The organism is Nocardia sp. NPDC004718 (assembly GCF_053601535.1).
The window spans coordinates 189,479-414,584 of sequence record NZ_JBSGCA010000001.1 but is presented as its reverse complement, the minus strand read 5'-3'; the positions used below and the strand labels follow the sequence as shown (position 1 = coordinate 414,584).

Genomic DNA, 225,106 nt, shown 5'->3' with positions numbered 1-225,106 from the left:
GGTCCGCGGGACGCACTTCGGTGGTCCACATGCGATCCCAATCAGGGGAGCGGCGGCAACGTTCGGCGATCTCCTCGACGCGCTCGCGCGGCGCGAGCGGAGACAGGATACGGAAGGCGTCGACGAGCAGGTGCGCTTCCACGGCCCAGTCCACCATCACCCGGCGGGCCGCCGCGTCGAGGAACATCCACTCCAGCACGTTTCCTCGGGCGAAGGCACCTGGAAAGGCGCGTTCGTAGGCGGAATTGACTGCCACCAGATCCTGCGTCGGCATCCGCTGGTAGCAGGCCGGGTCGGGGAGACTGTGCAGGTCGGCCTGGTCGTCCGGAGTGGGCACGTCGGGGCCGGGTCCGTAGGCGGCCGTGAAGAAATTCGGCAGGGACAGCACGACGATGTGTTTGCGGTACCAGATCGGCACCTCCAGTGCGTCGAACAACTGTTGCAGCAGTGGCTGATTCGGCGCCACCGCGCCTGTCTCGATCTGGTCGAGCACCGCTTCGGTGAGCTCGGCCCGCTCGGCGAGATGGGCGGGCGTCAGCCCCGCGGCGAGGCGTCGTTCGCGCAGATAAGCGCCGATGCCAGTTGCCTTGCGCGTCACCTCGGGCACCTCTGCCGACAATTCTCCTGCCGAACTGTGGGAAGCGGGAGGCTCTTGTCGCTCCCCGGGAGCACGCAATCTACCGGAGAGAATCGGCGTCGAGCGGTGATCGAACGTCACGAATCGACAAATGTAGACGACAACGGCCCGGAGAGGATCTCCGGGCCGTTGTGCCGTTGCGGTGGAACGAAGGTCAGAACGCGGCTTCGTCCAGCTCCATGATGTCGTTGTCCAGGTTGGACAGCACCGCGCGGGTGGCGGTCAGCTCCGGCAGGACGTTGCGGGCGAAGAACTGCGCGACCGCGATCTTGCCGTTGTAGAACGCCTCGTCGGCGCCGGTCGCGCCGTTGTCGAGGGCCTTGATGGCGACCTCGGCGTGACGCAGCAGCTGCCAGCCGATGAGCAGGTCACCGACCGAGAGCAGGAAGCGCACCGAACCGAGGCCGACCTTGTACAGCTCGCTCGGCTGCTCCTGGGCGCCCATCAGGTGGCCGGTGAGCGTGGCGGCCATGGCCTGCACGTCCTCCAGCGCGGTGGCCAGCAGCTTGCGCTCGCCCTTCAGGCGGCCGTTGCCCGCCTCGGCGTCGATGAACTTCTGCACCTGACCGGCCACGTGGGCCAGCGCGACGCCGCGGTCACGAGCGATCTTGCGGAAGAAGAAGTCCTGCGCCTGGATCGCGGTGGTGCCCTCGTAGAGCGAGTCGATCTTCGCGTCGCGGATGTACTGCTCGATCGGGTAGTCCTGCAGGAAGCCCGAACCGCCCAGAGTCTGCAGCGACTCGGTCAGGTACTGGTAGGCCCGCTCCGAGCCGACGCCCTTGACGATCGGCAGCAGCAGGTCGTTGACCCGCGCGGCCAGGTCGGCGTCCGCGCCGGAGACATGCTGGGCGACATCGGCGTTCTGGTGAGCGGCGGTGTACAGGTACACCGCGCGCAGGCCCTCGGCGTACGCCTTCTGGGTGGCCAGCGAGCGACGGACGTCCGGGTGGTGGGTGATGGTCACGCGCGGCGCGGCCTTGTCGGTCATCTTGGTCAGGTCGGCGCCCTGGACCCGCTCCTTGGCGTAGTCCCGCGCGTTCAGGTAACCGGTCGACAGGGTCGCGATGGCCTTGGTGCCCACCATCATGCGAGCGTGCTCGATGACGTCGAACATCTGCGCGATGCCGTTGTGCACCTCGCCGACCAGCCAGCCCTTGGCCGGGATGCCGTGGCCGCCGAAGGTGACCTCACAGGTGGCCGAGACCTTCAGGCCCATCTTGTGCTCGACGTTGGTGACGAACACGCCGTTGCGCTCGCCCAGCTCGCCGGTCTCGTGGTCGAAGTGGAACTTCGGTACGAAGAACAGCGACAGGCCCTTGGTGCCCGGTCCCGCGCCCTCGGGGCGGGCCAGCACCAGGTGCATGATGTTCGGGAACAGGTCGTCGGAGTCGGCGGAGGTGATGAACCGCTTCACGCCCTCGATGTGCCAGGTGCCGTCTTCCTGCTTGATCGCCTTGGTGCGACCGGCGCCGACGTCGGAACCGGCATCGGGCTCGGTCAGCACCATCGTGGCGCCCCAGCCCTGCTCGGCGGCGATCTCCGCCCACTTCTTCTGTTCGTCGGTGGCGTTGTTGTAGAAGATGTTCGCGAAGCCGGGGCCCGCGGCGTACATGAAGGCGGCGGGCTGCGCGCCCAGAATCAGTTCGGCGATGGCCCAGTACGCGGCGCGCGGGATCGGCAGGCCGCCGAGCTCCTCGGCGATGCCGAGCTTGTCCCAGCCGCCGTCTTGCAGGGTGCGGTAGCTCTTCTTGAACGACTCCGGCAGCGTGACCGTGTGGTTCTGGGGGTCGAAGACCGGGGGGTTGCGGTCGGCGTCGGCGAACGACTCACCGAGCGGACCCTCGGCCAGGCGGCGTACCTCGTTGAGCATCTCCTTCACCGTGTCGGTGTCGAGATCGCCGTAGGCGCCGCTGTCCAGGATCGACCCGAGGCCGAGAACCTCGAAGAGGTTGAACTCCAGGTCGCGGACGTTGCTCTTGTAGTGACCCATTGTCAGTACTCACTCTCCGTTGAGTTGGTGCGGTCGGTATGGTTGCCGTTCCCGCCCGTTGTTCGCTCCACCGGGTAGTCGTGCCGGTTTTCCGCATGCTACTCGCGGGTAACTTAGGAAACATATTACCGGCCGGTAATGATTGCGCAAAGAGCTGAGCAGGCAATGTGACGCGTTTTACAGTGTCGATCACGCGGGGAGCGACGGTGCGGCTTCGGGGGCCGGCGCGGCAGAATGAGCACAATGCTGATCGAGACGAGTGCGGGGCCGGCTGAGGTCGAGCTCGAGCAGCCGCGCAGGCCCGCGTTTCTGCTGCTGCTCACGCATGGTGCGGGGGGTGGGGTGGAGGCGAAGGACCTGCTCGCGGTGCGTGACGTCGCGCTGCGGCTGGGGGGTGGGGTAGCGCGGGTGGTGCAGCCGTATCGGGTGGCTGGGCGGCGGGCGCCGGGTTCGGCGGTCGGGCAGGACGAGGCCTGGCTGGAGATCGTCGCGCGGCTGCGCGGGCGCAAGCGCATCCCGGTGATCCAGGGTGGGCGCAGCAACGGGGCGCGGGTGGCTTGTCGTACCGCCGTCGCGGCACGGGTCCGTGGCGTTCTCGCGCTCTCGTTCCCGCTGCATCCGCCGGGCAAGCCGGAGAACTCGCGCCGGGATGAACTGCTCGCGCCGGGAGACATCGAGGTGGTCGTCGTCAACGGGGCGAACGACCCGTTCGGCATTCCCGATCCCGCCGACGCCGCCGAAGTGCGCGTCATCCCGGGACAGCCGCACGCCTTCCGTGCGGGCTTCGACCTGATCGCCGAGACCGTGACTCCGTGGCTGGAGCGCTGGTCCTGAGTCCTATTCGGCCGGTCGGGTGGCGATGACCAGCGCGTCGATGGCATCGCCCGTTTCGGTGGGCCGGTAGACGCGGTCGGCGATGCGGACGCGCACCTCGCCAGCCGCCGCGAGCGGGCCGAGGTCGGCGACGATGTCGTCAGGGGTGAACAGGATGGCCGGGTCCTGCGGCCCGCCGCAGCCGTCGGTGATGTTGGTGGTGTCGTGGCCGAGTACGAGCAGGGTGCCTTCCGGAGCCAGCAGCCCGGCCGCCGTGCGCACCAACGCGCGGCGCTGCTCGGCGGGCAGGTGCAGGAAGACCATCAAGACCAGCTCGAACGGTCCGGTGATCCCGGCTTCGTCCAGATCGGTGACGTCGGCGCACTGCCAGGTGATGCGATTGCGGACCGAGCGGGACAGCCGCGACGCCACGGTGCGGCCTTTGTCGATGCCGACCTGTGAGTAGTCGACGGCGTGCACCTGCCAGCCGTGCGTGGCGAGCCACAGGGCGTTGCGGCCCTCGCCGCACGCCAGATCGAGAGCGCGCGGGAACTCCGGCGCATCGCCCTCGGGTGTGGCGGCTTGGAGTGGCGCACGGCGTTCCAACCCGTAGACGTGCTCCACCACGGTGTTGTTCGGCGGTGCGCCCCAGACCAATTCCGTTTGCGCGTAGCGCTCGTCCCAGTCGGCCGCATCCATATTTCGAGTCTATTGATCGGGCGACCCGCGCCCCGTGGGGTTGCCCGAGTCAGTCCGATACCTGCGAGAGCCAGTGCACCGGCGTGGTCTCGCGTACGTGGATCAGCACGTCGAACGCATCGGCGAGCGACGAAAGCCGGATATTGGCCGTGGCGTCGGCGGCCGGGTCGTAAACGCCGCTGATGGTGCGCAGCTTCGCCGGGCCGGTCAGCCAATCATGGACCGGTTCCGGCGCGGCGGCGTGCAGGTCGACGTAGTAGGCGGGCAGCTCGACCTCGCCCAGCGCGGCGTCCACCAAGTCGGATTGCGGGTCGGGCGCCACTGCCGCGCCGAGGTCGCCGTGATGGAAGCCGATGCCGACGGACACGTATCGTTCACCCAGCTCAGCGCGCAAATGACTTCCGGCGCCGCGGAATTCGGCCGCACCGAAGACGATCGGAAGGCTGGTGGTGTGCGCGAGGCCGTCCCAGTAGACGATCTTCGCGCCGGTCGAGCGCTGCCATTCCAGCACCGTCTCGGCCGACGGCCGTTCGTCCCTGGCGAACCCTTGGCTCGCGACGCTCTGCCGGTGGAAGTCGAGGATCAGGCGGGCGTGGATGAGCGCCGTGGCGCGCTCGCCGGTATCCGGCAATGTCGTGAGCAGCTCGAGAGCGTCTTCGGCGTGCTCGGCGAACGGGCGGCCGGGGTGGGTGCCCTGATGGCGCTGGACATGTTCGTCGACTTGATGCGCGGTGCGGATCGGCGCGAGATGCGCCTCGATCGCGGCGAGCCGGTCGGGAGCCGCGTGGCGCACGTAGTCGAGTACCGCGTCGTAGTCGCTCGGTTCGGCACGGGGCGGTTCGACGCCGAAGATTCGCACCGGGTCGTCCGGATGCGCCAGATTGTACGCGCGGATCCAGCGCAGCGTGGCCACCGATTCCTCGGTACGCCACGGGCGCCAGGCGCCGGCGAGCACCGATTCGGGGTCGCTCGCGCCCGCGGTGACGAACCGGTCCCAGCGTTCGCCGGAACGCGCGCTGTCCTGGATGGCCAGTGCGCGGAAGCCGTGCCGTTCGATCAGCCCGCGCAACAGCCGCTCGCGCACACCGAAGGTCTGGCGGGAGAACCGCGTCGACTCGCCGAGCCCGACCACCGTGGCGGCGGCGAGCCGCGCGATCAGGCCGTCGAGTTCCGTACCGGGCGAGTCCGGATCGGTGCTGCCGATCGCGATGGCGTTGTCGCGCAACCAGGCGCGGACGTCGACGGTGGTGCTGAGCATGGTGCCTCCCGGAAACGTGAACGATCCAACGCGGTGCAGCCTCGTGCATGAACCTTTGTTGAGGTCAAGCGCCGCGTCGGATCGCCGGGTTCCCGGTCACAGCGTCGTGCGCATCAGCAGGACGTTGTACTGGCTGTGCACGGTCGTGAGGAAGTACAGATCGCGCCCGGTCTGGTACGGAAAGATGGAAGGCGCGTAGGCGGTGGGCAATTCGCGGGTGTCGATCAGCACTTCGGGATCGCTCCACGGTCCGACCGGGTCGGGCGCGCGCCGCATCACCACCGAATTGAATCGATCGGTGGTCAGCGAAACGTATTGCCCCAGATAGGCGTTGTACATCACCGACAGTTCGCCTACCCCGAACATGATGGGCGCGGCGGCGTTCACATCGTTCTTCCGCCAAGCGTGGCCGTCCCAGTATTCGTATTCGGCGAGATTCCCGATGTCGTGCGCGCGCACGCGGGCGACGTGCGCGGTGTGATTGCGTCCGGACCGCGTGCCGTATTCGTAGATGTACCCGCCGTCGGCGAGGAAGGCGTTCATCTGGAAGTTGGCGTCCCCGCCTTCGTTGTTCCGTCGTGTTTCCGGCAGTTCGGCCCAGGTCTCGCCGTTGTCCCCGGAGACGGCGAGACCGGAGAAGTTGGTGCTCCACTGGCCGACGTCGTCCCAGGTCCGCACGGACATCAGGCTCATGTACTGCACGCCGTCGACGGCGATGCCCGCGGTCGGGATGCGGCTGATCTCCAGGAACGGGATCTTCGGGCTGGCGATCAGATCGCGCGCCTGCCCGAACACGTCGCGCACCACGCTGTCGAAATAGACGCCCTCGGCCGGATCGGTGGTGTGGCTGCGCAGCAGGATATTGCTGCGCCAGGCCCACATGCTGCCCGCCAGCAAATTCGGGAAACCGACGCCGGCGGTGTCGCCGAACGCCGTGAGCATTTCGCCGTGCCCGTTGTCCCACATGATGCCGAGATCGGTGCCGAGAACGTTGTAGGTCTGGGTGTTGTTCGGGCTGGCCATACCGGTCACCTGGAAGACCGCCTTGGTGCGGCCGAGCAGATTCGGTAATCCGGTCGTGCCGTTGAGCACCGGGATCGGATTGATGGCGTTCGGGTTGGCGATGGCGGGGGTGGTCGCCGTGAAGAGCAGGGCCGAGGCGCCCGCCAGCGCCGAGAGCAGGAAGGATGCGGTCTTGATCACGGTCTGTGAGCCCTCCGGTTTCTTCCCGAGAGCGGTGCGAAACACGGACGTCCCGCGATACACAGACCCTTCGCAGTGTGCCGCGCACCACTAGTCGACTGGCTGGCAAATCGTGCAAATGGTAGCAGCGGAACCAGCCGCGGGGAGGGTTCTCCAGCAGACTAGCGAATTTGTAGCTAATCTCCGGTAGGACGGCTGCGCGTCTTGCGGAGAAGCAAAGGAAGTTGCGTCGCGCGCTCGACGGCAAAGGTTCGCCGAGTGGATGCTCGCCATGACTTCTCGAAGAGTCGTTTGGCGGAGGAGACCGCGTGCGGCGACCGCGTGGCGAGGCGGTCGGCGAGTTTCTCGGCCTCCGCCATGGGGTCCGGCGACAACTCGGTGATCAGGCCGATGCGCGCGGCGTAGTCCGCGTCCACTACGTCCGCGGTCATCGCGAGCAAGAGAGCTTTGTCGATGCCGATCAGCCTGGATAGTGTTGCAGCGCCGGTCATGTCCGGGATCAGCCCGTGTTTGGCTTCCATGACGGAGAACTCCGCGTCGGGAGTCGCGAAACGGACATCGGCGGCGAGCGCGAGCTGGAGCCCGCCGCCGTAGCAGCGCCCGTGCACCGCGGCGATCACCGGCACCGGCAGGCGGCGCCAAGCCCAGCACGCCTCCTGGAAGGCGTTGGTGCCGCGCCAGGGTAGCGGCACGAAGTTCCGAACGATTGCCAACGGATCGCTGATTGCCGCGGAGATATCCAGTCCGCTGCTGAAGCTGGGTCCGTTGCCGGACAGAATGACCGCACGCACATCGCTGCGGCGGGCCACCAGCTTCGCGCTGGCAACCAGCTCGTGGAGCATATCGATGGTCAGGCCGTTGTGCTTGTCCGGCCGGTCCAGCGTGACGTACGCCCGGTGGTCGTCGAACCGCACTGCGATGTTGGTGCCCATGCTCGGATATTACTCGTGAGTCAGTTATATGGCGCGCACTGTTGCCGCGGCGCCGGGGCTCTGTTCTAATCGGACTCGAGTTACCGTCAATGTTGACGGTTATGGAGCGGAGGTCGCATGCTGCCAGCCGGAATGGACCCGAGGACGCCGGTGCTCGTCGGCGCCGGGCAGGTCGTACACCGGCCGGGTGAGCCGGGTCTGCCCGGCCCGGTCGAACTCGCCGCCGAATCCTTGCGCCGCGCCGGCGCCGACAGTGGCGTCGGCGACCGATTGCTGCGCTCGGCCGATGTGATCGCCGCCGTCGCCCCGGTCAGCCGCCCCTACGGTGACCTGGGCGCGCTCGTCGCGGCCGAACTGGGCGTCAGCCCGAGAAGAACCGTGCAGTCGGTGCGTTTCGGCGGTGACGCGCCGCAGCGGTTGCTCAACGTCGTCGCGCAGGCCATCGCCGACGGCCGCTCGGCGGTCGCCCTGCTCACCGGAGCCGAAGCGGTGTACTCCGGGAACACGGCCGCCCGCTCCGGCGCGGCGGTGGACTGGCCGGAGCAGCCGGACGATGTAACCCCGGACGAGATCGTCGGCTCCGATCGTGGTCCGAACTCGGACATGGAAACCGCCGCGGGCCTGTGGGGCCCGGTGTACTTCTACGCGCTCATGGAGACGGCCCTGCGCCGCAGGCTGGGGTCGAGCGAAGCCGCGCACCGCGAGCGGATCGGCGGACTGTGGTCGCGGCTGTCGGAGATCGCGGCACGCAATCCGTACGCGTGGCAGCCCACCGCGCAGGCTGCCGCCGAACTGGCGACGCCGGCGCCCGCCAACCGGATGGTGTCGACGCCGTATCCGAAGCTGCTGGTCGCGAACCTGACCGTGGACCTGGGCGCCGGGCTCATCCTGTGCAGCGCGGCGGCGGCCGACGCCGCCGGAGTGCCGCGGGACCGATGGGTGTTCCCGCATGCCGGCGCCACCGCGACCGACGAATGGTTCGTCTCCGAACGAGCGGACATGTCTCGATCGCCCGCGATCGCCGCGGCGGGGAAGGCGGCGCTCGGCGCCGCGGGAATCGCGATAGACGACGTGGCCCGCGTCGACCTGTACTCCTGCTTCCCGGTGGCGGTGCAGATCGCCGCCGAGGAACTCGGCCTGCCGATCGACGATCCGGCCCGGCCGCTGTCGGTCACCGGCGGTCTCACCTTCGCGGGCGGCCCCGGCAACAACTACACGACGCATTCGATCGCGACGCTGTCCGGCATCCTCCGCGCGGACCCCGGCGCATTCGGCCTGGTGACGGCGCTCGGTTGGTACAGCACCAAGCACGGCGTCGGGGTGTACTCGGCGAAGCCGCCCGAGCGGCTGTTCCGTGCCCTCGAGGCGGATGTGCCGGCGGCGCGGCGGGAACCCGCGCCCGGGTACACCGGCCCCGCCACGGTCGAGGCGTACACCGTCGCTTACCGCAAGGGTCCCGCGCCCGACCGTGCCGACGAGCCGGAAGCCGTTGTGATGAGCGCACTGACACCCGCGGGGACCCGCATACTGGTCCGGGCGTCGGATGCCGACACCCTCGCGGCGTTCACCGCCGGCGACCCGCTCGGCGCGGACGCCGAGATCGCCGCGGACACGTTCACCCTGCTCACCGAGAGGAGCGCCCGATGAACGACTCGGTCCTGATCGAGCGGCGCGACGCGATCACCGTGCTCACGGTCAACCGTCCCGAGGCGCGCAACGCGATCAACCTGGCCACCGCGCAGGCCATCGAGGCCGCTGTCGACGAGTTCGAAGCCGATTCCGCCGCGCGCGTGCTCGTGCTCACCGGTGCGGGCGGAACCTTCAGTGCCGGAATGGATCTCGTGGCCGCGTCGAAAGGCGAGATGCCGATGACGCAGCGCCGCGGCCCGCTCGGCATCACGGCGAAACCCCCGGCGAAACCGATGATCTCCGCCGTCGAGGGCTTCGCGCTGGCCGGTGGTTTCGAGCTGGCGCTCGCGGGCGACCTCATCGTCGCCGCGCGCGACGCGCAGTTCGGCATTCCCGAGGTCAAGCGCGGTCTGGTGGCGGCGGGCGGTGGCGTGCTGCGCCTGACCCAGCGGCTGCCGCGCAGCACCGCCGCCGAACTCGCGCTCACCGGAGGCCGGATCGGCGCCGAGCGGCTCTACCAGCTCGGCCTGGTCAACCGGGTCACCGAGCCGGGGGCGGCGCTGTCGGTGGCGCTCGAACTCGCGGCCGAGATCGTCGCCGCCGCACCACTCGCGGTGGCCGCGAGCAAGCGCATCATCGACGAGTCGCCGGATTGGCCGGTCGCGGAGGGATTCGCGAAGCAGGGCGAAATCGCGCTGCCCGCATTGTTTTCCAAGGACGCCGCCGAAGGCGCGCTGGCGTTCGCGCAGAAGCGCGAGCCTCAGTGGCAGGGTCGCTGACGGGCGGGCCGGGACACGTTCGGCAGCCGCAGGCGCAGCGCAGGGAGCGCATGCGCACGCGGCTGCTGGACGCGGCGGTGGAGAGCCTGGTCGAGGTCGGTTACGCGGGCACGACCACGCTCGAGGTGCAGAAGCGGGCGGGTGTGCCGCGGGGAACGTTGCAGCATTATTTCCCCACCAGGGCCGATCTGCTCGCCGGCGCCGTCGAGCATGTGGCGCGACGCCGTTTCGACCAGCTGACAAGCGAGTTCGAAGGGATCCCGGACGACGCGGACCGGCTGGAGACGGCCGTCGAGCTGACCACGCGGATGCTCAGCGGCCCGTCGTTCTGGGCAGCGCTGGAGATGTGGGTGGGCGCGCGGACCGACCCGGAACTGCGGGCGGCCTTCCTGCCGCTCGAGGTCCGCCTGTTCGAACTGATGCACACCAGCATTCGTGACAGCTTCCGGCGCGAGTTCCCCGACGATCCCCGGGTGCCGACGATCACCGAGTTCACCATCGAGATCATGACCGGCTCGGCCCTGCGGGTGCTGCTCACCGGGGACGTGTCGCGCAACCGGGTCCTCCAGCACCGGTGGGGTAATGCCGTGCGCGTCTTGCTCGGCACGGCATCCGCTGACACGTTGCTCGATCCGCCCGCCGGTTGAACGGACGGGCGTCTAGCGCTGGCGGGTGACCGTCTCGAGCAACACCTGGGCGCATCCGGCCGGGTCGTCGAAGAACGGCGTGTGCCCGCTGCCGTGCAGCGTGACGTGCTCGGCGTCCGGTAGCACGCTGCGTGCCTTGCGGCTCTGGGTCGCGTAGGTGAGCAGGATGTCGCGGCTGCCCCATGCGATGGTCACCGGAATGTCGGCGAGGGAGTCGATTTCGGGCAGCCGGACATCGGTGAACGAGGCGATCGCCTCGTCGAATCCGGCCGCGTCCGCAGCGCCGATGGCCGTGTCCAGCGCCACCTTCCCATCCAGCGCCCAGGGCTTGCCGAACACCAGGGAGAGGAAGACGGTCCGGCCCGCGGCGGTGCCGAGGACGGACGGGAGGGCGGGCCGCAGCTTGCGCGCCAACGCCCGTGACTTGCCCAGCGACTGCTGGCACCACACACGACCGGCGGTATTCCAGAAGCCGATCGGGGAGTAGGCGGTCACCGAGCGAGCCAGCCCGCGAGCGCCCAATTCCAGCGCGATCAGCCCGCCCATCGAGTTGCCCGCGAGATGCGGTTGCTCGATCCCCTGCGCGGCGAGGAATTCGTCGAGCGCGTCGGTGAGGTTGGGCACGGTGTTGTGCGCGAGCGGGTGCGTCGAACCGCCGAAGCCGGGCAGGTCGACGGCGATCACTTCGTACGACGCGGCCAGTGTGTCGATGATCGGCTCCCACACCTGCCACCGGCTTCCGACCCCGTGTACCAGCACGAGCGGCTCGCCCGCGCCGACGCGGTGATGGTGCAACGTCGTCATCCGCCAACCCTAACAGCAGTCACCTGTCATCAGTTGGTATCGCGCAGCAGCCACCGGCTGGAGTGGGGAGGCGCGGCTATTTCTGACAGTGCGGGTTCGACGCGGCACGTCCCCATCCGGCGAGTGATCTAGCTCACTGGCTTGTCACAGTGCTCGCTCGCGCGGTGTCTGGATGCCGACACGCTGGATACGAAGGAGTTCCCGATGAACATCGCACTGTGGATCGCTACGGCACTGTTGGCCGCGCTCGCCCTCTTCGGCGGCATCACCAAGGCGTTCGTTCCGCGGGAGAAGCTCGCCGCGTCACCTGGCGGGGAATGGACCGCGACTGCCGGCGACGGATTCGTCAAAGGTTTGGGCCTCCTGCAGATCCTGGCGGCGGCCGGTCTGATCCTGCCCGCCGTGCTCGACATCGCGCCGGTGCTGGTGCCGGTCACGGCGGTTTGCTGGGTCGGGCTCATGGTCGGCGCGATGATCACCCACGGCCGGCTCGGGCAGTACAAGTTCGTCGTGCTGAACTCGGTGTATCTCGCGGTCGCGGTGTTCATCGCGTGGGGCCGGTTCGCCCTCGAACCTTTCTCGAGCTGACGGCCCCGATCGAACGCAGCCAACCACCGGGAGGAGGGTCGAGAAGATGAGCGACCACGCGACCGAGGCTTTCGTCGCCCACCGCGACCTGTTGTTCACCGTCGCCTACGAGATGCTCGGCTCGTCCGCCGACGCCGAGGACGTTCTGCAGGAGACCTGGCTGCGCTGGGTGAAAGCCGACACCGAGCAGGTGGACGACGAACGCGCCTATTTGGTCCGGATCACTACCCGGCAGTCGCTCAACCGGCTACGCACGATGAAGCGCCGCAGAGAAGCATACGTCGGCCCCTGGCTGCCCGAACCGATGCTCACCGCACCCGACGTCGCCGAGCATGTCGAACTCGCCGAGCACATCTCGATGGCGATGATGCTCGTCCTCGAGACGCTCTCGCCCACCGAACGTGCTGTTTTCGTGTTGCGCGAGGTCTTCGACCTCGGCTATGAGGAGATCGCGGCCGCGGTCGGCAAGAACCCGCCGACCGTCCGCCAGATCGCGCACCGCGCCCGCCGCCACGTCGAGGCCCGCCGCCCGCGTTCGGTGGTATCGCCCAGCCAGATCCGCGCGTCGGTGGAGGCGTTCGGGCGCGCGCTCGAATCGGGGGATCCACAAGGCCTGCTCGACGTGCTCGCCCCGCATGTCGTCCTCATGAGCGACGGCGGCGGTATCAAGCGAGCCGCGCTGCACCCCGTCATCGGCGCGGAGAAGGTCGCCCGCTACATCACCGGCGGCACCGGCAAGGTCGAGGCCGTTCTCAGCCGCGAAACCATCCTGATCAACGGACAACCCGCATTGGCGCTGCGCCTGGACGGCGTGCTCGACGGCATCATGGCCTTCCACGTCGAGGACGACCACATCACCGGCCTCTACTTCGTCCGCAACCCGGAAAAACTGACCCGCCTCGCGTCCGAGACGCCGCTCGCGCTGCGCTGAATATCGGCAGCGCCGCGACGGCCGCCATGCGCTCACCGGCAGCGAGCAGTGCGAGTTGCATCCGGTGGCGCGCTGGGAATCGCCCAGATCGCGCTGACGCGGTCGTCGCCGAGGGCTGGTGCCGTACCCGGCAATATCGGTAGGATAATTGGTATGGCAACGCGTAAGGTCACCCTTTCGCTGGACGAAGCCGCTTGGTGGTATGCCGAGCAGGCGGCCGCCCGCGCGGGAATGTCGCCGTCGGCTTGGATTTCGAAGGCCGCGCGACGGGAAGCCGTGCGCACCGGGGTCGGTCCGGTGTCGGATGTGACCGCCGAGGCCGCCGCGGACGCGGCCGAACTGGCGGCCGCGGAGGAGGCGATGCGTGCGTCGGGGTGAACTGTGGATCTACAACCCGCATGGTTCGCCGCGCCGCCGAACGGTCGTGCTCATCAGCAGTGACGGCATCAACGAGTCGCCGCGCCCGTGGTTGATCGCGGCCGAGGTGGTCGAGGACGATCCGCAGGACATCCTCGCGGTTCCGGTGGAGGAACACGGCTGGGTGCATGCCGGGAACATCGGGCGCATCTTCCGCGGTTGGCTGGCCGAGCGGGTGGATGTGGTGGACACCGACACGCTGGAACGGCTCGACACCGCGTTGCGCGCGGCCATGGACCTCTGAGGCCTCCTGGGCAAAGACCGCGCGCGACTACCGCTGAAGGCCGGACGGCATTATGGTGGCCACGCCACCGACAGTGGTCAGTCGAGGAAGAGGAGTCAGGTGCGGATCTGCATGATCGCCGCGGCGCTGATCGCGCTGCCGGTGCTCGCGGCATGCGGCAGCGACAAGGACACGGCGGCGCCCACGGTGACGCAGGCCGATCTCGCCAAGTCGTTGCAGGACAAGGGCCTCAAGAACAAGCAACTGGCCGAATGCGCGGCGAAAGTGTTCGTCGATCAGGGCATTTCGCAGGCCGGACTGCGGATCATGACCAGCGACGAGTACGACACCAAGTCTCCCAACCAGGAAACGCTGGGGATGAGCAAAGAGGACGCGGACAAGGCGCGCGCTGCCAGCGGTCGCATCGCGAGCGAGTGCATGTCGGCGGCTCAGACGCGCTGAGTTCCGGCCCGCCGGGGCGGTCGACGATTCGCGTAGCGAGGCGGTTGATCAGACCGTACGCTGTCGCTACGTCGACGCGGGTGTCGACTAGAAGCCGAGGATTCGACCGTGTCACAGCCGCCTTTTCCGACATCGCCGAGTCCGGTGGGATCGCCGACCGCGCAACCGATCAGCCCATCCGGTCGCTGGTTCGCGCTGGGTGGCGCGCTGATCGGCCTCGGCGTCATCGGCGGGATCGTCCTCGGCGCTTTCGGCTTCCTGCAGACCTCGGGCCGGATCGACGACTTCCAGCGGGTCAAGGTGCCCGGCTCCGGCATGGTGAACTTGGCGGAGTCCGGCGGCTACACCGTGTATTTCGAGTACGCCGGGGCATCGTCCCGGGGCCCCTCCGGCACGGTCAACCTGCGGGTGCTCGATCCGGACGGCAAGCACCTGGAGTTGCAGAAGTACGACGCGCCCATCACGTATTCCTTCGGCAGCCACGAGGGACGGGCCGGGCTCTCGTTCGAGGCCGCGAAGCCGGGCGCCTATCGCGTGACCACGGCGGGTAGTTCCGAGGTGACGGTCGCCATCGGACAGGGTCTCGGCTCGTCGTTCGTCGGCACACTGTTCGGTGCGCTCGCCCTCGGTTTCGGTGGCGTGGTGCTCGGTGTGCTCGTGATCGTGGTGGTGGCGGTCAAGCGAAGTGCGAGCACGCGCAAGGTCGCCGAACCAGCCACGTCGCGACTGTAGCGGCGGGTACCGGCAGCGGTACCGCTTCGATGTCGTCACCGCGCTGTCCAACGCACGCGGACAAGTCGACCCGGCCGGGACCTCGCGCACTCGAGCGGGTCGATCTCCGCGCTCCGGCGAGCATTTCGATCGCGCTGCGCGCAACCCGTGAGCGCCCGCGCGCGGTGCGCGATGGTGGGCTGATGACGACCACCGAGGCGAAATCCACTACCGATTCCGAACTGGATGCGATCTTCGGCCCGATCTTCGACCAGATCGCCCAGGGCGCCGTGACGCGAGAGATCGATCGCACGCTTCCTTATGACGAGGTCGGACTGCTGCGCTCGGCGAAATTCGGCGCGCTGCGCGTTCCGGTCGAGTTCGGCGGCTACGGCGTCACCGTCCGGCAGCTGTTCCGGTTGCTCATCGAACTCGCCGCCGCGGAATCGAATCTGCCGCAAGCGCTGCGGGTGCACTTCTCGTTCGTCGAGGATCAACTCCTGGCGGAGCAAGGGCCCGAGCGGGAGCGGTGGCTGCGCGCGGTGGCCGAAGGCACGCTGGTGGGCAACGCGATCACCGAACCCGGTGCCGGCGCGGTGGACCGCTACCGCACCACGCTGACCGAGGACGGCGGGCGCTGGTTGCTCAATGGTGTCAAGTACTACAGCACGGGATCGCTGTACGCGGACTACATTCTGGCCGCCGCCGACCGCAACGGTGAGCGCGTCGGGGTGCTGGTGGACGCGAACGCCGAGGGAGTGCGTCAGCACGACGACTGGGACGGCTTCGGCCAGCGGCTGACCGCCAGTGGGACAACGGAATTCACCAATGTAGCGGTAAGCGAAGACCGAATCCTCGGTCCCGGCTACGGCGCGCCCGGGCCGACGTACGCGACCTCCTACCTGCAACTGGTCCAGCTCGCTGTGCTGGCGGGCATCGCCAAGCGCGCCGAGCGTGACATCCGGGAGTGGGTCGCGGCGCGTACCCGCGGCTACACACACTCCGCCGCCGACCTGCCGCGGCACGATCCGCTGGTGCAACAGGTGATCGGGCGGCTGTCGGCGGCCGCGTTCGCCGCCGAGGCCAGTGTGCTCGCCGTCGCCGACGTGCTCGACGGAGTGCTGGCGGGCGGTGTGAAGGACGAGAGCGCGGTGGTGGCCGCCGAACTCGCGGCGGCGCGGGCCCAGCTCGCCGTCATCGATCTGGTGCTGCCCGCCACGTCGCTGCTGTTCGAAGTGGGTGGCGCTTCGGTCGTTTCCGAACAGCTGCGGCTGGATCGGCACTGGCGTAACGCCCGCACCATCTCGGTGCACAACCCGGCGATCCAGAAGGCGCGGGCGATCGGCGATCACCTGCTCAACGGCGCCGATCTGCCGTTCGCCTGGAGCGCGGGCGAGCGTACACCGGCCGGCGGAGCCGCGCAGTGACCCGCCGGATCCGGTTCAACGCATTCGACATGAACTGCGTCGCCCACCAGTCCCCGGGGCTGTGGCGGCATCCCGACGACCAATCGCACCGATACAAGGAGCTGGGCTACTGGACGGAGCTGGCGAAGCTGCTCGAACGCGGCCGCTTCGACGGCATCTTCATCGCCGACGTCCTGGGCACATACGACGTCTACGGCGGCAACGACATCGCCGCGCTGCGCCAAGGCGCGCAGATCCCGGTTGCCGACCCGCTGCTGCTGGTCTCCGCCATGGCGGCGGTGACCGAGCATCTCGGGTTCGGCATCACCACCGGCACCGGATTCGAGCACCCGTACCCATTCGCGCGGCGGCTGTCCACGCTCGACCATCTCACCAACGGCAGGCTGGGCTGGAATGTGGTGACCGGCTATCTGCCCTCGGCCGCACGCAATTTCGGCGCGGCCGACCAGCTCGACCACGACGAGCGCTACAACCAGGCCGATGAATACCTCGAGGTGCTGTACAAGCTGTGGGAAGGCTCGTGGGAGGACGACGCTGTGGTCCGCGACGCGACCGCGGGCGTCTACGTGGACCCGGCCAAGGTGCACCACATCGGTCATCGCGGCACGCATTACACCGTGCCGGGCATCCACCTGTCGGAGCCGTCGCCGCAACGCACGCCGGTGATCTACCAGGCGGGTGCGTCTGCGCGCGGGGTGCGCTTCGCGGCCGAGAACGCCGAGGCCATCTTCATCGCCGGTCCGTCGAAACGAGTGCTCGCGCAGACGGTTTCCCGGATCAGGGACGCGCTGGCGGCGGCAGGCCGCCCCCGTGACGCCGCGCGCGTCTACGCGCTCGCGACGATCATCACCGACGCGACCGACGAGGCAGCGCGGCACAAGCACGAGGAGTACCTGTCCTACGCGAGCGTCGAGGGCGGCTTGGTGTTCATGTCCGGCTGGATGGGCATCGATCTGTCCCGCTACGACCTCGACGACCCGATCGGCCAAGTCGAAAGCAACGCGATCCAGTCGGCGGTGGCGGCGTTCCAGGAATTCGATGACGACGGGCGGGAATGGACTGTCCGCGACATCGGCAAGTGGGCGGGCATCGGCGGCATGGGTCCGGTCTTCGTCGGTTCCGGGGAGACGGTCGCCGACCTGCTCCAGGAGTGGGCCGCCGAAACCGACCTGGACGGCTTCAACCTGGCCTACGCGATCACACCGGGAACGTTCGAAGACATCGTCCGGCACGTGGTCCCGGTGCTGACCGCCCGAGGCGCGTACGCCCCGGAGTACACGCCGGGCACGCTACGCAACGCGCTGTTCGGCGCGGGCGATCGATTGCCCGCCGACCATCGCGGCGCGAGCTACCGGTTGAGCGGCCTGGGATCGACGGCCCTGCCGGATACGGTCTCTCGGCCGGGAACGACGGTCGAGGCGACCTCGTAATGTGCTCGCACGGCGCCGGAGCCTTCGGGGCCCGGCGCCGTCCGGCTTTCCGGCCGACGAATCAGATCGCCGCGAGTAATATCTCGGCTACCGCTTCCAGTCCCGCCCGATCGATGTCGTCGAAGCGCTCGGGGCGCGGACTGTCGAGGTCGAATACTCCGATCAGCGCATCGTCGCGGACCAACGGCACGACTATTTCCGAACGTGTATCGGCATCGCAAGCGATATGTCCCTCGAAGGCATGCACATCGGGTACGAGTTGGGCGCTTCTGGTCTGTGCCGCCGTGCCGCACACGCCTTTTCCCAGCGCGATGCGCACACAGGCGGGTTTGCCCTGGAACGGGCCGACGACGAGTTCTCGCCCATCGTAGAAATAGAAACCCACCCAATTCACATCCGATAATGCATGGAATACCAGCGCGGCGATATTGGCGGCGTTGGCGATGCGGTCGGTCTCACCCGCGACCAGCGCTTCGGCCTGGGCGGCGAGCTGGCGATACTGCTCGGTGCGGTCTCCGGTGAGGTCGGCGACGACAAACGACATGGGCCGAATGGTACGCGCTGCGAATTCGCTGTCTGCTTATTGATTCTCGGTGATCGCAACACTCTGCCAGCACCGCGCGTCCATCGCATCATCCCTGCATGACTTCGCAGCAACCCGTATCCCGTTCCACTCGTTCGGCCGCGGTTATCGGCGCCGGACAGACCGGCGTCACTGCGGCGCTAGGACTTCTCGACGCCGGTTTCGACGTCACCCTTTACAGTGAGCGCGATCAGCGCGCCTTACGCGACGACGTGCCCGCCACCGGCACGGCGCTCGAATTCGGTGAGACCCAGCAGGCGGAGGCCGCGCTCGGCTTGGACAGCTACACCGCGCGGGCGCCCCGGCACACCGGCTTGAGCGTGCGCATCGCCGGACCTGGCCCCGATCGTCCCGAATTGATCCAATTCGACGGGCATTTCGACGGATACGTCGGCGTCGCGGTGGACACCCGGCTCAAGGCCGACGAGCGGCTCACCGCGTTCCTGGAGCGCGGCGGCCGGTTCGTGCTGGATCAGGTGACGCCGGAGACGCTCGACGGCATCGCCGCCGCCAACGACCTCACCCTGGTCGCGACCGGCCGCGGCGGTCTGTCGGACCTGTTCCCCATCGACGCGCAGCGCACCCCCTACGACGCGCCGCAGCGGTCCTTGCTCACCGTCGTCGTCACCGGCCTCGGCCACGACGAGAACGTCTTCGCGCATCGCAGCGTGGCGGGCGGCGCGCACAGCGGCTTCTCCATCCTCGCCGACCAGGGCGAGGGCTGGTGGGGCCCGTACCTGCACAAGGACGCGGGGCCGAGCTGGGCCTTCCTCGGCTGGGCGCGTCCCGGCAGTGACTGGGAGAAGCGATTCGCCGGCGCCGACTCCGCCGAGTCGGCGCACCGGATCGTGCAGGACCTCTACCGCGACTACATCGAGTGGGACCTGCCGGAGGTGCTGGCGACCAAGACCATCCCCGAGGATCCGCACTCGTGGCTGAAGGGGGCGGTGCGCCCGGTCGTGCGGTCGGGGGTCGGGCGCACCGCGGGGGGCCACGTGGTCGCCGCGCTGGGTGACACCGCCATCGCTTACGATCCGATTGCCGGGCAGGGCGCGCAGAGCGGGCTTATCCAGGCGCAGCGGCTGGTCGCGGCGGCCGCCGTGCACGAAGGACCCTTCGACGAGGCGTGGATCGCGCGGCAGTACGCCGCGTTCCTCGCCGCGCGCGCCGACGCGGCGAACAAGGTGACCAGGCTGTTCCTCAGCGATCCCGAACTGGCCGAGGTCGGCAACGCGTTCTTCGCCGCGGCGGCCGTCGACCCGGCGTTCGCTTCGGCGCTGGTCGGCCTGCTGCATCGGCCGCAGCCGTTCCTGCCGGTCGACTCGCCGGAAGCGGTCAACGAGTTCATCACACGGGTCACCGGCGAGGACGCCGCCGCGCTACTGGGCCGGTTCGCGCCCGCGGGCAAGTTCGCCAGGTCGAGCTACTCGCCCGCGCTCGCCGACGCCTGATCCGAATCGCGCAGATTCAAAACCTCGTCCCGACCGGGGGCCGGTGCTGGAGTGGAAGGAGCGCCGGACGCATGCGTGGCGTCCGGCCTCCGATCCGACGGCTACCCCCGATAACCATGGAGCAGCTATGACCACGGAGCAGATCGCCGAGCAGATCCGATTCGCCTACTGGGTGCCCAACGTCAGCGGGGGACTGGTCACCAGCGATATCGAACAGCGCACCAGCTGGGATTTCGAATACAACAAGAAGCTCGCGCAGACAGCGGAGAACAACGGCTTCGACTACGCGCTGTCCCAGGTCCGCTACACCGCCTCCTACGGCGCGGAGTACCAGCACGAATCGACCTCTTTCAGTCTCGCGCTGCTCGGCGCGACCGAGCGGCTGAAGGTCATCGCGGCCGTGCATCCCGGGCTGTGGCATCCCGCGGTGCTGGCCAAGTTCGGCGCCACCGCCGACCACCTGTCGAATGGCCGGTTCGCCATCAACGTCGTGTCCGGCTGGTTCGCCGGTGAGTTCACCGCGCTCGGCGAACCGTGGCTCGAGCACGACGAGCGCTACCGGCGCAGCGCCGAATTCCTCGAAGTGATCCGCAAGATCTGGACCGAGGACAACGTGAACTACGGCGGCGACTTCTACCGCATCCGGGACTTCACCCTGAAGCCGAAGCCGCTGAACACCCCCGAGCGGCCGAATCCCGAACTCTTCCAGGGCGGCAACTCGACCGCCGCCCGGCGCAACGGCGGCCGCTACGCCGACTGGTACTTCTCCAACGGCAAGGACTTCGACGGCGTCACCGAGCAACTCGACGACCTGCGCGCCGTCGCCCGCGCCCACGACCGCGAGGTGAGATTCGGGCTCAACGGCTTCATCATCGCCCGCGATACCGAGCGGGAAGCTCGCGACACGCTGCGCGAGATCGTCGAGAAGGCGAACAAGCCCGCGGTGGAAGGCTTCCGCGACGCGGTGCAACAGGCGGGCGCGTCCACCAAGGACCGCAAGGGCATGTGGGCCGATTCCACGTTCGAGGACCTGGTGCAGTACAACGACGGTTTCCGCACCCAGCTGATCGGCACGCCGGAGCAGGTGGCCGAGCGGATCGTCGCCTACAAGCAGCTCGGCGTCGACCTGATTCTCGGCGGCTTCCTGCACTTCCAGGAGGAGATCGAATACTTCGGCGCGAAGGTGCTCCCACTGGTGCGTGAGCTGGAAGCCGCGCAGCGGCCCGTCGCGGCGGTGAACTGATGACCGCGGTCGCCGCCGATCGCATCCTGTCGGCGGCACAAGCGTTCGCGGTCGCACAGCGGCTCGCGGCGGACTTCGCGCCGGGAGCCGCCGAACGCGACCGGGAGCGCGGGCTGCCGTACGCGGAGGTCGATCGGCTGGCGGCCAGCGGCCTGCTCGCGATCACCGTCCCCGCCGCGCACGGCGGCGCGGACCTGCCGCCCAGCGCGGTCGCGGAAGTGACGCGCATTCTCGCCACGGCAGATCCCAATATCGCGCAGATCCCGCACAGCCACTTCGTGTATGTGAACCTGCTCCGGCTCGCGGGTACGGCCCAGCAGCAGGAGCGGTACTTCGGGCGGGTGCTCGACGGCGGGCGCATCGCCAACGCGCAGTCCGAGCGCGGCGGCGCGACCGTCGCCGACATCGCCACCACCTTGCGGCCGGTCGATGATCGATTCCGGGTGGACGGCGTGAAGTACTACTGCACCGGCTCGCTGTTCGCCGATCTATTCGCGGTGCTGACCCGGCTGGACGACCCGGAGGGGCGCAGCGGTCTCGAACCCGGGGAGTACATCGCCTACCTGCCCGCGAACACTCCCGGTGTACGGGTCGTGGACGACTGGAACGGGATCGGGCAGCGCACCACCGGTAGCGGAACGGTGTCCTTCGATGAAGTGCTCGTCGATCGTGACCAGGTGATTCCCCGCTCCGGCGCGGTGCGCGCACCCACCGGCTACGGCGCGTTCGCGCAGCTGCTGCACGCCGCCATCGACACCGGCATCGCCCGAGGCGCTCTCACCGCGGCAACGGAATTCGTGCGCACGAAGAGTCGCCCGTGGTTCGAGGCGGGGGTGGCGAACGCGGTGGACGACCCGCTGTTGATCCAGCGCTTCGGTGAATTGTCCGTCGCGGTGACCGCCGCGGAGGCGACCCTCTCATCGGCTGGCTGGGCGTTGGACGCGGCCATCAGGATCGATCCGAGCGCCGCGAACATCGCCCAGTCGTCGCTGGCCGTAGCGACCGCCAAGATACTCGCCGACCGCGCCGCCAACGACGTGTCCGCGGCACTGTTCGAGGTCGGCGGAACGCGCAGCGCGGCGGCGGATCTCAATCTGCACCACTTCTGGCGCAACGCGCGCACGCACACCCTGCACGATCCGGTGCGCTGGAAGTACCAGCACATCGGCCGGGCCCTGCTGCACGACGCCGCGCCACCGCTCCACGGTGTGATCTGAAAGGAGACGAAATGACAGTCACTGTCGTCGTCGGAAACCCGAAACCCGCCTCACGCACGCTCACCGCGGCCACCCTGGTCGCGAGGGGGCTGCGGCCGGAGGTGGAGCCCACCGTGATCGATCTGGTCGAGTTCGGCCCCGCCCTGCTCAGCTGGGGTGACGCGGCCGTGGCCGAGGCGGTACGCACCGTGGCGGGCTCGGAGCTCGTCGTCTTCGCCAGCCCCACCTTCAAGGCGACCTACACCGGTCTGCTCAAGCTGTTCCTCGAACAGTTCGAGGGCGGGACCGGCCTGGAAGGCGTGCTCGCGGTCCCGGTCATGCTCGGCGCGGGACCGGCCCACGCCCTCGCTCCCGACCTGCTGCTCAAGCCCGTGCTCGTCGAAATCGGGGCCACCGCCGCGTTGCCCGGGCTCTACTTGTCCGATCGCACATTCGCCGAGGACGGCGTCATCGACCGGTACAGTGGTCGGTGGCGTTCGGTCGCCCAGGCACTGGCCCACAGCTCGAAGGCTGCGAATCATGCATGACCTGTTCGAATTCCCCGCCGACGGAGCCGGTCTGCGTCGCGCGTTCGCCAACTTCCCCAGCGGCGTCGTCGCCGTGTGCGCCGAAATCGACGGAACCCCGCACGGTCTGGCGGTGAGCACGTTCGTGCCCGTCTCGCTCGATCCGCCGCTGGTCTCGTTCTGCGTGCAGAACTCCTCGGCCACCTGGCCCAAGCTCGCCGCCGCGAGCCACCTCGGCCTCAGCCTGCTCGGCACCGACCAGCAGGCCGCCGCCCGCACGCTGGGCACCCGCGACGGCGACCGCTTCCGCGACATCCAGCTGCACCGCGGTTCCGGCGACGCCGTGTTCATCGACGGCGCGTCCGCCTGGATCGAGGGTGTCCAGGAAGCTCACGTCCCGGCAGGCGACCACGCGGTGGTCATCCTCCGCATCCACCGCATCGCCACCCGCACCGACGTGGACCCGCTGGTATTCCACGGCAGCAAGTTCCGCCGGTTGCACGCCGAACCGGCGAACGGCGCAGCCTGACGGCCCTCCGGTGTGCGCGAAATCGGGGTGATGCGGTGGTCCGGAAGCCGCGACGGGCATGCGATGCTCGTCGCATCAGGGTCCGGACATCGGCCTGGATCAGGGCTGTGGGAGACTCTGGTGTCTCTTTACGGAAAGGTCCGGTCATGACGCTCGGCATGGTTCTCGGCGACTTCCCGCGCACTTCGGCGCGGGTCTAGACGAACCTCGAGTGATCCCTGTGCGATAGCGCACAGGTCTTTTCGCGACTCCGCGGCGAAGTGCTCGTCGTGCCCATGCACGTTCGATCACGAGGAGTACGCGGTGTCCACCGTTTGCTGGACCGAAGACGATAACACCTGCCCGACCGCCGGCTGGCATTCCGAGAACGGCGCGCCGCCGCCCGAATCCCTTGTGGTGGTGAACGACTGGATCACCGCCGACGCGGCTTGCCGAATGGCGCGAGCCGGGACCGGTCTGCTGTGGCGCGGTGATTTCCACAATGCGCGGCAACTGCTGCGTGCGATGGGGCGGCGAATCGATCGGAGGGTTTCGGTCGGCGACGGTCCGGCCGAAGCGTTCCAGCGGTATCGCGCGTCGCGTCGTCGGCGCGCGCAGGTGCTCGGCAAGGTGCTCGTGCTCCTTGAAGACGACTATTCGCTGGCGTTGCGTCGCGCTCCCGATGTGCGGGGCCCGTGCACCGAGGCGTACGGAGCGCCGCACGGGCGCATGGTGGTGGCGCTCACCGAACTGCTCGGCGTGCTCGGTGCGGCGCAGTGGCGGGAGAAGGGCGTTTACGTGCCCGCGCTCGGCGAACGCATCCATCCGCACTATGGCGTGTTCTCCCCGGTCCGCGGCGAGTACGTCGATCTCGTCGCGTCCGCGCCGCTACCCGCACGAGCCGAGACGGCCTTCGATCTCGGCACGGGCACCGGCGTGCTCGCCGCGATCCTGGACCGTCGTGGAATCCGGCGAATCACCGCCACCGACAACAGTCTTCGTGCGCTGACCTGTGCCCGCGCCAACCTCGGTCGGCTGGGCATGTCATCCGTCGACGTGCGAGGCCCGGCTCTCTTCCCGGATGGCAAGGCCGACCTCGTGGTATGCAACCCCCCTTGGCTTCCCGGCACGCCGACCTCAGCGCTGGAAAGCGGCGTCTACGACGAGAACTCGTCCATGCTGCGCGCCTTCCTCTCCGGCCTCCCAGCCCACCTGAATCCAGGCGGAGAAGGCTGGCTGATCCTCTCCGACCTGCCCGAACACCTCGGCTTACGCTCCCACGACGAACTCCTCACCCGCATCACTACCGCAGGCCTCCACATCGCCGCCCAACTCACCACCCACCCCACCCACCACCGAGCCCACAACCCCACCTCCCCGCTCCACACCGCCCGCGCAGCGGAAACAACCTCCCTCTACCGACTGGCTCCTCGTTGAGTGGCACATGACGGAGGATCTACTCGCGATTCGCCTCAACCATGTGCCACTCGCGGTCGATCCTGTGCCTACTTCTGGCGCGATGTGTCCGGGCGGATCCGTTTCGCGTCGACGAGCGTCTGCCAGGCCGCTCGCTTGCGGCGGCACAACGCGATATCGCAATTCCGGTGCCGCTGCATCGTCATGTGGGCTTCGCGGATGCCGAGGTCGTGGTCCGGTGCATCATGCGGGAAACCTGTTGCCCACAACGTGTTAGCCATTCGCTGCTCCGCGACGTGCGCTTCGACGGCCTCACGATCGGTGGGAAACTGCCACCACATCGAGGCCGCGACTACCGGCGCCATGACCACGAGCGCGGCGCCGAGACCGATCGCGAACGTGACCCACCCGTTCACTCGGCATCACCCCCGTACAGCTCCGGCGCGCCGAATATCGGGCCGGCGATCGTGAACTCATCGCCTGGGGTCCCATCCTCGGCGACCAATACCCAGGTCTGTGGTTTGTCCACAGCCATCCACAACGGGCCATCCTTGCGGGCGATGGCAAGCTTCGCCGCGTCGTCGGCTTCGAATACGGCGCGTACGGCTTCGAGTGCGGCCGAGGGGCGGTGCTCCACTGGTCACGCCGCCGAAAGCCGGACGTTCCGGACAGACGTGCCCACGCCGGACATTGCGGTCATCGCGTCCCTTATCGGCTCGGGCATGTGGAGCTGATCGGCGCTCGCCGCAGTGTGGCACCCGTGAACACGTGCGAGGACCCGTATTCCGTGGCCACGCTCGGTCCCGTCGCCGGGTGTTGGCATCTCGATGTGCGTGTATCCGACCCGGTCGGCCAGTTCGCGGATCGCCGTAGTGCCTCGCTGAGGGTCTGCTGCCTTTGCGGTCATACCGTCCTCACTGCTGGTGTGTGTTGGTGTGCACCCGGCGCCGGGGCTCTTGCCACCGGCGTGGAGACTCGGTGCTGCCGATGGACTGGCATCACCCGGCGTCGGGTGCCTTTCAACACTCTCCAGCGGAAATACCGGCGATCGAAGCCACGCGACTACTACGGAAGGCCTACGCTGACGCTCACGGACGGACGCACAGATGGGCAGATCAGATGATCGTGACCAAGTGGACGGGGGTCGAGGTTCGTGCACTACGCACTGCGGCATTGCGGGTCAGCCAGCCGGAGTTCGCCGAGATCCTAGGGTTCACTGTTGCAGCGGTACGTAAGTGGGAGACGCGGCGCGAAACAATCCAGCTGTCAGGCAAGTACGCCGCGGCCATGGACACCATGCTCGATCGGCTCACCGATGTCGAGCGGGCGCGATTCGAAGCTGAGCTCATGCCGGAGCCGCGCCCGACGCGCATTCGGACGGTCGCCGACACCTTTGAGAGTCCAGCAGATATTGCGCGGCGGGTGCAGGGGTTGTCCGAATTCGACGCGGACGGGAGTGTTCTCGACATTCTCACGTTGGCAGTCGATGACGTCGTAGATCGCTATGAACTGGAGGGGCCGCGCCGACTGGCGCCGGAGGTGATCACGGCGCGCCATCAGGTCGATGCGATGCTCGGGCAGCGTCGACACCCCGTCCAGTTGCACGCGCTCTACTCGATCGCGGGCCGTCTGTCGGGCGTGCTCGCTTATATGGCGGTCAACCGCGGCCGATTCGGGCACGCCCGGATGTATTGCCGCGAGGCGTTCGCCATTGGCGAGTTGCTGGGCGATACCGATCTGCAGGCGTGGGTGAAGGGCACCGAAAGCTTCTGCGCCTATTACCAAGGTGACTACGCGGCAGCGGTGCGGGCGGCCTACCAGGGATTGGATTTGGCGAACGGTGGCCCGCAGGCCGTCCGTCTGTACTCGAATGGGCTCGCTCGTGCTCTCGGAAAAGTCGGAGACTCGGCCGGTGTCGCCGCCGCGATCGATGCGGCGACCACCATTGCGGTAGCGCTCGCCACCGGCCCGGAGCTCACTCCCGCCCTGACGTTCGCTCCTTACGGCGAGGCGCGGCTGATGGCGAACGCGGCCACCGCATTCCTCTCGGCCGGTGACTATCAGCGCTGCCTCGAGTATGGCCAGCAGGTCGAGGATCGAGTCGCGGAGTCGGAGTCGGCGTGGAGCCGGTCTCTGGTGCGGCTCGACATGGCGGCCGCGCTGCTCGGTGCCGGTCGGCATCGCGATGTCGAGCGGGCCGCACGTCTTGGTGTCGAGGCGCTCGAAGCGTCCAGCGATCGCCCGATCCGCTCGGTTTGGCAGCGGGCTCACGAACTCGGCGCCATCATCGGGACGATCCCCGCACACGGTGCGGGCGAATATCTCGACTCGCTGCGAAAGTGGTCATCGTCCGCGCGAGGGTTCTCGGCGCCAGAGGGCTAGGGGCTGCCGAGCGGGAGCACGGCGCGGTCGGTCCAGCGATACTGACGACCGTCGCGGCGTAGCTCGACGAGGTCCACCTGGCTCGTGCGCACGGTGACCGGTGGCAACTCTCGCAGCACGGTGACGTCGGCGATCAGCGCCGCAGAGTCCCTAGGTCGGTTGAGGTAGCCGATCCCGAGGTGCGGCCGGAACTCGGTCGTTTCGGCGAGGCGGCTCGTCGGCCGGTGCGCGGCGGTCGCCTCACGAAGGGAACGGTGCAACCTGAGCAGGTTGTCCCATGGAGTGACCGAGAACCGCAGCGCACTGCGGGACCCGGCCAGTGGCCCGACAACGATGTCGAACGGCGCAATGTCGGCTAGCCGTGAACGTGCGGCATCCGTGATATCCGCGAGCTCTCTGTCGGACACTTCGCCGACCTTGCCCACGCTGAGCAGCGTCATGTGCAGAGCGTCGAGGGGCACCGGGTCGATCCCGTCGTCGGCGAGAGTCTTCTGACACCGCTCGGCGAGATCGGTCAGCGCGGGATCGTCGAAAGTGAGATACCAGTAGTAGCAGGACTGGCCGGGGACCCAAGATTTCAGAGTCCAGTGGTCGTGCAGGTTCCCGAGCTGCCGGAACGCCGTCCAATCGTTGGAGCGAATAGCGGATGGGTCGGACGTCGATGCGGGCTGCCGCAGTGGGAACGGCCGATTGGTGGGAACCACGCCGGTGAGTGTACGGATCGGCGAGCGGCCGTGTCCGGCAACAGACCCGGCTGACCTCGGGTGACTCACCCGGTTCGGCAGTACACCACCGCAATGTGCATTGGGTACAGCTCACGGTGCAGTGCTCTGCCAGAGGGGCATAACCTCAAAACAAAACCCGCCCTGATCAGGACGGGTTTTGGGGTGGAGCCGATGACGGGAATCGAACCCGCGCTGTCTGCTTGGGAAGCAGAAGTTCTACCATTGAACTACATCGGCACTGCTCTACGCGCGTCCGCGACTCTATCAGACCAGGCGCTATGTAGGTCAACTCCCTTGCTCTGGTGTCCGGACTGAGCCCGTTCGAGGCTCAGGTCCGGGAGCTACTCCGGATTTTCAGGTGAGCGTGTGTGGTTCTCGGGCGCATCCTGGCGGGCCGCTGAGCGGGCTGTAGTGGGTCCACCTTCAACAACCGGATTGGCTCCACCGCAAGGATCCCGCCCTTCTCCTCGTCGTACCGCCGCCCCTGGTAGTCGCTCTTCCGGACGATCGGCTATTTGTTCTCGAATCGGCTCCAGCGAGCAAGGTCTTCAACGATCGGACCGGAGTCGGGTATGCGGAACCACCACCATCCACGTCCGGTTGTGTCGATGTTCGCGACTGCTGCCATGCGCTTCCCTGAATCTTCGACAGTGATAGACGTAAATCTATTGTCTGCATCGGAGATATAATTATTCACCTTGGCGGCGAGTATTGTCGGCAATTGATTCACGGCACTTTCCAGGTAATCCCGGACAGTGTAAGCGGCGTGGAGATCGTATTCGTTCCAGACGGTGCGGTCCGACCAGGGCAGGCTTCTGTCGCGATCGATCTTCTCGACGTGCGCTTCCCATGAATCCGCCAAGCGGATCGCATCGCGTTCCTCTCCCGATTTCAGTGTGACCGGGTGACTCCTGATATCGACTATCTCATCCTCGGTGAAATGACGATGCGCGCGATCCTCGGGGTTCGACATTCTTTTCCTCACAGTTTCCAGGCGGTGGATTTCCATGGCATTTCGTAGTTCACGACCACCTTGACTCCCCTGTACACAAATTGCTCGGCCTGCTCCGCTGTGCGTCCGTCGCCCATCGGTTCCGGTGTGCCTTTTGTCAGGGCGTCATGAACTTGCTGGGGAGTCGGTCGGTCCATCGTCGGATTCCCGTCGCCGGTATGTCCGTTGATGAATTCTTCTATCTCGGCTCGAGTGTATTCACTGTGGCGGAAGTCCAGTTCATCGGAATCACCGGCGTGATCGTCATCGATGGTCGACGTCATGCCGATGATGGCGGCGAGGTTGGTGATGGCTTTGTCGAGGTCGACGGCGGGTAGAGCGTGGAAGGCGTCGATCGTGCCGACAGCCCCTGCGGCGAGACTGGTCAGACCGATGACTCGGACCATTTGGCTGGCGCGGTAGGAGGTTTGGATCGCGTTGATCGTGGCGACCACGTCGGCGTCTATCGCGGCGGCTGCGGCGACGGCGGAGGAGCCGAGGCTGAACAGGAAAGCGACACCGGCGGTTATCGCGATCAAGCTGATGGACAGCTCCAGCGCGTTGATCGCTTTGGCGTTGTCGTTACCGAGGGCGATGGTCGCGTTCTTGTAGTCGCCAACGGGTGCGGCCATTTTCTGCGCGGCGGTGCTGACGGTGTCGGCACTGGTTTTCAGAGTCGTGAAATGGTCTTGGAGCAGTTGCCGGTTGGTGGCGTCGTCCATGCCGTCGAACAGTGCCGAAATGGCGGATATACGGGCGGACGCGCCGGTGATGGTGTCGTGGTTGGCGAAGGTGTTCCAGGTGGTGTGGGCTTTGTCGAGTTTGGTGTGGTCGCCATTGGGGAGTTTGCCGAAGGCGGAGAGGACTTTGGCGACGAGTTTGTCCAGGAATTCCTTCAGGCCGCCGTGGTCGGTGAAGCCGACTCCATTGTCGGCCACCGAGGATGGGATGCTGACCTTGTACTCGCCGACTTCCTGGGCGTGGATGCGGGGCGGGGCGGGGTTGCTCTTGTTGGCGATGGCGTAGTTGTAGCCGTTGGCATACAGCACCGCGCCGTAGTTGGTGAGGGCGTTGGCCAGGCTCGAGCAGGCCTGCATGGTCTGCTGGGCGGCTTTGTCGTACGCCTCACCCCACTGTTTGCAGCCGGGGGCGTCGCCAGCCATCCCCGCGCATTCACCTTTGATCGCATCGTGGACCGGCTTGTCGGCTTTGCGGAGGTCGTCGGCGAGGTCATGGCATTTCTTGGCGGCGTCGTAGTAGGTCTGCCAGTCGACGATCATGCCTGCCCCGACCGCAGCATGCGGCGGTTGGCCTCGATGGCGCGGGTATAGCGTCCGTGCGCTTTCTGCGCGGCATCGCTCACGGCGGCGACGCCGTCGGCGAATTCGCGGGCGGCCGCAAGCCATTGCGTGTGCGCGTCGGCGTAGGCGCCGGCCGCGGCAGATTCCCAACTGCCGCTCTGCAAGGCAGTGACCTTGTGGTCGAGTTCGTCTAGGTGATCGCGTAAGAACCCGGCCAGGCCGTTGAGGCGCGACACGATCTGATCGAGTCGTTCGAGGTCGACGCTGAATTGAGAGCTCATGGCAGATCCAGGCTGGAGAGACCGGATGCGCCGCCGGTGTCGGTGCTCTTGTAGTTGGCCGCAGTGACACCCAGCTTTTCGGCGAGAGAAGTCAACGCTCGCATGAGTTTTGTTCCGCCATCGCGGGTTTCGGTCCACCCGGTGGAGAACTCGTCGGCCGCGTCGCCGGTCCAATCGGAAGTGAGCAGGTTGTCGACCTCGCTGGCAGCGGAATCGAGAGCCTGCTTCATGGCGTCGGCGATGTTGTAGACGTACTGGCCGATCGCCTGCACGTCATCAGGCACGACTGACAGATTTCGGCCAGATTCGTTAGGCCCCCCGCTAACTCCCATGCACACGACCATAACGGCACTCCGTCTCGGACGTCCACACGCTGACCAAGCCCGTCGGGCCAGTTAAGGAAGAGTCCCACTCGCTGGGTCCGGGCGACGTCCGACTGCCTGCTCGGTAGGTGGTTTCCGGCCCTCGTCCCGGTCGGCGGGTACCGAGCACCGGTACACGGTCAAGCAGAAGATGAGCCAAAGCGCCCCGAAGCACCAGCCCCCGAGGACATCGGTGGCCCAATGAACGCCGAGGTAGATCCGGGACAGGCCGACCGCGATGACGAAGAGCGCGGCGGCGATCGCGGTCCAGGCGCGGAGGGTGGAACCGTGTATGGCGGGGAGCGCGACCGCAAGGACGATGCCGACCACGACGAACGAGCCCATGCTGTGCCCGGAGGGGTACGCCTGGTTGGCCACGCTGATCAGGTGTTCCTCGACGGGCGGGCGGTCCCGGTCGGTCAGTCGCTTGCCGCCGCGCACGAGCAGCCCGCCGCCGAGCCCGGTGATCGCGACGAGCGCCGCCGCCGTCCAGCGCCGCCGCCAGGACAGGACCAGGCAGGTGGCCGTGGCGAGGGCGGTCATGGCGAGCGTGCCGCCCAGCACGCTGACCGTCACCGCGACCGGTGTCAGCGTGCCGTTGCGGTGCGTGACGGCCCAATCGGTGATGTCGCGATCGAACCCGCCGGGGCCGTGATTCCCGACCACGCCCGCCGTGAGAGCCGCGGCGCACACCACCAGCAACGCGGTGAGCACCCCGATGATGCCGCGAATGCGAGGGGAGGTCACTCCTCCACGTTGCCACCTCCGACGCTCGAAGGTAACCAACCGGCTTGGAATGGCACCGCCGTGGCCGAAGCGCGTCAGAACTTGCTGTAGCCGCCGTCGATCAGCAGAGTGTCGCCGGTGTGGTAGCCGCTGCTGGGGCTGGCGAGGTAGACGGCGACGGATTCGAAATCGCTCGGCAGGCCCCAGCGGCGGACCGGGATTCTCGGGTGGACGCGCTCGCGGAAACGATCCCACGCGAAGGCCCCTTCGGTCATCGGCGTCTCGACCCAGCCGGGTAACACCGAGTTCGCGCGGATGCCGTGCTTGGCCAGCTCCACCGCGATCGAGTTCACCATGGCGATCAACCCGGCCTTGCTGGCCGCATACGACTGCCCGCGCGGAACGCCCTGGTGGGCGGCGAGGCTGGCGGTGGCGACCAGGCTGCCGCCCTCGCCTTGCGCGAGCATCACTTTCGCCACTTCACGCAGCGTCACGAACGCGGCGTCGAGATTGAGAGAGGTGACCCGGCGGAATTCCGCGAGATCGGTCTCCACGAACGGAATGAATCCCTGGCTCACACCGGCGTTCACGAAGCAGGAGTCGATGCGGCCGCGCGGCCGATGGTGTCGATCACCTGCTGCTCCTCGCCGACGTCGCAGCTCAGCGCGAGCACGCCCCCGCCGAACGCGCGCAATTCGGCGGCGGCCGCCTCGTTGCGTTCGGCGTTGCGGCCGACGACGCAGACATCGGCCCCGGCCCGCGCGAGACCCCGGGCGAATCCGAGACCGATGCCGGAGTTGCCTCCGGTGACGACGGCGACGTGGCCGGTCAGGTCGAACAGCGAGCCCTCGGACATGGTTCATCCCTTCGATCGCGGGCGACGCCGCCCGAATGAATGCGAGGATATCGTTCTCTCCATATCACTGTGCGGCTGAGGAGCCCCGGCGAGCAGGCGCTACGCTCGTCGCGTGCTGCTTTCCGATCGTGACATCCGCGCGGAGATCGCCGCTGGGCGTCTCGGCGTCGAGCCGCTGCTGGAGAACCTGATCCAGCCGTCGAGCATCGACGTGCGCCTGGACCGGATGTTCCGGGTGTTCAACAACACTCGCTACACCCACATCGATCCGGCGCAGCGGCAGGACGAACTCACCAGCCTGGTCGAGCCGGGCGAGGGCGAGCCGTTCGTGCTGCATCCCGGCGAATTCGTGCTCGGCTCCACCCTCGAGGTCTGCACGCTGCCGGACGACCTGGCCGGACGGTTGGAGGGCAAGTCCAGCCTGGGCCGGCTGGGTCTGCTGACCCACTCGACCGCCGGCTTCATCGATCCCGGGTTCAGCGGGCACATCACGCTGGAGCTGTCCAACGTGGCGAATCTGCCGATCACGCTGTGGCCCGGCATGAAGATCGGTCAGCTGTGCCTGCTCAGGCTGACCAGCCCGGCCGAGCACCCATACGGCAGCGCCGTGGCGGGCTCGAAGTACCAGGGCCAGCGCGGACCGACTCCGTCGCGGTCCTACCTGAACTTCCCGATTCCGGCCGCCGCGATCGACGCCGCCGAAGCACGCTGACCGGGGCCGAGTCCGCTTCGTCGACTGTGGGGGAGAAGCGGACCCGGCGGACGGCGGCGGGGAACCGACCGCGGAGGTGATCAGTCCCCGCCGCCCGCTCCCACCGCGAGCGCCGTTGTGAGGATGACGGACAGCGGTGGGAGCGTGTCACCGCGGCTCGGCGGGCTGACCCAGAAGCACCCTTCCCGGGTCCAGCGGCCGAGGCCGGTCGGCAACATCACGGCGCTGCCGACGGCGGGCAGGCCGATATCCAGCCGATTGAGCACCTCGAGCACCTGTGGTCCCGGTCGGCTGTCGGGCTCGGCGAGGAAACTCCATCGGATCTGCCTGGCCAACATGGGACCCCTCGTTCCCTGCTGTTCCAGTGCGGCGCGCACCTTCTCGGCACGCGCGGTCGGCAGGTGGACGACGCACACGCGTCCGGTGATCGGCAGCATGGCGAAACCGCCCCGCTCGGTGACCGGCAGTCCGAACTCGTGCCGATAGAACGCCACCCAATCGTCCACGGTCCTGAGTTTCTCGACATTCACGGCGAACTCCTTGCCTTCCGACTCAATGGTCCCGGGCCGCCGCGCGATTCGGCATCGCCCGCTCACCCGCCTTGCGCTGCCCTTCCGCTGCCTTTGATACGGGCCGCATTTCACCTGTGGCCGCGCTCACAAACCGCTCGTACTCTGGAAGGAGTTCGTTCGGAAGGGATGACACCGTGGTCACGCATTGGTCAGGCAAAGAGGCCCGTGCCCTTCGCGATGCCAAGCGGATGAGCATCAGGGAATTCGCGGCCCATTTGGGTGTGCACGAACGCTTGGTGTCGAAGTGGGAGGCCGGGGGCGTCCGGGTTCATCCACGACCGATCAACCAAGCCGCTCTGGATACCTCACTGGCCAGGTCCGACGATGTGGTGCGGGCGCGGTTCGCGGCATTGATCGATCAGCCCGCGATCGATCGAACCGTCCCGCCGGGATTCGATGCGCGTGCCGACGCCTCGGCGCGCGTTCATTATTCGAGCGACGCGGACCTTTTGGCTCTCATAGACGCCGGTGCGATGAGAGGTGCTGCGTTGGCAGCGATTTCGGAGAGGGATCTGATCATGGCGGCTGCCCACGAGGCCAGCGAGCACGCCGGCAAGGCCGAGAGCACCAATGTCGGTGCGAGCACTTTGGACCAGCTCGACGCGGATGTCGTGCGCATCGCGAACGACTACGTGCGCATTCCGCCGGTGCCGATGATGGTGGAAATGGTGCGGGTGCGGCGCCGGGTGTATCGGTTGCTGGAAGGCCATCAGCGGCCCGCCGATACCGGCCATCTGTATCTTTTGGCGGGCACCCTCTCGGGCCTGCTCGCCAACGCCAGCACCGATCTCGGCTACTACGACGCGGCGGGCGAGCAGGTCCGGGCCGCATGGGCCTACGCGGAGTTGTGCGGGCACAACGGGCTTCGGGCCTGGACCCGCGGCATGCACGCGCTGATCGAGTACTGGTCGCAGCGGCCGCGCCGGGCGGTCCAGCTCGCCCAGAGCGGGCAGGAGTTCGCGGAGTCCGCGACCGCGCAGGTGCGACTGCTCAATATCGAGGCGCGCATCTGGTCGGCGCTGGGCAGCGCCGCCGACACCGATCGCTGCGTGCGGGCGGCCGACGACGCGCGCGAGATCGCCGCGACCGACACGCTGCACGACGAGGTGGGCGGCGTCTTCGGGTTCAACGAGGCCAAGGCCAACTACTACGCGGGCGCCACCTACATCCACCTCGGTCAGGCGGAGCCCGCGCTCGGCGCCACCCAGCGGGCCATCGAACTCTATTCGAACGGCCCGTCCGAACAGCGCTCCTACGGCGCGGAGGCGCTTGCCAGGGTCGACTGCGCGGCTGCCCACCTGATCAACGGCAGCCTGGACGGCGCGGCCGAGGCGCTACAGCCGGTGCTCGGGCTCGACGAGGCCAAGCGCATCGCGCAGCTCGAGGAGCGGTTGACCGGTGTGCGCAGGCGGATCGCGGCTCCGGCTTTCCGCGACTCGGTCGAGGCGCGCAGGCTGGACGAGCGGATCGAGGAATTCTGCGGCTCGACGGCGGCCAAAGGGATCCCGCCCGGCGCGGCCCATTGAGTGACGCGTCACACCCGGCGGGGCCGCGGCCGCCGTCGCGGGCGTGGCGGCCCGTGGAGAGCTCGGACAGGCGGTTTATCCAGTTGCGACGGATGGCACCATGGGACGGGTGAGTCCTCAGCATCCGCACCATCCCCCGCGTGTTCTGGAGCAGTCCACGAAGCTGCAGAACGTCGTCTACGAGATCCGTGGACCGGTACACGCGCACGCGGCACGGCTGGAGGCCGAGGGCCACCGCATCCTCAAGCTCAATATCGGCAACCCCGCCCCGTTCGGGTTCGAGGCGCCCGACGTGATCATGCGCGACATCATCGCGGCGCTGCCGTACGCCCAGGGCTACTCCGAATCCAAAGGCATCCTCTCCGCGCGGCGCGCGATCGTGACCCGCTACGAACTCGTGCCCGGCTTCCCCGAGCTGGACGTGGACGGCGTCTACCTCGGCAACGGCGTCTCCGAGCTGATCACCATCACCATGCAGGCCCTGCTGGACAACGGCGACGAGGTGCTGATCCCGGCGCCGGACTACCCGCTGTGGACCGCCATGACCAGCCTGGCGGGCGGCACGCCGGTGCACTACCTGTGTGACGAGGCCAATGGCTGGCAGCCCGATATCGCCGACATCGAATCGAAGATCACCGACAAGACCAAAGCGCTGCTGGTGATCAACCCGAACAATCCCACCGGCGCGGTGTACTCCGCCGAAGTGCTCCAGCAGATCGCCGACCTGGCTCGCAAACATCAGCTGTTGCTGCTCGCCGACGAGATCTACGACAAGATCCTCTACGACGACGCCAAGCACATCTCGCTGGCCACCGTGGCGCCCGACCTGCTGTGCCTGACCTTCAACGGGCTGTCCAAGGCATACCGGGTCGCGGGTTACCGGTCGGGTTGGTTGGCGATCACGGGCCCGAAGGAGCACGCGGCCGGGTTCCTGGAGGGCATCGACCTGCTCGCCTCCTCGCGGTTGTGTCCGAACGTGCCCGCGCAGCATGCGATTCAGGTCGCGCTCGGCGGTCATCAGAGCATCGAGGACCTGATCCTGCCCGGCGGGCGGCTGCTCGAACAGCGCGACGTCGCCTGGGAGCGGTTGAACATGATCCCCGGCGTGTCGTGTGTGAAGCCGAAGGGCGCGCTCTACGCGTTCCCGAAGCTGGATCCGAATGTGTACGAGATCCACGACGACTCCAAGCTGATCCTGGATCTGCTGTTGCAGGAGAAGATCCTGATGGTGCAGGGCACCGGCTTCAACTGGCCGTACCACGACCACCTGCGGATCGTCACACTGCCCTGGGCTCGGGATCTCGCGGTCGCGATCGAACGCTTCGGCAACTTCCTGTCCAGCTATCGCCAGTAGCGGGAAGGTCGGCGCTGGACAATATAAGCGCCCCGCTTCCGGCCTGGAAACAAACCCGATGTGCGGATACCCGCCGGATTTGGCGACTAGCTAGCGCAAAAGAAGTACTTTTGTGTACAGTGGTCCTCGGCACTCATAGTGCCCGGTCGGATTGCCTACCCCCCCTGGGCATATCCGGCCTCGGGTTAGGCCGCCTACCCCCCTGGGCCGCCTGCCCTGCGGGCGGCGGAGACATCCCCCTGCTCTCCGCCGCCCCCTCTAACTCCTTTTCTCTCGTGATCGGTTCGCATCGACCGTGTCTCCGCTGTATTCGGCAACCGCCGCGACGGTCTTGAAAATGAAATCCTTTAGGCTCGCTCCGGGCGCAAACACATCGGACAGAGGAGCGCGGTGAGCGACCATCACCATCACCACGATCATTCGGGACCGATCGCGATCGGCGCGACCGCGGCGCGCGTGGTCGTCGGGCTGCTCACCGCGATCGGGATCGTCGTCGTCATCGGCGCGATCGCGCTGTGGCCGAGCAAGCAGCACATCGATATCCCGCTGCCGATGCAGAACGCGGGCGGCGGCGCGGTGCAGACCGAGGCGGGCACCGTGGTGCTGCAGGACATCGGGCCGTGCGGCAGCTCGTCACTGGGCAAGGTCTTCGTCGACAAGCCCGAACCGCCGCGCAACAACGCCTACACCTGCCAGCGCAGCCTGATCTCGATCGAGTCCGGACCGCACAAGGGCAACCGCACGCTGCTGGAAATCGCGCCTGGCCCAGGCCAACCCGACCTGCATGCCGGTGACGAACTGCGGCTGGTCCGCCAGACCGATCCGAGCGGGACGCCGCTGTATTCGTTCGAGGACTACTCGCGCGGGCTGCCGCTCACGCTGATCGTGGTGGCTTTCGTCGTGGTCATCATCGCGGTGGCGCGCTGGCGTGGCGTCCGCGCGCTGCTGGGCCTGGTGTTCGCCTTCGCCGTCCTGGTGCTGTTCCTGCTGCCCGCCCTGCTGGACGGCAAACCGGCGATCCCGGTCGCCTTGGTCGCGGGCGCCCTGATCCTGTACGCGGTGCTGTATCTGGCGCACGGGGTGAACCTGCGCACCAGTTCGGCGCTGCTCGGCACGCTGACCTCGATGCTGCTCGCCGCCGCGTTGTCCTGGCTCACCATCGAGATGACCCATCTCACCGGGCTTTCCGAAGAACAGAACACGAACGTCGCGACCTACATCGAGCACGTCAGTATCACCGGATTGCTGCTGGCCGGATTCATCATCGGTTCGCTCGGTGTGCTCAACGACGTCACCATCACCCAGGCGTCGGCCGCGTTCGAGCTGGCCGCCATCGACCAGTCGGCCTCCCGGCGCGAGGTTTTCGCCGCCGCCATGCGCGTGGGGCGCGACCACATCGCCAGTACCGTCTACACGCTGGTGCTCGCCTACGCCGGTGGGGCGCTGCCGCTGTTGCTGCTGTTCAGCGTGGCGGGGCGGTCCATCCGCGACGTGCTGACCGGTGACGCCGTTGCCATCGAGATCGCGCGCTCGGCGGTCGGCGGTATCGCGCTGGCGCTCTCGGTGCCGTTGACAACCGGCATCGCGGTGCTGCTGGCCCGCCCGTTCACGACCAAGGAACCAACCCCCGCGCCGCGCCCGCGTCGCGCACGGCACGCGAGAGTCTGAACTTCCCCGTTTCCCGTCTCGTCAGGAGTTGTGCGACGCGGCCGCCCAGCTCAGCGTTGCGGCGGCGGCGGAGGGAAAGGGAAGACCTCCGGCGGGATCGTGGGAACCACGATCGGCGGAAGGCCCGGCACCACGATGGTGTTCGGGCCGGGTGTCGGCGGCGCCTCGCTGGTGGTCTGCCGCCGGTTCGGCGGTGGCGCGGCGAGCGATTCGTGCGCGGCCGATTCCGTGGTGCCCGGCGCGACCGCGATCTGCGGGTCCAAGCTGGTCGTGCGCGGTGTGGTGGTGGGCGACAGCGACGGTGATCCCTCGCTGGTGTGCGAATCCCGTTCCAGCACCTGCGGTCCGTAACCGAGGCCGAGCCCGATTGCGGCGACCACGGCCAGCGCGCTGACGGTCAGCACCGCACCGCTGATCTCACGTTTGCCGCGCTGGGTGGGAGCCGACAACCATGCGGGTGACAGCTCGTCGTCCAGCGTGCCGCCCGCCGTCGGCGTTTCCTTACGAACCGGTCTGGCCAGCAGCGCGGCGCCGCGAGCCATGACGGTCTCCGGGCTGTCCGGCACGATGACGGGCACGCCCATCCAGCGTTCGAGCACCTTGGCCACCAACGGGATCCGGGCGCAACCGCCGATGGCGAGCACGCCGTGCACCGGGCGGTCCGAGCGCACGATCACGTCGCGCGCCATGCGCGCCGACGACTCGATGGCCAGCATGATCAGCGATTCGAAGTTCTCCTGCGCGAGCAGCACCAAACCCTGCTCGCTCGGCAACGCCACCGCGGTGTTGGTGGTGAGCTGCTCTTTCGCCTCGCGGCACAACGCGTCCAGGGCGGCCAGGCCCGCCGCGTTCGGCGGGTGCGCGATCCGCCCCGAGGCGATCTGCTGCTCCCGGATCAACGAGTCGAGATAGTCGCCGCTGATGTCGCTGGTGCGCTCGCTGTGCCGGACCTCACGGGTCTGCGTGTCGACCACACTCACCGTCAGGCCCGAGCTGCCCAGGTCGTAGACGACCAGCGAGGAGATGCCCCGGATATCGCCGGTGGCCTGCGCGAACTCGAGTGCGGCCGCGATCTCGGGCACGAGTTCGTAATTGGTCAACTGCTGACGCGCCATGGCGGCGCGAATGGCGCGGGCGTGCTGCTCACTGCGGTAGGCGATGGCGGTGGCGCCGATACCCGGCGTGGCCTCCAGGGTGACTCCGATGGCCTCTGCCGCCAGCTGTTCCACGCTTTGGTCTACGACCGGAATGGTCTGCAGATCGAAGGAATGCGGGGAGACATGCCCGTGGGGGTTTCCGGCGTGTGGTCGCGCCATACGGACAGCGCCGGCCCCCACGGAAACTCCCAGTACCGAACTCATCAGCTGCCCATCTCGTTTCACACTTCACGACATGCGAGCCTGCGCCGTCCATCGGCGGAGACCCGCTGGACGGACCCTACCGTCGGCGATCAGCTGTGCTTAAGGCAGGACTGGTCATCTGTCTGGCAGTAGCCCGCCTCGCTCCGCAACTCTACGGTGTACCGAGTCCCGCGTACACCCATCCGGCTGCTCTCCAGGTGGCACGATTGAGACAGTTCCGGCCGTCGATGATCGAGCGGGCACGCACCACCCGGTCCAGGTCTTGCGGGCGCAGCGCGGTGAATTCGTCCCACTCGGTGAGCACGAGCACCACGTCGGCGCGTTCGCACGCCTCGGTGACCGAGGTCGCGTAGTTCAGGGTGGGGAACACCCGGCGCGAATTCTCCAGCGCCTTGGGATCGTAGACGGTCACCACGGCGCCGTGCAGCTGGATCATGCCCGCCACGTTCAACGCGGGCGAGTCACGGACGTCGTCGGATTCCGGTTTGAACGCCGCGCCGAGTACCGCCACGTTGGCTCCGAGCAGTGAGCCGCCACAGGCGCGGGCGGCCATGTCGACCACCTTGGTCCGGCGGCGCATATTGATGTTGTCCACCTCGCGCAGGAACGCGACGGCGTGGTCGGCGCCGAGTTCGCCGGAGCGGGCCATGAACGCGCGGATGTCCTTCGGCAGACATCCGCCGCCGAAACCCAGGCCGGCGTTGAGGAATCGACGGCCGATGCGCGCGTCGTAGCCGAGAGCGTCGGCCAGCATGGTCACGTCGGCGCCGGTCGCTTCGCATACCTCCGACACCGCGTTGATGAACGAGATCTTGGTCGCCAGAAAGGCGTTCGCCGAGACCTTCACCAATTCCGCTGTGGCCAGGTCGGTGAGCAGGAACGGGATCTCGGCGGCGATGAGGTCGGCGTAGATCTCGCGCACCAGGTCCTCGACCCACCCGGCGGCGGCGCGCTCCCGGTCGACTCCGAGGACCAGTCGGTCCGGCCGCAGGGTGTCTTTGACCGCGAAGCCTTCTCGGAGGAATTCCGGATTCCACGCCACCTCGACGTCGGTGGAGCTCAGCGCCCGAGCGCGGGCTCCCAGCGCGTCCGCCGTGCCGACCGGGACCGTCGACTTGCCGATGATCACCGAGGGACGTTCCAGCAGCGGGGCGAGCGTATCCACCACCGCGTGCACGTATTTCAAGTCGGCGGCGTACTCACCCTTCTTCTGCGGCGTGCCCACACCCAGGAAATGCACATCGGCGTGTGCGGCCGCCTCGGCGTAGGAGGTGGTGAACCGCAGTCGGCCCGCATCGAGGTTGCGACGTAGCACATCCTCCAGGCCCGGTTCGTAGAACGGCACCACTCCGTCGGACAGCTTCGCGACCTTGCCCGGGTCCACGTCCACTCCGATGACATCGTGCCCGAGTTCGGCCATGCACGCAGCGTGCGTGGCCCCGAGATACCCGGTTCCGAAGACTGTGCATCGCATGATCGATTGGTAAGCCCCGCCGATGGCCACGCCACGTCAGCGAGGCAAGGGTACGGGCAACAGCAGGTGTACATGCGGCGACAGCGCTGATCCGGACGCCGTGACCTGGCGTAATGCTCACGCGGCGCCCGGCTAGCATCGGCCTGTGCGACGTCGTCGGTTGGCCTGGACCGGGCTCTGTGCCGGTCTGGTGGTGGTGGTCGCCGCGGTGGCGCTGTGGCCGGTCTACGTGCGTCCGCGGATCGATCCGCCCGCGCGGGCGGACGCCGTTCTCGTGCTCGGCGGTGCGCACGACGGACGCGAACAGCTGGGCCTGCGCTTGGCGCGTGAGGGATTCGCGCCACGGGTGGTGTTCTCCAACCCCTATGAGAACAGCGCCATGCTGAACCGCATCTGTCACGGCGGCTACAGCTTCGAGGTGCTTTGCTTCGACCCGTCTCCCCGCACCACCCGCGGCGAGGGTCGCGAACTCGCCCGCCTCGCCCGGGCCCACAATTGGCACCGGGTCATCGTCGTCACCTTCACCCCCCACATCTCGCGAGCCCGCTATGTCTTGCAAAGGTGCTGGGACGGAGAACTCCTCTTCACCGACCCCGAACCAGCCCTCTCCATCCCCCGCTGGACCTACGACTACGTCTACCAATCGATGGGCTACCTGAAGGCCTTCGTCGAGGACTGCTGAAGCACTCGGAGTGCCGATCTCACCTGGTGAAAGATGTGCGGGCATATGACTTCAGTTTGACTCGGTGAAAGAGAAAGCCGTACATTCTGTCGCATGGTGGCGGGATGGTCGCCATGGAAGCAACGGCGCACACCCTCTGGGAGGGCAGATGGATTACGACTGGTCAGCGGAGGATCTGGCGTTTCGGGACGAGGTGCGCGGATTCCTCGACGCGAAGTTGACGCCGGAGTTGCGGCGAGCCGGGCGCCTGGCGACGAGCGTGTATCCCGACCACGAGGCGAGCATGGAATGGCAGCGCATCCTGCACGAGCGCGGCTGGGCTGCGCCCGCCTGGCCGGTGGAACACGGCGGATGCGACTGGAGCCTGACCCAGCACTACATCTTCCAGCGGGAATCGGCGCTGGCCGGCGCACCCGCGCTGTCGCCGATGGGCATCAGGATGGTGGCCCCGGCCATCATCGCGTTCGGCACCCCGGAACAGAAGGCGTTCTATCTGCCGCGCATCCTCACCGGCGAGGTGTTCTTCTGCCAGGGCTACTCCGAGCCGGAGGCCGGGTCGGACCTGGCCGCGCTGACCATGGCCGCCGTCGAGGACGGCGAGGACTTCGTATGCACCGGCAGCAAGATCTGGACCACCCACGCCACCGAGGCGAACTGGATCTTCTGCCTCGTGCGCACCTCGCGCACGGGTAAGAAACAACAGGGCATCACGTTCCTGCTGATCGACATGACCGCGCCGGGCATCGAGATCCGGCCGCTGGTGATGACCTCGGGCGAGCAGGTGCAGAACCAGGTCTTCTTCGACAACGTGCGAGTGCCGAAGACCAATGTGCTCGGCCGGATCGATGACGGCTGGACCGTCGCGAAGTACCTGCTGGTGCACGAGCGAGGCGGAGCGGCCGCGCCGTGGCTGCAGGTCATGGCCCAGGACATCGCCGCCGAAGCGGCGCGGCAACCCGGCCCGGACGGCAACCCGCTGATCGACGACCGCGCGTTCGCGGCGAAGCTGGCGGACTTGCGGATCCGCACCGAGGTGCTCGAAATCCTGGAATACCGCACGATTTCCGCGATGGCGCAGGGGAAGAACCCGGGCCCGGCGTCCTCCATCCTGAAGATCCTCGGCACCGAACTCAGCCAGAAGCTCACCGAGCTGGCGCTGGAGGCCGCGGGCCCGCGCGGTCGCGTCTACCAGCCGCACGCCACCAAGCCGGGTGGCCCGATCGCCCAGTTCACGCCGCCCGCCGACGGCTACCACAGCGGCGCGGACTGGCAGGCCGTCGCGCCGCTGAAGTACTTCAACGACCGAGCGGGCTCGATCTACGCGGGCAGCAACGAGATTCAGCGAAACATCCTCGCCAAAGCAGCATTGGGACTCTGATGGACTTCACGCTTACCGACGAGCAGGAAATGCTCCGCTCCGCGATCGCCGGATATCTCGGCGCCCGCTACGACCTGGAGAAGAGCCGCGCGGCGGCGAAATCGGAGACGGGCTGGCAGCCCGCGATCTGGCGCGGTTTCGCCGACGAACTGGGCATTCTCGGCGCGACCTTGCCCGAGCGGGTCGACGGCACCGGCGGCGGCCCCGTCGAACTCATGGTGATCGCCGAGGAACTCGGCCGTGCACTGGTGGTCGAGCCGTTTGTGGACACGGTCGTGCTCGGCGCCGGTCTGCTCGGGCGTTCCGGTGGCGAGCAGGCCGACGCCGTGCTGCGCCGGATCGTGTCCGGTGACGCGCGCATCGCGTTCGCCGCGCTGGAACCGTCATCGGGACACGCTTTGCACGACGTGTCGACCACCGCCCGCCGCGACGGCGACGCCTGGGTGCTCGACGGCGCGAAGACCGTGGTGACCAGCGCACCGCTGGCCACCGACCTGGTGATCACCGCGCGCACTTCCGGCGAGCGGCGCGACAAGGCCGGCATCTCGCTGTTCCGGCTCGAATTCGACGCGAGCGCTCCGCCCGCCGGAGTCGAGGTGCACGCCTACCGCACCATCGACGACCGGACCGCCGCCGATCTCGTGTTCACCGGCTTGCGTCTGCCCTCCGACGCGCTGCTCGGCACGGAGTCCGACGGCTGGACCGTCATCGAGCCGACCATCGCGGAAGCGACCGCGGCGATCTGTGCCGAGGCGGTCGGCTGCATGCGCAAAGTGCTCGCCGACACCATCGACTACGCCAAGCAGCGCGAGCAGTTCGGCCAGCCGATCGGCAGCTTCCAGGTGCTGCAACATCGCATGGTCGACATGTACATCGAACTCGAGCAGGCCATCGCGGCGGTCCACCTGGCCGTCCATTCCCTGCGCGCCTCCGCCGACGACCGGGCCCGCGCCGTCTCGGCGGCGAAGGTCACCGTCGCCAGGGCGGCGCGGTTCATCGGGCAGAACGCCGTGCAACTGCACGGCGCGATGGGCATGACCGAAGAGCTGGCCATCGGCCACTACTTCAAGCGGCTCACCGTGATCGAGCACGAATTCGGCTCCACCGACGAACATCTCGCTCGTTACGCGGCACTGACCAGGCCGTAGTTCGAGTCTCCGGCCGGGGCCCGCAACGCCCCGGACCGGTCGGGCGGGTTCTGGGCCGTTTGCACCGCTGTGGCTTGCTCCTAGCGTCTACCTGCCCCTGATATGAATCGGCCGGGTCCGTTCGCGGACCCGGCCGATGTCGCTATGGAGTTGTCGTGGGCTCAGCTCTTGCGGCCCGGCGCTTTCGCACCGGCCTTGAAGCCGAGACCGCCGGGCTTGGCGCTGGGCGGCGCGACTTCGGGTGCGCCGTTGCCGCTCGCGCCGTTGGTCTGCTCCGGTTCGGCAGCGGGTTCGGGCCTTGCCGCAGGGGCTTCCGCGGCGGGGGCCTGCTCCACCGGAGCGGGCTCGGTGGGAGCCGCATCCTTCGCGGCCGGTGCCGGGGTTGCCTTGCCGGGGGCCTTGGGGCCGGGCCGCTTGAAGCCCGACTTCATGGCCAGACCCTTGGCGGGCACCGTGGGCTTGGTCTCGGTCGGCGCGGCTGCGGTCGTGGCTTCGGCCGGTTCCGTAGCCGTCTCGGCGGGCGCTGCCCCGGCTGCCGGGGCCTTTGCGCCGGGAGCCTTGGCCGCGCCCTTCATGGCCAGACCACCACCGGGCGCCTTCGCGCCGCCCTTCATGCCCAATCCCTTGACCGGCTCGGCCGCGGGGGCTTCGGTCGCGGGAGCCTCGGCCGGGGCTTCGGCGGCGGGCGCCGCGGCGGCCTTGGCACCGGGTGCCTTGGCTCCGCCCTTCATCCCCAGACCACCGGGCGCCTTCGCGGGGCCCTTCATGGCCAGACCTTTGACCGGAGCGGCAGGCGCCGACGTGGCCTCGGTCTCCGCCGTTTCCGCGGCGGGGGCCTTGGCGCCGGGCGCCTTGGCCGCGCCCTTCATGCCGAGTCCGCCACCGGGCGCCTTGGCCGGGCCTTTCATGGCCAGACCGCCGCCACCGGGCGCCTTGGCCGGGCCCTTCATGGCCAGACCGCCACCGGTCGGCGCGGCCTTGGCGGGAGCTTCGGCGGCCGGGGCGGGTTCGGGCTCCGGCTCCGGTTCGGGCTCCACCTCGGGCGCCTTAGGCTCCTGGATGACGGTCAGGTTCTCGGTCAGCGTCGCGGGCTCGACGCGCTCGATGGCGTCCAGCATCAGCTGGGCGACGTCCACCACCTCGACGCCTTCGCCCTCACCCTTCTCCTGGCGCGCGGTGACGCCGTCGGTGAGCATCACGCGGCAGAACGGGCAGCCGGTCGCGATCTTCGCGGGCGAGGTGGTCAGCGCCTCGTCCACGCGGTCGATGTTGACGCGCTTGCCGAGCTGCTCCTCCATCCACATCCGTGCGCCACCGGCGCCACAGCACATGGATCTCTCGCCGTGCCGGGGCATCTCGACCAGGTTGGAGCCGGACGCGGCCATCAGCTCACGCGGCGCGTTGTAGATCTTGTTGTGCCGACCCAGGTAGCAAGGGTCGTGGTAGGTGACGTTCTGCGACACCGAGGCCACCGGGACCAGCTGCTTCTGCCGCACCAGGCGGTTGAGCAGCTGAGTGTGGTGCACGACCTCGTAGTTGCCGCCGACCTGCGGGTATTCGTTGTTCAGCGCGTTGAAGCAGTGCGCACAGGTGACGACGATCTTCTTCTTGCGATCCTCGACGCCATCGAACACCGAGTTCAGCAACTCGATGTTCTGCTGGGCCAGCTGCTGGAACAGGAACTCGTTACCCGCGCGGCGCGCGGAGTCGCCGGTGCAGGTCTCCTCCGCGCCGAGCACCATGAATTTCACGCCCGCGGTGGCCAGCAGTTCGGCGACCGCCTTGGTGGTCTTCTTGGCGCGGTCCTCGTAGGCGCCCGCGCAGCCGACCCAGAACAGGTACTCGTAGCCGTCGAAGCTGTCGGCGTCCCGGCCGAAGACCGGGATCTGGAAATCGAGCTCGTTGATCCAGTTGAGCCGGTCCTTGGCGTTCTGGCCCCAGGGGTTGCCCTTGTTCTCCAGGTTCTTGAACAGGCCCGCGAGCTCGGACGGGAACTCCGACTCGATCAGCACCTGGTAGCGGCGCATGTCGATGATGTGGTCGACGTGCTCGATATCCACCGGGCACTGCTCCACGCACGCGCCGCAGGTGGTGCAGCTCCACAGCACCTCGGGATCGATGATGCCGCCCACGTCCGCGCCGCCGACCAGCGGCAGCTCGGCCTCGGCCTTGGCGGCCTCGGAGATCTTGGCGAGCTTCGCTTCGTCCGGGTTGCCCTCGGCGTCGACCAGGCCGACCTCGTCGCCACCCATGTCCTTGCGGCCACCGGCCAGCAGGTAGGGGGCCTTGGCGTACCCGTGGTCGCGCAGCGACATGATCAGCAGCTTCGGCGACAGCGGCTTACCGGTGTTCCAGGCGGGGCACTGCGACTGGCAGCGACCGCATTCGGTGCAGGTGGTGAAGTCCAGCCAGCCCTTCCAGGAGAAGTCCTCGATCCGGCCCGCACCGAAGGTGTCGGTGTCGGGGTCGGCGGTCTCCATGTCGACCGGCTTGCCCTTCGACATCATCGGCTTGGCCGCGCCCAGCGCGACGCCGCCGTCGTCCTCACGCTTGAAGTAGATGTTGAAGAACGCCGAGAACCGGTGCCAGGCCACGCCCCAGGTGACGTTGCGGCCGACGTAGTAGAGGAACGCCATACCGGACATCAGCTTCACGAAAGCGAACAGCGCCACCATCGTGGTGTTCGCGGGCAGCAGCTTCGCCACCTGCATGGTGAAGAAGTCGGTGGCCGGATCGGAGTGGCCGTAGGCGGCGATCTTGCCCGCCTTCACGAAGATCATGCCGAGGCCCTCGAGCAGCACGATCGCCTCGATGACGTAGGCCGGGCCGAACTTGGAACCGCTGAACCGGGAAAGGCGCTCCGGCAGACGCGGGTGGTTGAGCTGCCGCAGAATGATCAGCGTGAGGATGCCGACCACGGTGCCGATGCCCAGGATCTCGTCCCACAGGTGGTAGATCGCCAGGTTGCCGATGATCGGCCAGTGGAACGCCGGGTCGAACGTCTGCCCGTACGCCTCGAACCACAGCATGGCTCCGCCGATGAAGCCGATCATCACCAGCCAGTGCGCCCAGCCGACGGTGCGGAATTTGTTCATCCGCGTATGCGCGATGAACTCCACGAGCATCTGCTTGAAGCGCGGAAAGAAGGGCCGCCAACGGTCCGGCGCGGGCTGTCCGATCATGATGGCGCGCGCGATATTGCGGACGCCGCCGATGAACGACGCCCAACACAGGAGGCTGAGCGCCGCCCCAATCGTGCCCAGCGTCACTGTCAGGGCATTCATGTGCGACCTTTCTTTAGAGGCACCACGAGCGCGGCTGGTTCTGCTACCGCCTCGGTTGGCTCGTATCCTAACCGGCAGCAAGTTACCCGCCAGTAACAACCATGTCCATCGTACGATCGGGCTTTTGGGCTATAGCCCCATATGCTGGGGCTTGACCCTCTATTTACCTGTGATGAATGTCACAGTAAATTGCCCGGATCGCGCTGGCGAGTGGTCGACCACCACCGTAAACGGCGAACCATTCCGTCCAGTCGGTAAGGATTGGCTTAGTCCCCATGCCTGATAAGGGATCTCGCTTAAAACGCGGCGTTCTATTAGGCTCACGACGTTCTGATTGCCACGACCGTCTTCACACCGCTCGGGGAGGATCCGGAGCCGACCACCCGGATTTGCTGTACAGAGCTCTCGCGTGCTGAAGACCAGCGGTAACGCACGACCTGATGATGGATTGGAAACTGAATTGAAACTCCGCAGAACCACCGCGGCGGCCGCGATGGTCATCGGTGCGATGACCATCGGACTGGGGACCGCCCATGCCGAGCCGGCCGCTGCTACGCCCGACCCGATCCGGTACTCGGTCAAGCTGGTGGAGAAGACCGTCGTGACGACGCTCAAGGGGGGAACATTCGAGCTGGCCAAGTCGTCCGAGGACGTCAAGGAAGACGACGTCTACCGGATCAAGGATTCGCAGGGCAACGCGGTCCTCACACTGCCGATCGCCTTCAAGGTCGCCGACACCGTCGTCCCGGTGAAGCCGATCGTGAAGGAAGACAACACGGTGCTCGAGCTGACGCCTGAGCAGGGTGTCACCGTGCCCAAGGACAAGCCGGCCAACGCGGTCAACGTCGTGGCGCAGCCGATCGCCTCGCCGATCGAGAACCAGCGCGCGCAGAACGAGTTCGCCAGCCAGTTCGGCATCGCGACCGCCGTCGGCGGCTTCCTCGGCACCGCCGTCGGCGTCATCGGCGGTGCGGTGATCGGCTGCATCCTCGGCCTGCCGTTCCTCGGCGTCGGCTGCATCCCGGCCGCGATCGCGGGCGCGGGCATCGGCGGCATCCTCGGCACCGTGGCGGTCGGCGGTCCGATGCTCGCTGTCGCGGGTATCGACCTGATCAACACGCTCCAGGCGCCGGAAGGCACCACCAAGTGGGCGGACAAGCCGAGCGAACCGAAGTAATTCCTCGGTCTCACCCGCTCGTCGGATTCTCGGCGGCCCGCTCTCCTTCGGAGGGCGGGCCGCCGGTCGTTTACCCGGTCAGATCCAGCAGGCCGCGGACGACGTTCTCGCCGAGTTCCTCGCCCAGCGTGCCGAACGAGCGCTCCACCATTTCGAACATCCCGTCCTCGCGGACGACCAGCACCGTGCTCGCTCTGGTGCCGTGCACGGTGTGCGCGACGAACCTGGCCGACAATGCCCGCTCCATTTCGTACGGGACGCCGGTGCGCGGCAACTCGTCGTCAGCGGCTTCGGTGCGGTCGGCAAGCACTTCGAAGTAACGGTCCACCGCACCGGGCTCGGTGCGCACGACCTCGCGCAGTCCGGTCACACCCGCCCGGATCTTGGGCCAGATGGGCTGTGGAGCGATCAGATCGGTTTCCTCCAGGCTCGGACCAGCCGACGTGACGAACGTGCCGTTGGAGAGCCCGTGGAAGCCCGCGGCGAGTTCGCGCGGTTCCGCGGCGCTGCGATTGGAGTGCCACCAGAGCGTGCGCAGGTCGGAGACCACCAGGTTGTAGCCGTTGTAGTCGTCGGGTCCGGCGGCGACGTCGAGCACGTACTTCTCCGGCCCGGGGAACTCGCCCGCCGGACCACGGTCGGACGCGCCGCGCAGGAAGTCCATCAGCAGCGCGCCACGGGAACGGGCATCGAGACGTTGATCGGCGGGATTTCGCACGTTCGTGACGGCCGCGAAGCGATTGTCGGCGTGCGGATGGGTGCTCAGGCCGAGCCAGGTGCCGGGCGGTTCGCCCTCGCCCCGGCCGATCGCCCCGGTGTCGCGTCCGGCGAGCAGACCGGGCGCTTCCGGCCACCAACGCATGGACTCGGTCGGCCTGGTATAGAACTCGTCCCGGTTGGCGGCCACGATCAACCGGTATTCCGGGTGCGCGCGCCAGCCGATCAACACCAAACACATGCGGTCCAGGATGCCGGACCGCTACCGCATGCCATGCGGCGTTTCCCCCTGCGGGCCGCGTAAGGGCAGTGGAAAGCCCTTAGACGGCGAAAGGCCGACAGCTCGACGCTGCCGGCCTTTCGCGGGTTCCCGCGGTCAGTTGGTGCGGACGCGCAGTCCCGGGTTGTCGGAGAGCACCACGTGCACCGGCTGCGCGAACAGCTGCGGCACATTACCGGTGAGCGCGCCGATCAGGTTCGGGATCTCGCAGATCGGGTAGTCGGCCACCGACGACGCGCTGGAGATGCCGAGCGCCAACCGGCCGGTCACGATCGGGCCGCCGCTGTCGCCGGGCAGCGCGCAGATGTTGGCCGAGAAGCTCTGGGTGAGCTCCCGGGCGCCGACCTGCACGGTCTGGTCGACGGCGTTGACCACGCCGCAGCTGAAGCCGGTGCGCGCACCGGACTTGCACACCGGAGCGCCGACCACCGGGGTCGCCACGCCTTCGACCGGAATCGGAGCCGCGCCGGGCGCACGAACGCCGTTGTTGGCGAAGCGGTCCTTGGCCTGGTCGTTGATCCGGATGATCGAGTAGTCCTGCTCGCCGAGCACCGACTTCTGGAAGACGCCGAGCTGCGCGCCGAGGCGGTCGCCGTTGATGTCGTAGACGCCCGCGGCATTGCCGCTGCCCGCGGACGGGATGTCCGGGTTGCAGTGGCCCGCGGTGATGTTCACCGTGTTGCCGTTGCGGTCGGTGCCGTTGAAGCCGAGCGAGCAGCGCAGCGAGCTGCGTCCGGCGACCGAGGCGTAGCCGTCGCCGCCCGCGAGCGCGCCGCGCGCGTCGCCCGCGATGTCACCGGCCTGCAAAGTGCCCTGCTCGCCCGCCACCGGCGGGGCCATCACGATGACGCGCGCCGGGTCGATGAAGTTCGGCATCGGCAGACCAACCTGGTCCACGCGGACCGCGATCGCGTTGTTCACGGTGTCCACCACCGCGCCGCGCACCAGCGACCGCACCGACTCCGGCTGACCCTCGAGCCAGCGCTCGAACGCGCTCTTCTCGCCACGCAGGGCCGCTTCGCTCTTGGCGACGTTGCGGACCTCGAAACCGGCCGACTCCGCGGCCTTCTTCGCCTCGTCGGCGCCGGGGCCCTGCGCCAGCGCCACGACCGCCTTGCCCGCGTCATCCAGCCAGGAGCCGCCGAACACGGCCGGGTACTGCCGCTGGGCGGTGGTGGCGAACGCGGCCACCTGCTGCGCCAGCTCCGCGCGGTGCAGGTACTCGTCGGGCGAGATCTTCAGATCGCGGGTCACCGCGGCGACCAGCTCGGCGGGCAGACCGGGAGCATGATCGGGTTGAGCCGTCGCTACTGCCGCCGTGGGCCCGAACAGCAGTATCGCCGCCGAGGCGGCGATCACTGTCTTTCGGATTACGGTCTGTCGCGCAGTCGATCGGGGAGGTCCTATACGTGGCAGGAGCATGAGCAGACTATATGGGGTTTGACGCGGGATGCCTACTCATCTTGTGGTTCCCGACTCCCTCATAGCCCTCCGACCGGGAATATGCCGATCGCCACACCACGCGGGTGCGCGCTCAGCTCGCGTTCGGCCGGGTGCGCACGCTGATTCCGCTGCCGACTCCGCCGCCGGAGGAGGCGTCGATGTCGGCCAGGATCGCCCGGATCGGGATGCCCAGGGATGCGGTGCCGCCGTACTGCGCGAGCGCGATGTTGGCCTCGTTGCAGTTCGGCGCGTCCGCGGCGTTGGAGCCACTGGTGATGCCCAGCGCCAGCGTGCCGGACACGATCGCGCCGCCGCTGTCGCCGCCGAGCGTGCAGGCCGAGCTGGCGAAGCCGCGCACGGTCTTGCTCTCTCCCTCGGCGGTGTAGAGCTGGGTCTCCACCCGGTCGGCGACGACGAAGCCGCAGGTGAACGTGGACGACTGACCGGACTTGCAGACCGGGGCGCCGGTGATCGGGTCGGCGGTGCCGGTGATCGCCAGCGTGGTGCCGTTGGCGCCGCGCACCGAGGGCTGGTCCATGCCCGCCCGCACCGCGCGCTCGTTCAGCTTGATCACCGAGTAGTCCAGCGCGGACTGTCCGCCCAGCGACGCGCGCACGAAGGTGCCCAGTTCGGGGCTGGCCGGGATGTCCCGGACGTTCGGCAGGTAGACGCCCGCCTCCTGATTGCCCTTGCCCAGGTTCGGATCACAGTGGCCCGCACTGATGTTCAGCGCGTTGCCGGAGGCGTCGACGCTGTTGAACCCGAACGAGCACACGTCAACGGCGCGCAGCGACGAGTCCTGGAGCGAACCGGGTGCACTGATGTAGGTGTCGCCGCCCATCGGCCTGCGCTCGACCGGGCCGCCGCTGTTCGGCGACAGGATGACCTTGATGTTGGCCAGGAGCGTCGGCAGGTTGAGCATGTGACCCGCGGGCGTGTTGGCGACGCTGAGAATCAGCTGACTGTTCAGGAAGTCGATGGCCACGGAGTTGATCGCCTGCGAGATCTCGCGCGGCAGGCCGGTGATCCACTGGTTGAGCTGCACCAGCGAGCCTTCCAGGCTGTCCGCCGACACGGGGGCCAGCCGGGTCTGGTATCCGTCGGCCGCGGCGATCTTGGCGGCGTCCAGCGAGGTGACCGCCATGACGGGCTTGCCGTCGGCGCCGATCCAAGCGCCCGCGTAGGAATCCGGCCGCTCCGAACGGAATCCGCGCGCGTAGTCGCGCAGTCGCTGGGCGCGCGCGGCGCGGTCCAGGTATTCCGTCGGGGTCATCTTCAGATCCCGCGCGATGGCCTGCACGAGTTCCGGAGGGAGATTGTCCGCGGCCAGCTGCGCCGGTGCTTCGGGTACCGCCGAGGCGGTGGTCGTGCCGAACAAGGGAGCCAGGAGAACGGTCGATGCGATGGCGACAGCTTTGACCGCGGCGCGACGCGCCACCAACTTGCGCATGAAGTCCCTTCGTCGGCACGCACGTGCCAGCTAAATCCGTGGCCACGGGCAGAAACCGTTGGCACACAGTCTTCGTCCAGCAACCGACCGGTGTGTGGAAAATCATCCGACAACCCGGTCAGCGCAACACTCTAAGCCACAAACCCGGGAAGGACGCTACTAATCACCGACTACCCGGTATTCCCATTCCGGGGATGGTCGGAATCTGCGGCAGCTGCTGACCGAACGGATTGGTCGTGGGCGTGGTGGTCCGCGTCGTCGAAGTCCGAGTGGGGGTGGTGGTCGGCGTGGTGGTGGGTGGCGTCGTTGTCGTCGGTTCCGGCGTCGTTGTGGTCGGTTCCGGCGTCGTGGTCTCGGTCACCACCGGTGGCTCGGGCGCCTCGGTGGTCGTGGTCGCCGTGGTGGTCACAACCGGCGGCGCGGCCGGGAGCACCGATGTCGGCTCGGACTTGGCGTCGGGCAGCGGCGGCACCGGCGTCTCGCTGCCGTCGCGCAGCAGCATGGCCACCACGATGCCGCCGAGCACCAGGCCGATCGCCGCGCCGCCCGCGATCAGCAGCGGCGTGCGTTTCGGTCGCCGCGCTGGAACCGCGGGCTGCGGCTGCTGCTCGACCTGCTTCGTTTCGGTGGCCACGACCGGCTCGGCGATCGGGATGGCCGCCGAGTACGCCTGCGGCTGCGCGTCGGCGGCGGGCACGGCGGGGATGACGATGGTGTCCACCGTCGAGTTCTCCGCGGTGGACGGGTCCGGCGGGGTGGCCCCTGCCGGAGTGGCGAGCACCGCCGCCAGCGCCCCTCTGGCCGCGTCGTGAGCGAACGATCTTCCGTCGGCTCCGGTTTGGGCGCTGGGCAATTCACCCTCGCTGACCAGCAGCACCGAGCGGAGACCGAGATAGTCCAGCGCGTCACGCAGCGAACGCACCTGCTCGGCGGGCCAGTCCGCCGGATGCGTCGCGTAGAACTCGGCCGCTCCGCTGAGATGTTCGGCGGCCAGGTTGATCAGGCAGAACAGGGCGGTCGCGACGAGGTCTTCGGCGCGGTACGCCTCACCGTCGTCGACGGGGATACCCGCCGGGTTGCCGACGGCGGCCACGAAGCCGCTGATCGAGTGGGACTCCTCCGTGGGCGGGGGACCGCCCAGTTCGGCGTCACCGTCCTCGGACATGTGCAGTACCGACTCGCGGACGATGTACTCCGGCTGCTCGTCACCGTCGGTGACGATGACCGCCGTGCACTCGTCGTCGGCGACGCGCAGGCCAACCCCAGTGGCCATCCTCACCTACCTCGCTTCGGCGTTCCCGCTGACGGAACCGCACCCGGTCACACCAGAAGCGAACCGTGTCCCATGGCGCGGAGCATCGACAATAACTCCGAACGGGAACGGGCACCGACCCGGCGTCGGATGCGCGCGACGTGGTGCTCGACCGTCTTCGCCGAAATGTACAGGCGCGCACCGATCTCGCGATAGGTGAGCCCGAGCAGAACCAGCTCGGCCACTTCGCGTTCCCGTTCGCTGAGAATCGCGGCCTGCGGTGGCACGGGCGGCGGGGTGTCGCCGTTGTGCGCGGCGGGGGCTGCCTGCCGAGCCTGCGGCTCCTGCGGACGGGCGTCGGCGCGAACCGTGCGGGCCAGTTTGAGCAGCGCGGTGGCCGTCGCCGAGTCGGGCGCCGCGAGCGCCGCCTCGCTGGCCAGCCGGGCGCCGTCCCAGGTCATGCCGATTTCGGTGAGGGCGGCGACCGCCGCGTGGACCGGCGCGCTCACCACCTGGCCGCGCAGCACCAGCACCCAGGTACGGCCCGCGTCGGCGAGTACGGCGGCGTGCCGGTCACCAGCCTCGGCCGCGGCCTTCAACGCGCGCGCGTGGGGCAGCAGCTCCTCGGGGCTCTCGTGGGCGATCGCGGCCTGCACGCCGTACCAGTGGAAGGCGTTGGACCACGCGGGCGGCTCGTCCAAGCGGCGCAGCAGCGCCAGCGCGGCGTCCACCAGGGGCGCGATCCGGCGTTCGTCGCGCATCCGGATGGCGGCCAGCCATAGTTCGCCGATCGGCAGCAGCGCGAGCAGGTCGGTCTGCACGTCGTCGAAGAGCGGATACGCCGCCTGCCACGCACGGGCCAGCGCGGTGTGGTCGCCGCTGCGCCGGGCGAGACCGACCGCGACGCCGTGCGCGAGCAGGCGGTCGCGGACGTCGAGCCGATCGTGGTCGAGCGCGGCCACGGTGGCCGCGGCGGCGCGCTCGTCGCCGCCGAGCATCGCCGTCCAAGCCGCGAGCACGTCGAGTTGATGGCAGCGCAGGCCGCTCGCCGTGGCTCGCCGCAACGCGTCCTGGGCGCGGCGGGGCTCGCCGGTGCCGAGCGAGAGCAGCGTGGCGATGGAGGCCGCCGTGCAAGGCAGGAAGCGGTCCATGCCCGCGTCCGCGTGGGCGGCCTGGACCAGCGCCGATACCGCCGCGGCGGTGTTGTTGCCCGGTTCGATGGTGTCCGCGAGCGCGGTCGCGATCAGCCGCGCGTGCGCGCCCGCTTCGGTAGGCGGCCACTTCGTCGCCGAGGAGGACATCTCCCGCGCGCCGGCCACGTCGCCCGCCAGGCACAGCACCGTGGCGCCGACGGCCCAGTCCGGGCCGACCCGGTGCCCCCCGAGCCAGGTGTACAACTGCGCCGCGCGACCGACCAGGCCACGGCGGGTGAGCACCGCCGCGCAGATCCGCACCGCCGTAGCGAGTTCCGCGCCCGTGCTGCCCGACCGCGCCAGCATCGGCTCGGCCAGGCGCATGGCGGTCTCGCCGTCGCCGGTCCTGGCGGCCGCCTCGGCCCAGCGCAGCGCGATCAGATCCAGTTCCGCACCAGCGGCCGCCGCCGCGGCGTAATAGCGAACCGCGTCGCGGCCGGCTTGCTCGGCGGCGTCGACGAGGAAGGAGGCCAGCCGCGGATCGCGGACGCCGGACTCGGCCAATTGCAGCGCGGTGCGGTCGCGCAGCAGGCCCGCCTCCAGCCGGGCGCCGAGCAACCGGCGCTCGACCGCGACGAACCTGCGGTCGCCGAGCAGCGTGCGCAGTGGGGCAACGGCGGGTTCCAGCAGCAGGTCGGCGTCGGTCACCAGGGCGCTGGCCCTGGCTCGGTCGATGAGATCCTGCGCGACGGCCTGCTCCACGCCGAGCACCTCGGTGAGCTCGCTGGAATCCAGGCCGGTGCCCGTCGTGGCCACCACCAGGGTCTCCAGCAGGTCGGGCGCGAGGTTGTCCAGCAACCCGCGCGCCCACGCGGCGACGGCCGTGTCGACGGCGGTGATGCCCGCGTCCAGACGCGCCGAGCAGGCGGCTGTGAGCGCGGCCACCACGCCGCCGCGAATACCCGCGGTCTGCACATGAATGTGCTGCGCGACCTGACGCGGCACCATCATGCCCAGTTCCCGGGCGAACGGCGCCATGTCCGCGACGCCGAGCGGGCGCAGGTCGACCACGCGGCCACGCCGGGCGACGGCGTCGGCGAGCATCCGCAGCCGCGGGTCGTGCGGGCGCGGCTGCGCGGCGATCACCATCGTTCGATGTCCGGATTCCACTGCGGCGCAGAGATATTCGAGATCGAGTCGGCCCAGCGTGTGGGCATTGTCGATGATCAGCGCGGGGCGGGCTATGTCGGTCGTCACGCCCGCGGTGCTCGTCGTGTGGTGCGCGCCGTTGCGCGCATGCGCGTGCTGGAGCGCGGCGATGTCGTCCTGCAACGGGACGCCGCGGGCGCGCAGACGAGCCCGGATCTCCGCGAGCAGCGTCGACTTGCCGGTCTGGGACCGGCCGCGGATCAGGTAGACCACAGGTTGGTCGTCCGCGGAATCCAGATCGCGGAAGATGTCGCGGGCGCAGGGGAGGGTGTCGAAGGCGGTATCAGCCACCGGAGCCTCCCAGGATCTCTCCGGGAGCGCGCAGCACCGTGCCGAGGGGGTCGCCCAGCCCGCCGGTCGGCAGGCTCGGGGCGGTCGGCGGTGTGGGCCGGGGCTGTTGCTGGGTCGGCGCGGGTGGGTTGGTCGGCGCCGGTGCGGGCGCGGGGGCGGGGGCGGGAGACGGCTGTTGGGATTGCGGCTGCGGCGCGGGTTGCTGCGCTGGGGAGTCCACGGCGGGCGCGGGGGCAGGTTGATCGGGATTCTGTTCGCTCTTCGCCACGGCCGCGGTGGTGCCCTGAGCCGCGGACGAAGGCGAACCGGCCTGCGGCGCCTCGTTCCTTGCCCGCGGTCGGCCGGTGGCGCTCGCCGAGTCCGTGGCGGCGACACCGGAAGGTGCGGATTCCGTGCCCATCTGCGCGCCCGTCGTCGCGGCGACCTGGACGGCGCCGGTGCCGGACTGCTCGGTCGAGGCGGGGCTGTCCTGGCCGGACTGGATGCTGGTGCCGATGGCGAGCGTGCCGGTCGCCAGCAGGCCGATGGCGGCCGCGATACCGGCTACCACCGCGATGCGCTGCCTGCTGATCAGTGCGCGCCTGCGCGCGGGCGGCTCCTCGGGCAGCGCCGCCAGTCCCGCCGAGGGCAGCGCTCGGGGCTGCGGCACGGTCTCGTCCTCGACCACCGGAGCGACCATGGGGAGTTGGTCGGTCTCGGCGGCGAGCAGATCGGCGGCCAGCAGCGCCGCGCCGCGTGCCGTGGTGTGCTCGGGATCCGGGGCCGCCACGACGGGTAATCCGAACTCGGAGGAGACGAGTTCGGCGACCAGCGGTATGGCGCCTCCACCTCCGGTGAGCAGGACGCGGCCGACGTCGCCGATATCGAGCCCGGCCCGGTGCACCGCGTCGCGGATCAGGTCCATCGCACTCAGCAGCGGTCCGCGCAGCAGGTCTTCCAGTTCACCGCGCACCAGTCGCACGGTGCTGCCGTGCGGATCCGCGGGGTCCACGCGCACCGGAACAACGGTCGCGGTATTTATGGAAAGCTCTTCTTTCGCTTTCCTGCAGTGCTCGCGCAATGCCGATAATCCGCGTTCCACCATTGGATCGAACGGATCGAAATCCGCGGCGAGCACCGCATTAGCCAGGACATAGCGCATGGTCAGCAGATCGAATTCCGCGCCGGCGACGTCGGTGCTGCGCAACGGCGTGCCGAGCAGGCTGGCGTGCTCGCCGGTACGGACCACCGAGACGGTCGAGCCGGTCGCGCCGAGATCGAAGACGATCACCGCGCCGTCGTCGGCCCTGCCGTGCGCGGCGTCGAGCCAGCGGATCGCGGCGGTGGGCTCCGGCACCAGCGTCACTTCGCCGAGCCCGGCCCGCTCGAGGGCGTCGCGCTGGATGTCGACGGTGTGCCGCGACCACCAAGCCGGGTGGCAGGCGACCGTCGCCTGAACGGCGCTCGGGCCGCTCTCGGCGGCGATCTCGTCGACCAGGCAGCCGATCGAGGTCGCCACCAGGTCGGGGGCGGAGTAGGACGAGCCGTCCTCGGCGAGGATGCCGACCGGGTCGCCGACCCTGGCGAGGAAGCCCTCCAGCAGAACGTCGCTGAAATGGCGGCCGGTGGAGCCGGCGCCCGCGCCGAGCGTGGGCGCCATGTCCGGCGACAGCCGCAGCACGCTCGGATGCGAGCGTAGGTAGCCGCCGCCGGACCGGCCGAGGCCGTCGTCGCCATCCTCCGTTGCCGCCACGGCGACCGAATTCGACGCTCCGACAGTGATGCCGAGCGCCAGGCGCTGTGTCATTCGAGAACCCCGTTCGAGAAGCTGTCTGTTCCGGTGTCGCTGCTGCATGTCCGAGATCGTGCGCTGGGCGTTGTAGTTGCCGACGCAACCGTTCTGTCGGTTGCTGGCCATCCGCCGTTACTTCGTTAGGGGGACGTTTAGGGAAATTCCCCTAATTTCGCTCGCACCCCTATCCGGCGGCCCCGGCCGGTCGTAGGGGTTCGCCCCGTTTCGGCGTAACGCGATGCGCTCCTAGCGTGATTTGCATTCCAACGACTGCGGATCAGCGAGGTCCGCCGGGACTCAGGAGAAGATTCTCATGACACCCAACGCGATTCTGGAGTTCATCCTCGGTCTGCTGCGGAACCAAGAGGCCGCGGTCGCCTACTGCGCCAACCCGACCCAGGCGCTGGCCGCCGCCGGCCTGAGCGCGGTGACGCCGGAGGACATCGCCCTCTGCGCCCCGATGGTCGCCGAGTCGGCTCTGGTCACCGGCGGTTCCCAGTTGCAGTCCATCGTGGCCGCGGGCGCGCAGACCGGCACGGCCGCCGCGATCGGTGCGGCGAGCACCGTGGGCGCGGCGGCGGTGGCGGATGCCGGAGTCGATCTCGGCACCGATCTCGGCGTGGATCTGGGTGCCGGTGCGGGTGGCGGTCTCGACGTCGACCTCGGTGTCGGTACGGGCGTGGACGTGGGCGCCGGACTGAACACCGCGATCGAAACCGGCCTGGAGATCGGCGCAGGTCTGGGCGCGGGGCTGGCGGCGGGCCTCGACACCGTGGTGAACGCGGGCGCCGACCTGTCCGCCGCCGTGGGCGGCCTGCTCGGCGCGGGCGCTCAGGTGATCAGCGGTATCGGCGCGGGCCTCGACCTGAAGGCCGACGCCCAAGGGCTGGGCGACATCGCCGCCGGACTGGAGACCGGCCTCTCCACCGGCATCGACGCGGGCGCCGGTCTCGGCGCGGGCCTGGAAGGCGCGGCGGACGCGGCGGTGGGCTTGGGGGCCGGGCTGGAAGGCGCGGTGAACGGGGCAGCGGGCCTGGGTGCCGGGCTCGGCGCGGGGCTGCAAGGCGCGGTGGACGCCGCAGCCGGTCTGACCACGGGCCTGGACGCCGCTTTGGGCGCGGGTGCGCAGGCAGGCGCTGGCCTCGGCGGTGTGATCGACGCGACGACCGGTTTGACGACCGGGCTCGGCGCGGGCCTGGAAACCGCCATCGGTGGCGCGGCGGACATCACGACGGGTGTCGGCGCCGGTTTGGAAGGCGCGGTGCAGGGTGCCACGGACATCTCCGCGGGGTTGAACGCGGGCCTGGAAGGTGGTCTGGGCGCGGCGACGGATGTGACCTCGGGCCTGGGTGCCGGTCTCGGGGGTGCTGTCGACGCGACGACCGGCCTCGGCGCGGGTCTGGACAGCGCGGTCGGTGGTGCGGTGGACCTCACCACCGGTGTGGGCGCGGGCCTGGAGGGCGCCGTTGATGCGACGACCGGTCTCGGTGCGGGCGTGGGGGGAGCTGTCGACGCGGCGGGTGGCTTGGCCACGGGTGTGGATGCGGCGCTGGGTGCTGGCGCACAGGCGGGTGCAGGTCTGGGCGCCGGGCTGAACGGTGCTGTCGATGCGACGACCGGTCTCGGCGCGGGCTTGGGTGGTGTGGCTGATGCCGGCACGGGTGCGGCGACCGATCTGACCGCAGGCCTCGAGAGCGCGATCGGCGGGGTGGCGGATCTCGGTACCGGCGTGGGTACAGGCCTCGAAGGGGCCGTCGATACGACGACTGGTCTTGGTGCGGGCATTGGGGGTGCGGTCGATGCCACGACGGGGCTCGGTACGGGTCTGGAGGGCGCTGCGGGTGCCGCAACGGATCTCAATGCGAGTCTCGGGGGCGCTCTCGACGCGACGACCGGCTTCGGCGCGAACCTCGGAGGCGCTGTGGATGGTTCCGCTGGCGCTGCTACGGACTTGACCGCGGGCGTCGGTGCGGGTCTCGGCGGCGCTGTTGATGCGACGACCGGCTTGGGTGCGAGCCTGGGAGGTGCTGTGGATGGTTCCGTTGGTGCCGCTACGGATTCGGCCGCTGGTGTCGGTGCGGGTCTGGAGGGTGCTGCGGGTGCCGTCACGGGGCTTGGTGCGGGTCTGAACGGTGCTGTCGATGCGACGACCGGTCTGGGCGCGAATCTTGGAGGCGCTGTGGATGGTTCCGCTGACGCCGCGACGGGTCTTGGTGCGGGTCTGAACGGTGCAGTTGATGCGACGACCGGTCTGGGTGCGAGCCTGGGAGGTGCTGTGGATGGTTCCGTTGGTGCGGCTACGGATTCGGCCGCTGGTGTCGGTGCGGGTCTGGAGGCTGCTGCGGGTGCCGTCACGGGGCTTGGTGCGGGTCTGAACGGTGCTGTCGATGCGACGACCGGTCTGGGTGCGAATCTCGGGGGCGCCGCGGGTGCGGGTCTGGAGGGTGCGTTGAACGGGGCCGGTGGGGTCACCACCGGTTTGGACGCGGCTCTCGGCAGCGGTGCGCAGGCGGGTGCCGGTCTCGGCGCCGGGGCGTCCGCCGGACTGCACGGGGCGGCCGACGCGGGTGCGCAGCTCGGGTCGGGTCTGGAGACCGGGCTCGGTGGAGCGCTCGATGCCACCGGGCAGGCGACGACCGGCCTCACCGGCGGAATCGACACCGCCGTACAGGGTTCCGGCAACCTGGCCGCCGGACTCGGAAGCAACTTCTCCTCTGCCATCGGTGGTGCCGGAAACCTCGGAACGCAGGCGACGGCGGGCCTGGAGACCGGACTCGCTACGGGTCTCGGCGCGGCCGTGAACACCGGAGCGGAGCTCGGCGGCGGACTCGACAGCTCGCTGCACACCGGCGGGCAGGCCGGTACGGGCCTCGGGACCGGTCTGGGCGGGGCGCTCGACGCCGGAGTCCACGGGGCGAGCGGCCTGGAGACAGGCTTGTCCACCGGCCTCGGTGGGGCCTTGTCCACCGGCGTGGGCGGTGGGGCACACGCCGGTACCGGCCTTGGAGCCGGGCTGACCGGTGCCATCGACGGCGGTGCGCAGGCAGGTGCGGGGCTGGGTTCGGGGCTTTCGGCTGGGCTCGATGCGGGAACTCACGCGGGTGCCGGACTCGCTTCGGGTTTGTCGGCCGGACTGGGTACGGCCGCTGAAGCCGGTGCGGGACTCGGCTCCGGACTTTCCACCGGAATCGAGGGTGCGGCTGGTTCGGGCTTGGAGACCGGCTTGTCGACCGGTCTCGGCGCTGCGGGCAGCGCGGGCGCGGGTCTGTCGAGTGGTCTGGAAGGCGCGTCCAGCGCGGGAGCGCATCTCGGTTCGAGTCTGGACAGCGGTATCGGCGTCGGTTCGCACGCGGCCTCCGGTCTCTCCACGGGGATCGAGGGTGCGGCTGGTTCGGGCTTGGAGACCGGCTTGTCGACCGGTCTCGGCGCTGCGGGCAGCGCGGGCGCGGGTCTGTCGAGTGGTCTGAAAGGCGCGTCCAGCGCGGGAGCGCATCTCGGTTCGAGTCTGGACAGCGGTATCGGCGTCGGTTCGCACGCGGCCTCCGGCCTGTCCTCGGGTCTCGACGCAACGGGCGGCCTCAGCGGTGCGGCGCACTCGACCGTGGGCGGCGCGGCGGACGCGGGCGCCGGACTGGCGGGCTCGGCAGGCGGCGCGGCGCACGGTGCCGTCGACACGGGCGCCGGTCTCGGCGGCAGCGTCGGCTCGACCGCGCACACCTGGTCCTCGCTGGACGTGTCGAGCGCCTTCGGTTCGGGCTTGGACAGCACCGCGGGCGGCCATACCGACGCGGGCCTGTTCGGCGACACCCACGCGGGCACCGAGTTGAGCGGTTCGGCGGGCGCCGAGCTGGGTGGCGATACATTCCTGCACTGACAGTTGCCCGGTAATACGGAAAGAGGTCCATACCGCGATGGGGACACCCGTGCCGAACGCCACTCCACCGGCGGTACCGCTGCTGTCGGTACTCGGTGAAACCATCGCGGCGGCCCGTGCCGCGGGCCGCAACGATCTGGTCGGCCGTCTCGAAGTGGCGGCCGACCGGGTCCGCGACCCGCGGCGGCGCATCATCGTCGCCGGGCAGCTGGACCAGGGCAAGAGCCGTTTCGTCAACGCGCTGCTGAACCTGGACATCTGCCCGGTGGGCGACGACGCCACCACCGCGGTGCCGATGCTGCTCGCCCACGGTCCCGAGCCGCGCGCGGAGCTGGTCCTCGCGGCGCACGGCGACTCCAGCGGCGCGGAGACCAGGGTGGCGGTGCCGATCTCCGAGATCGGTGCGATCGATCAGCGCGCCCCGCTCGCGCAGGGACGTCGGATCGTGCGGCTCGAGGTCCAGATCCCCAACGCGTTGCTGGCCGACGGCATCGTGCTGATCGATACTCCCGGCGTCGGCGGGCACGGCAACGCCCACGCGGCGGGTGTGCTCGGAATGGTGCCCGCCGCGGACGCGGTCCTGGTGCTGTCGGACGCGTCGACCGAACTCACCGAGCCCGAGCTGGCGTTCCTGCGGCAGGTGCGGGAACTGTGCCCGACGGTGGCGCTGCTGCTCACCAAGACCGACCTGTACCCGCACTGGCGCCAGGTGCACGAGGCCGATCTGGGCCATCTCGCGCGGGCCCGCCTCGACGTGCCGATGATCCCGGTGTCGTCGCTGCTGCGCAGCCACGCGATGCGGTTGCAGGACGCGCAGCTGGGCGTCGAATCCGGCTTCGGCGTGCTGTACACCTTCCTGCGCGACCAGGTGGTGGCGCGCGATCAGCTCGCCACCCGCACCGCCGTGGCCCGCGACATCCGCTCCGCGGCAGAGCATCTCGCGCTGGCTCTGGGCAGTGAGCTGGTCGCGGTCCGCGATCCCGCCCAGGGCGCGGCGGCGGTGCGCGAGCTGCAATCCGCCCGTTCCGCGGCGGAGGAACTGCACCGCAGGACCGCCGCCTGGCAGCAGACGCTCGCCGACGGCATCACCGACCTGGCCGGTGACGTCGACCACGACCTGCGCGACCGTCTGCGCAATCTCGCGCGCACCACCGAGGAATGGATCGACGAGCACGATCCGGGCAGGCACTGGGACCGTATCGCCGAACACCTCACGGGCACCGTCGATACCGCGCTCGGCGACAATCTGCTGTGGACCCACGCGCGAGCGATTCAACTCGCCGAGCGCGTCGCCGAACACTTCTCCGAACTCGGCGCCGTCGATCTGCCGGACGTGCGCCCCGGCGCAGGCGCCGACACCGGCCGCGCCATCACCGGCACGCTCGCCGATCTGGAACCCGACATCGGTCTCGGCAGCAAACTGCTCGTCGGCATGCGCGGCTCCTACGGCGGCGTGCTCATGGTCGGGCTGGCCACCACCTTCGCCGGGCTCGCCATGCTCAACCCGATCTCGATCGGCGCCGGGTTGATCGTGGGCGGCAAGGCTTTCCGGGACGACAAGCAGGCCAGGCTGGCCAAGCGGCGCAACGAGGCGAAGGCGGCGGTGCGCCGGTTCGTCGACGATGTGGCGTTCCAGGCGGGCAAGGAGTCGAAGGATCGACTGCACCGCATCCACCGCGCGTTGCGCGACCACTACGCGGGCGTCGCCGAACGCAGCCTGCGCTCGATCGACGAGTCGCTGCGGGCCGCGCAGGAAGCGGCGTCCATGGTCGCCACCCGCCGCGCCGAACGCGGGGCGCAACTGGAACAGCAGCTGCGCGTGGTCGCCGAACTGCGCCGATACGCCGATGCCATGCAGAACGCACTACCGATGGGACCCGCCGGTACGGTAACCCCGTGAGACGTGATGGTGGCCCGGTGCCGGGAATCGTCGCCGAGGCGCATCGGCTGGTCGGGGCGGCGCAAGCGGCGCTCGCGGGCGAGCCGCGGCCTCGTGCCCTGCTGGCCGACTGCGCCCGCCGATTGGATCAGCCGCTGCGGGTGGCGCTCGCCGGTTCGATCAAGGCGGGCAAGTCCACGCTGCTGAATTCGCTTGTCGGACAGGACATCGCCCCGACCGACGCGACCGAGTGCACCAGGGTCGTCACCTGGTATCGGTACGGCTCCACACCAAGCGTGACGGCGTACGCCCCCGACGGGGCCCGCGCGCATGTCGTGGTTCGCCGTGGCAGCGGGACGCACGGGCTGACCTTCGACCTGGAGCGGCTCAACTGGAACGCCCCGGCTCCGCGCGAGGTCGATCATCTCGAAGTCGAGTGGCCCGCCGCGACGCTCGCGCACACCACCATCATCGACACCCCCGGCACGTCGTCGCTGTCGCGCGAGGTGTCGCGGCGCACCGCGCGTCTGTTGACGCCCGGCGCGGACGACGAGCGGTCCGAGCAGAGCGTCGCCATCCCGGGCGCCGACGCGGTGGTCTACCTGCTGCGCCGGCTGGACGCGACGGACGTGCAGTTTCTCGAACGCGTGGGCGCCGGAACCGCCGTGGCCAACGGTGGACCGGGGGCGCCCGGCCCGCTCGGCATCGTCGGCGTGGTCTCGCGGGCTGATGAGATCGGGGCGGGCCGGATCGATGCGCTGCACTCGGCGCGCGACGTCGCCACGCGTTTCGCCGGGGAATTGGAACGCACGGGTCTGTGCCAGGCGGTGATCCCGGTCGCCGGCCTGCTCGCGTTCGCCGCGGCGACGCTGCGTCAGCAGGAGTTCGCGGCTTTCGAGGCGCTGGCGCGGGTCCCGGTCGACGAACTGAGCGCCGCGTTGCTCTCGGCGGACCGTTTCGCGCGCGCCGACGTGCCGCTGCCGGTGCCGCCGGAACTGCGCGCGCAGCTGGCCGAGCGGTTCGGGTTGTTCGGCATCCGGATGGCGGTCACGCTGATCCGGCTCGGCGTGCGCGATTCGGCCACGCTGGCCGCCGAATTGACCAGCCGCAGCGGCGTGGACGAACTGCGCTCGGTGCTCGACGTGCAGTTCGGTCAGCGCGCCGATCAGCTCAAAGCGCATTCCGCGCTGACCGCGCTGGCCAGGGTGCTGACCGCCTATCGAGGCACCCCGGCCGATCGCCTGCTGCCCAGGGTGCGCACCCTGCTGGCGGATGTGCACGGTTTCGCCGAGCTGCGCCTGCTCGGCCGTCTGCGCACCGACGAACTGGCGCTGCCTGCGGACGATCTCGCCGAACTGCACCGCCTCATCGGCGGCTCCGGGATCGCGCCCCATCTGCGCCTGGGCCTCCCGTTCGACGCACCGCTCCCCGCGCAGCGGGCCCAAGCGATGGCCGCGGTCCGGAAATGGCGCGCGCGGGCACGTCACCCGCTCGCCGACCAGTTCACCGCCACGGCCTGCCTGACCGCCGCTCGCAGCGCGGAGGGCACCCTGAGCGTGCTGCCGGAATGATCGCCCCCGCAGCGCGGTGACCTGCGAGGACGTCGTACCCACGCCCTGAAGGGCGGTGTAGTCGACGTGGGCCCGGGTATGCGCCTGGTAGCGAGAGGAGGTAGCGATGAGCCAAGAGGACGTCGTACACGAACTGCTCGTCCGTGCGGGCACGGGATATGCCGAGGAAGCGGGTATCACGCTCGACGACAAACCGGCCGCACTGTTCCAGCTGCTCATGCTTTCCCAGCTGCTCAGTGCCCGCATCTCCGCCGAGATCGCGATCGGGGCCACCCGGGAGCTGCTCGGCAGCGGCTATCGGACGCCGCACCGGGTGGCGGACGCCGACTGGCAGGACCTGGTCGACGCGTTGGGGCGGGGAAACTATCGCCGCTACGACGAGAGCACCGCGACGAGGCTGGGCCACAACGCCACGCGGGTGCTCGACCGGTACCACGGTGATCTGCGCGAGCTGGCGAAAAAGGCGGACAATGACCCGCGGCGCGCGGCCGAACTGCTCCAGGAGTTCGACGGCATCGGCCCCACCGGCGCCGACATCTTCCTGCGCGAGGTCCAGGACACCTGGCCCTGGGTCCAACCTCATTTCGACGAGCGAGCCCTGCGCGGCGCCAAGCGCGTGCGGTTGCCGGAGGATCCCGACCGGCTGGCCCGCCTTGCGCCGAACCACCACACCGCGGATCTCGCCGCGGCCTTGGTGCGGGTGACGCTGGACGAGAAGATCGCCGACGAGGTTCTCGCCGCCGCGCCCTGACCGAGTGCGCTCAGAGCAGCGCGGTGCCCGCACCGCGCGGGTCGATCAGGATCTTCGCGTGCCGCTCCGGGTTGCCGAGGGCGGTGAAGGCGTCCGCGACGCCGTCCAGTCCGACGGTCCCGGTGATCAAGGGGCTCGGGTCGACCCTTCCCTCGGCGAGCATGTGCAAGGTGTCGCGGAACTCGCCGGGGTCGTAGCCGAGGACGAACCGCAGTTCGATCTCCTTGTTGATCGCCATGGCGGGATGGAAGCGGTCGGTCTCCATACAGACCCCGACCACCACCACACGTGAGAGGGGCGGCGCGGCCGTGAGGATCTGGTCGATGATTCCCGGTACGCCGACACATTCGAAGATGACCGGACCGGCCGGTCCCGCGTTCAAGGTGTGAGCCAGCCGGAAGACATACCACCACGGCAGGTTCGGTATCCGCCGCAGGCGATCCATGGCGTCGAATCCGAGTCCGAGGATGTCGGTGACGCCGTTGATCCGTCCCTTCTTCGGGGCGGCCGTCCAAGGCGATGCGGTCGCCGGATCGACCACGACGTCGGCGCCGCACGCCGTCGCCAGTTCCCGTCGGCGCGGCGAGAAGTCGCTGGCCACCACGGTGCGCACGCCCGCGGCTTTCAGCATGCTGATCACCGCGAGCCCGATCGGCCCGCAGCCGATGACGAACGCCGTCTGTCCCTTGCCCACCCGGCCCCGGCGCACGGCGTGCCAGGCCACGGCCATGGGCTCGGTCAACGCGGCGTGTTCGGCGGACAAGCCGTTGGGCACCGGCATGGTCATCGATTCCTGGACCACCACCTGTTCGGCGTAGCCGCCGGGTGCCGCGGTCGACAGTCCCACCAGGTGGGGTTGCCTGCCGTGCCGGACGATCGGCAGGGACACCACCGGCGTTCCCGTCTTCCACCTCTTCCGGCAGTCCGGCCCGTAATCGACCACCGTGCCGCTGAATTCGTGGCCGAGCACCACGCTCTGATCCGAACGCATGAAGTGCTCGTAGCCCGTGGCCACGGCCAGGTCGGCCAGTTCGTCGGCGTGGGTGCGGGCATGCAGATCCGAGCCGCAGATTCCGCAGCGTGACACGTCGATCAGCAGTTGACCCGCACCGGGCCGGGGCGTGGGCAGTTCCGTGACCTCGAATTCGGCGGCGGTGACGACGGCGGCCCTCATGGCGACTCCTCGGATCGACGGCGCACGGTGGGCGCCTCGGCCGGGGCGCCCCGCCGCCACCCTACTGCGGCAGGGCGCCCCCTGTGGCTGCCTCGGCCGTAGGCTAAACGGGCCGAGGCGCTTTCGGTTGCGGCTTTCGTCAAGCGCCGCGCAGCCGCGGGTACACCTCCTGCTCGAGGTAGTCGGCGACGTCGCGGCCATGGCGCCGGGCTTCGTGCACGGCGACACCGTGCCGTCCGGCAACCTCCTTCAGCGCGGGCCGCGATCTCTTCTCCACCCCGCCGCCGATCAGCAGATGGGCGAACTCTCCGGTGTCGAGTGCCGCGAGCGCCTCGTCGTCGGCGGTGACACCGCGCGCGGAGAACCCGGCGGCGCGAACCCGCTGGACGGCGGCGTCCACGGTGTTCCTGCTGCGGCCGATGATCAGAAGGTCCATCTCGCTCACACACCTACCGGTTCCGGGTCCGTCACATCGATATCGATCTCGTGGTGTTCGAGCTTGGCACTGCGCGGCAGCGCGAGGAAGCCCAGGCAGACCAGCGCCAGGACGCCGATGCCGTACCAGAGGGTGCGCTCCAAAGTGTTCGCGAAGTTCACCGCGTTCGCCCGTATGCCCGCCGTCGTGAGCACCTGACCGACGCCGCTGGAGCCCGGCTCCGCGCTGGTCCGGCAGCTGTCCGGCACCACGGTCGGATCGACCTGCGCGGATCGATCCAGCACGCAGGCGCGGAAGTTCGCGAGGATCTCCTCCCGCGCCTGCTCGGGCACGCCTACCGCGGCGAGTTCGGCGCGAACCTCGGGCGCGACCGTGTCGACCCCGCGTGCCGAATCGTGGTCGAGCTGGGTGAAGAACACCACGCCCACGAGCGCGACGCCCAGAGCCGTGCCGAGTTGCTGCCCGGTATTGAGCAGACCGGACGCCGAGCCCGCTTCCCGCGCGGGCACCTGGCCGAGCAGCAAGTCGATGGTCGGCGCGACCACCATGCCGAATCCGGCACCGGTGACGATCAGCGGGAAGACCATCTGCCACGAGGCGATCTCCGCGCCGTAGTGCGTGGCCAGCCAGCCGTAGAGGCCGAAGCCCGCGGCGTTGACCAGGCCGCCGACGATCAGCACCCGCCTGCCGAACCGCGGCGCGAGCACGCTCACCGAGACTCCGGCGCCGATCCCCGCGCCGACTGCGAAGAACACGGCGGTCAGCCCGGCTCGCATCGGCGTCCAGCCCAGTCCTGCCTGCATGAACAGCGTCCACACCAGGAAGAACCCGCCGAGTCCGATCCAGAACAGCAGCCAGCTGACCAGCCCGATCGCGAACGGCCGCGACCGGAACAGCGTCAAGTCGACCAGGGGTGAGCCGACCGTCCGCGCCCGGTACCGCTCATAGGCGACGAACACCGCGAAGGTCGCGGCGGAGGCGGCCATCATGACGAATGTCCAAGCGGGCCAGTCGAGTCTGCGCCCCTCGGCCAGCGGGTAGACGAGCAGGAGCACCGCGCCGATGGCCAGGATCATGCCGACCACGTCCAGGCGCGGCGCGGCGGGCGAGCGGGACTCCTTCATGACCGCCGCGGCCGCGCCGAACGCGAGAATGCCCACCGGGACGTTGACCAGGAAGATCGGCCGCCACACCAGGTCGAACAGGTCCCACTGCACCAGCAGGCCGCCGAGCGAGAGACCGACCGCGGAGGCGGACCCGCCGACGCCGCTGTAGAGCGCGATGGCCCGCCCGCGCTCGTGCTCGGCGAAGGTGACGCGGATGATCGCCAGGATCTGCGGCACCATGAGCCCGGCCATCGCGCCCTGCACGAAGCGTGCGGCGATCAGCATGGCCGGATCGGTGCTCAGGCCGCAGGCCGCCGAGGCGAGCGTGAAGCCGGCCATGCCGATCAGGAAGATCCGTTTGCGGCCGAAGATGTCGCCGAGCCTGCCGCCGGTGATCAGCACGGCGGCGAAGGCGAGCACGTAGGCCGCGACGATCCATTCGATCTGTGAGTACGCGGCGTGCAGATCGGCCTGGATGCTCGGCACGGCGACATTGACGATCGTGACGTCGAGCAAGTCCATGAATCCCGCGGCGAGTACGACCGCGAACGCGATCCAGCGGCGGGAATCGGTAGGGGGGCGAGTAGTGCGGTCGGGTTCCATGAGGGCCTCTTTCGGATGGAAGGGAAGTACCGACTTCCAAACTATGCACCTCAAGTGATTATCAATCAATATGGCAATCATAAAAGGTGCGTTAATGCTACGATCGGGGCGTGACCGAAGCCGATCCGACGCCGCTTTCCGACCATGTCGCCTTTCTCCTCGGCCAGCTCGGGTTCCACACCGCGTACCGCTTCAGCGACGGGTTGGCCCCACTCGGTATCGGTCCCAGGCATTTCGGCACGCTGCGCGTGCTGCGCGAGCACGATGGCCAGTCGCAGCAGCAGCTGTGCGAGACCCTGGGCATCCACCGCAACGTGATGGTCGGGTTGGTCGACGAGCTGGAGAAGCGCGGCCTGGTCGAGCGCCGCAAGCATCCGGCCGACCGCCGGGCGCACGCCGTCTACCTGCTGCCCGCCGCGCATGATCTGCTGGCCCGGGCTCAACGTGTCGTCGACGGACTCGAGTCCGACCTGCTGCGCGAATTCGACGCGGCCGACCGCACCACCTTGTTGCGGCTGTTGCAGCGGCTCGCGGCGACGAACGGGCTGGAACCGGGCATTCATCCCGGACTCTCCCGCTGAACTCCTGCCCTTCGGGGCTTCCCTCGCCGCGCCGGAAGTGTGTGGCAGGCACGCATGTGCGTCGCCGTCCGGGAATTAAACGCGCGAGTCGCCCGTTGAGCCTTTCGACAATATTGAGTGTCTACGACTCAAGTTTCGGTTGACTCCGAGACTTCTGCGAGGCAGGATTGAGCCGACCACGCTCAGTGTTGCTGGGGCCGTGCTCCGTGAGGTGCTAGGGGCGAGGTCTCGCGGCGTCCCGTAGCGGGCGCCAAGGGCGGTTTCGCTCGGCACCTACACACATCGGTACGTCAATTAGGAGGAACCACTATGGCTCGTGCGGTCGGAATCGACCTCGGGACCACGAACTCGGTCGTCGCCGTTCTCGAAGGCGGTGAACCGGTTGTCGTCGCCAACTCGGAAGGATCGCGCACCACCCCGTCGATCGTCGCGTTCGCGAAGAACGGCGAGGTACTGGTCGGCCAGCCGGCGAAGAACCAGGCCGTCACCAACGTCGACCGCACCATTCGCTCGGTCAAGCGGCACATCGGCACCGACTGGTCGGTGGACATCGACGACAAGAAGTACACGCCGCAGGAGATCAGCGCGCGCGTGCTGATGAAGCTCAAGCGCGACGCGGAGTCCTACCTCGGTGAGGAGATCACCGACGCGGTCATCACCGTGCCCGCCTACTTCGAGGACGCCCAGCGGCAGGCCACGAAGGAAGCAGGCCAGATCGCGGGCCTGAACGTCCTGCGCATCGTCAACGAGCCCACCGCCGCGGCGCTCGCCTACGGCTTGGACAAGGGCGACAAGGAACAGACCATCCTGGTCTTCGACCTCGGTGGCGGCACCTTCGACGTCTCGCTGCTGGAAATCGGCGAGGGCGTCGTCGAGGTCCGCGCCACCTCCGGCGACAACCACCTCGGTGGTGACGACTGGGACGAGCGGGTCGTGCAGTGGCTGGTCGACAAGTTCAAGGCCAGCTCGGGCATCGACCTGACCAAGGACAAGATGGCCATGCAGCGGCTGCGTGAGGCCGCCGAGAAGGCCAAGATCGAGCTGAGCTCCTCGCAGAGCACCTCGATCAACCTGCCCTACATCACCGTCGACGCGGAGAAGAACCCGCTGTTCCTCGACGAGCAGCTGACTCGCGCCGAGTTCCAGAAGATCACCTCGGACCTGCTCGACCGCACCCGCGCGCCGTTCCAGTCCGTGATCAAGGACGCGGGCATCAAGGTGTCCGACATCGACCACGTGGTGCTCGTCGGCGGTTCCACCCGTATGCCCGCCGTCACCGACCTGGTGCGCGAGCTGACCGGTGGCAAGGAGCCCAACAAGGGCGTGAACCCGGACGAGGTCGTCGCCGTCGGCGCCGCCCTGCAGGCCGGTGTGCTCAAGGGTGAGGTCAAGGACGTCCTGCTGCTCGACGTGACCCCGCTGTCGCTGGGCATCGAGACCAAGGGCGGCGTGATGACCAAGCTCATCGAGCGCAACACCACCATCCCGACCAAGCGCTCGGAGACCTTCACCACGGCCGACGACAACCAGCCGTCGGTGCAGATCCAGGTGTTCCAGGGTGAGCGCGAGATCGCCTCGCACAACAAGCTGCTCGGCTCCTTCGAGCTGACCGGCATCCCGCCCGCCCCGCGCGGCGTGCCGCAGATCGAGGTCACCTTCGACATCGACGCCAACGGCATCGTGCACGTCACCGCGAAGGACAAGGGCACCGGCAAGGAGAACACGATCAAGATCCAGGACGGCTCCGGCCTGTCCAAGGAGGAGATCGATCGGATGGTCAAGGACGCCGAGGCGCACGCGGCCGAGGACAAGGCGCGTCGCGAGGAGGCGGAGACCCGTAACCAGGCCGAGTCGCTGGTCCACCAGACCGAGAAGTTCATCAAGGAGAACGAGGACAAGGTCCCCGCGGACGTCAAGACCAAGGTCGAGGCGGCCATCGCCGAGGCGAACGAGGCTCTGAAGGGCACCGACATCGCCGCGGTCAAGGCGGCCGTCGAGAAGCTGGCGACCGAGTCGCAGGCGCTCGGCCAGGCCATCTACGAGGCCTCCGCCGCGGACGCCGCCGCACAGGGCGACGGCGCGACCAGCGCCGCGTCGGATGACCAGGTCGTGGACGCCGAGGTCGTGGACGAGCCGGTCGACACGGAGAAGAAGTGACCGAGGGCAACTCCGAGAAGGAGCCGATCACCTTCGTCGACAACCGGAAGATCGATCCGGAGACCGGTGAAGTCAGGCAGCAGGCCGCGGACAACGGCGCCGCGGCCCCGCAGGTGAGCGAGGGCGTGGACATCGACAACGACGACGTCCTCGCCGACACCATCAGCGGCGAGCTCGCCGAGCGCACCGCCGACCTGCAGCGGCTGACCGCCGAGTACGCCAACTACCGGCGCCGGGTCGAGCGCGACCGCAAGGCCGTCATCGACAACGCCAAGGCGTCGGTGGTCACCGAGTTGCTCGGCGTGCTCGACGATCTCGACCGCGCGCGGGCGCACGGTGACCTGGAATCGGGTCCGCTGCGGTCGGTGGCCGACAAGCTGTCGGCCGCGCTGCTCAAGCAGGGGCTCGAGGAGTTCGGTTCGGAGGGCGAGCCTTTCGACCCGACCCTGCACGAGGCCGTGCAGCACGAGGGCTCCGGCCACGACCCGGTGATCGGCATTGTGATGCGCAAAGGCTATCGCTTCGGCGATAGGGTGCTTCGGCACGCGCTCGTCGGGGTAACCGACGGCGTAGCCGATCTGACGGAAAACGCTGTTCAACCTACTGAAGAGGCATCGGATGTTGATGCCGGCGCGAACGATCAATAAGGACGCGAGAGGAGGAGATGCTCGGTGAGCCAACGGGAGTGGATCGAAAAGGACTTCTACAAGGAGCTGGGTATTTCCTCCGGCGCCTCGCAGGACGAGATCAAGAAGGCCTATCGCAAGCTCGCCAGGGACTTGCATCCGGACGCCAACCACGGTGACACCAAAGCCGAGGAGCGGTTCAAGGCCGTCAGCGAGGCGCACGCCGTGCTGTCGGATCCGGCCAAGCGCAAGGAGTACGACGACACCCGCAAGCTCTTCGCGGGTGGCGGCTACGGTCGCGGTGGCTTCGGCGGCGGCACCGGTGGCGGCTTCTCGCAGGAGTTCAACCTCGGGGACATCTTCGGCGGCGCCGCCGGTGCCGCCGACGGTGGCCTCGGCGACCTGCTCGGCGGTCTGTTCAACCGGGGCGGCACGCGGTCGGCGAGCCGCCCCAGGCGCGGGGCCGACGTGGAGACCGAGACGACGCTCGGTTTCCGGGAAGCGGCCCAGGGCGTCACGGTCCCGCTGCGGATGACCAGCCCCTCGCCGTGCACGACGTGTCACGGCAGCGGCGCCAAACCGGGCACGAGTCCGCGAGTCTGCCCGATCTGCAACGGGACCGGCATCGTCAGCCGCAACCAGGGCGCGTTCGGCTTCAGCGAGCCGTGCGACGAGTGCCGGGGCAGCGGGTCGATCATCGACGACCCGTGCCTCGACTGCCAGGGCAGCGGCATCCAGAACCGCACGCGCACCATCACGGTGCGGATTCCTCCCGGAGTCGGTGACGGTCAACGGATCCGGCTGGCCGGTCAGGGCGAGGCGGGACTGCGCGGGGCGCCCTCGGGCGACCTGTATGTCACCGTCCACGTCAGCCAGGACAAGGTCTTCGGCCGCAACGGCGACGACCTGACCCTGGTACTGCCGGTCAGTTACAGCGAATTGGTCCTCGGTACAACGGTTTCGGTACCCACTCTGGACGGCCGGGTCGGCGTCAAGGTGCCTCCGGGTACCGCCGACGGCCGTACCTTGCGGGTGCGCGGCCGTGGCGTGCCCAAGCGCGGCGGCGGCGCGGGCGACCTACTGGTGACGGTGAAGGTCGCGATTCCGCAGAAGCTGGACAACGACGCCGTCGAGGCGCTGAAGCGCTACCAGGAGGCGGAACGGGCCGGCGGCTTCGACCCACGTGCGGGATGGGCAGGTGCGTGATGTCCTCCGAACCGAAGAACGCGTCCGGCGGGTCGCGGGCCGAGTTCTTCATGATCTCGGTCGCGGCCCAGCTGGCCGGCATGCACGCGCAGACGCTGCGCACGTATGACCGTCTGGGACTGGTCACGCCGCAACGTACTTCGGGCGGTGGTCGGCGCTACTCGGCCCGGGACGTGGAGCTGCTGCGCGAGGTGCAGCGGCTGTCCCAGGACGAGGGCGTCAACCTGGCGGGCATCAAGCGCATCATCGAACTGACCAATCAGGTGGAGGAACTGCGCCAGCAGGTCGCGGAACTGTCGGCCGAGCTGGAGCGGACGCGGGCGGCGTACCGCCCGGATCTCGCTCCGCAGCAGCGCAGTACCGCGCTGGTCGTCTGGCAGCCGCGGCACCGTCGTGAGGACGGTCAGCGCAGACGATAACCGGCACCACGACGGCCCCGGCCTCGGTCGCACATCGCGATCCGGCGCCGGGGCCGTCGTCGTGCACGGGCATTGTCACAAAGATTTGCTGAAGATAAACCAGAACATGTTCAACGGAAGCGGTGCGGCACCATATATTTCGTTGCCGCATCAACTGGACATTTTCACCATAGATCAGTTTACGTAACTGGTTCGGCCTACCCGATTCGATCCACCTCGAGTGGAGGTCATGTTGCCCCGAAGTCGCTAGAACAGACCAATCGGGACGTAATTCCGCAAGAGAGCCTTACCAATTCGGTGTGCACACGACTGATTTTCTGCTGAATCCCCGGTCTTACAGTCGGTTTCTCTGGCGTGTCGCCCTGGGGATCCTCGTTTAGACGAAATTGAGTGCGGTATGTTCCTTCGAAAGATTCCGTTGCTGGCAAACCTCGCCTACACTCCTTGCCATCGGCTGCTGTCGAGTGGCCCGCAGCACCTCACTCGCCGGCATGGTTCGTGAACGAGTGCGAAATGGGGTTGTGAGACCAATGGATTCACGCACTGTCGCTTTGATCAGAACTACGTTCAAGGCGGTTGCTGCGGAGGATGGGGGGCCGGAGAAACTGGCGAGATCGTTCTACGCGATCTTGTTCACCGACTACCCGCACGTCCGCGATTTCTTTCCGGCCGCGATGGACTCCCAGCGCGACCGCCTGGTCAAGGCGATCTCCTATGCGCTGGACCGGTTGGAGGAGCCCGACAAGCTGCTGCCCTTCCTGGCCCAGCTCGGCAGGGATCACCGCAAGTACGGCGTGCAGCCCGCGCACTACGCCGCCGTCGCCACCGCGCTGAAGAACGCCGTGAAGGTGTTCGCCGGCACCGAGATGTGGACCGACGAGGTGGACCGCGCCTGGGACGAGGGCCTGCAGATCATCTCCGACACCATGATCGGCGCGGCGGAGAAGGAGACCACGCCGTCGGTGTGGACCGGCACGGTGATCGAGCGCCGCGAGGTGCTGCGCAACCTGGTCGTCGTCCGGCTGCAACTGGATCAGCCGATGCGCTACGCCGCGGGCCAGTACTTGAGCGTGCAGGTTCCGTCGCGGCCGCGCATGTGGCGCTATCTCTCGCCTGCCGTGCCGGCGAATGCCAACGGTGAGATCGAGTTCCACGTCCGCAGCGTGCTCGGCGGCTGGGTCAGCTCGGCCATCGTCGGCCAGACCGTCGTCGGCGACCAATGGCTGCTCGGCTCGCCACTCGGCGGCCTGGGCGTTCCGCGCAACGCCAAACGCAAGATGCTGATGGTCGGCTGCGGCACCGGGATCGCGCCGCTGCGCGCGCAGCTGATGTCGATGGCGATGCGGCGGTCCAATCCGAAGGTGCATCTGTTCGTCGGCGGCCACCACCCCTGCGACCTCTACGACCTGGAGACCCTGGGCAAGCTGGCGATGGCCAACCGCTGGCTCACGGTCACGCCGGTGAGCGAGCACGACGAAAACCCCTGGTGGTACGCGGAACCGGAGGAGCCGCGCACCACCTGGCCCGGCCTGGAACCCCGCGTCACCGGCCAGATCGGCAAGGTCGTCGCCAGTTTCGGCGCATGGTCCGACCGCGACGTGCAGATCGTCGGTTCACCCTCGATGGTGCAGACCACCAAGTTCCGCCTCATGGCAGCCGGAACCCTGGCGAAGAACATCCGCCACGACCCGTTGTATTAGTCCGGCCCCTGCGGCGCCGGGTGTTCGCGGCCCGGCTCCAAGGGTGTGCCATTGACCTGGCCGAGTAGTTCACTCGGCTCAGGTTCACGGTTCGGTCAGAGCCCCTCGAATTGGATTCGCTCCGGCGGAGTTCCGGTTTCGAGGAGGCGGTCGACCGTGGTTTGGACCATGGCCGGGGAGCCGCACACGAGTACTTGGTGTTCGAGGAAAGCGCCGTGGGAGCCGAGGACTTCGGCGAGGGTGCCGTAGAGCAGGTCGTCGGGTGCGAAGCCGATGTCGACGCGGGACCGCTCGTACCAGTCGTCGACCCAGCTCGGATCCTCCGGGTTCTCCACCACCGGAATCACCGTGAGCCATGGCAATTCGGCGGCCAGCAGGTAGAGCATGTCCGAGGCGTACAGGTCGCGGGGGGAACGCCCCCCTACGAAGAGGTAGGTGGGCGGCGGCGACGGCTTGCGCGCCAGCTCGAGGATCTGAGCGCGCATGGGCGCCAATCCCGTACCGCCCGCGATCATCACCACCTCGTCGCCGTCGGGGTCGACCCAGAACCCGCCTGCAGGAGCGCCGATCCGCCACTCGTCGCCCGGCTGGGTGTCGGCGACGATCGCGGCGCTGCACCAGCCGCCAGGCACCGTGCGCACGTGGAACTCCAGTTTGCCGTCCAGGGACGGCGGCAGCGCGGGGGACAGCCTGCGGCGCACGCCGGGATGCTGCGGCACCCGCACTTCGACCGACTGTCCGGCGGCGAACGGCACGAACTCCCCGATCAGGCGGATCACCGCGAGATCGTGTCGCAGGCGATGATGGCCGACCACGGTCGAAGTCCACTCCGGCGCCTGATGACCATTGCCGAGCATGCTCGGATCCCCCAACGGGGCCTCCTTCTTACACAGGGTCGCAGCTGATGTTCTGCTCCGGCGTGCCGACCGCGATGAGCGCGCGCCGGGTGTCCGCGATCATCCGGGCCGAGCCGGCGATCTGGATCTGCCGGTCTTCCCACGCGCCGAAGCTCGCGACCACGGCGCCAAGGTTACCGATCAGGCGCCGGTGCATGCCGTACGGTGCGTCCTGCGGCGGATGCGGGTACCACCACGGGTTGGTCTTCTGCTCACACACCGGAACGATGGTCAGCCACGGGTTGCTCTGCGAGAGCTGCCACATGTTCTCCACGTCGTACAGGTCGCAGGGATAGCGGCCGCCGATGAAGAAGTGCACTCGCGGGTTGATGCCGCGCTGACCCATTTCGATCAGCTGGGCGCGCAGCGGGGCGATGCCGGTGCCCGCGCCGATCATGAGCACGTCGCGGCCGCTGTCCCGGTCGACGTGCAGTCCGCCGAGCGGGCCCGCGATCCGCCATCGGTCGCCCACCCTGGTCTCGTTGACGATCGCGGGGCTCACCCAGCCGCCGCGGATCTTGCGCACGTGGAACTCGATCTCGCCGTACGGGTTGGACGGGATGGCAGGGGAGAAATAACGCCACATCTTCGGCCGCTGCGGAATGGTGACCGGCACGTACTGCCCGGCCTGGTAGGGCACCGGCCCATCGGACTGCAGCCGCACGATGGCCAGGTCCTCCAGCACGCGGCGATGGCCGACCACGGTGGCCTCCCACACCGGCTGCGACTTGTCGGAGTTGGCGCCGATGGCCATGGACGCGGAGATCAGGATGGTGATGTCGCGCCAGCCCTCCTCCAGGCTCCGATTCCATGCCGCGCCGTTGTAGACGCGGAACGCCGCCAGCAGCGCACGGCCCGCTATGTCGTAGTGCGCGGCCTCCACGCCGTACTTGCGATGGTCGCGAGCGAGTTGCTCCAGGAACTTCTGCGCGCGATCCCAGTCCTCCAGGTGATCGAGGACGTACTGGATGGCCGTGGCGATCCGTTTGGCCTGCATTTCCATGGCGGGTGGGAACAATTCGCGCAACCGTGGGTTCTCGGCGAACAAATGTCCGTAGAACGCACTGACCAACCGCTCGGGTCCATTCGGCGACTCGATCACCGAACGAAAATTGGCGCGGACCAGCGCAGCCGAACGCGCATCCACGACGTGGAGCTTCCTTTCCCTCAGTTCTGCCCGGGGACATACCCGTTACCGGCGGTCTCCCGCCGACAAGTATCCCCGAAAATGCCGTGGTCGTGTGGGTATAAAGCGAACCTTCGCCTTCGCTGCGGCCATGCCCGGGCTGGAGACGGACTACGTCCGGCCGCGCCCGTGAGTGCCGTGCGACCCGGGCAAACGGTAATCGGTGGGCAAACGGCGGATGCCGCTGACCCGTCGGGTACCGCCGCCGTGGGCGGGCCGGGCCGGATTTCCGCGTCGATGCGGGACCGGAGGATGCCGTTTCCGGCCGGTCAGGTTCCGGCGCCGGTGCGCACCGCAGGCACGACCTGCTCGGTATAACGACGGATCTGCTCGACCGGTTCCCCCTCGGTCGGCCAGAAGACGAAACCGTCGATCCGCTGGTCACGGTGCAGGGCGAGCAGGTCGTCGACCCAGCGCTGGGGCGGGCCCTCCAGGAAGCCGCGATCGGACCCGTCCGCGGTGATGGTCCCCGATACGTTCAGCACCCGCCGCACCGTCAGCGGGTCCCGGCCCGCCGCCGCGGCGGCGGCATCGATCCGCTCGCCCGCTTCGGCGAGGAACTCCGGCGGCGCCCACGCGGCGGACGGCACCCAGCCGTCGGCGGCGCGTCCGGTGAGCTCGAGCATGCGCGGCCCGCGCGCACCGAGCCAGATGCCGGGCTCGTGTCGCGGGCGGGGCCGGGATGCGCGCCCGCCAGGGAGTAGAAGGCGCCGGGCACCCGGACCGATCGCTCGTCGCTCCACAAGGCGCGGATCACCGCGATCGCCTCGGCCAGGGCGCGTACCGCCTCGCCGCCGGTTCGGCGCGGTCCGCCCATCCCGGCGACGGCGTCCCAGAACGCGCCCGCGCCGAGACCGAGCTGGATCCGGCCGTCGCGCATGATGTCGAGCGAGGCCACCGACTTCGCGAGCAGCGCGGGGTGGCGCAGCGGCAGGTTCGCCACGTCGGGGAAGAAGGTGATCCGCTCGGTGCGCGCGACGAGAGCGGTGATCAGCGTCCAGGTGTCCAGGAAACGGCGCTGGTAGGGATGGTCCTGAATCCCGATCAGGTCGAGCCCGGACACGTCGGCGTACACGCTCAGCTCGGCGAGCCTGCGGAAGTCGTCGGCCTCGGGGATCAGGAACAGACCGAATTGGGGTGGTCGAGTCCTCGTCACACACCTCCTGGTGGTCTTGCGGGACGCCGACCCGGCGTGGCGGGTCGCTATCGCTCAGATGGCGAGCACGGTCTTGCCGCGTGCGCCGGGCGCTCCGATGACCGCGGGTCCCTCCGCGAGCGGGACGGTAGCGTCGATCGGCACGACCACGTCACCGGCGGCGACGCGCTGGATCAGCCGGGCCAGCTCCGGCGCTTTCCCCTTGGATTCGATGTTGCCCCCTTTCAGCGACCGTGCGCGCAACGCGTCCTCGTCGGCGGCGAAGGTGGTGGAGTAGACCGTGCCGCCGTCGCGGACCAGCGTGGTCAGCTCCGCCAGCGCCTCGGGCGGGCTCACCAGATCGAACAGGACGTCGATGCCGTCCGGATGCGCGGCGGCGACCTGGTCGCGCACCGGTCCCGCGGTGTAGTCCACCGTCTCGGCCGCGCCCAAGCGGGTCATCTGATCGGCGGAGTCGCCGCGTGCCGTGGCGATGACGTGCGCGCCGGCGATATTGGCCAGCTGCACCAAGAAGGAGCCGACGCCGCCGGTCGCGCCCACGATCAGCACGGTCTGGCCCGGCTGGATGTGGGTGGCGTCCACGAGATCCTGCGCGGTCACCCCGGCCGTCGGCAGCGCGGCGGCGGCGACGGTGGTCACGCCCGGCGGGATCGGCACCAGCGTGCCGCCCTCCGGGAGCACCGCGTACTCGGCGAAACTGCCGTGGCCCACCGGCGGTGTGAGGAACTTGCCGACCACCCGGTCGCCGATGGCGAACCGGCTGACGCCCGCGCCGATCGTGGCGACCGTGCCCGCCCCGTCGACTCCGAGGATCATCGGAAAGTCGTGCGGCAGTTTGCCTTCCAGGAGGCCGGAGGCCACCTTCCGGTCGAAGGGATTCACCCCGGCTGCCTGGAGTTGGACCCGCACGGATCCGGGGCCCGGCTCGGGCATCGGCATCTCGGCCAGTTCCGGCGTCGCTCCGAACTTCCGTACCACGATCGCGCGCATCCATTCGCTCCTCGAGTCGGGGTGAAGAGTGCTGCAACAACTGACGGCCGAGGTCATCGTAGGCATCCGAAGGTCGCCGACGTGCGGAATCATCGCATCGGCGGTGTCGCGGGGCGTCGCTTTCGCCGGTGCCGGGGCGTAGCGTTCCACACGATCCGGCGGCATCGGAGCGGCGCGGCGAAGAATTCGAAACTTGAGCGGAACAGACTCAATCTTTCAGACGTTGGTCGAGTAGGAACGGCGCCGAGCCGAAGGCGGAGCGGGACGAAGCGACGGCTTCGGCCGGGCGAACACGCTCGGCGCCGTACGAATCGACTCGACTAGTAGGAAGGTGACTCGTGGATTCGTTCAATCCCACCACCAAGACCCAGGCCGCACTGACCGCCGCCCTGCAGGCGGCCTCCGCCGCGGGCAACCCGGAGATTCGTCCGGCGCACTTGCTGGTGGCGTTGCTGGACCAGACCGACGGCATCGCCGCGCCTTTGCTGAAGGCCGTCGGAACGGATCCGGCGGTCGTGCGCAACGAGGCACAGGCCATCGTGGGCCGGCTGCCGCAGGCGACCGGCGCCACCACCACACCGCAGCTGGGCCGCGAGGCGCTCGCCGCGATCACCGCGGCGCAGCGCCTGGCCACCGAACTCGGTGACGAATACGTCTCCACCGAGCACGTGATGGTCGGTCTCGCCCAAGGCGACTCCGATGTGACGATGCTGCTCACCAAGTACGGCGCCACCGCCGACGCACTGCGCGCGGCGTTCACCGCGGTGCGTGGCAGCGCCCGGGTGACCAGCCCCGATCCGGAGGGCAGCTACCAGGCGCTGGAGAAGTACTCCACCGACCTCACCGACGCCGCCCGCCACGGCAAGCTCGACCCGGTCATCGGCCGGGACACCGAGATCCGCCGGGTGGTACAGGTTTTGAGCCGTCGCACCAAGAACAACCCGGTGCTGATCGGCGAGCCGGGTGTCGGCAAGACGGCCATCGTCGAGGGGCTCGCCCAGCGCATCGTGGCGGGCGACGTCCCGGAGTCGCTGCGCGGCAAGTCCGTTGTGGCGCTCGACCTCGGCGCGATGGTCGCGGGCGCGAAGTACCGCGGCGAGTTCGAGGAGCGGCTCAAGGCCGTGCTGGAGGACATCAAGAACAGCGCGGGCCAGATCATCACGTTCATCGACGAGCTGCACACCATCGTCGGCGCGGGCGCCACCGGTGAATCGGCGATGGACGCGGGCAACATGATCAAGCCGATGCTGGCCCGCGGCGAGCTGCGCCTGGTCGGCGCGACCACGCTGGAGGAATACCGCCAGCACATCGAGAAGGACGCCGCCCTGGAGCGGCGCTTCCAGCAGGTGCTGGTCGGCGAGCCGTCGGTGGAGGACACCATCGGCATCCTGCGCGGCATCAAGGATCGCTACGAGGTGCACCACGGCGTGCGCATCACCGACTCCGCGCTGGTCGCCGCGGCCACGCTGTCGGACCGCTACATCACCTCCCGGTTCCTGCCGGACAAGGCGATCGACCTGGTCGACGAGTCGGCCTCGCGGTTGCGCATGGAGATCGACTCCCGCCCGGTGGAGATCGACGAGGTGGAACGCGCGGTGCGCCGACTGGAGATCGAGGAGGTCGCGCTCGCCAAGGAGACCGACGAGGCCTCCAAGCAGCGGCTGGAGAAGCTGCGCGCCGAACTCGCCGACGACCGGGAGAAGCTCAATCAGCTGACCACCCGGTGGCAGAACGAGAAGAACGCGATCGACCAGGTGCGCACGCTCAAGGAGGAACTGGAAGCGCTGCGCGGCGAATCCGAACGCGCCGAGCGCGACGGTGATCTGGGCAAGGCGGCCGAACTGCGCTACGGCCGGATCCCCGCGCTGGAGAAGCAGCTCGCCCAGGCCGAGCAGTCCTCTGCCACCGCGGGCGACGGCGAGGTGATGCTCAAGGAGGAGGTCGGCCCGGACGACATCGCCGAGGTGGTGTCCTCGTGGACCGGCATTCCGGTGGGCCGGATGCTGGAAGGCGAGACCCAGAAGCTGCTGCGCATGGAGGAGGAGCTGGGTCGCCGCGTGGTCGGTCAGGCCGAGGCGGTGCAGGCGGTGTCCGACGCGGTGCGCCGGGCGCGCGCGGGTGTCGCCGATCCGAATCGCCCCACCGGCTCGTTCATGTTCGTCGGCCCGACCGGCGTCGGCAAGACGGAGCTGGCGAAAGCGTTGGCGGACTTCTTGTTCGACGACGAGCGCGCCATGGTCCGCATCGACATGAGCGAGTACAGCGAGAAGCACTCGGTGGCCCGGCTGGTCGGCGCCCCGCCCGGCTACGTCGGTTACGACCAGGGCGGCCAGCTCACCGAGGCGGTGCGGCGCAGGCCCTACACGGTGGTGCTGTTCGACGAGATCGAGAAGGCGCACCCGGACGTGTTCGACATCCTGCTCCAGGTGCTCGACGAGGGCAGGCTCACCGACGGCCAAGGCCGCACGGTGGACTTCCGCAACACCATCCTCATCCTCACCTCGAACCTGGGTGCGGGTGGTGACCAGGAGTTCGTCATGAACGCGGTGCGTTCGGCCTTCAAGCCGGAGTTCCTCAACCGCCTCGACGACGTGGTCATGTTCCACGCGCTCGACGAGGAGCAGTTGGAGCAGATCGTCGACATCCAGCTCGATCAGCTGCAGAAGCGCCTGGCGCAGCGCCGGCTGAAGCTGGAGGTCAGCGATTCGGCGCGGTTCTGGCTCGCAGTGCGTGGTTACGACCCCTCCTATGGCGCTCGTCCGTTGCGCAGGCTGATCCAGCAGGCCATCGGCGACTCCCTCGCCAAGGAGTTGCTCGCGGGCGAGGTCACCGACGGCGACAGCGTCAAGGTGACTGTCAGCCCCGACGGGGACGGCCTGATCGTCGGAAGGTGATGAGCGAGCAAGCGGCCTCGCGCGTGCGGGGCCGCTTACCCTGGAAGCCATGACCAACCCGAACGATCCCTGGGGACAGCGGCCGGAGGATGCGCCGACCGAACACCTGGGTCCGCCGGGCAAGTCCGGCTACGGGGGCCCGGCGCACACCACGGCGTACCCCGACGCGTACGGCGCCGGCGCTCCGTCGGAATATCCCCCGACGGAGCAATACGGATCCTGGGGCCCACCCGCGACGAACGCGACGCGCGAGTTCCCGGCCTACGACGCCCAGTGGGCCGCCTATCCGGATACCGCCCCGGGTGCGGCGGGGCCGCCCGGCGGCGCGATGCCGCCCGCCGGGGGAGTGCCGCAGGGGCCACCACCGCAGCCGCCGCGGCGCAACACCGGTCTGTGGATCGCCCTCGGCATCGGCGTCGTGTTGCTGATCGGTGCGATCGGGGTGGTCTCGGGCGTGCTGCTGGGCGCGAGCGATTCCGGCTCGGCCGAAACCGCGGCGGCACCGACGACGCGCGTCACCACGAGACCGGCGCCGGGAACCAGGAACGCCCAGCCGACCCCACCGAGCGGGTTGCCCAGCGTGCCCGGCCTCGGCGATGCCGACGGGCTCGGCGCGACCATGGGCACCATCACCGCCAACGACGGGGGCACCCTGACGGTGAGTTCGGTGATGGGCAACACCATCACGGTGCGCACGGACGCCAAGACGCAGGTGATCGCCTTGTCGGGCACGAAAGTATCCGATCTCGCCACCGGTGAGCTGGTGCTGATCCAGGGCGACAAGGCCGCGGACGGATCGATCCAGGCGAAGGTCATCATCGGTACCTCGCTGCCCGGCGGCGGACGATGAGCCGCGCCGGGTACGGACCGCGCGAAGCGCCGGGGGTAATGACGGACCATGTCCGGCCGGGACCATTAGGCTAGGCGTCGATGACGGCAATGTGGTTCGGGTTGGCGGCGATCGCGCTCGTGGGTGCGATCGTGCTGCTGTATTTCGATCGGCTCCAGCGTCAGCGGACCGGTCACGCGCGACAGGTGTGGGCGAAGTCGCAGGGCTATACCTATGTGTCCGTGGAACCCGCGCTGCCGTCCACGTGGCGGCGAGGCGCGCTGACCAAACTGGGCTATCTCTCCGCGGTCGACGTGGTCTCCGGCATCCGCAAGGGCGAGAAGTTCGTGCTGTTCGACTTGGAGGACTCCGCGACGCTGGTCGCGGTCCGCCGCCAGATCGGTTCGGACATCGACGTGGACATGCGGCTGAAGACTGCCGCGCCGCCCAAGGACCACGATCTGGAACTGCTCGGCGCCATCGGTGATCGCGTGGTGTTCGCGACCAACCCCGAAATCGCCAGGCACGCGGTCGATCAGCGCATGGTCGCGTTCATCGAGAATCTTCCGGACTCCGTACAGATGCTCTGGAGCGAGGGCAACTGGACGCTGGGCATGCTGCTGGTCGGCACCACCCCGAAGGACTGGGAAGGCGCGATCGACGCGGTGCTGCGCCTGTCCGGCCTGCTGCACGTGCTGCCGCCGGTCAGCGAGCCGCACTTCGACGACGGACCCGAGCCGGTCCGATCCCGGCCTCGCGAGCGTCAGCGGGGCGAGAACGTCCGGGGCCCCGAGGACGACGCGGGCGACCGTCCACGCCCCGACGCCGAGGGTGACGAGCGGTCCGATGACGACTCCCACGCCGGCGAGCGAGCCGAGGAGCGGGGATCGGAACCGGCGCGCCGCCCGTCGCTGGCCGTCGTGCCGAACACCCGCGCCCGCGTGCGCGAGGACGAAAAACCCCGGCCACATGAGGAACGCGACGAGCGCGCCGAGGGCCGGGCCGACTCCGAGTCGCGGCAGCGGCCCGCCGACCCGCCCGGTGGACCGTTCCATCCCGGCTTCCGCCCCTACCAGGGACCCGTGCCGAAGTGACCGGCCGCGCGCCCACCGCGGTCGGACCCGAGCGACTGCGATCGATCGCGCTGTCATGACCGAGCATCCCCGGCTGCCCGGCGCCACCCGCCCGGTGGCTTTGCTCACCGGACCGACCTCGGGTATCGGCCGCGGTTACGCGACCCGGCTGGCCTCCCTCGGCTACGACTTGGTGCTGGCCGCCAGGGACGAGCAGCGGCTCACCGCCCTCGCGACCGAGATGGAACACCGCTTCGGTACCCGCTCGGAGCTGCTCGTCGCGGACCTGGCCGGGGCCGAGGACCGCGAGCGGGTCGCGGCGCGGCTGGCCGACGGCGTCGAATTCCTGGTGAACAACGCCGGTTTCGCGCGGTCAGGGGAGTTCTGGACATTGCCGCCCGAGCAGTTGCAGGCGCAATTGGACGTCAACGTCACCTCTGTGGTGCGGCTCACCAGGGCCGCGCTGCCGCCGATGATCGCGGCGGCCAACGGCTGTGTCGTCAACGTGGCCAGCGTGGCGGGCCTGATTCCCGGACGAGGGTCGACGTACTCGGCGTCCAAGGCATACGTCGTATCCTTCACGGAAGGGTTGGCAGGCGGATTGGCCGGGACCGGAGTCCGGGTCCAAGCCCTGTGCCCGGGATTCGTCCGTACGGAATTCCACCAGCGAGCAGGCATCGAGATGCCCTCGCTGCCGAAAGCGTTGTGGCTGAGCGTCGACCAGGTAGTCGCCGGCTCACTGCGTGATCTGGAGAAGGGCCGGGTGCTCAGCGTGCCCGGTGTGCAGTACAAAGCGCTCACCACCGTCGCCGGAGTGATCCCGCGAACCCTGGGGGCCCGGCTCGATCGCGGGCTGTTCAACGCACGCGGAAGGACTTGACATGATCGACGTGATTACCAACGACAGGGACCGGCTGGCCGCGCTGGTACGCGAGCTCGCCGTCGTGCACGGCCGGGTGACCCTGTCCTCGGGCAAAGAGGCCGACTACTACGTCGACCTGCGCCGCGCGACCCTGCACCACGGCGCGGGCCCGCTGATCGGCAAGCTGCTGCGCGAACTCGTCGCGGACTGGGACTTCGACGCCGTCGGCGGCCTGACCATGGGCGCCGACCCGGTGGCGCTGGCCGTGCTGCACGCGCCCGGCCGCCCGATCGACGCCTTCGTGGTGCGCAAGGCCGCGAAGTCGCACGGCATGCAGCGCCAGATCGAAGGCCCCGATGTCGTGGGCAAGCGGGTGCTGGTCGTCGAGGACACCACCACGACCGGCAATTCGCCCCTGACCGCGGTGCGCGCGTTGCGCGCTGCGGGCGCTACCGTGGTCGGCGTCGCCACCGTCGTCGACCGGGAAACCGGCGCCGACCAGGTGATCGCCGCGGAAGGTCTGGAGTACCGGTCGATCCTCGGCTTGAAGGATCTCGCCCTGGGATAGCCTGGACGAGGTGTAAGTCTTCGAAGGTGAAGGGTCGTGTGAGTCTCCAGTGGTGAGCATTGCAGTCAACAGGAGCCGCGAGAACGTCGCCATGCTCGGAATCGGCGCTTACCGACCCAAACGCCTGGTCAGCAACGCGGAGGTCTGCGAGGTCCTGGATTCCACCGACGAGTGGATCTTCGAGCGCACCGGCGTCCGCAACCGGCGCTGGATCAGCGGTGACGAGACGCTCCGGTCGATCGCGGCGGCGGCGGGCGAGCGCGCGATCGTCAACAGCGGCGTCGACCGGTCGAAGATCGGCGCCGTGATCCTGGCCACCTCCAGCTGGCTGACCCTCACCCCGCACGGCGCCCCGCAGGTGGCCTATGACATCGGCATGAACGGCGTCCCCGCTTTCGACCTGACCTCCGGCTGCGGCGGCTTCGGATACGGCCTCGGCGTGGCCGCCGACATGATCCGATCCGGTTCCGCCGAGTACGTCCTGCTCATCGGCGCCGAGACGATGACCGTCGGACTCGACCCCACCGACCGCGGCACCGCGATGATCTTCGGTGACGGCGCGGGCGCGGTCGTGGTCGGCCCCAGCGACGAGAACGGCATCTCGCCGACCGTGTGGGGCAGCGACGGCGAGAACGCCGCCGCGATCATGCAGGACATAGATTTCCTCGAGTACATGCGGCGCGCTCAGGCCATGCAGGGGCTCGACCCGGCGGTGGATCCGGTCGGCCGGATGTCACTGCGGATGGAGGGCCCCCGCGTCTTCCGCTGGGCCGCGGTCACCCTGCCGCGTGCGCTGTCCACCGCGCTCGAGGTCTCCGGCGTGGCCAAGGAGGACATCGAGGTCTTCGTCCCGCATCAGGCCAACGCCCGGATCAACGAGCTGATGAAGAAGAATCTCGGGCTGGCCGACGAGGTCCCGATGGCCAACGACATCGAGAACACCGGAAACACCTCCGCCGCGTCCATTCCGCTCGCGATCGAGGAAATGCTGGTCACCGGCAAGGCCAAGGGCGGGCAGACGGCGTTGCTGCTCGGCTTCGGCGCGGGGCTGAGTTATGCGGGACAAGTCGTCACGCTGCCGCCCGCGCCCACCGAGCCGAGCTTCTGACCGTGCGGCCGTTTCGAGCCGGATATCTCGCGGCGGCGGCGCTCACGGTCTACGGCGCCGTCACCGGGCGGGAGAAGGCGCAGTGGATCGCGAAGCCGCTGCTGATGCCGCTGCTCGCGGCGGACGTGGCCACCGAAGGCAGAGAGCTGCCGTCCACCGAGCGCACGGTGCTGATCGGGTCGCTGGGCGCGGCCACGGTCGGCGACATCCTGCTGATCGATCCGGACGACGACCGCAGGCTCATCGCGGGCGCCTCGTCGTTCGCGGTGATGCAGGCCGGATACTCCACGCTGTGGTGGCGGATGGGTGGCAGGCCCACCGCCGGGGTAGCCGTACCACGGGTGGCCGCCTGGCTGGGTGCGGCCGGGTTGCTGCGGAAGAAGGCCCCTTCGGTGGCCGCGCCGCTGACCGCGTACGGCGTCACGTTGGGTACCGCGGCCGTGCTGGCGTCGGACCCGGCGCTGGCGCCCGCCACGAAAAACGTTGCGGGAGTGAATATTCCCGGCACCGATCCGCGTAGCCGCCTCGGCCTAGGAGCGTTGCTGTTCACCGTCTCGGACGGGCTGATCGTGCTGCGGCGGTTGTTCGCGCGCGGCGAGCGGACTCGGCGGGTGGCCGAAGGCGCGATCCTGGCGACCTACGCGGCCGCGCAGTACCTGCTCGCCGATCCGAAAGCGCACGTGAAGCCGGTGCTCACAGCACCAGAATGATGCGATCCCGGTTCGCCGGGTCGACGCGGATCGAGAGGATCTCGCCGACCGCGAGCCGGGGCTTATCGGCCGGGGTGGCGTCGAAAACCACAGTGCCACGGTAACTCTCGGAGCCCGGTACGGTCAGTTCCAGATCCAGCTCGGTGAGCTCCGTGTAATGGTCGGTGCGCTCTAGCGGGTGCACGCCCTCGACGGTCGCCCAGCCTTCCAGCCCGTGCCGCCACAAGCGGCGATCCGCCTTGGACGGCCGTCCGGCGAGCATCATCCCGATGCCGACGCACGAACCGAACAACCCGACCAACGCCACGATCTGATACGGCACCGTCCCCGGCGGCGTCCGATGCACCACCCACCCCAACCACAGCGCCAGCAGGATCAGATACCCGGCGGTCACCCCGAGCACCGTGCGCAGTATCCGCTCGTGATCCATTCCAGCCTCCACCCCGAGTGCCAGACCTCCAGGATAGGCCCGGAACGGGCGGTGGAAAGCGCTATCGGCCCGCTCGGCTGCTGGTCAGCGCGGGGAGGTCGATTGTGATCGGGGTTCCGGCAATGTCGACTGTCACGGTGCCGGATTGTTCGGCGACGAGTTCGTAGTCGCGGCCGATGAGGTGGTAGGCGGAAAGGCTTGTGGGTTTGTCGAGGTCGATCAGCCAGTAGTACTCGATACCCGCCTCGGCATACTCGAAGAATTTCGTCACTCGATCGGTACGTCGTGAACCGGGCGACAGAATCTCCACGGCGAGCAGCACGTCGGCCGCGTCGTAGCGCGGCAGGTTGGCCTCGATACCAGCTTCGGGTACCACGAGAATGTCCGGAACTCGGATGGTCGGCACCGAGCCTGCGTCGATTACCACTGCGGTATCGCCCAGCACGCCGTGGGTGTCGGGTAGTTGCGGTTCCAACTGCGGGCCCAGCCGCAAGACAGCGCGCTGATGTTGCGACACCGGCTTCGGTGACACGACCAGAACCCCCTCGACAAGCTCGTAATTTCGGCTGCTGTCCTCCGGCAGCGCAATCCAGTCCTCCAGGGTCAGCAGATGATCAGGCCAGTTCACGTTGACGGTCATCGCTTCCTCCCCTCCCCGCACGGATACCGCGTTGGGGCCAGTCTGGCATAATGTGCCGACAAACCACAGCGCCGTCAGCCCTTGAGTCGCAATACCGCCAGGACGCGGCGGTGGTGGGTGTCGGAGGGCGGTAGGTCGAGCTTGAGGAAGATGTTGCCGATGTGCTTTTCCACCGCGCGTTCGGTGACGGTCAGCGCGGCGGCGATGGCGCTGTTGGACAGGCCTTGGGCCATCAGCTCGAGCACCTCGCGTTCGCGCGGGGTGAGGCGGGCCAGCGCATCCTGCTGACGTGAGGCGCCCATCAATTGACTCACCACCTCCGGATCGAGCGCGGTTCCTCCGGTGGCCACGCGGTGCAGCGCGTCCACGAAGTCACGGACGTCGGCGACCCGGTCCTTGAGCAGATAGCCGACGCCGCTCGCGCCACCGGCCAGCAATTCCGTGGCATAGCGGGTCTCGACCCACTGGGAGAACACCAGTACGCCGGTCATCGGGTATTTGCGGCGCAATTCGATGGCGGCCAGAAGCCCCTCGTCGGTGTAGCTGGGCGGCATCCGCACGTCCACCACGACGACATCGGGATTGTGTGTGCCGACCACGTCGGCGAGCGTGGTCGCGTCGCCGACCATGGCGACCACCTCGTGGCCGCGTTCGGTCAGCAGCCCGGCGAGCCCGTCGCGCAGGATGGCGCTGTCCTCGGCGATCACGAGGCGTAGTCCGTCACTCATCGTGACCCAGCCAGCGGCAGCAGAATCGTCACCACCGTCGGCCCACCGGCCGGGCTGTGCACGGTCAGCGTCCCGTCCACGGTGCGGGCCCGCACCGCGAGGCCGGACAACCCGCTGCCCGCGCCGAGCGCGTCGTCGACGGGCGTCATCACGCCGCCGATGCCGTTGTCCCGCACCGTTACCGCGATCGTCCCCCCGGCACCCGGCAGCGCCGAGACCCACGCGCTGGTGGCCCGCGCGTGCCGCACCACGTTCGTCAGCAATTCGGCCACCGAGAAATACGCGATCGCTTCGATGGCCGGAGTGGGCCGTTCGGGCAGATGCACCCGCAGCTCCACCGGCACCGAGCAGCGCGCCGCCAGCGTCTCCAGCGCCGGTCCGAGCCCCAATTCCAGTGCGGGTGGGTGGATTCCGCGCACCAGTTCGCGCAGTTCGGTCAGCGCCTCCTTGGAACCCGCGCGCGCCTCGGCGATGAGGTCGCTGGGATCGCCGCCCGCGGCCAGCCGATCCTCCGCACGGCCCAGCGCCATCGCGATGGTGACCAGTCTGGCCTGGGTGCCGTCGTGCAGGTCGCGTTCCAGTCTGCGCAGCGTGGCCGCCGAGTCCTCGACGGCGGTCCGCCTGCTCTCCTGCAACTCGGTCACTCGGCGATCGCGAGTCGTCGCGCCGAGCAGCGCGATGGTCAACAGCCCGTGCAACCAGCAGACGCCGCGCAGCAGCCACGGCAGCGCCAGGCAGCCGAGCACGCCCACCAGCGCGAACGCCAGCACTTTCGGCCAGCTGTCGAGGTAGAGATCGCCGAACTGGACCATCGATTGGTGCTCGACACCGTTCTCGTCGACATTCGTCGGGTGGATCAGCGCCCATGGGATCGGGGAGAGCGCGGTGAACATGGTCATCGCCACCGCGACGAGCACCAGGTAACCCACCGCGACGCCGAGCACCGCCTGCGCGAGCAGGAACAATGCCGCTCGCCATGCCGCCCGATCGGTGAAGGCGCTGCGGAAGAATCCGATCAGGCCGGACGCGGGTGCGAACGGCAGGGGCGGCGCGACGACGATGCCGAGCAGATCTTTGGCCAGGGCGCGGTAGATCCGGCCCCACAGCCGTCCGCCGAGCAGCACGCCTGCCAGCACCGGCAGGCCGATGACGGTGATCGCGAGATACAGCCCGCCGCCGAAGCCGAGGAACAGGTAGGCGACGGCCAGGCAGCCCAGCACGAAAACGGTGAGAACGTAGACGAGTTCCTTCCAGAACCGGGCGCGCACGGGTGCGAGCAGGACCGCTCGAAGGACATGCTCTTCCGGTTCCGGCGCACTGGCCGGCGCGTCGAGCACGAGGGTCGGTTCGGTGTGTGTCTCGGTCATGGAATCCATGGTCGTCGCGGCGATTCCGGGGGTCGATGGAGCCGACCGCCGAAAAAGTGGTGTAGGCAGCCACACCTACTACGATCCTGCTGATGAGCTACCCGCCGCAGCCGCCGCCGTACGGCTATCCAGCCTATGGGGCCTACGGAGCACCGGACCACCCGCAATCCACCACGATCTTGATCCTGGGCATCCTGAGCCTCGTGCTGTGTCAGTTCATCGGACCTTTCGCGTGGGTGATGGGCAAGCGGGCGCTCAACGAGATCGACGCGTCCGGTGGAACCATCGGTGGCCGGGGGAATGTCAACGCGGGATACATCTGCGGCATCATCGCGACCGGGCTGCTGTGCGTGAGCCTGCTGTTCCTGCTGTTGATGTTGGTGCTCGCCCTGGTCGGCGTGTTCGCGGGAAGCTCGTCCGGCTACTGAGCCACGCGTCACGGGCGCGGTGCCCGGAATTAGCATCGTGGGGGTGAGTCACCCAGCGCCGGACGCGGCGGAGCAGGACCTACCCGGCCCGACGGAGTGGGGCGAGCACCCCAACGGCGTCGGTCCGTGGGCGAGCGAGCACGCCGAGCCGCCGCCGGATGATCCGCGCCTCGATCCCGAGCTGCTGGCCGGTGGCGACCGTCGTAACGTGGTCGACGCCTACCGCTACTGGAGCCGCGAGGCCATCGTGGCCGACATCGACCGGCGCAGGCACCCGTTCCACGTCGCGATCGAGAACTTCGGGCACGACGCGAACATCGGCACGGTGGTCCGCACGGCGAACGCCTTCGCCGCCGCGGCCGTGCACATCGTCGGGCGTCGGCGCTGGAATCGCCGGGGCGCCATGGTCACCGATCGCTACCAGCACATCCGCCACCACGCCGACATCGGCGAACTGCTGGCGTTCAGCGAGCGCGCGGGCCTGACCGTGGTCGCCGTCGACAACGTGCCGGGTTCGGTGCCGCTGGAGACGGTCACGCTGCCGCGCGCGTGCCTGCTGCTGTTCGGTCAGGAAGGCCCCGGTGTCACCGACCACGCCAAGCAGGCCGCCGTGATGACGGTGTCGATCGCGCAGTTCGGCTCGACCCGCAGCATCAACGCGGGCGTGGCCGCCGGGATCGCCATGCACGCCTGGATCCGGCAACACGCCGATCCGGCGAACGCATGGTGAGTTCCGGACCCGCGCTCGATCGTCTGAGCTGGCGATCTTCGCTCCCGGAAGCCCACCGGCACGATTGCACATCGCTTTCGTAACAAATCGGGCGCATAAATGCGTTCTGGCCTGGCACCATTGACCCATGACCTCGCGGAGCGACGATATCGAGGTGCCGAGCGTGGAGCACGCCGAGACGGGCTCCGCGGCACCGCGTCCGCCGACCGGCCGGGCACCGGCGGGCCGGGAGGCCGTCGCGCCGGCGACGCTGTGGTCCGAACGGGCCGATATGGCCGAATCATCGATCATCTCCCGGCATCTGCGCGCGCTGTGGGCGCTCCCGGGCACCGAACTCGGTGTGGTCGGCTGGCCGGCGACCAAGCGCGAGCGAATCTTCGGCGCGTGGCACTACTGGTGGCAGGCGCATCTGATCGAGTGCGCCACCGACGCCGCGAACCGGGCGCCGACTCCGCTGCGCCGCAGGCGAATCGCCGCGCTGGCGCGCTCACACCGCATCCGCAACATCACCGGCTGGACCAACCGCTACTACGACGACATGGCCTGGCTCGCCATCGCGCTGGAACGCGCCGAGCGCACCCAGGGCACCGACGTGCGCAGTGCACTGGTCGCGCTGGAGAAGCAGCTGCACGACGGCTGGCAGCCGGAGGTCGGCGGCGGCCTGCCCTGGCGCATCGGCTCGGACTACTTCAACGCTCCCGCGAACGGTCCCGCCGCGATCGCGCTGTTGCGCCTCGGGCGCGTCCAACGCGCTCAGGAGATGTCCGACTGGCTGGACGCGACCCTGCGCGATCCGGAGACCGGGTTGATCCTGGACGGCATTCACCTACCCTCCGGCGTGATCGAGCGTCCCGTGTTCAGCTACTGCCAGGGTGTGGCGCTCGGCCTGGAGACCGAGCTCGCCGTGCAGACCGGCGAGCCCAGGCACACCGAACGCGTGCACCGGCTGCTGGCGGCCGTCGAGGAACACATGACCACCGACGGTGTGGTCGACGGTGGTGGCGGCGGCGACGGCGGCCTGTTCAACGGCATCCTGGCCCGATACCTGGCGCTGGTCGCGGTGATGCTGCCCGGCGAGGACGCCCAGCAGGTCGCCGACCGCCGCGCGGCCGCCGCTATCGTCACCGCGTCCGCCGAGGCGGCGTGGGCGAACCGGCTCCAAGTCGAGGGCGAGCCACTGTTCGGGCACGACTGGAGCAAGCCCGCGCGACTGCCCGGCGGCAGCGCGGGAGCTGGTTACCTCACCTCCGGCGGCTCGGTCACCTCGTCGAAAGTGCCGGGACGCGACATGTCGGTGCAGTTGTCCGGCTGGCTGCTCATGGAGGCGGCCTACCAGGTCAGCGCCGCTGGGCTGTGACCGAGGATCAGCCCTCGGGCTCCAGCACGGCGCTCGGAGCCGTTTCCAGCGCGAAGTCCTCGGCGGGCTGCGACATCTCCTGCCGGTAGTGCCGCACGCCGAGCGCCGTCCCGACGATCAGGCCCACCACCAGCGTGCCGATCACGATCGGCATCAGCCATTCCACGCGCTGCAGGAAGCTGCCCGCGTAGTACCCGATGAGCAGCAGCACCGGCGCCCAGACGATCGCGCCGATCGTGCTGGCGACTGTGAACTTGCGGTGGTCCATCCGCGCGGCGCCCGCCACCGAGGGGCACAGGGTGCGCACCCACGGGATCCACCGGGCGACCAGCACCGCGACGAAGCCGTGCCGATGCAGCAGCTCCGCGACGCGTTGCAGGTTGCGGACGTTGATGTATCTGCCGTTCTTCCTGGCCACCAGGTGTCGTCCGGTGCGGTGCCCGATGACGTAGCCGACCTGATTACCCGCGATGGCCGCGACCATCGCGCCCACCGACAGCGCCCAGACGTGCGTCTCACCCGAGGCGTGCGACGCCATCACGATGCCCGCGGTGATGAGCATCGAGTCACCGGGCAAGAACAGCCCGAGGATCACCGCGCACTCTAGGAAAACGAAGGTCAGCACCACCGTCCAGACGAGCGCGGGGCCCGCCGACAGCAGCGGATCGAAACTGCCCACGGCTAGGGGCGACGATTCCGTCGTCACCGGCTTCAGCGGGTGGACTCGCTGGTCGAGGCGGGCTGCTTCGCCTCGACCAGCTCTTGCGCCTGCGCATTGCGGCCGAGCAGCTTCTTCGCCACCGCGCTGATGCCGGGCAGGATCGATACGAAGACGATGAGCAAGAAGATCGCCTCGACGTGGTCCCGGATGAACGCGACGTTGCCCAGGAAGTAGCCGAGCACCGTGATACCGCCGCCCCACAGCAGCGCGCCGACGATGTCGAACGCGACGAACTTGCGGTAGTCCATCTTGGAGACACCGGCCAGCACGGGCATGAAGGTGCGCACGATCGGCACGAAGCGGGCCAGGATGATCGTCTTCGGCCCGTGCTTTTCGAAGAACTCGTGCGTTTGCGTCACGTAGTGCTTCTTGAAGAAACGGGTGTCCTCTTTGTGGAACAGCGCGGGCCCGATCGCCCGGCCGATCCAATACGCGCACTGGTCTCCCGCGAACGCGACCAGGACGACGGCGGGCACCAGCACCCAGATCGACACCGGCGGGTTCGGCTGCGCGGCGAGCAGACCGCCGGTGAACAGCAGCGAGTCGCCGGGCAAAATCGGGAACAGCAAGCCGGTCTCGATGAAGACGATGACCAGGATGGCCGGCAGCACCGCGTCCTTCAGCCACGTCTCCGTGAGCAGGTGCATCGGGTCGAGCAACTCGGTCAACGCGAGGTTACTCGTCACCGATTCTGTCGCTGCCTGCAGAATCACGTGGCCTCCTGTCCCGATACGGCTGGCCTGCATCGCTTGCCACCGCGTCGGAAGCTGCCAGCGCAAATTACCGGCCCCACAGTACCGGTTCCACCTGAAAAAGCTCGTGCTGTGCGCAAAATTACCGGTGCGTCAACTGCCCACTCCCTCCCTGCATACCAGGCGAAACACCGCTGCCTTAGGGTGAAGGCTGACAAAATAGGTCTTTGCCGCACAACACGGAGGTCTTACAGTGCCCATCGCGACTCCGGAGGTCTACGCCGAGATGCTCGGTCGGGCCAAAGCCAATTCCTTCGCATTCCCGGCCATCAACTGCACGTCGTCGGAGACGATCAACGCGGCCATCAAGGGTTTCGCGGACGCGGGCAGCGACGGCATCATCCAGTTCTCCACCGGCGGCGCGGAATTCGCCTCCGGCCAGGGTGTGAAGGACATGGTCACGGGCGCGGTGGCGCTGGCCGAGTTCGCGCACGTGGTCGCGGCCAAATACGACGTGACCATCGCGCTGCACACCGACCACTGCCCGAAGGACAAACTGGACACTTTCGTCCGTCCACTGCTGGCGATCTCCCAGGAGCGGGTCAACGCCGGCCAGAACCCGCTGTTCCAGTCGCACATGTGGGATGGTTCCGCGATTCCGATCGATGAGAACCTCGAGATCGCCAAGGAGCTGTTGAAGGCCACTCACGCGGCGAACATCATTCTCGAAGTCGAGATCGGTGTCGTCGGCGGTGAGGAGGACGGCGTCGAGGCCGAGATCAACGAGAAGCTCTACACCTCGCCGGAGGACTTCCAGAAGACCATCAACGCCCTCGGCGCGGGCGAGAACGGCAAGTACCTGCTCGCCGCCACCTTCGGCAACGTGCACGGCGTGTACAAGCCGGGCAACGTGGTGCTCAAGCCTGAGGTGCTCGCCGAGGGCCAGCGCGTCGCGGCGGCCAAGCTCGGCCTCGGCGCCGACGCGCATCCGTTCGACTTCGTCTTCCACGGCGGTTCCGGCTCGCTGAAGTCCGAGATCGAGGACGCGCTGCGCTTCGGCGTGGTGAAGATGAACGTCGACACCGACACCCAGTACGCGTTCACCCGGCCGGTCGCCGGGCACATGTTCGCCAACTACGACGGCGTGCTGAAGATCGACGGCGAAGTGGGCAACAAGAAGGCCTACGACCCGCGCAGCTACCTGAAGAAGGCCGAGGCGTCGATGTCGGCGCGTGTGGTGGAGGCGTGCAACGACCTGCACTCGGCCGGACGCTCGATCAGCGCCTGACCCTGATACACCCGTCAGGGGCTTGGTGCACATGAGTTTGGATGTGCGCGTGCTCGGGCCCGTGCGGCTGCTCGTCGGTGGTGAACCGGTGGCCGTCGGCGGGCCCAAACCGCGAGCTCTGCTCGCCGCGCTCACGGTGAACCGGCGACGCGCGGTGTCGTCGGCCGCGCTCGCCGATCTGGTGTGGAACGAGGAACCGCCCGACGCCTATGCCGCCAGCCTGCAGGTCTTCGTCTCCAACATCCGCAAGGCGCTGCGTAATTCCGGGGTGGACCCGGCGACGGTGCTGCGCACCGAGTCGTCGGGCTATCGGTTGGAGATCGACGAGACCGCGTGCGACCTGGGACGTTTCGAAGCGGCGCGGGAGGCGGGCACCCGTGCCGCCGAGGCGGGTGATCACGCCGGGGCGGCGCAGCTGTTCGGCTCCGCGCTGCGCGAGTGGAGCGGCCGGGCGCTGGCCGATCTGGCCGGATTGCAGTTCGCCGACGGGTTCGCCACCGCCATGGACGAGGAGCGGTTACTGGCCGCGGCGGCCCGGATCGACGCCGAGATCGCCTGCGGGCGAGCCTCCTCGGTGATCGGCGAGCTGGTGGCGATGACCAACGAGCACCCGTTGCGCGAACCGCTGTGGGGCCAGTTGATCACCGCGCTGTATCTGTCCGGCCGGCAGGCGGACGCGCTGGAGGCGTGCCGGAAGGTGCGCGGCGTGCTCGCCGACGAGCTCGGCATCGACCCGGGGCCGGTGCTGATCGACCTGGAGCAGCGCGTGCTGCGGCAGGAGCCGCTGAGCACGGTCGAACTCCGGCAGGTCGAGCGCCTGGCCGCGGCGATGACCGAGACGGTCACCGAGGTGCCGCGTGCGGTGCGCAGCGGTCAGCTGCGGATGCCGGACGGTCGCGTGGTTGCGATCGCGCAGGGCGGCCTGCGTATCGGGCGGATGACCGACAACGACTTGGTGCTGGAGGACCCGCGGGCCAGCCGCTACCACGCGCACATCCTGCCTAGTCGCTCCGGTCTGCTCATCAAGGATCTGCATTCGGCCAACGGCGTCTACGTCAACGACGACGCGATCGACAGCGGCGTGCTGCTCGCCGACGGCGACCTGATCCGGATCGGCGCGACGATCCTGACCTTCCAGGCGCTGCACTAGTCGCAGGCGATCCCGTCGCCGTCCCGGTCCAGCTGGGCGTTGAAGCCGGGCTGCCCGCGGTACAGCGGCCCGACACCCTCGGCGCGCACCTGGTCGCAGTCGGTGTAGATCTTCGGCGACCGCTCGGCGGGTTCCTCGGGTCGCTCGCTGTCCCCCTTCGGCCCGGTCCGGTTGTGCGGGATCGGATGGTCGTCGTGCGGTCCGGCGATCGCGACGGCCGGGGGCGGGACGGCGGACGCCGCCGACGGCACGAGCGCGCACGCTCCGGCCGCCAGCAGCGCCGCCCCGATCGCGGGTGCGACGCGGAGAACTGACTTGGTCACGTCTCCATCCTGCTCCAGGATCGTCCGGTGCGCCTCACTCGCAAGCGATTCCGTCGTTGTCCCGGTCCAGGTGGGGGGCGTAACCCGGCTGTCCACGCCGCAGTGGGGCCTTACTTGCGTTGCGGACCTCCGGGCAGTTCTTGTAGTAGGGACTCGGGGGCGCTTGCGGTGGCAGGTTGTTCGGCGGCGGCGGATTGTCCGGGGCCGGTGGATTGCTCGGCTGCGGCGGAGTTTGCGGCGGCGCCGGGGCGTGTCGTTCTGACGGCCTTCGAAAGGCGAACGGGGTAGGGTCGTTCCGCTGGTTCGTCTTCGCAAGATTCGTGTCCGCAGTGGATTTCGAGGGGTTTGCTATGGCGATGCGAATGCTCGCCGCGGTCGGTGCGATCGTGGTCGGCGCGGGAATGCTCGTCTACGCCGACGGGCCTGCCGCCGCCGCGCCCGAAGCGGCGGGCCCACTCGCGGGAGTGGGTCCGTGCGCGACCGACCCGGTGGCGACCCATGAGCCTTTGGTGCCGAAAACGCTGGAGGTGCCGATTCCCTATCCGGTGATCACCGTGCTCCCGCCACAGCTGCCGGAATCCGCGCCGAAGCGAACGCGGATGGAGCTCCCGCCGGATCCCTGCGCGAATCCCTGCCCGGATCTCACCGATCTGCCCGGCGCACCACCGAGTCTCGCCGGACAGCTCGGGATCCCCGAAGTCCTGCTCAGTCCCAAACCGTTCCACTTCGCGATCCCCGGCCCCGGTCCGGACCCCGGCCAGGTGCCCCCGCCACCCGCGCCGGTGCGGCCGCCGGTCGAGCCTGCGGCGCAGTCACCGGCTCGCCCCGCGCCTCGGGTCGGTCCAGCTCGCGAGGTGGCGAAGCTGACCGGCGCGAACTCGGTGAACCGCACCGACAAACGCTGGCAGGTGGACGGCACCGACCTCGGCATCATGTGGGAGAGCGCACCGGGCGAGATCGCGACCGCGTTCGGCGACACCGTCGGGCGCGGCTTCCATCCGCCGGGCGGCATGGGGCTGGATTGGCGCAGCAACGTACTCGCCTTCAGCACCGACCGCGATCTCGCCGACGGGGTGACCTTCGACCGGATGGTGACCGACGACCGCTGCCACGCGGCCGAGGTGCTCTCCAGCCGCAAACTCGACAACGTCGAGGTCACCACCATTCCCACCTCGGGTTTCGCGCTGGGCGAGCGACAGTATCTGAGCTACATGTCCATTCGGACCTGGAACAGCCTGCCCGGCACGTTCTTCACCAACTACGGCGGCATCGCCTACTCCGACGATCACGGCCAGACCTGGACGAAGGACCCGCACGCGCGCTGGGACAACATCTTCGGGCTGGCCAATTTCCAGGTGAGCGCGATGGTGCCGCACGGGGGTTACGTCTACATGTTCGGCACGCCCAACACCCGCCTCGGCGCGGTGGGCCTGGCCAGGGTGCCCGAGGACCAGCTGCTCAACACCACCGCCTACCAGTATTGGCGGGATGGCGCCTGGACCCCCGTCGGTGGCTTCGGCTCGGCCACGCCGATCGTGGACGGCCCCGTCGGTGAACTGTCGGTCCGCTACGACGCCGCCCGCGAGGTCTGGCAGATGAGCTATCTGGACACGACGAAGGCGGCGCTGGTCGTCCGCGAGGCGGACGCACCGCAGGGCGTGTGGTCGGAGAGCACGCCGACGGTGTCGGCGCTGAGCTATCCGGAGCTGTACGGGGGGTTCATCCACCCGTGGTCTTCGGGTCCGGATCTCTACTTCACCATGTCGACCTGGAGTGACTACAACGTGTATCTGATGCACTCGGTTGTCGGCGAGTGAGCCGCTCGGGTCAGCGGAGCCGGACCTCGGCGAGCGCGCGACCGAACAGTTTGCGTCCGTCGGAGGAGCCGCCGAGCAGGATGGTCGCGGTGCGCGCGGCGGCGTCCAGCGACTTGATCCGGCCGGTGAACTCCACCGTGCCCGCCGTGTCGGCGGGGACCGGAACGAAGCCGGAGAAGCGCACGCTGAACTTCTGGATCGCGGTGGGATCGCCCAGCCACGAGGTGAGGTAGTCACCCGCCAAGCCCATGGTCAGCATGCCGTGCGCGACCACGGTCGGCAGCCCGGCCAGCTGTGCGGCGTGGTCGCTGAAGTGGATCGGATTGGCGTCGCCGGACACGCCCGCGTAGTTCGCCAGGTCGCCGCGGGTCAGCTGGAACGCGCGGTCGGGCAGTTGAGCGCCAGGAGCGAGCTCGTCGAAGGCGGGCAGCGTGTGTACGGGCGTTGACTCGTGCTCGACCGGCTCCACCAACGGGCTGACGCCGAGCGACACCAGCACGTCGTCGTGCGCGCGGTCGGCACTCGGGAGGTCGACCGGGCGCCCGTGCATCATGACGTTCTCGACGATGTCGTCGAGCGTGGCGTCGACCTCGGCTCCGCGGCGGGCGACGATCGTGGTCGACCCGACGATGGCGACCTCGCCGTGCTGGTTGCTCAGCGTGAAGCGCACCAAGATGAAGTCGTTGTCGCCGAACTGGCGGATCGATTCGATGACGATCTCGCTGCGCACCCGGTCGCCGGCCAGGAGCGGCCGGTAGATCTCGAAGACCTGATCGGTCTGCAGGAACTGGGAGAGGTCGTACTCGGTGAGCACCGTGTCGAGCAGCGCCCTGGTCCCGGTCATCCCGATCACCGAGGCGAAGGTCGGCGGCGCGATGAGCGCGGGATACCCGAGCGCGCGTGCGTCGGCTTCGTGCTGATGCGCCGCGTGGTGGTTCTGTACCGCGCGGGCGAATTCCCGGACCTTCTCCCGGCCGACCTCGTAGTGGTCACGCACCCGGAATCGCTGTCCGATCGGCGTCACCGGGACGACATCGATATCCGGCCGCGCCATTGTCTGCTCCCTGCTCATGATCCGGGCCATGCTACTGCCGGACCGGACCATTGACCAGGTGAGTGTGACGTGCGTGACCGGCATCGATGCGTGTCGGCTATCACGCTGCCAGGTGGTTACTGGCTGCTGGAGGGCGGATCGCAGACCTTCCATCCGTCGTCGGTGCGCTGCAGGTCGAAGGTGCGTGCGGACCGCTTCGCCGGGTCGGCCTCGGTGTACACCGTGGCCTGCGCGATGGCGGTGGCGTCGGTGATGCGGATGGCGTCGATGCTGTCCACCACCGGGATGTTCTTGCGCTCCATCGACAACTTGTGCACGCCGGCGAACTGGTCGCTCGGAATGCCCTGATAGAAGTCGTGCAACGGACCGCAGGTGGTGGAGCGGAGCGCGTCCAGATCGCCGCTCTTCAGCGCGTCGGTGTAGCTGGTGATGGCGCTGCGCACCTGAGCCTCGGGGGAGTCGTCGCCGGACATGGTGACAAGCGACACGATCACCGCGATGAGCGCGATCACCGCCACGGCCGCCGCGCCGAGCAGGATCAGCCGTCGATCGGGCCGGGTGGGACCGGTGGCGGTCGCACCGGCGGCCCGCGAAGCAGGGGGGATCCGTTGCGGCGGCGCGACGGGCCGGGTCTGCGGCGCACGCGGCCCCCCCATCGACTGCGCGGGCACGGTCTGCTGGACGTCCGCGGGGGACGGCGCGGTCGCCACCTGTCGCGGTCTGCCGCCGGGACGCTGCGGCGACGGGCGGGTGTCCTCGACGCCAGGTCCGTGCTGCGGCGGCGCGGCGGGGCCGTGCGGGCCGGGCTGTTTGGGACCGGGAGCCGGACGCGGCGTGCTCGGCGGCTTGGTGACCGGTACCGGACCCGCCGGTGGAGTGACCACGCGGTCGGTGCCCGGCCTGCCGCCGTCGCCGGGGCGCTGGATGGGCAACGCGACGGTCTTCGCGTCGTCCAGGCCGACCACCGGCATCGCCATCGTCACGTCATCCGAACCGGGCGGGTTCTGCGCCTCGGCCGGGGCGGATTCACCGGTCCGCTCCGGCGCGGGAGCCGGTCCGGCCGACGGCTGCGGCTTGCGTATCACGACGGTCGCGGATTCGCCGCCCCCGGGGATCGCCGCGGTCTCGGCCTCGGCGGCCGGCTTGCCACCGGGCGGAGTGGAGGCACCGGCGGTCTCGGGTGGCGTGCCCGGGGTCGTCTCGGCCGTCGCCGCGTTCTTCGAGGCGGCCGCGTCGGCCGCCGGTCGTGCCTTCGCTCCGGAGGCGGGTGCCTTGTCCGTCGCTGGTCGATCCGGCTGCGCCGCTGTGTCTTTCGATGCGGACCCACTCGCGGCGGCCGCACCGGACGGAAGCTGATCCCGTTTGATCACCACGGTGCGCGACTGATCCGGAGCGGAACCAGGCTTCGAGGCGCTACCGCCGGTCTCCGGCGCGGACCCGCGCTCGGGCGCGGCCGTTTCCGCATCGGTGCCCGATGCTGGGCGGGGGCTGGACGTGCCTGGCCCGGAGGGTGCCGGTGCGCCGCCCACCTTCCCTGCCGGGCTGTTCGCCGGTCCGGGACGAGCTGTGCCTTTGGTGCCGGGCGCGTTCGATGCGGTCGGGGCGGAGGGCGTTGGTGTGCTGCCGGTTTTCCCTCGGGTGTTCGCCGGTCCGGAAGGGGCAGTGCCTTTGGTGCCGGGCGCATTCGATGCGGCGGCCGGGGCGGAGGGCGTTGGTGTGCTGCCGGTTTTCCCCGGGGTGTTCACCGGTCCGGAAGGGGCAGTGCCCTTGGTGCCGGGCGCATTCGATGCGGCGGCCGGGCCGGAGGGCGTTTGTGTGCTGCCGGTTTTCCCCGGGATGTTCGCCTGTCCGGAAGGGGCTGTGCCTCTGGTGCCGGGCGGGTTCGATGCGGCGGGGCCATTGGGTGCTGGTGTGCCGCCGATTTTCCCTGCCGGGGTGTTCGCTGGTCCGGAAGGGGCTGTGCCTTTGGTGCCGGGCGCATTCGATGCGGCGGCCGGGCCGGAGGGCGTTGGTGTGCTGCCGGTTTTCCCCGGGATGTTCGCCTGTCCGGAAGGGGCTGTGCCTCTGGTGCCGGGCAGGTTCGATGCCGCCGGGCCATTGGGTGCTGGTGTGCCGCCGATTTTCCCTGCCGGGGTGTTCGCTGGTCCGGAAGGGGCTGTGCCTTTGGTGCCGGGCGGGTTCGAAGCGGCCGGGCCGGAGGGTTGCGGTGTGTTCCGGCTGGCTGCGACTTGCCCCGCAGGTGGTTTCGCGACTGGTTGCCCCGCCGGGGACGGCGCGGAAGAAGCAGGAGGGTTCGGCTTACCGGTGCCGCCTGCTGACGCCGCCCCAGCAGCCTTCGCCGCGCCCGAGGGACCGGCGGCAGGTGTGCTTTTGGCGCTGGTCCCACTGGCCGCGTTGGATCCAGCCGAGGTCCCGGCCGCCTGGGGGTTCGTGGGCGCGGGCCGGTTGGCGGCATTCGCCTGGTTGCCGGGGGCCGCCGTCTTCGGGCCGCCAGACGCTCCGGACTGCGTCGAAACCTGTGGCGCGGGACCCGCCTGTGCGGAGCCGCCCGATTTGGAAGCCGCTGGATTCGTAGCCGGTGAGTTCGTACCGCTCGCTGGACCGTTGGCCGGTTTCGTGCCCGCGGTGTTCGCGTCCTTCCCAGGGACCGGAGTGCCACCGGGCGCCTGTTTCGGTTGGCCGCCAGGAGCTGGACTACCGGTGCCCGCGTCCGCCTTCGATCTCGCCGCGGAAGCATCCGAGGCGGCGGCTGCGGCGCCGCCGGACGGCGTCGCACCCGGTCGCTGCGCCTTGGCGATGCGCTCGGTGGGGGCAGCCGAGGAAGCGGAACCGCCCTTGCCCGAGGCGGGGATACGTTCGGTGGCGGCCTCGGGGCGTGCGTCGGCCCCGGCAGCGTCGGCCGGTCCGGCGCTGTCTCGCGCCGTGCTCTTCTCGTCGTTCGGGTCGGACACGCACACCCCTCGCTAAGCGGAACTGTTTGAACTCGACGGCCAGCCTAATGGGCGCGGCCCGGCGAGGTCCGGCATCAGCCCACGTCGAGCCGAACGAATGCCGACCCGCCACCTGACCTCCGTGTTCGGCCTACGCCGTGACGCGTGGAGGCGAGGCGGTCGCCTGTCGAGCAAACCGTCGTGCGGTGCACAATGAACCGCATGACCTCGTTCGGTGACCTGCTCGGACCGCAACCGGTATTGCTACCAGAAATCTCCGACGCCGAGGACGCGCTCCTCGACGGCGCCGATCCGGTGCGGGTGGCGGCCGAGCACCCGGCCGCATCGATCGCCTGGGCGCACCTCGCCGAGGCGGCGCTGTCTCGTGGCGAAGCCCAGGACGAGGCGGTCAACCACGACATCGTGGCCGCGTACGCGTTCGCCCGCACCGGCTACCACCGCGGCCTCGATCTACTGCGCCGCAACGGCTGGAAGGGCTTCGGTCCCGTGCCGTGGAGCCACGAACCCAATCGCGGCTTCCTGCGCAGCGTCGGCGCGCTGGCCCGCGCCGCCAAGGTGATCGGCGAGACCGACGAGTACGCTCGCTGCCTCGACCTGCTGGAAGACTGCGACCCGCAGGCGGCCGCGGAGCTGGGCCTCGACTGAGTCGTAGTGATCGGAGCAACGCGTAGCGATTCGATGGTAGGTAGCGGCCGGGTGACGGGCGCGTTCGACCCGATGTCCCGGTTCGGCGTGGCCCGCGCGAGCGGCAGGAGGAGACTGCGCACCTCGTGGGCGCGGCTGCGCCGGTCGGCGCTGCCGATCATCCAATGTTCGGTCGGCGCCGCGCTGGCCTGGTTCCTCGCGCATCACGTCATCGGCCACGCGCTGCCGTTCTTCGCGCCGACGGCCGCCGTGGTGTCGATGGGCATCTCCTTCGGCGCGCGACTGCGTCGCTCGGTGGAACTGGTGGTCGGGGTCGCGGTCGGCATCGGCATCGGCGATCTGTTCATCTCCCACGCGGGCACCGGCATATGGCAGATCGCGCTGGTGGTCGCGGTCGCCATGGCCGCGGCGGTGTTCCTGGACGGCGGTCCGGTCATCACCGTGCAGGCGGCGAGCTCCGCCGTGCTGGTCGCCACGTTGCTGCCGCCCTCGGCGGGCGGTGGCCTCTCCCGCATGATCGACGCCTTGGTCGGCGGTCTGGTCGGCGTGGTGGTGGTCGCCGCGATCCCCCTGCATCCCGTGCGCAGGGCGCGGACGCTCGCCGGGGACATCCTCGCCGTGATGGGCAGATCGATCACCGAATGCGCCGACGGACTGCTCGAACAGGATCCGGAGAAGGTGCACCGCGCGCTCACCGCGATGCGCGCCACTCAGCCGCAGATCGACTCCTTGCGCGCCACCCTGGAAGGCGGCCGCGAGATCAGCCGGATCTCCCCGTTGTACTGGAACTCCCGTCCCCGGCTCGAACGCATCAGGGCCTCGGCGGATCCGCTGGACAACGCCATCCGCAACACCCGGGTCCTGTTGCGGCGCTCGCTGACTCTGGTGCGCGACGACGAAATCCTCGACCCCGGTTTGATCGACGAGGTGGAGCGACTGGGCCAGGCCGTCGACGTGGTGCGCCGGATGATGCTGGCCGACCCCGGCGACCAACCCGACCGCGCCGAGGCGGCCCGCGTACTGCGCTCGGTCGCGAAGGGCGCGCGCCCGGAACTGGTAGCCGGTGCGGGCCTTTCGGCGCACGTCGTCTTCGCGCAGGTGCGTTCGACGCTGGTAGACCTGATGCAGGTGTGCGGCGTGCAACGTATCTCGGCGATTGCCCTGCTGCCGCCGACGGTCAAGAACCCCTACGTGCGGCCCGAGGCCTGAAGCCCCACTACTCAGCGGTATTCGGACATTGTTGCCGGCCACCGTGGTCCGATCCCGGTGCGGCGCGCCGGAAGTCGGATCTTCGGGTAGTCCGCTACTCGGGTTCCGCGCGTCGTCCCGCCGTAGTTTTGCGATGTGACCGCGAGTCGCGGGGTATCGCGGTCGACCACTTCGCACGTGGACGAAAGGACCTTCCGGCCAAGGGGTGTGGCAGCCGGAAGGGGGGCGGATCGGAAGCGGCGAAGAAGCGGGGCCGCCCGGCAACCGACCGGGCGGCCCCGCGCCCACGTGTACGGCGAGTCGCCGGAGATCAGGTCCAGAACCGAGTCAGGTAGCCGCCGTAGCGCGACCAATTCGACGGAACCCCGGACAGTTCGAACAGCGCGTACACCGCGTCGAAGAACACCTGATTGATCGCGGGCGTGAACAGCAGCGCGAACAGGATGAGCATGCCGAACGGCTTGAACTGGTCGAGCGAGCGGCGGGTCTGGTAGCTCAGCGACGGCTCGACGATGCCGTAGCCGTCCAGTCCCGGCAGCGGGATCAGATTCAGCAGAGTCGCCGTGATCTGCAGGAAGGCAAGGAAACTGACGCCGAACCAGAACGCGGGATGAGTGGCCGAGCTGCCCCAGATCCGGACGGTCGCCAGCAGCAACACCGCGCACAACGCGTTCACGGCGGGCCCCGCGCCGCTGATGATCCGCTGCGTGCGCGGCGCGACATTGTGCGTGTGCACGTAGACCGCGCCGCCGGGCAAGCCGATCCCGCCGAGCGCGATGAACACCATCGGCAACACGATCGACAGCAGCGGATGGCTGTACTTCAGCGGGTTGAGCGTCAGATAGCCGCGCAACTCCACTTCGCGGTCACCCGCGCGCCACGCCGAGTACGCGTGCGCGAACTCGTGCAGGCACAGCGAGACCACCCAACCGAAGACCACGAGGACGAACACACCGGCCTTGGCTCTGGTGGAGTCCAGCGGGGCGTCCCAGGCCAGCGCGCCGCCGATCGCGGTCACGACCACCACGAGCAGGAATACCGGGCTCGGCCGGACCGCACGCGCTCGGCGGTTGGTCGGGAAACTCATCGCACCAGCAGCCAGGGTTCGTGATGGCGGTAGAAACTCGAGCGCGGCACCGGGCGATCGGTGCGGACGCCGTCCCTGGTGACGATGGCGCCTGGCGTGCCGAGTTGCACCGCTCGCCCCTCGACCCAGCGCCGTTTGCGGAACCTTCGCCGCACGGCCGCGCGCACGCCGGGCGGTTCCAGGCACGGCGAGACGAGCATGGCCGTCACGTCACCGGAGAACAGCAGGGTGTCGTCGACATAAGCCTCACCCTCGAGCCGCTCGCCGCCGATGCCGGTGATCACCGCCCGGCCCGCGAGCACCTTGCCGGTGTCGTCGCGAACCAGTGGCGTCTCGACGGCGCGGCCTTCGATGGCGCGCTTGGCGGCGGCGTTGCCGGTGCCGGTCTGGTAGGCGCGTGCGGCGTAGGTCTTCTCGACCGGCACGTACCCGATCTCCACGTGCAGGCGCTCGGTGCGCATCAGATGGGTGAGCACCGCGGCCAGCGCGGCGTCCTCACCCAGCACGATCAGGCGCGGCAGGCTGTCGGCGGCCAGCACGGGAAGCAACTCGTCGATCACGGCGGGATCGGGGATGGCGGCCGTCTGGGTGGTCGGCAGCGCCGCGAGCGCGATGGGTACGGGGGCGCCGTCGCAGCGGAGAACATGGGTACTCAAGCTGCCGTACACCCTCCTCGGTTCGAGCCGACACCGTCGGGCCCCTCGCCATTGGCGGGCGAACCCGAGCCGCGGCTCGCCCGTGCCCGCCGCGCTGCCGCTCGGCGTGCCGTGCAACCTTAGCCCTGCCCGGCCGGGACCACACGGTTGTCGAGCCTACGACGAGATGCGCTGCGATGCCGCCGGGGACGGGTCGGCTAGACTGTGCTTCCGGCCACCGCCTCAGTACGGCAGGTAGCTGCAACACACCAGTGTTGCCTGTCGAACCGTAGGAGACACGACCATGCCGGCAATCGTCCTGATCGGCGCCCAGTGGGGCGACGAGGGGAAGGGCAAAGCAACCGATCTGCTCGGTGGTCGGGTGAACTGGGTGGTCCGGTACCAGGGCGGCAACAACGCGGGTCACACCGTGGTGCTGCCCAACGGCGACAACTTCGCCCTGCACCTGATCCCCTCCGGCATCCTGACCCCGGGCGTGACGAATGTCATCGGCAACGGTGTAGTCGTGGATCCCGGCGTGCTGCTGGACGAGCTGGCGGGGCTGGAGCAGCGGGGCGTCGACACCTCCGGGCTGCTGCTCTCGGCCGACGCGCACTTGATCATGCCGTACCACGTGGCCATCGATAAGGTCACCGAACGCTTCCTCGGCAACAAGAAGATCGGCACCACCGGCCGTGGGATCGGGCCGTGCTACCAGGACAAGGTGGCGCGCGTCGGCGTGCGCGTCGCGGACGTGCTGGACGAGAAGATCCTCACCCAGAAGGTCGAGGCGGCGCTCGAGTTCAAGAATCAGGTGCTGGTCAAGATCTACAACCGCCGCGCGCTGGATCCACAGCAGGTGGTGGACGAGGTGCTGACCCAGGCGGACAGCTTCAAGCACCGGATCGCCGACACCAGGCTGAAGCTGAACCTCGCGCTCGAGCGTGGTGAGACGGTGCTGCTGGAGGGTTCGCAGGGCACCTTGCTCGACGTCGACCACGGCACCTACCCGTACGTCACGTCGTCGAACCCGACCTCGGGCGGCGCGGCGGTCGGCGCGGGCATCGGACCCAACAAGATCAACACGGTGCTCGGCATCCTGAAGTCCTACACCACCCGGGTCGGTTCCGGACCGTTCCCGACCGAGCTGTTCGACGAGTTCGGCGCCTACCTGGCCAAGACCGGCGGCGAGGTCGGCGTCACCACCGGGCGCGCCCGCCGCTGCGGCTGGTTCGACGCGGTGATCGCGCGCTACGCCACCCGGGTCAACGGCATCACCGACTACTTCCTCACCAAACTGGACGTTCTTTCCAGTCTCGAGACGGTGCCGATCTGCGTCGCCTATGAGATCGACGGCGAGCGGGTCGAGCAAATGCCGACCACGCAGACCGAATTCCATCACGCGAAGCCGATTTTCGAGCAAATGCCCGGTTGGTGGGAGGACATTTCCGGCGCGCGTACCTTCGAGGAGCTGCCCGCCAACGCCCAGGCGTACGTGTTGCGTTTGGAGGAGCTGTCCGGCGCCAGGATTTCTTGCATCGGCGTGGGTCCCGGGCGGGATCAGACCATCGTCCGGCACGACGTACTCGGCTAGAACCTGTTCGAATTCCGCGTGGGCCAGCGGAAATTCGGCAAGATCACCAGAAATTCGCCATATCTATCGTGCTCGCTCGGCTTCGATCATGATCGGTGAAGAACTACAGTTAGAGCATGGCTCGGAACTGGCCGATGATCGAGCGCGAGAGCGAATTCGAGGCGATCCGTGCGGCGCTGACCGGTCCGGAGCACGTCGGCGTGGTACTGACCGGTGACGCGGGGGTGGGCAAGACCACCCTTGCCCGGCATGCCACCTCCGCGATCGGCGGCAATGTCCGCTGGGTGGCGGGCACCGAGTCGGCGCGCAGCATTCCGCTGGGGGTGTTCGCGCATATGGTCGGCGTCTATACGGCGCACGATCCGGTCACGTTCATGTCGGCGGCGCGCGAGGCGTTGCTCGCCGACGGGAACACGGTGATCGGGGTCGACGACGCGCATCTGCTGGATCAGCTCTCCGCCACGCTGCTGCTGCAACTGGCCATCGACAAAGCCGCCCACATCGTCGTCACCGTGCGTAGCGGAGTCCCGGTGCCGGACGCGGTCACCTCCTTGTGGAAAGACGGCCATCTGACGCGCATCGACCTGCGCCCCTTCACCCAGCGCCAGAGCGTCGAACTGGTGGAATCGATGCTCGGTGGGCAACTGGAGGGGTTCACCGCCAATCTGATGTGGGAATCCTCCGCCGGAAACGCGTTGTTCCTGCGGCATTTGGTCGAGGGTGCGCTGGAGGCGGGCACGCTGCGTCAGGTCAACGGCGTGTGGCAACTGCGTGGGCGCGCGGCGGTGACCTCGGAGCTGGCCGCGCTGCTGGAAGACCGCGTCGAGCAGTTGCCCGAGCCGGTGCTGCGGGTGCTGGAACTGCTGACTTTCTGCGAACCGATCGATCTCGACGTCCTCGCCGAATTGGCGGGCGAGGACGCGGTGGAAGCCGCCGAAACGCGCGGGGTGATCCGGGTGGTGGAGAATTCCCAAGATCTGATCGTGCGCTACAACCACCCGCTGTTCGGTGAGGTGATCCGCCGCAGGCTCGGCATCGCCTCGGCGCGGCGTTTGCGCGGCAGGTTGTATTCGTCGCTCAAGGACCGCCGGATAAACTCCGCCGCCGACCGCATCCGCCTGGCCGAATTGGCGCTGGACAGTGATAAATCCGCGGATCTGGAATTGTTCGAGGCGGCGGCGGCCGACGCGATCGGATTGGCGAATCTGCCGCTGGGCGAGCGCTTCGCCCGCGCCGCGGTGGAGCGGCGCGGCGGCGTGGAGGCCGCCGACCTGCTGGCGCGCGCCCTGCTGTGGCAGGGTCACCGGATCGAGGCCGAGCGCACCCTCGCCAGCTTCGATCCCGACCAACTCGACGAGGTGCAGCTGGCGCGCTGGGGCAGCACCAGGGTGGCGAACCTGTTGTGGGCCATGGGCGATGCCGATCGCGCCGACGAGGTGCTGAAGCTGGTGCGCGCGAAGGTGCGGCATCCGAAGATCGCGGCCATCTTCACCGGCCTGGCGTCGGCGAGTCTGGTCAACGAGAACCGGGTCGACGACGCGATCGCCGAGGCGGAGACGGTGATGTCCGCCGACGGCGCACCGCCGTGGGCGGTGTGGTGGGCGTCGTTCGGCGGCGGCCTGGCGTCGGCGTTGATGGGCAAGGGTGAGGCGGCCAGGCAGTACGCGGCCCGCGGGCACGAGGTGGAAGCGCACATCGACGGGCTCAACCGCTTCATGTCCACGCACGCCGAGGTGCTCGCCCTGACCTTCGCCGGCGATCTCGAGGCCGCGCGGCGCTGCGCCGGGGCATTCGTCGGCTTCTCCTCGCCGGGCCAGTATCTGGCCTGGGGCATGTCGAAGATCCTGCAAGGAACCGTCGATGTGGCGCAGGGCCGGTTCCTGGACGGCATCGAGAATCTGGAACAGGCACTGGCCGCATTGGCCGCGGAGGGCGCGGCCGCGTGGATGTTCCCCGCGCGAATCCGTCTGGCGGAGGCGTATTCGGCACTCGGGCGGGCCGGCGATGCCTCCGAGTCGATCGCGCACGCCACCGCGCGGGGCGGCAGGCACAGTGCCGTGTACGAACCGCAGCTGGAAGTGGCGCGCGCTTGGCTGGCCGCCGCCGAAGGAACTGTCTCGCCTGCCATCCGCATCGCGGTGGGCGCCGCCGACGCGGCCGCGCGTTCGCATCAGCACGCCATCGAGGCCATGGCGCTGCACACCGCGGCCCGCTTCGGCGACCATTCCGTCTCCGGACGACTGGCGGAACTGGCCGAGCGAGTGGAAGGACGGCTGGTACAGGCGCAGGCTCGGCACGCGGTGGCGCTCGCCGACCACGACGGACCCGGGCTGGACTCGGTCGCCGCCGAATTCGAGCGCATCGGCGCGCTGTTGTCGGCCGCCGACGCCGCGGCGCAGGCCGCATCGGCCCACGAGCGAGCCGGGGATCGGCGCAAGTTGCTGGAGTCCGCCGCCACCGCCAACCGGCTCGCCGCCGCCTGCGGCGGAGCGAGCACCCCCGCGCTGCGGCAGGCCGCGCAACCCTTGCCCTTGACCGCGCGGGAACGGGAGATCGCCAACCTCGTCGCCGCGGGCCTGTCCAACCGGCAGATCGCCGACCGGCTCACCGTCTCGGTGCGCACCGTCGAAGGCCATCTCTACCGGGCCTGCATCAAGATGGACGTCACCGATCGCGAGTCCCTGGGCGCGCTGATGCGCGGCGAGTCCGGGAGCGGAAAATGAGGTTGCGTGCGGCCGCGGTGATCGCTGCCACGGCGGCGGGTCTGCTCTTGGCCGCCGGGTGCTCGGACGGGCAGCCGCAACCGGTCACCAGTTCCGCGCGTCCCTCGGCGACGGTGGCGACGAAGACCGAGACGCCGCAGGAGCGCAACGCCCGGATCAGGCAGAAATTGATCGAACTCGGCTGCTCGACGAACGTCTGCATCCAGACGTACTTCGGCTGCGAGGACGGCTACATCACCGGGGACGCGTGCGAATTCTTCCGTGCGCATCCCTTGCGCTGAGCCGCCGCGTACTACCCGGCGGGCTGCTCGGCGCCGGTAAGGAACGAACCCGCGACGGGGGCGAGAAGCCCGATGTTCGGATTGTGGCTGAGCCGGGGAATCTCCCGGAAGACGGCATCGGGAAGTGCGGCGGCGATGGCGCGGGCTCCCTTCCGCAGTAGCGCGTCGGATTTGCCGCCGGCGATGACCAGGGTGGGAACACCGACTCCGGACCAGTCCGCGGGCCGCAGCGGCTCGCCGCGCATGAAGTCGCGCATCACAGCCCAGTCGTGCGCGGTGGAGGGAGCGGTGGCGCACAAGTCTTTCCAGAAGGGGGTGAATCGCATGACGGCGGCCATCACACGCGGGAGTCCCATGGCTTTGGTCATGTAGAACCGAACGGTGTCCCCGCGAGAATCCGCGGCGATCAGTTCGTGCAGGCGCGCCTCCAGATCGGCCTCTGGTACGAACCCTTCCCGGTCGACCACGAATGGCGGCTCGAACGCGACGACTTTCGTGATGCCCTTCACTCGGCCGGACTCGGCGGCCCGTAGCGCGAGCGCGGCGCCCGAGGACCACCCGAACAACGCCGCCGTACCGCCCGCGGCCTCGATCAAAGCGGCGATGTCATCGATCTCGCGGTCGACGTCGTAGACACCGGGCGAATCCGTGCTGTCGCCGCGGCCGCGTCGGTCGTAATTGATCACCGTCAATCGGTGCTGCTCGGCGAGTGCCGCGGCCAACTCGACCATCTTGGGGAATTTCCGGAAACCGAAGGCGCCGCCGATCAAGATCACGACTCCGTTGTCGCCGCCGACTTGCCGATCGAACGCGATCACGGTGCCATCGGTCGATGTCACAGCCTCCATGGCCAGCTCACTTTCGTTCCGGATCGGCGGGTGTCGCCGATGTCTCGCTCATAGGACGATGCGAACTGAGCGAATTCATCGGTCCGTTGGCGTATCCATGACTCCGAGACCAGGACCTGGGCGCCGCACCGGTCGGGCGTGGTCGCTCAGAACAAGGTGGGCTCGCCGAATCCCGGTGTGCGCTCGATGGTCAGTAGACGCTGCTTGGTGTCGATGCCGCCGGGGGCGGAGAAGCCGTGCAGGGCGTGGTCGGCGGCGAGTACACGGTGGCACGGGATGATCAACGGGATCGGGTTGCGACCCAAGGCCTGGCCGACCGCCTGAGCGCCGCCTGGCGCGCCCACGCGATGGGCGACCTGGCCGTAACTGAGGGTGTGGCCTGGGTCGATGGCACGTGTGACGGTGTAGACGGCGCGGTGGAACTCCGGAATTCCACTGGTGTCAACGGCAATCCACCGCAGGTCGTCGAGTTCCCCCGTGAGGTGCGCGCGGATGCCCGCGATCGCCTCGGCAATGGCTTCGGTGGGTGGCTGCTCATGAAGCTTCTCGCCCGCGCGAGCGCGGGTGATGCGCGCTCGGGTGGCCGCGGGGCTCGCCTCCGGAAGTTGGAATCGGATCACCCCTGCGCTGCTCCATGCGATCGCGCAGCAGCCGATCGCGGTATCGAACAGCGTCGCCGCGACCGGGCCGTACGGTGTGGGACGGCCGGAGGCCACGGGCTCGGTGGCTTCGTTCGCCGGAGGATCGGTGGCGAGGCGAGTGGCGTCACTCATGAGCCAAGTCTGCACCGCGGGACCGACAAGTTCGCAATTAGCAGTCCAGTTTAGCGGAACTGGCCTTGGTGCGGTGCGTCGCCACGGCCGTAGATCGCCGCGAGATCGGAGTATCGCCGCTGGTGGTCGTAGTACGAGAGGGGTTGGTCGGACATCGGCGTACCGGGGTGGAAGCGTTCGAGGCGGAAGGTGCGCGTGTCGCGTTCCGGCGCGAATCGGTAGATCAGGGAGCCGAGCAAGGCGGCCAGGAGCAGGGTGGCGAGCATCATGTCCGTCAGGGTGCGCGCCACTGGCCTTGCCAATAAATATCCAATCGTCCGATACTGGACCGTATGGCGACAAGAGTGATCGGCGCGGGCAGCCTGGCTCGCGATCTGGGCCATTGGCGGCACGCGCACGACGGCGATCCGGATTCGGCCGGGCGGCGCTCCAGTCGCCCGGCCTACTTGGCACTCGCCGAAGGAATCCGGCTGCTGATCCACGACGGGCGCGCGCCGCTGGGTGTCGCCTTGCCCAGCGAACGGGATCTCGCCGGCACCCTCGGGGTCAGTCGCACCACCATCACCTCCACCTACGCGCTGTTGCGCGAGCACGGCTACCTGATCAGCCGCCAGGGCTCGCGCAGCACGGTGGCCCTGCCCCGCGACGTGCAGCACGACGGCGTCAAGCCGGCGCGGAGCATCCTGGCCATGATGGGCTCGCCCGAATTGCCCACCGTCGACATGACCTATGCCGCCATGGCCGCTCCGCTGGAGATGCAGGACGCGTATTCGGCTGCCCTGGAGGGCATTCCCGCCTACCTCGGCACGCACGGCATGGACCCGGTCGGTGTGCTGGCACTGCGTGAGGCGATCGCCCGCCGCTACACCGCGCGCGGGCTGCCGACCGAGCCCGATCAGATCCTGGTCACCCTCGGCGCTCAGCACGGCCTGCGCCTGCTGCTGAACGTGCTCACCGCGCCCGCGGCCCGCGTGCTCATCGACCACCCGACCTACCCGAACGCCATCGAGGCGATCCGCGACGTCGGCGCCCGGCCGGTGCCGGTGCCGCTGCGCCCGGAGGACCCGGCGGGCGGCTGGGATCTCGACGGCGTCCGCAGTGCCGCGCGGCAGACCGCGGCCAGCCTGGCCTATCTGGTGCCGGACTACAACAACCCGACCGGCCTGCTGCTCGACGCCGAGGGCCGCGCCGAACTGGCCGCCATCGCCAGGGACACCAGGATGACCATCGTGATCGACGAGTCCATGGCGGATCTCGGGCTCGGTGCGGACAACCCGCCGCCGCCGGTCGCCGCTTTCGCCAAGGGATCCGAGATCGTGACCATCGGCTCGGCCTCGAAATCGTTCTGGGGCGGTCTGCGCGTCGGCTGGATCCGGACCAACCAGGCGCTGATCACCAAGCTGCTCGGCATCCGCTCCACGGTCGACCTCGGCACCCCCGTCATGGACCAGTTGGCCACCGTGCACCTGCTCGAGCACGCGGAGGTGATCCTCGACCGGCGCCGGGATCAATTGCGTTCGCAGCGTGCCGCGCTGCTCGACGCGCTCGCCGAAGAACTGCCGGACTGGCGCGTCACCGTCGGCGCGGGGGGCATGTCGGTGTGGGCGCAGCTGCCGACCTCGGTTTCCACGGCGCTGGCGGCCACGGCTCCCAACCATGGCGTATTGCTGGCCGCCGGGCCACGATTCGGCGTGCAAGGCGCGTTCGAACGGTTCCTGCGGCTGCCGTTCACCCACCAGGAACCCGAATTGCGTTTGGCGGTCAAGGCCATCGCGTCCGCCTATGTGGCGCTCACGCCACGCGCCGCCGACCCGTTGACACCGTTGACCTGCTACTGAGGCGATTTCGTCGCTGGGGAGAGCCTCCGCCGGCGGTATGTCCCCTCCGAGCACCGCCGAGCACGATCGGCCGGCCACCCCTCGGGGCTGGCCCTCGTCGTGCTCGGGCGGTGTGCAGAAGCTCGCACGGCGCGGAGGCCTCCAGCTCGAGCAGCGGTCAAGGAGCGGACCGGACGAGGTTCGCGATTCTCGAAAGCCACCTGCTCGCGGACAGTATGGCAGGCCCGGTGCCGAACTGTCGAACCGGTTGGTATGTTACAAGTTTCAATTACCAGCCGCGAAGCGGGGTGGCGCCATGCCACCCCGCTCGGCGCTCAGTCGGCCCAGACCGTCTCGATCGGGGTGGCGGTGGTGGGCGGCGGGGTCGGAATCCCGTTCGGAGTGCGGGAGAATCGCGGCGCGGGGGCGTGCTGGGTGATGTCGTCGAGCTCCAGCAGCGAGCCGCGCGCCGCGATGTGCTCGTTTCGCGTCGCCTCGTCGAATGTCAGCACGGGAGACACGCACGCGTCGGTGCCGACGAAGATCTCGGCCCATTCGTCCCGGGTCTTGGTCCGGAAACGTTCGGCGAAGAGCTTTTTCAGCGTTTCCTGACCGGCGGGGTCGAGCTGGAAGGGCAGGCCGTCCGCCTCGATCTCCAGCCCGGCGAGCAACTGGGCGTAGAACTGCGGTTCGATCGCGCCCACTGCCATGTACTTGCCGTCGGAGGTTTCGTAGGTGTCGTAGAACGACATTCCGGTGTCGAGCAGGTTCACGCCACGCTCATCGGACCAGGCGCCCGCGCCGCGCATGCCCCAGATCATGTGCGAAAGGGCAAGGGCGCCATCGACCATGGCCGCGTCGATCACCTGGCCCTTGCCGGACTGCTGCCGCTCGACCAGCGCGGCGAGGATGCCGAACACCAGGAACATCGAGCCGCCGCCGAAATCGCCGACCATGTTCAGCGGCGGGACCGGGCGTTCGCCCTTACGGCCGATGGCGTGCAGCACGCCGGTGATGGAGATGTAGTTGATGTCGTGTCCGGCGCGATCGGCCAGCGGGCCCTCCTGACCCCAGCCGGTCATCCGTCCGTAGACCAGGCGCGGGTTGCGGGCGAGCGCGTCGTCCGGGCCGATGCCGAGCCGCTCGGTGACGCCGGGGCGGAAGCCCTCGATCAGCACATCCGCCTTCTCGACGAGGCCGAGGACCTTCTCGATGTCGGCGGGGTCCTTGAGGTTGGCCTCGACGATGGTCCGGCCGCGCAGCTGCGGACGGTCGAACCCGCCCGGCAGCTGGCCCGCACGCTGCACCCGCACCACGTCGGCGCCCAGATCGGCGAGCAGCAGCGCGGCGTGCGGACCGGGACCGATCCCGGCCAGCTCGATGACCTTGATGCCCGCGAGCGGGCCCTGCTTGGCGGTGGATGGAGTGCTCACGCCCTACCTCGGTTCGTCGTTGATCCAGCGCACCGGCGGCCCGGCGCGTCCTCCCGAACGCGGCCGGGAGGGATGTATTGACAGTATGACAATAACGTCGGGGTCGGATGGACGACGGGTTCGACGACGAGTCGCCCGTTCGGCCGCCCGGTCCTAGGCTGCACGTGTGCAAGCGCTTTCTGATCAGGGGTGGTACAACCTTCTCGCCGGTCTCGCGATTCTGGTCGGTCTGGTCGGCATCGTCGTGCCGATCCTGCCTGGCGTCATCCTGATCTTCGCGGCCATCGCCGTCTGGGCCTTTCTCACCGGGGGCGCCACGGCCTGGGCGGTTTTCGCGATCAGCACGGTGCTGCTGGTGCTCTCCGGCGTCGTCAAATACACCTGGCCGGGACGCAGGATGAAAGACGCGGGAGTGTCCAACCGCGCGGTCCTGCTCGGCGCGCTACTCGGCGTCATCGGCTTCTTCGTGATTCCGGTGATCGGCCTGTTCGTGGGCTTCGTTCTCGGCGTTTATCTTTGGGAACTCCAGCGGCTGCGCGTCAACCGGGAGGCGTGGCAGGCGACCGTGCACGCGTTGAAGGGCGTCGGACTGTCCATCCTGATCGAACTCTTCGGCGCGTTGCTCGCAACAGGTGTGTGGCTCGCCGGTGTGTTCGCCGTCTGAGCGCTACCTATCGATGGCGGGGAACGGGATCGTGTCGCCCGCGCGGCTTCCCGGGAGTTCGTCGCGGCGCAGCCGGAGGGTCGGCGGTTCGGGCCGGTACAGCGGCAGCGTGGGGGCCGGCCCCTCGCGGACGACGCGCTCGCGGGCCGGGAGTCGATAGAACGCGCGCGCGTTGTCCTCCAGCACCGCGTACATGTCGGTGCCCACCACGTCGCAGAGCAGATCCACGTCCGAGTCCCGGAACGGACGTCCGGCTCGGGTACCGGGCAAATCGGTGCCGAACATGAGGGCTTCCGGATTCACCGCGTGCACGCGGCGCAGCGTGTCGGCGACGTTCATCGCGACCCGGCCGAAACCGGTCGCCTTGACCTTGGCTCCGCGGTCGACCAGATCCAGCAGGAATGGCAGCCCTTCGGCGGACATGCCCAGATGGTCGACCGACAGCGCGGGCAGCTTGGAGATGACCGGTTGCAACGAGGCCAGCATCGTGCCGTCGATGTAGACCTCGACGTGCCAGCCGGCCAGTTCGTACGCGCGCAGCGCCTGCAACGTCATTCCGGCGATGTCGGTGGCCGCGCGCTTGAGGTTGAAACGCAGTGCTCGCACACCGATCCGGTCCAGTTCGAGGATCTCCTCGTCGGAGGCGTCCAGATCGAGCCGGGTGACGCCGACCCAGCCCTCGCCGAGCTCGGCGAGGGCGGCCTTCAGGTAGGTCTGGTCCGTGCCCTGGAACGACCCGCTGACCACGGCGCCGCCGCTGACGTCGTAGCGCGCCATGCGCTTCCGGTAATCGGCGATGGTGAACGGGTCGGGCAGGTAGCCCTCGTTCTCGGCCAGCGGAAACCGCGGGTCGAAAATGTGCAGGTGGGCATCGAACACTTGTACAGAATGCCTCAGGGTCGGATTTTCCGCTGCCACAGCAGGGGTGTCGCGATGGCGGCGGAGGCGGTCACTGCGGGGTGATCAGACCTTGTGGGGTTCGCTGGCGCGCAGCATGTCCTCGCGTTCGACGACCTTGACGCGCTCGCGGCCCTCCGGCTCACCGAGGGAGCGTTCGTGCGCGTCGAGGCGGTACCAACCGGCCCAGGTGGTGAATGGGATGCCCTTGCCTTCGAGGAATTCGATGACGGCCTCGGGGTCGGGCCGCTCGGCCGGGGTGAAGCCGGGAGCGTCGTCCAGCAGGCAGGCGATGGTCTCGTTGGCGTCGCCCTTGGTGTGGCCGATCAGGCCGACCGGGCCGCGCTTGATCCAGCCGGTGACGTAGGTGGCGGGCAGGTAGCGCGCGGCGCCGTCGGCGTTCTCGTCGACGAGCACGCGGCCCGCTTCGTTCGGCACGGTGCCCGCCTGGTCGTCGAACGGCAGGTTGGTCAAGTTCTGCGACAGGTAGCCGACGGCGCGGTACACCGCCTGCACGTCCCAGTCCTTGAACACGCCGGTGCCCTTGACGTTGCCGGTGCCGTCGAGCTCGGTGCGCTCGGTGCGCAGGCCGACGACCTTGCCGTTCTCGCCGAGAATTTCGGCGGGGGATTCGAAGAAGTGCAGGAACAGCTTGTGCGGCCGGTCGCCCGCGTCGCGGATGGCCCACTGCTCGAGCGTGTTGGCGACCATGTCGACCTGCTTGGAGTGACGGCGCGCGGCTTCGGAGCCTTCGTCGTAGTCGATGTCCTCGGGGTCGACGATGACCTCGATCGTGGGCGAATGGTCGAGCTCGCGCAGTTCCAGCGGGGTGAACTTGGCCTGCGCGGGACCGCGGCGGCCGAAGACGTGCACCTCGACGGCCTTGTTGGCCACCAGGCCCTTGTAGACGTTCGGCGGGATCTCGGTCGGCAGCAGTTCGTCGCCGGTCTTGGCCAGCACGCGGGCGACGTCGAGGGCGACGTTGCCGACGCCCAGGACGGCGACCTTCTCCGCCTCCAGCGGCCAGGTGCGGGGGACGTCGGGGTGGCCGTCGTACCAGGAGACGAAGTCGGCGGCGCCGTAGGAGCCGTCGAGGTCGATGCCGGGGATCGGCAGGGCGCGGTCGGCGTTGGCGCCGGTGGAGAAGATCACCGCGTCGTAGAAGGCCCGCAGGTCGTCGAGGGTTATGTCGGTGCCGTAGTCGATGTTGCCGAGCAGGCGCACCTGCGGCTTGTCGAGGACCTTGTGCAGGGCGGTGATGATGCCCTTGATGCGGGGGTGATCGGGTGCGACGCCATAGCGGATCAGGCCGAACGGCGCGGGCATGCGCTCGTAGAGGTCGATCGACACCTCGGCATCGGACTTCATCAAGGCGTCGGCGGCGTAGATCCCGGCCGGTCCGGCGCCCACGATCGCGATGCGGAGCGGGCGGGTCTTCGCGGTGTGCGCGTCAGGCCCGGAGGAGGAAGCCTGCGTCACCACGGAGGGCTCGCGGACACCGCCATCCTCTACTGCACTCTGTTCGGTCATCTCTTTACGCGCACCTTTATGGTCGAAACAATTAATGACGTCGGGCTTAGCTTAGGCTAAGTTGACGCACCGGCTCGGTCGCACCCGTCCGGTGCGGACGCCGGCGTTGCCGGCTCGTGGCTGCACGGTGCTCCATTCGCCGCGGCGTAGAGCTGCCGATTCGCTATGACAGCAGGCCGCCGTCCCGCGATTCTATCGGGATGGCCGACGCCGCCCCGCGTCGGTGCGTGAACTCGACGGACGCCATCGACAGCCACGATTGTCGCTTACCCGCTCGCGCGCGGTCTATCGTCGCCGCTCGCCCCGGGTCGGCGCCGCGCCGGGCTGTTGCCCGGGGCCGAGCGCTCGATACCCGCGCCGACCAGGGATCATCGAGCCATGACCGAACAGCAGCCGACCGCGGGCGAGGACGAGATCATCCGGGTCGATCAGACCGATAAACGCTCGGTGGTCCCCTTCGCCGCCGCCGCGGTGGTCGCGGCGATCGTGCTGATCGCGATCGTGCTCGGCGGTGTGCTGTCGCCCGCTGAGAAAAATGTCACAGACGCCGACCGCATCACGGCGGCCGTCCGCGATTTCGTGGACGGCTCCAACCGCAGCGACGCCGTACCGCCGCCCGGCACCGCGTGCCAGGGCTTCGACGCCGCCCACTCACCGCTGGCGGGCCAGGACGGCGCCGGAAAGCCCGTCGAGATCACGAAAATCGACTCGCCGATGGTGGACGGCGACCGGGGCAAGGCGACCGTCACCACGAAGGTGGGTGGGCAGGAGAAGACGACGACCTGGACTCTCACCAGGTCCGGCGACAAGTGGCTGGTATGCACGTGAGCGTTCGCGCAGGGTGCGACACGGTTTGACACGGTGACCCGGGTCGGTGCAATCTCAGTCGAAGGTCATGAGAACCAGTGTCAAGCCCCGGCATTGCTGGTCGGCAACCCTCCTCCGCGGTGGGGTGCTCCGGGTGACGACCTGGCGGCGCCCTGGTCCCGGGCGCGGCAAGTGCGGATTCGCAGGAGGTGCACATGAGTTATGCCGGTGACATCACCCCTCAGCAGGCTTGGGAGCTGCTGCGGGACAATCCGGAAGCCGTCCTGGTGGACGTGCGGACGGAAGCGGAATGGAGGTTCGTCGGCGTCCCCGACACGAGCCCGATCGAACGGCCGACCGTGCTGATCGAGTGGGTCGATTCCACGGGGGCGCGCAACGAGGCGTTCGTCGAGCAGCTGAAGCAAGCGCTCGACGGCCATGATCCCGAGGCTCCCGTCGTCTTCCTCTGTCGCTCCGGTCAGCGTTCGGTGGGCGCGGCGATCGCCGCCACCTCGGCGGGCTACCGCACCTCCTACAACGTGCTCGAGGGCTTCGAAGGCCCGCTCGACGAATTCGGGCATCGCGGCGGCTCCGGCTGGCGCGCCCTCGGATTGCCCTGGCGGCAGTCGTGATCACCGGCGGCGCGTTCGACAAGCCGCTGCCCGAGAGCGTCGGCCCCGCGACGCTCGGCGTGCGCGGCGGGCTGCGGCGCTCCGGTTTCGAGGAGACCGCCGAGGCGCTCTACCTCACCTCCGGCTTCGTCTACGAGAGCGCGGAGGCCGCCGAGGCCGCGTTCACCGGCGAGGTCGAACATTTCGTCTACTCCCGCTACGGCAACCCGACGGTGGCCATGTTCGAGGAGCGGATGCGCCTGCTCGACGGCGCCGAGGCGTGCTTCGCGACCGCGAGCGGCATGTCCGCGGTGTTCACCGCGCTGGGCGCGCTGCTGGGCGCGGGCGACCGGCTCGTCGCCGCGCGCAGCCTGTTCGGCTCGTGCTTCGTGGTGTGCAACGAGATACTGCCGCGCTGGGGCGTGGAGACCGTCTTCGTCGACGGCGAGGATCTCGACCAGTGGGAACAGGCGCTGTCCGTGCCCACTCAGGCGGTCTTCTTCGAGACGCCAGCCAATCCGATGCAGACGTTGGTCGACGTGCGGCGCGTGAGCGAGCTGGCGCACGCGGCGGGCGCGAAGGTCGTGCTGGACAACGTGTTCGCCACCCCGCTGCTGCAACGCGGCTTCGAACTCGGCGCCGACGTGGTGGTCTACTCGGGCACCAAGCACATCGATGGCCAAGGCCGCGTGCTGGGCGGCGCCATCCTGGGCGCCAAGGACTACATCGACGGCCCGGTCAAGACGCTGATGCGCCACACCGGCCCCGCGCTGAGCCCGTTCAACGCGTGGACGCTGCTCAAAGGCTTGGAGACGATGCCGCTGCGGGTGCGCCATTCGTCGGAGTCCGCGCTGCGCATCGCCCGCTTCCTGGAGAGCAACCCGGCCGTCAGCTGGGTGCGATACCCGTTCCTGGATTCGCATCCGCAGTCCGCGCTGGCCGCAAGCCAGATGAGCGGCGGCGGCACCGTGGTCACCTTCGAGTTGAACGCACCCGAGAACGAGGCGAAGAAGCGCGCGTTCGAAGTCCTGAACCGGTTGCGCATCGTCGACATCTCCAACAACCTCGGTGACGCCAAGTCCCTGATCACCCACCCCGCGACCACGACCCATCGCGCCATGGGCCCCGAAGGCCGGGCCACCATCGGCCTGTCCGACGGCGTCGTCCGCATCTCGGTGGGTCTGGAGGACGTGGAAGACCTGCTCCAGGATCTCGACCAAGCCCTCGCCTGAGCAGGGCTCGGTCACATCGGCACGGTGACGCCGGGTGAAGACTGTGCACCGTGCAGGATCAAGTGGCTGGGAACGTCGTCTTTCTTGTCGTTCTTCCTGCCGTTCTTGTTCTTGCCCGGCAGGTCGAAGGCCAGCCGGATCGTCACGGCGCGGCCGGGCGCGATGCGTGCGAAGTCGTCGCCGGGCGGGTTGAGTCCGGCGGTGGCCGCCGCGTCGGGTGCGACGGAGCGGCCCGCGGTGGTGATCAGCCGTTGACCGGTGACGTCGAGGACTTGGTCGCGGTCGGACACGTTGGTGACCGTCAGTGTGACGATCGTTCGGGAACCGCCGCCGGAGCCCACATCGGTCACGGTGAAAGCGAAGTTTCCGTCGCGCACGGCAGTACCCGGATTCGCGGGTTGTCCGCCGGTCGGGGGCAGCGGAGTATCGGTCGGCGTAGCGGGTTCGCGGGTCGTCGGACCTGCGACGGGCGCGGACCCTATGCTGCCTCCCAGCAGCCACAACGCCGCCGCGACGACGAGCGCCGCCCCCGCGGCTACGGGTATCCATCGGCGCTTTCGCCGACGATCGAGCTGCCCGGCGGGAGCGGGTGAACGTACCTCGGGCGTCGGCTGCGCCGGAGTGGCGGCGGTCAGGACGCGAGTTCGCGGGCGGGCGGCCGGTGCCGCGAGAGGCGGGGCCGGTCGCGCAACCGTGGACCGGGCCAGAGCGGCCGACGCCGCCGCGGCGAATTGACCCGCGCTGCTATAGCGTTCGTCCGGTTCTTTGGCCATTCCCCGGGCGATGACGTCGTCGAGCGCGGCCGGGACGCCGTGGGCCGCCAGCGAGGCGCGCGGCGGCTCGGCCATCAGATGTGCGCGCATCTGTTGTGCCGGATCGCCCGCGCCGTAGGGCGGTTGTCCGGTGAGGGCCTCGTAGAGCACGCAGGCCAGCGAATAGACATCGGACCTGGCATCGACCGTGCCGGTGAATCGCTCCGGCGCCATGTACCCCAGCGTGCCGACCACCAGCCCCGTGGCGGTGAGCGCGGTGCCGTCGGCAGCGCGGGCGATACCGAAATCGATCAGATATACGAAACCGCTGGTGTGCAAAAGGATATTGCCCGGCTTCACATCGCGGTGCACGAGTCCGGCCGCGTGCGCGGCGTCCAGCGCCTCGGCGGCCTGGGCGATGACGTCGACGGCTTGATCCGGCGGCAGCGCGCCCGATCGCAGCCGGGTGCCCAGGTCGACGCCATCGATGTAGGCCATCTCCAAGAACAGATGGCCGTCGACCTCGCCGAACGCGTGGATGGGCACGATGTGCGGGTCGCGCGCCCGAGCTCCCAGCCGCGCCTCCCGCTCGAAGCGCTGCCGATAGAGCGAATCCGCGGTACACGCCGCGGGCAGCACCTTGAGCGCCACGGCGCGGCCCTCAGGGTCGTGTGCCAACCACACCTCACCCATGCCGCCACGGCCCAGCAAGCGTTCGAGCGAGTAGTTCCCGAATGTGCCACCGGCGCTCTGCACGGACATGCCTCGACCGTATCGCCGGGTTTCGTGGCCATCGCGGGTGGGAGGGCGTCCCCTTTCGTGCTGTCGACGCCGCACCTTACGCGGAGAAGGCTTCGTCAGGCATCGGCGGTGCGCTCGATGTCGGTGAGATGGGCGATGTTGGCCCGGTCGTCCGGGGACGAGCTCGGTTCGGTGGTGAACCAGGAGTCGAGGATCTCCCGTAGCTCGGCGCTGGAGGTCGAGCGCAGGCTCAAGGCAAGGACATTGGCGTCGTTCCAGGTGCGGGCGCCCGCCGCGGTCGAGGCGTCCGCGCAGAGCGCGGCGCGGACCCCGGCGACCTTGTTGGCCGCGATGGAGGCGCCCGTGCCGGTCCAGCAGCAGACGACGGCCTGGTCGGCGTGGCCGGAGGCGACATCGCGGGCGGCCGCTTCGCTGGCCCACGCCCAGTCGTCGCGTTCCTCGTCGGACAGCGCGCCGTGCAATACGAGTTGGTGGCCACGCTTGCCCAGTTCGTCGACCAGTTCCGCGGCCACTCCGACCAGCTCGTCCGCCGCCACCGAAATTCGCATGGGTTCAGCGTAGTTGCCGGTTCGCGGGCAGTGCCGGCGATCGTTCTCATTGACAGTATGCTGTCAAATATGACAGCATACTGTCATGCTGAAGACCGTGCACATGGCCGTTTACGACACGCTCGCCGACTGGGAGGTGGGCGCGGCGACGGCGCACATCAACAAGCCGAGCTGGCACCGGGAACCGGGAACCTGGCAGGTGAAGACGGTCGGCCTGACCGTGGAGCCGATCACGACGATGGGCGGCATGCGCATCGTGCCGGACGTCGTGCTCGCCGAGCTGACCCCCGCGGACAGCGCGATGTTGATCCTGCCGGGGGCGGACACCTGGGAGGGGCCGCAACTGGATCCGTTCGCGCACAAGGCTCGCGAGTTCGTGGACGCCGGTGTTCCGGTCGCCGCGATGTGCGGTGCGACGTTCGGCTTGGCCAAGACGGGCCTGCTCGACACCCGCGAGCACACCAGCAACGTCGCCGAATACCTTCGCTACAGCGGGTATTCGGGCGCGCATCACTACGTCGACGAACCGGCCGTCACCGACGGTGACGTCATCACCGCCGGGGCGAGCGCGCCGTTCGAGTTCGCGCGCGAGGTGCTCGGCAGGCTCGGCGTGTACGAGCCGCATGTGCTGGATGGCTGGTACGCGTTGTACGCGCACTCCGATCCGGCCGGATGGGCGGTGCTGGCGGAATACGACGCGCAGCACGCGTAAGCGAGAATCGTCCGGGGTACGGATCGGCGAGAGGCCTCGGGAGGTGAAGCATGAACGCTGATCAGGAGCTGTTCGCCGCGGCGGCGATCACGTCGTTCCGCCTGAACGGTCAATTCCTCGCGATCGCCGAGGAGATGGCGCGACCGGCAGGTCTCACCGCCGCTTGGTGGCAGGTGCTCGGCGCGGTCTTGCGAGCGCCGTTGCCCGTAGCGGGGATCGCCAGGGAAATGGGCATCACCCGCCAGAGCGTGCAGCGCATCGCGGATCTATTGGTGGGCAAAGGCCTTGCCGAATACCGTCCCAATCCCGCACACCGCCGGGCGAAACTCGTCGCGATCACCGACGCGGGACTGGCCGCGGTCCGGCGGATCGACCCGCAGCACGCGGTGATGGCGCGGCGGTTCGCCGAAGAACTCGGCCGCGAGCAACTCGCGCTGACCGTCGAGGTGCTCGCCAGATTGTCCGCCGCGGTGGACGCGATCACCGCGGATGACCACCCCGGCGGCCATCCGGAATAGCGTTCGGCCGCAGCGCAGGTCGCGGTCGTGTGTCGGTGGACGCGTGGATCAGGCCTCGAACGGCGACCTGGTCTTGCCGATCAGATCGGCGACGGAGTCCACCACCATCGTGGGTCGGTAGGGGTAGGCCTCGAAGGACGCGCGGGTGGAGATGCCCGAGGTGACCAGGATGGTGCGCATGCCCGCTTCCAGGCCGGAGATGACGTCGGTGTCCATCCGGTCGCCGATCATGACCGTCGACTGGGAATGTGCGCCGATGCGGCGCAGCGCGGAGCGCATCATCAGCGGGTTCGGCTTGCCGACGTAGTACGGGTCGCGTCCGGTGGCGCGGGTGATCAGCGCGGCCACCGAGCCGGTCGCGGGCAGCGAGCCATCGCGGGACGGGCCGGTCGGGTCGGGGTTGGTCGCGATGAAACGGGCGCCTCGCTCGACCAGCCGGATCGCGGTGGTGATGGCCTCGAAAGAATACGTGCGGGTCTCGCCGAGGACGACGTAGTCCGGGTCGCTGTCGGTCAGCACGTAGCCGATCTCGTGCAGTGCGGTGGTGAGGCCGGATTCACCCACCACGTAAGCGGTGCCGTTGGGGCGCTGTTCGTTCAGGAAGGTGGCGGTGGCCAGCGCGGAGGTCCAGATCGCTTCTTCCGGGATGTCGAGCCCGGTGTGCCGCAGTCGCGCCTGCAGATCGCGCGGCGTGCGGATCGAATTGTTCGTCAACACCAGGAACGGTGTCTCGTTGGCGCGTAGTTCGGCGAGGAACTTGTCGGCGCCCGGAATGAGATGGTCCTCGTGCACCAGCACGCCGTCCATATCGGTCAAGTAGGACAGGATCGGCTCGTCGTCTGCGCTCACGCGGCCATTATCCGCTATCGCCGCGCGGCGGCCACCGCAGAAACATTTCGCCCCCGCCGCGGTGTTCTCCGCTGTGAAGATCATCCGCGTCGGGCCGTCGGCGCGGAGGGCGGCAGCGTTGACTACTGTCGATGACGGATCGCGATGGCGGCGAAACGAAACGCGAGGAGCGTGCAGATGAGCGGACTCAAGCTCGGATACAAGGCATCGGCGGAGCAGTTCGGTCCCCGTGAACTCGTCGAGATCGCGGTGCTGGCCGAGCAACACGGCTTGGACAGTGCCACCGTGAGCGACCATTTCCAGCCCTGGCGGCACAAGGGCGGACACGCGCCCTTCTCGCTGGCCTGGCTGGCCGCGGTCGGTGAGCGCACCCAGCGCATCCAGCTCGGCACGTCGGTGCTCACCCCGACGTTCCGCTACAACCCAGCGGTGATCGCGCAGGCATTCGCCACCATGAGTTGCCTGTATCCCGACCGCGTGATGCTCGGTGTCGGCACCGGTGAGGCGCTCAACGAGATCGCCACCGGATACACCGGCGAATGGCCGGAGTTCAAGGAGCGTTTCGCGCGCCTGCGCGAGGCGGTCGACCTGATGCGCGCCCTGTGGACCGGCGACCGCGTCGACTTCGACGGCGAGTACTACAAGACCGTCGGGGCCTCCATCTACGACGTGCCGAAGGGCGGTGTCCCGATCTACGTCGCCGCGGGCGGCCCGCTGGTGGCGCGGTACGCCGGACGCGCGGGCGATGGCTTCATCTGCACCTCGGGCAAGGGGATGGACCTCTACACCGAGAAGTTGATGCCCGCTGTCGCCGAGGGCGCGGCGAAGGCCGGCCGCAGCGTCGACGACATCGATCGGATGATCGAGATCAAGCTCTCCTACGACACCGATCCGGAACTGGCCAGGGAGAACACCCGGTTCTGGGCTCCGCTGTCGCTCACCCCGGAGCAGAAGCACAGCATCACCGACCCGATCGAGATGGAGGCAGCCGCCGACGCGCTGCCCATCGAGCAGATCGCCAAACGCTGGATCGTCGCCAGCGACCCAGACGAGGCCGTCGCCCAGATCAAGCCCTACATCGACGCGGGCCTCAACCACCTGGTCTTCCACGCCCCCGGCCACGACCAGCGCCGCTTCCTCGACCTCTTCCAGCGCGACCTGGCCCCCCGCCTCCGCGCCCTGGCCTGACCGTGCACGAGTGGCACACCACGGAGGTCTTCTCGGCCGATGCCGCAGTGGTGTGCCACTCGCGAAGTCACGCCCGGCGGAGGGCGAAGATGCGCAGGTCGCGGGTGGTGCGGGAGCGGTAGGCGGCGTAGGCGCCGGTGATGTCGACGAAGCGTTGGAAGATCGCGTCTTTGTCGGGAGTCTCGACGGGGGTGGCGGTCACCTGGATGCGTTCTCCCGCGATCGCCACCGTCGCGGTGGGGTGGGCCAGGAGGTTCGCGGTCCAGGCTGGGTGGTGCGCTCGGCCGAAGTTGCTGCCGATCACGTAGAGCGTGTCGCCTTCGTGCACGTACAGCAGCGGCTGGGTGCGCGGTTGGCCGGACTTGCGTCCGATCGTCGTCAGCAGGATGACCGGCGCGCCGATCGGGCCGAGCACGGTGTACTTGGCATGGGTGCGCTCCAGGACCGCCCGGTCCAACGGCGTGAGGGCCCGGACGACTCGGGAGCCGGGCTTGGTGGCCGCGAATCTGCTTGCCGCGCGAGCGAATAGGTTGGTCCGCGAACCCCACTGCCGGTCCGGAAATTGCTCAGCCATGCCCGGACTATAGCGGCCCGGGATACCGGCTTCGGCGGCTTCGCGCCCGGACGTATCGGACTTCGCCGAGCAGGCCGCTGACGTCAACGTGGGCCACGCCACCACCTGCTGCCGTCGACCACCGGGTCCACTCTGTGGTTGCGCTCTTTTGGCCGGTGGGTGACGATCGTCGCGCGGCGGGTTCCGGTTGCCGCTGGTTCACTAAGCTCTGGGACATGGCCGACAACGCTCCATCCGCCGTGTACATCGCCTCTCCCGAAGGCGACACCGGTAAGTCGACGGTGGCACTCGGGGTACTGCAGACGCTGTGCGCGACGACCGCGCGGGTCGGGGTGTTCCGGCCGATCACACGCTCGACCACCGAACCCGACTACATCCTCGAACTGCTGCTCGAGCACAGCACGGCGGACATCGACTACGCGCAGGCGATCGGCACCACCTACGAGCAGGTGCACGCCGATCCGGACGCGGCGATCAGCGAGATCGTGCTGCGCTTCCACGAGGTCGCCAAAGTGTGCGACGCGGTGGTGGTGGTCGGCAGCGACTACACCGACGTGGCCAGCCCCAGCGAGCTGCGCTTCAACGCCAGGATCGCGGTCAATCTGGGCGCACCCGTGTTGCTGGTGGTCCGCGGCGCCGGGCGCACTCCGGACGAGGTGAAGCAGCTGGCCGAACTGTGCGCGTCGGAGCTGGCGCACGAGCACGCGCAGCTCGTCGCCATCATCGCCAACCGCTGCGACCGGCAGCGGCTGGACGAGGTGAGCGCGGCGCTCGGCGGGTTCGACGTCCCGTCCTGGACACTGCCCGAGGTCCCCTTGCTGATCGCCCCCACGATGGCCGAGCTGTGTGCCGCCATCGACGGCGAGATGTACAGCGGTGATCCGGAATTGCTGCACCGCGAGGCGCTGAAGGTCATGGTCGGCGGCATGACCGCCGAGCACATCCTGGAGCGGCTGACCGAGGGCGTGGTGGTGATCGCGCCGGGCGATCGGTCCGACGTACTGCTGAGCGTCGTGAACGCGCACGAGGCCGAGGGCTTTCCGTCGCTGTCGGGCATCATCATGAACGGCGGCCTGCTACCGCATCCCGCGGTGGCGCGGCTCATGACCGGCCTGAAACCCAAGTTGCCGATCCTCACCACCGAGCTCGGCACCTACGACACGGCGGGCGCCGCGTACCGCAGCCGCGGCCGCATGTCCGCGGGCAACCCGCGCAAGGTGAACACCGCTCTGGCTCTGATGGAGGAACACGTGGACGCCGTGGAGCTGTTGCGGCGCATCGACGTTCCGCACAGTCCGGTGGTCACCCCGCAGATGTTCGAATACCAGCTCATCGAGCGCGCGCGAGCCGATCGCAAACGCATCGTGCTGCCGGAGGGCGACGACGACCGTATCCTGCGCGCGGCCGGGCGGGTGTTGCAGCGCAAGATCGCCGATCTGGTCATCCTCGGCGACGAGACGGCGGTGCGCGCCCGCGCCGCCGAGCTCGGGGTGGACATCTCCGCCGCGCAGATGCTCGACCCACGCAACTCCGGCTACCTGGACGAATTCGCCGCCGAATACGCCGAACTGCGCAAACACAAGGGCATCACGCTGGAGCGCGCCCGCGAAACCGTCGCCGACATCTCATATTTCGGCACCATGATGGTGTACAAGGGGATCGCCGACGGCATGGTCTCCGGCGCGGCGCACACCACGGCGCACACCATCCGCCCGTCGCTGGAGATCATCAAAACGGTGGAAGGCGTCTCCACCGTCTCCAGCGTGTTCCTGATGTGCCTGGCCGACCGGGTGCTCGCGTACGGCGATTGCGCGGTCGTGCCGGATCCGACCGCGGAGCAGCTGGCCGATATCGCGATCTCGTCCGCGGCGACCGCCGACCGCTTCGGCATCGAGCCCCGGGTCGCGATGCTGTCGTACTCCACCGGCGAATCCGGTAGCGGGGCGGACGTGGACAAGGTGCGCGTCGCGACGAAGCTGGCGCGCGAGCGCGCACCGAAGTTGCCGGTAGAGGGGCCGATCCAATACGACGCCGCGATCGAACCGACCGTCGCCGACGCCAAGCTGCCCGATTCGGAAGTCGCCGGGCGCGCCACGGTGTTCGTGTTTCCGGACCTCAATACCGGCAACAACACCTACAAGGCGGTGCAGCGCAGCGCGGGCGCGATCGCGATCGGCCCGGTGCTGCAAGGTCTGCGCAAGCCGGTCAACGACCTGTCGCGCGGCGCGCTGGTGGCCGACATCGTCAACACCGTGGCGATCACCGCCATCCAGGCGCAGGACAGCTGATGCGTGCGTTCGCCGTCGCGGCGCGGGCGCGGCGCGGAACAAGCGCGTGGTGATCGTGGTTGCCGAGCGAGTGGGACGCGACCGCGGGACACAGGAGGCGTGATGAGCAAGACGGCCGAGGGCATGGTGCTGGTGATCAATTCCGGCTCCTCGTCCATCAAATACCAGCTGGTGGACTTGGATTCGGACGTGGTCGCGGCCTCGGGCGTGGTCGAGCGGATCGGTGAGGACGAAAGTTCGATCGAGCATCGCGCCGACGGCTCGACCACCGAGCGCCGCGAGCGGATCGCCGACCACGCCGCCGGGCTGCGACTGATCTTCGACACGTTCGCCGCGACGGGCCACGACTTGGTACGCGAAGGCGTGCGGGCGGTCGGGCACCGGGTGGTGCACGGCGGCGAGGTGTTCTACCGGCCCACCCTGATCGACGACAACGTGGTGGCCGCGATCAGCGAACTAGCCGCGCTGGCGCCGCTGCACAATCCGGCCAACGTCGCCGGGATCGAGAGCGCGCGGGCGCTGTTGCCGGGCGTGCCGCAGGTCGCGGTGTTCGACACGGCGTTCTTCCACGGCTTGCCCGCCGCCGCGAAGACCTACGCGATAGACGCCAAAGTGGCGGCCGCCCATGGCATTCGGAAGTACGGCTTCCACGGCACCTCGCACGAATACGTGTCCGGCTGCGCGGCCGAGTTCCTCGGGCGTGACCCCGCCGAGCTGAACCAGATCGTCTTCCACCTCGGCAACGGCGCGTCGGCGTCGGCCATCCGCGGCGGTCGTCCGATCGATACCAGCATGGGCCTCACTCCGCTGGAAGGCCTGGTGATGGGCACCAGGTCCGGTGATCTCGATCCCGGCATCGTGGCGCATCTGGCGCGGTCGGCGCACCTGGACATCGATGCGATCGACACGCTGCTCAACTGGGATTCCGGGATCAAGGGCCTGTCCGGCGTGAACGACTTCCGCGAACTGCGCCGTCTCATCGACGGCGGGGACGAGGCCGCGCGGCTGGCCTACGACGTGTACATCCATCGGCTGCGGCGCTACCTCGGCGCGTACCTGATCGACCTCGGCGGCGTCGACGCGATCACCTTCACCGCAGGAGTCGGCGAGAACAGTCCACAGGTGCGCGCCGACGCCCTGGCCGGTCTCGGCGCGTTCGGCATCGAGGTGGATCCTGCGGCCAACACCGCGGAAAACCGTGCCGCGCGGCGTATCTCCCCGCCCGGCGCACCGGTCGCGGTGCTCGTGGTGCCGACCAACGAGGAACTGGCCATCGCCCGCGCCGCGCGGCGCGTGGTCGACGGCTAGATCCAGGTCTTCGCGCGAATGAGGTTGGCCAGGTCGACGAGCGCGTAGCGATGCCTGCGGTTGGGCGCGCCGCGAGCCAGCGAGCGCAGGGCCGTCTCGGCGCCGGCGCGGAGTTCGCGTTCGGTGAACGGCGCGCCGAACAGTGTGGCATCGGGGCGCTTCGGCGTGTTGCCCGCCTGAAGCCACGCGAGGGCCGCGCCGAGCACCAGCACCCGCATCTGCACCGCGCGACTCTCGCCCGCGGGCAGGCTCAGCATCCGAGACGCCGAGATGTGCAGGGTGGCCTCGTCGAGATCGGCTATCGGCGCGGTGGTGAGCATCAGCAGCACCGCCGTCATCCGCGCGGTGGTGAAATGCCGTGACGCGGCGGGCACGGCGTCCAGCGCCTGCACGGCCTCGGCCACCCGCTCGTCCGCCGCCAGCTGCCTGGCCAGCCCGAAGGCGGCGCTCACCACGGTGCGGTCGGTGCGCCAGACGGTCGCGTAAGCCTGCTCGGCATAGCTGCGCCACTGTTCGGGATCCGGCGAATCCCAATGCTGGAGTATGAGTTCGGCCGTCGCGGCGAGCGCCAGCTGGGGGGCGAGTTCGCCGGGGAGCACACGGAAGACCTCGTCGAAGTTGGTGAAGGCGCGCTCGTACTCCCGGTCTAGCAATTCGGCCATGCCCCGAAACCAGCTCACCCGCCACTCCCGGTCGGGCAGCCGCGCCAGCAAGTCCAGCACCGTGGCGGACTCGCGCAGATCGAGCCGCACGCGCGCCTCGGCGAGGGTGAGTTCCAGCTCGAGCGTCTCCGGGGCGTTGCCGGGATCGGCCTCGGCTCGCTCACGTGCGTGCCGCAGCGCCTCCAGCGCGTGGGCGGGCTCGGGATGCACGGCGGCCGAGAGCAGGGGCGCGGACGGGTCGGCCGGATCCAGCAGCGGAATCGGCAACGCCGCCACCACATCGGGGGCGTCGAGCAGGCTGCTGCGGGGGCGGCCGTCGGTGTAGGCGTCGGTTTGGCTGATCAATTCCTCGGTGCCGAAACTGGACCGCGGCGGCGTGAAGACGGTGGACAACTGCGGGTGTTCGGTCTCGGTCTCCAGCGCGAGGATCTCCCGCAGCACGCCCGACATCTGGGCGGACATCGCACGGGCGGAGGGAAAGCGGCGCCGCGGGTCCGGGTCGGTGGCGCACAGCAGCAGACGATGGAAACACTGGTAGCGAGCCAGCACCGGTTGGTCGGCGGGGTCGGGCAGGCCGTCGAGGTACCGTCCGTGCTCCGAAGGCATGTTCAAGGTGAGCACGGCCAGCGTGCGCCCCACGGTGTAGACATCGGAGGCGACGGTCGGGCCCGTACGCGCGATCTCCGGTGCCTGGAACCCTCTGGTGCCGTACAGGTTCCCGTACGCTTCGATGGTGGCGACGGCCCCGAGATCGATCAGTTTGACCTGGTCGTCGGTGACCATCACGTTGTCGGGCTTGAGGTCGTTGTAGGTCAGGCCGGTCGAGTGCAGGTAGTCCAGCGCGGGCAGGATCTCCAGCAGGTAGGCGATCGCCTCGGTGACCGGCATGCGCTTCGGGCGTTCGTAGGAGTCGAGGATGTCGCGCAGCGACCGGCCGCCGACGTACTCCATGACGATGTAGCCGACGGGTGTGCCGTCCGCGCTGGTGTGCTCGACGAAGTTGTAGATCTTGACGATGCTGGGGTGCGCCACCTCGGCGAGGAATTGGCGTTCGGCCATGGCGACCGCCTGCGCTTCGGCGTCACCGGCGTGCAGCAGGCCCTTCAGCACGACCCAGCGGTCGCTGACATTGCGGTCGATCGCCAGATAGATCCAGCCGAGTCCGCCGTGCGCGATGCAGCCCTGGATCTCGTACTGTCCCGCCACCATGTCGCCCGGGTACAGCGTGGGGCGGAAGTCGAAGGGCGCCTCGCAGGTCGCGCAGGTGCCCGCCGTGGTCGCGGGCCGGGTCGCCGTCGCCCGGCCGACCGGTTTGCCGCAGCGCCAGCAGAATCGCCTGCCTTCGGAGACCACCGCGTTGGTGAGCACGGCGTCGCGTGGATCCGCGGGCGTCACCGTCGGTATCGGCACCAGCCCGGCGCCCAGCCGCCGCACCGCGGGCCGGGTGCGCGCGGTGCGCACGCTGCGTCCGGAGGTGCGCTGCGGAGCCGACGCGGGTTCGGAATCCGTGCGGCGCGTCTGATCCGATGTCGCCGCGTACGCCGCCGTGCCCTGGGTTCCGTCCGGTTCCGGTGTCTCCTGCCTTTCGGCGGGATCGCGTAGCCACGCGGCCGTGCTCGATGTCGTTTCCGGGCGGTCCACGTGCAATCGGGTCGCGTCCGAATGCGCCTCTTCCGCCGGGAGTTCCGCATCCGCGGGCGATATTTCGCGTTCCGTGTCCGGTGGGTTGTCCCGCGTGGGCGGGCCATGTTGCTCCGCGTCGGTGCGCTCCGGTGTGTCGTCGGTGGACGAGGCCGATTCCCCGGCGTCGCGCACGGCAGGGTTCCGTGGGGTCTGCGCGTCATCGGGGGGATCGATGTCCTCGACGCGGTTCAGTGCGACTGTGCCGAACGAGGTCGCGGTACGACCGATCGGCGTATACGTGGTGTGCTCGACTTCTTCGGCCGCAACCGTTTCCGGCTCGCCCGCACCCGCGCGCCGCCCCGTTCCCGTGGCATGAGCCCCCAGTTGTCGCGGGTCCGCGTGGTCTCCACGCGACGGTTTCGCCGCCGCCGCGTTCTGCTGCCGCCCGGCCGACGCGCTGGATCCACCGTCGAACACAGCGGCCGGGCCGGGCCCTACCGCGGCGTTCTCGTCCGGGTCGGGCTCGGGGGCCTGCCGTGTGCTCATCGACCCGTCAGTCCTGATACGTAGGGGCGGGTGGAGCGGGTACGGGGCCGAGGACGGTGAGATATTTCTGGTACAGCCCGACCCAGGTGCCGTCGTTACGGATACGTTCCAGTGTGCCGTTGACGAAGCGGACCAGGTCGTCGTTGCCCTTGGTGATGCCGATGCCGTAAGGCTCCTCGCTGATGCTGCCGCCCACCAGTTCGGTGTACGGGTCCTGCGCGGCCAGGCCGGCGAGCACGGCGTCGTCGGTGCTCACCGCGTCGACCTGGCGCTGTTGCAGCACAACCAGACAGTCGGCCCAGCTCGGCACGGTGAGGATGGTCGCGGCGGGCTGGTCGCGGCGCATGTGCTCCAGCGACGTGGTGCCCGAGACGATGCACACCCGTCGGCCCGCCAGATCGGCCAGGCTGCGGATCCCGGAGTTCTTCACCGCGAGCACCCGTTGGTTGGCGCGCAGATAGACGGTGGAGAACGTGACCTTCTCGCGGCGCTCGCAGTTGATCGTCATGGTCTTGGCGACCAGGTCGACGGTGCGGTTCTGCAACGCCGTCTCCCGCTCGGCGGAGCCGAGGCTGCGGAACTCGATCAGATCCGGGCTGCCGAGCAGATCGCGGGCCACTTCCCTGGCGATGTCGGCGTCGAAACCGACGATGGCGCCGGAGATCGGGTCACGGTAGCTGAACAGATTGCTGCCGGTGTCCAATCCGACGAGCAGCCTGCCGCGCGCCCGGATCGCGTCGATCGCCGAGCCGCGCGCGGCCGCGCCCGCTCCGGTCGGACGCAGGCTCGCGGTCGGGTCTCCACACCGCGACGTGCCCGGCGACGGCGGGACCGGCGAATCGGTGAGCACCGGAACGGCCTTGGCAGGCAACGGGGGATCGGTGTACTTCGGCGTCTTGCCCGACACCGGCGCGCCGGAATCGCTCGCACAGCCGCTCGCCAGCGTCACGACGACGAGAGTGGCCACCAGAATGCCGCGCGCGGATCTCATCGGTACTCCCGAAGCCGGGGCCAGATGCCCAGTCCGACATAGCCTGCCGCCAGTATGCCGAGCACCATCGCGCCCGCGCCCAGGAAGTCCAGGATGCGGGCCGCCTGGGAGATCCTCTCGCGCAGCGTGTCCCTGGTGGCGGCGATGCCTTGCTCCAGCGAACGGTCCAGCGCCTCCACCTGCACGGTGACGTCCGCCGAGCCGGGTCCGGTCGCCACCACGGCCGCGCTGTTGAAATCGCCCTTCGCCAGCGCGTCGTTCATGCGCTGGTGCGCCACCCGCCAGCGCGCCAGGGCAGGCACGGCATTGCGCATCTCGTTCGCCGCGGGCGCGGAGCCGGGATACTTGCCGATCAGATCGGCCAGCCGTTCGATGTCCGCGTCGTAGGTGCGGTCGTAGTCGCCGGTCGCGTCGCGGCGCACCAATTTCAACGTCTCCGCGGCGCGGGCCTGCTGCACCAGGATGCGGCTCTCGGTCAACCGGGAGGAGGGCACCGCGCCGTCGTCGCGAGCGCTGATCATCGCCGCCGCCGACACCGAGCCCGCGATCACCGTCCACGCGAGCAGGATCAGCATGGCCACCGACGCGAGCACCAGGCCCGGGTTGAGCACCCGCCGCCAGCGTCGCGCCAGATCGCGCTGGACCCAGACCAGCACGCCGAGGGTGAGCAGCAGGAGGCCGATCGCGGACCACGGCGGGCGCACGTGGTTGCGCTGCGCGGCGGTCACCGCCGCCGAGCGATGATTGTGCAGTTCCTCGGCCATCGGCAGCAGCGTCGTCTGCATCTGGTTGGAGGCCTCGCTCAAATACGCGGCGCCGACCGGATATCCGCTGCGATTGTTCGTCCGTGCGGTTTCCACCAGACCGGAGTACACCGGCAGGCCGGTGACTATGCCGGTGCGCAGCCGCGCATCCGGATCGGCCGCCGCGTCGGATTGGGTGACCAATTCCGCGGACGCTTCGCCCAGGGCCTGCGTGTACCGATCCCGCACCGCCTGCGGCTCCAGCCCGCCGGAGATGAAGGCGGTGCTCGCCGCGGCGTCGGCGATCGACAGCGAAGTGTAGAGCCGGAGCGCGGAGTGCGCGTCCGGTTCGGTGTCGCGCAGCAACACATCAAGGCCCTGCTGTCGGTCACCGACCGTCCCGGCGGTCACCGAGCCCGCGGCCAGGCACAACCCGATGAGCAGCAGCCCGAGCGCGATCAGCCGTCCCGGTGAGGAATTGGCGAACGAACGCAGATTGGTCAGGTCGAGACGTTCGCGCACCACCGCGACGCTCAGGCCGCCCGGATCGTCCCCACCGGCGGGCTCGGGCGCGGACGACGGCCGGAGTTCGGCCGTCGTCGGCTCGGAGCTAGCCATGTCCACCTCCCCAGTTTGGGCCGCGTACGCGGATTTCTCGACGGCTGGACCGAATATCCGATCGATCCGTGCGTGTTGGTGCGGAGTTTATTGTGGTCGTACGGGCGCCGCGGCGTGTGAAACACCCCCGATTGGGAGGAGGCGGCGGTGAGGCGCTGCCCGCGGCTGGACGAGGATGGGTACGACATGCGTGGTGACGGTGACGGTTGGTCGCATGGCCCGGACGGATTGCGGCACTGGGGGCGCTTCGGCGCCGCCGGACTGCTGCTGCGCGCTCCGCTGGCCGAAGGCGGTTCGGCGGTGCTGCTGCAACACCGCGCGCCGTGGAGTCATCAAGGCGGGACCTGGGCGTTGCCCGGCGGCGCGCGGGACAGTCACGAGACGCCCGTGCACGCGGCGGTCCGCGAGGCGTGGGAAGAGGCGGGCATCGATCCGGCCGACGTCCGGGTGCGCGGCGAGCGGTTGACAGCGTCGGCCCTGAGCGGCTGGACCTACACCACGGTCGTCGCCGACGCGGTGATGACGCTGCCGACCACCGGCAATCGCGAGAGCACCGAATTGGCCTGGGTCCCCGAGGACGACGTCGACGCCCGCCCCCTGCATCCCGGTTTCGCCGCGTCCTGGCCCACTCTGCGCGCCGCACCGGCGCGGGTGCTGCTCGCCGAACTCGGCGACGATCGAGCCGTCGCCGCCGCCCTGCCGCGCACGCTCGACCTCGCCGACCTCGGTTTCGTTTGGCTGCATGCGGATCCGGCCGGGCCGGGCGACTACGCCAGGATCGTCGACGAGCCGGGCGTGCAGGCCGCGGAGCCCGCGTCGAACGGGAGCACGGCGGTGGAGACCGCGCTTTCGTTCACCCGCGGACAGGTGCTTTCCTGATCGCGGCGCTCACGCGTTCGCCAGTAGCGCCGTTTTCAGCTCGCGCGCCGCGGCTTCCGGATCGCGTGCCTCGGTGATCGCGCGCACCACGACGACCCGCTTCGCCCCGGCTTCCAGTACTTGCGCCAGGTTCTCGGCGTTGATCCCGCCGATCGCGAACCAGGGCCGGGTGGGGTGGGCGTCCGCGGTGGAGCGAACCAGTTCGGGGCCCGCCGCCTGCCTGCCGGGTTTGGTCGGGGTCGCCCAGATGGGGCCGGTGCAGAAGTAATCGATGTGCTCGTCGATCGCGGCGAGCCCGGCCTGCGCGCGATTGTGCGTGGATCGTCCGATCACCACGTCGGGCCCGAGGATTCGGCGGGCGTACCAGGGCGGCAGGTCGCCTTGGCCGAGGTGCAGCACGTCGGCGGTGGCGGCGAGGGCGATGTCGGCGCGATCGTTCACCGCGACCAGCCCGCCGTGCCTGCGTGCGGCGGCCTTGAGTTCGGCCAGCGCGCCGAGCTCGGCCCTGGCCTCGAGCGGGCCGAACTCGGCCTCGCCCGGTGATCCTTTGTCCCTGAGCTGGATGATGTCGACTCCGCCTGCGAACGCGGCCTCGGCGAACTTGGCCAGATCGCCCTTCTCCCGGCGAGCGTCGGTGCACAGGTACAGCCGCGCGTTCGTCAGACGCTCCCGCGGCGAGGCGGGTCGATTGGGGTGGGAGGGTTGCACGCCTTCGACCGTAGCCGCGCTACCGTGGGGATGCGAAACAGGAGGCAGGTGGATCGGATGCGGACTCTGGCCGTCGTCGGTGGCGGCGCCGTCGGGCTCGCCGTGGCCTGGCGGGCCGCCGAGGCCGGTTGGTCGGCCACCCTGTTCGATCCGGCGGTCGCCACCGGGGCCTCCTGGGTGGCTGGGGGCATGCTCGCACCGCTGTCGGAAGGCTGGCCCGGCGAGGATCGGGTGCTCGAATTCGGCGCCGCGTCGCTGGCCCGCTGGCCGGAATTCGCCGCCCGGCTGGCGCACGCGACCGGCGTCTCGGTTTTCGTGGCGGACGAGACCATGACCGTCGCGCTGGACGCGGCCGACGCGGCCGACCTGCGCACCGTGGCCGATTGGGTCGGCGGACGCGGGCACGAGCTGCGCCTGCTGGATCGCGCCGGAGTGCGTGAGCGGGAACCCGGCCTGGCCAGGACGGTGCGCGCCGCGCTGCTCGCACCCGCCGAACCCGCTATCGACAACCGCAAGCTGGTCGCCGCGCTGCGGCAGGCCGCCGAGGCGGCCGGCGTCGTGGTGCGCGCCGAGTCCGTAGACTCGCTGACGGAACTTCCGCACGACCAGGTCGTGCTCGCCGCGGGAGCCGCGTCGGCGGCACTGTGGCCGGAGCTGCCGGTTCGCCCGGTCAAGGGCGAGATCCTGCGCCTGCGGCAACGGCCCGGCGTCGCGCCCGCGCCGCGCCGGGTGATCCGAGCCAGAGTGCACGGGCGCGCGGTCTACCTGGTGCCGCGCGCCGACGGAATCGTCGTCGGCGCCACGCAGTACGAGGCGGGTTTCGACACCGCGGTCACCGTCGCGGGCGTCCGCGACCTGATCGCCGACGCGGAGGCGATTTTCCCCGGCATCGGCGAATACGAACTCGCCGAAGCGAGCGCCGGTTCCCGGCCGGGCAGCCCGGACAACCTGCCGTTGATCGGCCGGCTCACCGACCGGATCGTCGCGGCCACCGGGCACGGCCGCAACGGCATGCTCACCCTGCCGCTCACGGTGGACGCGGTGGCGAGCCTGCTCGGCGGGGCAATGCTGCCCGAAGCGGAAGTAGCCGACCCGCAACGCTTTTCGACGACTGTAGGAGGAATTCGATGACGCTGTCATCCGTCCCCATCGGTGTCACGGTGAACGGCGACGAGCACGAGTTCGCCGAGCCGCTCACCGTGCGCGAGTTGTTGGAGCGCCTCGGACTGCCGTGCCGGGGTGTCGCGCTCGCGGTGGACGGAGCCGTGTTCCCCAAGTCGCGCTGGGACGAACCGGTCGGGCGCGGCTGGCAGATCGAGGTGCTGACGGCGGTTCAAGGTGGCTGAGGCTGCGACGGCATCCGCACACGCTCCACTGCGGATCGCCGACCGAGAGTTCGGTTCCCGCCTGATCATGGGCACCGGCGGCGCGGAGAACCTCGCCGTGCTGGAGGAAGCGCTGATCGCCTCCGGCACCGAGTTGACCACCGTGGCCATGCGGCGCATCGACGCCGCGGGCGGCACTGGTGTGCTCGACCTGCTGAAACGTCTGGACATCGCGCCGCTGCCGAACACGGCGGGCTGCCGCACCGCGGCCGAGGCGGTGCTCACCGCGCAGCTGGCGCGGGAGGCGCTGGACACCAACTGGGTGAAGCTCGAGGTGGTCGCCGATGAGCGCACCCTGCTGCCGGACCCCGTCGAACTGCTCACCGCCGCGGAACAACTCGTCGACGACGGCTTCGTCGTGTTGCCCTACACCAACGACGACCCGGTCCTGGCCCGCCGTCTGGAGGAGGCGGGTTGCGTGGCGGTGATGCCGCTGGGCGCGCCCATCGGCACCGGCCTCGGCATCGGCAACCCGCACAACATCGAGATGATCGTCGCCGAAGCGAAGGTGCCGGTCATCCTGGACGCGGGCATCGGCACCGCGAGCGACGCCGCTCTCGCCATGGAACTCGGCTGCTCCGCGGTGTTGCTGGCCACCGCCGTCACCAGGGCGAAGCGCCCCGAGTTGATGGCCGCGGCGATGGCGGACGCGGTGCGCGCGGGATACACCGCGCGCTTGGCCGGGCGCATCCCGAAGCGCTTCTGGGCTCAGGCATCGTCCCCGGGGCTGTGAGGCGTCGGGCTCGAGTCCAGAGGCTCGGGATGTCGATGACGGCTTTCGGATTTCCTGAACAGGTGGCGACACGACGCATGTGGCGACACCACTCGACGGGCGAGTCCGGTCGGCGGCGCTGGGGAGCGGCGGACTCGAGCGAGGGTAGCCGCGTCGGAGGTGCCGCGATCATTTGGCGGGACGCCTGGTCACCGTGGGCTCAGCCGATGACGAAAGGGATTCGCGCCAAGCCGTATCGCGTGCTCGGCCCTCACTCCGTCGGCGACTGATGGCGGGCCAGTCGCCCCCGGATCCAGCCGGTGACGGAAGCGGGTCCCGCCACGTCGTAGCAGGTGCCTGCCATCACTCGGTGTGCGAGTCCGGGCGCGCTGGGTTCGGGCCTCAGCCGTTGACGAAGGTGAGGTTCGTCGCGTCGTAGCGGTCGCCCGCCACTTGCTCCGGCGGGGCGGCGGCCTCGATGGCGGCGAGGTCGTCGGCGGACAGCTCGATGGTCAGCGCTGCGAGGTTCTCCGCCAGGTATCGCTGCCGTCGGGTGCCGGGGATCGGCACCACATCGTCGCCCCGATGCTGTACCCAGGCCAACGCGAGCTGGCCGGCGGTGACGCCCTTCGCCGCGGCCAGCTCGTTCAGCTCGGCGACGATCGCCAGGTTCCGTTCGAGGTTGCCGTCGGCGAAGCGAGGCTGGCTGCGCCGCACGTCGTTGTCCGCCAGACCTTCCACCGAGTTGTACCGTCCGGTCAGGAATCCACGCCCGAGCGGCGAGAAGGGGACCAGGCCGATGCCGAGCTCACGGCAGACCGGGACGATCTCCGCCTCCAAATCGCGGGTCCACAACGACCACTCGCTCTGCAACGCGGCGATCGGATGCACCGCGTGCGCGCGGCGAATGGTGTCCGCGCCCGCCTCCGACAGCCCGAGGTGCCCGACCTTCCCGGCCCGTACCAGTTCGGCCATCGCGCCGACGGTCTCCTCGATCGGCACCTGCGGGTCCACCCGGTGCAGGTAGTAGAGGTCGATGTGGTCGACGCCGAGCCTGCGCAGCGACGCCTCGCATGCCTGTCGCACGTAGGCCGCGTCGCCGCGGATGTGAGTGGGCTCGCCCAAGCGGTTGGCGAAGCCGAATTTCGTGGCGAGCACCACCTCGTCTCGCCGCCCTGCGACGGCCCGGCCGATCAGCTCCTCGTTGTGCCCCGCGCCGTAGAAGTCGGCGGTGTCCAACAAGGTGACCCCCAGGTCGAGAGCATGGTGCAGCGTCGCGATCGACTGCTCGTCGTCCGCGGCGCCGTAGCCGTGGCTCATACCCATGCACCCCAGGCCCTGCGCGGAAACGGTCAGCCCACCGAGCTGCCGGGTCGGGACCTCGTTCATGCTGCTACCTCCTGCACTCGAATTCGTCGGCCCCGACGCTAGGTGCTGGAGCGCGCTCCATGTCAACAGCGCGGTGCGATTCCCGCTAGTGGCACATGGTCGAGAGGTCTTCTCGCACTTCGCCGCAACCATGTGCCACTCGCGGCGCCTCAGCGGCGTTCGTGGCGGGAGCGGGCGAGTTGGTAAGCCGTTCGGAGAAGGGTGCGGGTGGGGGCGGTGGTTCGGGGGCCGGGGTTGACGACCGCCAGCCAGGCGGCGGATGCGTAGACCGGGTGGGGGATCACCGTATCGGTTGCGCTCGGATTGCCGGGGGTGGATCGTTCGCGGGGAGTGTGGCCGGTCCAGTGGGTGAAGGCTTCTTTTCCGGCGGCGATATTGACGCGGAACGTATCTGGGCGGTCCAAGTCCGAACTTTCGTCGCCGGGATAGTTCTTCGTCACGATCGTCGCGAACGGCTGGGTCGCCTTCGGTATCACGCCGTCCGGTGAGTAGTAGAAGAAGGTATCGCCCCAGCTGATCTCCGGTGAGCCGTCACCGGGGCCAGGGCTGAGGGTGAGGACTCCGTCGAGGGCGGAGACGAAGCCGATGATCTCGTCGATGGTCATGCATTCCAGCGTTTCATTAAGGTGCTTATGGAGACTTCGAGCAGGAGACGCATGGCAAATGGCGTGACAAGTCGCAACTCCACGATGCGTACGGCCGATGTGGCGCTGCGGGCCGGGTACTCCGTGCAGCAGATCCGCAACCTCGAACGCGACGGTGTGCTGCCGACGGCGATACGCACTGCGACCGGCTACCGCAGATACGGCGAGGTGCATGTGCGTTCCGCACTCGCTTATCGGGCGCTGGCGGCCGGCGTCGGCCCCGTCGAGGCCAAGCGCATCGTTCGTGCCGTCCACGAGGGACCGTTTCCCCAGGTGCTCGCCTTGCTCGACGCGGCACACGCCCGGCTGGACCGGGAACGCACCGACCTGACACTCGCCGAACGGGCGGCGGAGGTGATCGCCGCCGAGCCGATCGCCGACGTGCGCCCTTCGGATGCGATGGGCGTCGCCGAACTCGCCGCCGCGCTGGGCGTGCGCCCGTCGACACTGCGGCATTGGGACGCGGAGGGACTCGTGGTCCCGGATCGGGCGACCGCTCAGGGCACGCGAAGGTATTCGCCCGCCCAAGTCCGGGATGCCCGCATCGTGCACCAGCTGCGCCGGGCCGGGTATCGCGTCGACACGCTGAAGACCTTGATGCCCGACCTACCGCGCGGCCTCCGATCCGAGGATGTCGAGGCGGCGCTGGCGGCGCGAAACGCGAGCATCACGGCCCGCTCCCATGCCCTGCTCGACGCGGCGGCCGCGCTCAGTGCCGTATTCGCGCTCACAGACCCCTAGGGGTGCCCTATTCCATCCCCTCATCCTCGAGGATGATCCAACTCGGCACTAATTACCGACGCGCGCGCTCGCGATTTGCGGAATGCTGGGCGGCATGATCGAGCTGAAAGGCCTCACCAAGCACTACGGGCAGACCGTAGCGGTGCAGGATCTCACCTTCACCGTTCGCCCCGGGCAGGTGACGGGGTTCCTCGGACCGAACGGCGCGGGCAAATCGACCACCATGCGCATGATCCTCGGCTTGGACAAGCCCACCGCGGGCACCGCCTTGATCAAAGGCAGGCCGTACCACGAGCTGGACCATCCGCTGCGCATCGTCGGTGCGCTGCTGGACGCCAAGTGGGTGCATCCGAACCGGTCGGCGCGGGCTCATCTGGAGTGGATGGCCGCCTCCAACGACATCGCCAAGTCCCGGGTGGAGGAGGTGCTGCGGCTGGTCGGCCTGTCCGAGGTGGCGGGCAAGTCGGCGGGCGGCTTCTCGCTCGGCATGTCGCAACGGCTCGGCCTGGCCGGCGCGCTGCTGGGCGACCCGGAGGTGCTGCTGTTCGACGAGCCGGTGAACGGCCTCGATCCGGAGGGCATCCTGTGGATCCGCCGCTTCATGCAGCGGCTGGCCGCCGAGGGCCGCACGGTGCTGGTCTCCAGCCATCTGCTGTCGGAGATGGCGCAGACCGCCGAGCACCTGGTTGTGATCGGGCGCGGCAAGCTGATCTCGGACTCCACCACCCAGGAGTTCATCGAACGCGCCTCGGAGCAGACGGTCCGGGTGCGCAGCCCGCAACTCGACCAGCTGCGCAGCGTGCTCACCTCCAACGGCATGACCGTCCGGGAGGACGGCGCGAGTGCCGACGGCCCCGCGCTCATGGTGGCGGGCGTCTCCAGTGACGCGGTGGGCAAGCTCGCGGGCGAGAACAGCATCACGCTGTTCGAGCTGGCCCCGCAGCGCGCGTCGCTGGAAGAGGCGTTCATGCGGATGACCGGCGGCGCGGTGGAGTACCACGGCGAAGGCTTCGATCAGGTGATGGGAGGTGCGCTCTGATGGGCGTGCTGGCAGCGGAACGAATCAAGCTCACCTCGACCAGGTCGCCCTGGTGGTGCTCGGCGATCGTCATCGCCCTCGCGCTGGGCATGGCCGCTTTGCTCGCCTCGGTGGCGCGCGCGTCCTACGGCAAGGAAGGCGCGATCGACCTGACGGTCTCCACCGCGGTGGCCGGGATCAGCGGTTTCGGCGTGATGGTCCTGATGATCATGGCCACCCTGACCGTGACCAGCGAATACCGCTTCGGCATCATCCGGACGACGTTCCAGGCGACGCCGCACCGGGCCAAGGTCGTCCTGACCAAGGCGGGGCTGGTCAGCGTGTACGGCGCGCTGCTGACCATCGCCTTGGCGTTCGTCGCCTACGTGGTGGCCAAGGCGATCAGCGGGCCGGACGCGGGCGCGGCGCTCACTCTGTCCAGCGCGGCCGACTGGCGTGAGGTCTACTCCATCCCGATCTACGCGTTCCTGTGCGTCGTCCTCGCGGTCGGCGTCGGCGTGCTGGTGCGGCAATCCGCCGCCGCGATCTCGCTGATCGTGCTGTGGCCGCTGCTCATCGAGGGGCTGCTCGGGGCGTTCGGCAGCTTCGGGCGCAATGTCACCCCGTTCCTGCCGTTCGCGAACGCGAACCATTTCATGAGCGCCTCCCCGTCCACGGCCAACTGGCACTGGGGACCCTGGGGCAGCCTGCTGTACTTCACCGTCTTCGTCGCGATCGTCTTCGGCGCGTCGCTGGTCGTGGTGAACCAGCGCGACGCTTGAGACGAGTTCCCTTGACGACCCGAGTCGCCTTCCCTCGCCACTCGGGTTGACGGTGCGCCGACCTTGTCGGGAGGTCCGGCGCTCCCCCCACCGCCCGTCACTGCCCGGCGGACGGTGCCCTGATCGGCCCGGTGCGAACCCTCGCGCCGGGCCGATCGTGCGTGTGAACATCGAGGAAACTATGCCGCTTGCCGGTTCCGAGACCCCTTCTCGCCCGAGTAGCCTCGGTGCAGCAACCAGCTCGTTATCCAATGCCGGGCCCGACGGTGTGCTCGCCGAGGTTCGCAGCGGAGGTGGCACATGGTGATGATCGGTAACCTGCCGACGTCGGATCGGCTGAGATACCCTCGGGGCGTGCATGAAACACCTTCCGGCGGCGCCGAGCCGGGGTCGGGGCCGGAGGCCGAGGGAGGGGTGCCGCCCGAGGTGGTCATTCCGTTGGAGCCGTCCGATCCGGACGCTGCTCCCCGCCGTTCCGGCGGGCGACGTCGTGGCCAGATATCCGGGCTGGTGAGCGCGGCGAATCAGCGGGCGGACCTGATCGGCGTGCTGCGCAAGGCGCGGCAGCAACTGCCGGGTGATCCCGCTTTCGGCGACCCGCTGTCGGTTTCCGGGCCCGGCGGGGCGCGAGCGGTCGCGCGCGCGGCGGACAAACTGGTCGGCGACGCACCGAGCGCCGCGCGGGAGATCGGCTTCGGCGCCTTGCAGGTCTGGCAGGCCGCTCTGGAGCGGATGGGACGCGGTAAAGGTAGCCAAGAAGTAACTGTCATGTTCACCGATCTGGTGGCCTTCTCGCGCTGGTCGCTGTCGGCCGGTGACGAGGCCACCCTGGAACTGTTGCGCAAGGTGGCCAAGGCCATCGAACCGCCGATCGCCGAGCGGGGCGGCCACGTGGTCAAGCGCATGGGCGACGGGGTCATGGCGGTGTTCCCTTCGGCCGACCGGGCGGTGCGCGCCGCCGTGACCGCGAAGCGCAACCTGGCCGACGTGCAGGTGCGCGGCTATACCCCGCAGATGCGGATCGGTTTGCACACCGGTTCCCCGCGTGAGCTCGGGGGCGACTGGCTCGGGGTGGACGTCACCATCGCGGCCCGGGTCATGGAGGCGGGCGGCAACGGCAACACCATGCTGTCGGAGGCCACGCTCCAGGGGCTGCGGCCGGAGACGCTGGCGGAGCTGGGCTTGGCGGCCAAGCCGTATCGCCGCAGCTTCTTCGCTGCGCCACTCAACGGTGTCCCCGAGGACCTGCGAATCTTCCGGTTGTCGAGGGGCTGAGCGGCTGCCTCTCCGCTCGATCTATCCGAGCCACCAGGCCAGCGCGCCGCCCGCCGCGAGGGCGGCGCAGACGGCGAGCGCGATGGACAGCGGCCGGGCCGTCCTCCAGGTGGTGTAAACGCCGCCGAGCAGGAAGCCCGCCAGGGCGAACAGAACGATCACGGTGACGTCGCTGGACACGGTGCCATCTTGCTCCAGCCCGCTCGGTCTCCCGGTGGCCGGGGCGGCGGGTCGGCAATTAACAAGCACGCATGCTTGCTTTTTTCTGGCCCCGGTGTGATGCTGGTCGCGGAACGCGGACTTCACGGGTGCGGCATGCGGCTCATCCTGACGGTTCGCCGTACAGGAGGCATTCCCGCTGATGAGTATGCTGGCCGCCGACCCGGACGTGCTCCGGATCGGCAACTGTTCCGGCTTCTACGGCGACCGGCTCGGCGCCATGCGCGAGATGCTGGAAGGGGGACAGCTCGACGTCCTCACCGGCGACTATCTCGCCGAACTCACCATGCTGATTCTCGGCCGGGACCGGATGAAGGACCCGGATCTCGGCTACGCCAAGACCTTCGTCAAGCAGATCGAGGACTGCCTCGGGCTGGCGCTCGAACGCAACGTGCGCATCGTGGCGAACGCGGGCGGCCTGAACCCGGCCGGTCTGGCGCAGCGTCTGCGTAAAGTCGCCGCCGACCTCGGACTGGACGCCAAGATCGCGCACGTCGAGGGTGACGACCTCCTCGCGCGCGCCGGTGACCTCGGCTTCGGCGCGCCGCTGACCGCCAACGCCTACCTCGGCGCGTGGGGCATCGTCGAATGCCTGAACGCGGGCGCGGACATCGTGGTCACCGGCCGGGTCACCGACGCCTCGGTGATCGTCGGCCCCGCCGCCGCCCACTTCGGCTGGAGCCGAACGGATTACGACCGCCTGGCCGGCGCGGTGGTGGCCGGGCATGTCATCGAGTGCGGCACCCAGGCCACCGGCGGCAACTACGCCTTCTTCACCGAGCTCGCCGATCTGGGCAGGCCGGGTTTCCCGATCGCGGAGATCCGCGCCGACGGCGGCAGCGTCATCACCAAACACGCGGGCACCGGCGGCGCGGTCACCGTCGACACGGTCGAGGCCCAGCTCATGTACGAGATCCAGGGGGCGCGCTACGCCGGGCCCGACGTCACCTCCCGCCTGGACACCATCCGGCTCGACCAGGACGGCCCGGACCGGGTGCGGATCAGCGGCGTCACCGGTGAGGCCCCGCCGCCCCGGCTCAAGGTCTCGCTGAACACCCTCGGCGGTTTCCGCAACGAGATGGAATTCGTGCTCACCGGTCTGGACATCGAAGCGAAAGCGGAACTGGCGCAACGGCAACTGGAGTCCTGGCTGCCGAGCCGACCGTCCGAGCTGACCTGGACCTTGGCCCGCCTGGACCGCCCGGACGCCGACACCGAGGAGCAGGCCAGCGCACTGCTGCGCTGCGTGGTGCGCGACCCGGACCCGAACAAGGTCGGACGCGCGTTCTCCAACGTCGCGGTGGAGCTGGCGCTGGCCAGCTATCCGGGGTGCAGCTTCACCACCTTGCCGGGCAACGGTTCTCCTTACGGCGTGTTCACGCCCGGGTTCGTCGACGCCGCCGAAGTGCCGCACACGGCGGTGCTGCCCGACGGCGCCCGCGTCGAGATCGCCCCGGCGACGGAGACGGCCGAACTCGCCGCCGTCGACGAGCCGCCCGCTCCGGAACCGCTGCCCGCCGGGGAAACTCGCCGCGTGCCGCTGGGAACCATCGCGCTGGCACGCAGCGGTGACAAAGGCGGTGACGCGAATATCGGTGTGTGGGTGCGCACCGACGAGCAATGGCGCTGGCTGGTGCACACGCTCACCGTGGAGCGCATCAAAGAACTCCTCCCGGAAGCGGTTTCGCTGACCGTCACCCGGCACGTCCTGCCCAATCTGCGGGCGCTGAACTTCATCATCGAAGGCCTGCTCGGCCAGGGCGTGGCCTATCAGGCCCGCTTCGACCCGCAAGCCAAGGGACTCGGCGAATGGCTGCGGTCTCGTCACCTCGACATTCCAGTGGAGCTGCTGACATGACGAAACTCTGGGAAACGCCGGAACGACGCGAATTGCGTTCCACGGTGCGCGGATTCGTGGAACGCGAGATCCTGCCGTACCTGGACGGCTGGGAGCGCGCCGGTGAGATCCCGCGCGAGCTGCACAAGAAGGCGGGCGCGCTCGGCCTGCTCGGCGTGCAGTTCCCGGAATCCGCGGGTGGTTCCGGCGGCGACGGCGTGGACGCGATGATCGTCTGCGAGGAGATGCACCAGGCCGGTGCGTCCGGCGGGTTGTTCGCCTCCCTGTTCACCTGCGGCATCTCCGTGCCGCACATCATCGCCTCGGGCAACGCCGCGCAGATCGAGCGCTGGGTGAAGCCGACGCTGGCTGGCGAGAAGATCGGATCGCTCGCGATCACCGAGCCCGGCGGCGGCTCCGACGTCGGGCACCTCACCACCACCGCGCGCCGCGACGGCGACCACTACATCGTCAACGGCGCCAAGACCTACATCACCTCCGGCGTCCGCGCCGACTTCGTGGTCACCGCGGTGCGCACCGGCGGGCCGGGCTCCGGCGGCATCTCGCTGCTCATCGTCGACAAGGACACGCCGGGCTTCACGGTCAGCCGCAAGCTGGACAAGATGGGCTGGCTGGCCTCCGACACCGCCGAACTGTCCTACGTCGACGTCCGGGTGCCGGTAGAGAACCTGGTCGGCCCGGAGAACTCCGGCTTCTACCAGATCGCGGGCGCGTTCGTCAGCGAGCGCGTCGGCCTGGCGGTGCAGGCGTATTCCAGCGCGCAGCGCTGCCTGGAGCTGACGCTGGAGTGGGTGCGCAATCGCGAGACCTTCGGCCGCCCGCTGATCAGCAGGCAGGCGGTGCAGAACACGGTCACCGAGATGGCGCGTCGGATCGATGTGGCCCGCGTCTACACCCGGGATGTGGTGCAGCGCAGCGCCGAAGGCGAGACCGACCTGATCGCCGAGGTGTGTTTCGCGAAGAACACCGCGGTGGAAGCGGGCGAGTGGGTGGCCAACCAGGCCGTCCAGTTGTTCGGCGGCCTCGGTTACATGCGCGAATCCGAGATCGAGCGTCAGTACCGGGATATGCGCATCCTCGGGATCGGCGGCGGCACTACCGAAATACTGACCGGACTGGCGGCGAAGCGATTGGGGTACCAGTCATGACCATCTTGCGCAGCACCTTGGACACCGCCGCGCCCGAGTACGAGGCGGCCGCGGAGGCGATGACGGCCAAGCTCGCCGAGGTCGACGCGGAGTTCGCCAAAGCCATCGCGGGCGGTGGGCCGGACAAGCTGGCGCGGCATCGCAAGCGCGGCAAGCTGACCGCGCGCGAGCGCATCGAGCTGCTCGTCGACGAGGACTCGCCGTTCCTGGAGTTGTGCCCGCTGGCGGGCTGGGGTAGCGAATTCCACGTCGGCGGCAGCACCATCGCGGGCATCGGCATCGTGGAGGGCGTCGAGTGCATGATCGTCGCGCCCGATCCGACCGTGCGCGGCGGCACCTCGAACCCGTGGACGCTGCGCAAGACGTTGCGGATCAACGACATCGTGCGCGAGAACCGGTTGCCGGTGATCTCGCTGGTGGAATCCGGCGGCGCGGATCTGCCCACGCAGAAGGAGGTCTTCGTCCCCGGCGGCCGGATGTTCCGCGACCTCACCCAGGCGTCGGCGGCGGGCATCCCGACCATCGCGCTGGTGTTCGGCAACTCCACCGCGGGCGGCGCGTACATCCCCGGCATGTCCGATCACGTGGTGATGATCAAGGAGCGCTCCAAGGTGTTCCTCGGCGGTCCGCCGCTGGTCAAGATGGCCACCGGTGAGGAATCCGACGACGAATCCCTCGGCGGCGCGGACATGCACGCGCGGATCTCCGGCCTGGCGGATTACTACGCCGTGGACGAGCAGGACGCGATCCGCATCGGCCGCTCCATCGTCAAGCGGCTGAACTGGCGCAAGCAGGGTCCCGCCCCGCGCGCCGAGGTGATCGAGCCGCTCTACGACCCCGAGGATCTGCTCGGCATCGTGCCGTCGGATCTGAAGATCCCGTTCGATCCGCGCGAGGTGATCGCCCGCATCGTGGACGGCTCGGATTTCGACGAGTTCAAGCCGCTCTACGGCAGCAGCCTGGTCACCGGATGGGCCGAGCTGCACGGTTACCCGGTCGGCATCCTGGCCAACGCGCGCGGTGTGCTGTTCTCCGAGGAATCGCAGAAGGCCACCCAGTTCATCCAGCTGGCCAACAAGACGAACACCCCGCTGCTGTTCCTGCACAACACCACCGGCTACATGGTCGGCAAGGAGTACGAGCAGAGGGGCATCATCAAGCACGGCGCGATGATGATCAACGCGGTCTCCAATTCGAAGGTGCCGCACATCTCGGTGCTGATGGGCGCGTCCTACGGCGCGGGCCACTACGGCATGTGCGGCCGAGCCTACGATCCGCGCTTCGTCTTCGCCTGGCCCAGTGCGAAATCCGCCGTCATGGGCGGTGCGCAGCTGGCGGGCGTGATCTCGATCGTCGGCCGGGCCGCCGCCGAAGCCAAGGGCCTGCCGTTCGACGAGGAGGCCGACGCCGGAATGCGCGCCATGGTCGAGGCGCAGATCGAGGCCGAATCGCTGGCGATGTTCATGTCCGGGCGGCTCTACGACGACGGCGTCATCGACCCGCGCGATACCCGCACCGTGTTGGGAATGTCCCTGTCGGCCATTCACAACGCCCCGATCAAAGGCGCCGATGGCTTCGGCGTCTTCCGAATGTGAGGCCGAACATGACAGGTGCGGATATCACGAACGTTCTCGTCGCCAACCGGGGCGAAATCGCCCGCCGGGTCTTCGCGACCTGCCGCCGGGCGGGTCTGGGCACCGTCGCGGTGTACTCCGACGCGGATGCCGCCGCGCCGCACGTCACCGAGGCGGACGCCGCGGTGCGCCTGCCCGGCAACACACCCGCGGAGACCTATCTGCGCGGTGAGCTGATCATCGAGGCCGCGCTCGCCGCGGGCGCCGACGCCATCCATCCCGGATACGGATTCCTGTCCGAGAACGCCGAATTCGCCAAGGCCGTGCTCGACGCCGGGCTGGTCTGGATCGGGCCGCCCGTCGAGGCGATCGAGCAGATGGGCTCGAAGGTCGCCGCGAAGAAGATGATGGACGCCGCGGGCGTGCCGGTGCTCGCCGAACTGGACCCGGCCGAGGTCACCGAGACACACCTGCCGGTGCTGATCAAGGCGTCCGCCGGCGGCGGCGGACGCGGCATGCGCGTGGTGCGCGAACTGGCCGACCTGGCCCCGCAGATCGAGGCCGCCCGGCGCGAGGCGGAATCCGCCTTCGGCGATCCGACGGTCTTCTGCGAGCGCTATCTGGAGACCGGCAGGCATATCGAAGTCCAGGTGATGGCCGACACGCACGGCACGATCTGGGCCGTCGGCGAGCGTGAGTGCTCGATCCAGCGCCGCCACCAGAAAGTGCTCGAGGAGGCTCCGTCGCCGCTGGTGGAGCGCACCGAGGGCATGCGGGCGCGGCTGTTCGAGGCGGCGCGGCTGGCGGCGGGCGCGATCGGCTACACCGGCGCGGGCACCGTCGAGTTCCTCGCCGACGAGCAAGGCGAGTTCTTCTTCCTGGAGATGAACACCCGCCTGCAAGTGGAGCATCCGGTCACCGAGTGCACCACCGGGCTGGATCTGGTGGGCCTGCAACTGGACGTCGCCGTCGGCGGCGCGTTGCCCGCCGAACCGCCCGCTATGCACGGGCATTCGATCGAGGTCCGGCTCTACGCCGAAGACCCGGCGCACGACTGGCAGCCGCAGAGCGGGACCGTGCACCGGATCGATATCCCGTCGGTGCTCACCGAGTTCGACCAGCTGGACCGCCCGGGCGTGCGGCTCGACACAGGCGTGGTGGACGGCTCGGTGGTCGGCGTGCACTACGACCCGATGTTGGCCAAGGTCATCTCCTACGCCGAAACCCGCAGCGAGGCAGCACGATTGCTGGCTTCGGCGCTGCACCGCGCGAAGATCCACGGCCTGGTCACCAACCGCGACCTGCTGGTGCGCGTGCTGCGTCATCCGGCGTTCCTGGCGGGTGACACCGACACCGCGTTCTTCACCACGCATGGGCTGGACGCCCTGGCCGCGCCGCTGGTGTCGGAGTCCGACGAGGCGCTGTCCATTGTGGCCGCCGCGCTCGCCGACGCCGCCGCCAACCGGGGCAGCGCGCGGGTCGGCGGCGGGCTGCCCAGCGGGTGGCGCAATCTCCCCTCGCAGTCACAGCGCAAGTCCTACGAAAGCCGCACTACCGGAACGCACGAGGTGGGTTACCGGTTCGGCCGCACCGCCGTCACCGTGGACGGTCACGACGGTCTCGCTCTCGTCGAGTCGGCTCCCGATCGCGTCGTGCTGTCGGTCCCGGGTGAGCGCCGCCCGGTGCGCAGGCAGTTCGAGGTCGCCCGCTACGGCGACCAAGTCTACGTCGACTCACCGCTCGGCCCGGTGGCCCTGCGCAGGCTGCCGCGCTTCAGCGACCCGGCCGACCAGGTGGCCACCGGCTCCCTGCTTGCGCCCATGCCGGGCAGCGTGATCCGGCTCGGCGCGGAGGTCGGCGACCACGTCGAACAGGGCCAGCCGATCCTGTGGCTGGAGGCGATGAAGATGGAGCACACCATCGCCGCGCCCGCCGCGGGTGTGCTCAGCGCCGTCAACGTCACCGTCGGCCAGCAGGTCGACGTCGGCGCCGTGCTCGCGGTCGTCGAACCCGTAGAACTCCAGGAGAAGTTATGACTACAGCATCGCGCAGCGATTCGGTGAGGGGCGGCGGCCGGGCGACGGGTGGGCCTTTCATTGAGACCGAAGAGCAGAAGGCGCTGCGGGCCGCCGTCGCCGCGCTGGCCGCGAAGTACAACTACCGCGACTACGTGCTGCCGAAGGCGCGCAAGAGCGAGCCGCTGGACGAATTGTGGCAGGAGGCGGGCAAACTCGGTTTCCTCGGCGTGAACCTGCCGGAGGAATACGGTGGCGGCGGCGCGGGCATGTACGAGTTGTCGCTGGTGCTGGAGGAGCTGTCCGCGCAGGGCGCGGGCCTGCTGCTGATGGTGGTCTCCCCGGCCATCTGCGGCACCATCATCACCAAGTACGGCACCGACGAGCAGAAGCAGGAATGGCTGCCCAAGCTCGCCGACGGCTCCGGAAAGATGGTGTTCGGCATCACCGAGCCGGACGCGGGCTCCAACTCCCACCAGATCACCACCACCGCGCGTCGCGACGGTGACGACTGGATCCTCAACGGCCGCAAGATCTTCATCTCCGGCGTGGACCAGGCCGAGGCCGTGCTGATCGTGGCCCGCACCTCCGACCACAAGACCGGCAAGCTCAAGCCCGCCCTGTTCATCGTGCCGACCGACGCCGAAGGCTTCACCAAGACGGCGCAGGAGATGGACATCATCGAGCCCGATCACCAGTACAACCTGTTCCTCGACGACGTCCGGCTGCCGTCCACCGCGCTGGTCGGCAAGGAGGACGCGGCGTTGATGCAGTTGTTCGCGGGCCTGAACCCGGAGCGGATCATGGGTGCCGCGATGGCCGTCGGCATGGGTCGCTACGCCATCGAACGCGCGGTGGAATACGCCAAGGAGCGCACGGTGTGGAAGACGCCGATCGGCGCCCACCAGGGCATCTCGCATCCGCTGGCGCAGGTGAAGGTCGAAGTGGAGCTGGCGAAGCTGATGATGCAGAAGGCCGCGACCCTCTACGACGCGGGCGACGAGATGGGCGCCGCCGAGGCCGCCAACATGGCGAAATACGCGGCGGCGGAAGCCAGCATCAAGGCGCTCGACCAGGCCGTCCAGACCCACGGCGGCTCCGGACTGACCAAGGACGTCGGACTGGCCGCCATGCTCGCCGCCGCTCGCATCGGCCGCATCGCGCCGGTGAGCCGGGAAATGGTCTTGAACTTCGTCGCCCAGTACTCGCTGGGCCTGCCGAAGTCGTACTGAGAGGACGCGCATGACCGAGACGGCTCCGTTCGTCCGCTACGAGGTGAGCGGCGGCGTGGCGACGCTCACCTTCGACTCGCCGCACAACCGCAACGCGCTGTCGTCCAAGCTGGTCGCCGAGCTGCTGCGCGGACTCGACGACGCCGCCGACGACGAGAAGGTGCGCGTCGTCGTGCTCGCGCACACCGGCACCACCTTCTGCGCGGGCGCCGATCTGAGCGAGGCGAGCGACGCCGATCCGGCCGTGGCCGCCGACGAGCGCACCCGGGTCATGATCGGCGTGCTGCGCAGGCTGGTGGAGATCCCGAAGCCGGTGATCGCGCGGATCGACGGCAACGTGCGGGCGGGCGGCATGGGCATCGTGGCCGGTTGCGACATCGTCGTGGCCGGGCGGGGCAGCAGTTTCGCGCTCACCGAGGTGCGGATCGGGCTGGCGCCGTTCATGATCTCGCTGACCCTGCTGCCCAGGCTCGATCCGCGCGCGGCCAGCCGGTACTACCTCACCGGCGAGAAGTTCGACGCCGCCGTCGCCGAGCAGATCGGCCTGGTCACGGTGACCGCCGACGACCCGGCCGCCGAGGTGGCGCGGCTGTGCGGGGAAGTGCGCAAGGGTTCCCCACAGGGGCTGGCCGAGGCCAAGCGGTTGGTCAACGCGGGCATCCTCGCGGAGTTCGACGCCTCCGCCGAGGAGCTCGCGCGGCGTTCGGCGAGCTTCTTCGGCACCCCCGAAGTGCGCGAGGGCATGCTGGCCTTTTTGCAGCGCCGCCCGCCGAGCTGGGCAGAATAACGACCATGGCGACACCTCACGAACCCAAGCAGGACCGCAGCCGAGCCACCCGGCAGCGCCTGCTCGAGGCGACCATCGACTGTCTGGCCGAGATGGGCTGGGCCGCCGCGACGGTCGCGGTCGTCGCCGAACGGGCCGGGGTGTCGCGTGGCGCGGCGCAGCATCACTTTCCCACCAGGGAGGATCTGATCACCGCCGCGCTGGAGTTCATGTTCGACACGCGCGGCGGGCAGGCGGTGCAAGAGGCGTCGTCGCTGAGGGAGCTGGGCGACGGCGTCGGCCGTACGGAGGCGGTGGTGGCGGGGCTGGTCGAGTCGTATACCAGTCCGCTGTTCAAAGCCGCGTTGCAGGTGTGGACGCACGCCGCGGCCGACCCGGTGCTGCGCGAACGCATCGTCCCGCTGGAAGCCCGCTTCGGCCGCGCGTCGCACCGTCGCGCGATCGAGGCCCTCGGCGTGGACGACTCCGATCCGGTCACCCATCATCTGGTCCAGGCGACCCTGGACATGGCCCGCGGCCTGGGGTTGGCCGACGTCCTCACCGACGACTCGGCCCGCCGCAAGCGCATAGTCGAGCAATGGGCGGCCACGCTACACGCCGCTTTGCACGCTCCTCGCTGAGCGGGAGTCCGCGATCGGGTCACTGGGTGCCGGTCTCGGCGCGCTCAGGAGCAGGGCTATCGCGGCGACCATGGCGCCGAGGGTGAGCAGAGCGTAGGAGTTGCCGACCAGGAATTGCACGACGGTCCAATGGAATTCCCGGCCGTTGGTCTGGGGTACGAACCAGATCAGGCCTTGCGGAAGCAGCGGCAGCGTCTGATCCCACGCTCCGATCGAGTCGACTTGCATCGGCCACGCGAAGGCGAACAGTGCGATCGTGGTGACCGCGGCGATGCCTGCCGTCCGCGCCCGTGGGGAGAGCGCGTGCACAGCCCAGACGAGCGCGGGCACTACCCACACCCAATAGTGCGTCCAGGAGATCGGTGAGCACAGCAGCGTCACACCGGCGGCGAGCAGGACGCCGAGCATCTCCTCTCCCCGCTGGTAAGCGATCCGCGCGGCGGCCAACCCGGCCAGACCGAGCCCACCGGCGCCGAAGAGCCACAGCACATGACTGTCCCACGTGGTCCATTGCAGGCGGCCGAGCACACCGTTGAGCGACTGATTCTGCACGTACGCGAAGCCGATCCGGTTCTGCGACGCCACAGTCGTGGTCCAGAACTGGATCGCCTCGGTCGGCCGATACCAGAGCCCGGCCGCGACCGTGGCCGCGAACGCGCCCACCGCGACGGCAGCGGCCTTGAATTGGCGTGTGATCACCAGATAGACGATGAACACCGCGGGCGTCAGCTTGATGCCGGTGGCGATACCGATGAGGATGCCGCGACTCCAGCGGCGCTTCGGCGTGGCCAGGTCGACCAAGACCATGGCCATCAGGATCATGCTGATCTGCCCGAAGCGGAAGGTCTGCTGCACCGGCTCGAGCCAGAGCGCGGCGCTGCCGACGGCGAGCGTCATCGCCGACATGCCGAGCCCACGCCGATACCGCATCAGCACAGCGGTGCACCACACGCTGACATACAGGGAGATCAGCGTCGTGACCACCATGCCGGTGCCGATGTAGTCGATCGGGAACCGCGCCAATTCGGCGCAGATCCACGCGGCGAAGACGGGATAGAGAAACGGCAGGAACATCGGGCCGCGGGCGGTGTACAACTGATCCGGGTGCAGGGCGGCGGCTCTGCCGCCCCACATGTAGACCTGCAGATCTATTTGGTGCCAGTACATTTCCCAGTTCGGCCGCAAGAACAGCAGCCAGGCCGCCAGGGAGATCGCGGTGAACACGACGGCCGCGCCCAGGGCGAGCGCGGCTCGCGGCGGTCGGCTACGCGCGGTCGATAGTTCCGTCGCCTGCGCGACAACGACAGTTGTCGCCGGTGCGACAGTTGCCATGAACTTTCCTTCATCAGATGACGATCGATCGGCGGAACCGTTGCCGGACAACCTGTTCGGTGCGGTTCCGAGGGCAACGCCGAAACCGTGAGCTCGTCTAACGATACGGCTACTACGAAAGTAGTATTACCATTAGGAAATGTAACATGTATCACTTTTTGCCTCCCTGTGTGGGAAGCGCCGCTTACCGGGTCCCGATGTCCCGGTGCATGTGATCGCGCGAATCGGTAGGGGCGCGACAGACAACTCGCGCCCCTCATGTTCAACGAATTCGCTTAGGGCTGTGCCGAACTCGGCGCGCTCATGCGCTGTGACAGATCAGCACAATCCTTGCTGCTCGAGGCGCCCGGAATCGATGGCGTAGGAGGAGGCTCCGATGGCGGCGCCGATCAGGCCGACGATGATCGCGCCGGGGATCGCGCCGACGAAGAAGACGGGCAGGCCGACCAGCGCGCCGACCGCGGCGCCGATCGCGGCGCCGATTCCCGTGCGCAGTTCGATCGTGTCGCCGGGCGGCAGGCACGCCTTGATGTAGGTCACCTGCGGAGTCTCGCTGGTCGCCGCGGCGATCGGTTCGGTGCGGTCGACGGGCGCGGCCGACGCGGTGGCGGCGAATCCGACGGTGAGCGCGGTTGCGACCAGTGCGCTGACCACCGTCACGGCCAGTTTCGTGAAAGCGTTCAACTGTTTCCCTGAATGTTCGCGGTGGACACGTGACCTGATGCGCTCCGGGCTCCGGCTCCGTGCGCTGTCACGCATCCGATCATCATCGCTGGAGTTTTGCGGTGTGCCAAGACCTGACGCTCGAATAGCCTGCGCCGGTGACAACTCCGAGCGCCTTCGCGTCGATGTCACACTCGCCGACGTCGCGTCGTCCTTCCTGTGAACGCGAAACGACGCAGCGACACAAGGAGTGAGGACCATGGCGAAGGGCACGAAGATCGCGGTAGCGGGCGCGACCGGGCGGCTGGGCAGGCACGTGGTGGATGTGCTGAACGAGCAGGGGCACGACGTGGTCGCCTTCTCCCGGGCCGACGGTGTCGACATCGAGACCGGGCGGGGCCTGGTCGATGCGCTGGATGGTGTGCGCGTAGTGATCGACGTTTCCAGCACGCCGTCCCCGGACCGGGAGGTGGCGACGGCCTTCTTCACCGCGGCCGCGCGCAATCTGCACGAAGCGGGACAGAAGGCAGGGGTCGAGCGACTGGTGGTGGCATCGATCATCGGCATCGACGGCACCACCGCCGGATACAACGCGGCCAAGCTGGCCCACGAACGAGCGCTGCTGGAAGGACCGCTGCCGGTGCAGATCCTGCGTGCGGCGCAGTTCCACGAACTGGTCGAGCTGATGATGGGGTGGGGCACCCAGGGAGACACCGCCTACCTCGCCGGGATGCGCACCCAACTGGTCGCCGCGCGTACCGTCGCCGAGGAACTGGTCCGCCTGGCGCTCGGCCCCGCGCCCGAGACCACCGCGGCTCCATTCCCGGAAATCGCGGGCCCGCAACCGGAAACGATGGCCGATGCCGCAACTCTGCTTGCCGCCCGCCGCGGCGCACCCGCACACGTCGTCGAGGTGAGCGACCAGGACAATCCCGATCGTGAGGTGTTCGAAAACGGTGGACTCCTCCCTGGCCCGCACGCCAAGCTCGCAGGCCCGACGTTCGCCGAGTGGATCGAGTCCGTCCGGTAGCCACGCGAAGACGTCGAAAACGCGGTCCGCACCGGCGCCGAGGGTATGACGCCGGTGCGGATGCGGTGTTCAGCGAGTGCAGGGGAATGCGCTGAACACTGGAAGGCGATGCGGCCCCGAGGGATGCAGGGCGGCAGGGCCGCATCACGTGGTTTCAGTGGGCAGCGGTCAGGTCGTACAAGGTGACCCCGTCCACCTGGATGGCGGTGAAGTTCTCCTCGACCCACTGCGAGATCCGCGCACTGGGGGAGGAGCTGGATGAACCGGGCCCGCCGCGGCCGCCGCCGACGAAGTAGTGGATCTTCCCTTCGGCGACATACCGCTGGAACTGCTCCAGCGTCGGCGAGGGGTCACTGCCGTTGAAGCCGCCGATCGGCATCACCGGGAGTTCGGTGGCCAACTGCAAGCCCGCGGCGCTGTTCGAGCCGATGGCCGCGGCCACCCAGGTGTAGTCGCCGCCGTTCTGCTCGAGCAGGGACACGATCTGCGCGCTCGGTTCGCTCGCCCCGAGGAGGCCGCCCATCCCACCGCCGCCATTGGGACCGGGACCGCCGTCTCCGGGCATACCGCCCGTTCCCTGCGGGAACACCGTGCCGTCCGGTGCCTGTCCGCCGGGCGCGGTGCCCTGCGGTCCTGAGCCCGGAAGTCGGCTGCCCGGCTGTGGAATTCGGCCGTCCGGTGCCGTGCCCTGCGGACCCGGCGAACCTCCGTCCGGCGGTGTGCCACCCGGTGCTTGCGCGGCGCCGTCGCGGCCCGTGCTCGTTCCGTTCTGCATGCGGCGACCCATGCCGGGCATGCCTTCGCCCCACGGTGGCCGCCCGCGCATCGCGACGTTCGGCCCCGCCGAAGGAATCGAACCGGCGTGTGGCGTCGCGATGGTGTCGACGGCATAGGCGACAGGCCCGGCCAGGAAGGTGAACGCGACCGCAAGCGCCGACACCACGGCAAACTTGCGGGGCGCGGGAACGACCACGGCGAGTGTCGCGAGCACGCCGACGACCAGCACCGTCCAGCGCAGCCACGACTGCCATTCCGGACTGCGCGACAACAGCATCCACGCGGTCGCCGTGGTGAGACCCACCGCGAGTGCCGACGCCAGCCGCACCCACAGCCGATGCCGCCCCCGCCACGCCAGGACCGCGCCCGCGCCGACCAGCGCGGCGACGGCCGGAGCCAGGGCGACGGTGTAGTACTGGTGGAAGATGCCGGCCATGAAGCTGAACACCAGCCCGGTCGCCAGCAGCCATCCGCCCCAGAGGACGAGCGAAGCGCGCTGCCGGTCGGTGCGAGCCGCTCTGCCGCGCAGGAGGATCCCGACGACCAGCGCGACCAGCGCGGCGGGGATCAACCACGCGATCTGACCGCCCTGTGCCGGTTCGAACATCCGCGTGATGCCGGTTTCCCCCCACATGCCGTTGCCGCCCGGCGGCAGCTCACCGCCGCCCGGTACGACGCTGCCGCGCTCGTTGCCGTTGAGCCGGCCGAGCCCGTTGTAGCCGAGGGTGAGTTCCAGGATGGAGTTCTGGTGCGAGCCGCCGATCCACGGACGGGTCGAGGCGGGCCACAACTCCACCGCGAGCAGCCACCAGCCCGCGGCCACCACCATCGCGGCCCCGGCCGCGAAGAGTTGCAGGACGCGCTTGCCGAGCTTCGGCGGGCCCGCGAGCAGGTAGGTCAGCGCGAGCGCCGGAACAACCAGCAGCACCTGCAATTGTTTGGTGAGGAAGCCGAATCCGATCAGCGCGCCGGTCAGCACCAGCCACCGCCAGCGGCCGTCCTCCACCGCCCGGGTCATCGCCCAGGCGGCGGCGATCATCAAGAACACCAAGAGCGCTTCGGGATTGTTGAAGCGGAACATCAACGCCGCGACCGGCGTCACCGCCAGCGCCAACCCGGCGAGCAATCCGGCCGCGGGCCCGAACGGCCTGCGCACCGTCGCCCACAGCAGTGCCACGCTCGCCACGCCGAGCAGCACCTCCGGCACCAGGATGCTCCAGCTGCCCAGCCCGAAGGCTCGCACCGAAAGCTCCATCAACCACAGCGAGGCGGGTGGCTTGTCCACGGTGATCGAATTGGCCGCGTCGGAAGACCCGAAGAAGAACGCCTTCCACGACACCGAGCCCGCCTGCACCGCGGCGGAATAGAACGAATTCGCCCACCCATTGGCGCTCAGATTGCACAGATAGGCCACCGCCGTGCCGAGCAGCAGCGCCGCCAGCGCCGGAAACTCCCAGTTCCGTTCGGCCCGGGGCCGCGGTTCGGCCGCGACCGGTTGCGCGGTCAGAGTCGCCGTCATCGACGAACCTCCGCGGCGTTCCCCGGTGCGTTCGACGCACGCTCGCCTCCGCTGTCGCGGAACACCCAGCGCAGCCCGACGAACCGCAGCAGCGTCGCCACCAGGTTCGCCGCCACCAGGACGAACAGTTCCAGATGCACCGAGGAGTCCGGCGCCCACCGATGCAGCGCGAACAACGAACCGCTGGTGAGCGCCAGCCCGATGCCGAAGATCACCAAACCCTGGAACTGGTGCGACACGGCCCCGTTCGAGCCGCGCACGCCGAAGGTGAAGGCCCGGTTGGCCGCCGTGTTGCCCACCGCCGTGATCAGCAGGGCGGCGAAGTTCGCCACTTGCGCGCCGGTCAATGGTTGCAGCGCCACGTAGAGCAGCAGGTAGGCCAGCGTGCTCAACACACCGACGATCGCGAACCGCACCAGCTGACCCACCATGCCCAGCGGCACCCCGGGCACCAGCGGTTCCCGGCCCACCGAGCGGCGCAGTTCCTCCAGCGGCAGCGCGCCGGTCGCCAGCGCCCGACCCAGCCGCCAGATGCCGAGCAGGTCCTTGCGGGCGGTGTCGATGATGTCGACGCGGCTGTCCGGGTCATCGATCCAGTCCACCGGGACCTCGTGAATCCGCAGGCCCGCCCGCTCGGCGAGCACCAGCAATTCGGTGTCGAAGAACCATTCCCCGTCGTGCACGAGCGGCAGCAGGCGGCGCGCCACCTCGGTGCGCATCGCCTTGAAGCCGCACTGCGCGTCGGAGAAGTGCGCGCGCAGCGAGGCCTTCAGCAGCAGGTTGTAGCAGCGCGAGATGATCTCGCGCTTGGGTCCGCGCACCACGCGGGACGCGGCGTCGAGCCGGGTGCCGATGGCCAGGTCCGAATGCCCGGTGATCAGCGGCGCGACCAGCGGGAGCAAGGCGTTCAGGTCGGTGGACAGGTCGACGTCCATGTAGGCGACCACCTGCGCGTCCGAGTGTTCCCACACCGCGCGCAGCGCGCGACCGCGCCCCTTGGCGGACAGATGGACGACGCGCACATCGTCCAATTCCTCCGCGAGCAGCTGGGCGACCTGGAGCGTGGCGTCGGTGCTCGCGTTGTCGGCGACCGTGATGCGCGCCGGGAACGGGAACCCCTCGCGCAGGTAGGCGTGCAGTCTGCGCACGCACACGCCGAGGTCGGTCTCTTCGTTGTAGACGGGTATCACCACGTCCAGCACGGGCGCGCCCGTGGTCTCGGTCCGTTCCGTCGCCGCGACGGTGGAAGTCTCGGTCATGCGAACCAGACTCGACGGCCACACTGCCACCGCGCTGGGCCTCAGCTGTGAGGTTCCTGGTAGCTCGGGATCGCCGGGTGAATGCCCGGCGCACGTCCGATCACCGGGGCTGCTCGGTGCAGGTAGCATCCGGATTCGTGATGCTGCGCGGCCGGACGGAAGACGACCAGCCGCCGAAACGCGTGGACGCCCGCACCGAGCGCTGGCGCGAGCATCGCAGAAAGGTGCGCGAGGAATTCGTGGACGCGGCGTTCCGCGCTCTCGACGAATTCGGCCCCGCCGTCAGCATGGGCGACATCGCCAAGGAGGCGGGCGCGGCCAAACCGAAGCTGTATCGCCATTTCGAAGACAAGACCGATCTCTACAACGCGATCGTGGACCGGGTTCGCGACCTGCTCTGGGAACAGGTCATGACCAGCTTCGACCTCACCGGCGACTCGGCCGGTGACCTGGTGCGCCGCGCCGCGTCCGAATACGTGCTGGTGGTGTCGCGGCAGCCGAACGTCTTCCGGTTCATGCTGCACAGCCACTTCACGCGCTCCGACGACGCCGATCGCGCGCTGCAATCGGCCAGGCAGTCCGCCCGGCGCGCTGCCGAGCTGTTCGCAGGCGTAGTAGACGACGAGTTGGTGCGGGTCGAAAACGTGCAGCTGGTGATCTATTCGATCTTCGGCGCGGTGGCCTCGGCCACCGATTGGTGGCTGGGAGTGAACCGGCTGGAGCCGCCCGCCATGACGGCCGAGCAGTTCGCCCACTATCTGAGCGAGACCATCTTCGCGCTGGTGGCGGCGAGCGCTCGGCTGCACGGCATCGCCATCGCGGCCGATCGTCCGCTGCATCTTGCCTTTTCCACGTTGTGACCGGAGCGCCCCCCGGGCCGGGCGCCGAGGTCGTGCCGCGTCCACGCCGAACGTCGTTGTTCCGATCGCCTCGCCGTTGAAGCCATCCGTGTCGGCGACGTCTTCAGTATCGCAGCGCCCACCGACAAGAAATGGCGCCGATCAGCTCCGGTGCAAACGCCACAGCGGGGACACCGGCCCATGGCCCGCGCCGAGATCGTAGGACGCGGCCAAGCAGCGGTAGGTCCACTCCTTGGCGAACTCGACCGCTTCGGGCACCGGATAGCCGTGGGCGAGCGCGCAGGCGATCGCGGCGGCCAGGGTGTCGCCGCCGCCGTGGTCGTTGCCGGTCGCGATGCGCGGCGCGGTGAACTCGAGGAATTGCTCGCCGTCGAACAGCAGGTCGGCGCTGTATTTGGAGGAACGCAGGTGCCCGCCCTTGACGATCGCCCACCGCGGTCCCAGCTTGTGCAGCGCCTCGGCCGCGCGCCGCGCAGAATCGTCGTCCGCTACCTCGATGCCCGTGAGCAGGCGGACCTCGTCCAGGTTCGGCGTCACCACGGTCGCGAGCGGAATCAGGGTGCTGCGCAGCGCGTCCAGCGCTTCGGCGTGCAGCAGCGGGTCGCCGTGCATCGAGGCCGCCACCGGATCGACGACCAGCGGAATCTCGCCGTCGCGGCCGATGCCGACCTCCCGGCACACCTCCGCGACCGCCTCGATGATCGCGGTCGAGGCCAGCATGCCGGTCTTCGCGGCGCCGACCCCGATGTCCCCGGCGACCGAGCGCACCTGAGCGGCGACGACCTGCGGCGGAATCTCGTGGAAATCGCTGACGCCCACCGTGTTCTGCACGGTCACCGCCGCGACCGCGACCAGGGCGTGCACGCCGCACAGCGCCATGGTGCGGGTATCGGCTTGGATTCCGGCGCCTCCGCCGGAATCGGTACCGGCAATGGTGAGCGCCCGGACGGGGGTCTGCCCCTCGGCGGGCAATGGCAGCAATTTCACGACCCAAACCCTACGGCGGCGTCGTTCTCCGGCTACGAGCAACCGGACCCGTCCATTCAGACAAAATGAAAATCGTTATCATTAACTTCATGGACTCCGATCTGCTTCCCGTCACCGTGCTGTCCGGCTTCCTCGGTGCGGGCAAGACGACGCTGCTCAACCACATCCTCGCCACCCGGGAGGGCCGCCGGGTCGCGGTCATCGTCAACGACATGAGTGAGGTGAACATCGACGCCGCGCTGGTCGCGGGCCAAGGCCACCTCGACCGCACCGAAGAGAAGCTGGTCGAACTGACCAACGGCTGCATCTGCTGCACCCTGCGCGAGGACCTGATCGAGGCGGTGGCCCGGCTCGCCCGCGAGGGCCGGTTCGATCAGCTGGTGATCGAGTCCACCGGCATCTCCGAGCCGATGCCGGTGGCCGCGACCTTCGACTGGGAGTTCGAGGACGGGTTCCGGCTCGGCGACGTCGCCCGGCTGGACACCATGGTGACCGTGGTCGACGCCTCGACCTTCCTCGCGGAAGTGGCGCGTGGCCAAGCGCTGGCCGAGCGGAGCCTGGAAGCGGGCGAGGGCGACGCGCGCACCATCGCCGACCTGCTGGTGGATCAGGTCGAGTTCGCCGACGTCGTGCTGGTCAACAAGACCGACCTGGTCGGCGTCGCGGCGGCGGGCGCGGTGGAGGCCACGGTGCGCAGGCTCAATCCGCGCGCTCACGTGCTGCGCACCAGCAACGGTGTGGTCGACCTGCGCGAGGTGCTCGACACCGGCCGGTTCAACCCGCTGGTCGCCGCGACGGCCGAAGGGTGGGCGGAGGAACTCGCAGGCGGCCACACGCCGGAGACCGAGGAGTACGGCATCCGCAGCCTCACCTACACCGCCGATCGGCCGTTCCATCCACTGCGCCTTTCCGGCGCGCTGGAGCGGTTGCGCGGTCTGTTGCGCAGCAAGGGATTCTGCTGGATCGCGAGCCGCTCGACGCTGGCCGCGGTGTGGTCGCAAGCGGGACCGAACCTGGTTTTCGAACCCGCCGCCTGGTGGTCGTCGCTGGAGATGCCGCCGGGGCAGGAGATCGTGTTCATCGGGATCGGGCTGGACTGCGAGAAGGTGCGTGCACTGCTGGACGGCGCCCTGCTCACCGAGGCGGAGTTCGCCGAGGGACCGGGTGCGTGGGCGGAGTATCCCGATCCGTTCCCGGCCTGGGGTGAACCGCACGAGCACGCATGAGGTGCGTCGGCCCACGCTCCAGGCGTGGGCCGCTTTCGTGCCGCCGCATGGTGCGCTCAGTTCGAGATACCGGGCGCCTGGCGCAGGTAGGTGGTGTCGGTCAGTTGCTCGATCATGAAGTCGGCGATGTCGGCACGGGCGATCTTCAGGATGAGTCCGCGCTCGTCCGCCGGGAACCCGCGTCGGTAGCCGCCGGTGGCCGGTCCGTCGGTGAACGCGCTCGGCCGCACGATCGTCCAGTCCAGGTCGCTGGCCAGGACGTACTCCTCCTGCTCGACGTGGTCGGCATAGGCGGGGCGCAGCAGCAAGCCGAACATCACGTACTTCCACAGGAAGTTCAGGTTGCCCTTGCTGTCGCCCACGCCGAGCGTCGTCTGGCAGATCAGCCGTTTCACGCCCGTGCGCCGCATCGCGTCGATGATCGCTTTGGTGCCGCCCGCCCGGACCACGCCCTTGCGGCCGTTGCCGAGCGAGACCAGCACCGCGTCCTGTCCCTCCACCGCGCGTTGCACCGAATCGGTGTCCAGCACATCGCCTTCCACGACGCGCAGCCGCTCGTGCCGCTGCGTGACGCTCGCGGCGCTGCGGGTGAAGGCCGTCACCTCGTGACCCTCCCGCAGCGCCTGCTCGACGACGAGACGACCGACGGTACCGGTGGCTCCGAAGACCGCGATTCGCATGGTTTCTCTCCTTGTTCGAAAGCTGTTGTGCTGTTGTTGAATCCAGTACATCAGCGGGAATCGAGACGAACCATGGCCGCGACTCTCGATGCCATAAGCGACTGTCTCAGCGCAGCTTCGCGAAGAACTCCGTGATCTCCTCCGTCATGAGCGCGGGCGCCACATGGTGCAGGTAGTGGGTGAACACATCGTGCGTGCGCCACGAGACGATGTTGTGATCGCGCTCGGCGAAGCGCCGGATGCCGTGGAAATCGCCGGAGGAGCCGCACAGCGCGAGCGGAACCGTGGTCGGCGCGGTGGGGTGCTCGGCCTTGTCCTTCTCGAAGTAGTGCCGGATCGCCGAGCCCGCGGTGCCGGTGAGCCAATGGATCGCGATATTGGTCAGCACGAAGTCGTCGTCCAGATCCGGGCCGAGCAGTTGGCCGTTCCAGCCGACCAATCCGGCGGGCGAATCCGTGATCGCGTGCGCCAGCGTCTGCGGCTGCTGGGATTGCAGCACGTTGAAGCCCATCTTGTTCTTCACGAACCAGTCCAGGGTGGCCAGCGACCGCTGCTCGTCCCCGTCGAGATCGGCCAGTTCGGCCGGGTCGCCGGACGGGAACGAGTACACCTGCGCGACGTGCACGCCGACGACGTTCTCTGGAGCCACCCGCCCGAGTTCCGGCGAGATCTGCGATCCACCGTCGTTGCCCACCGCGCCGTAGCGGGCGTAGCCGAGCCGCCGCATTAGCTCCGCCCAGGCGCGGGCGATGCGGGCGTCGTTCCAGCCCGCCTCGGTGGTGGGGCCGGAGAAGCCGTACCCCGGGACCGAGGGGATCACCAGATCGAATCCGGCCGTGGTGAGCGGCTCGATGACGCCGACGAACTCGACGAAGGTGCCGGGCCAGCCGTGCGTGAGGATCAGCGGGAACGTGTCCTCCTGTGCAGATTTCACGTGCAGGAAATGGATGTTCTGACCGTCGATCTCGGTGGTGAACTGCGGGTAGGCGTTCAGCGCGTTCTCGACCGCGCGCCAGTCGAACCCGTCGCGCCAGTAATCGACCAGGTGACGGACGCGCTCGACGCTCACCCCGTAGGTGTCGCCCGAGCCGGGGATCTGCTGAGCCCACCGGGTACGTGCGAGCCGGTCGCGCAGATCGTCCAGCTCGGCCTGGTCGATGTCGATGCGGAAGGGGGTGATCGCGGTCATGTCCTGCTCCTAGTGAAACGGAATGCTCTGTTCTGTTCCAACCGTAACAGAACGGATCATTCCGTTTCAAGTGCTACGCTGAATTCATGCCGAGAACATCCGACGCCCCAGCTCAGAAGGGTCTGCCCGGCCGCAAAGCGCAGGCGGCCCGCAACGACGGCTTGATCCTGGAGGCCGCCCGCGTGGTCTTCCTCGCCGACGCGACGGCCCCGATCTCCGCCGTCGCCGAACGCGCGGGCGTCGGGATCAGCGCGCTCTACCGCCGCTATCCGAGCAAGGAAGTGCTGCTGCGCACGCTCTGCCATGACGGTCTGCGCCGATACAACAAGGAGGCCGAAGCGGCGCTGGAGGATTCGGACGGATGGCGCGGACTCGTCGGCTTCTTGGAGCGCGTGGTGGACGCGGACGTGCATTCCCTCGCCGTGCACCTCGCGGGCACGTTCACCCCCGACGAATCGATCCTCCCCGACGTCCTGCGCTCCGGCGAGGCGACCGAGGAACTCGTGCGCCGCGCCCACGCCACCGGCAAGCTGCGTCCCGACGTCACCCCGCAGGACCTCGGCCTGATCCTGGAATCCTGCGCGGCGGTCGCGGTGCCCGACCCCGAGCGCACGGTCCAGTTGCGCCGCCGCGTGCTCGCGATGCTCGTCGCCGGACTGAGCTCCGACGGCGAACTCCCCGGCCCACCGCCCGCGCCGGACGAGTTCTCCTGGCGGTGGGCACGGCGATGAATTTCCCGGGGTGAACCGGTCCGCACTGGTACGAATAGTCCACCGAAAGGAAGTGCCGTGAACTGGACGCTCGAGGTCGTGATCGTGCCCGTGTCGGACATCGACCGGGCCAAGCGGTTCTACGCGGAGCGACTGGGCTTCGCCGTCGACCACGATACGAAGATCGGCGAGGGCGTGCGCATAGTGCAACTCACCCCGCCCGGCTCGGGCTGCTCGATCGTGATCGGCAAGGGCGCCGTGCCGGACATGACCCCCGGATCGCAACAAGGCCTGCAACTAGTGGTCAACGACCTGCGCAAAGCCCATGAGGAGCTGGCCTCCCGCGGCGTCGAGGTCACTGAAATCCAAGTCCTCGGCGAAAACCCGACCCCCGTGCCCGACCCCTTGGACAACGTCGGATTCTTCTTCTTCACCGACCCGGACGGCAACGGCTGGGGCGTCCAACAGATCTCGACCCGCCCGTGACCTGATTTCGACCGGCGATGCGGCGCTCGTTCTCCGGCAGCGCCTCCTGCCCGACCGCCTCCCTAGTTCTTGCGGGTCAGGACGTTGATGCCGCGAAGCCCCGGCATGCGGGGCAATCACGCACGATCGGATGCGAGCACTCCAAGACATGGTCGAGGTAGTTGGCGGTCTGTGCGAGTTGGGCGCGTTGCCGGTTGATTGCCTCGCGCTGCTCGGCGACCAGCTGTCGGCGTTGTCTGCGGTCACCATTGAGCAGGCGAGCGATCACGTCGAGCGGCATGCCCGCCTGTTGGCACTTGAGGGCGACGGATAGTGCATCCAGTGATTGCGCGTCGTACCGTCGAGCCCCGGCCGCTGTGCGATGCGGGGTGACTATTCCCACGGTTTCCCAATGTCTCAGAAGGTGGGTCGATACCCCGAGGTGCTCGGCGGCGTCACCGATGCTCAGTAGTTCCTTGGGCACGGGACCATGTCGTTGACTTCGTGTCGACACGAACTTCTAGCATCTGGTGAGTGCAAATCCATGAAATCAACTGCGGAAACCTCAACGTCCCCGGCGGCGAGGCTGTCTTCGGCGTTCCTCATTTTATCTGCCGTTGCCTGCTCATCGAGGTGGACGACCGCCTGGTCGCTGTCGACACAGGTATCGGCCACAAGGACATCGAGTCTCCCGAGGAACGTTTGGGGCAGGACTGGCTGAGGCGCGTCAACCCGGCGCTGGACCCCAGCGAGACCCTGCTGGCCCAGGTGAAGGCGTTGGGGCGCAATCCGCGCGATCTATCCGACGTGGTCCTCACCCACCACCACCGCGACCACGTCGGCGGCCTGGCCGACTTCCCGTGGGTGCGCGTGCACGCCAGCCCCGCGTGCCGCGCCGTAGCCGACGAGGGCAAGGACCGAGTCATCCCCGCACAGTGGTCCCATGGGGTGCTGTGGGCTCCGACACCGAAGCCGGCTGCCGATTGGCGGGGGTTTTCCACCTGGACGCTGGAAGACATTCCGGAATCGGTCCGGCTGGTCGCTCTGCCCGGCCACTCGCCGGGCCACGCCGGCGTAGTGATCGCCGACCCAAACGCCGGTCAGGAACTTCTGCACGTCGGTGATGCGTTCCACCACCACGCCCAACTCGCTTGCACCGCACCCGCGGCGGTCGAGGCGTTCGCCGCATCTACGCAGCACGATGAAGTAGCAAGATTGCACACGCAGCGGCTGCTGGCCGAACTGGCCGCAGAGGGGTCGGTTCGGCTCGTCAACGCACACGACCCGGGTATCGCGGCGGTGGGCGACTGAGGTGGTTCCCCAGCCGCCAGCCCACTGCCACCAAGGCCGACGTCCTCGCTCGGACGGAGCACCTTCGCCGCACCAACAAATGGTCTGCATCCCGGATCGCATTCGACTCCACGACGACGGCATCGTGATCGGTCGAAATCGACCCCATGCTCGACCCCCTCGATGCTGTCAATTTTCCTTTTCTTCTAACTCGACATCGCCACCGTGCGAACCCATCTCGCGCAAGTAAGTCTGCTCTCGGGTAACCCGGGCGATCATCGGTCGTCCCTCGTGGGCACCATGCGCCCGGCCTCACGCAGCACGCGCAGGGCGTGCGCCCGCGCCCCACACGAGGTGGCGTCGCAGTCGAGGTGGTCTTGCATGGCCGAATGGGCTTCACCCACCAGGTAGGGAATGGATGGTGCGGCGTGCTCGGGCTCCTGAGGCTCAGGGTCGATCATCCATGGCAACACCCAAAACAAGAGAATGAATCCGCCCACAACGGCGGCGGCGATAATCAAAATTGCTCCTGGCCGGGCTGGTCAGGATCAATAGATCGATTCGTTGACCAAGTTCATGAGTTCGTCGGCGATGGCGGGCGAGACGGCGATCGTGTCCGGAGAGTCGAGGCTGTGGCGGCGAGAGCTCGAGTCGAGGACAACAGCACCCGCCTCCCGGGCGATGAGCACGCCGGCCGCCGTGTCCCAAGGCTTGTTGGACAGCATGACGCAGGCGTCGGTCCGCCCCTCGGCAACCCACACCAGATCGAGGGCGGCGGATCCGAACATTCGTACCCGCTCGACAGTTGCCGCCAGCGCGGCGGTGAGAGCGATGCGGCGCTCGTTCTCCGGCTCCGCCCCCTGCCCGACCGCATAGTCTCCGATGGAAACGATCGCTTGGCGGAGAGTTTTGGTGTCGCTCGCTCGGATCGGCTTGTCATTGCTCCACGCACCGCGCTCAACGGCCGCGTAGTACTCCAGGCCGAGGAACGGTGCGCCGATGACTCCGATCACCGGTTCGCCGTTGTGCACGAGAGCCAGCGATACAGCGCACAGCGGCAGCCCGTGAATGAAGTTGGACGTTCCGTCGATCGGATCCAGAACCCACATATACCGCGCCTTGTGTGCGGGCGACCTGTCATCGAGCTCCTCACCGAGAAACCCGCACTCGGGTGTCGCGTCGGCCAGATACCGCCTGATGTCATCTTGGATTCGATGGTCCAGGCCGGTTACGTAGTCGCGATCGCCCTTGGTGTGGATGGTTCCTCGATCGGCGGTGTGGAGAAGTTCAGCCCCCCGCTCCACGGCCGAACGAGCGATTTCGAGTAATTCGATTAGACTCGCTGTCATACCGGAGCGACCTCCTAGCGCTGGACGACATTACTTTCGGACTGCCGCATGGCCTGCAATTTATCTGCCCGGATTGGCAACGGCTAGTCGATGCGACAGATCTCGACCTTTCCGTGGGCTCGCTTCACCGAGTGTCATTCGATAGACCTGCCCATTCCCGGATTGCGTCGGCGATGCGCTGAAGATGCTCCGGTGACCGATCGTTCGCTTCCCTGAGCAGGTCGAGGTACTCCTCAGCGGTGTATGGCATTCCATCCGGGCCCACGATGTACATCGAGCCGTCGATGTGCGACTGCATCATCCCGATGGGTTCGCTCATGTCATCGCCACCATGCGGTGCTCGAGACGCCCGCAAGTAGATCCGCTCCCCAGGTAACCCGCCGGGCAATCATCGGTCGTCCCTCGCGGGCACCATGCGCCCCGCCTCACGCAGTACGCGAACGGCGTGCGCCCGCGCCTCGCATGAGGTGGCGTCGCAGTCGAGGTGGTCTTGCATGACCAAGTGGGCTTCATCCGCAAGGTAGGGAATGGATGGTGCGGCGTGATCTGGCTCCTGGGGCCGATGGTCGATCATCCATGGCAGCACCCAAAACAAGAGAATGAATCCGCCCACGACGGCGGCAACCATAATCAAAACCGCTGAAATATCTGCGGACATCTGATACCCCCTTGCGCGTTTGTTCTGTCGAATCGAATAGGCACTCAATGCGGGTGGCTTTCGGTTGAACCGTTTACGACCTGGAGTCCGGTGTCGTGGTCGTGGACCCGATATCGAGTGCTGCGACTTACGGTAGGGATGCGCCAGGCGGGGCCGGGTACATTTCGTACCATCCGTTCGCATTTGGTCCGATACTCTTTACTCACACGGGCACGTCGCGTAGGAGGGCGCCATGCAGGACCCCTGGGATGAAGCACCTGTCGGTAAGCGGATCAAGGCCCTGCGTGAGCGTGCGGGCATGTCGCGGCCTGTCCTGGCCGGACTTGTCGGCCGGTCGGCGGAGTGGATCAAAGCTGTTGAGGCAGGTCGCCTTCAACCTCCGAAGCTGCCGATGTTGCTGCGAATCGCGCAAGCTCTCGAGGTGAAGGACCTAGCCGAGTTGACCGGCAACGGACATGCGGTGTCGGTGGCGGTCTTCGCCGGTGCGCAACATGAAGCGCTCGCCGAGGTGCGTCGCGCACTCACCGACTACCGGATGACATCGAGCCCACGCCCGGCCAGTGTCGAGCACCTGGCGATCCGATTGGCTCAGGCGTGGAAGATTCGCCACAGTAGCCCCGACCACCGCACCCAGTTGGGGGCGCTGCTGCCCGGCCTTATCCGCGACGCGCAGCAGGCGGCGCGCATTCCAGGGGCGGGTCGTAGAGAAGCGCGTCGTGTGCTCGCAGGTGTGTATCAGCTCGCGGACTTCTTCGTCGCTTATCAGCCTGCGCCCGAACTGGTCTGGCTGGTCGCCGACCGTGCCATGAACGAGGGCTTCGAAGCCGATGATCCGTATGCGATCGCGTGCAGTACATGGGCGATGGCGCAGGCGCTGCGGGACTCCGGCCGCTGGGAGGAAGCGCTCGACCTGATCCGCGATGCGCTGGGCCAGTTGGAGCCCTATCTGAGCAGGGATGAGACACCGGATGATTGGCGGGGGATCGCAGGTGCTCTCGAAGCCGAAGCCGCGTATGTGCACGGTCGCCGCGGCCGCTATGGGGAGGCGTGGGCGCATTGGGAGTCGGCCGATGCGATGGCCCGCAATCTGGGTCGAGAGTATCGGCATGTGCAGTCATCGTTTTCCATGCCCGTGATGACGGCCCATGCGACGACGCTCGGTGTGGAGCTGCGGCGTTCGGCAGAGGCTCTTCGTGCGGCGGGGAATGTGGATGCGGAGACGATCGTGTCGGTGCCGCGCCGGAGCCGCCACTACATCGAGGTCGCACGGGCACATGCGCAGCGGCGGGAGTCCGCAGCGGTGTTCGCGATGCTGGAGAGGTCGGAGCAGACAGCGCCGGAGACCATTCGATACAACGGGTTCGCGCGGGAGATGATCCACGACCTGGTGCAGCACCCGCCGACGGGGATGAGCCGCGACGTGCGGAACCTGAGCCGCCGCGTCGGCGTACTCGTGTAGCTGCCGACCTCTCGCCCTGACGGCTGTCAGTCGCGTCGAAGCTACGACCACAAGATTGGGCAATCCAGCAGACCCAGACCCGTCTGTGAACGCGTCGGTGACGAACGCCGAGTGGGTCTGCCTCGGTTATCGGTTGCCGAGGAAGAGGGTTTGCGTGCTGCGGCCCAAGGGACCCTTTTCGTCGTAGAGCGCTGATTCCGCCATACCTATGCCATGGGGTTGGGGGTAGGTGACGGCGTCGAGGCAGACCCATTCGCCCGCCGGCTGGCGGTACAGGGTGACCGTCAGGTCGGTGTTGATGAACAAGTACTTCGACCAGTCCAGGACCGCGCTCACGCCGTTGCCGGAGTCCGCGGCCGCGAGGGTGCGCTCCAGTGGGCTCGGATCGGTTCCCGCGACGATCGGGTGCTTGATCCTGATCCAGCAGATCGCCGGGCCTGGTTCGGAGAAGGATCCGCTGACGAAGCGGTAATCGATGGCCGTGTGGAACCCGATCGGCTGGGCGGACGGGAACGGCTCGGGCGCGTCCGCCTGCTCCGGGCCGGGGCGCGAGCCCGTCGGCAAGAAGCGTTCCGGCAGCGGCAATTCCGGCTCGGCCAGCTTGAATCGCCAGGCATTCGCCCGCATCACCGGCCCGCGCTCGGTGGACAGCGTCGCTTCGATGAGCTCGACGCTGCGGCCGGGACGTACGACGCGCGCCCGGGCGGTGAGCGGTTCCAGCGGCACCGGGCCGAGGATCTCGACGGCGACCCGGCCGACCTGGAACCCGGGCCGTGGCTCGCACCGCTCGATCACGTGCCCGAGCAGCGCCGACGGTGGGCCGGCGTGCTGGGCGTCCGGCGACCAGGGGCCACGGGTGAACTCGGTGGAGATGAATCGGTCCGGCCGATCGGGATCGGGTAGGTAGAAGGCGTCAGTCATGACCGTGCCTTGCCCGCGCCCGGCTGAGTGCGGGCCTGCGCGCGGTGTCCTCGGTTGCTTCGCTGACGCTCGCTCACGTCGCTGTCCATCCTTCGGGCCGATCGGTCGCTTGCACAACGACGGTAACCCGCCCCGGAACGGGCTCGGGATCAGACCCGGCCGAACGCGAGCGCGACGTTGTGCCCGCCGAAACCGAACGAGTTGTTCAGTGCGAAATCGATGTGTTGAGTACGCGGCGAGCCCGAGACGATGTCGAGATCGATCTCCGGATCGAGGTTGTCGAGGTTCAACGTGGGCGGGACGACCTGATCGCGCAGGGTGAGCATGGTGACCAGCGATTCCAACGCGCCGACCGCCCCGATCGAGTGACCGAGCGCGGATTTCGGAGCGTAGACCGAGGCGTCGGGTACGACGGAGGTGATCGCGTTGGCCTCCGAGGCGTCGCCGATGGAGGTCGACGTGGCGTGGGCGTTCACATGCTGGATGTCCGAAGCGCGCAGTCCCGCGATCTCGATGGCCTTGCGCATCGCGCGGGCCGCGCCGAGCCCCTCCGGTTCGGAGGCGACGATGTGATAGGCGTCGGATGTGATGCCCGCGCCGAGTATCCGCCCGTGCACGGTCGCGCCGCGCGCGCGTGCGTGCCGCTCGGACTCGAGCACCAGCAGCGCGCCCGCCTCGCCGAAGACGAACCCGTCGCGGTCCCGGTCGAACGGGCGGGACGCGCGTTCCGGTTCGTCGTTGCGGGTGCTCATGGCGCGCATCATGGCGAAGCTCGCGATGGGCACGGCGTCGATGTGTCCTTCGACCCCGCCCGCCACCACTACGTCCGCCTCGCCGGTGGTGATCAGCCGCCAGGCGTGTGCGATCGCCTCCGAACCCGACGAACATGCCGAGACGGGAGCGAAAACGCCTGCTCTGGCACCAATTTCGAGCCCCACGGTGGCGGCCGGACCGTTCGGCATCACCATCGGCACCGACATCGGCGACACCTTGCGGTAGCCACCGGCGCGCATCGCGTCGACCGCGGAGATCAGCGCGTCACCACCGCCGAGCCCGGTGCCGATCGCCACTGCCAAGCGTTCGCCGTCCACCTCGGGCGCGCCCGCCGCGCGCCAGACCCGGCGGCCGAGCACCAGCGCCATCTGCTCGACGTAGGAATGTCTGCGCTGTTCGACCCGGCTCAGTTCCGCGCCGGGTTGTGACTGCAACTTGCCGCCGATGCGGACCGGCAGGTCGTACTCGGCCACGAAATCGTCATCCAATGCGCCGATCCCGCTGTGCCCCGCCAGCAAACCGGACCAGGTCGTATCCATGTCGTCGGCCAGCGACGTGGTCGCCGCGTATCCGGTGACCACGACCGAATTCCGAGTTTCTGAAGCGATTGTTACAGTCACGATGTCATGAATACCTGTACCGATCGCTACAGTCAACTCATGGCCCGCCCCCTCGACCACGCCAAACGCGCAGAACTGCTCGCCGCCGTCGTGCGCTACATCGCCGATCACGGCCTCGCGGACCTGTCGCTGCGCCCGCTGGCCGCCGAACTCGGCACCAGCTCGCGCATGCTGATCTACTACTTCACGACCAAGGAGGAATTGCTGGTCCAAGCGCTGGCGACGCAGCGCCCCGACATCGCGGCGATGTTCGCCGACATCGGTGACGCTGCGGAACTGCGCGACCGGCTGTGGGATTTCTGGACCGCGAACGCCTCGGGCGACGGCCGCACCAGCGTCAGGGTGATGCTTCAGGTGCTCGGCGCGGCCTGTGCGCCGCGAAGTCCGTATGCCGATTACGCCAACTCGGCCATCGCGATCTTCGTCTCGGCGCTGGCCGACGGGCTGCGCGTCATCGATTCCATTGATGACCCGGAAATTGTCGCTACACTGCTGATTTCGGGTCTGCGCGGAATTCTGCAAGACCGGCTGATCACCGGCGAGGTCGAGCGCACCGATCGCGCGGCCCGCCGCCTGATCGAACAGACGGTGCTCTGAACAGTTTTATCGGCGCATCGGCGGTGGGCAGAGTTCGAGCCGTCGTGCGGTCGGTGGCGGTGGAATCTGGTAGCGACGCTGCTGCTCGGCACAGTCGTGGCCTGCGCGTGCGACTCGCTCTGCGACGAGGGCGGGATGATCAGATCGCTCGCCTCGCCCGGCTCGTCTCGCGCGGAGGCGATCACTCGGTGCGTGACCCCGGGTACGCATGCGCGAAGAGACGTTCCAGCATCGCATGCAGCTGCTCTCGCTCCGCCGGGTCGAGCGGGGCGAGGATCTCGTCGCCGACCCGACCGGCTTCGCGATCCAGGGAACGCAACGCCGTACGGCCGGTCCGGGTGAGGCGCACGGTGATGCGGCGGCGGTCCCGCTCGTCCCGCGCACGTTCCACCTGACCGGCGGCTTCCAGTTCGTCGACGATCTTGGCCACGTCGCTGGGGTGGATGGACAGGCGCTCGGCCAAGTCCCGCTGTGCGTGCGGGCCGAAGTCGGCGAGCGCCGCGAGGATCGCCATGTGCCACAGGCGCAGGCCGCGAGCGGCGAGGCGGTCGGCGAACCCGGTGCGCGCGGCCTTGCCGACCCGCGACAGGAGGTAGATGTCGAGGCCGAGCAGGCTCGGTGGGAGTGCGCGTCCGGTATCCATCGGCCTATTGTAGGAGGGAACCTACAATAGGTCCGCACCAACTAATCGGAGATCACCGTGGACGCGCTACATCCGAGACTCCTGGTCACCCGCTTCGCCGACTGCTTCGACTTCTACGCGGCGGTGCTGCCCGAGTTGATCGGGGCGACTCTCGTCAAGGGAACCGCCGCCGGTCCATACGCGAACTGGGACGTCGCGGACCAAGGCGCACTCGTGCTCTTCGATCGCGCCGCGATGGCTGAGGTCATCGGCACGTCTACGCTGCCTGCCGCACCGTCGCAGGACGCGGTGATGTTCGTCTGCCGAGTGCCCGATGTCGACGCGGGCACGAAGCTGTGCGCCGACCACGGCGCGACCGTGGTCGCGGGCCCAGCCGACCGCCCACACTGGAGCCCTGGTCTGCGCACCGCCCACTTGCGCGACCCTGAGGGCACGCTGATCGAACTCCAGTCCTATTGAGCGCCAGGTAGTTCGACGATTCATGCCGCCGCACGCCAGCCGGTGCCCACCGGAGTATCAGGCGTTGTACTTTACAAATCCGGTTCGCGCAGAAGAGCGTTGACATCAAGTGTCAGTAGATGCTTTCGGACGCGTTCTGCGAAAGCGGGCGCTCCAGCCGCCTTCAGTCGTTCAGGGAGTCCAGCGCTGCTGGTGTCGCTATTGCGAACGTAGTAGACGAGTTGCTTCGCGGTGACGGCTCGAACTATTCGAGGGGCTGAGTCATCGACAAGCTCGAAGAATTCATCGGCTGTGTAGATCTCGTAGGGAAGCTCGTCCATCTGAGTGAAGTGCTTGTCGTTGTTGGTGAGCAGAATGTCTATGGCAGCGTGAACCGCCGCGCAATGGACATGGGCGTCGCCCACGTCGGGGTAAGTCACCGACTTATCGATCGTGTAGCCGGTTATGCGGCCCGTCTTGAACGTGTGCTCGAGTCTGCGGCGTATGCCTCCGACCTGAGCGTCATCCAGCAGCGGGTTCTTTTTTCGCAGGTGGTAGTGGAATTCCGCCATGATGTCGTCAGTCCACATGACCTCGAACATCTCATTGCCCGGCTGAAGATAGAGCAGTGCGAGCCAATCCCGGAGCGTGCGGGAGTACAGGACGTTCGCATCGACAAGAACATTCGTACCCCACCCGCTGACCATGACGGACATGGTACAAGCGGACGGGGCAGGACTTACCGGATCGAACAGGCATGGCAAGCAGTCAGTCGACCACGCCGAGTTCATCTTCGATAGCGCGCAGGTCGTCGAAAGCCTGACGCTGCGCACCCCGCTGAAGGTCCTTGTGCGCGAAGACATCCCTGCTGAAAAGTCTCGTGTGCGAGCCCACCTTGTGCGCAGGCAAGGTGCCTTCGTTGACCAGCTTCATCAGTGTCGGACGTGAGATGCCCAGCATCTTTGCGGCGACTGTGGTGGTCACCTCGTTCGGGACGCTGCCGACAGTCACGGTGCAGCCACGGCTGACGAGGTCGAGAATCTGAGAGATCAGCGCCGTCAGCTGGGCGGGCATTTCGACGGAGTCCCCACCTTGGAGACCGACGGTAATGGTCTCCTCCGCATCACCCGACGCGACGCCGCGAGCCTGCTCGACGCGGGCCTTGAACGCCCGGGCCTGCTCGACTTCGCTTGCGGTGATCGACACGACCGCTTTCTCGTCGTGCATAAGCGACGGACTCATCGACTCGAACTCCTCTCCGCTTTCGCAGGTACCGCTTACCGTAGGCCCTTGCACTTATAAGTGCAAGGGCGACGTGGGGTTCGCAGACACCGGCAGCGGCTGTGAGTCCGACGACGCGTCGACTCGAAACGCGCTACTCGGGCCGCAATCCTCACTGATCCGAGAGCGCTTGCCCCTGTGAGTGCCTCCACCTCGAAACCCTGAGCAGATGAGATCCGGCGTCGAAGACTCGGCCGGATTCGTCCTCCGTCGCCCGCCGCATCGTGGAGATGCGGCGGGCTCAGGCGGTGACTACGAGACCACGGGCAAATAGACGGCGTTGCCGTGGCTGGCGAACTCGGCGGACTTCTCCGCCATGCCCGCCTCCAGTGCCTCGGCGTCGTTCAAGCCCTGACGCTCGGCGTATTCGCGCACGTCCGCGGAGATCCGCATCGAGCAGAACTTGGGGCCGCACATGGAGCAGAAGTGTGCGGTCTTCGCCGGTTCGGCGGGCAGCGTCTCGTCGTGGTACTCGCGCGCGGTGTCCGGGTCGAGGGACAGTGCGAACTGGTCGCGCCAGCGGAATTCGAAGCGGGCCTGGGACAGCGCGTCGTCGCGCTGCTGTGCGTGCGGATGGCCCTTGGCCAGGTCGGCGGCGTGTGCGGCGATCTTGTAGGTGATCACGCCGACCTTCACGTCGTCGCGGTTGGGCAGGCCGAGGTGTTCCTTCGGCGTGACGTAGCAGAGCATGGCGGTGCCCGCCTGCGCGATGATGGCGGCGCCGATCGCGGAGGTGATGTGGTCGTAGGCAGGGGCGATGTCGGTGGCGAGCGGACCGAGGGTGTAGAACGGCGCCTCCTCGCACAGCTCCTCCTCGAGCCGCACGTTCTCCACGATCTTGTGCATCGGCACGTGCCCCGGGCCCTCGATCATCACCTGCACGCCATAGGATTTCGCGATCTTGGTCAGTTCGCCCAGGGTGCGCAGTTCCGCGAACTGCGCCTCGTCGTTGGCGTCGGCGATGGAGCCGGGCCGCAGGCCGTCACCGAGGGAGAAGGTGACGTCGTAGCGGGCCAGGATCTCGCAGAGCTCCGCGAAGTGCGTGTAGAGGAACGATTCCTGGTGATGCGCGAGGCACCAGGCCGCCATGATGGATCCGCCGCGCGAGACGATACCGGTCACTCGCTTGGCGGTCAGCGGAATGTAGCGCAGCAGCACGCCCGCGTGGACGGTCATGTAGTCGACGCCCTGTTCGCACTGCTCGATCACGGTGTCCCGGTAGATTTCCCAGGTCAGCGCGGTCGGGTCGCCGTTCACCTTCTCCAGCGCCTGGTAGATCGGCACGGTGCCGACCGGGACGGGGGAGTTGCGCAGAATCCACTCGCGGGTCTCGTGAATGTTCTTGCCGGTGGACAGGTCCATGATGGTATCCGCGCCCCAGCGGGTGGCCCACACCATCTTCTCCACCTCCTCGGCGATCGAGGAGGACACGGCCGAGTTGCCGATGTTCGCATTGATCTTGACCAGGAACTTCTTGCCGATGATGGTCGGCTCGAGCTCCGGATGTTTGTGGTTGGCCGGGATCACCGCGCGGCCCGCGGCGACCTCTTCCCGCACCGATTCCGGCGAGACGCCTTCCCGCGCGGCGATGAAACGCATCTCCGGCGTGACGATGCCCTCGCGGGCCCAGGCGAGCTGGGTACGCGGGCCCTTCCCCTCGGGTCTGGTCCACGTGTCGCGCAGTTTCGGTAGCCCGCCTTCGAGATCGATCGTCGCCGACTCGTCGGTATACGGTCCCGAGGTGTCGTAGACGTCGAAGTGCTCGCCATTGGTCAGATTGATCCGGCGCACCGGAATGCGCAGGTCATCGACCTCGAGATAGTGCTTGATGCTGCCCTCGATCGGGCCGGTGGTGACGCTGTCGACGGGTGCGGATCCGCCGTCGGACGCAGCGGCGCGTGCCATTTTTCCTCCCTACGCCGGCATTACCCGGTCAGGTTCATACGGTCGACGGCCCTGACGCCTCTCGGCTAGCCGTCCTCTCAGCCCGCTGGTGCGAGCCCCCGTTGGTTTGTGAAATTTTCCCGCCCGACCATACCCGGACCCGCCGAGCGTCTGCCCGGCGATTCGGCGGGATCGAGTGAAGTCGCAGGCAGCGGCGTGGGAATCAGGGGTCTTCCGCTGGCTGCGGGGTGGCCGAATGGCCCGGCGCGCCGTGGGTGCGGCGAGCTTCTTTCATCTCGGCCTCGTAGATGTGGCGGCGGCCGTCGAGCAGTTCGTCGCGGGCGGCGCGCTCGATGTCGCGGAACAGGTCGTAGTAACCGTCGTCGTATTCCTCGACGATCTGGAATGTCCAGCGTCCGGCCAGCACGTTGCGCCCGATCAACTCGGCGGAGATCCGATCGGCGATGTGCGCGTGACCCGCCGCGCGGAACAGCTCCACCGCTATGTCGAGCGCCAGATCGGCCCCGCCGGTCAGTTGGTGGAAGGAGTACAGGTGGCCGCGGGCGCGTTCGACGATCTCCAGGGCCTCCGAGAGTTTGCCGGTGGCGGCGACGGTGCCGTCGTCGACGCCATCGGGGCGGCGGTGCTGAGCGGCCGGGCGATCGGTCATGACCTCGCTCCTTGTCCGGAGGATGGGTGCGGCCGTGAACTCCGCGGTCGGCCGGGCAGCGGAGATCGAGGCGCTCGGGTAGCGGCGTACCCGGAGAACGCCGTTCTCATGCGCGGCTGTCGTCGAAACCGGTATCCGGTGGGACGAGACCGAACGTGTTCAGCGCGGGTGTGCTGGAAGGATCCGGCCGGTGACCTCGCCCAATCCGATCCTGGTCGAACCCGGGCCCGGGGCCGATGCCGTGATCGTCACCGCGTCGCCGTCCTCGAGGAAGGTGCGTTGCTGATCGTTGACCGATACCGGCCTGCTGCCGCCCCAGGACAACTCGATGAACGATCCGCGCCGGCCGGGTTCGGGACCGGAGATGGTGCCCGAGGCGTACAGATCGCCGGTGCGCGTCGATGCGCCGTTCGCGGTGAGATGAGCCAGCATCTGCGCCGGTGACCAGTACATCCGGGAGTAGGGCGGGTAAGTGACAGGTTGTCCGTTCCACGTCACGGTGAGTTCGATGTCCAGGCCCCAGTGCTCGGTACCGAGCAGGTAGGGCAGAGGCGCGGGTGACTGTTCGGGCAGCGGTATGCGCGCGGACTCCAAGGCAGCCAGCGGCGTGATCCACGGCGATATCGAGGTCGCGAACGACTTGCCGAGGAACGGGCCCAGCGGCTGGTACTCCCAGGCCTGGATGTCGCGGGCGGACCAATCGTTGACCAGCGCGACGCCGAAGACCCGGTCGGCGAACTCATCGATCTCCACCGGTACGCCGAGCCGCGAGCCGACGCCGATCACGAATCCGAGCTCGGCTTCGATGTCCAGCCGCCGCGACGGGCCGAAATCCGGTGCGCCGGAGTCTGTTCCGCGCTGCCCGCAGGGACGCGCCACATCGGTGCCGGACACCACCACGGTGCCCGCCCGCCCGTGATAACCGACCGGCAGATGGCGCCAATTCGGCAGTAGCGGATCGCCGTCCGGCCGGAACAGGCGGCCGAGGTTCGTCGCGTGGTCGATGCTGGCGTAGAAGTCCACGTAATCGCCGATACATACAGGCAGCCGCAACACCACGTCGGACAGCCGATGCACCGCGGCGTCGTCCAGTTCGCCGTCGACCGCCTCACGAATCCGGTCGCGCACCGTCCGCCAGCGCACGGGTCCCTGCGCGAGGAAGGCGTTCAGGCTCGGTTCGGCGAAAACCGAATCATCCAGCAGCACAGCCAAATCGATGACATGTTCGCCGAGCCGCACCCCCACGCGGGGGCCTTCTCCGGTCGGCGCGAACACCCCGTAGGGCAAGTTGTCCGGACCGAACTGCGACTCCGGCGCTACCTCCACTGCGGTCCTCACGCGGGGCCTCGCCCCGACCAGCTCCACGCATAGGTCGGGTCTTCGCAAGCCAGCGCGCCTTCGCCGAGCTCCAGCGGGCGAAAGGTGTCCACCATGACGGCCAGCTCGTCGAAGTACTCGATGCCGATGCTGTTCTCGTACGCGCCGGGCTGTGGACCGTGGGCGTAACCGCCGGGGTGCACCGACACCGAGCCTTGCGTGATTCCCGAGCCTTTGCGCGCTTCGTAATTGCCGCCGCAATAGAACATGACCTCGTCGGAATCGACGTTGGAGTGGTAGTACGGCACCGGGATCGACAGCGGGTGATAGTCCACCTTGCGCGGAACGAAATTGCAGACGACGAAGTTGCCGCCCTCGAACGCCTGATGGACCGGCGGCGGCTGGTGGATGCGGCCGGTGATCGGTTCGAAGTCGGCGATATTGAAGGTGAACGGATACAGGCAGCCGTCCCAGCCGACCACGTCGAACGGGTGCGCGGCGTAGACCATCCGCGTGCCGACGACCTGGCCGCCGGGGCGGTGCTTGACCAGCACGTCCACTTCGGTGCCGGTCGCACTGATGGTCTCGGTGGGTCCGTGCAGGTCGCGCTCGCAATACGGGGCGTGTTCGAGCAACTGGCCGAACTTCGACAGATAGCGCTTGGGCGGCGTGATGTGACCTGTCGCTTCGATTACATACGCCCGCAACGGTTCCGGGCCGGTGGGCCGCCAGCGGTGTGTGGTGGCACGCGGGATGAGCACCTGATCGCCCTGCCGTGCGGGCAGCGCGCCGAACACGGTCTCCACCACCGCCGCGCCCGACTCCACATAGACCAGCTCGTCGCCGATCGCGTTGCGGTACAGCGGCGAACCGCCTTTCGCGACCACATAGGAGATGCGCACGTCGGCGTTGCCCAGCAGCAGCCGGCGCCCGGTCACCGGATCGGTCTCCGCCGGGGTGTCGCCGGGGAACAGCGTGTGCAGGCGCAGATGGCGGTGACGCAGCGGATGGTTCGGCGTGGTCCGCTGATCGGGCAGCTCCCAGACCGTCGAATCGACCAGTGCCGGGGGCAGGCCACGGTGATAGAGCAGGGAGGAGTCGCCGGAGAAGCCCTCCTCGCCCATCAGCTCCTCGTAGTAGAGCCGCCCCTGCTCGTCACGATGCTGGGTGTGCCGCTTCGGCGGTACCGCACCCACTTGCCGATAGAACGCCATGACCGTTCCTCCGCCAGCCGGTGGTCGGGTAGTTGATCACCATCGTAGTGCGGCCGAATCCCCTATCAGGCGTTTCGCATGGCCCGGTAGACCGCGGCCCCGACGAACGCGCCGAGATCCGCCGGTGTCCAGCCGTCCTGGTCCGCGAGCAGCGCGCGTACGGCGGCCTCGCCCGCGGAGACCCACTGCTCCACCAGCACCGGCAACTTGTGCTCGGCGTCCAGCGTGCCCCAGGCGCGCAGCGTCGGGCGCAGGAGTTTGGTACAGCGCTCGATGACGAGCGCGCGTCCGCGCCCGAAGGAATTCGCGACGGCGGGGTCGGGATTGCCGTAGACCAGCCGCCAGGCGTCCGGCCGGCTCGCGGCCTTCGTCAGCAGAGCGCGGAATCCCTGGACGAACACGGTTTCGTCGGCGTCGACGTCGCGTGGCTTCACCACCTCGAGCACGCCGCTGACCAGGTAGCCCTCCTCGCGCTGGATCAGCGCCTCGATCAGCTCGACGCGATCGGCGAAGCAGGCGTAGACCACCGGCCTGGTCACCTTCATCCGCTCCGCGATGGCGGCCATGGTGACCGCGGCGATGCCGTTCTCCACGGCGATGGCGAGCGCGGTGTCGAGCACCTGCGGACGGCGGCGCTCCGGGCCGAGATGCTGTGCGCGCTGCCGTTGTCGCACGGCCGGGTCGGCGCCCATACCGCCCAGCCTGCCGCCGGCGGCCCGGTTACCGCTGCTGCGGCGGGGGAAAGGCGGCTGCGCCGGGCGGGTCACGAGCGCCCGGGTTCGTCGGCGAACTCGGCGATCACCGGGGCGTGGTCGCTGGCGCCCTTGCCCTTTCGCGCCTCACGATCGACCGTCGCGTCCGATACGGTGGCGGCGAGCGCGGGAGAGGCGAGGATGAAATCGATGCGCATCCCCTCTTTTCGCGGGAAGCGCAGCTGGGTGTAGTCCCAGTAGGTGTAGACGCCCGGTCCCGGCGCGAACGGCCGCATGACATCCGTGAATCCGGCGTCCACGACGGCCTGGAAGGCATCGCGCTCCGGCTGCGACGTGTGCGTCTTCTCGGCGAAGTACTCCACGGACCACACATCGTCGTCGGTCGGCGCGATGTTCCAGTCGCCCACCAGCGCGATCTTGGCCTGCGGGTCGTCGGCCAGCCAGCGCGCGCCGTTGTCGCGCAGGGCGGCAAGCCATTCCAGTTTGTAGGCGTAGTGCGGATCGCCCAGCATGCGGCCGTTGGGCACGTACAGGCTCCACACCCGCACGCCGCCACAGGTGGCCCCGATCGCGCGGGACTCGACGACCGGCGTGCTGATCAGCGACTCACCTGCGTCCTTGTCGAAGCCGGGCTGGCCGGGAAAGGCGAGCTCGACGTCGGAGAGACCGACGCGGGAGACGATCGCCACCCCATTCCACTGGTTGATCCCCAGGTGGGCGACTTCGTAGCCCAGTTCGTCGAAGCGCTCGAACGGGAACTGGTCGTCGCGGCACTTGGTCTCCTGGATGGCCAGCACGTCGATGTCCTGGCGGTCGAGCCAGTCCGCGACGCGGTCGAGCCGGGAGCGAATGGAGTTGACATTCCAGGTGGCGAGACGCACTGCGGCCTTCCTTCGCGGGTGACAGGTCTGTTCTACCGCAGGCCGCCGGGCCCGGCGAGCGGTTCCGGCGCGGCGTAGCGATAGGTGTGGTGTTCGATGAAGCCCAGTTCGCGGTACATCGCGCGGGCCGGGTCGTTGGTGGCTTCCACCTGGAGATAGGCGTGCGTCGCGCCGCGGTCGCGGCCCCAGCGGATCAGTTCGGCGCAGACCAGCGAGCCGAGCCCGTGCCTGCGGTGCGCGGCGGCGACGGCCACGCAGGTGAGGCCGATCCAGCGGCGTCCGTCGGGGGCGGTGGTGAGCGCGCCGCGGCCGATCGCGATGGGACGCGGCAGGCCGAGCGAAGCGAAGCCGAGTTCACCGTTCAGGACCGCGGTCAGTACCTCGGGATCGGGCGCGGGAATAGTCCGCGCGCCGGGTTCCTCGCCGTCGTAGCGGTGCGTCTCCAGCCAGTCGGCGTCGGGAGCGGCCGCGATCCGCACCATCGAAGGGCCTTGGGGCAGCACGAAATTGTCGATATCGAGAGCCAGCATGGCCGTCTCCCGCCAGCTGTGCCAGCCGGGTGGCACCGGGGCCAGCCGATCGGGCAGCGCGAGCTGCACGGGCAGGCCCTGCGCGGTGTACCACTCGCCGATCCGGTGCAGCGTCTCCGCCGACACGGTGGCGGGTCCCTCGGAGCTGCCCAGCGGCACAGCGGAATTCGCGCGCCCGGTGTATCCGTTGCCCGCGCGCGCCAGCCAGCCGTCGATCCACGCGTGTTCGACGCCCGGCCAGCCATAGGCGGCCGCGGCCTCCAGCGCGCGGATCTCTCGGATGCGAATCGGCCTCGGACCGATGGCTTTCAGCGCGACCACGCGCTCCGGCGCCACCGAGACGAGCTCGCCGCCCGCGCCGCGCACGGTCGGCGGGTCCAGAGAGACGAGTTCGCCGATCACGTCGGTCAGCGGTTGTGGATAACCCGCGGGCAGCTGATAGCGCAGCACCACGCGGCGGCCGAGCGGAATATCGGGCAGGCCGGCGGCGGGGTCAGTCGTCATGCCCGAACGGGTCGGGGTCGGTGCCGGGCAGCCAGCTCAGACCCGGTGTGCCCCAGCCGTTGCGTTTGATCGCCTTCTTGGCGGCCCGCGCGTTACGGCCGATCAGCACATCCACGTAGAGGAACCCGTCCAGATGCCCGACCTCGTGCTGGAGCATGCGGGCGAAGAAGCCCTTGCCCTCCACCTCCACCGGCTCTCCGTTCTCGTCGGTGCCGGTCACCTTCGCCCATTCGGCGCGACCGGTGGGGAACTGCTCGCCGGGCACCGACAGACAGCCCTCCTCGTCGTCGTCCGGGTCGGGCATGGTCTCCGGGATCTCCGAGGTCTCCAGCACCGGATTGACCACCACCCCGCGTCGTCGGGTCGCGGTGCCGTCCGCGCCGAGGTCGGGGCAGTCGTAGACGAACAGGCGAAGCGGAACGCCGACCTGGTTGGCCGCGAGCCCGACGCCGTGCGCGGCGTCGAGCGTTTCGTACATGTCCGCGATGAGCGGAGCCAATTCCTCCGGCGATCGAGTGACCCGCTCGGTCGGGTTGTGCAGAACCGGGTCGCCGACGATCACGATCGGGAGGATTGCCATGGGCCAATTATTGCCGTGGGCGCCACGTCACAGCTTCCCGGGTGCCGAAGTGGAGGCCGCGACTACCGGCCGGTAGGGAACACGCCGCGCTGCGGACCCGGCGATTCCTCGGCCGCGTGGTTGAATGTTCCGCGACGTACAAGCACCATTTTCGTCTGGTGGTCACTCGGCGAGGAGCGAGATGGACGGCGCAGCGGCACGGAATCTTTCCGCGACCCACAACGGCCCTTCCGCGAGCGAAGATGGCACGACGGAGCACGCTTCGGCCGAACAGGCCGACGGCGACGGACTGAGCCGTCGCGAACTCGACATCCTGGCCTTCGAGCGGCAGTGGTGGAAGTACGCCGGGGCCAAGGAAGAGGCGATCCGCGAGCTGTTCGCCATGTCGCCGACCCGGTACTACCAGGTGCTGAACGCGGTGGTCGATCGGCAGGAGGCGCTGGCGGCCGACCCGATGCTGGTCAAGCGGCTGCGCAGGCTGCGAGCGAGCAGGCAGAAGGCGCGCGCGGCGCGGCGGCTCGGATTCCAGGTCTGAGCCGGCGATGCGGACCCGGACCCGTCCCGTGCGACTAGGCTCGCGAAGGTGAGCTACCCGAACCCCACCTCCGGTGGGCCACCGTTGCGCGCCCTGGCGATGGTGCTGATCGCGTTGGCCATCGTCTTCGCCGGTCTCGGGGCGATGTCGCTGTCGAGTTCCGACGCCGACACCGACGCCTCGGGAACCAGCGCATCGCCGACCTCGAGCGCGAGCGCCGCGCCGCAGGTCCCGGCGAGCACCACCGCACCCAAGGCGCCCACCTCGTCCACCGCGGTGGCGACCGTGACGGCGACCAGTGCCGCCGCGTCGACCACCACCACGGCGGCGCGTTCGGTCCCGGTGCGCGTGCTCAACAACAGCATGGTGGCCGGACTCGCGGCGAAAACGGCCGGCCAGCTCGAGGCCAGCGGCTGGACGATCGCGGAAACGGGCAACTACCCGGGCTCGAACATCGCCAAAACCACGGTGTACTACGGCGATTCGTCCGGCGACAAGGAGGCCGCGCAGGCCATCGCGGACCAGCTCGGCGCGTCGGTGGCACCGAAGTCGAGTGCGATCGGGGATACCGCGCCGGGTGTAACGGTGATCGTCACGGGTAACTGACCCATATGTGGCCGCTGGTCGCACGCCCGGACCAGCGAACACGAGTTAGGGCGCGCCGCCCTGTCAGGGGCACGGTGGGACGGCGTGGCATCATCTTGTCCGGTAACGAACGTGTCCACCCGCCCTTACTCGTAAACTCGGTACTCGTAAAGGAGTTCCCCGATGGCCTCGTCCACAACTCGACGCCCGTCCTGGCGGACTGTGACCCCGGTGCTCGCGGTCGCGGTCTTCGGCCTCGCCGCCTGCTCGAACAGCCAGGAGTCGAGTGACGTCCAGGGAACGACCCCGCCGGTGTGGAGCGGGTCGCCCGCTCCGGCCGGGCAGTCGAGCACCGAGCACGGTGGCTCGCCGAACGCCGAGCAGGGCGTGAACGTGCAGCTGAAGGACCCCTCGGGCGCCTCGGTGGGCACCGCGAACTTCGCCAAGGACGGCAACCACCTGCAGCTCACCGTCGAGGCGCACGGCCTGCGCCCCGGCTTCCACGGCCTGCACGTGCACCAGGTCGGCAAGTGCGAGCCGAACTCCGTCGCGCCGACCGGCGGCCCGGCGGGCGACTTCCTGTCCGCCGGTGGTCACCTGCAGGTGGGCAGCGCCAACGCGCATCCGGCCAGCGGCGATCTGACCTCGCTGGAGGTGCGCGGCGACGGCGTCGCCAAGCTGGTCACCACCACCGACGCGGTGACGCTGGACGACGTGAAGGGCAAGGCCCTGATCATCCACGCCGACGCCGACAACTTCGGCAACATTCCCAACCGTTACTCCCGTGCCGATGGCGTCGCGGGTCCCGATGAGACGACCCTAGCGACGGGCGACGCGGGCGGCCGTGTCGCTTGTGGCGTGATCCAATAGCGCGGTGGCATATGGGCGGGGCAGGAATCGAACACGTTCCCTTCGATGGTTCACCCCGGCCCACCATCGGGGTCGAATGGGAGATCGCCTTGGTCGACAAGGTGACCCGCGACCTGTCGAATACCGCCGCGGCGGTGTTCGATTCACTCGGTGACCTCCGGGCCCACGACGGCACACCCCAGGTCACCAAGGAATTGTTGCGCAACACCGTCGAACTCGTCACCGGGGTGCACGAGACCGTCGGCGCGGCGGTGGAGGACCTCACCGGCACGATGAACACGGTGCGCCGTGCGGCCGAGCAGCTCGGTGTCGACTTGTTCTGCGCGGGCACCCATCCGTTCGCGCAATGGTCGGCCCAGCAGCTGACCCGATCGGAGCACTACGACGAGCTGATCGAGCGCACCCAGTGGTGGGGTCGCCAGATGATGATCTGGGGCGTGCACGTGCACGTCGGAGTCTCCCACCGCGACAAGGTGTTTCCGATCCTCAACTCGTTGCTGCTGTCGTATCCGCATCTGCTCGCGCTGTCGGCGGGCTCGCCGATGTGGTCGGGATCGGACACCGGCTACGCGAGCAACCGGACGCTCATGTTCCAGCAGTTGCCGACCGCGGGCCTGCCGTTCCAGTTCGAGAACTGGACCCAGTTCGAGCATTTCGTGCACGATCAGATCAAGACCGGTGTCTTCACGCAGCTCGGCGGCATGCACTGGGACATCCGCCCGGCGCCGAAGTGGGGCACCATCGAGGTCCGGGTGTGCGACGGGATCTCCACGCGCGCCGAGCTCGCCGCGATGGCCGCGCTCATCCATTGCCTGATCGTCGACCTCGACCGCCGCGTCGAGAACGGCGAGGAACTGCCCACCCTGCCGCCGTGGCACGTGCAGGAGAACAAGTGGCGCGCCGCGCGTTACGGGCTGGATGCGATCATCATCACCGATGCCGACAGCAACGAGCGGTTGGTCACCGACGACCTGGCGGATCTGCTGAACCGCCTGGAGCCGACGGCGGCGCGGCTGGGCTGCGCGGACGAACTCGCGCTGGTCGCCGAGATCCCCAAGCGGGGAGCCTCTTACCAGCGGCAGCGCCGGGTTGCCGCAGCGTCGCAGGGAGATCTGGTCGCGGTGGTGGACGCGCTGGTCGAGGAGCTGAAACAGTAGCGATCGGCCGCGTACAGGTCGGTTGCTGTTCAGCTGGCCAGGGGGATGACGTTCACCCCACGTTTACTATGGTCGGATGCTTGTCGAATACCCGGGTTCCAGAGCAGGAAGCGCGGTCGCGCGCCGTCGCGTACCGCGGACTCGGATCCGGGTCGTCGCGGCGGTGGCCGCGGTGCCGGTCCTGCTGATCGTGTTGCAGGGCGTCGCCATCTGGCAGGGATTCGAAGGCCCCCTGGAAAGCTTGGGGCGCGACTACATCGGCACACCGAAATCGATGTCGGTGCCGTGGGCCGGACTGGTCCTTGCGATGGTGGGCATTTCGGCCCGTCGCAGGCTGGTCGCGGTGGGTGTCGCGGCTGCCATCGATGTGGCGTGGGCCGGCGTCCGCTTGCTGGCGGGAGAGCCGTTCGCGATCGGGAACGGCCCCGTGCTCGTGCTGACCGGCTTGGCGCTGGTGGCCTGGCTGCGCTGGTCCGGAACCGAACGGCGGGACGCGCTGCACGCAGCCGCGCTCGGCGCGCTGCTCGTCCTGGCCACCAAGGTCGGCGATGTCTGGTTGCACGTCACCGTGATCGGCAGACCGACGGTGCTCGATGAATACGTGATCCTGGCCGACCATGCGCTGGGCGATCCGTCGTGGGTGCTCGGGCGGGCGGTGGACACGCTCGGGCCGGTGGTCTACGCGGTGCTGCACTGGGTCTACATCGAGCTGCCCGTGGCGGCGATCGTCGTGGCCGTGTGGCAGCTGCGCCGAGTGGTGTCGTCGGGCCGGTGGCCGTCGCATTACCTGGTGCGCACCTTCCTGGTGCTCGGCTTGATCGGTCCCTTGGTGTACGTCCTCTTCCCGGTGGTCGGTCCGATGTTCGCGTACGGCCCGGACGGCAACGGGCTGCAATTGGGCAACTACTGGCCGGGGGTCGTGCCGCCGATCGATCGCAATCCGCTGCCGCTGCCGTTCGACGCGGCGGTTCCGCGCAACTGCATGCCCTCGATGCACACCGCCTGGGCGCTGTCGGTGTTCCTGCACACCCGCCGCGACGGCGACGGCGAGCCTGCTCCGCGCTGGCTGCGCTGGGGCGGCGCGTTCTGGCTGCTGGCCACCCTCACCGCCACCCTCGGGTTCGGCTACCACTATGGCGTCGACCTGGTCGCGGGCGCGGTGCTGTGCCTCACCGTCGAATCGGCGCTGCGCGCACCGGAGCGCGGCTGGGGATGGTTCCGGATCCGGTTGGTCGGCTCCGGTGCGGTCGTGCTGGCCACGCTGCTGCTGTCCTACCGCTACCTCGCCGTGCCGATGGCCGAGTATCCGGTGCTCGCGGGCACGGTCGTGCTCGGGCTGCTGGCCGGACTGGCCGCGGCGTTCCACGCGACGTGGTTCGCGACCGCGCGGCAGCCGGAGCAGGCCGTCCGCGAGGTCGAGCCCGTCGCGCGCTGAGGCCGGTCACGCGGCTAATCGACGTCGTCGTCACGCATCTCGTTGACGCGCAACAGGCCGTCGCGGTAGCGCTGCTCGCGGTAGGCGGTGCGGCCGATCAGGTGGGCGATCACCGGGGCGGTCAGCAGGGTGAACAGCCCGACCAGCACCAGCATCCAGACGTTGCCGTGTCCGCCCAGCTGGATCGCGGCGCCCGCCAGCACCAGGATCAGCCCGATGACCTGTGGCTTGGTGGCGGCGTGCATCCGGGTCAGCGTGTCGGGAAAGCGCACGATCCCGATCGCCGCCGTGAGCGCCAGCGTCGAGCCGAACAGGATCAGGGTGCCCGCGAGCACGTGCCAAAGGTTCATCTGTCGTCCCGCACCCGGAATCGGGACACCGCGGCCGAGCCGAGGAACCCGACCAGCGCCAGCGCGACGATCGCGGGCATCACGGTGGTATCGGCGCTGTAGGCCGCCCAGACGGCCAGCCCGGAGGCGGCGATGGCGATCAGCGAGTCGATGCCGACCACCCGGTCCAGTGTGCTCGGTCCCATGACGACGCGATACGTGGTGATCAGCGCCGCCGCGGTCAGGATGACGGCGGCGAGGACGGCGACGACGGTCACGATGTCACCTCCGGGGGAGAAGGCGGCCGGGAGTACGGCCATCCGGTCGGGCGTTCGAAGGTTTCGATCAGCAGGCGTTCCAGCCGCCGGGTGGTCCGGAAGAACTTGTCCACCGCCGCATCGCTGCCGACATCGAGAACGTGCACGTAGACGACGCAGCGCCGACGATCGATCTCCAGCACCATGGTGCCGGGGATCAGGTTGAGCAGGTCGGCCCACAGCACCAGCACCAGATCCGATCGCGTGCCGGAGTACACGCGCAGCACGCCCGACACCGGGGTCTGCTTCGGGCGGATCGCGAGCCAGGCGACCTGAAGACTCGACTCCAGCGCGTAATACGCGCTCGCCACGATCAGTTCGGGCAGGGGAAACGGGTTCAGCCGCCCGGACACCGGCACGCGGGGCAGCGGCAGCGCCACCATGATCAGCGCGGCGACCGCCAGCCCGCCCAGGACATTCGCGATGCTCGGGTCGCCCCACAGGGCCAGCCAGACCACGGTGAGCCACACGAGGATGCCGACGCGGACGGTCTTGTCGCGGCCCCGGCCCCGCTCGGCGCTCATCGTGGGCTTCCCGGCGATACGCCCAGCACCGCACCGATGTACACGCCGGGATCGCGCAGGTCTACCGCGGCGCGGTCGGCGATCGTGAGGATCGGCCCGGCCAGCACCGTCAGGCACAGCCCCACCGTAACCAGCGCCGCGGTGGACAGCACCATCAGCGGCGGCATGCGGCCGGGATCGGTGCGCTCGTCGTAGTGCACGTCGGTCGCTTCCTCGATCAGCGTCGGCGGTTTCGCCGCGGTGATATGGCCCTCCGGCGCGTCCTCGCGGGGCCGCCAGAACGCTTTGCTCCATACCCTGGCGACGGTGTAGAGCGTGAGCAGGCTGGTGAGCACCGCGCCGCCGACCAGCACCCAGGCCAGCACGCTGCCGCGTTCGGCGCCCGCCCGCAACAGCGCGACCTTGCCGATGAACCCGGAGAACGGCGGTATCCCACCGAGATTCAGCGCTGGGACGAGGAACAGCACGGCCAGCAGCGGGCTGGCCGCGGCGAGCCCGCCCAGCCTGCGCAGCGAGGTGGATCCGGCTTGCCGCTCGATCAGGCCCGCCACCAGGAACAGCGTGGTCTGCACCAGAATGTGGTGCGCCACGTAGAACACCGCGCCCGACAGCCCGGCCGCGTTGGCGAGGCCGACGCCGAACACCATGTATCCGATGTGACTGACCAGCGTGAACGACAGCAGACGGCGGATGTCGCTCTGCGCGATGGCGCCGAGGATGCCGATGAGCATGGTGAGCAGGCCCGCCACCAGCAGCACCGAGTCGAAGCCGCCGTCGGGGAACAGCAGCGAGTGGGTCCGGATGATCGCGTACACGCCGACTTTGGTGAGCAGACCGGCGAACACGGCGGTGACCGGCGCCGGGGCGGCCGGATAGGAGTCGGGCAGCCAGTTCGACAGCGGGAAGACGGCCGCCTTGATGCCGAACGCCACCAGCAGCACCGCGAAGATCGCCGTGCGCGTGCCCTCCGGCACGGCGCCGAACCGGACCGCGAGCTGGGCGAGATTCAGCGTTCCGGTGGCCGCGTAGGTGAGGCCGATACCGGCGAGGAAGATCAGCGACGAGACCGACGAGACCATCACGTAGGCCACGCCCGCGCGGATGCGTTCGGTGGTCGCGCCCACGGTGAGCAGCACGAACGACGCCGCGAGCAGGATCTCGAAGCCGACGAAGAGGTTGAACAGGTCACCGGCGAGGAACGCGGCCGAAACCCCGGCGGTGAGCACCAGATACGTGGGCCGGTAGATCGAGGTGGGCTGCCGCTCGTCGCCGTCGCGGATGTTCTGGCCCGCGCCGTAGAGGTTGACCGACAGCAGCACGATGGACGAGACCAGCAGCATCGCCGCCGACAGCCGGTCCACCACCAGCGTGATGCCGATCGGCGCTGCCCAGTCGCCCACCTGCAACGCGGTGGTGCCGTCCCGGTCGACCAGGAACAGCAGCAACCCGCAGATCGCCACGACAGCGGTGAGCGCCCCGACGCTGACCGCGCTCTGGATGCGCGGCCTGCGGCCGAAGACGAGCGTGGCCGCCGCGCCGAGCAGGGGGACGAGCACCGGCAGCGGCGTGAGGACCGGCAGCAGGCCGGGCGATAGGCTCACGTCTCCGGGTCCTCTCCGGCGCGCCGCCGGGCGACATCCACGTCCTCTTGGTCGTTGGCGACGTCGTCGCTGGTGGTGAGCATGTAGGCGCGGTAGGCGAGGGCGAGCACGAATGCCGCGATGCCCATGGTGATCACGATGGCGGTGAGCAGCATCGCCTGGGCGAGCGGGTCGGCCATCTCCTCGGTGTCGGCCGTACCGCGGATGGGCGGTTTGCCGCGACCGCCGCCCGCGGTGAGGATCAGCAGGTTCACCGCGTTGCCGAACAGGATCAGCCCGAGCAGCATCTTCGACACGGCGCGTTCCAGGAGCAGGTACACCCCGCACGCGACGAGGATGCCGATCACCACCAGCAGGGTCAGATTCGCGGTCACGTCGCGGAACCTCCGTTCGCCGAGGGGGTCTCGGCGTCGGCCAGCTCGCTGTCCAGGCGTGCGCCGAGACTGCGCAGCACGTCCAGCACCAGGCCGACCACGATGAGGTAGACGCCGAGATCGAACAGCAGCGCGGTGACCACCTTGACGTGCCCGATCACCGGCAGCGAAACCTCGATGATCGCCGAGGACAGCGGCGGCGCGCCGAGCAGCAGCGACGACACGGCGGTGCCCGCGGCCAAGGTGAGGCCGGCGCCGAGGATGTGGCCCGCGTCGACGGGCAGTGCCTCGCCCAATTCGTAGCGGCCGCCCGCGAGGTACCGCAGGGTCAGCGCGAGCCCAGCGGTGAGCCCGCCCGCGAACCCGCCGCCGGGCGCGTTGTGGCCGGAGAAGAAGAAGTAGACCGACAGCACCATGATGGTCGGGAACACCAGCCGCGTGGTGATCTGCAGAACCATCGAGCGTTCGGCCCGAGCCACCAATCGGCCCGCGGGCAGCCAGCTGACCAGCTCCGGATCGTAGTCGGGGGAGTCCGTCGCGCGCGGCGCGCTACCGAAACGCCTGCTGCGGAATACCAAAGAGGCCACCCCGGTCGCGGCGACGACGAGCACCGAGATCTCACCGAGGGTGTCCCACGCCCGCAGGTCGACGAGCAGGACGTTGACGGCGTTCTTCCCGCCGCCGAATTCGTAGGCGGCATCGGGAATTCCGAGCCAGACGGGTTCGGCGGTGCGGGCCGCCACGGCGAACCCGGCCAGGACCGCGACCACCGTCCCGGTCCCGACGGCCAGAACCGCTCTGCGCAACTTGAACGCGGCCGTCCGGCTCGGCTCGATCGTCGCGGGAAAAGCGCGCAGCACCAGCACGAAGATGACCAGGGTGAGCGTCTCCACCAGGAATTGGGTGAGCGCGAGGTCGGGCGCGCCGTGCAGCGCGAAGATGACGCCGCTGCCGTATCCGGTCACCCCGACGACCAGCACGCTCGCGAGCCGGTTGCGCAGCACCGTCGCGGCGAGCGCGCTCACCGACATGATCGCGCCGATGGCCGCTTGCAGCGGCGAATCCCACAACCGCAGCGTGACTCCGGTGCGGGTGCCGAGGGCGAGCAGGACGGTCGGCAGGACGATGAGCGTGACCAGGATCACGGCTTGGCTCAGCGGCAGCGACCCGCGCTGCACCGCGCCGGTCATCCGCAGCGAGAGGGTGTCCATCGCGCGCAGCGTGGCGTCGTAGGCGCGGTCGGCGTTGCCGAGGCGCGGGTGCGCCGATTCGGCGAAGCGGTCGCCCAGCAGCCACAGCACTACGCCGACCGCGACGATCAGCAGTGTCGACGCGAGCGCGGCATCGAAACCGTGCCACAGCGCCAGATGCGACGGAACCCCGGCCAGCGTTTCGGCGTAGGGGCGCAATCGTGCGTCGAGCCAGGACGGGGCGAGACCGGCCGCGAGGCTCGCGAGGGCGAGGAGCACCGGTGCCGCGAGGAACAGAGCACCCGGCGGATGCCAGCGGAGACGGCGCTCGGCTTCCGGCTGATCTTCGGCGACGGGTACTTCGCTCGGGTGGTGGGCGACGGGCGTGGCGCCTGCCGCGGGTTCCGGCCCGCGGTCCTTGTCCGCGAAAGCGCCCCAGACGAACCTGATGCTGTAGCCGACGGTCAGCATCGAGCCGAGCACCACTCCGGTGAACACCGCTCCGCGTACGGGCGCGGTGAGCACGTCCGCGTCCAGTACGGCGTTCAGCGCGCTTTCTTTGCCGACGAAGCCGAGCAGCGGCGGTATGCCCGCCATGCTGAGCGCGGCCAGGACCGCGGTGGCGCACAGCACGGGAGCCCGACGGCCGAGCCCGGACAAGCGGCGCAGGTCGCGCGTGCCCGCACCGTGGTCGATGATCCCGACCACCAGAAACAGGCACGCCTTGAACAGCGCGTGCGCGACGATCAGCGCGACTCCGGCCAGCGCGGCATCGGGTGTGCCGATGCCGACCAGCACGATCAGGAATCCCAGCTGGCTCACCGTGCCGAAGGCCAGCACCAGTTTCAGATCCACCACCTGGAGCGAGCGCAGCCCGGCCAGCAGCATCGAGGCGAGGCCGAGGGTCAGCACCAGCGGATGCCACACGGGGTTCTGCGCGAACGCCGGCGCCAGGCGCGCGATCAGGTACACGCCGGCTTTCACCATCGCCGCGGCATGCAGGTACGCGCTCACCGGGGTCGGTGCGGCCATCGCGCCGGGCAGCCAGAAATGCAAGGGCACCACGGCGGATTTGGTGAGCGCTCCCACCAGGATCAGGGCCACCGCGACATTCACCGCGGTCCCGCTCGGGCTGGTCCCGGAAAGGAGATCCGACAGCAGATAGCTGCCGTTCACGGTGCCGAGCACGACGATGCCCGTCAGCATCGCCAGTCCGCCCGCCCCGGTCACCAGCAGCGCCTGGATCGCGGCCCTTCGGCTGGCCGCCTGCTCGGCGTTGTGACCGATCAGCAAGAACGACAGCACCGTTGTCGCTTCCCAGAACACATAGAGCAGGAGCATGTTGTCGCTGGTGACCAGCCCGAACATGGCGCCGGCGAACGCTACCAGCTCGGCGGCGAACACCCCGAGCCGCGGCTCGTCGTCCTCGAAGTACCGGGCGCAGTAGATCAGCACCAGCGCCCCGATGCCCAGCACGAGCGCGCACAGTACCGCCGCGAGGGTGTCGAAGCGCAGATCGATGTTCAGGGCGATGCTCGGCGCCCAGGTGAGCCGAACTCGCTGCGGCGCGGACCAATTCGCGACAACCCAGGCGAAGCCGCCGAGCGGGACCACAGCCAGTAGAAAGAAAGCGTTGCGCCCCAGTGCCCGCACCCACAGCGGAGCCACCAGGGCGGCCGCGGCATGAACGAGCAGGATCGCGAGCAAACTTCACTCCGTCGGGTAGGGGCGGCGGGGTGTCCGGCACAAGCCTACGGAAAGCGTGCTTTTTCCGTGGAAGGGCTGAGTATGGTGTCCGTCATCCGCCCGAACCGAAGCTATATGTCCGCTAATGATTCGCTCTCTGGTTGCCCTTTTGTTTGCGGCCTGCTGCGTGGCCGCAATTTACGCAGCATGACGAGCCCGACGGCGCTGCCGATGACGATGGCGAGCGCGGTGCAGCCCGGGGTCGCGTCGTGCGCCGCCACGTCCTCGCGCCAGTCCTTCATCCGGTCCGGCATCACAGAGACCGCCGACGGCAGATACAGCGCGCTGAGTGCGAGCACCCCGCTCGGCGCGTAGTGCGGACGCGCCGTGCCGCAGCAATACCCCGCGGTCAACGCTATGACCCCGCTGATCACCGCGTAGGCGATGGTGCTCGCGGACGTCGAGGTGACGAGGGCGAAGACCGTGATGCCCAGCAGCAGCAGGATGGCGAGGGCGGTCGATGGCATCCGGGCGCCGATGACGAGTCCGGCCGCGGTCAGCGCGATGAGCACCGGCGCGGTCCAGCCGGGCCGCACCGCGTAGCCGACCGCGTCGACCGCCGCGGTCAGGCTCACGGCCAGGTACACGCCGGTGCCGTCGCGGCCGGGCAGCAGCATGGCGGCCGCGGTCGCGCTGACGATCGTCGCCGCGACGACGATGACGATCTCGACCGCGTGACTCTCCGCCGGCAGTTTGGTGTACTGGCGGCCCAGCCATTCGGTGCCGGCCAGGATCACCAGTGCGAGCACCATGGCGGCGAGGATCGGCGTCACCGGCAGCGCGATCGCCATGCGCGAGGCCTTGGTCTCCTCGGCGCGCTTCCAGTTGTGCAGGGTGCTGAGCACCAGCAGGGCCAGGGACACGCCGATCATCCAGCGCGTCGGGGTCTCCAGGACGGCGTACGGATCCGCGTTGATGTTCAGCAGGTCGGCGAGATCGCCGAAGCCGAAGAAGCCGACGCCGCCGACCGCGAACGCCGCGGCGGGCAGCGGTCTGCGCAGCACCACGGCGCCGAGCCCGCCGAGCAGCACGGCGGCGCAGATCGAGTCGATGTAGTTCTGCGTGGTCAGCATCTCGGCCGTGGCCACGTGGCGTCCGGTGAAGTGGTTGATCAGCTGCGCCAGCGCGGCGGCGGTGGCCGTCGCCCACCCGGTCAGCGGTCGCGAGGTGGTGGCGACCAGCACGGCGACCGCCACGGCGACGATCACGCCCAGCGCCGCGCTGCGCGGCACGCTGTTGAGCAGCCCGGCGATCCGGTACGACGTGGCTTGCCCCTGTGTGCTGACGGTGACCGGCAGGAACAGCGTCACGCCCGCGACCGCGGCTCCGGTGAAGGCCGTGGTCGCGTCGACAATGTCGCCGACCCTGCGCACGGTTGTCGAACATACCCGTGGTGGTGACGTGATCTTGTGATTGCCGACGATTCGCCCGAAAATGTTTCCCGTGCGAAAAAGGCAACAAGGGCCGGATTGCCGGAGATTGGCCGAACCGGGTCGCGCGTGACCTACCCGCGGCTGTCGGCGTAGCGGCGCAGTGTGTCGATCTGCGACGGATCCAGCGAGGGTCGCACCACCGTCTTGGCGGCCAGCACATCGGCGGCGGTGACGTCGGCCGCGTGTACGTCCCGGCGCATCGCCGCGAGCGCGGACTCGCGCAGCAGCGCGGCGCAGTCGGCAGCGGAGTAACCGTCCAGTTCCTCCGCGAGCGCGTCGAGGTCGACATCGTCGGCCAGCGGCACCGCGCGGCCCGCGGTGCGCAGGATCTCCCGACGGGCGGCGGCGTCCGGCGGCGGCACGAACACCAGCCGTTCGAGCCTGCCCGGACGCAGCAGCGCCGGATCGATCAGCTCCGGCCGGTTGGTCGCGCCCAGCACCACCACGTCGCGTAGCGGCTCCACGCCGTCGAGTTCGGTGAGCAGCGCCGCGACCACCCGATCGCCCACACCCGCGTCGGCGCTCTGGCCGCGGCGCGGGGCCAGTGCGTCCACCTCATCGAGGAAGATCAGCGAGGGTGCGGAATCCCGGGCCCGCTGGAACAATTCGCGCACCGCGCGCTCCGACGAGCCGACCCACCGGTCCAGCAGTTCGGCGCCCTTGACCGCGTGCACGCTGAGCTGACCGGTACCGGCCAGCGCGCGCACCAGGAAGGTCTTGCCGCAGCCGGGCGGGCCGTAGAGCAGCACCCCGCGCGGCGGCTCGATGCCGAGGCGGGCGAAGGAGTCCGGGTGCTTCAGCGGCCACAGCACCGCCTCGGTGAGCGACTGCTTGGTTTCCGCCATATCGCCGACGTCGTCGAGGCTCAGGCTGCCGATGGCGAGTTCCTCCATGCCCGAGCGGGACAGCGGCCGGATGACCTCGAGCGCGCCGAGCAGGTCGGATTGGGTGAGTTGCGGCTCGCCGTGCTCCCTGGCCCGCGACGCCGCGCGCAACGCCGCCTCCCGGCACAGCGCCGCCAGATCGGACACCACGAATCCGGGCGTGCGCGAGGCGATCTCGTCGAGTTCCAGCTCCCCGGTCGGCACCCGGCGCAGCAGGTACTCCAGCAGCGCCTTGCGCACGCCTGCGGTGGGCAGCGGCAGCGCGAGTTCGCGATCGCACAGGTCGGGGGCGCGCAGGCGCTGGTCGACGCCTGCCGGGTGCGCGGTGGTCGCCAGGAACGCGACGCAGGGACCCGCGATCGCGGCGCGCAGCTGGTCGAGGATGAGTGTGGCGACGGGTTCGGGGTCGGCGGGCAGCAGCGCGTCGATGTCGGTGATCAGCAGGACGCCGCCCCTGCCGCAGCCGATATCGGCCACCGCCTCGGCGACCTGGCGCAGCCGCGCACCGCTCTCGGCCGCGCCGATGCTCGGGCCGTCCAGCTCCACCAGTCGCCGCGATCCCGCGACCGCGCGTGCCAGCGTGGCTTTGCCGACGCCGGCCGGTCCGGTGATCAACACGCCGAGATGAGGTCGTGCGCCCAGCGTGCGCAACAGCTCGGGCTCGTCCAACGCCAGGCTGAGCCACTCCTCGAGTTTCGCGGCCTGGCTGCGCCCGCCCGCCAGAACTTCGACCGAGACGCTCTGCATGTCGACGGCCGCCGTGGCCCGGACCATCGCGGCGCCGTTGTTACCCGCGGCCGTGTCGAACGCGGCGGCTTCGGTGGCGGCCCGCGAGGCTTCGCCCACCGGGATCGGGGTTCCGGCCCAGGCCAGATCGGCCGCGTCCCGCGCGGCGACCGCGCCCGCGCCCCAGCTCACCGCGGTATTCGGTTGCACGCTCACCGGCCCGCGCGGATCGGTGCCGGTGACGGTGAGCAATTCCGTGGTCCAGGCGATGCCGAAGGTGCGCGACAGTGCCTGGGTGGCCGCCGTGGAGCTGATGTCGGGGCCGAGATCGCGCGGCAGCAGGGAGACCGCGTCACCGACGGTGACGACCTTCCCCAGCAGCGCCTGCCGCAGTGTCGCGGCCGGGATCGTGCGGGTGGCGTGCACCGAACCGCTCACCGTGATCTGTTTCGCGCCGTAGACGGTCGCGGGGGAGACCACCACCGTCGCATCCTCGCGCAGCCCGGCATTGGACAGCGTGACGTCGTCGAGCAGGGCTACCCCGGCGGGCGTGCCCTGGCGCGCGACGCCGACCACCGCGGCCGTGCGCCGGGAGCCGACCAGCATGATTCCGTCCCATTCCCGCAACCCCAGCGCGGTCAGCGCCTCCGGATGCAGCCGGACCACCCCGCGCCGGGCATCGGCGGCCGAAGGGTTCAGACGGGCGGTGAGTGCCAGTTCTGCCACTGTGCCATTCTGCCGTGCGGCCCCGCGTTCGGTCACGGTCCGCCGTCCGGAAATGGTGGACGACGACGCTTTCGGCTATTTCTTGACGAGTCCCGCGGCGGTCGCGACCGACTTGTCGGCGACGCTCGGCGCCAGGCACACCAGTTTGGCCGTGCCGAGCGCGACGTTCGGGCTGCCGTCGAACGGGCCGCCCGGGTTCTCCGCCAGGATCTGCTCGATCAGGACCTTCTCTTCGTCGGTGTCGAGCTTGCGGAACTCACCGCAGGTGGTGCTCGACGCCGGACCGAGCGCGGGGTCGCGCTGCTTCGTCGTGGTGGGGGCGTCCGTATCCGCCGGGCCGCTCGGCGTCGCGGTGCCGGGAGCGGTCGTCGTGCGGGCGGCCGAGGCGGCCGCGGTCGCGGTCACGGAGCCCTGGCGCAATCCGTTCGCGTCGGTGGACTCGTCCCCTCCGCCGCAGCCTGCCAGCAGGAAACCCACCGTCCCGGCGATCAGGACGATGGCGGAAGTTCGTTTCATACCGATGCTTTCCCGGGTGGATCGTGGCGCCGGAGGCCCCGGCGTCGGCAGCAGCGTACCGGTTCCGGCGGCGTCAGTGGATGTATGCCTGCCAATCCGCGGGAACCCGCTCACGCGGGCCGGGGACGCCCTGATCGGCGGGATGACTGTGCGGTGGCGCCAATTCCGGTCCGCCGCTGAACATCTCTTCGGTTTCGAAGTTGTAGTACCAGTCCTCACCCGGCTCGAAGCTCTGGATGAACGGGTGACCGGTGCTCTTGGCGTGCGCGGAGGCGTGCTGCGCGGGGGAGGTGTCACAGCAGCCGATATGCCCGCACTGGGCGCACCGGCGCAGATGCACCCACCAGCCGGAGTGCTGCTCGCACTCCACGCAACCCGGCCCACTGGGCGGTACCGCGGGATCGATGCCCGCGAGCTGCTCGGTCATGATTGCCCTTCCGTGTCGGTTCCGGCTTGATCCTGTTCCGGGCGGTGCAGCGGCAGCCAGACGGTGAACCTGGTGTCGCCCGGCTCCGAGTCCACCCTGATGTCGCCGTTGTGTTTCTTGACCACGATGCGGAACGAGATGTCCAGACCCAGTCCGGTGCCCTCGCCCATCGGCTTGGTGGTGAAGAACGGCTCGAAGATCCGGTTGCGGGCCTCCGGCGCGATGCCCGGCCCGGTGTCGCCGATCTCCACGACCGCGCAGTCGTTCTCTTTCCTGGTGCGAATGGTCAGCGTGCCCTCGCCGTTCATCGCGTACACCGCGTTGTCGATGAGATTGGTCCACACCTGGTTGAGTTCGGCCGCGTAGCACGGCACTTCCGGCAGCGTCCGGTCGTACTCCTTGACCACGTGCACGCCGTCGCCGATCTTGCGACTGAGCATCACCAAGGTGCTGTCCAGCAGCTCGTGGATGTCGACCACCTGGAACGGGGCGCGGTCCATCTGCGAGTACTGCTTCGCGGCGCCGACCAGCGCGGAGATGCGCGTCGTCGAGTCGGCGATCTCGTTCATCAGCAGCTCGGTCTCGATGGTGTAGTTCAGCCAGCGGATGGCCCCTTGGAACACCTGCTCCGGTGAGCCGTCCAGGGTGGCGGCCACCCGCTCCAGCCAGTCGGTGTCGAACCCGGCCTGCACGAAGTTCGGCGCGAGGTTCCAGCCGTCGGTGATCCCGTGGTCCTCCAGCCATTCGCCGAGCACGTCCTCGCGATCGGCGGCCTCCAGCGGCGTCAGCTCCGGCGCCTTCGCGACCTGGGCGGCGGCCTCCTCCTGCAGGCGCACCAAAGAACCCAAGGACGACGGATCGAACTTGCCCTCCGCCATCATGGCGAGCTTGTGCCGCATGCCCGCGACCCGCTCGCGCAGGCCCGCGGTGGCGCGCACCGCGGCGGCGGCCGGGTTGTTGAGCTCGTGGGTGAGACCCGCCGACAGCGATCCCAGCGCGAGCAGTCGTTCGCGCTCACCGATGCGCGCATTGGTGTTGCGGTTGCCGAAGAACACCCCTTCGAGCAGGTGCACGGCCATCGGGAACCACTCGTGCATCATCCGGGCGAAGATCTCGGCGTCCAGCACGAAGAACCGCGTCGGCCGCGTCACCTGCATCGTCCCGCTGTAGGTCTGGTCGACCTTGTCGCCGATGTAGGACATCCAAGCGCCCGCGTAGGCGCCGTGATGCTCGGTGCGTACCAATTCGATCTCCGCACCGCCGGACTGCTTGGTGAGGATCAGCTCGCCATCCATCAACACGTAGAAACAGGTGGCCGGTTCGCCTTCGCGGAAGACGACACCGGGTTCGATCGTCTCGATCCGGCCGTCGGCGCACAGCCATTCCAGCTGCTCGTCGTTCAGCTTCTCGAACAGGAACAGGGTGCGCAGCTCGGCGGGGTCGCACACCGACCTGCTGCTGCGGTCCGCGGTCTGGTTCGAAGTCATCTGCGGCCTCCTGGTTACGCGAGATAGCGGTGCACGAGCATGACGGCCATGGCGCCCTCGCCGACGGCGGAGGCGACGCGCTTGGCCGACTCGGCGTGCACGTCGCCCGCCACGAACACGCCGGGCACGCTGGTTTCGAGGTGATGCGGTGGCCGGGATAGCTCCCAGCCCGCGGGGCGCGCGCTCTCGACCATCAGGTCGGGCCCTGCGAGCACGTAACCGGCGCCGTCACGGATGACGACGCCGTCGAGCCAATCGGTCTGCGGCGCCGCGCCGATGAACAGGAACAGCCGCTCCGCGTCGGCCTTCTCCTCGGCGCCGGACTTGTTGTTGCGCAGCACGATCTGCTGCAGGTGATCGTCACCGTCGGCGGCGATCACCTCGGTGTTGGTGTGCACCTCGATGTTCGCGATCTGCGCGATCTGCTGGATGAGGTAGTGCGACATGGACTGTTCCAGCGAATCGGCCCGGACCACCAGGTGCACGGTGCGCGCGTTGCGGGACAGGAACACCGCGGCCTGGCCGGCGGAGTTCGCCCCGCCGACGATGTAGACCTCGTGATCGGCGCACTCGGACGCTTCGGTCATCGCCGATCCGTAGTAGACGCCGCGCCCGGTGAAGTCGTCGACGCCCCGAGCCGGGTGGCGGCGGTAGTCGACGCCGGTCGCGATGATCACGGTGTGCGCGCACAGTTTGCCGCCGTCGGCGAACCGCACGGTGCGCGCGGACCCGTTCACCTCCAGCCCCACCACCTCGCGCGTGGTGATCACTTCGGCGCCGAATTTCGCCGCCTGCCGACGGGCCCGGTCGGCCAGTTGCGCCCCGGACAAGCCGTCGGGGAAGCCGAGATAGTTCTCGATGCGCGAACTCTGCCCCGCTTGGCCGCCGGTGGCGGTCCGCTCCACGAGCACGGTGCGCAGACCTTCGGACGCGCCGTAGACCGCCGCGCCGAGACCGGCGGGACCGCCGCCCACCACGATCAGGTCGTAGAACTCGCCCGCCGGGTCGACGGTCAGGCCGACGTTCTGGGCCAGTTCGCTGTCGGTGGGCTGCACGAGCGCGTCGCCCGCGGAAGTGATCACCACCGGACAGCTCTCGGGGTCGGCGCCCGCCGCTTCCAGCAGGCGCGCGCCCTCGGGCTCGTCGGCCAGGTACCACCGGTAGGGGAGCTGGTTGCGGGCGAGGAATTCCCGCACCTGCGACGACCGCGGCGACCAGCGATTGCCGACCACCTTGGTCTCGGTGACGGGCCGATGCTCGCTGCTGCGCCAGGCGTCGAGCAGCCCGTCGAGCACGGGATAGAGCTTCTCCTCCGGCGGGTCCCACGGTTTGAGCAGATAGTGGTCGAGGTCGATGACGTTGATCGCGTCGATCGCGGCATTGGTGTCGGCGTAGGCGGTCAGCAGCACGCGGCGCGCGTAGGGGTGCAGGTCCATCGCCTGCTCGAGGAATTCGATGCCGTCCATGCCCGGCATCCGATAGTCGGCGATCAACACGGCGACCGGCTGACCGCGCAGCTTCATCTCACGCAGCGCGTCCAGGGCCTGCGGACCCGATTCCGCGCGCAGAATCCGGTAATCGGCGCCGTAGCGGCGGCGCAGGTCGCGGACGACCGCCCGGGAGACGCCCGGGTCGTCGTCGACGCTCAGGATGGCCGGTTTCGTGGCAGCGGGTGAAGTCACCTGTCGAGTATGGAGCCTCGCGGCGCGGTCTGTCGTGGGCGTTCGCCGAGGGCTCAGAGCCGATGGTGCAAGACGATATCGAGCTCACGCGGGGTGAGCAGACGCTCCAAGCGTTCTTCCTGTGCGGCCCCGCGAACACTACGTGGCGGAAAGACCGACGCGCCGTGCGCTTTTCGCCCGTCCTCGGGGGCGATGGCGGGAAGCAGCGGAACCGGGTCCGCTGGTCGACGATGGAGCAGGGAGCGCAGTTTCACGGCCGATCACCTCACGTTGGGACGCCGAAATGTTGGAGGCGGTGTCTGTGCTTCATGTATCCGTTATTGTGCGCCGATCATTACACCGGCCGGTGCGCGAGTAGCGAAAATGTGACGCAACTGTCGGCGCGTTTAAAATGTGCGCGACTCGTCACATCGCGCTCGGACGGATGGTCGTCGGTCCGTCGCTCGTATCCCGGAGGCAGCGTTGCCGAAAAATCTCGAAGCCAGCATCGACATCTCCGCGCCCCCGGAGCAGGTGTGGGCGGTGATCGCCGATCTGAAGCGGATGCGGGAGTTCAGTCCGCAGTGCGTGCGCATGGTGCCGCTCGGCTCGCTCGCGGCGGGCACCTGGACGTTGAACCTCAATCGCGACGGCAAGAAATTCTGGCCGACCACGTCCCGCATCGTGCGGTTCGAGCCGAACCAGGCGTTCGCGTTCCGGATCACCGAGAACCGGACGGTGTGGAGCTACACCTTGGAGCCGACCGAGTCCGGCACGCGGCTGATCGAGCGGCGGGACGTGCCCAACGGCACCACCTGGTTCTCCCGCAAGGCGATCGAGGCCGCGCTCGGCGGCGAGATCCCGTTCGAGGAGGCGTTGGTGCGCGGCATGAACGAGACGCTGGGCAAGGTCAAGGCGGCGGTCGAAGCCGGCGCCTGAGCGCGGGGCGCCGCGCGGTGCTCGCCGCGGCCGGTCCACGAGATGTCGTGACCCGGCTGCGGCGAGTGGAGCGTCACTTCCAGTTCGGCAGCGTCACGACCTGAGCCGCGTAGGACAGGCCTGCGCCGAACGCGATGAGCAGCGCGGTGTCGCCCGGCTTGGACTCACCCTTGCGCAGCAGCGACTCCATGGCCAGCGGGATCGATGCGGCCGAGGTGTTGCCCGCCTCCTCGATGTCGTTGGCGAGCGCGCAGTGCTCGGGCAGCTTCAGCACCCTGGCCATGATCTCGATGATCCGGCCATTGGCCTGGTGCGGGATCATCGCGTCCAAGTCCTCGGGGGACAGGCCCGCGCGGTCGATGGCGTCGCGGCACACCTTCTCCAGCGAGTGCGCGGCCCACCGGAACACCGCGGTGCCCTCCATGGCCAGATAGGGGCGCACCGCGTCCAGGCCCTTCTCGTCGATCTCGTGGAAGAACTCCATCCAGTCCTTGTCCTGCCGGATGGCGTGGTGCTGGGTCCCGTCCGATCCCCAAACGGTGGGGCCGATGCCCGGCTCGTCGGAGGGGCCGACGATCACCGCGCCCGCGCCGTCGGCGAAGAGGAAGGCGGTGGAACGGTCCTTCGGGTTGACCGTGTTAGTCAGCTTCTCCACGCCGATCACGAGGACGTGCGAAGCGGTGCCCGCCCGGACCAGATCCGACGCCAGCGCGATCGAGTGGCAAAAGCCCGCGCACCCGGCCGAGACGTCGAAGGCGGCGGAGCCGTTCATGCCGAGTTCGGTGGCGATGCGCGGGGCGGCGGCCGGCGTCAGCAACAGGTGGGTGGATGTAGCAACGATCACGCAATCGACTTGGTCGACCGCGATACCGGAGGATTCCAGCGCGCCGCGCGCGGCCGCGACGCTCATGCTCTGGATCGTCTCCGACTCGTCGGCGAACCGGCGGGTTCTGATTCCCGACCTGGTCCTGATCCACTCGTCGCTGGAGTTGATCGGGCCGGCCACCTCGTCGTTGGTGACCACTCGAGCAGGGCGGTAAACGCCGAGCCCGAGGATCGCCGTGTGCTCAGCGCCGGTGGTCTGGGCGATTCGAGCAGCCATCTGCGTCTCCTATGTACCTGCGGCGACGCCGCCGGGGGTGCCCCGAAGCATCGAAATCGGTCCCTCATCAGCCACTGTCCATTGGCGAACAGACATGAGGCTTCCTCATATTAGCTTGAAAGTCGCTCATCTGCCGCGCGTATTCCGACAATCGGTGGGTATCACATCGAAGCACGCCACTGCTGCACGAGGCGTGGCCCAACTGAATGCGAGGACACAATGCTCGGTCTCGGGATTATCGGATGGATCATCATCGGCGGTCTTGCCGGCTGGATAGCGAGCAAGATCATGAAGACAGATGCTCAACAGGGCATTCTGCTCAATATCGTCGTCGGGGTGATCGGCGGCCTGCTCGGCGGGTTCCTGCTGAAGGTGCTGGGAGTCGACGTCGAAGGCGGCGGCCTGTGGTTCAGCTTCTTCACCTGCCTGGGTGGCGCGGTCATCCTTTTGTTCCTGGTTCGACTGGTCACCGGCGCCCGAGTCAGGTCCTGACCCCGAGTGCCACAGGCTCCTTTCCCGTAAGGTGTGAACGCTTGCGCCGGTCCTATCGTCGATATGGCGCAAACCGTCTGCATCGAGCACGAAAGAGGAGCCTGTGGCCCGCCGTCCCACCCCGCCCGGCACGCCTGAACGCACCGGAGTCGGCCACGTCGTCGATCTGGTCCGCAACGCGATCCCTCCGTTGCATCCCGCCGGGCTTCCGTTCGTCGCCGCACCCTTGGCGGTCGCCGTAGTCGGCGGCAAGCGCAAATGGGTGCGGCGCACCGGACTCTTCGCCGCTGCGGCCTGTGCGACCTTCTTCCGTCACCCGCATCGCGTGCCGCCGAACCGGCCGGGCGTGGTTGTCGCCCCGGCGGATGGCGAGATCGCCTTGGTCGACACGGCCGCTCCCCCAGCCGAACTGGGTCTCGGCGACGCGCCGCTGCCGCGCGTGTGTATCTTCCTGTCCGTGCTGGACGTCCACGTACAGCGCACACCGGTCTCCGGCGTCGTGCGCACCGTGCTGCACCAGCCCGGCCAATTCCGTTCCGCCGACCTGCCCGAGGCGAGCTCGGTGAACGAGCGCAACAGCATGGTGCTCCAGACGCCGGAGGGCGACCAGGTCGTCGTGGTGCAGATCGCCGGCCTGCTCGCGCGCCGGATCGTCTGCGACGCCCAGGTCGGCGACGTGCTGACCATCGCCGACACCTACGGCCTGATCCGCTTCGGCTCGCGGGTCGACACCTACTTCCCGGCGGGCACCGAACTGCTCGTGCAGCCCGGCCAGCGCACCATCGGCGGCGAGACAGTGCTCGCCGTGCTCGGCACATCCGCTGACGCGTGATGGAAGCGGCGGTACCCACCCAGCGGCGCAGGCGGCGGCCCATCCGGCTGCTGCCGAGCATCGTCACCATCCTGGCCCTGTGCTCCGGGCTGTCGGCGGTGAAATTCGGCCTCGACGGCAAACTCGGTATCGCGCTGGCCATGATCGGCGCGGCGGCCGTGCTGGACACCCTCGACGGCAGGCTGGCCAGAATGCTCGACGCCACCACGAAGATGGGCGCCGAGCTGGACTCGTTGTCGGATGCCATCTCCTTCGGGGTCGCCCCCGCGTTGGTGCTGTACGTGACCCTGCTCAGCAGCAACAGCGTCGGCTGGATCGTCGCGCTGCTGTTCGCCGTCAGCATCGTGCTGCGCCTGGCCCGGTTCAACACCTTGATGGACGACGACACCCGGCCGGATTGGTCGCGGGAGTACTTCGTCGGTGTGCCCGCTCCGGCGGGCGCGCTCATCGCGATGGTGCCGGTGGCCCTGTTCGTGCAGTTCGGCGACGGCTGGTGGGTCGGCTTCTACGAGGTCGCGGCCTGGGCGGTGTTCTCGGCCGCGCTGTGCGTCAGCACCATCCCGACGCTGGCCATGAAATCGGTGTCGGTGGCGCCGCAAGCCGCGGCCGGGCTGCTGGTGCTGGTCGCGCTCGCCGCCGCGGCGCTGGTCACGTATCCGATCGTGCTGCTGCTGGTGCTGGTCGCGTTGTATCTGGGCCACATCCCGTTCGCCTGGCATTCCCAGCGCTGGGTGGCCGCGCGTCCGGAGACCTGGACGCACAAACCCGCCGAGCGGCGTGCGCAACGACGGGCGGACCGGCGGCTGCCCGCCATCCGTCGTCCCGGGATTCCGCGTCCGGCCATCCCGCGTCCGGCGATCCGCGGCTCGGCCCGTCTGCGGCTACGCCGGCCTGGGGCGAAGCAACGCCAGAACGGCGATGGGCCGCCACGCGCTGAGCTCTAGCGGCGGCTTCCGGAGCGGCCGCTTCGCTTCGCCGTGCCACTGCGCCGTGTCGCCGGATCGGCGCACCGGCACCTCCGCGCGCTGCGCTGGGAGCGGTACGGTCATTCCGTCGGGCGGGTGGAGGAAGGTGCGTATGGAGCCGGACGGTTTGCGGGAATTCGAGGGGCATCGACCGCGCTTGTTCGCGCTCGCTTATCGGATGCTCGGCTCGGCGAGTGAGGCCGAGGACGCGGTGCAGGAGACCTATCTGCGCTGGGACGGCGCCGACCGCGGCGGTATCCGCTCCGCCGAGGCCTGGCTGACCACCGCGCTGGTGAATCTGTGCCGCACCTGGCTCGTTTCGGCGCGGGCCCGGCGGGAGAGCTACGTCGGGCCGTGGCTGCCCGAACCGGTGCCGACCGCGCGCGGCGAGCTCGGACCGCTGGAGACCGTCGAGGAGCGCGAACAGGTCTCGCTCGCGCTGCTGACCGCGCTGGAGCGGCTGACCCCGATCGAACGCGGGGTGTTCGTGCTGCGCGAGGCGTTCGGATACGCGCACCGCGAGATCGCCGACATGCTCGACATCACCGAGACGAACTCGCAGCAGATCTTCCGCAGGGCGGCCCTGCGCGTACGAGAGGGTCGCCCCCGCTTCGGTATCACGCCCGACCATGCCCGCGAGTTGATCGAGCGGTTCATGAAGGCGGCGCGCGACGGCGACGTCGCGTCGCTGGAGCGGATGCTCGCCGCCGACGTGAGCGCGACGGCCGACGGCGGCGGCAAGGTGAACGCGGCGCGGCGCCCCGTGCGGGGTGCGGCGCGGGTGGCGCGGTACCTCGTCGGGCTCATGCGCTGGGAGGTGCCCGGCATGCGGCTGGTCGTGGAGGAGGTCAACGGCGCGCCCGCCGCGGTCGCGCGGGTGGACGGTGCGCCGCTGGTCGTGGTCGCGGTGGACGTGGCCGACGGCGTGGTCACCGCGCTGCGGTTGATCGTGAATCCGGACAAGCTCGCCTATTTCGCCGGGACGAGCGGGTCGGGTGGCGCGGTGGGCACACTGCCGGACCGGCTTCGCCGTCCGCTGTGACGCGCTTCACGGCACCGGTCTGTCAGGGATCGGGGCCCTGTCCGGTCTGAGTGTTGATGGCCGATCGAAAGGAGCCTCAGCAATGACCGGACAGCATCGGATCGTCGTTCTCGGCGCGGGGTACGCGGGACTGGCGGCGGCCCGCAGGCTCGCTCGCACGGCGCGGGACGCCCGGATCACCGTGGTGGACGCGCACGCGTCCTTCGTCGAGCGGGTACGGCTGCATCAGCAGGCGGCCGGGCAGCGGATCGCGGCATGGGATCTGCGGGAATCGCTGGAAAGCAAGGGCATCGGCTTCGTGCAGGCCCTGGCGACGGAGATCGATACGGTCGCGCGTCGGGTGGTGCTCGACAGTGCGCCCGCACTCGATTACGACACTTTGATCTACGCCCTCGGTAGCGTCGCCGATCTCGCGAGCGTCCCCGGCGTCGCCGAACACGCCTTTTCGGTCGCCACGCAGGAAGACGTGCGCGGTCTGGCCCTGGCGGGCGGACCGGTGGCGATCGTCGGCGCCGGGGCCACCGGCATCGAGCTGGCGGCGGAACTGGCCGAATCGCATCCGGAGTCCCGTGTGGTGCTGCTCGGGTCGGAGGAGCCGGGCGCCTGGCTGTCGGCGCGGGCGCAGGCGCACATCACGCGGACGCTGGAGCGACTCGGAGTCGAGATCCGGTCCGGCGCCAAGGTGATCGAGGTGACGGCCGAGGGGCCGCGCTTGGCTGACGGATCACTGGTGGCGGCCGCCGCGACGGTGTGGACCACCGGCTTCCGGGTGCCCGACCTCGCCGCCCGCTCCGGTCTGGCGGTGGATTCCGACGGTCGGGTGCGCACCGACGCCACCTTGCGTTCGGTGTCGCACCCGGACGTTTTCGCCGCAGGTGACGCCGCCGTGGTCGCGGGGCCGGGCGGACGCGAACTGCGCATGGCGTGTGCCACCGCCCTGCCGACCGGCAAGCACGCGGCGGACGCCGCCGTGGCCCGGATGCGCGGTCGTGAGCCGAAGGAGCTGCGGTTCCGCTATGTGCTCCAGTGCCTCAGCCTGGGCCGCGGAGATGGGGTCGTCCAGGCGGTGCGCGCCGACGACGCACCGGCCAGGACGGTGCTGACCGGGCGCACGGCCGCATGGGTGAAGGAACGCATCGTGCGCGGCGCGGCTTGGTCGGCGCGCCCGTGAATCGAATCGTCAACTAACGGTTGACGGTGAGTCGTCGTCAACTTATGGTTGACGCATGACCGAACAACTCCGCCTCGACGACCTGATCGACGGCATCAAGAAAGCCCGCCCCGACAATGTGCTCGAACAACTGTCCGATGCCGTCGTCGTGGCGAATCACCTGGGTGAAGTGGCCGACCACCTGATCGGGCACTTCGTGGACCAAGCCCGGCGCTCCGGCGCCTCGTGGACCGATATCGGCGCCAGCATGGGCGTCACCAAGCAGGCCGCGCAGAAGCGGTTCGTGCCCAAGGTGCCCGATCCGGCCGCCGCGGCGGCCATGGACCCGAACGCGGGCTTCGCCCGTTTCACACCGCGAGCGCGGGCGGTCGTGATGGCGGCGCAGGAGGCCGCGCGTACCGCGGGCAACCGGGAGATCTCCCTCGGGCACATGGTGCTGGGGTTGCTCACCGAACCCCAAGGTCTCGCGGTGCACGAACTCCTCCACCAAGGCGTGTCCGTCGACGTGATCTCCGCCGCCGCTTCCGCGTCGTTGCCGCAGGCCGAGGGGGACGTCCCCGCGCTGATCCCGTTCGGCGCGGAGGCCAAGAAGGTCCTGGAACTCACCTTCCGTGAGGCGCTTCGGCTGGGGCACAACTACATCGGCACCGAGCACATGCTGCTGGCGCTGCTGGAACAGGAGAACGGCGCCGGTCTGCTCAGTGATCTCGGCGTCGACAAGGCGAGCGCCGAAGCGCATCTGGGCGAGCTGCTCGCGGTTATCAAGACCGAGAAGTCCTGATTCCGATGGGCGACGGGAAGTTCCGTGCGCGGACCGCGCTCGCCCTCGCGGTGCTCTTGCTGGTGATCGGCGTGGCCCGGCGATCGGTTGCTGCGCAGGAGATTCGCAACGTCGTCAACGGATTGCGGTGCGCGCACGCCGCGCGGGCGCGCCATCGCCGGGCGCTGCGCACGCGGGGAGCCGGTATCCGCGGACCACACCCGGCCGTTCCGGTCGCACATCACGCGACGCAGGCGGCGTGATCACCCTCGTCCGGCCAGGCCGCCGCCCCATCGGGGCCAGAGGGCTTGCGGTTTCGGCTCGGGAACCAGCGGCTCGCGATGGATGTCGGTGATGAAAAGGGGTAGTCGCGGTTCCAGCTCGGCGAGCAGTGCGAGGGCGCGCCCGCCCTGCGCCGCGCGGTATTCCCGCATGGTCAACCCGACGATCTGCAGGAACAACACGCGGCCGTGCGGGCTGTCGATGGCGCCCAGTTCCGGGTCCGTCGTGAAGCAGACCGCGTGATTGGTGCAGTCCGCGTGGCCGGCCGCGATCGGCCCGTTCGTCTTGATGGTGTGCCCCGGTTCGAACCACTTGCCGGACTGGAAGACGTAGTGGGCGAGGTTCTGCATGAAGTTCGTCGGCCACGCGGGCGGTTCGGTGTCCTCGGGCCCGCGCGCCAAGCGGAAGGTGAACTCGAAGCCCCAGCCGGACTCCGCCGGGTTGTCCCACTCCTTCTCGTACAGCTCGGTCATCCCATAACTGACGTAGTGCCAGTGCGGCACCGGATCGGTGCGGGAGTAGGCGCTGATCCCGTCGAGAGGGTCGGACCCGCCCAGCGACCACGGGTGGTCGGAGGCCCAATGGAAGGGTTCGATGTCGCCGTACAGCGGCCGCAACGCACCATCGATGGCATCCCAGCCGGATCTCTCACTCACGCAGCCACCATAGGCAGGGGTGCGTCGGGCCCTATCCGGGGCGTCGGACACCGCGCCGGTCAGGCATCCGGCACGTTGCGGGCGAGCTCGTCCAGCCAGGCGGCCGCGGACGCGTCGCTCGGCGCGCGCCAGTCGCCGCGCGGCGAGAGCGAGCCGCCGGAGCCGACCTTCGGCGCGTTCGGCAGCGTCGAGCGCTTGAACTGACTGGTCTGCACGAAGCGGCGCAGGAACTCGCCCAGCCAGTGCTTGACGGTGGCGAGATCGTAGGCGTTGCGCTGGTCGGCGGGGACCAGATCGGGCCAGCGGCCGGTCGCCGGATCGGACCAGGCGTGCCAGGCCAGGTAGGCGATGCGGCTGGGCAGGTAGCCGAAGCGCAACAGGTAGTAGAGGTGGAAGTCCTGCAATTCGTACGGGCCCACGGTCGCCTCGGAACTCTGGGCCGGCGCGGAGGAGTCCTCGTGCGGAATCAGCTCCGGCGAGATCTCGGTGCGCAGGATCGAAGAGAGCACCTCGTTCGCTTCGGCGCCGAACTGCTCGGTGTCCACCGCCCAGGCGATCAGGTACTTGATCAGCGTCTTGGGCACCGACGCGTTCACACTGTAGTGCGCCATGTGGTCGCCGACGCCGAACGTGCACCAGCCCAGCGCGAGTTCGCTGAGGTCGCCGGTGCCGACCACCAGCGCGCCGTGCATATTGGCCAGCCGGAACAAGTGCGAGGTCCGCTCGCCCGCCTGCACGTTCTCGTAGGTGATGTCGTACACCGGCGCGCCGTCGGCGGCTGGATGGCCGATGTCGCGCAGCATCTGTGTGGCTGATGGGGTGATGTCGATCTCGCGCGCCGTGACGCCGAGGGCGGCCATCAGGCGGTGCGCGTCGGTTCTGGTCCTGGTGCTGGTCGCGAAGCCGGGCATGGTGTAGGCGAGGACATTCTCCCGGGGCAGGCCGAGCCGGTCCATCGTCTTGGCCGCCACGATCAGCGCCTGCGTGGAGTCCAAGCCGCCGGAGACCCCGATCACCACGCGCTGCGTGCCGGTGGCGCGCAATCGCGTGCTCAAGCCCTCCACCTGGATGTGGTGCACCTCGGCGCAGCGCTCGTTGCGCAAGGCGGGGTCGGCGGGGACGTAGGGGAAGCGCGCGAGCTCGCGCTCCAGCGCGACCGGCGCCTCGGGGACGGGCAGCCGCACGTCGATGTGCCGCAGCGAGGTCAGCCGGTCGCGGTGGTCGTGCACGTTGTCGGCGAAGCTGGTGGTGCGCAGCCGGTCCGCGGCGAGGCGGCGCAGGTCCAGGTCGGCGGTGACCAGCTGAGGATGATCGGAGAACCGCTCGCCCTCCGCGAGCAGGTCGCCGTTCTCGCAGATCAGCGCCTGGCCGTCCCAGGCGAGGTCGGTGGTCGACTCGCCGGTTCCCGCGGCGGAGTACAGGTACGCCGCGAGATAGCGCGCCGAATGCGAGGTGCACAGCGACCGCCGGTAGTCCGCCTTGCCGATCACGATGTTGCTCGCGGACAGGTTGATCAGCACGGTCGCCCCGGCCAGCGCGGCGAAGCCGCTGGGCGGCAACGGAACCCAGCCGTCCTCACAGATCTCCAGGTGGAAGACGAAGTCCTCCAGATTGCTCGCGCGGAACAACAGGTCGGATCCGAACGGCGCCCGGTGCCCGGCGACGGTGACGTGGTCCTCCAGCGCCTCCCGCGCCGCCGCGAACTGACGCTTCTCGTAGAACTCCCGATAGTTCGGCAGGTAGCTCTTCGGCGCCACGCCGAGCACGATGCCCCGGCAGATCGCGATCGCGCAGTTGAACAACCGATGGTGGACCCGCAGCGGCGCGCCCACCACGAGCACCGTGTCGATGTCCGTGCTCGCCGCGACCACTCTGGCGAGCGCCGCCCCCACCGCCGAGTCCAGCGCGTCCTGGTGGAACAGGTCGTCGGCGGTGTAGGAGGAGAGGCCCAGCTCGGGGAACACCGTGAGCACCGCCCCGGCCGCCGCGGCCTGTGCGGCCAGCTCGACGGTCTGTTCCACGTTGTAGGCGGGGTCGGCCACCCGGATCCGGGGTACCGCGACCGCCACCCGGGCGAAGCCGTGCCGGTAGAGCGAATCGAACGGCAGGTCGTCCACCCGCGTCCCCTTCCGGGCTGAGGTTGATCATGGTCCACCCGGAATCTACGCCGCCCCGGCCGCCTCGGCGCGGTGCCTGGTCCCCCCTGTTCCCGGGAGGGGTGCTGTGACCTGCGCTTTCATCGTCGGTGCCGGGCGGCGCGAATCGTCCGGCCGAAGATGTGAACCGCTGGCGGCTAAGCTATAGCAATGGCGGATGAAACGGATTCCGACCTAATAGCGGGGGAACGGCGCGCAGATCTGCTGCGCGCGCTTTCGTATGTGTCCACCGAGTCCCAGCCGGACGGCAGCTACGTGGTGAACGGCGACCTACCGCCCGACGTCGCCCCGCCGTTCATCCGCGCCATCATGCGGGTGGAGGCGGAGTTGCTGCTGCACGACGCCGAGCTCGTCACCGTCGAGGAGGGCGAGCCCCGCACGCCGGAGGAACGCCGTACCGACGCGTTCGTCGCGCTGGTGCTCCGTGTCGACGACCGCCCCTAGCCCGCGCGGACCTTGCACTCGGCACCCCTGAGTGCTAAAAATGCTCTTGGCACTCTCGACCTGTGAGTGCCAGGTCGGGACGGTGAGACCGGGTTCCCTAGACACCCTCGGTCGTCCGTCGCGGGCACCGAACCTGGCCAGCGTAACTGGGGCGACCCAACCGGCGGTCGTCCTGTGTGTCAGCCATACACATGGAGGATCTCAACAACGCCATGGCCAAGACAATTGCGTATGACGAAGAGGCCCGCCGCGGCCTCGAGCGGGGTCTGAACAGCCTCGCCGACGCGGTCAAGGTGACGCTGGGCCCCAAGGGTCGCAACGTTGTCCTGGAGAAGAAGTGGGGCGCCCCCACGATCACCAACGATGGTGTGTCCATCGCCAAGGAGATCGAGCTGGAGGACCCGTACGAGAAGATCGGCGCCGAGCTGGTCAAGGAAGTCGCCAAGAAGACCGACGACGTCGCGGGCGACGGCACCACCACCGCGACCGTGCTCGCCCAGGCGCTGGTGCGCGAGGGCCTGCGCAACGTCGCGGCCGGCGCGAACCCGCTGGGCCTGAAGCGCGGCATCGAGAAGGCCGTCGAGGCCGTCACCGCCAAGCTGCTCGACACCGCCAAGGAGGTCGAGACCAAGGAGCAGATCGCCGCCACCGCCGGTATCTCGGCCGGCGACCCGTCCATCGGTGAGCTGATCGCCGAGGCCATGGACAAGGTCGGCAAGGAAGGTGTCATCACCGTCGAGGAGAGCAACACCTTCGGTCTCCAGCTGGAGCTCACCGAGGGCATGCGCTTCGACAAGGGCTACATCTCCGGCTACTTCGTCACCGACCCGGAGCGTCAGGAAGCGGTCCTCGAGGACCCGTACATCCTGCTGGTCGCCTCGAAGATCTCCACCGTCAAGGACCTGCTGCCGCTGCTGGAGAAGGTCATCCAGGCGGGCAAGCCGCTGCTGATCATCGCCGAGGACGTCGAGGGCGAGGCCCTGTCCACCCTGGTGGTCAACAAGATCCGCGGCACCTTCAAGTCGGTCGCCGTGAAGGCTCCCGGCTTCGGTGACCGCCGCAAGGCTCAGCTGGCCGATATCGCCATCCTGACCGGTGGCGAGGTCATCAGCGAAGAGGTCGGCCTGTCGCTGGAGAACGCCGGCCTCGAGCTGCTCGGCCAGGCGCGCAAGGTCGTCGTCACCAAGGACGAGACCACCATCGTCGAGGGCGCGGGCGACCCGGAGGCGATCAAGGGCCGGGTCGCGCAGATCCGTAGCGAGATCGAGAACTCCGACTCGGACTACGACCGGGAGAAGCTGCAGGAGCGTCTGGCCAAGCTGGCCGGCGGTGTCGCGGTGATCAAGGCGGGCGCGGCCACCGAGGTGGAGCTCAAGGAGCGCAAGCACCGCATCGAGGACGCCGTCCGCAACGCGAAGGCTGCCGTGGAGGAGGGCATCGTCGCCGGTGGTGGCGTGGCCCTGCTGCAGTCGGCTCCGGCGCTGGAGGAGCTGAAGCTCACCGGTGACGAGGCCACCGGCGCGAACATCGTGAGGGTCGCGCTGTCGGCTCCGCTGAAGCAGATCGCGTTCAACGCGGGCCTCGAGCCCGGCGTGGTCGCCGAGAAGGTCGCCAACCTGCCCGCGGGTCACGGCCTGAACGCCGACTCGGGCGAATACGAGGACCTGCTGGCCGCCGGTGTCGCCGACCCGGTCAAGGTCACCCGTTCGGCGCTGCAGAACGCGGCCTCGATCGCGGCTCTGTTCCTGACCACGGAGGCCGTTGTCGCCGACAAGCCGGAGAAGGCCGCCGCTCCCGTCGGCGACCCGACCGGTGGCATGGGCGGCATGGACTTCTGAGTCCGGCCACCCGGCAACACATTTCGAACCGGAAGCCGGTCCACCGCGAGGTGGGCCGGCTTCCGGCGTTTCGGTGTCAGATGCCGTCGAGGGTGACGACGGTGAAGGGCGTCTTCGGGGTGCCGGGGCCCATCGGGCCACCCTTGTCGAATTGGGAGGAGACGATCAGGATCCGGTCACCGGCGCGGGCCAGGGTCGTGGGGATGGACAGGGCTTCGTCGGTGCGTTGCTGCGCGAGCGTGGCCGTGGCGCCGTCGTCGGAGAGGGTCCAGCGGCTGATGGTGTTGGTCGTGTTGTGCGCGGCCCACAGCGTGTTGTCGCGCAGTTCCAGTCCGTCGCCCTGACGCAGATCGCCACCGCGCAAGGTCACCTTGCGGATCGGCGTCGATTCCGGGGTCAGCGCGATGCGGTACAAGTCGCCGCGCGGCATGTCGACCGTGAGCAGATAGCGGCCTGCCGGATCGGCGACGATGCCGTTGAGGCTGAAGCCGCCCGGCTCGATCGGCGGCAGCACGGAGCGCAGGTCGAACTGCGGGGTCAGTTCGGCTCGCCCACCCTGCGCTCTGGCGGCGGCCAGTTGGTCGGGTGTCACGCGATAGACGACCGCCCGTGTGCTGTCGGTCAGATACGCCGTGCCGTCCGGGGTGATGGCGAGATCGTTCACGAAGCGTGGCTCGCTTCCGGGCACGGTGAAGTCGGCGAGCAGCGCGCGGGTCGCGATGTCGTACACCGCGACTCCGGTGGTCGAGTCGATGACCCACAGCCGTCCGGCCGCGTCGACCTTCAAGCCGTTGGCGGTCTTGTGGTTGTCGGCGCCTTCGGGCAGGAAGACCTCGGCTCGGTGCGCGTTCGGGGTCGCGCGATAGACGGCGCCGGTGGTGTAGGAGCCGACATAGCTATCTCCTGTCCGCGCGTCCACCGCGATGCCCTCGGGGTAGGCCCGGTCGCCGGGCAACTCGTAGGCGGTGTGGACGGCGGTGCTCGGTGCGTCGCTCGTGCCGCAGGCGGCGAGCGCGAGACACACGCTGCCTGCGGCCAAGCTCGACAGCAGGCGGAGGGGCAGGGCGTGGGGCATCGGTTACCTCTTAGAGATCATGCGGTCGAATGTGCTCACATCAAGCAACAGATACGAATCTAAGTTAGAACTCTAATATCGGTCAAGGTCCGAATGGATGAACGTCCGGATACCATGCGCTTATGACGTCCATGCCCGCCGCCGAACGGATCGGCTCGTATCTGAAACGTGCCGAGCAATCCCTCAACACGGCCAAGAACGCCGCGTTGAAACCGGCGGGCGTGACCGTGCCCCAGTACGCCGCATTGCTGTTCCTCGCCGAGAATCCCGGTATCTCCGCCGCCGCCCTGGCCCGGCTCTGCGGCGTCACGCCGCCGTCGATGAACACTGTGCTGAGCAACCTGCAGGACCGCGGGCTCATCGAGCGCACCCCGCACCCGTGGCACAAGAACGTCCTGGAGACCACGTTGACCGACGAGGGCGCGGCGGTCATGCGCGACGCGGATGCCCGCGCCGTCCGCGTCGAACGCGCCCTGGCCGAGGAATTCACCGACGCCGAGCGAGCGACCTTGCAGGACTTGCTCACTCGCTGCGCCGACCGATTGGATTCGATCCGCCCAGGCCCCGCCGCTTAGCCCGGACGCGGCGATGCCGAGCGTCCCCGGATCTCGGCCATCTCGCTGCTTCGTACCCGTGCTGGGCGGGATATCGGAGTCGCCACCAGGACGCCCGGTCGGCTGCGGCTCACGTCTGTCGGTGAGTCACCAGTGGCCTCGCCGGCGGAGTGAAGTGGGCTGTGCGGCCGGCGGCGCGGGTCGATGCCGCGCCGCCGGCGGGTAGGTCATGCTGGGACCGGACTCTTGGCGGGGGACGGGGCCTTCTGCAGCGCGAGGGTCAGGGCGAGGCATGCGATGAGCGTGGAGGTCCATGGGAGCCACTGGCTGCCGGAGGAATCCAGCACGGTCGCACCGACTATCGAACCGATTCCCGCACCGAGGTAGATGGCCGATCCATTCAGGCCGAGGGCGACGGTGGGCGCGTCATGGGCGATGCCGAACAGGCGATGCTGTTGCGGAACCAGGATCGCCGAACCGAACAGTCCGGTGATGGCGAGCACCACGAACACCGCCCACGCGGCATGGACGGCCACGCCGAGCAGGGCGAGGCCGACCAGCGCGCCCGCGAGCCCCACCGTCAGCGTGCGCTGCGGGCCGTAGCGGTCGACCGCCCGCCCGGCCTGCGCGTTGCCGATCACCTGGCCGATGCCCATCGCCAGCAGCAGCCAGGCGAGCATGCTCTGCGGCACCGATGCCGCGACCACCACGGGCAGGTAGACGATGGTGGTGTAGACGGCGGTGATCTGCGTTGTCGTCACGATCAGCACCCGCAGCACCGGCGGACGGGTCAGCACGCCGATCCGGGCGCGCAGTCCCGTGCTCGGCAGGGTCACCCGCGGCAGTAGCAATACCAGCAGCGCGGCGATGGCTCCGCCGAGCGCGATGCCCCACAGCACGCCGCGCCAGCCGATCCAGCGCTCGGCGAAGATGCCGATCGGCACGCCCGCGACGCTGGACAGCGTGATGCCCGCGGTCACGATCGACAGGGCCCGGCCCCGGTGAGCGTCATCGGCGACGACACCCGCGACGGCGAATGCGTTGGCCTGGAAGGCCGCCGCCCCGATGGCCGCGACGACGCGCGCCGCGGCCATGACGCCGAAGCTCTCCCCGGCGGCCTGCCCGATCATGCCGACCACGAAGAGCGCGGCGCCGCCGCCGAGCAGCACACGGCGATCCCAGGACCCGGTCGCCGCCGCGATCAGCGGTGCGGCGATGGCGTAGGTCCAGGCGAAGATCGTGGTCAGCTGCCCGGCGGTTGACACGGAGACGTGCAGATCGGCGGCGATCAGCGGAAGCAGGCCGCTGAGCACGAAGCCGTCGGTGCCGAGCACGAAAGTGCCCACGGCGAGCGGGAGGAGTGATCGGTAGAGATTATTTGATGGTTGTCGAAACATCATAGGATGAGCGTGAGATACAATTCGATCGTTGTCAAATGATCGGGGAATGGAGATGCGTACGCTGCCGCAGCCGAGTACCGCCGACATCGATCTGGTCCGCGTGCTGAGCGCACTCGCCGACCCGGTGCGCCTGGAACTGGTGCGCGCGCTCGCCGGGGAACGGGAGCCGTTGAGCTGCAATGTCCGAGAGTTCGACGTGGAGATCACGGCGGCCACCGCCTCGCACCACTGGAAGGTGCTGCGGGACGCGGGCGTCACGATGACGTTCGTCTCCGGCCGCAATCGGCTGGTCGCGCTACGGCGCGAAGATTTGAATCAGCGTTTCCCCGGCCTGCTGGACGCGGTCATCAGCGGCGCGCGCCGCTGACGACCGCCGCCGGTCAGTGCAAGACGAAGGCCACGAGAAACCCGGCCGCAGTGGCCATTCCGACCCACCAGCCGCCTTCGCGGTAGGCCTCCGGCATCAGTGAGTCGGCCAGTACCGCGATCGTGGCACCGCCGGCGAACGCTTGCACCGCGCCGATGTGGGTCTCGGACAAGTTGTCCGACAAGGCGTTTCCGAGCATCGTGACCAGTACGAGCACCGCGCCGGTCGCCGTCCACAGCCAGAGGGTGCGGTGCCGCGCCACGCCGTGCTGGTCGCGCATCAGCGCGGCGCCGCTGATCGCCTCGGGCACGTTGCCCACGGCCACCGCCACCAGCAGGACCAGGCCGCCGCCACCGGCCAGCGTGACGCCGAGCGCCGTGTTCTCCGGGATGCCGTCCAGCACCGCGCCGAGCATCAGCGCCCAGCCGAGCGCGCGCGGGCCGAGTTTGTTCTCGATGAGATGGTTGGCCACCACGTAGACCCCCGCGCCCGCGAACAGCGCGATCGCCGCGATCGTCGCGTTCTGGCGAAAGGCGGGTTCGAACAGCTCACTGGACACCGCCGCGATCATCGTGCCCGCGCCGAAGGCCATCAGGGAGGCGAGCACCGCCTTTGGCAGTCGCCACCGCAATCCGATGGCGGCGCCCAGGATCAGCGGCACGGCGGTGCCGAGTCCGTAGAGCAGCGCCTCCGTCATGGGAACACCTTAAGTCGGTCTGCCCGGTTCGCGAGTCGGTCGTAGGCTGAAGTTATGCCCGACCGCGTCCGGAGCCGAGGCGTGCTCTACGACATCGACGGCGTCCTGGTGACCTCATGGCGGGAGATCGCGGGCGCCGCCGCAGCGGTGCGCCGGATCCGGGAGGGCGGATTGCGCCGGGCCTTTCTGACCAACACCACCTCGCGTACCTGCGCCGAGATCGCGGAACGCCTGTGCGGCGCGGGTATCGAGGTCGAACCCGCCGAGATCGTCACCGCCGCAAGGCTCACCGCGGAGTTCGTGCGCGGGCGCTACCCCGGCGCCGCCGTCTGGGTGCTCAACCACGGCGACATCGATGCCGACCTCGCCGGTCTCCGGCTCGACGAGGAACATCCGGAGGTGGTCGTGATCGGCGGCGCGGGAGCGGAATTCACCCATGCCGCACTGAGCCGAGTGGCGGAATTGATGCTGGACGGCGTGCCCGTCGTCGCCATGCACAGCGGATTGACCTGGGCGACCGCGGACGGATTGCGTATCGACGCAGGGGCGTATCTGCCCGGCTTGGAGGCGGCGGGCAATGCCCGCATCCAGGTGGTGGGCAAGCCCGCAGCCCCCGGTTTCCGGACTGCCGCGGGGCTGATGCGCCTCGAGCCGGCGGAGGTCGTGATGATCGGTGACGATCTGTACTCGGATGTGCTTGCGGCGCAAGACGTCGGGTTGACCGGCGTGCTGGTGCGCACCGGCAAATTCCGGCCGGGCGTGCTGGCGTCGGCCGACCGCGCGCCGGATCACGTCATCGATTCCGTGGTCGATCTGCCGGAATTGCTGGGCGGGTCGGTGGGAGCCGGCGAACTTGCCGTAACCGACGAATCGGAATGAAACAAAAAATTCTACAGTTTCCCTCTAAAATTGCCCGCAAGCGCGACGCTGCTAGGTATCGTCTGTTCCGGCAAATAGCCAGTGACAAGAAATCTCCTACGGCCCAGATCGGAGTTGCCGAATGCTCGATCCGTGGAAAAGAGTGCTTGTGCGCAAGCTACTATGGTCGCCGGGCTTCTGTCCGGCGACCATTTGATGAGGTAGCAACTGCTCAGCCAACTTTCGGCTAACCATAGATTGGTCGAGGGTTGTAACGAAGGGCCCGATCCGTGACGATGAGTTCGGGCCCTTCTGTATTGTCTGCCCCAATGTCACAGGATGCGAATACGGGTCGAATGTATGCCGGGCAACCCGTGGAGGACCGGCAACGTCAGCGGCGTGCGCGTTTTCTGGAGTCAGGCCTGACGGTCTTCGCGCGGGACGGCTACGCCAACAGTTCGGTCGGCGCCATATGCAAGGACGCCGGACTCTCCTCGCGACAGTTCTACGAGGAGTTCACCGGTCGCGAGTCCCTGCTCCTAGAGCTGTACGAGCAGATCGACCGGGAGTCGCGGGACGCCGTGAAGAAGGCGTTGGACGCGAAGTCCGGCGCGAAGGCGCTGGACGTCATCGACGCCGCGGTTCGCGCCTACGTCGAATCCATCGGCTCCGATCCGCGCAAGGCACGCGTCGCCCTGGTGGAAGTGGTCGGCGCGGGCCCGAAGGTGGAAAAGTTCCGTCTCGCGGTGCGCCGGGAGTGGGGTTCGCTGCTGGCCGGCGCCGCCGAAGACGCCGCCCTGCACGGTGAGATACCCGCGGGCGACTACGAAATGCGGATGCTCGCCATCATCGGCGGTGTCAACTATGTGGTCGACTCGTGGAGCGGCGCGGAGCCGCGCCCGCCGCTCGACGACGTGATCCGGGTGCTCAGCAGGGTGATCATCGGCGCGGTCCGCGCATAGCGTCCCGGCCTGCGGGATCGGGCGCGATGAGCGCGGTAACCTGCGGGGATGCAAACAGTTCCGATCCAGATGCCGGACGGCACAACGGTCCCGGTGCGGTTGATCCCCGCCGGGGGTCCGCACCGGCACGCGGTCGGTCCGGACACGCCGCGGCCGGTGCTGGTGATCGTGCCCGGGCTCGGCGTTCCGGGGGGCTACTACGAACTGTTCGCCTCGGGACTGGCCGCGCGCGGGTTCGACGTGGCCATCGGCGAGCTGCGCGGCAACGGCGACAGCAGGCCGAAGCCCAGCTCCGCCAGCACCTTCGGCTACCACGAACTGGTCTCGGTGGACTTCCCGGCGATCTTCGAGGTGGTCCGCGAGCAGTTCCCGGACAGCACGCCGTACCTGCTCGGTCACAGCATGGGCGGCCAGCTCGGCGTCATGTACGCCGCGCGCGTCCGTGGCAGGCTCGGCGGGCTGATCCTGGTCGCCTC

The 225,106-nt window shown here is 68.8% G+C and carries 217 protein-coding genes, 1 tRNA gene, 2 pseudogenes and 1 riboswitch (2 of these 221 cut by a window edge); of the genes and pseudogenes, 110 read left to right on the top strand and 110 right to left on the bottom strand.

Translation table 11 applies throughout. From position 1 onward, the window contains the following. Positions 1-598, bottom strand: the 5' portion of a protein-coding gene (locus ACWEH3_RS02130) for a helix-turn-helix domain-containing protein (protein ID WP_450017821.1). It extends 137 nt beyond the left edge of the window; 598 of the gene's 735 nt are visible here — the first part of the coding sequence; it begins with the start codon at positions 596-598; its stop codon lies off the left edge, out of view. 193 nt (positions 599-791) lie between these two features. After that, positions 792-2,627, bottom strand: a complete 1,836-nt coding sequence (locus tag ACWEH3_RS02125) for an acyl-CoA dehydrogenase (protein WP_450017819.1) — start codon at positions 2,625-2,627, stop codon at positions 792-794. Positions 2,628-2,870: 243 nt separating this feature from the next. Between ACWEH3_RS02125 and ACWEH3_RS02120 the strand changes: the two genes are divergently transcribed. Beyond that, positions 2,871-3,461 carry an alpha/beta hydrolase family protein gene (locus ACWEH3_RS02120; RefSeq protein ID WP_450017817.1) on the top strand — a complete coding sequence of 197 codons (591 nt, stop codon included), beginning with the start codon at positions 2,871-2,873 and terminating at the stop codon, positions 3,459-3,461. Between the two features lie 3 nt (positions 3,462-3,464). Here ACWEH3_RS02120 and ACWEH3_RS02115 read toward each other — a convergent pair whose 3' ends face one another. The 4 genes from ACWEH3_RS02115 to ACWEH3_RS02100 all read right to left on the bottom strand — a co-directional run bounded on the left by ACWEH3_RS02115 (position 3,465) and on the right by ACWEH3_RS02100 (position 7,532). After that, on the bottom strand, positions 3,465-4,139 hold the full coding sequence (locus ACWEH3_RS02115; protein WP_450017815.1) for a class I SAM-dependent methyltransferase: 675 nt from the start codon (positions 4,137-4,139) through the stop codon (positions 3,465-3,467). 49 nt (positions 4,140-4,188) lie between these two features. Continuing rightward, entirely contained in the window at positions 4,189-5,397 is a 1,209-nt protein-coding gene (locus tag ACWEH3_RS02110) for an erythromycin esterase family protein (RefSeq protein ID WP_450017813.1), read from the bottom strand. A gap of 96 nt (positions 5,398-5,493) precedes the next feature. Continuing rightward, positions 5,494-6,600 (bottom strand): DUF4185 domain-containing protein, encoded by a 1,107-nt coding sequence (locus tag ACWEH3_RS02105; RefSeq protein ID WP_450017811.1) that lies wholly within the window; start codon positions 6,598-6,600, stop codon positions 5,494-5,496. Positions 6,601-6,776: 176 nt separating this feature from the next. Then, complete coding sequence (locus ACWEH3_RS02100) at positions 6,777-7,532, bottom strand: crotonase/enoyl-CoA hydratase family protein (RefSeq protein WP_450017809.1); 756 nt, start codon at positions 7,530-7,532, stop codon at positions 6,777-6,779. Between the two features lie 117 nt (positions 7,533-7,649). Here ACWEH3_RS02100 and ACWEH3_RS02095 point away from each other — a divergent pair, with 117 nt between their 5' ends. Genes ACWEH3_RS02095 through ACWEH3_RS02085 form a run of 3 tightly spaced genes read left to right on the top strand, consistent with a single transcriptional unit; the run spans position 7,650 to position 10,587 of the window. After that, positions 7,650-9,179: an acetyl-CoA acetyltransferase gene (locus ACWEH3_RS02095; RefSeq protein WP_450017807.1), complete on the top strand. Its 1,530-nt coding sequence runs from the start codon at positions 7,650-7,652 to the stop codon at positions 9,177-9,179. Next, positions 9,176-9,940, top strand: a complete 765-nt coding sequence (locus tag ACWEH3_RS02090) for a crotonase/enoyl-CoA hydratase family protein (protein ID WP_450017805.1) — start codon at positions 9,176-9,178, stop codon at positions 9,938-9,940. The genes ACWEH3_RS02095 and ACWEH3_RS02090 overlap by 4 nt, the downstream gene beginning before the upstream one ends. Positions 9,941-9,990: 50 nt before the next feature. After that, positions 9,991-10,587: a TetR/AcrR family transcriptional regulator gene (locus ACWEH3_RS02085; RefSeq protein WP_450017803.1), complete on the top strand. Its 597-nt coding sequence runs from the start codon at positions 9,991-9,993 to the stop codon at positions 10,585-10,587. Positions 10,588-10,599: 12 nt separating this feature from the next. Here ACWEH3_RS02085 and ACWEH3_RS02080 read toward each other — a convergent pair whose 3' ends face one another. Beyond that, positions 10,600-11,391, bottom strand: coding sequence for an alpha/beta fold hydrolase (locus ACWEH3_RS02080; RefSeq protein WP_450017801.1), 792 nt, complete (start codon positions 11,389-11,391; stop codon positions 10,600-10,602). A gap of 204 nt (positions 11,392-11,595) precedes the next feature. Between ACWEH3_RS02080 and ACWEH3_RS02075 the strand changes: the two genes are divergently transcribed. The 8 genes from ACWEH3_RS02075 to ACWEH3_RS02040 all read left to right on the top strand — a co-directional run bounded on the left by ACWEH3_RS02075 (position 11,596) and on the right by ACWEH3_RS02040 (position 17,580). Then, the gene (locus ACWEH3_RS02075) at positions 11,596-11,979 is read left to right on the top strand and encodes a DoxX family protein (RefSeq protein WP_450017799.1); all 384 of its coding nucleotides are present in this window, start codon (positions 11,596-11,598) and stop codon (positions 11,977-11,979) included. A gap of 46 nt (positions 11,980-12,025) precedes the next feature. Beyond that, the gene (locus ACWEH3_RS02070; RefSeq protein WP_450017797.1) at positions 12,026-12,910 is read left to right on the top strand and encodes an RNA polymerase sigma-70 factor; all 885 of its coding nucleotides are present in this window, start codon (positions 12,026-12,028) and stop codon (positions 12,908-12,910) included. A gap of 153 nt (positions 12,911-13,063) precedes the next feature. Beyond that, entirely contained in the window at positions 13,064-13,288 is a 225-nt protein-coding gene (locus ACWEH3_RS02065) for a hypothetical protein (RefSeq protein WP_450017795.1), read from the top strand. Further along, positions 13,275-13,571 carry a hypothetical protein gene (locus tag ACWEH3_RS02060; protein WP_379249280.1) on the top strand — a complete coding sequence of 99 codons (297 nt, stop codon included), beginning with the start codon at positions 13,275-13,277 and terminating at the stop codon, positions 13,569-13,571. Before ACWEH3_RS02065 ends, ACWEH3_RS02060 begins: the two co-directional genes overlap by 14 nt. A gap of 111 nt (positions 13,572-13,682) precedes the next feature. Continuing rightward, positions 13,683-14,012, top strand: coding sequence for a hypothetical protein (locus ACWEH3_RS02055; protein ID WP_450017793.1), 330 nt, complete (start codon positions 13,683-13,685; stop codon positions 14,010-14,012). Between the two features lie 144 nt (positions 14,013-14,156). After that, positions 14,157-14,744, top strand: a complete 588-nt coding sequence (locus ACWEH3_RS02050; RefSeq protein WP_450017791.1) for a hypothetical protein — start codon at positions 14,157-14,159, stop codon at positions 14,742-14,744. 182 nt (positions 14,745-14,926) lie between these two features. Further along, the gene (locus ACWEH3_RS02045; protein WP_450017789.1) at positions 14,927-16,150 is read left to right on the top strand and encodes an acyl-CoA dehydrogenase family protein; all 1,224 of its coding nucleotides are present in this window, start codon (positions 14,927-14,929) and stop codon (positions 16,148-16,150) included. Next, positions 16,147-17,580 carry an LLM class flavin-dependent oxidoreductase gene (locus ACWEH3_RS02040; RefSeq protein ID WP_450017787.1) on the top strand — a complete coding sequence of 478 codons (1,434 nt, stop codon included), beginning with the start codon at positions 16,147-16,149 and terminating at the stop codon, positions 17,578-17,580. Before ACWEH3_RS02045 ends, ACWEH3_RS02040 begins: the two co-directional genes overlap by 4 nt. 61 nt (positions 17,581-17,641) lie before the next feature. Here the strand turns inward: ACWEH3_RS02040 and ACWEH3_RS02035 are convergent, their stop codons facing one another. Further along, positions 17,642-18,124, bottom strand: a complete 483-nt coding sequence (locus ACWEH3_RS02035) for a GAF domain-containing protein (protein ID WP_450017785.1) — start codon at positions 18,122-18,124, stop codon at positions 17,642-17,644. Positions 18,125-18,222: 98 nt separating this feature from the next. Here ACWEH3_RS02035 and ACWEH3_RS02030 point away from each other — a divergent pair, with 98 nt between their 5' ends. From ACWEH3_RS02030 to ACWEH3_RS02005, 6 genes are all read left to right on the top strand, one after another. Next, complete coding sequence (locus ACWEH3_RS02030) at positions 18,223-19,614, top strand: styrene monooxygenase/indole monooxygenase family protein (protein ID WP_450017783.1); 1,392 nt, start codon at positions 18,223-18,225, stop codon at positions 19,612-19,614. Between the two features lie 127 nt (positions 19,615-19,741). Then, positions 19,742-20,857 carry a dimethylsulfone monooxygenase SfnG gene (sfnG, locus tag ACWEH3_RS02025; RefSeq protein ID WP_355071422.1) on the top strand — a complete coding sequence of 372 codons (1,116 nt, stop codon included), beginning with the start codon at positions 19,742-19,744 and terminating at the stop codon, positions 20,855-20,857. Beyond that, complete coding sequence (locus tag ACWEH3_RS02020; RefSeq protein WP_450017780.1) at positions 20,857-22,074, top strand: SfnB family sulfur acquisition oxidoreductase; 1,218 nt, start codon at positions 20,857-20,859, stop codon at positions 22,072-22,074. Before sfnG ends, ACWEH3_RS02020 begins: the two co-directional genes overlap by 1 nt. Positions 22,075-22,085: 11 nt before the next feature. Then, complete coding sequence (locus tag ACWEH3_RS02015) at positions 22,086-22,601, top strand: NADPH-dependent FMN reductase (protein WP_450017778.1); 516 nt, start codon at positions 22,086-22,088, stop codon at positions 22,599-22,601. Next, entirely contained in the window at positions 22,594-23,109 is a 516-nt protein-coding gene (locus ACWEH3_RS02010) for a flavin reductase family protein (RefSeq protein WP_450017776.1), read from the top strand. The genes ACWEH3_RS02015 and ACWEH3_RS02010 overlap by 8 nt, the downstream gene beginning before the upstream one ends. Positions 23,110-23,412: 303 nt before the next feature. Continuing rightward, positions 23,413-24,525, top strand: coding sequence for a methyltransferase (locus ACWEH3_RS02005; RefSeq protein WP_450017774.1), 1,113 nt, complete (start codon positions 23,413-23,415; stop codon positions 24,523-24,525). A 68-nt stretch (positions 24,526-24,593) separates the two neighbouring features. On the opposite strand, the gene ACWEH3_RS02000 is transcribed toward ACWEH3_RS02005, so the two are convergent. Both ACWEH3_RS02000 and ACWEH3_RS01995 read right to left on the bottom strand, forming a co-directional pair. Beyond that, on the bottom strand, positions 24,594-24,920 hold the full coding sequence (locus ACWEH3_RS02000; RefSeq protein ID WP_450017772.1) for a hypothetical protein: 327 nt from the start codon (positions 24,918-24,920) through the stop codon (positions 24,594-24,596). Beyond that, the gene (locus ACWEH3_RS01995; protein WP_450017770.1) at positions 24,917-25,141 is read right to left on the bottom strand and encodes a hypothetical protein; all 225 of its coding nucleotides are present in this window, start codon (positions 25,139-25,141) and stop codon (positions 24,917-24,919) included. The genes ACWEH3_RS02000 and ACWEH3_RS01995 overlap by 4 nt, the downstream gene beginning before the upstream one ends. A 341-nt stretch (positions 25,142-25,482) precedes the next feature. Between ACWEH3_RS01995 and ACWEH3_RS01990 the strand changes: the two genes are divergently transcribed. Then, a complete protein-coding gene (locus ACWEH3_RS01990) occupies positions 25,483-26,886 on the top strand; it encodes a helix-turn-helix domain-containing protein (protein ID WP_450017768.1) in 1,404 nt (467 codons plus the stop codon). Here the strand turns inward: ACWEH3_RS01990 and ACWEH3_RS01985 are convergent. The 8 genes and pseudogenes from ACWEH3_RS01985 to ACWEH3_RS01950 all read right to left on the bottom strand — a co-directional run bounded on the left by ACWEH3_RS01985 (position 26,883) and on the right by ACWEH3_RS01950 (position 32,128). Further along, complete coding sequence (locus ACWEH3_RS01985; protein WP_450017766.1) at positions 26,883-27,590, bottom strand: 2'-5' RNA ligase family protein; 708 nt, start codon at positions 27,588-27,590, stop codon at positions 26,883-26,885. The two genes, ACWEH3_RS01990 and ACWEH3_RS01985, sit on opposite strands and share 4 nt — an antisense overlap. 184 nt (positions 27,591-27,774) lie before the next feature. Further along, positions 27,775-27,848, bottom strand: a tRNA-Gly gene (locus ACWEH3_RS01980). Between the two features lie 274 nt (positions 27,849-28,122). Continuing rightward, the gene (locus ACWEH3_RS01975; protein ID WP_450017764.1) at positions 28,123-28,584 is read right to left on the bottom strand and encodes a hypothetical protein; all 462 of its coding nucleotides are present in this window, start codon (positions 28,582-28,584) and stop codon (positions 28,123-28,125) included. 8 nt (positions 28,585-28,592) lie between these two features. Next, complete coding sequence (locus ACWEH3_RS01970; RefSeq protein WP_450017762.1) at positions 28,593-29,882, bottom strand: hypothetical protein; 1,290 nt, start codon at positions 29,880-29,882, stop codon at positions 28,593-28,595. After that, on the bottom strand, positions 29,879-30,184 hold the full coding sequence (locus tag ACWEH3_RS01965; RefSeq protein WP_450017760.1) for a WXG100 family type VII secretion target: 306 nt from the start codon (positions 30,182-30,184) through the stop codon (positions 29,879-29,881). Before ACWEH3_RS01965 ends, ACWEH3_RS01970 begins: the two co-directional genes overlap by 4 nt. Then, complete coding sequence (locus ACWEH3_RS01960; RefSeq protein WP_450017758.1) at positions 30,181-30,468, bottom strand: WXG100 family type VII secretion target; 288 nt, start codon at positions 30,466-30,468, stop codon at positions 30,181-30,183. The genes ACWEH3_RS01965 and ACWEH3_RS01960 overlap by 4 nt, the downstream gene beginning before the upstream one ends. 111 nt (positions 30,469-30,579) lie before the next feature. Next, a complete protein-coding gene (locus tag ACWEH3_RS01955) occupies positions 30,580-31,293 on the bottom strand; it encodes a phosphatase PAP2 family protein (RefSeq protein WP_450017756.1) in 714 nt (237 codons plus the stop codon). Between the two features lie 74 nt (positions 31,294-31,367). Beyond that, positions 31,368-32,128: pseudogene (locus tag ACWEH3_RS01950) on the bottom strand (SDR family NAD(P)-dependent oxidoreductase). 112 nt (positions 32,129-32,240) lie between these two features. Between ACWEH3_RS01950 and dcd the strand changes: the two are divergent. After that, entirely contained in the window at positions 32,241-32,840 is a 600-nt protein-coding gene (gene dcd, locus ACWEH3_RS01945; RefSeq protein WP_355071445.1) for a dCTP deaminase, read from the top strand. 80 nt (positions 32,841-32,920) lie between these two features. Here dcd and ACWEH3_RS01940 read toward each other — a convergent pair whose 3' ends face one another. Next, positions 32,921-33,370, bottom strand: coding sequence for a hypothetical protein (locus ACWEH3_RS01940; protein WP_063016495.1), 450 nt, complete (start codon positions 33,368-33,370; stop codon positions 32,921-32,923). A gap of 230 nt (positions 33,371-33,600) precedes the next feature. Here ACWEH3_RS01940 and ACWEH3_RS01935 point away from each other — a divergent pair, with 230 nt between their 5' ends. The 3 genes from ACWEH3_RS01935 to ACWEH3_RS01925 all read left to right on the top strand — a co-directional run bounded on the left by ACWEH3_RS01935 (position 33,601) and on the right by ACWEH3_RS01925 (position 37,960). After that, positions 33,601-34,938 (top strand): helix-turn-helix domain-containing protein, encoded by a 1,338-nt coding sequence (locus tag ACWEH3_RS01935; RefSeq protein WP_450017754.1) that lies wholly within the window; start codon positions 33,601-33,603, stop codon positions 34,936-34,938. 100 nt (positions 34,939-35,038) lie between these two features. Beyond that, a complete protein-coding gene (locus tag ACWEH3_RS01930) occupies positions 35,039-36,292 on the top strand; it encodes a pyridoxal phosphate-dependent aminotransferase (RefSeq protein WP_450017752.1) in 1,254 nt (417 codons plus the stop codon). 390 nt (positions 36,293-36,682) lie between these two features. Beyond that, positions 36,683-37,960: a YibE/F family protein gene (locus ACWEH3_RS01925; RefSeq protein ID WP_450017750.1), complete on the top strand. Its 1,278-nt coding sequence runs from the start codon at positions 36,683-36,685 to the stop codon at positions 37,958-37,960. A gap of 50 nt (positions 37,961-38,010) precedes the next feature. Here the strand turns inward: ACWEH3_RS01925 and ACWEH3_RS01920 are convergent, their stop codons facing one another. Beyond that, positions 38,011-39,321 (bottom strand): Hsp70 family protein, encoded by a 1,311-nt coding sequence (locus tag ACWEH3_RS01920; RefSeq protein ID WP_452358249.1) that lies wholly within the window; start codon positions 39,319-39,321, stop codon positions 38,011-38,013. Positions 39,322-39,472: 151 nt separating this feature from the next. Further along, entirely contained in the window at positions 39,473-40,795 is a 1,323-nt protein-coding gene (locus ACWEH3_RS01915; protein ID WP_450017746.1) for a UDP-glucose dehydrogenase family protein, read from the bottom strand. Between the two features lie 145 nt (positions 40,796-40,940). On the opposite strand from ACWEH3_RS01915, the gene ACWEH3_RS01910 reads away from it, so the two are divergent. The 3 genes from ACWEH3_RS01910 to ACWEH3_RS01900 all read left to right on the top strand — a co-directional run bounded on the left by ACWEH3_RS01910 (position 40,941) and on the right by ACWEH3_RS01900 (position 44,003). Beyond that, the gene (locus ACWEH3_RS01910; RefSeq protein WP_450017744.1) at positions 40,941-41,477 is read left to right on the top strand and encodes a YdcF family protein; all 537 of its coding nucleotides are present in this window, start codon (positions 40,941-40,943) and stop codon (positions 41,475-41,477) included. Between the two features lie 148 nt (positions 41,478-41,625). Further along, positions 41,626-42,855, top strand: a complete 1,230-nt coding sequence (locus tag ACWEH3_RS01905; RefSeq protein WP_450017742.1) for an acyl-CoA dehydrogenase family protein — start codon at positions 41,626-41,628, stop codon at positions 42,853-42,855. Continuing rightward, positions 42,855-44,003, top strand: a complete 1,149-nt coding sequence (locus ACWEH3_RS01900) for an acyl-CoA dehydrogenase family protein (protein ID WP_450017740.1) — start codon at positions 42,855-42,857, stop codon at positions 44,001-44,003. The genes ACWEH3_RS01905 and ACWEH3_RS01900 overlap by 1 nt, the downstream gene beginning before the upstream one ends. A gap of 161 nt (positions 44,004-44,164) precedes the next feature. Here the strand turns inward: ACWEH3_RS01900 and ACWEH3_RS01895 are convergent, their stop codons facing one another. Then, entirely contained in the window at positions 44,165-47,287 is a 3,123-nt protein-coding gene (locus ACWEH3_RS01895; protein WP_450017738.1) for a (Fe-S)-binding protein, read from the bottom strand. Positions 47,288-47,747: 460 nt separating this feature from the next. On the opposite strand from ACWEH3_RS01895, the gene ACWEH3_RS01890 reads away from it, so the two are divergent. Beyond that, positions 47,748-48,464 carry a hypothetical protein gene (locus ACWEH3_RS01890; RefSeq protein WP_355071465.1) on the top strand — a complete coding sequence of 239 codons (717 nt, stop codon included), beginning with the start codon at positions 47,748-47,750 and terminating at the stop codon, positions 48,462-48,464. Between the two features lie 70 nt (positions 48,465-48,534). On the opposite strand, the gene ACWEH3_RS01885 is transcribed toward ACWEH3_RS01890, so the two are convergent. The 6 genes from ACWEH3_RS01885 to ACWEH3_RS01860 all read right to left on the bottom strand — a co-directional run bounded on the left by ACWEH3_RS01885 (position 48,535) and on the right by ACWEH3_RS01860 (position 58,025). Next, positions 48,535-49,422: an NRDE family protein gene (locus ACWEH3_RS01885; RefSeq protein ID WP_450017736.1), complete on the bottom strand. Its 888-nt coding sequence runs from the start codon at positions 49,420-49,422 to the stop codon at positions 48,535-48,537. Positions 49,423-49,557: 135 nt separating this feature from the next. Beyond that, positions 49,558-50,883, bottom strand: a complete 1,326-nt coding sequence (locus ACWEH3_RS01880) for a trypsin-like serine protease (RefSeq protein ID WP_450017734.1) — start codon at positions 50,881-50,883, stop codon at positions 49,558-49,560. A 112-nt stretch (positions 50,884-50,995) separates the two neighbouring features. Further along, a complete protein-coding gene (locus ACWEH3_RS01875; protein ID WP_450017732.1) occupies positions 50,996-52,354 on the bottom strand; it encodes a S1 family peptidase in 1,359 nt (452 codons plus the stop codon). A gap of 163 nt (positions 52,355-52,517) precedes the next feature. Further along, the gene (locus tag ACWEH3_RS01870; RefSeq protein ID WP_450017730.1) at positions 52,518-53,627 is read right to left on the bottom strand and encodes a hypothetical protein; all 1,110 of its coding nucleotides are present in this window, start codon (positions 53,625-53,627) and stop codon (positions 52,518-52,520) included. A gap of 47 nt (positions 53,628-53,674) precedes the next feature. Next, positions 53,675-56,239, bottom strand: a complete 2,565-nt coding sequence (locus ACWEH3_RS01865) for a LuxR C-terminal-related transcriptional regulator (RefSeq protein WP_450017728.1) — start codon at positions 56,237-56,239, stop codon at positions 53,675-53,677. Continuing rightward, a complete protein-coding gene (locus ACWEH3_RS01860; protein WP_450017726.1) occupies positions 56,232-58,025 on the bottom strand; it encodes an Hsp70 family protein in 1,794 nt (597 codons plus the stop codon). Before ACWEH3_RS01860 ends, ACWEH3_RS01865 begins: the two co-directional genes overlap by 8 nt. Before the next feature lie 298 nt (positions 58,026-58,323). On the opposite strand from ACWEH3_RS01860, the gene ACWEH3_RS01855 reads away from it, so the two are divergent. The 4 genes from ACWEH3_RS01855 (at position 58,324) to ACWEH3_RS01840 (ending at position 66,085) form a co-directional block, all read left to right on the top strand. Next, complete coding sequence (locus ACWEH3_RS01855) at positions 58,324-61,884, top strand: IniB N-terminal domain-containing protein (protein ID WP_452358248.1); 3,561 nt, start codon at positions 58,324-58,326, stop codon at positions 61,882-61,884. Between the two features lie 37 nt (positions 61,885-61,921). Beyond that, entirely contained in the window at positions 61,922-63,784 is a 1,863-nt protein-coding gene (locus ACWEH3_RS01850; protein ID WP_450015275.1) for a dynamin family protein, read from the top strand. Next, positions 63,781-65,334 (top strand): dynamin family protein, encoded by a 1,554-nt coding sequence (locus tag ACWEH3_RS01845; RefSeq protein ID WP_450015276.1) that lies wholly within the window; start codon positions 63,781-63,783, stop codon positions 65,332-65,334. Before ACWEH3_RS01850 ends, ACWEH3_RS01845 begins: the two co-directional genes overlap by 4 nt. Before the next feature lie 106 nt (positions 65,335-65,440). After that, entirely contained in the window at positions 65,441-66,085 is a 645-nt protein-coding gene (locus tag ACWEH3_RS01840) for an endonuclease (protein ID WP_450015277.1), read from the top strand. A gap of 10 nt (positions 66,086-66,095) precedes the next feature. On the opposite strand, the gene ACWEH3_RS01835 is transcribed toward ACWEH3_RS01840, so the two are convergent. The 3 genes from ACWEH3_RS01835 to ACWEH3_RS01825 all read right to left on the bottom strand — a co-directional run bounded on the left by ACWEH3_RS01835 (position 66,096) and on the right by ACWEH3_RS01825 (position 69,404). Next, a complete protein-coding gene (locus tag ACWEH3_RS01835; RefSeq protein ID WP_450015278.1) occupies positions 66,096-67,259 on the bottom strand; it encodes a zinc-binding dehydrogenase in 1,164 nt (387 codons plus the stop codon). A gap of 139 nt (positions 67,260-67,398) precedes the next feature. Beyond that, positions 67,399-67,695 carry a hypothetical protein gene (locus ACWEH3_RS01830; protein ID WP_450015279.1) on the bottom strand — a complete coding sequence of 99 codons (297 nt, stop codon included), beginning with the start codon at positions 67,693-67,695 and terminating at the stop codon, positions 67,399-67,401. A 5-nt stretch (positions 67,696-67,700) separates the two neighbouring features. After that, positions 67,701-69,404 carry an MFS transporter gene (locus ACWEH3_RS01825; protein WP_450015280.1) on the bottom strand — a complete coding sequence of 568 codons (1,704 nt, stop codon included), beginning with the start codon at positions 69,402-69,404 and terminating at the stop codon, positions 67,701-67,703. Positions 69,405-69,514: 110 nt separating this feature from the next. On the opposite strand from ACWEH3_RS01825, the gene ACWEH3_RS01820 reads away from it, so the two are divergent. The 6 genes from ACWEH3_RS01820 (at position 69,515) to ACWEH3_RS01795 (ending at position 76,093) form a co-directional block, all read left to right on the top strand. Next, the gene (locus ACWEH3_RS01820) at positions 69,515-69,985 is read left to right on the top strand and encodes a MarR family winged helix-turn-helix transcriptional regulator (protein WP_450015281.1); all 471 of its coding nucleotides are present in this window, start codon (positions 69,515-69,517) and stop codon (positions 69,983-69,985) included. A 309-nt stretch (positions 69,986-70,294) separates the two neighbouring features. Then, positions 70,295-72,142: a molecular chaperone DnaK gene (gene dnaK / locus ACWEH3_RS01815; RefSeq protein WP_355071493.1), complete on the top strand. Its 1,848-nt coding sequence runs from the start codon at positions 70,295-70,297 to the stop codon at positions 72,140-72,142. Beyond that, on the top strand, positions 72,139-72,789 hold the full coding sequence (grpE, locus tag ACWEH3_RS01810) for a nucleotide exchange factor GrpE (RefSeq protein WP_450015282.1): 651 nt from the start codon (positions 72,139-72,141) through the stop codon (positions 72,787-72,789). Before dnaK ends, grpE begins: the two co-directional genes overlap by 4 nt. A 24-nt stretch (positions 72,790-72,813) precedes the next feature. Then, positions 72,814-73,974 carry a molecular chaperone DnaJ gene (gene dnaJ, locus ACWEH3_RS01805; RefSeq protein ID WP_450015284.1) on the top strand — a complete coding sequence of 387 codons (1,161 nt, stop codon included), beginning with the start codon at positions 72,814-72,816 and terminating at the stop codon, positions 73,972-73,974. Beyond that, on the top strand, positions 73,974-74,393 hold the full coding sequence (locus tag ACWEH3_RS01800) for a heat shock protein transcriptional repressor HspR (protein WP_355071498.1): 420 nt from the start codon (positions 73,974-73,976) through the stop codon (positions 74,391-74,393). The genes dnaJ and ACWEH3_RS01800 overlap by 1 nt, the downstream gene beginning before the upstream one ends. Positions 74,394-74,923: 530 nt before the next feature. Continuing rightward, on the top strand, positions 74,924-76,093 hold the full coding sequence (locus ACWEH3_RS01795; protein WP_450015286.1) for an FAD-binding oxidoreductase: 1,170 nt from the start codon (positions 74,924-74,926) through the stop codon (positions 76,091-76,093). Between the two features lie 95 nt (positions 76,094-76,188). Here the strand turns inward: ACWEH3_RS01795 and ACWEH3_RS01790 are convergent, their stop codons facing one another. The 5 genes and pseudogenes from ACWEH3_RS01790 to ACWEH3_RS01770 form a co-directional block, all read right to left on the bottom strand. After that, a complete protein-coding gene (locus tag ACWEH3_RS01790) occupies positions 76,189-76,950 on the bottom strand; it encodes an FAD-binding oxidoreductase (RefSeq protein ID WP_450015556.1) in 762 nt (253 codons plus the stop codon). A gap of 28 nt (positions 76,951-76,978) precedes the next feature. After that, the gene (locus ACWEH3_RS01785) at positions 76,979-78,136 is read right to left on the bottom strand and encodes an FAD-binding oxidoreductase (protein ID WP_039802769.1); all 1,158 of its coding nucleotides are present in this window, start codon (positions 78,134-78,136) and stop codon (positions 76,979-76,981) included. Between the two features lie 308 nt (positions 78,137-78,444). Beyond that, the gene (locus ACWEH3_RS01780; protein WP_452358252.1) at positions 78,445-78,660 is read right to left on the bottom strand and encodes a hypothetical protein; all 216 of its coding nucleotides are present in this window, start codon (positions 78,658-78,660) and stop codon (positions 78,445-78,447) included. Positions 78,661-78,705: 45 nt separating this feature from the next. After that, positions 78,706-79,238, bottom strand: a pseudogene (locus ACWEH3_RS01775) (LLM class flavin-dependent oxidoreductase); the annotation flags it as partial. A 147-nt stretch (positions 79,239-79,385) separates the two neighbouring features. Further along, entirely contained in the window at positions 79,386-80,321 is a 936-nt protein-coding gene (locus ACWEH3_RS01770) for an NADP-dependent oxidoreductase (protein WP_450015289.1), read from the bottom strand. A 338-nt stretch (positions 80,322-80,659) separates the two neighbouring features. Between ACWEH3_RS01770 and clpB the strand changes: the two genes are divergently transcribed. The 7 genes from clpB (at position 80,660) to ACWEH3_RS01735 (ending at position 88,365) form a co-directional block, all read left to right on the top strand. After that, on the top strand, positions 80,660-83,215 hold the full coding sequence (gene clpB, locus ACWEH3_RS01765; protein WP_450015291.1) for an ATP-dependent chaperone ClpB: 2,556 nt from the start codon (positions 80,660-80,662) through the stop codon (positions 83,213-83,215). A gap of 49 nt (positions 83,216-83,264) precedes the next feature. Further along, entirely contained in the window at positions 83,265-84,065 is an 801-nt protein-coding gene (locus tag ACWEH3_RS01760; RefSeq protein ID WP_450015293.1) for a DUF5666 domain-containing protein, read from the top strand. 80 nt (positions 84,066-84,145) lie between these two features. Further along, complete coding sequence (locus tag ACWEH3_RS01755; RefSeq protein WP_450015295.1) at positions 84,146-85,138, top strand: hypothetical protein; 993 nt, start codon at positions 84,146-84,148, stop codon at positions 85,136-85,138. A 55-nt stretch (positions 85,139-85,193) separates the two neighbouring features. Then, positions 85,194-85,997 carry an SDR family NAD(P)-dependent oxidoreductase gene (locus tag ACWEH3_RS01750; protein WP_450015297.1) on the top strand — a complete coding sequence of 268 codons (804 nt, stop codon included), beginning with the start codon at positions 85,194-85,196 and terminating at the stop codon, positions 85,995-85,997. 1 nt (position 85,998) lies between these two features. Next, the gene (gene pyrE / locus ACWEH3_RS01745) at positions 85,999-86,547 is read left to right on the top strand and encodes an orotate phosphoribosyltransferase (protein ID WP_355071509.1); all 549 of its coding nucleotides are present in this window, start codon (positions 85,999-86,001) and stop codon (positions 86,545-86,547) included. A 49-nt stretch (positions 86,548-86,596) separates the two neighbouring features. After that, entirely contained in the window at positions 86,597-87,655 is a 1,059-nt protein-coding gene (locus ACWEH3_RS01740) for a beta-ketoacyl-ACP synthase 3 (protein WP_450015299.1), read from the top strand. Positions 87,656-87,657: 2 nt separating this feature from the next. Continuing rightward, positions 87,658-88,365: a lysoplasmalogenase family protein gene (locus tag ACWEH3_RS01735; RefSeq protein WP_450015301.1), complete on the top strand. Its 708-nt coding sequence runs from the start codon at positions 87,658-87,660 to the stop codon at positions 88,363-88,365. Here the strand turns inward: ACWEH3_RS01735 and ACWEH3_RS01730 are convergent. The 4 genes from ACWEH3_RS01730 to ACWEH3_RS01715 form a co-directional block, all read right to left on the bottom strand. Beyond that, positions 88,349-88,795, bottom strand: coding sequence for a hypothetical protein (locus ACWEH3_RS01730; RefSeq protein ID WP_355071515.1), 447 nt, complete (start codon positions 88,793-88,795; stop codon positions 88,349-88,351). The two genes, ACWEH3_RS01735 and ACWEH3_RS01730, sit on opposite strands and share 17 nt — an antisense overlap. 61 nt (positions 88,796-88,856) lie before the next feature. Then, positions 88,857-89,435, bottom strand: a complete 579-nt coding sequence (locus ACWEH3_RS01725; RefSeq protein WP_450015303.1) for a Uma2 family endonuclease — start codon at positions 89,433-89,435, stop codon at positions 88,857-88,859. Positions 89,436-89,509: 74 nt separating this feature from the next. Then, positions 89,510-90,163 (bottom strand): response regulator transcription factor, encoded by a 654-nt coding sequence (locus ACWEH3_RS01720; protein ID WP_355071518.1) that lies wholly within the window; start codon positions 90,161-90,163, stop codon positions 89,510-89,512. Further along, positions 90,160-91,530 (bottom strand): sensor histidine kinase, encoded by a 1,371-nt coding sequence (locus ACWEH3_RS01715; protein WP_450015305.1) that lies wholly within the window; start codon positions 91,528-91,530, stop codon positions 90,160-90,162. Before ACWEH3_RS01715 ends, ACWEH3_RS01720 begins: the two co-directional genes overlap by 4 nt. 92 nt (positions 91,531-91,622) lie before the next feature. On the opposite strand from ACWEH3_RS01715, the gene ACWEH3_RS01710 reads away from it, so the two are divergent. The 3 genes from ACWEH3_RS01710 (at position 91,623) to ACWEH3_RS01700 (ending at position 94,045) form a co-directional block, all read left to right on the top strand. Then, positions 91,623-91,958: a DUF4190 domain-containing protein gene (locus ACWEH3_RS01710; protein ID WP_356962841.1), complete on the top strand. Its 336-nt coding sequence runs from the start codon at positions 91,623-91,625 to the stop codon at positions 91,956-91,958. Between the two features lie 43 nt (positions 91,959-92,001). Beyond that, positions 92,002-92,688 carry a TrmH family RNA methyltransferase gene (locus ACWEH3_RS01705; RefSeq protein ID WP_450015308.1) on the top strand — a complete coding sequence of 229 codons (687 nt, stop codon included), beginning with the start codon at positions 92,002-92,004 and terminating at the stop codon, positions 92,686-92,688. A gap of 271 nt (positions 92,689-92,959) precedes the next feature. Further along, a complete protein-coding gene (locus ACWEH3_RS01700; RefSeq protein WP_450015558.1) occupies positions 92,960-94,045 on the top strand; it encodes a glycoside hydrolase family 76 protein in 1,086 nt (361 codons plus the stop codon). A gap of 7 nt (positions 94,046-94,052) precedes the next feature. On the opposite strand, the gene ACWEH3_RS01695 is transcribed toward ACWEH3_RS01700, so the two are convergent. Beyond that, a complete protein-coding gene (locus tag ACWEH3_RS01695) occupies positions 94,053-94,751 on the bottom strand; it encodes a DedA family protein (protein ID WP_450015310.1) in 699 nt (232 codons plus the stop codon). A 5-nt stretch (positions 94,752-94,756) separates the two neighbouring features. Continuing rightward, positions 94,757-95,413, bottom strand: a complete 657-nt coding sequence (locus ACWEH3_RS01690; protein ID WP_450015560.1) for a DedA family protein — start codon at positions 95,411-95,413, stop codon at positions 94,757-94,759. Between the two features lie 298 nt (positions 95,414-95,711). Between ACWEH3_RS01690 and fbaA the strand changes: the two genes are divergently transcribed. After that, complete coding sequence (gene fbaA / locus ACWEH3_RS01685) at positions 95,712-96,746, top strand: class II fructose-bisphosphate aldolase (protein ID WP_450015312.1); 1,035 nt, start codon at positions 95,712-95,714, stop codon at positions 96,744-96,746. Between the two features lie 31 nt (positions 96,747-96,777). After that, the gene (locus ACWEH3_RS01680; RefSeq protein ID WP_450015314.1) at positions 96,778-97,896 is read left to right on the top strand and encodes a BTAD domain-containing putative transcriptional regulator; all 1,119 of its coding nucleotides are present in this window, start codon (positions 96,778-96,780) and stop codon (positions 97,894-97,896) included. Here ACWEH3_RS01680 and ACWEH3_RS01675 read toward each other — a convergent pair. Both ACWEH3_RS01675 and ACWEH3_RS01670 read right to left on the bottom strand, forming a co-directional pair. Then, on the bottom strand, positions 97,893-98,219 hold the full coding sequence (locus ACWEH3_RS01675; protein ID WP_450015316.1) for an excalibur calcium-binding domain-containing protein: 327 nt from the start codon (positions 98,217-98,219) through the stop codon (positions 97,893-97,895). The two genes, ACWEH3_RS01680 and ACWEH3_RS01675, sit on opposite strands and share 4 nt — an antisense overlap. Before the next feature lie 34 nt (positions 98,220-98,253). Continuing rightward, positions 98,254-98,394, bottom strand: coding sequence for an excalibur calcium-binding domain-containing protein (locus ACWEH3_RS01670; RefSeq protein ID WP_452358250.1), 141 nt, complete (start codon positions 98,392-98,394; stop codon positions 98,254-98,256). 175 nt (positions 98,395-98,569) lie between these two features. Here ACWEH3_RS01670 and ACWEH3_RS01665 point away from each other — a divergent pair, with 175 nt between their 5' ends. Beyond that, positions 98,570-100,036 carry a DUF4185 domain-containing protein gene (locus ACWEH3_RS01665; RefSeq protein ID WP_450015318.1) on the top strand — a complete coding sequence of 489 codons (1,467 nt, stop codon included), beginning with the start codon at positions 98,570-98,572 and terminating at the stop codon, positions 100,034-100,036. Between the two features lie 10 nt (positions 100,037-100,046). Here ACWEH3_RS01665 and ACWEH3_RS01660 read toward each other — a convergent pair whose 3' ends face one another. Next, a complete protein-coding gene (locus tag ACWEH3_RS01660) occupies positions 100,047-101,108 on the bottom strand; it encodes a fused (3R)-hydroxyacyl-ACP dehydratase subunits HadA/HadB (RefSeq protein WP_450015320.1) in 1,062 nt (353 codons plus the stop codon). Between the two features lie 98 nt (positions 101,109-101,206). Next, positions 101,207-102,463: an Rv0361 family membrane protein gene (locus ACWEH3_RS01655; RefSeq protein ID WP_450015322.1), complete on the bottom strand. Its 1,257-nt coding sequence runs from the start codon at positions 102,461-102,463 to the stop codon at positions 101,207-101,209. A 931-nt stretch (positions 102,464-103,394) separates the two neighbouring features. On the opposite strand from ACWEH3_RS01655, the gene ACWEH3_RS01650 reads away from it, so the two are divergent. From ACWEH3_RS01650 to ACWEH3_RS01640, 3 genes are all read left to right on the top strand, one after another. Beyond that, a complete protein-coding gene (locus tag ACWEH3_RS01650; RefSeq protein ID WP_450015324.1) occupies positions 103,395-104,057 on the top strand; it encodes a hypothetical protein in 663 nt (220 codons plus the stop codon). A gap of 185 nt (positions 104,058-104,242) precedes the next feature. Then, positions 104,243-104,686, top strand: coding sequence for a DUF3151 domain-containing protein (locus ACWEH3_RS01645; RefSeq protein ID WP_450015326.1), 444 nt, complete (start codon positions 104,243-104,245; stop codon positions 104,684-104,686). 72 nt (positions 104,687-104,758) lie between these two features. Further along, complete coding sequence (locus ACWEH3_RS01640) at positions 104,759-105,895, top strand: FUSC family protein (protein ID WP_450015564.1); 1,137 nt, start codon at positions 104,759-104,761, stop codon at positions 105,893-105,895. 310 nt (positions 105,896-106,205) lie between these two features. Here the strand turns inward: ACWEH3_RS01640 and ACWEH3_RS01635 are convergent, their stop codons facing one another. Both ACWEH3_RS01635 and ACWEH3_RS01630 read right to left on the bottom strand, forming a co-directional pair. Then, complete coding sequence (locus ACWEH3_RS01635; protein WP_450015328.1) at positions 106,206-106,982, bottom strand: site-2 protease family protein; 777 nt, start codon at positions 106,980-106,982, stop codon at positions 106,206-106,208. Continuing rightward, the gene (locus ACWEH3_RS01630; protein WP_450015330.1) at positions 106,979-107,638 is read right to left on the bottom strand and encodes a hypothetical protein; all 660 of its coding nucleotides are present in this window, start codon (positions 107,636-107,638) and stop codon (positions 106,979-106,981) included. The genes ACWEH3_RS01635 and ACWEH3_RS01630 overlap by 4 nt, the downstream gene beginning before the upstream one ends. Positions 107,639-107,921: 283 nt before the next feature. Here ACWEH3_RS01630 and ACWEH3_RS01625 point away from each other — a divergent pair, with 283 nt between their 5' ends. From ACWEH3_RS01625 to ACWEH3_RS01615, 3 genes are all read left to right on the top strand, one after another. After that, on the top strand, positions 107,922-109,211 hold the full coding sequence (locus ACWEH3_RS01625) for an adenylosuccinate synthase (protein ID WP_450015332.1): 1,290 nt from the start codon (positions 107,922-107,924) through the stop codon (positions 109,209-109,211). A gap of 116 nt (positions 109,212-109,327) precedes the next feature. After that, positions 109,328-111,934 carry a LuxR C-terminal-related transcriptional regulator gene (locus ACWEH3_RS01620; RefSeq protein ID WP_450015334.1) on the top strand — a complete coding sequence of 869 codons (2,607 nt, stop codon included), beginning with the start codon at positions 109,328-109,330 and terminating at the stop codon, positions 111,932-111,934. Next, positions 111,931-112,215, top strand: a complete 285-nt coding sequence (locus ACWEH3_RS01615) for a hypothetical protein (RefSeq protein ID WP_450015336.1) — start codon at positions 111,931-111,933, stop codon at positions 112,213-112,215. Before ACWEH3_RS01620 ends, ACWEH3_RS01615 begins: the two co-directional genes overlap by 4 nt. Before the next feature lie 11 nt (positions 112,216-112,226). On the opposite strand, the gene ACWEH3_RS01610 is transcribed toward ACWEH3_RS01615, so the two are convergent. From ACWEH3_RS01610 to ACWEH3_RS01600, 3 genes are all read right to left on the bottom strand, one after another. After that, positions 112,227-113,063, bottom strand: a complete 837-nt coding sequence (locus tag ACWEH3_RS01610) for an alpha/beta fold hydrolase (protein ID WP_450015338.1) — start codon at positions 113,061-113,063, stop codon at positions 112,227-112,229. Positions 113,064-113,209: 146 nt separating this feature from the next. Continuing rightward, on the bottom strand, positions 113,210-113,836 hold the full coding sequence (locus ACWEH3_RS01605; protein ID WP_450015340.1) for a methylated-DNA--[protein]-cysteine S-methyltransferase: 627 nt from the start codon (positions 113,834-113,836) through the stop codon (positions 113,210-113,212). Between the two features lie 50 nt (positions 113,837-113,886). Continuing rightward, positions 113,887-114,138, bottom strand: coding sequence for a hypothetical protein (locus ACWEH3_RS01600; protein WP_452358247.1), 252 nt, complete (start codon positions 114,136-114,138; stop codon positions 113,887-113,889). 30 nt (positions 114,139-114,168) lie between these two features. Between ACWEH3_RS01600 and yczR the strand changes: the two genes are divergently transcribed. Then, positions 114,169-115,674 (top strand): MocR-like transcription factor YczR, encoded by a 1,506-nt coding sequence (yczR, locus tag ACWEH3_RS01595; RefSeq protein ID WP_450015344.1) that lies wholly within the window; start codon positions 114,169-114,171, stop codon positions 115,672-115,674. 314 nt (positions 115,675-115,988) lie between these two features. Here the strand turns inward: yczR and ACWEH3_RS01590 are convergent, their stop codons facing one another. Beyond that, a complete protein-coding gene (locus ACWEH3_RS01590) occupies positions 115,989-117,086 on the bottom strand; it encodes a CaiB/BaiF CoA transferase family protein (RefSeq protein ID WP_355071553.1) in 1,098 nt (365 codons plus the stop codon). A gap of 166 nt (positions 117,087-117,252) precedes the next feature. On the opposite strand from ACWEH3_RS01590, the gene ACWEH3_RS01585 reads away from it, so the two are divergent. Continuing rightward, the gene (locus tag ACWEH3_RS01585) at positions 117,253-117,750 is read left to right on the top strand and encodes a DUF456 domain-containing protein (protein ID WP_450015346.1); all 498 of its coding nucleotides are present in this window, start codon (positions 117,253-117,255) and stop codon (positions 117,748-117,750) included. Between the two features lie 3 nt (positions 117,751-117,753). Here ACWEH3_RS01585 and ACWEH3_RS01580 read toward each other — a convergent pair whose 3' ends face one another. Beyond that, positions 117,754-118,629 carry an amidohydrolase family protein gene (locus tag ACWEH3_RS01580; RefSeq protein WP_450015348.1) on the bottom strand — a complete coding sequence of 292 codons (876 nt, stop codon included), beginning with the start codon at positions 118,627-118,629 and terminating at the stop codon, positions 117,754-117,756. A gap of 84 nt (positions 118,630-118,713) precedes the next feature. Beyond that, entirely contained in the window at positions 118,714-120,177 is a 1,464-nt protein-coding gene (locus ACWEH3_RS01575; RefSeq protein WP_356962821.1) for an FAD-dependent oxidoreductase, read from the bottom strand. A gap of 378 nt (positions 120,178-120,555) precedes the next feature. On the opposite strand from ACWEH3_RS01575, the gene ACWEH3_RS01570 reads away from it, so the two are divergent. The 3 genes from ACWEH3_RS01570 to ACWEH3_RS01560 all read left to right on the top strand — a co-directional run bounded on the left by ACWEH3_RS01570 (position 120,556) and on the right by ACWEH3_RS01560 (position 122,827). Further along, a complete protein-coding gene (locus ACWEH3_RS01570; RefSeq protein WP_450015351.1) occupies positions 120,556-121,005 on the top strand; it encodes an Rv0361 family membrane protein in 450 nt (149 codons plus the stop codon). Between the two features lie 63 nt (positions 121,006-121,068). Then, positions 121,069-121,185: riboswitch (SAM riboswitch) on the top strand. Positions 121,186-121,199: 14 nt separating this feature from the next. Beyond that, a complete protein-coding gene (locus ACWEH3_RS01565) occupies positions 121,200-121,616 on the top strand; it encodes a rhodanese-like domain-containing protein (protein ID WP_450015353.1) in 417 nt (138 codons plus the stop codon). Further along, positions 121,613-122,827 carry an O-succinylhomoserine sulfhydrylase gene (locus ACWEH3_RS01560; protein WP_450015355.1) on the top strand — a complete coding sequence of 405 codons (1,215 nt, stop codon included), beginning with the start codon at positions 121,613-121,615 and terminating at the stop codon, positions 122,825-122,827. The genes ACWEH3_RS01565 and ACWEH3_RS01560 overlap by 4 nt, the downstream gene beginning before the upstream one ends. Positions 122,828-122,838: 11 nt before the next feature. Here ACWEH3_RS01560 and ACWEH3_RS01555 read toward each other — a convergent pair whose 3' ends face one another. Next, a complete protein-coding gene (locus ACWEH3_RS01555) occupies positions 122,839-124,341 on the bottom strand; it encodes a serine/threonine-protein kinase (RefSeq protein WP_450015357.1) in 1,503 nt (500 codons plus the stop codon). Between the two features lie 95 nt (positions 124,342-124,436). Continuing rightward, entirely contained in the window at positions 124,437-124,889 is a 453-nt protein-coding gene (locus ACWEH3_RS01550) for an RpiB/LacA/LacB family sugar-phosphate isomerase (RefSeq protein WP_450015359.1), read from the bottom strand. 85 nt (positions 124,890-124,974) lie between these two features. Here ACWEH3_RS01550 and ACWEH3_RS01545 point away from each other — a divergent pair, with 85 nt between their 5' ends. Then, positions 124,975-125,601: a type 1 glutamine amidotransferase family protein gene (locus ACWEH3_RS01545; protein ID WP_450015361.1), complete on the top strand. Its 627-nt coding sequence runs from the start codon at positions 124,975-124,977 to the stop codon at positions 125,599-125,601. A 50-nt stretch (positions 125,602-125,651) separates the two neighbouring features. Next, the gene (locus ACWEH3_RS01540) at positions 125,652-126,119 is read left to right on the top strand and encodes a MarR family winged helix-turn-helix transcriptional regulator (protein ID WP_450015363.1); all 468 of its coding nucleotides are present in this window, start codon (positions 125,652-125,654) and stop codon (positions 126,117-126,119) included. A gap of 48 nt (positions 126,120-126,167) precedes the next feature. Here the strand turns inward: ACWEH3_RS01540 and ACWEH3_RS01535 are convergent, their stop codons facing one another. Next, entirely contained in the window at positions 126,168-126,926 is a 759-nt protein-coding gene (locus ACWEH3_RS01535) for an HAD-IIA family hydrolase (RefSeq protein ID WP_450015565.1), read from the bottom strand. 219 nt (positions 126,927-127,145) lie between these two features. On the opposite strand from ACWEH3_RS01535, the gene fgd reads away from it, so the two are divergent. Continuing rightward, positions 127,146-128,156: a glucose-6-phosphate dehydrogenase (coenzyme-F420) gene (fgd, locus tag ACWEH3_RS01530; RefSeq protein WP_450015365.1), complete on the top strand. Its 1,011-nt coding sequence runs from the start codon at positions 127,146-127,148 to the stop codon at positions 128,154-128,156. A 67-nt stretch (positions 128,157-128,223) separates the two neighbouring features. Here the strand turns inward: fgd and ACWEH3_RS01525 are convergent, their stop codons facing one another. Further along, positions 128,224-128,730, bottom strand: coding sequence for a nitroreductase family deazaflavin-dependent oxidoreductase (locus ACWEH3_RS01525; RefSeq protein ID WP_450015367.1), 507 nt, complete (start codon positions 128,728-128,730; stop codon positions 128,224-128,226). A 215-nt stretch (positions 128,731-128,945) separates the two neighbouring features. On the opposite strand from ACWEH3_RS01525, the gene pta reads away from it, so the two are divergent. Beyond that, entirely contained in the window at positions 128,946-131,018 is a 2,073-nt protein-coding gene (gene pta, locus ACWEH3_RS01520) for a phosphate acetyltransferase (protein WP_450015369.1), read from the top strand. A 102-nt stretch (positions 131,019-131,120) separates the two neighbouring features. Continuing rightward, positions 131,121-132,326 (top strand): acetate kinase, encoded by a 1,206-nt coding sequence (locus ACWEH3_RS01515; RefSeq protein WP_450015371.1) that lies wholly within the window; start codon positions 131,121-131,123, stop codon positions 132,324-132,326. Here ACWEH3_RS01515 and ACWEH3_RS01510 read toward each other — a convergent pair. From ACWEH3_RS01510 to ACWEH3_RS01500, 3 genes are read right to left on the bottom strand one after another with little or no spacing between them, the layout of a single operon-like run. After that, the gene (locus tag ACWEH3_RS01510; RefSeq protein WP_450015373.1) at positions 132,323-135,157 is read right to left on the bottom strand and encodes a tetratricopeptide repeat protein; all 2,835 of its coding nucleotides are present in this window, start codon (positions 135,155-135,157) and stop codon (positions 132,323-132,325) included. The two genes, ACWEH3_RS01515 and ACWEH3_RS01510, sit on opposite strands and share 4 nt — an antisense overlap. A 7-nt stretch (positions 135,158-135,164) precedes the next feature. Then, on the bottom strand, positions 135,165-136,148 hold the full coding sequence (locus tag ACWEH3_RS01505; protein WP_450015375.1) for a glutamate ABC transporter substrate-binding protein: 984 nt from the start codon (positions 136,146-136,148) through the stop codon (positions 135,165-135,167). Beyond that, the gene (locus ACWEH3_RS01500; RefSeq protein WP_450015377.1) at positions 136,145-137,509 is read right to left on the bottom strand and encodes a hypothetical protein; all 1,365 of its coding nucleotides are present in this window, start codon (positions 137,507-137,509) and stop codon (positions 136,145-136,147) included. The genes ACWEH3_RS01505 and ACWEH3_RS01500 overlap by 4 nt, the downstream gene beginning before the upstream one ends. A 186-nt stretch (positions 137,510-137,695) precedes the next feature. Between ACWEH3_RS01500 and ACWEH3_RS01495 the strand changes: the two genes are divergently transcribed. Further along, the gene (locus ACWEH3_RS01495; protein ID WP_450015567.1) at positions 137,696-138,388 is read left to right on the top strand and encodes an NUDIX hydrolase; all 693 of its coding nucleotides are present in this window, start codon (positions 137,696-137,698) and stop codon (positions 138,386-138,388) included. Positions 138,389-138,397: 9 nt separating this feature from the next. Here ACWEH3_RS01495 and thiE read toward each other — a convergent pair whose 3' ends face one another. Then, complete coding sequence (thiE, locus tag ACWEH3_RS01490; RefSeq protein ID WP_355071580.1) at positions 138,398-139,096, bottom strand: thiamine phosphate synthase; 699 nt, start codon at positions 139,094-139,096, stop codon at positions 138,398-138,400. 57 nt (positions 139,097-139,153) lie between these two features. Between thiE and thiO the strand changes: the two genes are divergently transcribed. Genes thiO through thiG form a run of 3 tightly spaced genes read left to right on the top strand, consistent with a single transcriptional unit; the run spans position 139,154 to position 141,214 of the window. Next, positions 139,154-140,227, top strand: coding sequence for a glycine oxidase ThiO (gene thiO, locus ACWEH3_RS01485; RefSeq protein WP_450015379.1), 1,074 nt, complete (start codon positions 139,154-139,156; stop codon positions 140,225-140,227). Further along, positions 140,224-140,442: a sulfur carrier protein ThiS gene (thiS, locus tag ACWEH3_RS01480; RefSeq protein ID WP_355071584.1), complete on the top strand. Its 219-nt coding sequence runs from the start codon at positions 140,224-140,226 to the stop codon at positions 140,440-140,442. The genes thiO and thiS overlap by 4 nt, the downstream gene beginning before the upstream one ends. Further along, on the top strand, positions 140,435-141,214 hold the full coding sequence (thiG, locus tag ACWEH3_RS01475) for a thiazole synthase (protein WP_450015382.1): 780 nt from the start codon (positions 140,435-140,437) through the stop codon (positions 141,212-141,214). Before thiS ends, thiG begins: the two co-directional genes overlap by 8 nt. A 381-nt stretch (positions 141,215-141,595) precedes the next feature. On the opposite strand, the gene ACWEH3_RS01470 is transcribed toward thiG, so the two are convergent. Both ACWEH3_RS01470 and ACWEH3_RS01465 read right to left on the bottom strand, forming a co-directional pair. After that, positions 141,596-142,582 (bottom strand): aldo/keto reductase, encoded by a 987-nt coding sequence (locus ACWEH3_RS01470; RefSeq protein ID WP_450015384.1) that lies wholly within the window; start codon positions 142,580-142,582, stop codon positions 141,596-141,598. A 149-nt stretch (positions 142,583-142,731) separates the two neighbouring features. Next, positions 142,732-143,187 carry a DUF6194 family protein gene (locus ACWEH3_RS01465; RefSeq protein ID WP_450015386.1) on the bottom strand — a complete coding sequence of 152 codons (456 nt, stop codon included), beginning with the start codon at positions 143,185-143,187 and terminating at the stop codon, positions 142,732-142,734. Positions 143,188-143,238: 51 nt separating this feature from the next. On the opposite strand from ACWEH3_RS01465, the gene ACWEH3_RS01460 reads away from it, so the two are divergent. The 4 genes from ACWEH3_RS01460 (at position 143,239) to ACWEH3_RS01445 (ending at position 147,042) form a co-directional block, all read left to right on the top strand. Further along, on the top strand, positions 143,239-143,967 hold the full coding sequence (locus tag ACWEH3_RS01460; protein ID WP_450015388.1) for a MerR family transcriptional regulator: 729 nt from the start codon (positions 143,239-143,241) through the stop codon (positions 143,965-143,967). Between the two features lie 94 nt (positions 143,968-144,061). Then, positions 144,062-145,006 carry an ABC transporter ATP-binding protein gene (locus tag ACWEH3_RS01455; RefSeq protein ID WP_450015390.1) on the top strand — a complete coding sequence of 315 codons (945 nt, stop codon included), beginning with the start codon at positions 144,062-144,064 and terminating at the stop codon, positions 145,004-145,006. Continuing rightward, the gene (locus ACWEH3_RS01450) at positions 145,006-145,767 is read left to right on the top strand and encodes an ABC transporter permease (protein WP_450015392.1); all 762 of its coding nucleotides are present in this window, start codon (positions 145,006-145,008) and stop codon (positions 145,765-145,767) included. Before ACWEH3_RS01455 ends, ACWEH3_RS01450 begins: the two co-directional genes overlap by 1 nt. Positions 145,768-146,121: 354 nt before the next feature. Beyond that, on the top strand, positions 146,122-147,042 hold the full coding sequence (locus tag ACWEH3_RS01445) for an adenylate/guanylate cyclase domain-containing protein (protein WP_450015394.1): 921 nt from the start codon (positions 146,122-146,124) through the stop codon (positions 147,040-147,042). A 21-nt stretch (positions 147,043-147,063) separates the two neighbouring features. Here the strand turns inward: ACWEH3_RS01445 and ACWEH3_RS01440 are convergent, their stop codons facing one another. Beyond that, positions 147,064-147,222: a hypothetical protein gene (locus ACWEH3_RS01440; RefSeq protein ID WP_356962800.1), complete on the bottom strand. Its 159-nt coding sequence runs from the start codon at positions 147,220-147,222 to the stop codon at positions 147,064-147,066. A 181-nt stretch (positions 147,223-147,403) separates the two neighbouring features. Here ACWEH3_RS01440 and ACWEH3_RS01435 point away from each other — a divergent pair, with 181 nt between their 5' ends. From ACWEH3_RS01435 to ACWEH3_RS01405, 7 genes are read left to right on the top strand one after another with little or no spacing between them, the layout of a single operon-like run. Continuing rightward, positions 147,404-149,119 carry an acyclic terpene utilization AtuA family protein gene (locus tag ACWEH3_RS01435; RefSeq protein WP_450015396.1) on the top strand — a complete coding sequence of 572 codons (1,716 nt, stop codon included), beginning with the start codon at positions 147,404-147,406 and terminating at the stop codon, positions 149,117-149,119. Continuing rightward, a complete protein-coding gene (locus tag ACWEH3_RS01430; RefSeq protein ID WP_450015398.1) occupies positions 149,116-150,267 on the top strand; it encodes an acyl-CoA dehydrogenase family protein in 1,152 nt (383 codons plus the stop codon). The genes ACWEH3_RS01435 and ACWEH3_RS01430 overlap by 4 nt, the downstream gene beginning before the upstream one ends. After that, a complete protein-coding gene (locus tag ACWEH3_RS01425; protein ID WP_450015400.1) occupies positions 150,264-151,862 on the top strand; it encodes an acyl-CoA carboxylase subunit beta in 1,599 nt (532 codons plus the stop codon). The genes ACWEH3_RS01430 and ACWEH3_RS01425 overlap by 4 nt, the downstream gene beginning before the upstream one ends. Before the next feature lie 8 nt (positions 151,863-151,870). Beyond that, a complete protein-coding gene (locus ACWEH3_RS01420) occupies positions 151,871-153,877 on the top strand; it encodes an acetyl/propionyl/methylcrotonyl-CoA carboxylase subunit alpha (protein ID WP_450015402.1) in 2,007 nt (668 codons plus the stop codon). Beyond that, on the top strand, positions 153,874-155,088 hold the full coding sequence (locus tag ACWEH3_RS01415) for an acyl-CoA dehydrogenase family protein (protein ID WP_450015404.1): 1,215 nt from the start codon (positions 153,874-153,876) through the stop codon (positions 155,086-155,088). Before ACWEH3_RS01420 ends, ACWEH3_RS01415 begins: the two co-directional genes overlap by 4 nt. A 10-nt stretch (positions 155,089-155,098) precedes the next feature. Continuing rightward, a complete protein-coding gene (locus tag ACWEH3_RS01410; protein WP_450015406.1) occupies positions 155,099-155,875 on the top strand; it encodes an enoyl-CoA hydratase family protein in 777 nt (258 codons plus the stop codon). Positions 155,876-155,880: 5 nt separating this feature from the next. After that, positions 155,881-156,495: a TetR/AcrR family transcriptional regulator gene (locus tag ACWEH3_RS01405; protein ID WP_450015408.1), complete on the top strand. Its 615-nt coding sequence runs from the start codon at positions 155,881-155,883 to the stop codon at positions 156,493-156,495. Here ACWEH3_RS01405 and ACWEH3_RS01400 read toward each other — a convergent pair. Further along, entirely contained in the window at positions 156,466-157,827 is a 1,362-nt protein-coding gene (locus ACWEH3_RS01400; RefSeq protein ID WP_450015410.1) for a glycosyltransferase 87 family protein, read from the bottom strand. The two genes, ACWEH3_RS01405 and ACWEH3_RS01400, sit on opposite strands and share 30 nt — an antisense overlap. A gap of 318 nt (positions 157,828-158,145) precedes the next feature. Beyond that, entirely contained in the window at positions 158,146-158,511 is a 366-nt protein-coding gene (locus tag ACWEH3_RS01395) for a hypothetical protein (protein ID WP_450015412.1), read from the bottom strand. A 238-nt stretch (positions 158,512-158,749) separates the two neighbouring features. Between ACWEH3_RS01395 and ACWEH3_RS01390 the strand changes: the two genes are divergently transcribed. Further along, entirely contained in the window at positions 158,750-159,520 is a 771-nt protein-coding gene (locus ACWEH3_RS01390) for an SDR family oxidoreductase (RefSeq protein ID WP_450015414.1), read from the top strand. Positions 159,521-159,674: 154 nt separating this feature from the next. Here ACWEH3_RS01390 and ACWEH3_RS01385 read toward each other — a convergent pair whose 3' ends face one another. Beyond that, on the bottom strand, positions 159,675-161,816 hold the full coding sequence (locus ACWEH3_RS01385; protein ID WP_450015416.1) for a glycosyltransferase family 39 protein: 2,142 nt from the start codon (positions 161,814-161,816) through the stop codon (positions 159,675-159,677). Then, positions 161,813-163,075 (bottom strand): glycosyltransferase, encoded by a 1,263-nt coding sequence (locus ACWEH3_RS01380; RefSeq protein ID WP_450015418.1) that lies wholly within the window; start codon positions 163,073-163,075, stop codon positions 161,813-161,815. The genes ACWEH3_RS01385 and ACWEH3_RS01380 overlap by 4 nt, the downstream gene beginning before the upstream one ends. A gap of 116 nt (positions 163,076-163,191) precedes the next feature. On the opposite strand from ACWEH3_RS01380, the gene ACWEH3_RS01375 reads away from it, so the two are divergent. Further along, a complete protein-coding gene (locus ACWEH3_RS01375) occupies positions 163,192-163,935 on the top strand; it encodes a TetR/AcrR family transcriptional regulator (RefSeq protein ID WP_450015420.1) in 744 nt (247 codons plus the stop codon). 141 nt (positions 163,936-164,076) lie between these two features. Here ACWEH3_RS01375 and thiD read toward each other — a convergent pair whose 3' ends face one another. Beyond that, positions 164,077-164,922, bottom strand: coding sequence for a bifunctional hydroxymethylpyrimidine kinase/phosphomethylpyrimidine kinase (thiD, locus tag ACWEH3_RS01370; protein WP_450015422.1), 846 nt, complete (start codon positions 164,920-164,922; stop codon positions 164,077-164,079). Positions 164,923-165,011: 89 nt separating this feature from the next. On the opposite strand from thiD, the gene ACWEH3_RS01365 reads away from it, so the two are divergent. Then, complete coding sequence (locus ACWEH3_RS01365) at positions 165,012-166,148, top strand: GTP-binding protein (protein WP_450015424.1); 1,137 nt, start codon at positions 165,012-165,014, stop codon at positions 166,146-166,148. 56 nt (positions 166,149-166,204) lie between these two features. Here ACWEH3_RS01365 and ACWEH3_RS01360 read toward each other — a convergent pair whose 3' ends face one another. Together ACWEH3_RS01360 and ACWEH3_RS01355 are read right to left on the bottom strand one after the other, a co-directional pair. After that, the gene (locus tag ACWEH3_RS01360; protein WP_450015426.1) at positions 166,205-166,828 is read right to left on the bottom strand and encodes an NAD(P)-dependent oxidoreductase; all 624 of its coding nucleotides are present in this window, start codon (positions 166,826-166,828) and stop codon (positions 166,205-166,207) included. A gap of 106 nt (positions 166,829-166,934) precedes the next feature. Beyond that, positions 166,935-168,017 (bottom strand): epoxide hydrolase family protein, encoded by a 1,083-nt coding sequence (locus ACWEH3_RS01355; RefSeq protein WP_450015428.1) that lies wholly within the window; start codon positions 168,015-168,017, stop codon positions 166,935-166,937. Positions 168,018-168,103: 86 nt separating this feature from the next. Here ACWEH3_RS01355 and ACWEH3_RS01350 point away from each other — a divergent pair, with 86 nt between their 5' ends. Both ACWEH3_RS01350 and ACWEH3_RS01345 read left to right on the top strand, forming a co-directional pair. After that, positions 168,104-168,748 carry a TetR/AcrR family transcriptional regulator gene (locus ACWEH3_RS01350; protein ID WP_412804906.1) on the top strand — a complete coding sequence of 215 codons (645 nt, stop codon included), beginning with the start codon at positions 168,104-168,106 and terminating at the stop codon, positions 168,746-168,748. Positions 168,749-168,805: 57 nt separating this feature from the next. After that, positions 168,806-169,213: a VOC family protein gene (locus tag ACWEH3_RS01345; RefSeq protein WP_450015430.1), complete on the top strand. Its 408-nt coding sequence runs from the start codon at positions 168,806-168,808 to the stop codon at positions 169,211-169,213. Positions 169,214-169,289: 76 nt separating this feature from the next. On the opposite strand, the gene ACWEH3_RS01340 is transcribed toward ACWEH3_RS01345, so the two are convergent. Then, positions 169,290-169,676, bottom strand: a complete 387-nt coding sequence (locus ACWEH3_RS01340) for a MerR family transcriptional regulator (protein WP_450015432.1) — start codon at positions 169,674-169,676, stop codon at positions 169,290-169,292. A 50-nt stretch (positions 169,677-169,726) separates the two neighbouring features. Here ACWEH3_RS01340 and ACWEH3_RS01335 point away from each other — a divergent pair, with 50 nt between their 5' ends. Continuing rightward, positions 169,727-170,503 carry an MBL fold metallo-hydrolase gene (locus ACWEH3_RS01335; RefSeq protein WP_450015434.1) on the top strand — a complete coding sequence of 259 codons (777 nt, stop codon included), beginning with the start codon at positions 169,727-169,729 and terminating at the stop codon, positions 170,501-170,503. A 254-nt stretch (positions 170,504-170,757) separates the two neighbouring features. Here the strand turns inward: ACWEH3_RS01335 and ACWEH3_RS01330 are convergent, their stop codons facing one another. The 4 genes from ACWEH3_RS01330 to ACWEH3_RS01315 form a co-directional block, all read right to left on the bottom strand. Next, positions 170,758-170,943, bottom strand: a complete 186-nt coding sequence (locus tag ACWEH3_RS01330; RefSeq protein WP_450015436.1) for a hypothetical protein — start codon at positions 170,941-170,943, stop codon at positions 170,758-170,760. Between the two features lie 87 nt (positions 170,944-171,030). Beyond that, a complete protein-coding gene (locus ACWEH3_RS01325; RefSeq protein WP_039802561.1) occupies positions 171,031-171,831 on the bottom strand; it encodes an inositol monophosphatase family protein in 801 nt (266 codons plus the stop codon). 124 nt (positions 171,832-171,955) lie between these two features. Beyond that, positions 171,956-172,150, bottom strand: coding sequence for a hypothetical protein (locus ACWEH3_RS01320; RefSeq protein ID WP_039802559.1), 195 nt, complete (start codon positions 172,148-172,150; stop codon positions 171,956-171,958). A gap of 69 nt (positions 172,151-172,219) precedes the next feature. Continuing rightward, on the bottom strand, positions 172,220-172,489 hold the full coding sequence (locus ACWEH3_RS01315) for a hypothetical protein (protein ID WP_450015439.1): 270 nt from the start codon (positions 172,487-172,489) through the stop codon (positions 172,220-172,222). 232 nt (positions 172,490-172,721) lie between these two features. Here ACWEH3_RS01315 and ACWEH3_RS01310 point away from each other — a divergent pair, with 232 nt between their 5' ends. Next, on the top strand, positions 172,722-173,948 hold the full coding sequence (locus ACWEH3_RS01310) for a helix-turn-helix domain-containing protein (protein WP_450015441.1): 1,227 nt from the start codon (positions 172,722-172,724) through the stop codon (positions 173,946-173,948). Positions 173,949-174,074: 126 nt separating this feature from the next. Here ACWEH3_RS01310 and ACWEH3_RS01305 read toward each other — a convergent pair whose 3' ends face one another. Both ACWEH3_RS01305 and ACWEH3_RS01300 read right to left on the bottom strand, forming a co-directional pair. Then, the gene (locus tag ACWEH3_RS01305; RefSeq protein WP_450015443.1) at positions 174,075-174,869 is read right to left on the bottom strand and encodes a thioesterase family protein; all 795 of its coding nucleotides are present in this window, start codon (positions 174,867-174,869) and stop codon (positions 174,075-174,077) included. Positions 174,870-175,018: 149 nt separating this feature from the next. Then, positions 175,019-176,263, bottom strand: coding sequence for a KasA/KasB family beta-ketoacyl-ACP synthase (locus ACWEH3_RS01300; RefSeq protein WP_450015569.1), 1,245 nt, complete (start codon positions 176,261-176,263; stop codon positions 175,019-175,021). 39 nt (positions 176,264-176,302) lie between these two features. On the opposite strand from ACWEH3_RS01300, the gene ACWEH3_RS01295 reads away from it, so the two are divergent. After that, positions 176,303-176,860, top strand: coding sequence for a TetR/AcrR family transcriptional regulator (locus tag ACWEH3_RS01295; RefSeq protein WP_450015445.1), 558 nt, complete (start codon positions 176,303-176,305; stop codon positions 176,858-176,860). A gap of 181 nt (positions 176,861-177,041) precedes the next feature. Here ACWEH3_RS01295 and ACWEH3_RS01290 read toward each other — a convergent pair whose 3' ends face one another. Further along, a complete protein-coding gene (locus ACWEH3_RS01290; RefSeq protein ID WP_450015447.1) occupies positions 177,042-177,503 on the bottom strand; it encodes a MarR family winged helix-turn-helix transcriptional regulator in 462 nt (153 codons plus the stop codon). A 57-nt stretch (positions 177,504-177,560) separates the two neighbouring features. Between ACWEH3_RS01290 and ACWEH3_RS01285 the strand changes: the two genes are divergently transcribed. Continuing rightward, positions 177,561-177,962 carry a VOC family protein gene (locus ACWEH3_RS01285; RefSeq protein ID WP_450015449.1) on the top strand — a complete coding sequence of 134 codons (402 nt, stop codon included), beginning with the start codon at positions 177,561-177,563 and terminating at the stop codon, positions 177,960-177,962. Between the two features lie 71 nt (positions 177,963-178,033). On the opposite strand, the gene ACWEH3_RS01280 is transcribed toward ACWEH3_RS01285, so the two are convergent. The 10 genes from ACWEH3_RS01280 to ACWEH3_RS01235 all read right to left on the bottom strand — a co-directional run bounded on the left by ACWEH3_RS01280 (position 178,034) and on the right by ACWEH3_RS01235 (position 187,515). Then, positions 178,034-178,657, bottom strand: a complete 624-nt coding sequence (locus ACWEH3_RS01280) for a PIN domain-containing protein (RefSeq protein WP_450015451.1) — start codon at positions 178,655-178,657, stop codon at positions 178,034-178,036. 52 nt (positions 178,658-178,709) lie between these two features. After that, on the bottom strand, positions 178,710-179,183 hold the full coding sequence (locus ACWEH3_RS01275; protein WP_450015453.1) for a helix-turn-helix domain-containing protein: 474 nt from the start codon (positions 179,181-179,183) through the stop codon (positions 178,710-178,712). A gap of 291 nt (positions 179,184-179,474) precedes the next feature. Next, positions 179,475-181,127 carry a phosphomethylpyrimidine synthase ThiC gene (gene thiC, locus ACWEH3_RS01270; protein WP_450015455.1) on the bottom strand — a complete coding sequence of 551 codons (1,653 nt, stop codon included), beginning with the start codon at positions 181,125-181,127 and terminating at the stop codon, positions 179,475-179,477. A gap of 202 nt (positions 181,128-181,329) precedes the next feature. Beyond that, positions 181,330-181,776, bottom strand: coding sequence for a hypothetical protein (locus ACWEH3_RS01265; RefSeq protein WP_450015457.1), 447 nt, complete (start codon positions 181,774-181,776; stop codon positions 181,330-181,332). A gap of 159 nt (positions 181,777-181,935) precedes the next feature. Next, positions 181,936-183,114, bottom strand: coding sequence for a fumarylacetoacetase (gene fahA / locus ACWEH3_RS01260; protein WP_450015459.1), 1,179 nt, complete (start codon positions 183,112-183,114; stop codon positions 181,936-181,938). Then, complete coding sequence (locus ACWEH3_RS01255) at positions 183,111-184,307, bottom strand: cupin domain-containing protein (protein ID WP_450015461.1); 1,197 nt, start codon at positions 184,305-184,307, stop codon at positions 183,111-183,113. The genes fahA and ACWEH3_RS01255 overlap by 4 nt, the downstream gene beginning before the upstream one ends. Positions 184,308-184,372: 65 nt before the next feature. Continuing rightward, entirely contained in the window at positions 184,373-184,999 is a 627-nt protein-coding gene (locus ACWEH3_RS01250) for a TetR/AcrR family transcriptional regulator (protein ID WP_450015463.1), read from the bottom strand. 71 nt (positions 185,000-185,070) lie between these two features. Next, a complete protein-coding gene (locus tag ACWEH3_RS01245; RefSeq protein WP_450015465.1) occupies positions 185,071-185,901 on the bottom strand; it encodes an exodeoxyribonuclease III in 831 nt (276 codons plus the stop codon). A 32-nt stretch (positions 185,902-185,933) separates the two neighbouring features. Beyond that, on the bottom strand, positions 185,934-186,935 hold the full coding sequence (locus tag ACWEH3_RS01240) for an N-acetylglutamate synthase, CG3035 family (protein ID WP_450015467.1): 1,002 nt from the start codon (positions 186,933-186,935) through the stop codon (positions 185,934-185,936). Next, entirely contained in the window at positions 186,925-187,515 is a 591-nt protein-coding gene (locus ACWEH3_RS01235; protein ID WP_355071656.1) for a peptide deformylase, read from the bottom strand. Before ACWEH3_RS01235 ends, ACWEH3_RS01240 begins: the two co-directional genes overlap by 11 nt. A gap of 181 nt (positions 187,516-187,696) precedes the next feature. Between ACWEH3_RS01235 and ACWEH3_RS01230 the strand changes: the two genes are divergently transcribed. Next, positions 187,697-188,050, top strand: a complete 354-nt coding sequence (locus ACWEH3_RS01230; RefSeq protein WP_356962756.1) for a DUF3263 domain-containing protein — start codon at positions 187,697-187,699, stop codon at positions 188,048-188,050. Positions 188,051-188,103: 53 nt separating this feature from the next. Here ACWEH3_RS01230 and ACWEH3_RS01225 read toward each other — a convergent pair whose 3' ends face one another. Continuing rightward, positions 188,104-188,406 (bottom strand): hypothetical protein, encoded by a 303-nt coding sequence (locus ACWEH3_RS01225; protein WP_450015469.1) that lies wholly within the window; start codon positions 188,404-188,406, stop codon positions 188,104-188,106. Here ACWEH3_RS01225 and ACWEH3_RS01220 point away from each other — a divergent pair. The 4 genes from ACWEH3_RS01220 to ACWEH3_RS01205 all read left to right on the top strand — a co-directional run bounded on the left by ACWEH3_RS01220 (position 188,393) and on the right by ACWEH3_RS01205 (position 192,097). Further along, positions 188,393-188,656 carry a LytR C-terminal domain-containing protein gene (locus ACWEH3_RS01220; protein ID WP_450015471.1) on the top strand — a complete coding sequence of 88 codons (264 nt, stop codon included), beginning with the start codon at positions 188,393-188,395 and terminating at the stop codon, positions 188,654-188,656. The genes ACWEH3_RS01225 and ACWEH3_RS01220 overlap by 14 nt on opposite strands. 162 nt (positions 188,657-188,818) lie before the next feature. Beyond that, positions 188,819-189,505, top strand: a complete 687-nt coding sequence (sodC, locus tag ACWEH3_RS01215) for a superoxide dismutase[Cu-Zn] (protein ID WP_450015473.1) — start codon at positions 188,819-188,821, stop codon at positions 189,503-189,505. An 11-nt stretch (positions 189,506-189,516) separates the two neighbouring features. Beyond that, complete coding sequence (locus ACWEH3_RS01210; RefSeq protein ID WP_450015475.1) at positions 189,517-190,662, top strand: glutamate--cysteine ligase; 1,146 nt, start codon at positions 189,517-189,519, stop codon at positions 190,660-190,662. Positions 190,663-190,738: 76 nt separating this feature from the next. After that, positions 190,739-192,097: a DUF5933 domain-containing protein gene (locus tag ACWEH3_RS01205; RefSeq protein WP_450015477.1), complete on the top strand. Its 1,359-nt coding sequence runs from the start codon at positions 190,739-190,741 to the stop codon at positions 192,095-192,097. A gap of 14 nt (positions 192,098-192,111) precedes the next feature. Here ACWEH3_RS01205 and mnhG read toward each other — a convergent pair whose 3' ends face one another. The 13 genes from mnhG to ACWEH3_RS01140 all read right to left on the bottom strand — a co-directional run bounded on the left by mnhG (position 192,112) and on the right by ACWEH3_RS01140 (position 206,313). Then, complete coding sequence (gene mnhG / locus ACWEH3_RS01200) at positions 192,112-192,447, bottom strand: monovalent cation/H(+) antiporter subunit G (RefSeq protein ID WP_450015479.1); 336 nt, start codon at positions 192,445-192,447, stop codon at positions 192,112-192,114. Further along, positions 192,444-192,704 carry a monovalent cation/H+ antiporter complex subunit F gene (locus ACWEH3_RS01195; RefSeq protein WP_450015481.1) on the bottom strand — a complete coding sequence of 87 codons (261 nt, stop codon included), beginning with the start codon at positions 192,702-192,704 and terminating at the stop codon, positions 192,444-192,446. The genes mnhG and ACWEH3_RS01195 overlap by 4 nt, the downstream gene beginning before the upstream one ends. Beyond that, positions 192,701-193,267 (bottom strand): Na+/H+ antiporter subunit E, encoded by a 567-nt coding sequence (locus tag ACWEH3_RS01190; RefSeq protein ID WP_450015483.1) that lies wholly within the window; start codon positions 193,265-193,267, stop codon positions 192,701-192,703. The genes ACWEH3_RS01195 and ACWEH3_RS01190 overlap by 4 nt, the downstream gene beginning before the upstream one ends. Then, complete coding sequence (locus tag ACWEH3_RS01185; RefSeq protein WP_450015485.1) at positions 193,264-194,868, bottom strand: Na+/H+ antiporter subunit D; 1,605 nt, start codon at positions 194,866-194,868, stop codon at positions 193,264-193,266. The genes ACWEH3_RS01190 and ACWEH3_RS01185 overlap by 4 nt, the downstream gene beginning before the upstream one ends. Then, on the bottom strand, positions 194,865-195,242 hold the full coding sequence (locus tag ACWEH3_RS01180; RefSeq protein ID WP_450015487.1) for a Na(+)/H(+) antiporter subunit C: 378 nt from the start codon (positions 195,240-195,242) through the stop codon (positions 194,865-194,867). Before ACWEH3_RS01180 ends, ACWEH3_RS01185 begins: the two co-directional genes overlap by 4 nt. Further along, positions 195,239-198,139, bottom strand: a complete 2,901-nt coding sequence (locus ACWEH3_RS01175) for a Na+/H+ antiporter subunit A (RefSeq protein WP_450015489.1) — start codon at positions 198,137-198,139, stop codon at positions 195,239-195,241. Before ACWEH3_RS01175 ends, ACWEH3_RS01180 begins: the two co-directional genes overlap by 4 nt. A gap of 110 nt (positions 198,140-198,249) precedes the next feature. Then, positions 198,250-199,551: a hypothetical protein gene (locus ACWEH3_RS01170; protein WP_450015491.1), complete on the bottom strand. Its 1,302-nt coding sequence runs from the start codon at positions 199,549-199,551 to the stop codon at positions 198,250-198,252. 131 nt (positions 199,552-199,682) lie between these two features. Next, entirely contained in the window at positions 199,683-201,947 is a 2,265-nt protein-coding gene (locus ACWEH3_RS01165) for an AAA family ATPase (RefSeq protein WP_450015493.1), read from the bottom strand. A gap of 75 nt (positions 201,948-202,022) precedes the next feature. Next, a complete protein-coding gene (locus ACWEH3_RS01160) occupies positions 202,023-202,463 on the bottom strand; it encodes a hypothetical protein (protein WP_397078862.1) in 441 nt (146 codons plus the stop codon). 73 nt (positions 202,464-202,536) lie between these two features. Beyond that, positions 202,537-202,890, bottom strand: coding sequence for a UBP-type zinc finger domain-containing protein (locus ACWEH3_RS01155; RefSeq protein WP_450015496.1), 354 nt, complete (start codon positions 202,888-202,890; stop codon positions 202,537-202,539). Next, complete coding sequence (locus tag ACWEH3_RS01150) at positions 202,887-204,377, bottom strand: ATP-binding protein (RefSeq protein ID WP_450015498.1); 1,491 nt, start codon at positions 204,375-204,377, stop codon at positions 202,887-202,889. Before ACWEH3_RS01150 ends, ACWEH3_RS01155 begins: the two co-directional genes overlap by 4 nt. Positions 204,378-204,391: 14 nt before the next feature. Then, a complete protein-coding gene (locus ACWEH3_RS01145) occupies positions 204,392-206,059 on the bottom strand; it encodes an FAD-dependent oxidoreductase (protein ID WP_450015500.1) in 1,668 nt (555 codons plus the stop codon). Positions 206,060-206,112: 53 nt separating this feature from the next. After that, positions 206,113-206,313, bottom strand: a complete 201-nt coding sequence (locus tag ACWEH3_RS01140; RefSeq protein WP_450015502.1) for a hypothetical protein — start codon at positions 206,311-206,313, stop codon at positions 206,113-206,115. Between the two features lie 208 nt (positions 206,314-206,521). Between ACWEH3_RS01140 and ACWEH3_RS01135 the strand changes: the two genes are divergently transcribed. Continuing rightward, the gene (locus ACWEH3_RS01135) at positions 206,522-206,977 is read left to right on the top strand and encodes an SRPBCC family protein (protein WP_450015504.1); all 456 of its coding nucleotides are present in this window, start codon (positions 206,522-206,524) and stop codon (positions 206,975-206,977) included. Between the two features lie 73 nt (positions 206,978-207,050). On the opposite strand, the gene ACWEH3_RS01130 is transcribed toward ACWEH3_RS01135, so the two are convergent. Continuing rightward, a complete protein-coding gene (locus ACWEH3_RS01130; protein ID WP_450015506.1) occupies positions 207,051-208,079 on the bottom strand; it encodes a beta-ketoacyl-ACP synthase III in 1,029 nt (342 codons plus the stop codon). 219 nt (positions 208,080-208,298) lie between these two features. Between ACWEH3_RS01130 and ACWEH3_RS01125 the strand changes: the two genes are divergently transcribed. The 7 genes from ACWEH3_RS01125 to ACWEH3_RS01095 all read left to right on the top strand — a co-directional run bounded on the left by ACWEH3_RS01125 (position 208,299) and on the right by ACWEH3_RS01095 (position 213,604). Next, positions 208,299-208,571 (top strand): GlsB/YeaQ/YmgE family stress response membrane protein, encoded by a 273-nt coding sequence (locus tag ACWEH3_RS01125; protein ID WP_280478319.1) that lies wholly within the window; start codon positions 208,299-208,301, stop codon positions 208,569-208,571. Between the two features lie 103 nt (positions 208,572-208,674). Further along, a complete protein-coding gene (locus ACWEH3_RS01120; protein ID WP_450015509.1) occupies positions 208,675-209,403 on the top strand; it encodes a phosphatidylserine decarboxylase in 729 nt (242 codons plus the stop codon). After that, positions 209,403-210,347: a CDP-alcohol phosphatidyltransferase family protein gene (locus ACWEH3_RS01115; protein WP_450015511.1), complete on the top strand. Its 945-nt coding sequence runs from the start codon at positions 209,403-209,405 to the stop codon at positions 210,345-210,347. Before ACWEH3_RS01120 ends, ACWEH3_RS01115 begins: the two co-directional genes overlap by 1 nt. Before the next feature lie 133 nt (positions 210,348-210,480). Then, the gene (locus ACWEH3_RS01110; protein WP_450015513.1) at positions 210,481-211,410 is read left to right on the top strand and encodes an RNA polymerase sigma-70 factor; all 930 of its coding nucleotides are present in this window, start codon (positions 210,481-210,483) and stop codon (positions 211,408-211,410) included. Between the two features lie 82 nt (positions 211,411-211,492). Continuing rightward, positions 211,493-212,581 (top strand): NAD(P)/FAD-dependent oxidoreductase, encoded by a 1,089-nt coding sequence (locus ACWEH3_RS01105; RefSeq protein ID WP_450015515.1) that lies wholly within the window; start codon positions 211,493-211,495, stop codon positions 212,579-212,581. Positions 212,582-212,636: 55 nt separating this feature from the next. Next, positions 212,637-213,362 (top strand): Clp protease N-terminal domain-containing protein, encoded by a 726-nt coding sequence (locus tag ACWEH3_RS01100; protein WP_450015517.1) that lies wholly within the window; start codon positions 212,637-212,639, stop codon positions 213,360-213,362. 5 nt (positions 213,363-213,367) lie between these two features. Continuing rightward, complete coding sequence (locus tag ACWEH3_RS01095) at positions 213,368-213,604, top strand: hypothetical protein (RefSeq protein ID WP_450015519.1); 237 nt, start codon at positions 213,368-213,370, stop codon at positions 213,602-213,604. On the opposite strand, the gene ACWEH3_RS01090 is transcribed toward ACWEH3_RS01095, so the two are convergent. Beyond that, positions 213,605-214,279 carry a suppressor of fused domain protein gene (locus tag ACWEH3_RS01090; protein ID WP_450015521.1) on the bottom strand — a complete coding sequence of 225 codons (675 nt, stop codon included), beginning with the start codon at positions 214,277-214,279 and terminating at the stop codon, positions 213,605-213,607. 59 nt (positions 214,280-214,338) lie between these two features. After that, a complete protein-coding gene (locus tag ACWEH3_RS01085; RefSeq protein WP_450015523.1) occupies positions 214,339-216,396 on the bottom strand; it encodes an NAD(+) synthase in 2,058 nt (685 codons plus the stop codon). Positions 216,397-216,585: 189 nt separating this feature from the next. Here ACWEH3_RS01085 and ACWEH3_RS01080 point away from each other — a divergent pair, with 189 nt between their 5' ends. Further along, positions 216,586-216,879 carry a hypothetical protein gene (locus ACWEH3_RS01080; RefSeq protein ID WP_450015525.1) on the top strand — a complete coding sequence of 98 codons (294 nt, stop codon included), beginning with the start codon at positions 216,586-216,588 and terminating at the stop codon, positions 216,877-216,879. Positions 216,880-217,091: 212 nt separating this feature from the next. Beyond that, a complete protein-coding gene (groL, locus tag ACWEH3_RS01075; RefSeq protein WP_450015527.1) occupies positions 217,092-218,717 on the top strand; it encodes a chaperonin GroEL in 1,626 nt (541 codons plus the stop codon). Between the two features lie 76 nt (positions 218,718-218,793). On the opposite strand, the gene ACWEH3_RS01070 is transcribed toward groL, so the two are convergent. Beyond that, positions 218,794-219,792: an SMP-30/gluconolactonase/LRE family protein gene (locus ACWEH3_RS01070; RefSeq protein WP_450015529.1), complete on the bottom strand. Its 999-nt coding sequence runs from the start codon at positions 219,790-219,792 to the stop codon at positions 218,794-218,796. Between the two features lie 122 nt (positions 219,793-219,914). Between ACWEH3_RS01070 and ACWEH3_RS01065 the strand changes: the two genes are divergently transcribed. Next, entirely contained in the window at positions 219,915-220,367 is a 453-nt protein-coding gene (locus tag ACWEH3_RS01065) for a MarR family winged helix-turn-helix transcriptional regulator (RefSeq protein WP_450015531.1), read from the top strand. A gap of 206 nt (positions 220,368-220,573) precedes the next feature. On the opposite strand, the gene ACWEH3_RS01060 is transcribed toward ACWEH3_RS01065, so the two are convergent. Then, entirely contained in the window at positions 220,574-221,692 is a 1,119-nt protein-coding gene (locus ACWEH3_RS01060; RefSeq protein WP_450015533.1) for an MFS transporter, read from the bottom strand. A 100-nt stretch (positions 221,693-221,792) separates the two neighbouring features. Here ACWEH3_RS01060 and ACWEH3_RS01055 point away from each other — a divergent pair, with 100 nt between their 5' ends. Continuing rightward, positions 221,793-222,113 (top strand): ArsR/SmtB family transcription factor, encoded by a 321-nt coding sequence (locus tag ACWEH3_RS01055; protein ID WP_355071715.1) that lies wholly within the window; start codon positions 221,793-221,795, stop codon positions 222,111-222,113. A 13-nt stretch (positions 222,114-222,126) separates the two neighbouring features. Here the strand turns inward: ACWEH3_RS01055 and ACWEH3_RS01050 are convergent, their stop codons facing one another. Beyond that, positions 222,127-222,810 carry a ZIP family metal transporter gene (locus ACWEH3_RS01050; protein ID WP_450015536.1) on the bottom strand — a complete coding sequence of 228 codons (684 nt, stop codon included), beginning with the start codon at positions 222,808-222,810 and terminating at the stop codon, positions 222,127-222,129. 54 nt (positions 222,811-222,864) lie between these two features. Here ACWEH3_RS01050 and ACWEH3_RS01045 point away from each other — a divergent pair, with 54 nt between their 5' ends. The 3 genes from ACWEH3_RS01045 to ACWEH3_RS01035 form a co-directional block, all read left to right on the top strand. Then, positions 222,865-223,689, top strand: coding sequence for an HAD-IIA family hydrolase (locus ACWEH3_RS01045; protein ID WP_450015538.1), 825 nt, complete (start codon positions 222,865-222,867; stop codon positions 223,687-223,689). Between the two features lie 308 nt (positions 223,690-223,997). Beyond that, complete coding sequence (locus ACWEH3_RS01040; protein ID WP_355071720.1) at positions 223,998-224,630, top strand: TetR/AcrR family transcriptional regulator; 633 nt, start codon at positions 223,998-224,000, stop codon at positions 224,628-224,630. Between the two features lie 48 nt (positions 224,631-224,678). Then, positions 224,679-225,106: the start of an alpha/beta hydrolase family protein gene (locus ACWEH3_RS01035; protein ID WP_356962720.1), read on the top strand. Its footprint extends 430 nt past the window's final position; 428 of the gene's 858 nt are visible here — the first part of the coding sequence; the start codon lies at positions 224,679-224,681; the stop codon falls past the right edge of the window.

Excerpts from the sequence above, each read along its gene's own strand:
- ACWEH3_RS02125 (WP_450017819.1), bottom strand. The coding sequence starts at position 2,627 with ATGGGTCACTACAAGAGCAACGTCCGCGACCTGGAGTTCAACCTCTTC.
- ACWEH3_RS02120 (WP_450017817.1), top strand. The coding sequence starts at position 2,871 with ATGCTGATCGAGACGAGTGCGGGGCCGGCTGAGGTCGAGCTCGAGCAG.
- ACWEH3_RS02115 (WP_450017815.1), bottom strand. The coding sequence starts at position 4,139 with ATGGATGCGGCCGACTGGGACGAGCGCTACGCGCAAACGGAATTGGTC.
- ACWEH3_RS02110 (WP_450017813.1), bottom strand. The coding sequence starts at position 5,397 with ATGCTCAGCACCACCGTCGACGTCCGCGCCTGGTTGCGCGACAACGCC.
- ACWEH3_RS02100 (WP_450017809.1), bottom strand. The coding sequence starts at position 7,532 with ATGGGCACCAACATCGCAGTGCGGTTCGACGACCACCGGGCGTACGTC.
- ACWEH3_RS02095 (WP_450017807.1), top strand. The coding sequence starts at position 7,650 with ATGCTGCCAGCCGGAATGGACCCGAGGACGCCGGTGCTCGTCGGCGCC.
- ACWEH3_RS02090 (WP_450017805.1), top strand. The coding sequence starts at position 9,176 with ATGAACGACTCGGTCCTGATCGAGCGGCGCGACGCGATCACCGTGCTC.
- ACWEH3_RS02085 (WP_450017803.1), top strand. The coding sequence starts at position 9,991 with ATGCGCACGCGGCTGCTGGACGCGGCGGTGGAGAGCCTGGTCGAGGTC.
- ACWEH3_RS02080 (WP_450017801.1), bottom strand. The coding sequence starts at position 11,391 with ATGACGACGTTGCACCATCACCGCGTCGGCGCGGGCGAGCCGCTCGTG.
- ACWEH3_RS02075 (WP_450017799.1), top strand. The coding sequence starts at position 11,596 with ATGAACATCGCACTGTGGATCGCTACGGCACTGTTGGCCGCGCTCGCC.
- ACWEH3_RS02070 (WP_450017797.1), top strand. The coding sequence starts at position 12,026 with ATGAGCGACCACGCGACCGAGGCTTTCGTCGCCCACCGCGACCTGTTG.
- ACWEH3_RS02065 (WP_450017795.1), top strand. The coding sequence starts at position 13,064 with ATGGCAACGCGTAAGGTCACCCTTTCGCTGGACGAAGCCGCTTGGTGG.
- ACWEH3_RS02055 (WP_450017793.1), top strand. The coding sequence starts at position 13,683 with ATGATCGCCGCGGCGCTGATCGCGCTGCCGGTGCTCGCGGCATGCGGC.
- ACWEH3_RS02045 (WP_450017789.1), top strand. The coding sequence starts at position 14,927 with ATGACGACCACCGAGGCGAAATCCACTACCGATTCCGAACTGGATGCG.
- ACWEH3_RS02035 (WP_450017785.1), bottom strand. The coding sequence starts at position 18,124 with ATGTCGTTTGTCGTCGCCGACCTCACCGGAGACCGCACCGAGCAGTAT.
- ACWEH3_RS02030 (WP_450017783.1), top strand. The coding sequence starts at position 18,223 with ATGACTTCGCAGCAACCCGTATCCCGTTCCACTCGTTCGGCCGCGGTT.
- sfnG (WP_355071422.1), top strand. The coding sequence starts at position 19,742 with ATGACCACGGAGCAGATCGCCGAGCAGATCCGATTCGCCTACTGGGTG.
- ACWEH3_RS02020 (WP_450017780.1), top strand. The coding sequence starts at position 20,857 with ATGACCGCGGTCGCCGCCGATCGCATCCTGTCGGCGGCACAAGCGTTC.
- ACWEH3_RS02015 (WP_450017778.1), top strand. The coding sequence starts at position 22,086 with ATGACAGTCACTGTCGTCGTCGGAAACCCGAAACCCGCCTCACGCACG.
- ACWEH3_RS02010 (WP_450017776.1), top strand. The coding sequence starts at position 22,594 with ATGCATGACCTGTTCGAATTCCCCGCCGACGGAGCCGGTCTGCGTCGC.
- ACWEH3_RS01975 (WP_450017764.1), bottom strand. The coding sequence starts at position 28,584 with ATGTCGAACCCCGAGGATCGCGCGCATCGTCATTTCACCGAGGATGAG.
- ACWEH3_RS01970 (WP_450017762.1), bottom strand. The coding sequence starts at position 29,882 with ATGATCGTCGACTGGCAGACCTACTACGACGCCGCCAAGAAATGCCAT.
- ACWEH3_RS01965 (WP_450017760.1), bottom strand. The coding sequence starts at position 30,184 with ATGAGCTCTCAATTCAGCGTCGACCTCGAACGACTCGATCAGATCGTG.
- ACWEH3_RS01935 (WP_450017754.1), top strand. The coding sequence starts at position 33,601 with ATGAGCATCAGGGAATTCGCGGCCCATTTGGGTGTGCACGAACGCTTG.
- ACWEH3_RS01930 (WP_450017752.1), top strand. The coding sequence starts at position 35,039 with ATGGGACGGGTGAGTCCTCAGCATCCGCACCATCCCCCGCGTGTTCTG.
- ACWEH3_RS01920 (WP_452358249.1), bottom strand. The coding sequence starts at position 39,321 with ATGAGTTCGGTACTGGGAGTTTCCGTGGGGGCCGGCGCTGTCCGTATG.
- ACWEH3_RS01915 (WP_450017746.1), bottom strand. The coding sequence starts at position 40,795 with ATGCGATGCACAGTCTTCGGAACCGGGTATCTCGGGGCCACGCACGCT.
- ACWEH3_RS01905 (WP_450017742.1), top strand. The coding sequence starts at position 41,626 with ATGGATTACGACTGGTCAGCGGAGGATCTGGCGTTTCGGGACGAGGTG.
- ACWEH3_RS01900 (WP_450017740.1), top strand. The coding sequence starts at position 42,855 with ATGGACTTCACGCTTACCGACGAGCAGGAAATGCTCCGCTCCGCGATC.
- ACWEH3_RS01895 (WP_450017738.1), bottom strand. The coding sequence starts at position 47,287 with ATGAATGCCCTGACAGTGACGCTGGGCACGATTGGGGCGGCGCTCAGC.
- ACWEH3_RS01885 (WP_450017736.1), bottom strand. The coding sequence starts at position 49,422 with ATGTGTTTGGTGTTGATCGGCTGGCGCGCGCACCCGGAATACCGGTTG.
- ACWEH3_RS01880 (WP_450017734.1), bottom strand. The coding sequence starts at position 50,883 with ATGCTCCTGCCACGTATAGGACCTCCCCGATCGACTGCGCGACAGACC.
- ACWEH3_RS01875 (WP_450017732.1), bottom strand. The coding sequence starts at position 52,354 with ATGCGCAAGTTGGTGGCGCGTCGCGCCGCGGTCAAAGCTGTCGCCATC.
- ACWEH3_RS01870 (WP_450017730.1), bottom strand. The coding sequence starts at position 53,627 with ATGGCCACTGGGGTTGGCCTGCGCGTCGCCGACGACGAGTGCACGGCG.
- ACWEH3_RS01860 (WP_450017726.1), bottom strand. The coding sequence starts at position 58,025 with ATGACACAGCGCCTGGCGCTCGGCATCACTGTCGGAGCGTCGAATTCG.
- ACWEH3_RS01855 (WP_452358248.1), top strand. The coding sequence starts at position 58,324 with ATGACACCCAACGCGATTCTGGAGTTCATCCTCGGTCTGCTGCGGAAC.
- ACWEH3_RS01850 (WP_450015275.1), top strand. The coding sequence starts at position 61,922 with ATGGGGACACCCGTGCCGAACGCCACTCCACCGGCGGTACCGCTGCTG.
- ACWEH3_RS01840 (WP_450015277.1), top strand. The coding sequence starts at position 65,441 with ATGAGCCAAGAGGACGTCGTACACGAACTGCTCGTCCGTGCGGGCACG.
- ACWEH3_RS01835 (WP_450015278.1), bottom strand. The coding sequence starts at position 67,259 with ATGAGGGCCGCCGTCGTCACCGCCGCCGAATTCGAGGTCACGGAACTG.
- ACWEH3_RS01830 (WP_450015279.1), bottom strand. The coding sequence starts at position 67,695 with ATGGACCTTCTGATCATCGGCCGCAGCAGGAACACCGTGGACGCCGCC.
- ACWEH3_RS01825 (WP_450015280.1), bottom strand. The coding sequence starts at position 69,404 with ATGGAACCCGACCGCACTACTCGCCCCCCTACCGATTCCCGCCGCTGG.
- dnaK (WP_355071493.1), top strand. The coding sequence starts at position 70,295 with ATGGCTCGTGCGGTCGGAATCGACCTCGGGACCACGAACTCGGTCGTC.
- ACWEH3_RS01800 (WP_355071498.1), top strand. The coding sequence starts at position 73,974 with ATGTCCTCCGAACCGAAGAACGCGTCCGGCGGGTCGCGGGCCGAGTTC.
- ACWEH3_RS01795 (WP_450015286.1), top strand. The coding sequence starts at position 74,924 with ATGGATTCACGCACTGTCGCTTTGATCAGAACTACGTTCAAGGCGGTT.
- ACWEH3_RS01790 (WP_450015556.1), bottom strand. The coding sequence starts at position 76,950 with ATGCTCGGCAATGGTCATCAGGCGCCGGAGTGGACTTCGACCGTGGTC.
- ACWEH3_RS01770 (WP_450015289.1), bottom strand. The coding sequence starts at position 80,321 with ATGCGCGCGATCGTGGTACGGAAGTTCGGAGCGACGCCGGAACTGGCC.
- ACWEH3_RS01760 (WP_450015293.1), top strand. The coding sequence starts at position 83,265 with ATGACCAACCCGAACGATCCCTGGGGACAGCGGCCGGAGGATGCGCCG.
- ACWEH3_RS01755 (WP_450015295.1), top strand. The coding sequence starts at position 84,146 with ATGACGGCAATGTGGTTCGGGTTGGCGGCGATCGCGCTCGTGGGTGCG.
- ACWEH3_RS01750 (WP_450015297.1), top strand. The coding sequence starts at position 85,194 with ATGACCGAGCATCCCCGGCTGCCCGGCGCCACCCGCCCGGTGGCTTTG.
- pyrE (WP_355071509.1), top strand. The coding sequence starts at position 85,999 with ATGATCGACGTGATTACCAACGACAGGGACCGGCTGGCCGCGCTGGTA.
- ACWEH3_RS01730 (WP_355071515.1), bottom strand. The coding sequence starts at position 88,795 with ATGGATCACGAGCGGATACTGCGCACGGTGCTCGGGGTGACCGCCGGG.
- ACWEH3_RS01725 (WP_450015303.1), bottom strand. The coding sequence starts at position 89,435 with ATGACCGTCAACGTGAACTGGCCTGATCATCTGCTGACCCTGGAGGAC.
- ACWEH3_RS01720 (WP_355071518.1), bottom strand. The coding sequence starts at position 90,163 with ATGAGTGACGGACTACGCCTCGTGATCGCCGAGGACAGCGCCATCCTG.
- ACWEH3_RS01715 (WP_450015305.1), bottom strand. The coding sequence starts at position 91,530 with ATGACCGAGACACACACCGAACCGACCCTCGTGCTCGACGCGCCGGCC.
- ACWEH3_RS01710 (WP_356962841.1), top strand. The coding sequence starts at position 91,623 with ATGAGCTACCCGCCGCAGCCGCCGCCGTACGGCTATCCAGCCTATGGG.
- ACWEH3_RS01700 (WP_450015558.1), top strand. The coding sequence starts at position 92,960 with ATGGCCGAATCATCGATCATCTCCCGGCATCTGCGCGCGCTGTGGGCG.
- ACWEH3_RS01690 (WP_450015560.1), bottom strand. The coding sequence starts at position 95,413 with ATGCACCTGCTCACGGAGACGTGGCTGAAGGACGCGGTGCTGCCGGCC.
- ACWEH3_RS01680 (WP_450015314.1), top strand. The coding sequence starts at position 96,778 with ATGAGTTTGGATGTGCGCGTGCTCGGGCCCGTGCGGCTGCTCGTCGGT.
- ACWEH3_RS01665 (WP_450015318.1), top strand. The coding sequence starts at position 98,570 with ATGGCGATGCGAATGCTCGCCGCGGTCGGTGCGATCGTGGTCGGCGCG.
- ACWEH3_RS01660 (WP_450015320.1), bottom strand. The coding sequence starts at position 101,108 with ATGAGCAGGGAGCAGACAATGGCGCGGCCGGATATCGATGTCGTCCCG.
- ACWEH3_RS01645 (WP_450015326.1), top strand. The coding sequence starts at position 104,243 with ATGACCTCGTTCGGTGACCTGCTCGGACCGCAACCGGTATTGCTACCA.
- ACWEH3_RS01640 (WP_450015564.1), top strand. The coding sequence starts at position 104,759 with ATGTCCCGGTTCGGCGTGGCCCGCGCGAGCGGCAGGAGGAGACTGCGC.
- ACWEH3_RS01635 (WP_450015328.1), bottom strand. The coding sequence starts at position 106,982 with ATGAGTTTCCCGACCAACCGCCGAGCGCGTGCGGTCCGGCCGAGCCCG.
- ACWEH3_RS01625 (WP_450015332.1), top strand. The coding sequence starts at position 107,922 with ATGCCGGCAATCGTCCTGATCGGCGCCCAGTGGGGCGACGAGGGGAAG.
- ACWEH3_RS01620 (WP_450015334.1), top strand. The coding sequence starts at position 109,328 with ATGGCTCGGAACTGGCCGATGATCGAGCGCGAGAGCGAATTCGAGGCG.
- ACWEH3_RS01615 (WP_450015336.1), top strand. The coding sequence starts at position 111,931 with ATGAGGTTGCGTGCGGCCGCGGTGATCGCTGCCACGGCGGCGGGTCTG.
- ACWEH3_RS01610 (WP_450015338.1), bottom strand. The coding sequence starts at position 113,063 with ATGGAGGCTGTGACATCGACCGATGGCACCGTGATCGCGTTCGATCGG.
- ACWEH3_RS01605 (WP_450015340.1), bottom strand. The coding sequence starts at position 113,836 with ATGAGTGACGCCACTCGCCTCGCCACCGATCCTCCGGCGAACGAAGCC.
- yczR (WP_450015344.1), top strand. The coding sequence starts at position 114,169 with ATGGCGACAAGAGTGATCGGCGCGGGCAGCCTGGCTCGCGATCTGGGC.
- ACWEH3_RS01575 (WP_356962821.1), bottom strand. The coding sequence starts at position 120,177 with ATGACCGAACAGAGTGCAGTAGAGGATGGCGGTGTCCGCGAGCCCTCC.
- ACWEH3_RS01570 (WP_450015351.1), top strand. The coding sequence starts at position 120,556 with ATGACCGAACAGCAGCCGACCGCGGGCGAGGACGAGATCATCCGGGTC.
- ACWEH3_RS01565 (WP_450015353.1), top strand. The coding sequence starts at position 121,200 with ATGAGTTATGCCGGTGACATCACCCCTCAGCAGGCTTGGGAGCTGCTG.
- ACWEH3_RS01555 (WP_450015357.1), bottom strand. The coding sequence starts at position 124,341 with ATGTCCGTGCAGAGCGCCGGTGGCACATTCGGGAACTACTCGCTCGAA.
- ACWEH3_RS01550 (WP_450015359.1), bottom strand. The coding sequence starts at position 124,889 with ATGCGAATTTCGGTGGCGGCGGACGAGCTGGTCGGAGTGGCCGCGGAA.
- ACWEH3_RS01545 (WP_450015361.1), top strand. The coding sequence starts at position 124,975 with ATGCTGAAGACCGTGCACATGGCCGTTTACGACACGCTCGCCGACTGG.
- ACWEH3_RS01540 (WP_450015363.1), top strand. The coding sequence starts at position 125,652 with ATGAACGCTGATCAGGAGCTGTTCGCCGCGGCGGCGATCACGTCGTTC.
- ACWEH3_RS01535 (WP_450015565.1), bottom strand. The coding sequence starts at position 126,926 with ATGGACGGCGTGCTGGTGCACGAGGACCATCTCATTCCGGGCGCCGAC.
- fgd (WP_450015365.1), top strand. The coding sequence starts at position 127,146 with ATGAGCGGACTCAAGCTCGGATACAAGGCATCGGCGGAGCAGTTCGGT.
- ACWEH3_RS01525 (WP_450015367.1), bottom strand. The coding sequence starts at position 128,730 with ATGGCTGAGCAATTTCCGGACCGGCAGTGGGGTTCGCGGACCAACCTA.
- pta (WP_450015369.1), top strand. The coding sequence starts at position 128,946 with ATGGCCGACAACGCTCCATCCGCCGTGTACATCGCCTCTCCCGAAGGC.
- ACWEH3_RS01515 (WP_450015371.1), top strand. The coding sequence starts at position 131,121 with ATGAGCAAGACGGCCGAGGGCATGGTGCTGGTGATCAATTCCGGCTCC.
- ACWEH3_RS01510 (WP_450015373.1), bottom strand. The coding sequence starts at position 135,157 with ATGAGCACACGGCAGGCCCCCGAGCCCGACCCGGACGAGAACGCCGCG.
- ACWEH3_RS01505 (WP_450015375.1), bottom strand. The coding sequence starts at position 136,148 with ATGAGATCCGCGCGCGGCATTCTGGTGGCCACTCTCGTCGTCGTGACG.
- ACWEH3_RS01500 (WP_450015377.1), bottom strand. The coding sequence starts at position 137,509 with ATGGCTAGCTCCGAGCCGACGACGGCCGAACTCCGGCCGTCGTCCGCG.
- ACWEH3_RS01495 (WP_450015567.1), top strand. The coding sequence starts at position 137,696 with ATGCGTGGTGACGGTGACGGTTGGTCGCATGGCCCGGACGGATTGCGG.
- thiO (WP_450015379.1), top strand. The coding sequence starts at position 139,154 with ATGCGGACTCTGGCCGTCGTCGGTGGCGGCGCCGTCGGGCTCGCCGTG.
- thiS (WP_355071584.1), top strand. The coding sequence starts at position 140,224 with ATGACGCTGTCATCCGTCCCCATCGGTGTCACGGTGAACGGCGACGAG.
- ACWEH3_RS01470 (WP_450015384.1), bottom strand. The coding sequence starts at position 142,582 with ATGAACGAGGTCCCGACCCGGCAGCTCGGTGGGCTGACCGTTTCCGCG.
- ACWEH3_RS01465 (WP_450015386.1), bottom strand. The coding sequence starts at position 143,187 with ATGACCATCGACGAGATCATCGGCTTCGTCTCCGCCCTCGACGGAGTC.
- ACWEH3_RS01460 (WP_450015388.1), top strand. The coding sequence starts at position 143,239 with ATGGCAAATGGCGTGACAAGTCGCAACTCCACGATGCGTACGGCCGAT.
- ACWEH3_RS01455 (WP_450015390.1), top strand. The coding sequence starts at position 144,062 with ATGATCGAGCTGAAAGGCCTCACCAAGCACTACGGGCAGACCGTAGCG.
- ACWEH3_RS01450 (WP_450015392.1), top strand. The coding sequence starts at position 145,006 with ATGGGCGTGCTGGCAGCGGAACGAATCAAGCTCACCTCGACCAGGTCG.
- ACWEH3_RS01435 (WP_450015396.1), top strand. The coding sequence starts at position 147,404 with ATGAGTATGCTGGCCGCCGACCCGGACGTGCTCCGGATCGGCAACTGT.
- ACWEH3_RS01430 (WP_450015398.1), top strand. The coding sequence starts at position 149,116 with ATGACGAAACTCTGGGAAACGCCGGAACGACGCGAATTGCGTTCCACG.
- ACWEH3_RS01425 (WP_450015400.1), top strand. The coding sequence starts at position 150,264 with ATGACCATCTTGCGCAGCACCTTGGACACCGCCGCGCCCGAGTACGAG.
- ACWEH3_RS01420 (WP_450015402.1), top strand. The coding sequence starts at position 151,871 with ATGACAGGTGCGGATATCACGAACGTTCTCGTCGCCAACCGGGGCGAA.
- ACWEH3_RS01415 (WP_450015404.1), top strand. The coding sequence starts at position 153,874 with ATGACTACAGCATCGCGCAGCGATTCGGTGAGGGGCGGCGGCCGGGCG.
- ACWEH3_RS01410 (WP_450015406.1), top strand. The coding sequence starts at position 155,099 with ATGACCGAGACGGCTCCGTTCGTCCGCTACGAGGTGAGCGGCGGCGTG.
- ACWEH3_RS01405 (WP_450015408.1), top strand. The coding sequence starts at position 155,881 with ATGGCGACACCTCACGAACCCAAGCAGGACCGCAGCCGAGCCACCCGG.
- ACWEH3_RS01400 (WP_450015410.1), bottom strand. The coding sequence starts at position 157,827 with ATGGCAACTGTCGCACCGGCGACAACTGTCGTTGTCGCGCAGGCGACG.
- ACWEH3_RS01390 (WP_450015414.1), top strand. The coding sequence starts at position 158,750 with ATGGCGAAGGGCACGAAGATCGCGGTAGCGGGCGCGACCGGGCGGCTG.
- ACWEH3_RS01385 (WP_450015416.1), bottom strand. The coding sequence starts at position 161,816 with ATGACGGCGACTCTGACCGCGCAACCGGTCGCGGCCGAACCGCGGCCC.
- ACWEH3_RS01380 (WP_450015418.1), bottom strand. The coding sequence starts at position 163,075 with ATGACCGAGACTTCCACCGTCGCGGCGACGGAACGGACCGAGACCACG.
- ACWEH3_RS01365 (WP_450015424.1), top strand. The coding sequence starts at position 165,012 with ATGGACTCCGATCTGCTTCCCGTCACCGTGCTGTCCGGCTTCCTCGGT.
- ACWEH3_RS01360 (WP_450015426.1), bottom strand. The coding sequence starts at position 166,828 with ATGCGAATCGCGGTCTTCGGAGCCACCGGTACCGTCGGTCGTCTCGTC.
- ACWEH3_RS01355 (WP_450015428.1), bottom strand. The coding sequence starts at position 168,017 with ATGACCGCGATCACCCCCTTCCGCATCGACATCGACCAGGCCGAGCTG.
- ACWEH3_RS01350 (WP_412804906.1), top strand. The coding sequence starts at position 168,104 with ATGCCGAGAACATCCGACGCCCCAGCTCAGAAGGGTCTGCCCGGCCGC.
- ACWEH3_RS01330 (WP_450015436.1), bottom strand. The coding sequence starts at position 170,943 with ATGATCGACCCTGAGCCTCAGGAGCCCGAGCACGCCGCACCATCCATT.
- ACWEH3_RS01325 (WP_039802561.1), bottom strand. The coding sequence starts at position 171,831 with ATGACAGCGAGTCTAATCGAATTACTCGAAATCGCTCGTTCGGCCGTG.
- ACWEH3_RS01320 (WP_039802559.1), bottom strand. The coding sequence starts at position 172,150 with ATGAGCGAACCCATCGGGATGATGCAGTCGCACATCGACGGCTCGATG.
- ACWEH3_RS01315 (WP_450015439.1), bottom strand. The coding sequence starts at position 172,489 with ATGTCCGCAGATATTTCAGCGGTTTTGATTATGGTTGCCGCCGTCGTG.
- ACWEH3_RS01310 (WP_450015441.1), top strand. The coding sequence starts at position 172,722 with ATGCAGGACCCCTGGGATGAAGCACCTGTCGGTAAGCGGATCAAGGCC.
- ACWEH3_RS01305 (WP_450015443.1), bottom strand. The coding sequence starts at position 174,869 with ATGACTGACGCCTTCTACCTACCCGATCCCGATCGGCCGGACCGATTC.
- ACWEH3_RS01295 (WP_450015445.1), top strand. The coding sequence starts at position 176,303 with ATGGCCCGCCCCCTCGACCACGCCAAACGCGCAGAACTGCTCGCCGCC.
- ACWEH3_RS01290 (WP_450015447.1), bottom strand. The coding sequence starts at position 177,503 with ATGGATACCGGACGCGCACTCCCACCGAGCCTGCTCGGCCTCGACATC.
- ACWEH3_RS01280 (WP_450015451.1), bottom strand. The coding sequence starts at position 178,657 with ATGTCCGTCATGGTCAGCGGGTGGGGTACGAATGTTCTTGTCGATGCG.
- ACWEH3_RS01275 (WP_450015453.1), bottom strand. The coding sequence starts at position 179,183 with ATGAGTCCGTCGCTTATGCACGACGAGAAAGCGGTCGTGTCGATCACC.
- thiC (WP_450015455.1), bottom strand. The coding sequence starts at position 181,127 with ATGGCACGCGCCGCTGCGTCCGACGGCGGATCCGCACCCGTCGACAGC.
- ACWEH3_RS01265 (WP_450015457.1), bottom strand. The coding sequence starts at position 181,776 with ATGACCGATCGCCCGGCCGCTCAGCACCGCCGCCCCGATGGCGTCGAC.
- ACWEH3_RS01255 (WP_450015461.1), bottom strand. The coding sequence starts at position 184,307 with ATGGCGTTCTATCGGCAAGTGGGTGCGGTACCGCCGAAGCGGCACACC.
- ACWEH3_RS01250 (WP_450015463.1), bottom strand. The coding sequence starts at position 184,999 with ATGGGCGCCGACCCGGCCGTGCGACAACGGCAGCGCGCACAGCATCTC.
- ACWEH3_RS01240 (WP_450015467.1), bottom strand. The coding sequence starts at position 186,935 with ATGACGACTGACCCCGCCGCCGGCCTGCCCGATATTCCGCTCGGCCGC.
- ACWEH3_RS01235 (WP_355071656.1), bottom strand. The coding sequence starts at position 187,515 with ATGGCAATCCTCCCGATCGTGATCGTCGGCGACCCGGTTCTGCACAAC.
- ACWEH3_RS01230 (WP_356962756.1), top strand. The coding sequence starts at position 187,697 with ATGGACGGCGCAGCGGCACGGAATCTTTCCGCGACCCACAACGGCCCT.
- sodC (WP_450015473.1), top strand. The coding sequence starts at position 188,819 with ATGGCCTCGTCCACAACTCGACGCCCGTCCTGGCGGACTGTGACCCCG.
- ACWEH3_RS01210 (WP_450015475.1), top strand. The coding sequence starts at position 189,517 with ATGGGCGGGGCAGGAATCGAACACGTTCCCTTCGATGGTTCACCCCGG.
- ACWEH3_RS01205 (WP_450015477.1), top strand. The coding sequence starts at position 190,739 with ATGCTTGTCGAATACCCGGGTTCCAGAGCAGGAAGCGCGGTCGCGCGC.
- mnhG (WP_450015479.1), bottom strand. The coding sequence starts at position 192,447 with ATGAACCTTTGGCACGTGCTCGCGGGCACCCTGATCCTGTTCGGCTCG.
- ACWEH3_RS01190 (WP_450015483.1), bottom strand. The coding sequence starts at position 193,267 with ATGAGCGCCGAGCGGGGCCGGGGCCGCGACAAGACCGTCCGCGTCGGC.
- ACWEH3_RS01160 (WP_397078862.1), bottom strand. The coding sequence starts at position 202,463 with ATGAAACGAACTTCCGCCATCGTCCTGATCGCCGGGACGGTGGGTTTC.
- ACWEH3_RS01155 (WP_450015496.1), bottom strand. The coding sequence starts at position 202,890 with ATGACCGAGCAGCTCGCGGGCATCGATCCCGCGGTACCGCCCAGTGGG.
- ACWEH3_RS01150 (WP_450015498.1), bottom strand. The coding sequence starts at position 204,377 with ATGACTTCGAACCAGACCGCGGACCGCAGCAGCAGGTCGGTGTGCGAC.
- ACWEH3_RS01130 (WP_450015506.1), bottom strand. The coding sequence starts at position 208,079 with ATGGCTGCTCGAATCGCCCAGACCACCGGCGCTGAGCACACGGCGATC.
- ACWEH3_RS01125 (WP_280478319.1), top strand. The coding sequence starts at position 208,299 with ATGCTCGGTCTCGGGATTATCGGATGGATCATCATCGGCGGTCTTGCC.
- ACWEH3_RS01115 (WP_450015511.1), top strand. The coding sequence starts at position 209,403 with ATGGAAGCGGCGGTACCCACCCAGCGGCGCAGGCGGCGGCCCATCCGG.
- ACWEH3_RS01110 (WP_450015513.1), top strand. The coding sequence starts at position 210,481 with ATGGAGCCGGACGGTTTGCGGGAATTCGAGGGGCATCGACCGCGCTTG.
- ACWEH3_RS01105 (WP_450015515.1), top strand. The coding sequence starts at position 211,493 with ATGACCGGACAGCATCGGATCGTCGTTCTCGGCGCGGGGTACGCGGGA.
- ACWEH3_RS01100 (WP_450015517.1), top strand. The coding sequence starts at position 212,637 with ATGACCGAACAACTCCGCCTCGACGACCTGATCGACGGCATCAAGAAA.
- ACWEH3_RS01095 (WP_450015519.1), top strand. The coding sequence starts at position 213,368 with ATGGGCGACGGGAAGTTCCGTGCGCGGACCGCGCTCGCCCTCGCGGTG.
- ACWEH3_RS01080 (WP_450015525.1), top strand. The coding sequence starts at position 216,586 with ATGGCGGATGAAACGGATTCCGACCTAATAGCGGGGGAACGGCGCGCA.
- groL (WP_450015527.1), top strand. The coding sequence starts at position 217,092 with ATGGCCAAGACAATTGCGTATGACGAAGAGGCCCGCCGCGGCCTCGAG.
- ACWEH3_RS01070 (WP_450015529.1), bottom strand. The coding sequence starts at position 219,792 with ATGCCCCACGCCCTGCCCCTCCGCCTGCTGTCGAGCTTGGCCGCAGGC.
- ACWEH3_RS01065 (WP_450015531.1), top strand. The coding sequence starts at position 219,915 with ATGACGTCCATGCCCGCCGCCGAACGGATCGGCTCGTATCTGAAACGT.
- ACWEH3_RS01055 (WP_355071715.1), top strand. The coding sequence starts at position 221,793 with ATGGAGATGCGTACGCTGCCGCAGCCGAGTACCGCCGACATCGATCTG.
- ACWEH3_RS01050 (WP_450015536.1), bottom strand. The coding sequence starts at position 222,810 with ATGACGGAGGCGCTGCTCTACGGACTCGGCACCGCCGTGCCGCTGATC.
- ACWEH3_RS01045 (WP_450015538.1), top strand. The coding sequence starts at position 222,865 with ATGCCCGACCGCGTCCGGAGCCGAGGCGTGCTCTACGACATCGACGGC.
- ACWEH3_RS01040 (WP_355071720.1), top strand. The coding sequence starts at position 223,998 with ATGTCACAGGATGCGAATACGGGTCGAATGTATGCCGGGCAACCCGTG.